The sequence below is a fragment of the Pseudomonas sp. Pseusp10 genome (assembly GCF_059492225.1).
The window spans coordinates 64,758-294,633 of sequence record NZ_CP168528.1 but is presented as its reverse complement, the minus strand read 5'-3'; the positions used below and the strand labels follow the sequence as shown (position 1 = coordinate 294,633).

Annotated in this window: 204 protein-coding genes, 1 tRNA gene, 1 pseudogene and 1 riboswitch (2 of these 207 only partly in view); of the genes and pseudogenes, 94 read left to right on the top strand and 112 right to left on the bottom strand. The window is 60.5% G+C overall.

Translation table 11 applies throughout. The annotated features are described in order from the left end of the window. On the top strand, positions 1-132 hold the 3' end of the coding sequence (locus ACEN8Z_RS01310) for a DUF6124 family protein (protein ID WP_495596547.1). It extends 156 nt beyond the left edge of the window; 132 of the gene's 288 nt are visible here — the last part of the coding sequence; its start codon lies off the left edge, out of view; it ends in the stop codon at positions 130-132. A gap of 179 nt (positions 133-311) precedes the next feature. On the opposite strand, the gene ilvD is transcribed toward ACEN8Z_RS01310, so the two are convergent. The 4 genes from ilvD to ACEN8Z_RS01290 all read right to left on the bottom strand — a co-directional run bounded on the left by ilvD (position 312) and on the right by ACEN8Z_RS01290 (position 5,795). Next, a complete protein-coding gene (ilvD, locus tag ACEN8Z_RS01305; RefSeq protein WP_495596546.1) occupies positions 312-2,153 on the bottom strand; it encodes a dihydroxy-acid dehydratase in 1,842 nt (613 codons plus the stop codon). Positions 2,154-2,507: 354 nt separating this feature from the next. Beyond that, positions 2,508-2,966 (bottom strand): REP-associated tyrosine transposase, encoded by a 459-nt coding sequence (locus ACEN8Z_RS01300; protein WP_495596545.1) that lies wholly within the window; start codon positions 2,964-2,966, stop codon positions 2,508-2,510. Positions 2,967-3,166: 200 nt separating this feature from the next. Continuing rightward, positions 3,167-4,363 (bottom strand): MFS transporter, encoded by a 1,197-nt coding sequence (locus ACEN8Z_RS01295; protein WP_495596544.1) that lies wholly within the window; start codon positions 4,361-4,363, stop codon positions 3,167-3,169. A 235-nt stretch (positions 4,364-4,598) separates the two neighbouring features. Next, positions 4,599-5,795 carry a class I SAM-dependent rRNA methyltransferase gene (locus tag ACEN8Z_RS01290; protein ID WP_495596543.1) on the bottom strand — a complete coding sequence of 399 codons (1,197 nt, stop codon included), beginning with the start codon at positions 5,793-5,795 and terminating at the stop codon, positions 4,599-4,601. A 153-nt stretch (positions 5,796-5,948) separates the two neighbouring features. Here ACEN8Z_RS01290 and ACEN8Z_RS01285 point away from each other — a divergent pair, with 153 nt between their 5' ends. Further along, positions 5,949-6,818, top strand: a complete 870-nt coding sequence (locus tag ACEN8Z_RS01285) for an HDOD domain-containing protein (RefSeq protein ID WP_495596542.1) — start codon at positions 5,949-5,951, stop codon at positions 6,816-6,818. A gap of 42 nt (positions 6,819-6,860) precedes the next feature. Then, complete coding sequence (mutM, locus tag ACEN8Z_RS01280; protein ID WP_007995486.1) at positions 6,861-7,673, top strand: bifunctional DNA-formamidopyrimidine glycosylase/DNA-(apurinic or apyrimidinic site) lyase; 813 nt, start codon at positions 6,861-6,863, stop codon at positions 7,671-7,673. A gap of 135 nt (positions 7,674-7,808) precedes the next feature. On the opposite strand, the gene ACEN8Z_RS01275 is transcribed toward mutM, so the two are convergent. The 5 genes from ACEN8Z_RS01275 to ACEN8Z_RS01255 all read right to left on the bottom strand — a co-directional run bounded on the left by ACEN8Z_RS01275 (position 7,809) and on the right by ACEN8Z_RS01255 (position 12,620). Further along, positions 7,809-8,060, bottom strand: coding sequence for a YfhL family 4Fe-4S dicluster ferredoxin (locus ACEN8Z_RS01275; RefSeq protein ID WP_003195146.1), 252 nt, complete (start codon positions 8,058-8,060; stop codon positions 7,809-7,811). 198 nt (positions 8,061-8,258) lie between these two features. Continuing rightward, positions 8,259-8,738, bottom strand: a complete 480-nt coding sequence (gene coaD, locus ACEN8Z_RS01270) for a pantetheine-phosphate adenylyltransferase (RefSeq protein WP_007975368.1) — start codon at positions 8,736-8,738, stop codon at positions 8,259-8,261. A gap of 115 nt (positions 8,739-8,853) precedes the next feature. Then, positions 8,854-10,449, bottom strand: coding sequence for a GMC family oxidoreductase (locus ACEN8Z_RS01265; RefSeq protein WP_495596541.1), 1,596 nt, complete (start codon positions 10,447-10,449; stop codon positions 8,854-8,856). Between the two features lie 166 nt (positions 10,450-10,615). Further along, positions 10,616-11,161 carry a hypothetical protein gene (locus ACEN8Z_RS01260; RefSeq protein WP_007995482.1) on the bottom strand — a complete coding sequence of 182 codons (546 nt, stop codon included), beginning with the start codon at positions 11,159-11,161 and terminating at the stop codon, positions 10,616-10,618. Positions 11,162-11,189: 28 nt separating this feature from the next. Next, the gene (locus ACEN8Z_RS01255) at positions 11,190-12,620 is read right to left on the bottom strand and encodes a coniferyl aldehyde dehydrogenase (RefSeq protein ID WP_495596540.1); all 1,431 of its coding nucleotides are present in this window, start codon (positions 12,618-12,620) and stop codon (positions 11,190-11,192) included. 146 nt (positions 12,621-12,766) lie between these two features. Between ACEN8Z_RS01255 and ACEN8Z_RS01250 the strand changes: the two genes are divergently transcribed. After that, positions 12,767-13,438 (top strand): TetR/AcrR family transcriptional regulator, encoded by a 672-nt coding sequence (locus ACEN8Z_RS01250; RefSeq protein WP_007995480.1) that lies wholly within the window; start codon positions 12,767-12,769, stop codon positions 13,436-13,438. Positions 13,439-13,470: 32 nt separating this feature from the next. Beyond that, on the top strand, positions 13,471-14,325 hold the full coding sequence (locus ACEN8Z_RS01245) for a sulfurtransferase (protein WP_495596539.1): 855 nt from the start codon (positions 13,471-13,473) through the stop codon (positions 14,323-14,325). Between the two features lie 131 nt (positions 14,326-14,456). On the opposite strand, the gene ACEN8Z_RS01240 is transcribed toward ACEN8Z_RS01245, so the two are convergent. The 7 genes from ACEN8Z_RS01240 to ACEN8Z_RS01210 all read right to left on the bottom strand — a co-directional run bounded on the left by ACEN8Z_RS01240 (position 14,457) and on the right by ACEN8Z_RS01210 (position 22,738). Further along, positions 14,457-15,296 (bottom strand): AraC family transcriptional regulator, encoded by an 840-nt coding sequence (locus ACEN8Z_RS01240; RefSeq protein WP_495596538.1) that lies wholly within the window; start codon positions 15,294-15,296, stop codon positions 14,457-14,459. A gap of 3 nt (positions 15,297-15,299) precedes the next feature. Then, positions 15,300-16,295 (bottom strand): hydrolase, encoded by a 996-nt coding sequence (locus ACEN8Z_RS01235; protein ID WP_495596537.1) that lies wholly within the window; start codon positions 16,293-16,295, stop codon positions 15,300-15,302. A gap of 97 nt (positions 16,296-16,392) precedes the next feature. After that, positions 16,393-17,838, bottom strand: coding sequence for a M16 family metallopeptidase (locus tag ACEN8Z_RS01230; protein WP_495596536.1), 1,446 nt, complete (start codon positions 17,836-17,838; stop codon positions 16,393-16,395). After that, a complete protein-coding gene (locus ACEN8Z_RS01225) occupies positions 17,831-19,177 on the bottom strand; it encodes a M16 family metallopeptidase (RefSeq protein ID WP_495596535.1) in 1,347 nt (448 codons plus the stop codon). The genes ACEN8Z_RS01230 and ACEN8Z_RS01225 overlap by 8 nt, the downstream gene beginning before the upstream one ends. Before the next feature lie 126 nt (positions 19,178-19,303). Further along, the gene (gene rsmD, locus ACEN8Z_RS01220) at positions 19,304-19,900 is read right to left on the bottom strand and encodes a 16S rRNA (guanine(966)-N(2))-methyltransferase RsmD (RefSeq protein ID WP_495596534.1); all 597 of its coding nucleotides are present in this window, start codon (positions 19,898-19,900) and stop codon (positions 19,304-19,306) included. Then, the gene (locus ACEN8Z_RS01215) at positions 19,900-21,390 is read right to left on the bottom strand and encodes a M16 family metallopeptidase (protein WP_495596533.1); all 1,491 of its coding nucleotides are present in this window, start codon (positions 21,388-21,390) and stop codon (positions 19,900-19,902) included. The genes rsmD and ACEN8Z_RS01215 overlap by 1 nt, the downstream gene beginning before the upstream one ends. After that, positions 21,383-22,738: a M16 family metallopeptidase gene (locus ACEN8Z_RS01210; RefSeq protein ID WP_442096277.1), complete on the bottom strand. Its 1,356-nt coding sequence runs from the start codon at positions 22,736-22,738 to the stop codon at positions 21,383-21,385. The genes ACEN8Z_RS01215 and ACEN8Z_RS01210 overlap by 8 nt, the downstream gene beginning before the upstream one ends. A gap of 343 nt (positions 22,739-23,081) precedes the next feature. Here ACEN8Z_RS01210 and ftsY point away from each other — a divergent pair, with 343 nt between their 5' ends. From ftsY to rpoH, 4 genes are all read left to right on the top strand, one after another. After that, entirely contained in the window at positions 23,082-24,554 is a 1,473-nt protein-coding gene (ftsY, locus tag ACEN8Z_RS01205) for a signal recognition particle-docking protein FtsY (protein WP_495596532.1), read from the top strand. After that, positions 24,551-25,222, top strand: a complete 672-nt coding sequence (gene ftsE / locus ACEN8Z_RS01200) for a cell division ATP-binding protein FtsE (RefSeq protein ID WP_007975383.1) — start codon at positions 24,551-24,553, stop codon at positions 25,220-25,222. The genes ftsY and ftsE overlap by 4 nt, the downstream gene beginning before the upstream one ends. Continuing rightward, positions 25,219-26,241: a permease-like cell division protein FtsX gene (gene ftsX, locus ACEN8Z_RS01195; protein ID WP_495596531.1), complete on the top strand. Its 1,023-nt coding sequence runs from the start codon at positions 25,219-25,221 to the stop codon at positions 26,239-26,241. Before ftsE ends, ftsX begins: the two co-directional genes overlap by 4 nt. 120 nt (positions 26,242-26,361) lie before the next feature. Further along, positions 26,362-27,216, top strand: a complete 855-nt coding sequence (gene rpoH, locus ACEN8Z_RS01190) for an RNA polymerase sigma factor RpoH (protein WP_007975386.1) — start codon at positions 26,362-26,364, stop codon at positions 27,214-27,216. A 206-nt stretch (positions 27,217-27,422) separates the two neighbouring features. Here the strand turns inward: rpoH and mtgA are convergent, their stop codons facing one another. Continuing rightward, positions 27,423-28,145: a monofunctional biosynthetic peptidoglycan transglycosylase gene (gene mtgA / locus ACEN8Z_RS01185; RefSeq protein WP_495596530.1), complete on the bottom strand. Its 723-nt coding sequence runs from the start codon at positions 28,143-28,145 to the stop codon at positions 27,423-27,425. A gap of 74 nt (positions 28,146-28,219) precedes the next feature. Between mtgA and ACEN8Z_RS01180 the strand changes: the two genes are divergently transcribed. From ACEN8Z_RS01180 to trmB, 4 genes are all read left to right on the top strand, one after another. Continuing rightward, positions 28,220-28,588: a DUF423 domain-containing protein gene (locus ACEN8Z_RS01180; protein WP_007995465.1), complete on the top strand. Its 369-nt coding sequence runs from the start codon at positions 28,220-28,222 to the stop codon at positions 28,586-28,588. Positions 28,589-28,671: 83 nt separating this feature from the next. Beyond that, positions 28,672-28,872: a sulfur carrier protein ThiS gene (gene thiS, locus ACEN8Z_RS01175; RefSeq protein WP_007953386.1), complete on the top strand. Its 201-nt coding sequence runs from the start codon at positions 28,672-28,674 to the stop codon at positions 28,870-28,872. 60 nt (positions 28,873-28,932) lie between these two features. Beyond that, the gene (locus ACEN8Z_RS01170; protein ID WP_007975390.1) at positions 28,933-29,727 is read left to right on the top strand and encodes a thiazole synthase; all 795 of its coding nucleotides are present in this window, start codon (positions 28,933-28,935) and stop codon (positions 29,725-29,727) included. Positions 29,728-29,736: 9 nt separating this feature from the next. After that, the gene (gene trmB, locus ACEN8Z_RS01165) at positions 29,737-30,462 is read left to right on the top strand and encodes a tRNA (guanosine(46)-N7)-methyltransferase TrmB (protein ID WP_495596529.1); all 726 of its coding nucleotides are present in this window, start codon (positions 29,737-29,739) and stop codon (positions 30,460-30,462) included. A gap of 118 nt (positions 30,463-30,580) precedes the next feature. On the opposite strand, the gene ACEN8Z_RS01160 is transcribed toward trmB, so the two are convergent. The 10 genes from ACEN8Z_RS01160 to ACEN8Z_RS01115 all read right to left on the bottom strand — a co-directional run bounded on the left by ACEN8Z_RS01160 (position 30,581) and on the right by ACEN8Z_RS01115 (position 37,560). Next, positions 30,581-30,904 carry a DUF3392 domain-containing protein gene (locus tag ACEN8Z_RS01160; protein WP_007995458.1) on the bottom strand — a complete coding sequence of 108 codons (324 nt, stop codon included), beginning with the start codon at positions 30,902-30,904 and terminating at the stop codon, positions 30,581-30,583. A gap of 9 nt (positions 30,905-30,913) precedes the next feature. Next, positions 30,914-32,119: a radical SAM family heme chaperone HemW gene (gene hemW / locus ACEN8Z_RS01155; protein ID WP_495596528.1), complete on the bottom strand. Its 1,206-nt coding sequence runs from the start codon at positions 32,117-32,119 to the stop codon at positions 30,914-30,916. After that, entirely contained in the window at positions 32,116-32,712 is a 597-nt protein-coding gene (gene rdgB, locus ACEN8Z_RS01150) for an RdgB/HAM1 family non-canonical purine NTP pyrophosphatase (RefSeq protein ID WP_007987823.1), read from the bottom strand. Before rdgB ends, hemW begins: the two co-directional genes overlap by 4 nt. Continuing rightward, positions 32,709-33,143 carry a DUF4426 domain-containing protein gene (locus ACEN8Z_RS01145; RefSeq protein ID WP_007995454.1) on the bottom strand — a complete coding sequence of 145 codons (435 nt, stop codon included), beginning with the start codon at positions 33,141-33,143 and terminating at the stop codon, positions 32,709-32,711. Before ACEN8Z_RS01145 ends, rdgB begins: the two co-directional genes overlap by 4 nt. A 26-nt stretch (positions 33,144-33,169) precedes the next feature. Beyond that, positions 33,170-33,790, bottom strand: coding sequence for a methionine biosynthesis protein MetW (gene metW, locus ACEN8Z_RS01140; RefSeq protein ID WP_007975398.1), 621 nt, complete (start codon positions 33,788-33,790; stop codon positions 33,170-33,172). A gap of 7 nt (positions 33,791-33,797) precedes the next feature. Beyond that, positions 33,798-34,937: a homoserine O-succinyltransferase MetX gene (metX, locus tag ACEN8Z_RS01135; protein ID WP_495596527.1), complete on the bottom strand. Its 1,140-nt coding sequence runs from the start codon at positions 34,935-34,937 to the stop codon at positions 33,798-33,800. 181 nt (positions 34,938-35,118) lie between these two features. After that, positions 35,119-35,415, bottom strand: a complete 297-nt coding sequence (locus tag ACEN8Z_RS01130) for a DUF167 domain-containing protein (RefSeq protein ID WP_442096271.1) — start codon at positions 35,413-35,415, stop codon at positions 35,119-35,121. A 4-nt stretch (positions 35,416-35,419) separates the two neighbouring features. Beyond that, positions 35,420-36,010 carry a YggT family protein gene (locus ACEN8Z_RS01125; RefSeq protein WP_495596526.1) on the bottom strand — a complete coding sequence of 197 codons (591 nt, stop codon included), beginning with the start codon at positions 36,008-36,010 and terminating at the stop codon, positions 35,420-35,422. A 10-nt stretch (positions 36,011-36,020) separates the two neighbouring features. Continuing rightward, a complete protein-coding gene (gene proC / locus ACEN8Z_RS01120) occupies positions 36,021-36,839 on the bottom strand; it encodes a pyrroline-5-carboxylate reductase (RefSeq protein WP_495596525.1) in 819 nt (272 codons plus the stop codon). 34 nt (positions 36,840-36,873) lie between these two features. Next, positions 36,874-37,560 (bottom strand): YggS family pyridoxal phosphate-dependent enzyme, encoded by a 687-nt coding sequence (locus ACEN8Z_RS01115; protein ID WP_495596524.1) that lies wholly within the window; start codon positions 37,558-37,560, stop codon positions 36,874-36,876. Between the two features lie 56 nt (positions 37,561-37,616). On the opposite strand from ACEN8Z_RS01115, the gene ACEN8Z_RS01110 reads away from it, so the two are divergent. Beyond that, a complete protein-coding gene (locus tag ACEN8Z_RS01110; RefSeq protein ID WP_007995442.1) occupies positions 37,617-38,651 on the top strand; it encodes a type IV pilus twitching motility protein PilT in 1,035 nt (344 codons plus the stop codon). A 146-nt stretch (positions 38,652-38,797) separates the two neighbouring features. Here the strand turns inward: ACEN8Z_RS01110 and ACEN8Z_RS01105 are convergent, their stop codons facing one another. Then, positions 38,798-39,418: a C40 family peptidase gene (locus ACEN8Z_RS01105; protein ID WP_495596523.1), complete on the bottom strand. Its 621-nt coding sequence runs from the start codon at positions 39,416-39,418 to the stop codon at positions 38,798-38,800. 251 nt (positions 39,419-39,669) lie between these two features. On the opposite strand from ACEN8Z_RS01105, the gene ACEN8Z_RS01100 reads away from it, so the two are divergent. After that, positions 39,670-40,089, top strand: a complete 420-nt coding sequence (locus ACEN8Z_RS01100) for an NINE protein (protein WP_007995439.1) — start codon at positions 39,670-39,672, stop codon at positions 40,087-40,089. A 94-nt stretch (positions 40,090-40,183) separates the two neighbouring features. Here ACEN8Z_RS01100 and ACEN8Z_RS01095 read toward each other — a convergent pair whose 3' ends face one another. The 8 genes from ACEN8Z_RS01095 to gshB form a co-directional block, all read right to left on the bottom strand. Further along, positions 40,184-40,588, bottom strand: coding sequence for a hypothetical protein (locus ACEN8Z_RS01095; RefSeq protein ID WP_495596522.1), 405 nt, complete (start codon positions 40,586-40,588; stop codon positions 40,184-40,186). 559 nt (positions 40,589-41,147) lie between these two features. Then, a complete protein-coding gene (locus ACEN8Z_RS01090) occupies positions 41,148-42,419 on the bottom strand; it encodes a dihydroorotase (protein ID WP_495596521.1) in 1,272 nt (423 codons plus the stop codon). Next, positions 42,416-43,420, bottom strand: a complete 1,005-nt coding sequence (locus ACEN8Z_RS01085; protein ID WP_495596520.1) for an aspartate carbamoyltransferase catalytic subunit — start codon at positions 43,418-43,420, stop codon at positions 42,416-42,418. Before ACEN8Z_RS01085 ends, ACEN8Z_RS01090 begins: the two co-directional genes overlap by 4 nt. A gap of 27 nt (positions 43,421-43,447) precedes the next feature. Next, the gene (gene pyrR / locus ACEN8Z_RS01080; RefSeq protein WP_008019953.1) at positions 43,448-43,951 is read right to left on the bottom strand and encodes a bifunctional pyr operon transcriptional regulator/uracil phosphoribosyltransferase PyrR; all 504 of its coding nucleotides are present in this window, start codon (positions 43,949-43,951) and stop codon (positions 43,448-43,450) included. Between the two features lie 82 nt (positions 43,952-44,033). After that, positions 44,034-44,471, bottom strand: a complete 438-nt coding sequence (ruvX, locus tag ACEN8Z_RS01075; protein ID WP_108229625.1) for a Holliday junction resolvase RuvX — start codon at positions 44,469-44,471, stop codon at positions 44,034-44,036. Then, complete coding sequence (locus ACEN8Z_RS01070; protein WP_033052118.1) at positions 44,471-45,043, bottom strand: YqgE/AlgH family protein; 573 nt, start codon at positions 45,041-45,043, stop codon at positions 44,471-44,473. The genes ruvX and ACEN8Z_RS01070 overlap by 1 nt, the downstream gene beginning before the upstream one ends. Positions 45,044-45,235: 192 nt before the next feature. Beyond that, a complete protein-coding gene (locus ACEN8Z_RS01065) occupies positions 45,236-46,135 on the bottom strand; it encodes an energy transducer TonB (protein ID WP_495596519.1) in 900 nt (299 codons plus the stop codon). A gap of 65 nt (positions 46,136-46,200) precedes the next feature. Further along, the gene (gene gshB / locus ACEN8Z_RS01060; protein WP_495596518.1) at positions 46,201-47,154 is read right to left on the bottom strand and encodes a glutathione synthase; all 954 of its coding nucleotides are present in this window, start codon (positions 47,152-47,154) and stop codon (positions 46,201-46,203) included. A gap of 345 nt (positions 47,155-47,499) precedes the next feature. On the opposite strand from gshB, the gene pilG reads away from it, so the two are divergent. From pilG to madM, 15 genes are all read left to right on the top strand, one after another. After that, positions 47,500-47,904 (top strand): twitching motility response regulator PilG, encoded by a 405-nt coding sequence (gene pilG / locus ACEN8Z_RS01055; protein ID WP_007987791.1) that lies wholly within the window; start codon positions 47,500-47,502, stop codon positions 47,902-47,904. Between the two features lie 58 nt (positions 47,905-47,962). Continuing rightward, positions 47,963-48,328 (top strand): twitching motility response regulator PilH, encoded by a 366-nt coding sequence (pilH, locus tag ACEN8Z_RS01050; RefSeq protein WP_007995426.1) that lies wholly within the window; start codon positions 47,963-47,965, stop codon positions 48,326-48,328. 10 nt (positions 48,329-48,338) lie between these two features. Beyond that, complete coding sequence (locus ACEN8Z_RS01045) at positions 48,339-48,878, top strand: chemotaxis protein CheW (RefSeq protein ID WP_108229621.1); 540 nt, start codon at positions 48,339-48,341, stop codon at positions 48,876-48,878. 152 nt (positions 48,879-49,030) lie between these two features. Beyond that, on the top strand, positions 49,031-51,091 hold the full coding sequence (locus ACEN8Z_RS01040; protein WP_495596517.1) for a methyl-accepting chemotaxis protein: 2,061 nt from the start codon (positions 49,031-49,033) through the stop codon (positions 51,089-51,091). Between the two features lie 37 nt (positions 51,092-51,128). Continuing rightward, positions 51,129-57,143 carry an Hpt domain-containing protein gene (locus ACEN8Z_RS01035; protein WP_495596516.1) on the top strand — a complete coding sequence of 2,005 codons (6,015 nt, stop codon included), beginning with the start codon at positions 51,129-51,131 and terminating at the stop codon, positions 57,141-57,143. Beyond that, positions 57,136-57,597, top strand: coding sequence for a chemotaxis protein CheW (locus ACEN8Z_RS01030; RefSeq protein ID WP_495596515.1), 462 nt, complete (start codon positions 57,136-57,138; stop codon positions 57,595-57,597). The genes ACEN8Z_RS01035 and ACEN8Z_RS01030 overlap by 8 nt, the downstream gene beginning before the upstream one ends. A gap of 219 nt (positions 57,598-57,816) precedes the next feature. Then, on the top strand, positions 57,817-59,487 hold the full coding sequence (gene mdcA / locus ACEN8Z_RS01025) for a malonate decarboxylase subunit alpha (RefSeq protein WP_057712930.1): 1,671 nt from the start codon (positions 57,817-57,819) through the stop codon (positions 59,485-59,487). Beyond that, positions 59,487-60,362: a triphosphoribosyl-dephospho-CoA synthase gene (locus ACEN8Z_RS01020; RefSeq protein ID WP_495596514.1), complete on the top strand. Its 876-nt coding sequence runs from the start codon at positions 59,487-59,489 to the stop codon at positions 60,360-60,362. Before mdcA ends, ACEN8Z_RS01020 begins: the two co-directional genes overlap by 1 nt. Continuing rightward, entirely contained in the window at positions 60,362-60,661 is a 300-nt protein-coding gene (locus ACEN8Z_RS01015) for a malonate decarboxylase subunit delta (protein WP_008001147.1), read from the top strand. Before ACEN8Z_RS01020 ends, ACEN8Z_RS01015 begins: the two co-directional genes overlap by 1 nt. Then, entirely contained in the window at positions 60,654-61,505 is an 852-nt protein-coding gene (locus ACEN8Z_RS01010; protein WP_495596513.1) for a biotin-independent malonate decarboxylase subunit beta, read from the top strand. The genes ACEN8Z_RS01015 and ACEN8Z_RS01010 overlap by 8 nt, the downstream gene beginning before the upstream one ends. Next, complete coding sequence (mdcE, locus tag ACEN8Z_RS01005; RefSeq protein WP_495596512.1) at positions 61,502-62,305, top strand: biotin-independent malonate decarboxylase subunit gamma; 804 nt, start codon at positions 61,502-61,504, stop codon at positions 62,303-62,305. Before ACEN8Z_RS01010 ends, mdcE begins: the two co-directional genes overlap by 4 nt. Beyond that, a complete protein-coding gene (locus ACEN8Z_RS01000) occupies positions 62,299-62,919 on the top strand; it encodes a malonate decarboxylase holo-ACP synthase (protein ID WP_495596511.1) in 621 nt (206 codons plus the stop codon). Before mdcE ends, ACEN8Z_RS01000 begins: the two co-directional genes overlap by 7 nt. After that, on the top strand, positions 62,916-63,827 hold the full coding sequence (mdcH, locus tag ACEN8Z_RS00995) for a malonate decarboxylase subunit epsilon (protein WP_495596510.1): 912 nt from the start codon (positions 62,916-62,918) through the stop codon (positions 63,825-63,827). Before ACEN8Z_RS01000 ends, mdcH begins: the two co-directional genes overlap by 4 nt. A 57-nt stretch (positions 63,828-63,884) precedes the next feature. After that, entirely contained in the window at positions 63,885-64,301 is a 417-nt protein-coding gene (gene madL / locus ACEN8Z_RS00990) for a malonate transporter subunit MadL (RefSeq protein ID WP_008001124.1), read from the top strand. Between the two features lies 1 nt (position 64,302). After that, positions 64,303-65,067, top strand: a complete 765-nt coding sequence (gene madM, locus ACEN8Z_RS00985) for a malonate transporter subunit MadM (protein ID WP_495596509.1) — start codon at positions 64,303-64,305, stop codon at positions 65,065-65,067. 93 nt (positions 65,068-65,160) lie between these two features. On the opposite strand, the gene ACEN8Z_RS00980 is transcribed toward madM, so the two are convergent. Then, the gene (locus ACEN8Z_RS00980) at positions 65,161-66,075 is read right to left on the bottom strand and encodes a LysR family transcriptional regulator (protein ID WP_008001122.1); all 915 of its coding nucleotides are present in this window, start codon (positions 66,073-66,075) and stop codon (positions 65,161-65,163) included. Between the two features lie 131 nt (positions 66,076-66,206). On the opposite strand from ACEN8Z_RS00980, the gene trhA reads away from it, so the two are divergent. Beyond that, positions 66,207-66,824 (top strand): PAQR family membrane homeostasis protein TrhA, encoded by a 618-nt coding sequence (gene trhA, locus ACEN8Z_RS00975; RefSeq protein ID WP_495596508.1) that lies wholly within the window; start codon positions 66,207-66,209, stop codon positions 66,822-66,824. A gap of 121 nt (positions 66,825-66,945) precedes the next feature. Here the strand turns inward: trhA and ACEN8Z_RS00970 are convergent, their stop codons facing one another. Continuing rightward, complete coding sequence (locus tag ACEN8Z_RS00970; RefSeq protein ID WP_495596507.1) at positions 66,946-67,863, bottom strand: LysR family transcriptional regulator; 918 nt, start codon at positions 67,861-67,863, stop codon at positions 66,946-66,948. A 109-nt stretch (positions 67,864-67,972) separates the two neighbouring features. On the opposite strand from ACEN8Z_RS00970, the gene ACEN8Z_RS00965 reads away from it, so the two are divergent. From ACEN8Z_RS00965 to ACEN8Z_RS00955, 3 genes are read left to right on the top strand one after another with little or no spacing between them, the layout of a single operon-like run. Then, positions 67,973-69,214, top strand: coding sequence for a D-amino acid dehydrogenase (locus tag ACEN8Z_RS00965; protein WP_495596506.1), 1,242 nt, complete (start codon positions 67,973-67,975; stop codon positions 69,212-69,214). A 27-nt stretch (positions 69,215-69,241) separates the two neighbouring features. After that, positions 69,242-69,592 (top strand): RidA family protein, encoded by a 351-nt coding sequence (locus ACEN8Z_RS00960; protein ID WP_495596505.1) that lies wholly within the window; start codon positions 69,242-69,244, stop codon positions 69,590-69,592. A 29-nt stretch (positions 69,593-69,621) separates the two neighbouring features. Then, complete coding sequence (locus ACEN8Z_RS00955) at positions 69,622-70,524, top strand: transporter substrate-binding domain-containing protein (protein ID WP_495596504.1); 903 nt, start codon at positions 69,622-69,624, stop codon at positions 70,522-70,524. 90 nt (positions 70,525-70,614) lie between these two features. On the opposite strand, the gene ACEN8Z_RS00950 is transcribed toward ACEN8Z_RS00955, so the two are convergent. Then, a complete protein-coding gene (locus ACEN8Z_RS00950) occupies positions 70,615-71,334 on the bottom strand; it encodes a 16S rRNA (uracil(1498)-N(3))-methyltransferase (protein WP_495596503.1) in 720 nt (239 codons plus the stop codon). Between the two features lie 145 nt (positions 71,335-71,479). Beyond that, positions 71,480-72,886, bottom strand: a complete 1,407-nt coding sequence (locus ACEN8Z_RS00945) for an adenosylmethionine--8-amino-7-oxononanoate transaminase (RefSeq protein ID WP_495596502.1) — start codon at positions 72,884-72,886, stop codon at positions 71,480-71,482. Between the two features lie 223 nt (positions 72,887-73,109). Between ACEN8Z_RS00945 and ACEN8Z_RS00940 the strand changes: the two genes are divergently transcribed. The 3 genes from ACEN8Z_RS00940 to ACEN8Z_RS00930 all read left to right on the top strand — a co-directional run bounded on the left by ACEN8Z_RS00940 (position 73,110) and on the right by ACEN8Z_RS00930 (position 76,312). Further along, the gene (locus ACEN8Z_RS00940; protein ID WP_495596501.1) at positions 73,110-74,873 is read left to right on the top strand and encodes a flavin monoamine oxidase family protein; all 1,764 of its coding nucleotides are present in this window, start codon (positions 73,110-73,112) and stop codon (positions 74,871-74,873) included. Positions 74,874-75,134: 261 nt separating this feature from the next. Continuing rightward, positions 75,135-75,686: a cytochrome b gene (locus ACEN8Z_RS00935; RefSeq protein ID WP_495596500.1), complete on the top strand. Its 552-nt coding sequence runs from the start codon at positions 75,135-75,137 to the stop codon at positions 75,684-75,686. Positions 75,687-75,718: 32 nt separating this feature from the next. Beyond that, positions 75,719-76,312 (top strand): YceI family protein, encoded by a 594-nt coding sequence (locus ACEN8Z_RS00930; protein ID WP_310056186.1) that lies wholly within the window; start codon positions 75,719-75,721, stop codon positions 76,310-76,312. Positions 76,313-76,489: 177 nt separating this feature from the next. Here ACEN8Z_RS00930 and rhlE2 read toward each other — a convergent pair whose 3' ends face one another. The 4 genes from rhlE2 to ahcY form a co-directional block, all read right to left on the bottom strand. Further along, positions 76,490-78,355 (bottom strand): RNA helicase RhlE2, encoded by a 1,866-nt coding sequence (gene rhlE2 / locus ACEN8Z_RS00925; RefSeq protein WP_495596499.1) that lies wholly within the window; start codon positions 78,353-78,355, stop codon positions 76,490-76,492. A 222-nt stretch (positions 78,356-78,577) separates the two neighbouring features. Next, complete coding sequence (locus ACEN8Z_RS00920; protein WP_495596498.1) at positions 78,578-79,393, bottom strand: substrate-binding periplasmic protein; 816 nt, start codon at positions 79,391-79,393, stop codon at positions 78,578-78,580. Between the two features lie 192 nt (positions 79,394-79,585). Continuing rightward, on the bottom strand, positions 79,586-80,431 hold the full coding sequence (gene metF, locus ACEN8Z_RS00915) for a methylenetetrahydrofolate reductase [NAD(P)H] (RefSeq protein ID WP_108229597.1): 846 nt from the start codon (positions 80,429-80,431) through the stop codon (positions 79,586-79,588). A 159-nt stretch (positions 80,432-80,590) separates the two neighbouring features. Further along, complete coding sequence (gene ahcY, locus ACEN8Z_RS00910; protein ID WP_007981660.1) at positions 80,591-82,000, bottom strand: adenosylhomocysteinase; 1,410 nt, start codon at positions 81,998-82,000, stop codon at positions 80,591-80,593. A gap of 23 nt (positions 82,001-82,023) precedes the next feature. Beyond that, positions 82,024-82,123, bottom strand: a riboswitch (S-adenosyl-L-homocysteine riboswitch). Positions 82,124-82,321: 198 nt separating this feature from the next. On the opposite strand from ahcY, the gene ACEN8Z_RS00905 reads away from it, so the two are divergent. Then, complete coding sequence (locus tag ACEN8Z_RS00905) at positions 82,322-82,726, top strand: acyl-CoA thioesterase (protein WP_007981658.1); 405 nt, start codon at positions 82,322-82,324, stop codon at positions 82,724-82,726. Between the two features lie 217 nt (positions 82,727-82,943). Here ACEN8Z_RS00905 and ACEN8Z_RS00900 read toward each other — a convergent pair whose 3' ends face one another. Then, a complete protein-coding gene (locus tag ACEN8Z_RS00900; protein ID WP_495596497.1) occupies positions 82,944-84,113 on the bottom strand; it encodes an MFS transporter in 1,170 nt (389 codons plus the stop codon). Between the two features lie 317 nt (positions 84,114-84,430). Between ACEN8Z_RS00900 and ACEN8Z_RS00895 the strand changes: the two genes are divergently transcribed. Both ACEN8Z_RS00895 and ACEN8Z_RS00890 read left to right on the top strand, forming a co-directional pair. Then, positions 84,431-85,264, top strand: a complete 834-nt coding sequence (locus ACEN8Z_RS00895; RefSeq protein WP_310056203.1) for an EamA family transporter — start codon at positions 84,431-84,433, stop codon at positions 85,262-85,264. Positions 85,265-85,314: 50 nt separating this feature from the next. Next, on the top strand, positions 85,315-85,698 hold the full coding sequence (locus tag ACEN8Z_RS00890; RefSeq protein ID WP_495596496.1) for an MAPEG family protein: 384 nt from the start codon (positions 85,315-85,317) through the stop codon (positions 85,696-85,698). A gap of 114 nt (positions 85,699-85,812) precedes the next feature. On the opposite strand, the gene mltA is transcribed toward ACEN8Z_RS00890, so the two are convergent. Further along, positions 85,813-86,997, bottom strand: coding sequence for a murein transglycosylase A (mltA, locus tag ACEN8Z_RS00885; RefSeq protein WP_495596495.1), 1,185 nt, complete (start codon positions 86,995-86,997; stop codon positions 85,813-85,815). Positions 86,998-87,124: 127 nt separating this feature from the next. Between mltA and ACEN8Z_RS00880 the strand changes: the two genes are divergently transcribed. After that, positions 87,125-87,574, top strand: a complete 450-nt coding sequence (locus ACEN8Z_RS00880; RefSeq protein WP_495596494.1) for a c-type cytochrome — start codon at positions 87,125-87,127, stop codon at positions 87,572-87,574. A 172-nt stretch (positions 87,575-87,746) separates the two neighbouring features. On the opposite strand, the gene ACEN8Z_RS00875 is transcribed toward ACEN8Z_RS00880, so the two are convergent. From ACEN8Z_RS00875 to ACEN8Z_RS00860, 4 genes and pseudogenes are all read right to left on the bottom strand, one after another. Beyond that, the gene (locus ACEN8Z_RS00875; RefSeq protein WP_495596493.1) at positions 87,747-88,142 is read right to left on the bottom strand and encodes a DUF1090 domain-containing protein; all 396 of its coding nucleotides are present in this window, start codon (positions 88,140-88,142) and stop codon (positions 87,747-87,749) included. A gap of 96 nt (positions 88,143-88,238) precedes the next feature. Then, a pseudogene (locus ACEN8Z_RS00870) lies at positions 88,239-88,802 on the bottom strand (NAD-dependent DNA ligase LigB); the annotation flags it as partial. Positions 88,803-89,156: 354 nt separating this feature from the next. Beyond that, a complete protein-coding gene (metK, locus tag ACEN8Z_RS00865; protein WP_007995691.1) occupies positions 89,157-90,347 on the bottom strand; it encodes a methionine adenosyltransferase in 1,191 nt (396 codons plus the stop codon). 18 nt (positions 90,348-90,365) lie between these two features. Beyond that, positions 90,366-91,361, bottom strand: coding sequence for an ArsR/SmtB family transcription factor (locus tag ACEN8Z_RS00860; protein WP_495596492.1), 996 nt, complete (start codon positions 91,359-91,361; stop codon positions 90,366-90,368). A 261-nt stretch (positions 91,362-91,622) separates the two neighbouring features. Here ACEN8Z_RS00860 and tkt point away from each other — a divergent pair, with 261 nt between their 5' ends. The 6 genes from tkt to fba all read left to right on the top strand — a co-directional run bounded on the left by tkt (position 91,623) and on the right by fba (position 97,994). After that, entirely contained in the window at positions 91,623-93,620 is a 1,998-nt protein-coding gene (tkt, locus tag ACEN8Z_RS00855) for a transketolase (RefSeq protein ID WP_495596491.1), read from the top strand. A 185-nt stretch (positions 93,621-93,805) separates the two neighbouring features. Beyond that, positions 93,806-94,864, top strand: a complete 1,059-nt coding sequence (gene epd / locus ACEN8Z_RS00850) for an erythrose-4-phosphate dehydrogenase (protein ID WP_033052154.1) — start codon at positions 93,806-93,808, stop codon at positions 94,862-94,864. 26 nt (positions 94,865-94,890) lie between these two features. After that, positions 94,891-96,054: a phosphoglycerate kinase gene (locus ACEN8Z_RS00845; protein WP_007981629.1), complete on the top strand. Its 1,164-nt coding sequence runs from the start codon at positions 94,891-94,893 to the stop codon at positions 96,052-96,054. 35 nt (positions 96,055-96,089) lie between these two features. After that, on the top strand, positions 96,090-96,311 hold the full coding sequence (locus ACEN8Z_RS00840; protein ID WP_007975465.1) for a hypothetical protein: 222 nt from the start codon (positions 96,090-96,092) through the stop codon (positions 96,309-96,311). Positions 96,312-96,367: 56 nt separating this feature from the next. After that, positions 96,368-96,697: an MliC family protein gene (locus tag ACEN8Z_RS00835; protein WP_495596490.1), complete on the top strand. Its 330-nt coding sequence runs from the start codon at positions 96,368-96,370 to the stop codon at positions 96,695-96,697. A 232-nt stretch (positions 96,698-96,929) separates the two neighbouring features. Further along, positions 96,930-97,994 (top strand): class II fructose-bisphosphate aldolase, encoded by a 1,065-nt coding sequence (gene fba / locus ACEN8Z_RS00830; RefSeq protein WP_007981624.1) that lies wholly within the window; start codon positions 96,930-96,932, stop codon positions 97,992-97,994. A gap of 190 nt (positions 97,995-98,184) precedes the next feature. On the opposite strand, the gene ACEN8Z_RS00825 is transcribed toward fba, so the two are convergent. Further along, complete coding sequence (locus ACEN8Z_RS00825) at positions 98,185-98,853, bottom strand: polysaccharide lyase family 7 protein (protein ID WP_442096236.1); 669 nt, start codon at positions 98,851-98,853, stop codon at positions 98,185-98,187. Between the two features lie 311 nt (positions 98,854-99,164). Between ACEN8Z_RS00825 and ACEN8Z_RS00820 the strand changes: the two genes are divergently transcribed. Genes ACEN8Z_RS00820 through ACEN8Z_RS00810 form a run of 3 tightly spaced genes read left to right on the top strand, consistent with a single transcriptional unit; the run spans position 99,165 to position 102,156 of the window. Further along, positions 99,165-101,288, top strand: coding sequence for a putative bifunctional diguanylate cyclase/phosphodiesterase (locus ACEN8Z_RS00820; RefSeq protein ID WP_495596489.1), 2,124 nt, complete (start codon positions 99,165-99,167; stop codon positions 101,286-101,288). A gap of 45 nt (positions 101,289-101,333) precedes the next feature. After that, entirely contained in the window at positions 101,334-101,822 is a 489-nt protein-coding gene (locus ACEN8Z_RS00815) for a M48 metallopeptidase family protein (protein ID WP_007995683.1), read from the top strand. Between the two features lie 37 nt (positions 101,823-101,859). After that, positions 101,860-102,156 carry a winged helix-turn-helix domain-containing protein gene (locus ACEN8Z_RS00810; protein WP_116261465.1) on the top strand — a complete coding sequence of 99 codons (297 nt, stop codon included), beginning with the start codon at positions 101,860-101,862 and terminating at the stop codon, positions 102,154-102,156. 108 nt (positions 102,157-102,264) lie between these two features. Here ACEN8Z_RS00810 and ACEN8Z_RS00805 read toward each other — a convergent pair whose 3' ends face one another. Continuing rightward, positions 102,265-102,717: a GNAT family N-acetyltransferase gene (locus ACEN8Z_RS00805; RefSeq protein WP_442096234.1), complete on the bottom strand. Its 453-nt coding sequence runs from the start codon at positions 102,715-102,717 to the stop codon at positions 102,265-102,267. A gap of 257 nt (positions 102,718-102,974) precedes the next feature. Here ACEN8Z_RS00805 and ACEN8Z_RS00800 point away from each other — a divergent pair, with 257 nt between their 5' ends. Then, entirely contained in the window at positions 102,975-103,712 is a 738-nt protein-coding gene (locus tag ACEN8Z_RS00800) for a substrate-binding periplasmic protein (protein ID WP_495596488.1), read from the top strand. 157 nt (positions 103,713-103,869) lie between these two features. Here ACEN8Z_RS00800 and yccS read toward each other — a convergent pair whose 3' ends face one another. The 9 genes from yccS to betI form a co-directional block, all read right to left on the bottom strand. Beyond that, positions 103,870-106,053 carry a YccS family putative transporter gene (gene yccS / locus ACEN8Z_RS00795; protein ID WP_495596487.1) on the bottom strand — a complete coding sequence of 728 codons (2,184 nt, stop codon included), beginning with the start codon at positions 106,051-106,053 and terminating at the stop codon, positions 103,870-103,872. Positions 106,054-106,273: 220 nt separating this feature from the next. Further along, positions 106,274-107,452 (bottom strand): BaiN/RdsA family NAD(P)/FAD-dependent oxidoreductase, encoded by a 1,179-nt coding sequence (locus tag ACEN8Z_RS00790; protein ID WP_007995674.1) that lies wholly within the window; start codon positions 107,450-107,452, stop codon positions 106,274-106,276. Between the two features lie 155 nt (positions 107,453-107,607). Then, complete coding sequence (dbpA, locus tag ACEN8Z_RS00785) at positions 107,608-108,945, bottom strand: ATP-dependent RNA helicase DbpA (protein WP_230853210.1); 1,338 nt, start codon at positions 108,943-108,945, stop codon at positions 107,608-107,610. Between the two features lie 230 nt (positions 108,946-109,175). Continuing rightward, positions 109,176-110,603: a multidrug transporter subunit MdtD gene (mdtD, locus tag ACEN8Z_RS00780; protein WP_495596486.1), complete on the bottom strand. Its 1,428-nt coding sequence runs from the start codon at positions 110,601-110,603 to the stop codon at positions 109,176-109,178. A 169-nt stretch (positions 110,604-110,772) separates the two neighbouring features. Beyond that, positions 110,773-112,110 carry a TldD/PmbA family protein gene (locus ACEN8Z_RS00775; protein ID WP_495596485.1) on the bottom strand — a complete coding sequence of 446 codons (1,338 nt, stop codon included), beginning with the start codon at positions 112,108-112,110 and terminating at the stop codon, positions 110,773-110,775. Then, positions 112,110-113,552 (bottom strand): TldD/PmbA family protein, encoded by a 1,443-nt coding sequence (locus tag ACEN8Z_RS00770; RefSeq protein ID WP_495596484.1) that lies wholly within the window; start codon positions 113,550-113,552, stop codon positions 112,110-112,112. The genes ACEN8Z_RS00775 and ACEN8Z_RS00770 overlap by 1 nt, the downstream gene beginning before the upstream one ends. A gap of 284 nt (positions 113,553-113,836) precedes the next feature. After that, entirely contained in the window at positions 113,837-115,537 is a 1,701-nt protein-coding gene (gene betA / locus ACEN8Z_RS00765; protein ID WP_495596483.1) for a choline dehydrogenase, read from the bottom strand. Positions 115,538-115,696: 159 nt separating this feature from the next. Beyond that, entirely contained in the window at positions 115,697-117,169 is a 1,473-nt protein-coding gene (betB, locus tag ACEN8Z_RS00760; RefSeq protein ID WP_116261457.1) for a betaine-aldehyde dehydrogenase, read from the bottom strand. Between the two features lie 62 nt (positions 117,170-117,231). Beyond that, entirely contained in the window at positions 117,232-117,825 is a 594-nt protein-coding gene (gene betI, locus ACEN8Z_RS00755; RefSeq protein WP_495596482.1) for a transcriptional regulator BetI, read from the bottom strand. Between the two features lie 380 nt (positions 117,826-118,205). On the opposite strand from betI, the gene ACEN8Z_RS00750 reads away from it, so the two are divergent. Further along, on the top strand, positions 118,206-120,146 hold the full coding sequence (locus tag ACEN8Z_RS00750; protein WP_495598074.1) for a BCCT family transporter: 1,941 nt from the start codon (positions 118,206-118,208) through the stop codon (positions 120,144-120,146). Positions 120,147-120,377: 231 nt separating this feature from the next. Here the strand turns inward: ACEN8Z_RS00750 and choV are convergent, their stop codons facing one another. The 3 genes from choV to ACEN8Z_RS00735 form a co-directional block, all read right to left on the bottom strand. Next, positions 120,378-121,556, bottom strand: a complete 1,179-nt coding sequence (gene choV / locus ACEN8Z_RS00745) for a choline ABC transporter ATP-binding protein (RefSeq protein ID WP_007995661.1) — start codon at positions 121,554-121,556, stop codon at positions 120,378-120,380. Beyond that, positions 121,553-122,398, bottom strand: a complete 846-nt coding sequence (choW, locus tag ACEN8Z_RS00740) for a choline ABC transporter permease subunit (protein WP_007985943.1) — start codon at positions 122,396-122,398, stop codon at positions 121,553-121,555. Before choW ends, choV begins: the two co-directional genes overlap by 4 nt. Positions 122,399-122,464: 66 nt before the next feature. After that, positions 122,465-123,412: a choline ABC transporter substrate-binding protein gene (locus ACEN8Z_RS00735; RefSeq protein WP_007995658.1), complete on the bottom strand. Its 948-nt coding sequence runs from the start codon at positions 123,410-123,412 to the stop codon at positions 122,465-122,467. Between the two features lie 435 nt (positions 123,413-123,847). Between ACEN8Z_RS00735 and ACEN8Z_RS00730 the strand changes: the two genes are divergently transcribed. Both ACEN8Z_RS00730 and gbdR read left to right on the top strand, forming a co-directional pair. Then, positions 123,848-125,224 carry an L-serine ammonia-lyase gene (locus ACEN8Z_RS00730; protein WP_495596481.1) on the top strand — a complete coding sequence of 459 codons (1,377 nt, stop codon included), beginning with the start codon at positions 123,848-123,850 and terminating at the stop codon, positions 125,222-125,224. 538 nt (positions 125,225-125,762) lie between these two features. Next, complete coding sequence (gene gbdR, locus ACEN8Z_RS00725) at positions 125,763-126,866, top strand: choline metabolism transcriptional regulator GbdR (RefSeq protein ID WP_007975492.1); 1,104 nt, start codon at positions 125,763-125,765, stop codon at positions 126,864-126,866. A gap of 112 nt (positions 126,867-126,978) precedes the next feature. On the opposite strand, the gene ACEN8Z_RS00720 is transcribed toward gbdR, so the two are convergent. From ACEN8Z_RS00720 to ACEN8Z_RS00695, 6 genes are all read right to left on the bottom strand, one after another. Continuing rightward, positions 126,979-127,245 carry a hypothetical protein gene (locus ACEN8Z_RS00720; RefSeq protein WP_007995656.1) on the bottom strand — a complete coding sequence of 89 codons (267 nt, stop codon included), beginning with the start codon at positions 127,243-127,245 and terminating at the stop codon, positions 126,979-126,981. 386 nt (positions 127,246-127,631) lie between these two features. After that, positions 127,632-128,795 (bottom strand): gamma-butyrobetaine dioxygenase, encoded by a 1,164-nt coding sequence (locus ACEN8Z_RS00715; RefSeq protein ID WP_495596480.1) that lies wholly within the window; start codon positions 128,793-128,795, stop codon positions 127,632-127,634. A 13-nt stretch (positions 128,796-128,808) separates the two neighbouring features. Beyond that, complete coding sequence (locus tag ACEN8Z_RS00710; protein ID WP_007994464.1) at positions 128,809-129,285, bottom strand: thioesterase family protein; 477 nt, start codon at positions 129,283-129,285, stop codon at positions 128,809-128,811. A gap of 154 nt (positions 129,286-129,439) precedes the next feature. Then, positions 129,440-130,405 (bottom strand): L-carnitine dehydrogenase, encoded by a 966-nt coding sequence (locus tag ACEN8Z_RS00705; RefSeq protein ID WP_495596479.1) that lies wholly within the window; start codon positions 130,403-130,405, stop codon positions 129,440-129,442. Between the two features lie 143 nt (positions 130,406-130,548). Further along, positions 130,549-131,436, bottom strand: a complete 888-nt coding sequence (gene cdhC, locus ACEN8Z_RS00700; RefSeq protein WP_007994462.1) for a 3-dehydrocarnitine:acetyl-CoA trimethylamine transferase CdhC — start codon at positions 131,434-131,436, stop codon at positions 130,549-130,551. Positions 131,437-131,531: 95 nt separating this feature from the next. Next, positions 131,532-132,476 (bottom strand): choline ABC transporter substrate-binding protein, encoded by a 945-nt coding sequence (locus ACEN8Z_RS00695; protein WP_495596478.1) that lies wholly within the window; start codon positions 132,474-132,476, stop codon positions 131,532-131,534. A gap of 211 nt (positions 132,477-132,687) precedes the next feature. On the opposite strand from ACEN8Z_RS00695, the gene ACEN8Z_RS00690 reads away from it, so the two are divergent. Then, complete coding sequence (locus ACEN8Z_RS00690; RefSeq protein ID WP_495596477.1) at positions 132,688-133,632, top strand: GlxA family transcriptional regulator; 945 nt, start codon at positions 132,688-132,690, stop codon at positions 133,630-133,632. A gap of 132 nt (positions 133,633-133,764) precedes the next feature. Here ACEN8Z_RS00690 and ACEN8Z_RS00685 read toward each other — a convergent pair whose 3' ends face one another. From ACEN8Z_RS00685 to ACEN8Z_RS00670, 4 genes are all read right to left on the bottom strand, one after another. Next, on the bottom strand, positions 133,765-134,181 hold the full coding sequence (locus tag ACEN8Z_RS00685) for a DUF3010 family protein (RefSeq protein ID WP_495596476.1): 417 nt from the start codon (positions 134,179-134,181) through the stop codon (positions 133,765-133,767). 33 nt (positions 134,182-134,214) lie between these two features. Continuing rightward, entirely contained in the window at positions 134,215-134,538 is a 324-nt protein-coding gene (locus tag ACEN8Z_RS00680) for a helix-turn-helix domain-containing protein (protein WP_007994456.1), read from the bottom strand. Next, the gene (locus ACEN8Z_RS00675; protein WP_495596475.1) at positions 134,522-134,776 is read right to left on the bottom strand and encodes a type II toxin-antitoxin system RelE family toxin; all 255 of its coding nucleotides are present in this window, start codon (positions 134,774-134,776) and stop codon (positions 134,522-134,524) included. The genes ACEN8Z_RS00680 and ACEN8Z_RS00675 overlap by 17 nt, the downstream gene beginning before the upstream one ends. A 212-nt stretch (positions 134,777-134,988) precedes the next feature. Beyond that, positions 134,989-135,390, bottom strand: a complete 402-nt coding sequence (locus tag ACEN8Z_RS00670) for a lysozyme inhibitor LprI family protein (RefSeq protein WP_442096223.1) — start codon at positions 135,388-135,390, stop codon at positions 134,989-134,991. A 223-nt stretch (positions 135,391-135,613) separates the two neighbouring features. Between ACEN8Z_RS00670 and ACEN8Z_RS00665 the strand changes: the two genes are divergently transcribed. The 11 genes from ACEN8Z_RS00665 to ACEN8Z_RS00615 all read left to right on the top strand — a co-directional run bounded on the left by ACEN8Z_RS00665 (position 135,614) and on the right by ACEN8Z_RS00615 (position 153,292). Next, complete coding sequence (locus ACEN8Z_RS00665; protein ID WP_033052003.1) at positions 135,614-136,591, top strand: dipeptidase; 978 nt, start codon at positions 135,614-135,616, stop codon at positions 136,589-136,591. A 162-nt stretch (positions 136,592-136,753) separates the two neighbouring features. Then, a complete protein-coding gene (locus tag ACEN8Z_RS00660; protein WP_007975505.1) occupies positions 136,754-137,284 on the top strand; it encodes a DUF5943 domain-containing protein in 531 nt (176 codons plus the stop codon). A 15-nt stretch (positions 137,285-137,299) separates the two neighbouring features. Continuing rightward, positions 137,300-139,360 carry a dimethylglycine demethylation protein DgcA gene (gene dgcA / locus ACEN8Z_RS00655; protein WP_007994448.1) on the top strand — a complete coding sequence of 687 codons (2,061 nt, stop codon included), beginning with the start codon at positions 137,300-137,302 and terminating at the stop codon, positions 139,358-139,360. A 173-nt stretch (positions 139,361-139,533) separates the two neighbouring features. Beyond that, entirely contained in the window at positions 139,534-141,477 is a 1,944-nt protein-coding gene (dgcB, locus tag ACEN8Z_RS00650; protein WP_495596474.1) for a dimethylglycine demethylation protein DgcB, read from the top strand. Beyond that, the gene (gene etfA / locus ACEN8Z_RS00645; RefSeq protein WP_495596473.1) at positions 141,477-142,697 is read left to right on the top strand and encodes an electron transfer flavoprotein subunit alpha; all 1,221 of its coding nucleotides are present in this window, start codon (positions 141,477-141,479) and stop codon (positions 142,695-142,697) included. The genes dgcB and etfA overlap by 1 nt, the downstream gene beginning before the upstream one ends. Positions 142,698-142,712: 15 nt before the next feature. Further along, complete coding sequence (gene etfB, locus ACEN8Z_RS00640) at positions 142,713-143,483, top strand: electron transfer flavoprotein subunit beta (protein WP_007985972.1); 771 nt, start codon at positions 142,713-142,715, stop codon at positions 143,481-143,483. 112 nt (positions 143,484-143,595) lie between these two features. Next, the gene (locus ACEN8Z_RS00635; protein ID WP_495596472.1) at positions 143,596-144,162 is read left to right on the top strand and encodes a GNAT family N-acetyltransferase; all 567 of its coding nucleotides are present in this window, start codon (positions 143,596-143,598) and stop codon (positions 144,160-144,162) included. 170 nt (positions 144,163-144,332) lie between these two features. Continuing rightward, positions 144,333-145,568 carry a retropepsin-like aspartic protease gene (locus ACEN8Z_RS00630; RefSeq protein ID WP_495596471.1) on the top strand — a complete coding sequence of 412 codons (1,236 nt, stop codon included), beginning with the start codon at positions 144,333-144,335 and terminating at the stop codon, positions 145,566-145,568. A gap of 993 nt (positions 145,569-146,561) precedes the next feature. Continuing rightward, positions 146,562-150,014 (top strand): GMC family oxidoreductase N-terminal domain-containing protein, encoded by a 3,453-nt coding sequence (locus ACEN8Z_RS00625; RefSeq protein WP_495596470.1) that lies wholly within the window; start codon positions 146,562-146,564, stop codon positions 150,012-150,014. Positions 150,015-150,151: 137 nt separating this feature from the next. Continuing rightward, positions 150,152-152,020: a c-type cytochrome gene (locus ACEN8Z_RS00620; RefSeq protein WP_495596469.1), complete on the top strand. Its 1,869-nt coding sequence runs from the start codon at positions 150,152-150,154 to the stop codon at positions 152,018-152,020. Between the two features lie 27 nt (positions 152,021-152,047). After that, positions 152,048-153,292: a metallophosphoesterase gene (locus ACEN8Z_RS00615; RefSeq protein WP_495596468.1), complete on the top strand. Its 1,245-nt coding sequence runs from the start codon at positions 152,048-152,050 to the stop codon at positions 153,290-153,292. Positions 153,293-153,420: 128 nt separating this feature from the next. Here the strand turns inward: ACEN8Z_RS00615 and gbca are convergent, their stop codons facing one another. Beyond that, positions 153,421-154,716, bottom strand: coding sequence for a glycine betaine monooxygenase oxygenase subunit (gene gbca / locus ACEN8Z_RS00610; protein ID WP_007975514.1), 1,296 nt, complete (start codon positions 154,714-154,716; stop codon positions 153,421-153,423). Between the two features lie 295 nt (positions 154,717-155,011). Between gbca and gbcB the strand changes: the two genes are divergently transcribed. Next, positions 155,012-156,112, top strand: coding sequence for a glycine betaine monooxygenase reductase subunit (gbcB, locus tag ACEN8Z_RS00605; protein ID WP_495596467.1), 1,101 nt, complete (start codon positions 155,012-155,014; stop codon positions 156,110-156,112). Positions 156,113-156,232: 120 nt separating this feature from the next. On the opposite strand, the gene ACEN8Z_RS00600 is transcribed toward gbcB, so the two are convergent. Both ACEN8Z_RS00600 and ACEN8Z_RS00595 read right to left on the bottom strand, forming a co-directional pair. Continuing rightward, positions 156,233-157,057, bottom strand: coding sequence for an SDR family oxidoreductase (locus tag ACEN8Z_RS00600; RefSeq protein ID WP_495596466.1), 825 nt, complete (start codon positions 157,055-157,057; stop codon positions 156,233-156,235). Between the two features lie 214 nt (positions 157,058-157,271). After that, on the bottom strand, positions 157,272-158,312 hold the full coding sequence (locus ACEN8Z_RS00595) for a threonine aldolase family protein (protein WP_495596465.1): 1,041 nt from the start codon (positions 158,310-158,312) through the stop codon (positions 157,272-157,274). Positions 158,313-158,480: 168 nt separating this feature from the next. On the opposite strand from ACEN8Z_RS00595, the gene ACEN8Z_RS00590 reads away from it, so the two are divergent. The 8 genes from ACEN8Z_RS00590 to fdhA all read left to right on the top strand — a co-directional run bounded on the left by ACEN8Z_RS00590 (position 158,481) and on the right by fdhA (position 168,634). Beyond that, positions 158,481-159,197 carry a TraX family protein gene (locus ACEN8Z_RS00590; protein ID WP_495596464.1) on the top strand — a complete coding sequence of 239 codons (717 nt, stop codon included), beginning with the start codon at positions 158,481-158,483 and terminating at the stop codon, positions 159,195-159,197. Between the two features lie 283 nt (positions 159,198-159,480). Beyond that, a complete protein-coding gene (glyA, locus tag ACEN8Z_RS00585) occupies positions 159,481-160,734 on the top strand; it encodes a serine hydroxymethyltransferase (RefSeq protein ID WP_007994427.1) in 1,254 nt (417 codons plus the stop codon). Between the two features lie 23 nt (positions 160,735-160,757). Further along, positions 160,758-162,008, top strand: a complete 1,251-nt coding sequence (locus ACEN8Z_RS00580; RefSeq protein ID WP_007947735.1) for a sarcosine oxidase subunit beta — start codon at positions 160,758-160,760, stop codon at positions 162,006-162,008. 14 nt (positions 162,009-162,022) lie between these two features. Further along, a complete protein-coding gene (locus ACEN8Z_RS00575; protein ID WP_007980417.1) occupies positions 162,023-162,352 on the top strand; it encodes a sarcosine oxidase subunit delta in 330 nt (109 codons plus the stop codon). Continuing rightward, positions 162,349-165,366, top strand: a complete 3,018-nt coding sequence (locus tag ACEN8Z_RS00570; protein WP_495596463.1) for a sarcosine oxidase subunit alpha — start codon at positions 162,349-162,351, stop codon at positions 165,364-165,366. Before ACEN8Z_RS00575 ends, ACEN8Z_RS00570 begins: the two co-directional genes overlap by 4 nt. Positions 165,367-165,559: 193 nt before the next feature. Further along, positions 165,560-166,192 (top strand): sarcosine oxidase subunit gamma, encoded by a 633-nt coding sequence (locus ACEN8Z_RS00565; RefSeq protein ID WP_102674521.1) that lies wholly within the window; start codon positions 165,560-165,562, stop codon positions 166,190-166,192. 150 nt (positions 166,193-166,342) lie between these two features. Continuing rightward, positions 166,343-167,200 (top strand): formyltetrahydrofolate deformylase, encoded by an 858-nt coding sequence (gene purU, locus ACEN8Z_RS00560; RefSeq protein WP_007981374.1) that lies wholly within the window; start codon positions 166,343-166,345, stop codon positions 167,198-167,200. Positions 167,201-167,434: 234 nt separating this feature from the next. Next, entirely contained in the window at positions 167,435-168,634 is a 1,200-nt protein-coding gene (gene fdhA, locus ACEN8Z_RS00555; protein ID WP_008048199.1) for a formaldehyde dehydrogenase, glutathione-independent, read from the top strand. 306 nt (positions 168,635-168,940) lie between these two features. Here the strand turns inward: fdhA and ACEN8Z_RS00550 are convergent, their stop codons facing one another. Genes ACEN8Z_RS00550 through ACEN8Z_RS00540 form a run of 3 tightly spaced genes read right to left on the bottom strand, consistent with a single transcriptional unit; the run spans position 168,941 to position 170,886 of the window. Next, positions 168,941-169,615 carry an anti-sigma factor gene (locus ACEN8Z_RS00550; protein WP_495596462.1) on the bottom strand — a complete coding sequence of 225 codons (675 nt, stop codon included), beginning with the start codon at positions 169,613-169,615 and terminating at the stop codon, positions 168,941-168,943. After that, positions 169,612-170,238: a sigma-70 family RNA polymerase sigma factor gene (locus ACEN8Z_RS00545; RefSeq protein WP_495596461.1), complete on the bottom strand. Its 627-nt coding sequence runs from the start codon at positions 170,236-170,238 to the stop codon at positions 169,612-169,614. Before ACEN8Z_RS00545 ends, ACEN8Z_RS00550 begins: the two co-directional genes overlap by 4 nt. Positions 170,239-170,292: 54 nt before the next feature. Next, positions 170,293-170,886 carry a fasciclin domain-containing protein gene (locus ACEN8Z_RS00540; protein WP_442096208.1) on the bottom strand — a complete coding sequence of 198 codons (594 nt, stop codon included), beginning with the start codon at positions 170,884-170,886 and terminating at the stop codon, positions 170,293-170,295. Between the two features lie 288 nt (positions 170,887-171,174). On the opposite strand from ACEN8Z_RS00540, the gene ACEN8Z_RS00535 reads away from it, so the two are divergent. Then, entirely contained in the window at positions 171,175-171,729 is a 555-nt protein-coding gene (locus ACEN8Z_RS00535; protein ID WP_495596460.1) for a DUF2780 domain-containing protein, read from the top strand. Between the two features lies 1 nt (position 171,730). On the opposite strand, the gene yihG is transcribed toward ACEN8Z_RS00535, so the two are convergent. Next, a complete protein-coding gene (gene yihG / locus ACEN8Z_RS00530; RefSeq protein WP_495596459.1) occupies positions 171,731-172,618 on the bottom strand; it encodes a 1-acylglycerol-3-phosphate O-acyltransferase, YihG family in 888 nt (295 codons plus the stop codon). Between the two features lie 306 nt (positions 172,619-172,924). Between yihG and rloA2 the strand changes: the two genes are divergently transcribed. Continuing rightward, on the top strand, positions 172,925-173,431 hold the full coding sequence (rloA2, locus tag ACEN8Z_RS00525) for a retropepsin-like aspartic peptidase RloA2 (RefSeq protein WP_495596458.1): 507 nt from the start codon (positions 172,925-172,927) through the stop codon (positions 173,429-173,431). Between the two features lie 48 nt (positions 173,432-173,479). On the opposite strand, the gene ACEN8Z_RS00520 is transcribed toward rloA2, so the two are convergent. From ACEN8Z_RS00520 to ACEN8Z_RS00485, 8 genes are all read right to left on the bottom strand, one after another. Beyond that, positions 173,480-174,109 (bottom strand): glutathione S-transferase family protein, encoded by a 630-nt coding sequence (locus ACEN8Z_RS00520; RefSeq protein WP_495596457.1) that lies wholly within the window; start codon positions 174,107-174,109, stop codon positions 173,480-173,482. 186 nt (positions 174,110-174,295) lie between these two features. Beyond that, positions 174,296-174,475, bottom strand: a complete 180-nt coding sequence (locus ACEN8Z_RS00515; protein ID WP_108231667.1) for a hypothetical protein — start codon at positions 174,473-174,475, stop codon at positions 174,296-174,298. After that, complete coding sequence (locus tag ACEN8Z_RS00510) at positions 174,472-175,602, bottom strand: PepSY-associated TM helix domain-containing protein (RefSeq protein ID WP_495596456.1); 1,131 nt, start codon at positions 175,600-175,602, stop codon at positions 174,472-174,474. The genes ACEN8Z_RS00515 and ACEN8Z_RS00510 overlap by 4 nt, the downstream gene beginning before the upstream one ends. A 72-nt stretch (positions 175,603-175,674) precedes the next feature. Beyond that, entirely contained in the window at positions 175,675-178,119 is a 2,445-nt protein-coding gene (locus ACEN8Z_RS00505; protein WP_495596455.1) for a TonB-dependent siderophore receptor, read from the bottom strand. A 243-nt stretch (positions 178,120-178,362) separates the two neighbouring features. Beyond that, positions 178,363-179,337, bottom strand: coding sequence for a FecR family protein (locus ACEN8Z_RS00500; RefSeq protein ID WP_495596454.1), 975 nt, complete (start codon positions 179,335-179,337; stop codon positions 178,363-178,365). Continuing rightward, positions 179,334-179,852, bottom strand: a complete 519-nt coding sequence (locus tag ACEN8Z_RS00495; protein ID WP_495596453.1) for an RNA polymerase sigma factor — start codon at positions 179,850-179,852, stop codon at positions 179,334-179,336. Before ACEN8Z_RS00495 ends, ACEN8Z_RS00500 begins: the two co-directional genes overlap by 4 nt. Before the next feature lie 226 nt (positions 179,853-180,078). Beyond that, complete coding sequence (locus ACEN8Z_RS00490) at positions 180,079-180,786, bottom strand: 3'-5' exonuclease (RefSeq protein ID WP_495596452.1); 708 nt, start codon at positions 180,784-180,786, stop codon at positions 180,079-180,081. Then, on the bottom strand, positions 180,783-182,723 hold the full coding sequence (locus ACEN8Z_RS00485; RefSeq protein WP_495596451.1) for a putative nucleotidyltransferase substrate binding domain-containing protein: 1,941 nt from the start codon (positions 182,721-182,723) through the stop codon (positions 180,783-180,785). The genes ACEN8Z_RS00490 and ACEN8Z_RS00485 overlap by 4 nt, the downstream gene beginning before the upstream one ends. A 254-nt stretch (positions 182,724-182,977) precedes the next feature. On the opposite strand from ACEN8Z_RS00485, the gene ACEN8Z_RS00480 reads away from it, so the two are divergent. Then, a complete protein-coding gene (locus ACEN8Z_RS00480; protein WP_495596450.1) occupies positions 182,978-183,436 on the top strand; it encodes a response regulator in 459 nt (152 codons plus the stop codon). Between the two features lie 361 nt (positions 183,437-183,797). Beyond that, positions 183,798-184,709 carry an EamA family transporter gene (locus ACEN8Z_RS00475; RefSeq protein WP_495596449.1) on the top strand — a complete coding sequence of 304 codons (912 nt, stop codon included), beginning with the start codon at positions 183,798-183,800 and terminating at the stop codon, positions 184,707-184,709. A 74-nt stretch (positions 184,710-184,783) separates the two neighbouring features. On the opposite strand, the gene ACEN8Z_RS00470 is transcribed toward ACEN8Z_RS00475, so the two are convergent. Next, positions 184,784-186,961: a malate synthase G gene (locus ACEN8Z_RS00470; protein WP_495596448.1), complete on the bottom strand. Its 2,178-nt coding sequence runs from the start codon at positions 186,959-186,961 to the stop codon at positions 184,784-184,786. Positions 186,962-187,507: 546 nt separating this feature from the next. On the opposite strand from ACEN8Z_RS00470, the gene ACEN8Z_RS00465 reads away from it, so the two are divergent. Continuing rightward, positions 187,508-188,026: a glycine cleavage system transcriptional repressor gene (locus ACEN8Z_RS00465; RefSeq protein ID WP_495596447.1), complete on the top strand. Its 519-nt coding sequence runs from the start codon at positions 187,508-187,510 to the stop codon at positions 188,024-188,026. A gap of 215 nt (positions 188,027-188,241) precedes the next feature. Here the strand turns inward: ACEN8Z_RS00465 and rarD are convergent, their stop codons facing one another. The 5 genes from rarD to ACEN8Z_RS00440 form a co-directional block, all read right to left on the bottom strand. Then, positions 188,242-189,129, bottom strand: a complete 888-nt coding sequence (gene rarD / locus ACEN8Z_RS00460; protein WP_116261409.1) for an EamA family transporter RarD — start codon at positions 189,127-189,129, stop codon at positions 188,242-188,244. A 216-nt stretch (positions 189,130-189,345) separates the two neighbouring features. Next, positions 189,346-190,320 carry a serine/threonine protein kinase gene (locus tag ACEN8Z_RS00455; RefSeq protein ID WP_007981417.1) on the bottom strand — a complete coding sequence of 325 codons (975 nt, stop codon included), beginning with the start codon at positions 190,318-190,320 and terminating at the stop codon, positions 189,346-189,348. A gap of 197 nt (positions 190,321-190,517) precedes the next feature. Next, entirely contained in the window at positions 190,518-192,419 is a 1,902-nt protein-coding gene (locus tag ACEN8Z_RS00450; protein ID WP_495596446.1) for a PhoX family protein, read from the bottom strand. Positions 192,420-192,485: 66 nt separating this feature from the next. Then, complete coding sequence (locus ACEN8Z_RS00445; RefSeq protein WP_495596445.1) at positions 192,486-193,250, bottom strand: TOBE domain-containing protein; 765 nt, start codon at positions 193,248-193,250, stop codon at positions 192,486-192,488. A gap of 63 nt (positions 193,251-193,313) precedes the next feature. Continuing rightward, positions 193,314-194,054 carry a ComFC family protein gene (locus tag ACEN8Z_RS00440; protein WP_495596444.1) on the bottom strand — a complete coding sequence of 247 codons (741 nt, stop codon included), beginning with the start codon at positions 194,052-194,054 and terminating at the stop codon, positions 193,314-193,316. 92 nt (positions 194,055-194,146) lie between these two features. Between ACEN8Z_RS00440 and bioB the strand changes: the two genes are divergently transcribed. The 7 genes from bioB to ACEN8Z_RS00405 all read left to right on the top strand — a co-directional run bounded on the left by bioB (position 194,147) and on the right by ACEN8Z_RS00405 (position 201,263). After that, a complete protein-coding gene (bioB, locus tag ACEN8Z_RS00435; RefSeq protein WP_495596443.1) occupies positions 194,147-195,202 on the top strand; it encodes a biotin synthase BioB in 1,056 nt (351 codons plus the stop codon). 173 nt (positions 195,203-195,375) lie between these two features. Then, a complete protein-coding gene (bioF, locus tag ACEN8Z_RS00430; protein ID WP_495596442.1) occupies positions 195,376-196,554 on the top strand; it encodes an 8-amino-7-oxononanoate synthase in 1,179 nt (392 codons plus the stop codon). Next, positions 196,547-197,278, top strand: a complete 732-nt coding sequence (locus ACEN8Z_RS00425) for an alpha/beta fold hydrolase (protein ID WP_495596441.1) — start codon at positions 196,547-196,549, stop codon at positions 197,276-197,278. Before bioF ends, ACEN8Z_RS00425 begins: the two co-directional genes overlap by 8 nt. Next, positions 197,271-198,083 (top strand): malonyl-ACP O-methyltransferase BioC, encoded by an 813-nt coding sequence (gene bioC / locus ACEN8Z_RS00420; protein WP_008000736.1) that lies wholly within the window; start codon positions 197,271-197,273, stop codon positions 198,081-198,083. The genes ACEN8Z_RS00425 and bioC overlap by 8 nt, the downstream gene beginning before the upstream one ends. Continuing rightward, positions 198,080-198,760: a dethiobiotin synthase gene (gene bioD / locus ACEN8Z_RS00415; RefSeq protein WP_008000737.1), complete on the top strand. Its 681-nt coding sequence runs from the start codon at positions 198,080-198,082 to the stop codon at positions 198,758-198,760. The genes bioC and bioD overlap by 4 nt, the downstream gene beginning before the upstream one ends. 123 nt (positions 198,761-198,883) lie before the next feature. Continuing rightward, entirely contained in the window at positions 198,884-199,180 is a 297-nt protein-coding gene (locus ACEN8Z_RS00410) for a pyrroloquinoline quinone biosynthesis protein PqqE (protein WP_495596440.1), read from the top strand. A 277-nt stretch (positions 199,181-199,457) separates the two neighbouring features. Beyond that, entirely contained in the window at positions 199,458-201,263 is a 1,806-nt protein-coding gene (locus tag ACEN8Z_RS00405; protein ID WP_108231649.1) for a phenylacyl-CoA dehydrogenase, read from the top strand. 79 nt (positions 201,264-201,342) lie between these two features. On the opposite strand, the gene ACEN8Z_RS00400 is transcribed toward ACEN8Z_RS00405, so the two are convergent. After that, positions 201,343-203,130, bottom strand: coding sequence for a hypothetical protein (locus ACEN8Z_RS00400; protein ID WP_495596439.1), 1,788 nt, complete (start codon positions 203,128-203,130; stop codon positions 201,343-201,345). Between the two features lie 1,164 nt (positions 203,131-204,294). Between ACEN8Z_RS00400 and ACEN8Z_RS00395 the strand changes: the two genes are divergently transcribed. The 4 genes from ACEN8Z_RS00395 to ACEN8Z_RS00380 all read left to right on the top strand — a co-directional run bounded on the left by ACEN8Z_RS00395 (position 204,295) and on the right by ACEN8Z_RS00380 (position 211,656). Then, the gene (locus tag ACEN8Z_RS00395; RefSeq protein ID WP_495596438.1) at positions 204,295-206,376 is read left to right on the top strand and encodes a cytochrome-c peroxidase; all 2,082 of its coding nucleotides are present in this window, start codon (positions 204,295-204,297) and stop codon (positions 206,374-206,376) included. Between the two features lie 151 nt (positions 206,377-206,527). Beyond that, on the top strand, positions 206,528-207,820 hold the full coding sequence (locus ACEN8Z_RS00390; protein ID WP_007999141.1) for a GGDEF domain-containing protein: 1,293 nt from the start codon (positions 206,528-206,530) through the stop codon (positions 207,818-207,820). 85 nt (positions 207,821-207,905) lie between these two features. After that, positions 207,906-209,702, top strand: a complete 1,797-nt coding sequence (locus tag ACEN8Z_RS00385; protein WP_495596437.1) for an acyl-CoA dehydrogenase C-terminal domain-containing protein — start codon at positions 207,906-207,908, stop codon at positions 209,700-209,702. Between the two features lie 175 nt (positions 209,703-209,877). Beyond that, a complete protein-coding gene (locus tag ACEN8Z_RS00380; RefSeq protein ID WP_495596436.1) occupies positions 209,878-211,656 on the top strand; it encodes an acyl-CoA dehydrogenase C-terminal domain-containing protein in 1,779 nt (592 codons plus the stop codon). Between the two features lie 227 nt (positions 211,657-211,883). On the opposite strand, the gene ACEN8Z_RS00375 is transcribed toward ACEN8Z_RS00380, so the two are convergent. Continuing rightward, complete coding sequence (locus ACEN8Z_RS00375) at positions 211,884-212,813, bottom strand: LysR family transcriptional regulator (RefSeq protein ID WP_495596435.1); 930 nt, start codon at positions 212,811-212,813, stop codon at positions 211,884-211,886. 169 nt (positions 212,814-212,982) lie between these two features. On the opposite strand from ACEN8Z_RS00375, the gene ACEN8Z_RS00370 reads away from it, so the two are divergent. Both ACEN8Z_RS00370 and ACEN8Z_RS00365 read left to right on the top strand, forming a co-directional pair. Further along, on the top strand, positions 212,983-214,266 hold the full coding sequence (locus ACEN8Z_RS00370; protein WP_495596434.1) for an aspartate aminotransferase family protein: 1,284 nt from the start codon (positions 212,983-212,985) through the stop codon (positions 214,264-214,266). Positions 214,267-214,471: 205 nt separating this feature from the next. Continuing rightward, a complete protein-coding gene (locus ACEN8Z_RS00365) occupies positions 214,472-214,630 on the top strand; it encodes a YqaE/Pmp3 family membrane protein (protein ID WP_003228885.1) in 159 nt (52 codons plus the stop codon). Between the two features lie 145 nt (positions 214,631-214,775). On the opposite strand, the gene ACEN8Z_RS00360 is transcribed toward ACEN8Z_RS00365, so the two are convergent. The 10 genes from ACEN8Z_RS00360 to ACEN8Z_RS00315 all read right to left on the bottom strand — a co-directional run bounded on the left by ACEN8Z_RS00360 (position 214,776) and on the right by ACEN8Z_RS00315 (position 225,733). Further along, positions 214,776-216,602, bottom strand: a complete 1,827-nt coding sequence (locus tag ACEN8Z_RS00360) for a S9 family peptidase (protein WP_495596433.1) — start codon at positions 216,600-216,602, stop codon at positions 214,776-214,778. Next, entirely contained in the window at positions 216,568-217,743 is a 1,176-nt protein-coding gene (pqqE, locus tag ACEN8Z_RS00355) for a pyrroloquinoline quinone biosynthesis protein PqqE (RefSeq protein WP_495596432.1), read from the bottom strand. Before pqqE ends, ACEN8Z_RS00360 begins: the two co-directional genes overlap by 35 nt. Then, positions 217,715-217,990, bottom strand: coding sequence for a pyrroloquinoline quinone biosynthesis peptide chaperone PqqD (gene pqqD, locus ACEN8Z_RS00350; RefSeq protein WP_015097086.1), 276 nt, complete (start codon positions 217,988-217,990; stop codon positions 217,715-217,717). Before pqqD ends, pqqE begins: the two co-directional genes overlap by 29 nt. After that, a complete protein-coding gene (gene pqqC / locus ACEN8Z_RS00345; RefSeq protein WP_495596431.1) occupies positions 217,987-218,739 on the bottom strand; it encodes a pyrroloquinoline-quinone synthase PqqC in 753 nt (250 codons plus the stop codon). The genes pqqD and pqqC overlap by 4 nt, the downstream gene beginning before the upstream one ends. A gap of 127 nt (positions 218,740-218,866) precedes the next feature. After that, positions 218,867-219,778 carry a pyrroloquinoline quinone biosynthesis protein PqqB gene (gene pqqB / locus ACEN8Z_RS00340; protein ID WP_495596430.1) on the bottom strand — a complete coding sequence of 304 codons (912 nt, stop codon included), beginning with the start codon at positions 219,776-219,778 and terminating at the stop codon, positions 218,867-218,869. An 81-nt stretch (positions 219,779-219,859) separates the two neighbouring features. Continuing rightward, a complete protein-coding gene (pqqA, locus tag ACEN8Z_RS00335) occupies positions 219,860-219,934 on the bottom strand; it encodes a pyrroloquinoline quinone precursor peptide PqqA (protein ID WP_003444522.1) in 75 nt (24 codons plus the stop codon). Between the two features lie 157 nt (positions 219,935-220,091). Then, positions 220,092-222,521 (bottom strand): pyrroloquinoline quinone biosynthesis protein PqqF, encoded by a 2,430-nt coding sequence (gene pqqF, locus ACEN8Z_RS00330; protein ID WP_495596429.1) that lies wholly within the window; start codon positions 222,519-222,521, stop codon positions 220,092-220,094. 38 nt (positions 222,522-222,559) lie between these two features. Then, positions 222,560-223,354, bottom strand: coding sequence for a carbon-nitrogen hydrolase family protein (locus ACEN8Z_RS00325; protein WP_495596428.1), 795 nt, complete (start codon positions 223,352-223,354; stop codon positions 222,560-222,562). A 12-nt stretch (positions 223,355-223,366) separates the two neighbouring features. Continuing rightward, positions 223,367-225,049, bottom strand: a complete 1,683-nt coding sequence (locus ACEN8Z_RS00320) for a flavin monoamine oxidase family protein (RefSeq protein ID WP_007993186.1) — start codon at positions 225,047-225,049, stop codon at positions 223,367-223,369. A 222-nt stretch (positions 225,050-225,271) separates the two neighbouring features. Continuing rightward, entirely contained in the window at positions 225,272-225,733 is a 462-nt protein-coding gene (locus ACEN8Z_RS00315; RefSeq protein WP_007980298.1) for an Lrp/AsnC family transcriptional regulator, read from the bottom strand. 173 nt (positions 225,734-225,906) lie between these two features. Between ACEN8Z_RS00315 and ACEN8Z_RS00310 the strand changes: the two genes are divergently transcribed. Then, entirely contained in the window at positions 225,907-226,587 is a 681-nt protein-coding gene (locus tag ACEN8Z_RS00310; RefSeq protein ID WP_495596427.1) for a peptidase M41, read from the top strand. 15 nt (positions 226,588-226,602) lie between these two features. On the opposite strand, the gene ACEN8Z_RS00305 is transcribed toward ACEN8Z_RS00310, so the two are convergent. The 5 genes from ACEN8Z_RS00305 to ACEN8Z_RS00285 form a co-directional block, all read right to left on the bottom strand. Beyond that, complete coding sequence (locus tag ACEN8Z_RS00305) at positions 226,603-227,031, bottom strand: hypothetical protein (protein ID WP_495596426.1); 429 nt, start codon at positions 227,029-227,031, stop codon at positions 226,603-226,605. Next, positions 227,024-227,623, bottom strand: coding sequence for a nucleotidyltransferase domain-containing protein (locus ACEN8Z_RS00300; protein ID WP_495596425.1), 600 nt, complete (start codon positions 227,621-227,623; stop codon positions 227,024-227,026). The genes ACEN8Z_RS00305 and ACEN8Z_RS00300 overlap by 8 nt, the downstream gene beginning before the upstream one ends. Positions 227,624-227,691: 68 nt before the next feature. Then, entirely contained in the window at positions 227,692-228,012 is a 321-nt protein-coding gene (locus ACEN8Z_RS00295) for a DUF3077 domain-containing protein (protein WP_495596424.1), read from the bottom strand. Between the two features lie 404 nt (positions 228,013-228,416). Next, positions 228,417-228,493, bottom strand: a tRNA-Ile gene (locus tag ACEN8Z_RS00290). Positions 228,494-228,508: 15 nt separating this feature from the next. After that, positions 228,509-229,876, bottom strand: partial view of a bifunctional diguanylate cyclase/phosphodiesterase gene (locus ACEN8Z_RS00285; RefSeq protein WP_495596423.1) — the 3' portion only. The gene runs 2,379 nt beyond the window's last position; only the last 1,368 of its 3,747 coding nucleotides appear in the window; its start codon lies beyond the right edge, outside the window — the gene reads right to left on this strand; it ends in the stop codon at positions 228,509-228,511.

The window sequence follows — 229,876 nt, the reverse complement described above, 5'->3', positions numbered from 1 at the left end:
GTCATGGCCAGCGATTTCGCCGGACTGCTGGAAGGCTCGCAACGCAGCACGATGCTGGGGATAGCGCAGGTGATCATGCTGGGTGAGCTGGCGGTGAACCAGGCACTCGATAACCTCGATCCGCAGGAATAATGGACGGGCTGTTAACTGTAGGAGCGAGCTTGCTCGCGATGGTCGTAAACGATGGCGCGTACTTTCTGATTTAACGCGTCGTCCTTGCGACCATCGCGAGCAAGCTCGCTCCTACAGGAGATCGATGCAAAAAAATGCCCCGCACTTGGCGGGGCATTTTTATGTTTGACGCTTGAAGCTTACAGCCCGTCAAGCATCGCCTTGTTACGCACAGCACCCTTGTCGGCGCTGGTCGCCAGCAGGGCGTAGGCTTTCAGTGCGGTGGTCACTTTACGTGGACGCACCTCAACCGGCTTCCAGCCTTTCCTGTCCTGCTCGACCCGGCGCGTGGCCAGTTCTTCGTCGCTGACCAACAGGTTGATCGAGCGATTCGGAATGTCGATCAGCACCTTGTCGCCGTCCTGCACCAGGCCAATCGCGCCGCCGGCAGCCGCTTCAGGCGAAGCGTGGCCGATGGACAGGCCCGAGGTACCGCCGGAGAAACGGCCGTCGGTGAGCAGGGCGCAGGCTTTGCCCAGGCCTTTGGATTTCAGGTACGACGTCGGGTACAGCATTTCCTGCATGCCCGGGCCGCCTTTCGGGCCTTCGTAGCGAATGATGACGATGTCGCCTTCTTTCACTTCGTCGGCGAGGATGCCGCGTACGGCGCTGTCCTGGCTTTCGAAGATCTTGGCGTTGCCTTCGAAGACATGGATCGACTCGTCGACGCCAGCGGTTTTCACCACGCAGCCGTCCAGGGCGATGTTGCCGTAGAGAACGGCCAGGCCGCCTTCTTTCGAGTAAGCGTGCTCGACGCTGCGGATGCAGCCGTTTTCACGGTCGTCGTCCAGGGTTTCCCAACGGGTCGACTGGCTGAACGCGGTTTGCGTCGGGATGCCCGCAGGACCGGCCTTGAAGAAGTGGTGCACGGCTTCGTCGGTGGTCTGGGTGATGTCCCACTTGGCGATGGCTTCTTCCATGCTGCGGCTGTGCACGGTCGGCAGTTGGGTGTGCAGCAAACCACCACGGGCCAGCGAGCCGAGGATGCTGAAGATCCCGCCGGCACGGTGCACGTCTTCCATGTGGTATTTCTGGATGTTCGGCGCGACCTTGCACAGTTGCGGCACGTGACGGGACAGACGGTCGATGTCGCGCAGGTCGAAATCGATCTCGGCTTCCTGGGCGGCGGCCAGCAAGTGCAGGATGGTGTTGGTGGAACCGCCCATGGCGATGTCCAGGGTCATGGCGTTTTCGAACGCCTGGAAGTTGGCAATGTTGCGCGGCAACACCGACTCGTCGTTCTCGCCGTAGTAGCGCTTGCACAGCTCAACGATGGTGCGGCCGGCCTGCAGGAACAGTTGTTCGCGGTCGCTGTGGGTGGCCAGGGTCGAACCGTTGCCCGGCAATGCCAGCCCCAGCGCTTCGACCAGGCAGTTCATCGAGTTGGCGGTGAACATGCCGGAGCACGAACCGCAGGTCGGACAGGCGCTACGCTCGTACTCGGCGACTTTCTCGTCAGAAGCGCTGGAGTCGGCGGCGATCACCATGGCGTCGACCAGGTCGAGACCGTGGCTGGCCAGTTTGGTCTTGCCGGCTTCCATCGGGCCGCCGGAGACGAAGATCACCGGGATGTTCAGGCGCAGGGACGCCATCAGCATGCCGGGGGTGATCTTGTCGCAGTTGGAAATGCAGACGATCGCGTCGGCGCAGTGGGCGTTGACCATGTACTCGACGGAGTCGGCGATGATCTCGCGGCTCGGCAGAGAATAGAGCATGCCGTCGTGGCCCATTGCGATGCCGTCATCGACCGCGATGGTGTTGAATTCTTTTGCCACGCCACCAGCGCGTTCGATTTCGCGGGCGACCAGTTGGCCCAGGTCTTTGAGGTGGACGTGGCCCGGTACGAACTGGGTGAACGAGTTGGCAATGGCGATGATCGGCTTCTTGAAATCGTCATCTTTCATCCCCGTGGCGCGCCACAGTGCGCGGGCACCGGCCATGTTGCGGCCGTGGGTGGATGTTTTCGAGCGGTAATCAGGCATGAAGCACTCCGGGCGGCTAATCAGGTATCAAAAGGGAAGTGAGCTTCTATTGACGTCTGGAACACTCAGAAATGGCCGCGTGTCCGGAAGTTGCCGATAACTTTGCGGGATCGCCGCGCGCTTCAGCTTGAGCTCATAAACCCGCCGGGGATGACTGGCGATGAATGTTCGCGATTCTACACGGCTGGCGGCTGGAGGGAATGCCTGCGAGCATTCACGAGACGTTCGGCGACCACCCCTGTAGGAGCGAGCCTGCTCGCGATGAACCCGAGAACGCTGCGGGGTACCAGGTTTCCCGCGTTATCGTTGGCGACCATCGCGAGCAGGCTCGCTCCTACACGTTTGGGGGGGGTATTAGAGCCAGATGGCATCCCACAACGAGTAATCACCTACATGAGCGACAAGCCCGGCGCGCAAAGGGTTGGCGATGATGTATCGGGCGGCTGCTTTCAGATCTTCTTCGCGACGCAAGGCCCGGTCGAAGTAGCCCTTTTGCCATACAGGTGCACACAGGTTTCGCTGCTGATTGATGTGACGTGCACAGCGGGATTTGGTGGCTTGCATCAGTTTCGGCAGATCACCGTTATGCAGTTCTACCAGCCAGTGAAAGTGGTCCGGCATGACCACCCAGGCCATAGAGGTGGCATTGCCGGTTTCCTGAGCTTTTCTGAATTCCCGCACCACCAGACGACCTATGCGCCAATCCTTGAAGATCGGTTGCCGTTCATGGGTGACTGCGGTCAGGAGATAGATGCGACCAGGCTCTGAATGACGACCGGTACGTAAACGATGGGCTTTCGGCGTGCTGGACATTCCGTTGTCCTCTTCTGTGTTTAGAGAAGAAACGGTAGGCGTGAGGTGGGAGGTTGTCGCTTCGAGTGTGGATCAGGATGTGTCGTGCAGCTGTAACTGTAGGAGCGAGCTCGCTCGCGATAAACCCGAGAACGCCGCGGGGGCGCCTGACTCCCCGCGTTATCGTTGACGACCATCGCGAGCAGGCTCGCTCCTACAAGTCAGTGCCCTATCCTGGCATTCGTCAGCAACCCCCAAAGGCTGAAGGCGATGAAGCTAACAGCAATGGCCATCAGCAAATTGTCCCCGGTTTGCGCGAGCGCAGCGCTGCTGACCGCAGCGGTGATGAACATAATGCTATTGCCTGCAGATGCTGCCGTTCCGGCGCTGCTTGAGAACAGCAACATTGCTGCGGAAATAGCGGCAGGTCGCACCAGGGTGACTGCCAGAGCACTGATCAGCATCGGTATGAGAAGGGTGATAGTTGTCATCGCTTCATAATTGACGATCAATGCTAATAACACACCAGCGACACCCAGCAATCCAAGCCCGATGTTGATTTGCAGCGTGAGGGAGATATGTTTCTGTACGGCGCTGGCAACTATTCCACCAAGGAAATAGGCCAACCCATACACCATAAGCACCAGCGCGTACTGGTACTCGGATAACTTGAACTCATCCATGAAAATCAACGGCGTCACGCTGATCAAAGCGAAGTAACAAGCAAACACTAACGCGGCAATCCACCAGTAGCGGATGAAGTCTCGATTTCCAACAATGGATTTCAGCGTGCGTAGAACGGAAACGGGTGTTCTTTGATGGCTGACTGCTTTGGAGGGCAGTATTACTTGGGCATGGATAAACATGCCGAGCGCCATGAGCGCAAAACCATAAAAGCTTCCCTGCCAATCGAACGTGGTTTGCAACCATGATCCCAATAGCGGCGACAGTGCAACAAAGGAGCCGCTCAGTGTCATGTAATAAATTCGCACTCGGGCCCGATCCTGTTCTTCGAACAAGTCTTCCACTAGTGCATGGCCCAGCACAAAGAAACCACACCCGATTGCCTGGATGACGCGAAATAGCAGGAAGCCCGGATAGTCCGTAGCCAGCACGCACCCTATCGAGCCGAGCGTAGAAACAACGATGCAACCAAGAAGAACTTCTTTGCGCCCCCACTTATCCGAGAGCGGGCCGGTAATTAATTGAGAAATCGCAAAAACCAGCGTGAACAGGCTGGTGGATAGGGCGATTTCTGCGGTTGAAGTGTTGAACTTCCCAGCCAAGGCAGGAAAAGAAGGCAGGAGGATATTCAGCGGGAAGAAACTGATCAACGAGATATTGGTAATGAGGATAAAGCGGGAGACCCGTTGGCGTTTCAGGTCGCTACTTAGAGCTGGGTAAGAGGACTCAGACATTGTTTTTGTTTTCCGGAGTGATCAAGCGTTCATGCTTGAAACCAGAAACCGATACTAGTCTTGGATGCAGGCAATTCAATCAAAAGCGCTGTAGGAGGCTTCCTGTTCTGATGCCGGGAACCTCTGTAGGAGCGAGCCTGCTCGCGATGAATTCAAAGACGCCGCGGGGTATCAGGTTCCCGCGTTATCGTTGACGACCATCGCGAGCAAGCTCGCTCCTACATTGGTTTGCGTTTTAGCTGTTTGGCAGCAAACGGCAGGTAATGCTCTTGATGTAGCGGGTTTCAGCAATCGCCGGATGCACCGGGTGATCCGGACCCTGACCGCCGCGCTCAAGTATCTGGATATTGCGGTCCAGGTGGCGGGCGCTGGTGAGCAGGATGTTCTGCAGGTCGTCTTCCGGCAGGTGCATCGAGCACGATGCGCTGACCAGGATGCCGTCCCTGGTCAACAGGCGCATGGCTTGCTCGTTCAGGCGGCGGTAGGCGCCTTCGCCGTTCTTCATGTCTTTCTTGCGTTTGATGAACGCCGGCGGGTCGGCCACGATCACGTCGAAGCGTTCTTCGCTGGCTTTCAGCTCTTTCAGCGCTTCGAACACGTCGCCTTCGATGCAGGTCATTTTCTCGGCGAAACCGTTCAGCGCGGCGTTGCGCTCGACACCGTCGAGTGCGAAAGCCGACGCGTCGACGCAGAACACTTCACTGGCGCCGAACGCAGCAGCCTGCACGCCCCAACCGCCGATGTAGCTGTACAGGTCCAGCACGCGCTTGCCTTTGGCGTACGGTGCCAGGCGTGCGCGGTTCATGCGGTGGTCATAGAACCAGCCGGTTTTCTGGCCCTGGATGACCGGTGCTTCGAATTTCACGCCGTTTTCTTCCAGCGCGACCCACTCCGGCACCAGGCCGAACACGGTTTCGACGTAGCGGTTAAGGCCTTCGGCATCACGGGCAGCGGAGTCGTTCTTGAACAGGATGCCGCTCGGCTTGAGCACTTGGGTCAGCGCTGCAATCACGTCGTCTTTATGGGCTTCCATGGTCGCCGAGGCGATCTGCACCACGAGAATGTCGCCGAAACGGTCAACCACCAGGCCTGGCAGCAGGTCGGAGTCGCCGTAGACCAGGCGATAGAACGGCTTGTCGAACAGACGATCGCGCAGCGACAAGGCTACGTTCAGGCGGTGCACCAGCAGCGATTTGTCCAGCGGCAGCTTGATGTCGCGCGACAGCACACGGGCGCAGATCAGGTTGTTCGGGCTCATGGCAACGATGCCCAGCGGCTTGCCGCCGGCGGCTTCGAGGATCGCCTGGTCGCCGGCCTTGAAACCGTGCAAAGGCGTAGCGGCTACATCGATTTCGTTGCTGTAGACCCACAAGTGACCGTTGCGCAGACGACGGTCGGCGTTGGCTTTGAGGCGCAGGCTAGGCAGGGACATGTCGTCGCTCCGGAAAAAAGAGCGGGAGTATAGCGTGTTGAGCCCCCGGATTGGCCTGCAAGTGGACATGTGGCGAGTGTTGTCTTGCGATTTGGTATGTCGGATCCAACTTCATAAAGGTTAGAATCGCCGTCTGACCCAGAGTGTGTGCACATGTCCCAAGAGCTGACTTCCGAACAGATCCAACAAGCCCTGCAGGGCATCAGCGTACCGGCCCAGCCGCAAATCATGGTGGATTTGCAGATGGAGCAGTACATGCCCGACCCGGATCTGGAAGTCATTGCCAAGCTGATATCCCAGGATCCGGGCCTTTCCGGCTCCCTGCTGAAGATCGTCAATTCGCCGTATTACGGGCTGAGCAACAAGATTGCCTCGATCCAGCGCGCGGTGAATCTGCTGGGCAGTCGCTCGGTCATCAACCTGATCAATGCGATGTCGATCAAGGGCGAGATGAATGACGACACCATTGTCACCCTGAACCGTTTCTGGGACACCGCTCAGGACGTGGCGATGACCTGCCTGACCCTGGCCAAGCGCATCGGCGTTGAAAATGGCGACGAGGCGTATGCCCTGGGCTTGTTCCACGACTGCGGCGTGCCCTTGATGCTCCAGCGTTTCCCGGACTACATGGGCGTTCTGGAGCAGGCCTATGCCAACGCCAGTACCGAATGCCGGGTGGTGGACACGGAGAACCTGGTGTTCAATACCAATCATTCGGTGGTCGGGTATTTCACGGCCAAGTCCTGGCGCCTGCCGGAACACGTGAGCGCCGCGATCGCCAATCACCACAATGCTTTGGCGATATTCAGCGATGAATCTTCGCGCAACAGTACGTTGAAGAACCTGCTGGCGATCCTGAAGATGGCCGAGCACATTTGTGCGTCGTACCGGGTGTTGGGCAGTCAGACCGAAGATCATGAGTGGAGTAGTATCGCGCCGCTGGTGCTCGACTATGTCGGCCTTTCGGACTACGACTTCGAGACCCTCAAACAGACGATCCGCGACCTCGGCACTCATCGTTGAGTGTCGGACCTTTCCAGGCCATGCGCCTGATCCGAGAGCGCCATGCCTGAATTGCCAGAAGTCGAAACCACCCGTCGCGGCATCGCGCCGTACCTGGAAGGCCAGCGTGTCAGCCGGGTGATCGTGCGTGAACGCCGCTTGCGCTGGCCAATTCCCGAAGACCTCGATGTGCGCTTGTCCGGGCAGCGCATCGTGCTGGTGGAGCGGCGCGCCAAGTACCTGCTGATCAATGCCGAAGTCGGCACCTTGATCAGCCACTTGGGCATGTCAGGCAATTTGCGTCTGGTGGAGGCCGGGTTGCCGGCGGCCAAGCACGAGCATGTGGACATCGAGCTGGAATCGGGCCTGGCCCTGCGTTACACCGACCCGCGGCGCTTCGGCGCAATGCTCTGGAGTCTTGATCCGCTCAATCACGAATTGCTGATCCGCCTGGGACCTGAGCCGCTGACCGACCTGTTCGACGGCGAGCGCCTGTTTCAGCAGTCCCGTGGACGTTCGATGGCGGTCAAGCCGTTCATCATGGATAACGCGGTGGTGGTGGGCGTCGGCAATATCTATGCGACCGAAGCGTTGTTCGCCGCTGGAATCGACCCGCGCCGCGAAGCCAAGAGCATTTCCCGTGCGCGGTATTTGAAACTGGCCATCGAGATCAAGCGCATCCTGGCGGCAGCCATCGAGCGCGGCGGTACCACGTTGCGGGACTTTATCGGCGGTGACGGTCAGCCTGGTTATTTCCAGCAGGAACTGTTCGTGTACGGCCGCGGCGGCGAACACTGCAAGGTCTGCGGCACGGGGTTGCGGGAAGTGAAGCTCGGGCAGCGTGCCAGCGTCTTTTGCCCGCGTTGTCAGAGCTGATAGTCAGTCATAGCTTCAGTGAGGCTGATGACGCCTTCGCGAGCAAGCTCGCTCCCACAGGGGATTTGTGAACGGCGCAGATCTAATGTGGGAGCGAGCTTGCTCGCGATGACGCCCGAAAGAACACTACAACATTCAAGCCTTGCCGGTAATTTTCCGGTACTTCTCCATCAACTGCTCTTCAGTCTCCGGATGAGCTTCGTCCAGTGGAATGCAATCCACCGGGCAGACTTGCTGGCACTGCGGTTCGTCGTAGTGGCCGACGCACTGGGTGCACAGGTTCGGGTCGATCACGTAGATCTCTTCGCCTTGGGAAATGGCGGCGTTCGGGCACTCAGGTTCGCAGACGTCGCAGTTGATGCAATCGTCGGTGATGATCAGGGACATGCTAACTCCAGCCGGGGCGGCAGGCCCGGGCGCAATAAACCAATGCGTACAATTGTGCCGCATTGGCGCCCGTGTTGCACGCAGGTGCGACGCACTGTAGGAGCCAGCTTGCTGGCGATGGACAAGAGGGCGCCGCGTTTATTCAGGTGGCCCTCGTTATCGTTGACGTTCATCGCGAGCGAGCTCGCTCCTACAGGGTTATTTCTTGAAGCGTTCGGTCAGGGCGTCCGCCACCGCAGGGTGCACGAACTTGGTGATATCGCCGCCCAGGGCAGCAATTTCCCGGACCAGCGTCGAGGAAATGAACGAGTAACGTTCGGACGGGGTCAGGAACAGGCTTTCCACATCCGGCGCCAGTTGGCGGTTCATGTTGGCCAGCTGGAATTCGTATTCGAAGTCCGACACCGCGCGCAAACCACGCAGGAACACGTTGGCATTCTGCTCTTTGGCAAAGTGCGCCAGCAGCGTCGAGAAGCCGACGACTTCAACGTTCGGCAGGTGTTTAGTGACCTCGCGCGCCAGTTCCACACGCTGTTCCAGGGGAAACAACGGGTTTTTCTTGGGGCTGGCGGCGACGGCGATGATCACGTGATCGAACAGGCGCGAGGCGCGTTCGACCAGATCGCCATGGCCCTTGGTAATAGGGTCGAAGGTACCTGGGTACAACACTCGGTTCATCGCGTCGTCCTGGCGGGAATCCGTTGGGGAGTCGGATGGTATCGCAGCCTTCCCGGTCGGCCAAGTCGCCTGTTGGGTAAGAAAGCACTATAGACGATGGGAATAATCGCTATTTTCATGGGTTTTTTAAACGCTCGGCCAGGGATGTCGCCAGTTGCGCCGTCAGCCCGTAGACCGATAGCTGCGGATTGGCGCCAATGCTGGTGGGGAACAGCGAGCCGTCGTGAATCGACAGATTGCCCAGTTGATGATGCCTGCCGAGGCTGTCGGTCACCGCTTTTGTCGGGTCTTCACCCATGGCACAGCCGCCCATCACATGGGCACTGCCCAGGCGTGTGCGGTACAGCTCCAGGCTCAGGCCGTCGATCAGCGTGCGGGCTTCGGCGAGGGTCTTCACGTAACGGGCGTCGGCGTGCATCGGCATCACAGCCTTGGCGCCACCGGCAAACTGGATCTCGGCCATGCTGTGGAATGCCCGGCGTAAGCCATCCCAGGCGTATGGTGATAGCTGATAATCCAGCACTGGCGTGTCATCGCTGCGCAATTGAACGCTGCCACCGGGGCTGTCCGGGTGAAAACCGTCCCGGAGCAACGCCAGCATGGCGTGGGTATGGGGCAGATTGGCCATGTGCTGTGAGTTTTCCTGGCCGAAACCACCAAGCAATGTCGTGGCCAGCGCCGGGTGCAGGGGCGGGACTTCCAGTTTGTAGGACATCTTGCCGGTGGTGCCGTCCTGCCACTGGAAATGGTCAGAATAGATCGACTGCGGCGCGCCGTAGAATGGGTTGACCACTTCGTCGAACAACGCAGCGGACATGTTCACCGGGTGCAGGAACGTGCGTTTCCCCAGGCTTTTGTGCGGGTCAGGCGCACCGGAACGCATCAGCAAGGCCGGGCTGTTGATGCCACCACCGGCCAACACGAAATGCCGCGCCTTGACCGTGATGGTGCGCCCGGTCGGCGCGACGCAGCGTTCATCCATCGCCGAACATTGCAGACCGGTGACCTTGTCGCCGCTGATCGTGAGTTTTTCGGCGCGGGCCAGGTAAAGCAGCTCGCCGCCTTTTTCCAGGGTCGCCGGAATGGTGGTGACCATCATCGATTGCTTGGCATTGGTCGGGCAACCCATGCCGCAGTAGCCGAGGTTCCAGCAGCCGCGAACGTTGCGCGGGATGACATGCCAGCTGTAGCCCAGCTGCTGGCAACCCTTGCGGATCACATCATTGTTGGCGTTGGGCGGCACCATCCACGGCGCGACGCCCAGACGCTGTTCCATTTTCTCGAACCACGGCGCCATTTCCGCCGGGCTGTGGCCCTTGACGTTGTGTTCTTTGGCCCAGTGTTCCAGGGTCGGCTCCGGGGTGCGGAAACTGGAGGTCCAGTTGATCAGCGTGGTGCCGCCCACCGCCCGGCCCTGGAGGATGGTGATCGCGCCGTCCTTGCTCATGCGGCCGATGCCTTCCTGATAGAGGCTGCTGTAGGCCTGGTCTTCGAGCATCTTGAAGTCGCTGCTGGTCTTGAGTGGGCCTTCCTCGATCAGCAGCACCTTGTAGCCGGCTGCACTGAGGATTTCGGCGGTGGTGCCGCCACCGGCACCGCTGCCGATGATCGCCACGTCCGCTTCGAGTGTCAGGTCCTGGGTCAGTTGCGAGCCGTTGCAGGTTTTCCAGCCTCGGGCCATGCCTTCGCGGAACGGATCGGGTACGGGCATCTTCGGGTTCTCTTTTTATTGTTGGAGTAGGCGGTGAAGCGGCTGACGCTATCGTCGGAACGCCGCCCGGAGCAAGCTCGCTCCCACAGGATCAAGTCGTTCACAAAAGGTGCAGCCACCTCAACCTTGTGGGAGCGGGCTTGCCCGCGAAGGGGTCGACTCGGTTTCAGACCGTAGGCGGCCCGGGATACCCGCAATGCGCCCACGATTCCTTGCGGCCATACCAGGCCATCATCACCAGTTGCAGCAAGGAACTGTGACCCATGCGCAACAGGCTCAACGAGCTGTTTTCCCAACGGTTCAGAAACAGCCGGATATCGTCGGCGCTGGCGTTTTCCCAACTGCCCCAGATCCCGGTCAACGGTCCGCGGGTCACGGCCATGCCCAGCACATCGAAAAGTTGCCGGGTCAACTTGAGCATTTCCGGCGACAGGTGGGCGAGGTTGTAATCCAGGCTTTCAAGCGTGCCCTCGACAGCCTTGGGCATCCGTTCGGGGGTTACGGCACCGTCGAGCATGACCGGGATCAACGCCCGTAAAAACAGCAGGTCGCCGCTGCGTAACGTGGTGAAACCACTGGCCGGGACACTTGACGAACAGCCGCTGAGGCTGGCGCCCAACCCGGCAGTGGCAAGAAAGGCTGTGGCGCCGAGGCTGAATTTAAGCAGCCCGCGCCGTGATAGCGCGGGTGAATCGGACAGGCTTGGGTTCATTATTGTTATTACCCGACGGTGATGATCGTTAGCGGATGAACAGCTTCTGGATCAGCTTCTGGATCGATTTGCCATACGGCGGGTAAATCAGTTTCGCCGCGTTGAACCGCTGTTTGATCAGCACGCCCTTGGCCTTGCTGAAGGTCAGGAAACCTTCATGGCCGTGGTAGTGGCCCATGCCCGAAGCACCGATGCCGCCGAACGGCATGTCGTCCTGGGCGACGTGCAGCAGCGTGTCGTTCAGGCACACGCCGCCGGAATGGGTTTCGTGCAGCACGCGCTGTTGTTCGCGCTTGTCGTAGCCGAAGTAATACAGCGCCAGTGGGCGCGGGCGCTGGTTGATGTAGGCAAACGCCTGGTCCAGATCCTTGTACGGAACGATCGGCAGCAGCGGCCCGAAGATTTCGTCCTGCATCACTGTCATGTCGTCAGTGACATTGAGCAGCAGGCTATGGCTCATCCGGCGGCCCTGGCCCTGGTCGAACAACGGCATCAGCAGCGCACCCTTGCCGGTGGCATCGCTGATGTAACCATTGAGGCGCGCCAGTTGCCGTTCATTGATGATCGCGGTGTAGTCCGGGTTGTCGGCCAGCGTCGGATAAAATCCGCGGACGGCCGTGCGATAGGCCTCGACGAAGCCTCCGACGCGATCCTCCGGCACCAGCACATAATCCGGGGCCACGCAGGTCTGGCCAGCGTTCAAGGTCTTGCCGAAGGCGATGCGCTCGGCGGCGTCCTTGAGCGGCACGTCGCGGGAAACGATGGCTGGGGACTTGCCGCCCAGCTCCAGGGTTACCGGGGTCAGGTTTTCCGCGGCGGCGCGCATCACATGCCTACCGATGCTGGTGGCACCGGTGAACAGCAGGTGATCGAACGGCAGGCGTGAAAACGCCACGCCCATATCGGCCTCGCCCAGGACCACGCAAACCAGGTCTTCGGGGAAGATGCGCGCCAGCAACTGCTTCATCAGCAAGCCGGTCGCGGGAGTCGATTCACTGAGCTTGAGCATCACCCGATTGCCCGCCGACAGCGCACCGACCAACGGACCGATGGCCAGGAACAGCGGGTAGTTCCACGGCACGATGATCCCGACCACGCCCAGCGGTTGGTAAACGACTTTGGCCGACGCTGGCTGGAAGGCTGCGCCCACCTTGCGCCGCGAGGCTCGCATCCAGCCCTTGAGGTGTTTGCTGGCGTAATGGATGCCGTGCAGGCTGGGCATCAGCTCGGCGAGCAGGGTTTCATCGGCGCTGCGATGACTGAAGTCCTGGCTGATCGCATCGATCAGGGCCTGGCGTTCATTGTTCAACAAATCCTTTAGCGCCTTGAGCCATTGCAGGCGCTGCGCAGCCGGAGGCATCGGGTGGGCGGTGTAGGCGGCACGCTGAGCGTCGAACAGGGCCTGAAGCTCTTCCAGCGGCTGCTGTAGGTTCTGCAGGTAGGAAATTTCAGCAGTCATGGTCGGCTCCGGATTTATTGTAATGAGGCACTTTTTAGAGTTTATGCTCTATAAAGTCAAATGACATCCTGGAACAGCTTTGTTTTATCCGCTCGCGGATAGATCTAAGATGCCCGTCAACGCACTCTGAATTAAAGCTCAAGCCAATGGCCCCACGGATCAAAACCAGCGAGCGCATCGTGCAGAACAGCCTGGAGCTGTTCAATCAACAGGGCGAGCGCAGCATCAGCACCAACCACATTGCTGCCCATATGGAAATTTCCCCGGGCAACCTGTACTACCACTTCCCGAACAAGCAGGCGATCATCGCCGTGCTGTTCAGCGAGTACGAAAGCCTGGTGGACAGCTTCCTGCGCCCGCCCCAAGGCCGTGCCGCCACGGTGGAAGACAAGCGCTTCTACCTCAAGGAACTGCTGGCGGCGATGTGGCGCTACCGGTTTCTGCATCGCGATCTCGAACATTTGCTCGACAGCGATCCGGACCTGGCCGACCGCTATCGACGTTTTTCCCAGCGCTGTCTGATCCAGGGAGGGGCGATCTACGAAGGTTTTGTCGCCGCCGGTATCCTGAAGATGGACAAGGTGCAGATTGAATCCCTGACGCTCAATGCCTGGATCATCCTCACGTCCTGGGTGCGTTTCCTGTGCACCACGCGGGAGAACTCCAGCCACCTCAGCGAGCAAGCCATTAAACGCGGTGTGTATCAGGTACTGGTGCTGGAAGCCGGGTTCGTCACGGATCAGTCCCGCGATGCGGTCAATGCGTTGTTCGAAGAGTTTTACGTGCCCCTGGCCCAGGCACTGGAAGAAGTACAGTAGGATCAAGGCCGACTTAATCACAGGAGCCCGTTATGCCCATTGCGCAACTGATCAGCCCGCAAGCACTGGACCTGAAAAAGGACCAGCCGGGGCTGGTGATTCTGGATTGTCGTTTTGCCCTCGAAGACCCGGATTACGGTCAGCGCAGCTATGCCGAAGGGCATATCGCCGGTTCGAGCTATGCCGACCTTGAGCGTGATCTGAGTGGCGCCGTGGTCAAGGGCGTGACCGGGCGTCATCCGTTACCCGAGCCGGCGCAGTTGATCGAGCGCCTGCAAGCCTTTGGCATCAACGTCGATAGTGAAGTGGTTCTGTATGACGACGGTCCGGGCGCCTATGCGGCGCGGGCCTGGTGGTTGCTGGCCTGGTTGGGCAAGCGCGATGGTGTGTTCATCCTCGATGGCGGCCTCAAGGCCTGGCACGCGGCCGGTTTGCCGCTGAGTCTGGATGCGCCGGCAATCACTCGTGGCGCCTTCACTGGCAGTCCTGACACGGCGTTGCTGATCAGTGCCGAGCAGCTGCAAAAGCGCCTCGCCCGGCCGGAGCTGACCCTGATCGATGCCCGCGCACTGCCGCGTTTCAAGGGTGAAGTGGAGCCGATCGATCCGGTTGCCGGGCACATTCCTGGCGCTCAATGTGCGGCGTTTACCGACAATCTGGGCAGCGACGGGCGCTTCCTCCCGGCCGATCAGCTCAAGCAGCGTTTCGCCGCAAAACTGGGCGATCGTTCGCCGAATGATCTGGTGGCGTACTGCGGTTCCGGCGTGACGGCGTGCCACAACCTGTTTGCGTTGTGCCTGGCCGGTTATCCACTGGGCTCGTTGTATGCGGGGTCGTGGAGCGAATGGATCAACGAGCCTGCGCGGGGCGTTGCCACGGGCGAATAAACGCCACATAACCCTGTGGGAGCGAGCTTGCTCGCGATGGGGCCATCACATTCAATATTGATGCTGATTGTTAAGCCGCCATCGCGAGCAAGCTCGCTCCCACAGGGATGGATGGTGTTTGTGAGATTTCGTTAAGCCTCGTGTCCCCGTTTTGCACTGCGATACGCCCCCGGTCCAACCCCATACACTTGCTTGAACTGCCGGCTCAGATGGCTCTGATCGGCAAACCCCAGTTGCGTCGCGACTTCCAGCGGCAGACAACCACTTTGCAGCAGCGCCCGGGCCCGGGCGATGCGCTGTTGCATCAGCCAGGTGTGCGGTGGCATGCCGGTGGCCCGGCGGAACACCCGGGCGAAATGGAATGGCGAGAGATTGACCGCCGCCGCCAGCGCCTCCAGTGAGGGCGGAGCTGCCAGTTGTGCGTGCAGCAATTCCTTGGCCAGGCTCACGGCCCGGTGTTCCTTGCCGGGTCTATCGGCATCGGGCACCGCCGCATGACGCTGCAGCAGCGACAGCACCAGTTCGCGCCAGACCGTTTGTTGCTGCAATGCGGTGGCCGGGCTTTCCAGCAAGCGATGGAGTTGGCAGAAGCCGTTCACCAGATCCTGATCGCGATACAGCGTGGCACCGAAGGCCGGCAGGTGATGGGTTGGCAGTTCGAGTTCGGCCAGTAGCGAGGTTATCTGCCCGCTGTCGGGATAAAACGCCCGGTAAAGCCAGCCATCCTCGGTGCCTTTGTGACCGGTGTGTAATTCATCGGGGTTGATCAGCACCAGCGTGCCGCTGCCCGCGAGGTGTTCGGCACCGCGATAGCGATAGCGCTGGGCACCGGCCATGATCATGCCGATCACATAGCCGTCATGCACATGGGGCGCGAAACGATGATCGATGTAGCGGGCGGACAACAACTCGACCCCGGCCAGTGGCGGGGTTTGCCAGAAGTGGATCGACTCGCCTTGATTTGCGCCCATGATTCAAGCGCGCCCTACGGCGGCCAGCCACTCGGGGATGCGCCGCTCAAGGTAGTAACCGGGTTGCCTGAGCGTGCCGTCGACGAAGCCGACATGCCCTCCCCTGGCCTGCAGCTCGAATTGCGTGCACGTGGACAACTCATCGACGTGCGGCAGGCTGTGGGGAAACACGAAGGGGTCGTCGGCGGCCTGTATCATCAAGGTTGGCGTGCGAATTTCGCCGAGGAAGTAGCGGCTCGAGGCGCGGCGATAATAATCCTCGGCATCGACAAAACCGTTCAGCGGCGCGGTAACCCGGCCATCGAAATCCCAGAACGTGCGAATGTTTTCCAGCGAGCCAAGCGCGGCCAATGCGGCCAGGCCATCCTCGCGTCCATCGTGCTGGAACTGGCGCTGCTTGTTCTTGATGTAGGCGACCATCTCGCGCATGAAATGCGCCTGATAGACCTTTGAGAAACCCTGGTCGATGCGGTCGGCGCAATGGTCCAGGCGGAACGGCACCGACACCGCCACGGCGCCCATCAAGTCGCTATCGCTGCCGGTCTCGCCCAAATGCTTGAGCAGGATATTGCCGCCCAGGGAGTAACCCACTGCATACAGTGGCGCGAGAGGTCGTTTGGCCCGCAAGTGCCTGATGGTTTCGGCCAGGTCTTCGCTGGCACCAGAATGGTAGCTGCGCGGCAACAGGTTGGGTTCGCCCGAACAACCGCGCCAGTTCAGCGCGACGCTGGCCCAGCCTCGGTCGCCCAGGGCTTTTTGCATACCGGCCACGTAAGGCGAATTCGATGAACCGGTCAGCCCGTGCAGCACCAGCACCAACGGCGCCGCGGCGCTGTGTGGACCGTGCCAGTCGAGGTCGAGGAAGTCGCCATCCTCAAGCCACAAGCGTTCTCGCTCGCGTTCGATGTGCACGGTTTTTCGCCACAGCGGCCCCCACAAGGTTTGCAAGTGCGGATTGCTGAGGCCGAAGGCGGGGGTGAAGGACGGCCGTTGGGACATTGCGGGGTGCCGGTGCACAGCTATTCTCGGGGAAAGTGACCATGAATCTGTCCGAAGACGCGGCGGGACAGTGCCGCGACCGCGTCGTCGTGGGTAACTAACTTGCCACAATCTTGCCAGGTGCGCGACACATGGTATTGGTTGCGCTTTCGATTGGAGCTGGTAGCGGCTGCTGATCTGTCTTTGGCCCCAGGATGACAACGCGCCATTGGTCGGCGTGGTGATGCCGGTTGAGCGCGTTCTTGATTGATGCGAGGTTCAGCTTCAAGGCAGCTTGTGTGGAAAAGTCGAGATCCAGTGGCAGATCATGGACGCCAATGTTGTACAACTGGCTCAAAATCTGCGCATTGGTAGCGCGGCCCAATGGTGCGCTACCGGCCAAATGCTGTTGGATATCGTCGAGTTCCTGTTGGGTCGGCCCTTGAGCGAGGAAGTCGCTGAACATCGTCTTGATATGGGTCATCACGGCATCGGCTTGCTCTGGTGGGGTCTGCAATTCAATGGTCAGCAACCCTTGTGCCTGAAGGGCTGAGAGGTCGGCTTCAACATGGTAGGTCAGGCCTCGGCGTTCACGGAGTTCATTGCTCAGTCGCTTGGTGAAAACCCGCATGGCCATCTGCAGCGCGTCGTAGTCCGGACTGCTCCGCAGGACACTTGGCTGGGCAAGGCGCAGGTAAGCCTGGGTCGATGGTCGCTCAATACGCAGCAGACTCGGGGCCGTTGGACTTGTCGCTGACTGGATCGCGGCAGTGGCCGGCCCCAGGGGCAAGGCCGCGGATATCTGTGCACCGATGCGCTGGGCTTCTTCCTCGGTGAGGTCGCCGACCAGTGTGATCTGGGCATTGCCTGCGGCATAAGCCTCGCGATGAAAGTCTTGCGCTTGAGTGCGGGTAATGGAGGCAAGCCCGGCCCGGGTTCCGTAGAGGGACTGAGCATAGCCGTGGTCGGGAAACATCTGGCCGAGATTGGCTTCTTGGGCTTGAGCGGCATGGGACTGATCTTCAAGGTCCAGAAAATACTGCAACTGGGATTTCACCGCAGGCAAGGACTCCTCAGGCAGCAACGGCTTGCCGAGTACCTGGGCAAACAGTTCCAGGGCCGGAGTGCGCCGGGCTTCGTCGCTGAGGCTGCGCAGGGAAAAAAGGCTCCGATCCTGGCTTATATCCATACCCAGCCTTGCACCCAGATTATCGAACGTCGCCTGTATCGCGTTGACGTCCTTGCCCGCCACACCCTCATTCAAAAGGCTGAAGGTCACCGCTGCCAGGCCGGGTTGATGCGGGGTGTGGGCGCTGCCGGCAGCAAAACTCACCAAGGCATCAAACATCGGCAGACCAGGGGTGCGGATGAACAGGATCTTCGTTTCGCTGAGAGTTTTGTAGCCCTTGATCGACAGCGTGCGCTGGATAGCCGGAGTCTGTGGTTCATTGAGCGATTGCAGCACTGGTTTCTGGAGCGCCGTGATTGCAGCGGCATGGGCCTGAGCACTCAACAGCATGCCGGCCATGATCAATCCATTGATGAGGCCTTTGAGCTTATCCATTGTTTTTCTCCGGCAAGATTTTCGCGGTACTCAGGCGCTCACGCGTCAGGTAAGTCTTCGCGACCTGTTGAATATCCAGGGGCGTGACCTTGTTCAGCTCATCCGTATCCTGATCGGCTAGCTGCCAGTTCAGGCCAATGGTTTCCAGCAGGCCCAGGTTGTAAGCCTGCCTTTCCAGATCATCCTGCGCATAAACCGTGTTAGCGATCAGGAGGTTTTTCGCGCGCTCCAGTTCTGCCGGTTCCGGTGCCTTGCTTTTCAGTGACTCGATCACTTGCCACAGACGGGCGAGGGCTTCGTCAGGGTCGTTGAGCTTGTCCGGATTGAGTTGTGTGGTGATGGTCAGCAACGAATCGCCGCGATTGAAGGCGACGTACTCTGAGTGGGCCTCAGTGAATATCGCCTCGCTCAGTTGCAGTTGCTGTTTGATCCGCGCGCTACTGGATCCGGCCAGTAACATATTGAGCAAGCGCAGGGCATGGGCGGTCCGACGATCCAGTGCCGTGGCCAGGCTGGGCGCGTTGAAGCTCATGATCAGGCGCGGGGACGCCACCGGTTCGTGCAGGGTCAGCGATCGTTCACCGGCAGAAGCCAGCTCGAGGGGGGCAAGCGCCACAGGTGTCACACGCCGCTGCAGGTGGCCGAAGTACTGCTGTGCCAGCGCCTTGATCCGCTCAGGCGTAACATCGCCAACGACCACCAGCGTGGCATTGTCCGGCGAGTACCAGGCCTGATACCACTGCTGCAATTGAACGGCATTCATTCGCTGCAGGTCGTGCATCCAGCCAAGCGTCGGGGTGCGGTTGCCGCTGGCCGGGTAGGCGATGCTGTTCAGTCGTTCGTGAGCCGACGCGGCGATTTCATCATCAACGCGCATCCGGCGCTCCTCCTGAATGACCTTGAGCTCTGGCGCGAAGTCCTGTGCATCCAGCTCGGCCGTACTCATCAGGTCGGCCAGTATTTCGAAAGCGACACCTGTCCGGGAGGAGGGCAATGTCTGGTAAAAGGTTGTGTAGTCCGTGCCAGTCGAAGCGTTTTCACTGGCGCCAAGCTTCTCCAATATCACCGAGAATTCTCCGGCGCAGGCTTTGCTGCTGCCCTTGTACACCATGTGTTCGAGGGCGTGGGACAGGCCCGACTGACCGGGTGGTTCGTAGCTTGAACCGACCTTTATCCAGAGTTGGGCGGTGACGATGGGGGAGCGGTGGTCCTCGCGCACGACAACCTTGAGACCGTTATCCAGCAAGAAGTCTTGTGTTGCAGGGTTTGATGCCGCGGCAGCCATGAGCGGCAACCAGGCGATAAAGGACAGCACCAACGTGCTGCGGGAGATGTTCATCCGTGTACATCCTCAGTGGTTTGCAGGTATTTGCGCAAACCACTGTGGATCATCCGCAAAGGTGTCAGGCGGTAACTATGTAGTGCACTCCGCAATCGACTCGGGAGCCGTCATCTCGCCGGAGTGTCAGGCGCTTCGTTGCCACAGCGAGTAGTACACGCGCCCGGATTTCTGTTCCCGGTGCAGGCGCCAGTTCTCCGGCAGGCCCAGGGTCGAAGGGGCGGACTCGCTTTCGGTGTACACCCAGGCATCTTCGGCCAGCCATTGGCGCTCTTCGAGCAACTTGCAAACGGCGGGCAGCAGGTTCTGGTTGAACGGCGGATCGAGGAATACCAGGTCGTAGGCCGTTGCTGTCTGGGTTTCCAGATAGCGCAGGGCGTCGGCGGTCTGGACCTGGCCGTTGGTGCACCGCAGGGTGCCCAGGTGCTCCTTCAGGCTGGACACCGCGATGTTGCTGGCGTCGAGCGCCTGGCCCATGGCCGCGCCACGGGACAGTGCTTCGAGGAACAGCGCGCCGCTACCGGTAAACGGGTCGAGCACCTTGGCGCCCGGCACATAAGGTGCGAGCCAGTTGAACAGGGTTTCACGCACCCGGTCTGGCGTCGGGCGCAGGCCTGGGGCGTCGGGGAAGCTCAACTTGCGGCTGCGCCACTCGCCGCCGATGATGCGCAGCTGGTTCACGCCGTTGTGGACGTTTTTGGCGGGTTTTTTTGGACTGGCCATTAATGCTCCGGAACCCCGAGCGGCTGCTCGGAAGGTTTATCAGTAGGGGCCGGTAACGGCTTTTGCGGCACGGTCGGGCCAGCGCTGACGATGACCATTTTGTCCGTGCTCAGGTGTTTGTTCATGGCGGCTTTGACCTGCTCGACGGTCAAGGCCTGGGACTGTTGCATGAAGTCTTCCAGGTGACTCAACGGCAAGTTGTAAAAACCGATGGCGCCCAGTTGGCCGACGATATCGGCGTTGCTGGCGGTGGACAGCGGGAAGCTGCCGGCCAGTTCGCGCTTGGCGTCGTCGAGTTCTTTTTCGGTCGGACCGGTTTTAAGGTAGTCGGCGAGCACGTCCTGCACCAGTTTCAGGGTGCCTTCGCTCATCTCGGCGCGGGTTTGCAGGTTGATCATGAACGGACCGCGTACCTGCATCGGGGTAAAGCCCGAATACACGCCGTAAGTCAGACCGCGCTTCTCGCGCACTTCACTCATCAACCGGGTGCCGAAGCCGCCACCGCCGAGGATCTGGTTACCCATGGATAACGCGGCGTAGTCCGGATCGTCACGGTCGATGCCCAGTTGCGCGAGCATCAGGTTGGTCTGCTTGGACGGGAACTCGATATGGCCGACGCTGGCCTTGGGTTCGCCAGGTTGTGCGATTTTCGGCAAGGCCGGGCCTTTGGGCAGTGCGCCGGAAACCTGTGCGGCAATCGCCTCGGCTTCTGCGCGGGACAGGTCACCGACCAGCGCGATCACCACATTACCGGCCGCATAGGCTTTCTCGTGGAAAGCACGCAGTTGCGCCAGGGTAATCGCCGGCACGGTTTTCGCCGTGCCGTCGCTGGAATGCGCGTACGGGTGATCACCGTACAAGCGGTCCATCAGCTCCAGGCTGGCCAGTTTGCCGGGGTTCTGTTTCTGGTATTCGAAACCGGCGAGCATCTGGTTCTTGATGCGGGCCAGCGAATCTGCAGGGAAAGTCGGCTTGCCGATGACTTCGGCGAACAGCTTCAGGGCCGGCTCGCGCTTGTCCTTGGCACTCAGGCTGCGCAGCGAAGCGATTGCCATGTCCTTATAAGCGCCGTTGCCGAAATCGGCGCCCAGGCCCTCGAAACCCTGGGCAATGGCACCGACGTCTTTACCGGCCACGCCTTCGTTGAGCATGGCGTTGGTCAACACCGCCACGCCCGGTGCATCGCCGTCCTGGCTGCTGCCGGCAGCGAAGATCAGGCGCATGTCGAACATAGGCAGCTCATGGGCTTCGACAAACAGCACCTTGGTGCCTTCGGCGGTGTTCCAGGTCTGCACGTCCAGCTTGCGGTGGTCCGGTGCCTTGCCATTGAGTTCGGTCAGTGATTGCAGTTTCTGGCTGGCCTTGGCCTTGTCCAGGGCTTCGCTGGCATTGGTTTGGCCAGGGCGCGACAAATAGAACGCGGCGGAACCGATAATGGCGACGGCGACCAGGCCGATCAAGGCCAGGCGGGAGGGTTTACGCTCACTCATGAGTCGTCTCCAGAGGCAGTACATGGGCGACGCTGAGACGTTCGCGGGTGAAATACAGCTTGGCGGCTTTCTGGATATCTTCCGGGGTCACGCTTTCCAGGTCGGCCAGTTCGGTGTCCATCAGTTGCCATGACAGGCCGACGGTTTCCAGTTGGCCGATGGCCGTGGCCTGACTGGTGATCGAGTCGCGCTCGTAGACCAGGCCGGCAATGACTTGTGCGCGTACGCGTTCCAGCTCTTCGGCGGTTGGTGCAGTGGTTTTCAGCTGGTCGAGCAGCCTCCACAAACCGGCTTGCGCCTGGGCGATGGTCTTGTGTTTCTGTGTGTTTGGCGATGCCGACAGGGTAAACAGGCTGTCGCCACGGGTGTAGGCGTCATAACTCGACGAACCGCCAGACACCAGTTCTTCTCCGCGCTCCAGTTGCGTCGGGATGCGTCCGCTGTAGCCGCCATCGAGCAGCGCCGAGATCAGGCGCAGGGCATTGACCAGGCGTTTGTCTTCGGTGGTGGCAATGCTCGGTACGTTGAAGGCCAGCATCAGGCTTGGCAGTTGGGTTTGCACATGCAGGGTGATCTGGCGCTCGCCGGGTTCGGCCAGCTCCAGCGGTTTTTTCGCGGCCGGCACATCACGCTTGGCGATCGGGCCAAAGTAGCGTTGGGCCAGGGTTTTGACTTCGTCCGGGGTGACATCGCCAACTACCACCAGCGTGGCGTTGTTCGGCACGTACCAGGTCTGGTACCAGTGACGCAGTTCTTCGACTTTCATCCGCTCAAGGTCGGCCATCCAGCCGATGGTCGGCGTGTGATAGCCGCTGGCCGGGTAGGCCATGGCCTTGAAGCGCTCGTAGGCCTTGGACATCGGCTTGTCGTCGGTGCGCAGGCGACGTTCCTCCTTGATGACCTCGATTTCCTTGGCGAACTCGTCGGCCGGCAGGCGCAGGCTGGCCATGCGGTCGGCTTCCAGTTCGAAGGCTACGCCCAGGCGATCGCGGGCCAGCACCTGGTAGTACGCGGTGAAGTCGTCGCTGGTGAATGCGTTCTCTTCGGCGCCGAGGTCGCGCAGGATCAGCGAGGCTTCGCCGGGGCCGACTTTCTCGCTACCCTTGAACATCATGTGTTCCAGGGCGTGGGACAGACCGGTGTTACCCGGCGTCTCGTAGCTGCTGCCGACCTTGTACCAGACCTGGGAAACCACCACGGGCGCACGGTGGTCTTCACGTACGATCACCTTCAGACCGTTGTCGAGGGTGAATTCGTGGGTGGGTTGCGGGTCGGCGGCCATGGCCGAAAGGGGCAGGAAAACTGTGCTGAGGAGCAGGCCTGCGGCGCGGCGGGCAAGAGCATTCATTCGTTTTTAAACCTTTGGGGCTGCCCGCTTGTTCTTAGCGTCAGCGGGCGAGAGGGTGCTAGGATACTGATCCGTTTTACTGGCGGCCACGCCTATCAGGCACTCATGTTTGATCAGGTTGTATGGGTTTGCGACGGAGTGTGGATATTTATCAGCTAAACTCCGCTTTTTCGCCGATTTTGCCGCATCTGTCCCGTGTGAAATCGTTTCCTTGAGGTGGCGTTGTTCACCTCGACAAAATGTTGCGCGTGAACAAGCTGCGTCAATCGCAGTCTGTTCTGCATCGAATTTTTATTTGCCGAGGCGCCATTGGCGCGTCGCTACCGTGAGATAGCCGTCCTCCATGTTTGGTTCCAACGACGACAAGAAGACCCCAGCTGCGGCTGGCGAGAAGAAAAGCCTGTTCGGATGGCTGCGCAAAAAGCCGCAGGAACCCGTCGTCGAACAGCCACAACCCGTTCCTGAACCTGCGCCAGCTCCGGCTCCGGTAATAGATGCGCCCGCGCCGGTTGTTCTGCCGGTTGCCGAGCCGGTATTGCAACCGCAGGCCGAGACTGTCGCCGAGCCAGCCAACGAAATCATCGAAGCGCCGCTGACACCGACTGCCGAGCCATGGCTGACCTTGCCCGTGGCAGAAGAGCCCGTGGCGCTGGTCGAAGATGATCTGGCGCCCCACGTGACCCCGCCGATTCCGGCCCCGGCTGCGTTTGCGCCTGCGCCGGTTCATGCACCTGTGGTCGAGCCGGTTGTGGCGCCAGTCGTTGTGGCCGCGCCTGCGCCTGTATCGGTTGTAACCGAACCGGTTGCCCCGGTCGCCGCCGCCCCGGCTTCCGTTCCCGCTCCCGTCGAAACCCGGGTCGAGCCCGTACGCATCGAAGAAACCAAAGCCGGTTTCTTCGCCCGCCTCAAGCAGGGTCTGTCCAAGACCAGCGCCAGTATTGGCGAAGGCATGGCCAGCCTGTTTCTGGGCAAAAAGGTCATCGATGACGAACTGCTCGAAGACCTCGAAACCCGTTTGCTGACCGCCGACGTGGGTGTCGAAGCCACGTCGGTGATCATTCAGCGTCTGACGCAGAAGGTTGCGCGCAAAGAGCTGGCCGACGCCGATGCCCTGTACAAATCCCTGCAGGCCGAGCTGGCCGCCATGCTCAAGCCTGTCGAGCAGCCGCTGAAAGTCTCCTCACAGAACAAGCCGTTCGTGATTCTGGTCGTTGGCGTCAACGGTGCCGGCAAGACCACCACTATCGGCAAGCTGGCCAAGAAACTGCAGCTGGAAGGCAAGAAAGTCATGCTGGCCGCTGGCGACACCTTCCGCGCCGCGGCGGTGGAGCAATTGCAGGTCTGGGGCGAGCGCAACAAGATTCCGGTGATCGCGCAGCACACTGGCGCCGACTCGGCCTCGGTAATTTTCGACGCCGTGCAGGCCGCCAAGGCCCGTGGCATCGATGTGCTGATCGCCGACACCGCTGGTCGCCTGCACACCAAAGACAACCTGATGGAAGAGTTGAAAAAGGTTCGCCGGGTGATCGGCAAGCTCGATGCCGACGCGCCGCACGAAGTGTTGCTGGTCCTCGATGCCGGTACCGGCCAGAACGCCATCAACCAGGCGAAACAATTCAACCAGACCGTCGAATTGACCGGCCTGGCTTTGACTAAACTCGACGGCACCGCCAAGGGTGGGGTGATTTTCGCCCTGGCCAAGCAGTTTGGCTTGCCAATCCGCTACATCGGTGTCGGCGAAGGCATCGACGATTTGCGTACCTTTGAAGCAGAACCCTTTGTCCAGGCATTGTTTGCCGAGCGGGAGCGTTCATGATTCGTTTCGAACAGGTCGGTAAGCGCTACCCGAACGGTCACGTCGGCTTGCATGAGCTGAGCTTTCGAGTCCGTCGTGGCGAGTTCTTGTTTGTCACCGGCCATTCCGGCGCCGGTAAATCCACGCTATTGCGCCTGTTGCTGGCGATGGAGCGTCCGACCAGCGGCAAGTTGCTGCTCGCCGGGCAAGACCTGAGCACCATCAGCAACGCGCAGATTCCTTTCTTGCGTCGGCAGATCGGCGTGGTGTTCCAGAATCACCAGTTGCTGTTCGATCGCACGGTGTTCAATAACGTTGCGTTGCCTTTGCAGATCCTGGGTCTGTCCAAGGCCGAGATCGCCAAGCGCGTGGACTCGGCACTGGAGCGCGTGGCGCTGTCGGATAAAACCGATCTGTACCCGGGCGACCTGTCCACCGGTCAGCAGCAGCGCGTCGGCATCGCCCGCGCCATCGTCCATCGCCCGGCCTTGCTGTTGGCGGACGAACCGACCGGTAACCTCGACCCGCGTCTGGCCGCCGAAATCATGGGTGTATTCGAAGATATCAATCGCCTGGGTACCAGCGTGCTGATCGCCAGTCACGACCTGGCCCTGATCGCCCGTATGCGCCATCGCATGCTGACGCTGCAACGTGGTCGATTGATCGGTGACGGGGAGGCGGCCGTATGAGTGCGACACGCAGTCCAAAGGTTTCCGAGCGCGTGGCCCCCAAGGCCGCGGATCCGCAACCGACCAAGAAAAAACACGACGATGATGACGGTCCGGACTTCGCCACGCTGTTCCGCGCCTGGATCGAAAGCCATCGCGCCAGCCTGGTGGACAGCCTGCGTCGCCTGGGCAAGCAGCCCATCGGCAGTTTTTTCACCTGCATGGTGATGGCTGTGGCCCTGAGTTTGCCCATGGGGCTGTCACTTTTGCTAAGTAACGTCGAGCGTCTGGGCGGGTCCTGGCAGCGCGCGGCGCAGATTTCCCTGTATCTGGACCTTGAGGCAAAACCGGCTGAAGGCGAAGCGCTGCGCGATCAGATCAAGGGCATGCCTGGCGTGGCCGATGCCGAATATGTGGGTCGGGAGCAGGCGCTGGAAGAGTTTCAGCAACAGTCCGGTCTGGGCGAGGCGCTCAAGGAATTGCCGGAGAATCCGCTGCCGGGCGTGGTGCTGGTGACGCCGACCGAAGTCGACAAGCCGGCCCTTGAAGCATTAAGACAAAAACTATCCGAGCTGCCGAAGGTACAACAGGCACAACTTGATTTAGTCTGGGTCGAGCGCCTGGCAGCCATCCTCAAGCTGGGTGACCGTTTTGTCTTCGGTCTGACCGTGCTCCTGGTTTCTGCATTACTTTTGGTGATAGGCAATACCATTCGTCTTCATATTGAAAACCGCCGCACAGAGATAGAAGTGATTAAACTGGTCGGCGGCACAGACAGCTATGTACGCAGGCCCTTTCTATATATGGGTGCGCTGTATGGCTTCGGTGCGGGGATTCTGTCTTGGGGCGTACTGGCGTTCGGTCTTGACTGGCTGAACGACGCGGTGGTTGGGCTGGCCGGATTGTACGGCAGTGATTTTGCGCTGGCTGGAGTGCCAGTTGCCGATGGTCTGTCTCTCTTGCTTGGCGCGGTGCTGTTGGGGTATATCGGTGCATGGATTGCAGTCGCACGCCACCTGAGGGAGCTTGCGCCTAAGTAGTATCATTTTGCTCGTATTGACCTTTCAGCGTTTTTGGGTTTTAGGGAACTTGTCTTTCGGTTTCCGGTCAATTTTCGCAGTGCTGAACTGCACGAGTTTGTAAGTCGGAGGTTTTTTCGTATGACCAATTCTTTGCAACCTGCATATGCTCTGGTCCCGGGTGCGAACCTGGAGGCCTATGTGCACACCGTCAACAGCATTCCATTGCTGTCGCCGGAGCAGGAGCGTGAACTGGCCGAGAGTCTCTATTATGAGCAGGATTTGGGGGCGGCTCGGCAGATGGTGCTCGCCCACCTGCGTTTTGTTGTACATATCGCCCGTAGCTATTCCGGCTACGGCCTGGCTCAGGCTGACCTGATCCAGGAAGGCAACGTTGGCCTGATGAAGGCCGTGAAACGCTTCAACCCGGAAATGGGCGTGCGCCTGGTGTCCTTTGCCGTGCACTGGATCAAGGCGGAAATCCACGAGTTCATCCTGCGCAACTGGCGCATCGTGAAAGTCGCGACCACCAAGGCCCAGCGCAAGTTGTTCTTCAACCTGCGCAGCCAGAAGAAGCGCCTGGCCTGGTTGAACAACGAGGAAGTCCATCGCGTGGCAGAAAGCCTGGGTGTAGAGCCTCGGGAAGTGCGCGAGATGGAAAGCCGCCTGACTGGCCATGACATGGCCTTCGACCCGGCTGCCGAAGCGGACGACGACAGTGCTTTCCAGTCGCCGGCCAACTATCTGGAAGACCACCGGTACGACCCGGCCCGTCAACTGGAAGATGCCGACTGGAGCGACAACTCCAACCACAATCTGCACGAAGCGCTGGAAGTGCTGGACGACCGCAGCCGTGACATCCTCTACCAGCGCTGGCTGGCGGAAGAAAAAGCCACGCTGCACGACCTGGCGCAGAAGTACAACGTGTCGGCCGAGCGTATTCGCCAGCTCGAGAAGAGCGCGATGAACAAGCTCAAGTTGTCGATCGCCGCGTAACCGGCGACCTGGCAATAAAAAACGCCCCGATCATTGATCGGGGTGTTTTTGTTTGTGCTGATGATCCCTGGTACACCACAGAGCAAATGTGGGAGCGGCGGTGCGACGATTCGACTTGCTCGCGAAGGCGTTCTGTCAGTCGACATAAATGATATCTGACACACCGCTTTCGCGAGCAAGCCCGCTCCCACAGGGGATCTTCTGTGTTATTGGGACCAAGGCGCCCGGCGCGAATCGTTCAGCCCGACCAGATAGCTGTCCCCGCCCAACTGGCTCATCTGCCGCCGAATCCAGCCGGCCCGACGTGAAACGTAGGTGGTTGGATGGCTCGCACTCCACACACGAGGATTGGGCAGTACGGCGGCCAACAAGCTCGACTGCTGGCGGCTGAGGCCTTTAGCGCTCACGCCAAAGTGATGCCGGGCCGCCGCTTCGGCGCCAAACACACCGTCATCCCACTCGACACTGTTGAGGTACACCTCAAGAATCCGCTGCTTGGGCCAGAACACTTCGATCAGCCCGGTGAACCAGGCTTCCAGGCCTTTGCGCAGCCAGCTTCGGCCAGACCACAGGAACAGGTTTTTCGAGACTTGCTGGCTCAGGGTGCTGGCGCCACGGATCGAACCACCGCGCTCGTTGTGGGCAAACGCCGCCTGAATCGCGCCGATATCGAAGCCCCAGTGCTCCGGGAATTTCTGGTCTTCGCCGGCAATCACCGCCACCTTCAGGTCGTCGGAGATCTCGTCCCAGGGTTTCCAGGTCCGTTGCAGGTCGATGGGTTCGCCGTCAAACCAGGATTCGATCTTGCGCTCGACCATCAACGCCGTCCCTGGTGGCGGCACCACGCGAAATATCAGCACCAGCAATACGCTGCCACCCATGAACCAGAGTACGGCCTTGGTGAAACGACGAAAATAGATACGCAGCATAGAGATGGCTTGGCCGAACCCGTTGAGCGGGCCATTATACAGACCCTTTGGATCGAAACTGACTGGAGTTCTGCATGCTGCGTGGCTTTCTGATGCTGGCCGCTTTTTTCGGCTTCACCGGTGTCGGTCTCGGGGCTTTTGCCGCCCACGGCCTGAAAAGCCGCCTGAGCGCCGAGTACCTGGCGATCTTCCATACCGGCGTCACCTATCAACTGGTGCATGCCCTGGCGCTGCTCGGTGTCGCCGCGCTGGCCACGCAAATTCCCGGTCGACTCGCCACTTGGGCCTGCGCATCGTTTGCCATCGGTATCCTGCTGTTCTCCGGCAGCCTGTATGTATTGACGCTGACGGGCATCAGCAAGCTCGGCATCATCACCCCGTTCGGTGGCCTGGCCTTCCTGGTGGGCTGGTTTTGCCTGGGCCTGGCCGCCTGGCGTTTGTAACCTACCGCTTGACGCTTGTTGCTGACCTTTAGGTCATGATCAAGCTAGAATGCCTGCCCCTAAAAATGATGGCGGCATCCGGCATGCGCATTCAGTTGAACGGCGAATCCTTTGAACTGCCCGACGGTGAAACCGTTGCGGCCCTGCTGACCCGTCTGGACCTGACCGGACGCCGGGTGGCGGTCGAACTCAATCTGGATATCGTCCCGCGCAGTCAGCATGCAGACACCACGTTGAACGACGGCGACAACGTCGAAGTGGTGCACGCCATCGGCGGCGGCTAGTAGTCTCGGCCGAGTGGCCACAGAATTCTGCAAGTACCTCACCCCTACAGAGGATTTCCCATGAGCATCGTTCGTAGCGACAAGCCTTTCGTCCTGGCCGGTCGTACTTACCAGTCGCGTTTGCTGGTCGGTACCGGCAAGTACCGTGACATGGAAGAAACCCGCCTGGCCATCGAAGCCTCGGGTGCCGAGATCGTGACTTTCGCCGTGCGCCGTACCAACCTCGGCCAGATCGAGGGCGAGCCGAACCTGCTCGAAGTGCTGTCGCCGGATCGCTACACCTTCCTGCCGAACACTGCCGGTTGCTACGACGCCATCGAAGCCGTGCGCACTTGCCGTCTGGCCCGTGAGCTGCTCGATGGACACAACCTGGTGAAGCTGGAAGTGCTGGCCGACCAGAAAACCCTGTTTCCCAACGTGATCGAAACCCTCAAGGCCGCCGAAACGCTGGTCAAGGAAGGCTTCGACGTGATGGTCTACACCAGTGATGACCCGATCATCGCCCGGCAACTGGCGGAAATCGGCTGCATCGCCGTCATGCCGCTCGCGGGTTTGATTGGTTCGGGTCTGGGGATCTGCAATCCATACAACCTGCAGATCATCCTCGAAGAAGCCAAAATCCCGGTACTGGTGGATGCCGGTGTCGGTACTGCTTCCGACGCCACCATTGCCATGGAACTGGGTTGTGATGCTGTGCTGATGAACTCGGCCATCGCTCACGCCCAGCAGCCGGTCATGATGGCTGAAGCCATGAAACATGCGATCGTCGCAGGCCGCCTGGCTTACCTCGCCGGCCGTATGCCGAAAAAACTCTATGCCAGCGCCTCTTCGCCGCTGGATGGTCTGATCAAGTAAGAGCCATTGATGACTGAATCGAACGACACGCCAATCCAGACGGAAGAAGGCGACGAGCGCCAACACCGCCGCATCAAGAGTTTTGTGATGCGCGCCGGGCGCATGACCGAAGGCCAGCAACGCGGCCTGGAGCAGGGCGCGCCGCTGTACGTGCTGCCGCTGGCCGATGCGCCGGTGGACTTCGACCAGGTGTTCGGTCGCTCGGCACCGCGCTCGCTGGAAATCGGTTTTGGCATGGGCCACTCGCTGCTGGAAATGGCAGCCGCTTCGCCGGATCAGGATTTCATCGGCGTCGAGGTTCACCGTCCGGGTGTCGGGGCGCTGCTCAATGGTGTGCTGACCCAGGGTTTGACCAATCTGCGGGTCTACGATTGCGATGCCATCGAAGTGCTCAGCCGCTGCGTGGCCGATAACAGCCTCGATCGCCTGATGCTGTTTTTTCCGGACCCGTGGCACAAGAGCCGTCACCACAAGCGCCGTATCGTTCAGGCGTCCTTCGCCGAGCTGGTACGCAGCAAGTTGAAGGTCGGCGGCATTCTGCACATGGCCACCGACTGGGAACCGTACGCCGAATACATGCTGGAAGTGATGAACGTTGCGCCGGGTTACCGCAACCTCGCCGAAGACGGCAAGTGCGTACCGCGCCCGGCCGAACGGCCGATCACCAAGTTCGAACGCCGTGGCGAACGTCTTGGGCATGGCGTGTGGGATTTGAAGTTCGAGAAGCAGTCGTAGGAGCGAGCTTGCTCGCGAAAAACCAGAGAACAACGCGGGGCTCCAGATGCCCCGCGTTTTCGTTAACGATCATCGCGAGCAAGCTCGCTCCTACAGTGGTTGTTTGGTGTAGCTGAAGTCAGCGGCGGTCGGCGACTACGCCAATCAACACCAACACCACCAGCAACACCGGCGCGAGGCTGTAGTTGTTGAACTGGCTCAAGCCGCGCACGATCCATGGTGTGGCGTAGATCAGCGCCGCGCCGCTGCCAATCATGCACAGCAGGGACATCAGTGGCACGCGCAAGGCGCCGGCGATGCTGCCCAGACGCTGCTCGACCCAGCCTTTGAAATCCGCACCAAACAGCACCAGCAGGCAGCCCACCAGGGCCAGGGCGATTTCCGAGAGGTTGCTGCGGCTCCAGCGAGACACGGTGGCAAGCAGGTCGAGTACCAAATCCATTCGATTTCCTTATGTCAGAAATTTCTGCAGCAAGTCGTTGAGGAAGAGTTGTCCGCGTTCGGTGGCTACCAGGCGTGACGGTTCGACCTGCAACAGGCCGCTTTGTTCGGCTTCACGGCGGCCTTCAGCAAGGCTTTCCAGCGTCATGCCGGTACGTTCCGGATATAGCCGCGATTCGACGCCTTCAGTCAGGCGCAGCGCGTTCATCAGGAATTCGAACGGCATCTCATCATTGGTCAGCGCTTTCTCACCGGCTTGAAAGCTTTTCGCCGGGTTCAGGTAATCCTTCGGCAAGCGGGTTTTCCAGGTGCGGACAATGCGCCCGTCCGGGTGGCTGAGCTTGCCGTGGGCGCCGGCACCGATGCCAATGAAATCGCCAAAACTCCAGTAATTGAGGTTGTGTCGCGCCGGACGTCCGGGCAGGGCATAGGCCGAGACTTCGTATTGGGCGTAACCGTGTTCGGCCAGCAGCGCTTGCCCGGCTTCCTGGATGTCCCACAGCGTGTCGTCTTCCGGCAGCGTCGGCGGCTGGTTCCAGAACACCGTGTTCGGTTCCAGGGTCAGTTGATACCACGACAGGTGTGTCGGTTTCAGGGCGATGGCTGTGCGCAGGTCGGCCAAGGCATCGTCCAGGGACTGATTCGGCAAGCCATGCATCAAGTCCAGGTTGAAGTTATCGAACCCGGCCTGCCGCGCCATGCCGGCGGCGCGTACGGCTTCGTCACCGTTGTGAATCCGCCCCAGGGTCTCGAGCTTTTCTTGCTGAAAACTCTGGATGCCGATCGACAGGCGATTGATGCCCAGTTTCCGGTAGGCCACGAACTTGTCTTGCTCGAATGTCCCCGGATTGGCTTCCAGCGTAATTTCGATGTCGCTGGCAAACGGGATGCGTTGTTCGACGCCTTTGAGCAAGCGACCCAGCGAATCTGCACTGAACAGGCTCGGCGTGCCGCCACCAAAGAAGATCGAGCTCAGCTCACGACCATAAACAGCATGCAGGTCCTGATCGAGATCGGCCAGCAAGGCGTCGACGTACTCTTCTTCCGGCAGCACCGGGCTGGCGGTGTGGGAGTTGAAGTCGCAATAAGGGCATTTGCGTACGCACCACGGAATGTGGATGTACAGCGCCAGGGGCGGCAGCGCTGGCAGGGCCGCCCGAGGCGATTGAGCATCGCCGCCGAAGATCAGCGGCGACGCGGATGATTCACGGGTCATTTCAAGCCCAGACGCTGGCGCAGCAGATCCATTGCACGGGCGCGGTGGCTGATCTGGTTCTTGTCGCCCGGGCTCAACTCGGCGCTGGAGCAATCGCGCTCCGGCACCCAGAACAGCGGGTCGTAGCCAAAACCGTGTTCGCCGCTGGCCTGGGTCAGGATTCGCCCGTGCCACAAACCTTCGCAGAGGATCGGCAATGGATCATCGGCGTGGCGCACCAATGCGAGCACGCAGACGAACTGCGCACCACGCTCGGCTTCAGGCACGTCTTTCAACACGTCGAGCAGCTTGGCGTTGTTCGCCGCATCGCCCTTGCCGTCGGCATAGCGCGCCGAATAGATGCCGGGCGCACCGCCGAGGAAATCCACGGCCAGCCCGGAATCGTCGGCCAGCGCCGGCAGGCCGGAAATGCGCGCGGCATTACGGGCCTTGAGGATGGCGTTCTCGACGAACGACAAACCGGTTTCTTCGGGCTCCACGCTGCTGAACTCGCCGATCGAGCGCAGATGCACCGACTCGCCGAGCATGGCCTGGAGTTCCTTGAGTTTGCCGGCGTTATGGCTGGCCAATACGAGTTGCGTGAAGTTGATCATTGGCCGGGGAAGAGCTCTTGGTTGAAATTGATGGTGTTGATTTTGTCACCGGTCTGCACCTTGATGTCGAAAGTGCGGACCTCCGGTTGATCTACCGGATATTGCGCGATGTAGTAGATCGCACCTTGTTCGGTGATCTGTTTGAACTTCAGTGGCACGGTCTGGCTGGTCAGGTCTTTGACCGAACCGCTCACCTGGGCGATCAGTGGCTTGCCTTCCTTGAGCACCGAGATATTGATCACGCCCTGGTTCTTGCTGCGGATCAGTTCGGCGGACTTGGCAATGTCCGGGGTCAGGTAGGTGGAGTTGAAGGTGTTGTAGTGCACCGTCACGTCGCCGAAGGTTTCCTGGCGCTCGCTCTTGATGGGTTCGGCGCCCATGGCGGTGACGCTCAGGCAGGCAGTGAGTAGAAACAAAGCAAGACGACCCATGATCGTTCTCCTTGAAATAGGGTGGATCAGACCGCGACCTTGTGGTCGGAAAGTCCCGGACTGCTGACGCGGTAGATTCCGATCTCACCTAACAGATTAGGCCATAGCTTACTGGCCCACCCGTGTCGATGCTGTTGATCCACGGCAAGCCGATCAATGACCTTCGCTTCACGTTCGCGACACAAGGCTTCAAAGTCCGCGAATGTACAGAAGTGAATGTTCGGCGTGTTGTACCAGGTGTACGGCAGGAACTCGGAAACCGGCATCCGGCCCTTGCTCGCCAGGTACCAGCGGCAGCGCCAGTGACCGAAGTTGGGGAAGGTGATGATGCACTGTCGGCCTACGCGCAGCATTTCCTCGAGGATCTTGTCCGGGTAGTGCACCGCTTGCAGCGCCTGGGTCATGACCACGATGTCGAAACTGTTGCTGGCAAAGTTGCCCAGGCCCTTGTCCAGGTCCTGCTCGATGACGTTGATGCCCTTGGCCACGCACTCGGCGATGTTGTCGGCGTCGTTTTCCAGGCCATAACCGGTGACTTGCTTGTTATCGCGCAGCCAGGTCAGCAGTTCGCCATCGCCGCACCCGAGGTCGAGCACGCGGCTGCCGGCGGGGATCCATTCCTGGATGATTTCCAGATCAGCTCTCATGGCTTTCTCACAACGTAATGCGGTTCATGTAATTGCCGAATGCCTGCAGGTAGCGCGGGATCGGAATCAGGAAGGCGTCGTGGCCTTGCGGTGCGTCGATCTCGAGGTAGCAGACGTCCTTGCGCGCGGCCATCAGCGCGTCCACCAGTTCCCGCGAGCGGGCAGGGGAGAAGCGCCAGTCGGTGGTGAACGACATCACGCAGAACTTGGCTTTGGCACCTTCAAAGGTTTTTGCCAGGTTATCGTCGAAGTTCGCTGCCGGATCGAAGTAATCGAGCGCTTTGGTCATCAACAGATACGTATTGGCGTCGAAGCGCCCGGAGAACTCTTCGCCCTGATAACGCAGGTAGCTTTCAACCTGGAACTCGACGCTGTGGAAGTCGTAGTTGAGCTTCTCGCTCTTGAGCCCGCGGCCGAATTTTTCGCCCATGGAGTCGTCGGACAGGTAGGTGATGTGCCCGACCATCCGCGCCAGCATCAGGCCGCGTTTGGGGATCACGTTGTGTTCCTGGAACGAACCGCCGTGAAATTCCGGGTCGGTGAGGATCGCTTGGCGCGCCACTTCGTTGAACGCGATGTTCTGTGCCGACAACTTGGGTGCCGAGGCGATGGCCAGGCAGTGACGGATGCGGTCAGGGTAGGTGATGCTCCATTGCATCGCCTGCATGCCGCCGAGGCTGCCGCCGATCACGGCCGCGAACTGGGCGATGCCGAGACGATCGGCCAGGCGCGCCTGGCTGTGCACCCAGTCCTCGACGGTCAGGACCGGGAAGTCGGCGCCGAACGGCTTGCCGGTATCCGGGTTGATGCTGCTCGGGCCGGTGGAGCCGTTGCAACCGCCGAGGTTGTTCAGGCTGACCACGAAGAACTTGTTGGTGTCGATCGGCTTGCCGGGGCCGATGCAGCTGTCCCACCAACCGGGTTTGCGGTCGTCGGGGCTGTGATAGCCGGCAGCGTGATGGTGCCCGGACAAGGCGTGGCAGATCAGCACGGCATTGCTCGCCGTGGCGTTGAGCGTGCCGTAGGTTTCGTAGATCAGGTCATAGGCCGGGAGCGAACGTCCACAGGCCAAGGCCAGCGGCTCGCTGAAGTGCGCCACTTGCGGCGTCACCAGACCAACAGAATCGGGGGGGAAGGCAGCTAGCATCGACCCTGCTCTCATTGAAATGAGGCGTAAGTCTAAAGACCGCTGGGGTTAGCGGCAAGCAATGGTCCGAGCTGATTTTTCCCGGGTAGACCAAGGCGCGGCAATCGCGAGCAGGCTCGCTCCCACAGGGGTACGCATTCCAAAGTGGGAGCGAGCTTGCTCGCGATGAACGATGACACGGTCAGTCCGCCGGGCGCACCAGATCAGGCAAATCCGGCAACTTCTTCGGCGAGCAGATCCGCACCCGTTTCTGCCGGTTCAACTCACCGCTGATCAAACTGACCTGGCTCTTGGACACGCCAAAGGCCTTGGCCAAAAACGCCATCAGATACGCGTTGGCCTTGCCCTCGACCGGCGGCGCGGTCAGGCGAATCTTCAGGCGATCGCCGTGCAGCCCGGCGAAGTCATCGCTACGGGCTGCCGGTTGCAGGTGACATTCCAGAATCAGGTCGTCACCGTCCCAGCGAAACCAGCTCACCGGGTCAGATCAACACGCGGAGGATTTGCGGCATCATGGTTATGGCGGCGAGGTTGTTGATCACCAGCATGTCGATCAGTTTGATCGCCAGAAACGCAAAGATCGGCGACAGATCAAGCCCGCCCAGGTTCGGCAGGAATTTGCGGAACGGCGCCAGGGCCGGCTCGCAGATGTCGTTCACCAGTTCGGCGCCCGGGTTATGGCTGCCCGGTGCGACCCAGGACAGGATCACACTGATGATCAGGGCAAAGAAGAAGATATTCAGGAATAGTGCGGTCACACCGATGATCGACCAGATCAGCAGCTGCAGCGGATTGCCGGTGGTGCCGTAGGTCAGCAACAGGGTCAGGGCCATCAGTGTCAGTTGCACCAGGATCGCCAGCACCAGCGAGGACATGTCCAGGCCGAACACGCTCGGGATGATCCGGCGCAGCGGTTTGAGCAGCGGCTGGGTGGCCTTCACGGCGAACTGGCAGATCGGGTTGTAGAAGTTTGCCCGCACCAGTTGCAGCACGAAGCGCATCAGCACGATCAGCAGGTACAGGCTGCCGAGGGTTTGCAGCACGTAGACCGCTGCAGTGTTCAATCCAATCATGAAAAGCTCCTTATTGACCCAGTTGTTCGGCCATCTCGGCCGAGCGATGCGCGGCAGCACCGAGTGCTTTTTCGACCATGGCTTCAAAGCCATTGGCCTGGAACGACTTGATTGCGGCTTCTGTGGTGCCCGCAGGCGAGGTGACACGGCGGCGCAGCTCGGCCGCGTCGACGTCGCTGGAGACCGCCATGTGCGCGGCGCCCAGTGCGGTTTGCAGGGTCAATTGCGCGGCGATGTCCGCCGGCAGGCCGAGTTTCACGCCGGCGGCGGTCATGGCCTCGATCAGCAGAAAGAAATATGCAGGGCCGCTACCGGAAACGGCGGTGACCGCATCCAGTTGCTGCTCCTCGTCCAGCCACAGGGCGATGCCGACCGCCGACAACAGCTCCTGGGCTTGCTGGCGTTGTTGCGCCGTGACTTGTTCGGTGGCGAACAAACCACTCACGCCCTGACGCAGCAGCGCCGGGGTATTGGGCATGCAGCGCACGATCGGCTGGGCGCCGAGCCAGTTGTTCATGCTGGCGCAGGTGATGCCTGCGGCAATCGACACCACCAGTTGATTGGGCTTGAGGCTTGGGCGAATCGCTTCGCACACGGCTTTCATTGCCTGTGGCTTGACCGCGAGGACGACGACGTCGGCGCCATCGATGGCCTGCGCGTTGTCGGCGAAGGTTTCGATGCCGTGTTCAGCGCTCACGCGGGTGCGGGTTTCTTCGCCCGGATCGCTGGCGCGGATCTGCGCCGCTTCCAGACCCTTGGCCCGCAGGCCGCCGATCAGGCTGGAGGCCATGTTGCCGGCACCGATAAAGGCAATACGCGTCTTGCTCATGTCAGGTCCTTATAAAGAGAGTTGTCAGCCATTTTCAAGGCTGGCTGTAGTCGCGAGCGCCAAACAGGGCCGTACCGATACGGACCCAGGTGGCACCTTGGGCGATGGCCGATTCGAGATCGTGGCTCATGCCCATGGAAAGTGTGTCGAGTGGCAGGTTCAGGCTGGCTTGCAGGCTTTGTACGGCAGCAAATGCAGCATCCTGGGCGGTGCGATCTTCAGTCGGCTCAGGGATAGCCATCAACCCGCGCAACTTCAAGCGCGGCAAGGCGTTGATGGCATTGGCCAGGGCCGGCAGGTCAGCCGGGGTACAGCCGGATTTGCTGGCTTCACCGCTGACGTTGACCTGAATGCAGATGTTCAGGGGCGGCAAATCGGCGGGACGTTGTTCGGACAGGCGTTGCGCGATTTTCAGGCGATCCACGGAATGCACCCAGTCGAAGTGCTCGGCGATAGCACGAGTCTTGTTCGATTGAATGGGGCCGATGAAGTGCCAGATCAAGGGCAGGTCGGCCAGTTCAAGCTGCTTGCCCAGCGCTTCCTGCAGGTAGTTCTCGCCAAAGTCGCGCAGACCGGCGGCGTAGGCTTCACGCAGGTCTTGTGCGGGTTTGGTCTTGCTCACGGCCAGCAGATGGACGCTGTTTTCGGCGCGATTGGCGGCAAGTGTTGCAGCATGGATGCGCGAACTAACTTCGAGAATGTTGTCTGCTATGGTGGACATCAAGAGGCGCCAGCGGTCTGAAGGTTCGCGGCATTCTACTGGAATTGAGAGACGCTATGGATATCACCGAACTGCTGGCATTCAGCGCCAAACAGGGCGCATCCGACCTGCACCTGTCTGCCGGCCTGCCGCCGATGATTCGGGTGGATGGTGATGTGCGGCGCATCAATCTGCCGGCCATGGACCACAAACAGGTGCAGGCGCTGATCTACGACATCATGAACGACACCCAGCGGGTGGATTTCGAAAAGCATCTGGAAACCGACTTTTCCTTTGATGTGCCCGGCGTGGCGCGCTTTCGGGTCAATGTGTTCAATCAGAACCGTGGCGCGGGCGCCGTGTTTCGTACCATCCCGTCAAAAGTGCAGAGCATGGACGAACTGGGCATGGGCGAAGTGTTTCGCAAGATGACCGACGCCCCCCGTGGCCTGGTGCTGGTGACCGGCCCGACCGGTTCCGGCAAATCCACCACGCTGGCGGCCATGATCGACTACCTGAATACCCATCGCCATCACCACATCCTCACCATCGAGGACCCTATCGAGTTCGTCCACGAATCGCGTAAATGCCTGATCAACCAGCGTGAAGTCCATCGCGATACCCGCAGCTTTGCCACCGCCTTGCGATCGGCACTGCGGGAAGACCCGGATGTGATTCTGGTGGGGGAGATGCGCGATCTGGAAACCATTCGCCTGGCGTTGACCGCCGCCGAAACCGGCCATCTGGTGTTCGGCACGTTGCACACCACGTCGGCGGCAAAAACCATCGACCGGGTGGTTGACGTGTTTCCGGGGGACGAGAAGTCGATGGTGCGCTCGATGCTCTCCGAGTCGCTGCTGGCGGTGGTGTCCCAGACCCTGGTGAAGAAGGTCGGTGGCGGGCGCATCGCGGCCCACGAGATCATGCTGGGGACATCGGCGATCCGCAACCTGATCCGCGAGGACAAGGTGGCGCAGATGTACTCGGCGATTCAGTCGGGAGGGTCATTGGGGATGCAGACGCTGGATATGAGCTTGAAGAACCTGGTGACCAAGGGGTTGATCAGTCGTGATCATGCGCAGGAGAAAGCGCGGTCGCCGGAAGGTTTTTGAGGAGGGATTCTGGCGTTTTCAAGGACGCCATCGCGAGCAAGTCGGATCGCCGCACCGTCGCTCTCACAGGGGAGCGCATTCCAATGTGGGAGCGAGCTTGCTCGCGATGGGGCCATTATGTTCGATACAGATTCAGGGCACTGAAATCAGCGCTGAACCACACGCAACTGATTCGGCTCTTTCGGCAGAACCCGCTTGGCAACCATGTAGTGGTTTTCCCAGTACGGTTTCTTCAAAGTGTCGATGGTCACCGACTTGCCACGACGTGGCGCGTGGATGAAGCGGTCGTTGCCCAGGTAAATGGCAACGTGGTTGACCCGGCGGCTCTTGATGTTGAAGAAAATCAGATCACCCGGCTTCAGGTCGTTGCGGTCGACTTTCTCCCCATGACCGCTGGCCATGGCGTTGGAGGTGCGTGGCAGGTCGAACGTGGCGTCGTTGAACGCGTATTTCACCAGGCCGCTGCAATCGAAACCTTTGCTTGGGCTGCTGCCGCCCCAACGATAGGGAGTGCCGAGGACGTTCACAGCGCGGCTCAGCACGTTGCTGCTTTCCTTGGTGCCCATCGGTGGAACCATACCGCTTTTGTCGCTGGTCAGGGTTGGAGCATATTTATCGGATTTTTTGTCTTTGCTCGAAGGAGCAGAGGCATGGGATTTTGGGGTGTAACCATTAACGTTAGGAAGACGTTGCTCACGATTGGTGGCGTGGGCGGCCAGTGGCATCAAAAGGCAAATGGTTAGCCATGTCTTGAAAAATGAACGCATTAGGCAAGGCTCTTAATAAGTTAGCGCGCAACTTTATAACAGCTTTTTTGCCGCTTCCGAGGCCGTTGGTCGATTCAACCTGGGGGGCAATGGTGGCAAAAAAGCGGCAAAATGGCGCAATTGTCGGACAGGAGTCCGGTGTTACAAGGCTTTGACGGGAGCGAAGGTAGCACCTGCCATACGTCGGGTGCCTGTAAAAAAGTCACAAAGAAATGAAGAATATTTATCTATCGTGCGAATCGAGGCCATTCATGAACCCCTATCAACAGACGATCCAGCAGCAAGACACCCACAGCAAAGTGATCGGTTACCTGCTGTGGATTTTCGGTTTTACCGGCGCTCATCGCTTCTATTACGGCAAGCCGGTGACCGGGACGATCTGGTTCTTCACCTTTGGCTTGCTGGGTATCGGTTGGCTGATCGACCTGTTCCTGATCCCATCCATGGACCGTGAAGCGGACCTGCGGTTCACCGCAGGCCCCATCGAATACAACGTGGCGTGGATCCTGCTGACGTTTCTCGGGGTGTTCGGCGTGCACCGCATGTATCAGGGGAAATGGATCAGCGGGCTGCTGTACCTGCTGACGGGCGGGTTGTTCTTTATTGGCGTGCTGTATGACTTCTGGACGCTGAATGACCAGGTTTCCGTGCGTAACGCACAGAGTCGCTGATTTCTGCGGCGAGGGGCAGGCCCTCTCGCCGCAGGGTTTTACGTCTGGTGACTGATCCAGCTATCCGTCTGCTTGAGTTACGGTCTGTGAGTGGTTACCGGAATACTTTCAGTAATTGAAGTTGAAGTGTTAAAAATGCCATTGTGCTGAAGCTGTAGAAGATTGAAATGATGAAGTGGTTTGGGGTGGCCCAGTAATTTATGCTGTCGGCGAGAACTGCAAGCGATGCAACTGCAATTATCAATGCTGATACTTTTATCAGGATTCCATTAGTATGGTGTTTGCGGACTTTTCTGTATAAATATATTTGCATCAGGTGAAATATGAATAACATTAGGCCTGCAATCAGGGTTGCACCTATTGGTATTCCGATTGAGTCTCGATCTATGTCGTAAATGCCTGTGCTCAAATTTTTTTCGATGGTAAATATTGCTACGCTGCAGGTGATCACTAAAAGCGCTGGGTAGATATAGTTCAGGTGTTTGTAGAGAGTCTTCATGTGGGCTCTTCCTGAATGCAGAGGCTCATAAGTAAGGGCTTTTATAGCACTTTTTATTTTAACCAATCATGGAGCATACCCATTTTGGCTGAGGAAGTGATGGGGGTATCGCATAGGCTCCCCAGTTGAACCCAGGGTTAACTGTAAAGCCGCCTGATTTTTCCTTGTGCCGTTTTTATATTAAATGATGCGTATTGAATCTGTATTCAATAACTTTGTAGGCTGTTTCTGTATGTTGCGAAGTTCCTTTCGTACAAATGATGAGAAGTCAGCAGTTTCTGCTCGTTGGGTAGTTTTATTCGCCATCGTTTGTAGAAATATTCTTGATGCGGCTGTGCTGTTTGGGGAAAGGCAGTGGAGGGCGGGGCAGGAGGGCGATATGACTTCTGGACGTTGAATGATCAGGTTTCGCTGCGTAACGGACAGAACAGAGGCGCCTTCCAGTAAGCCTTCGCGAGCAAGCCCGCTCCCACATTTGATCTTTGGTGTTCACAAATACTGTGTTCATTACAGAACTAATGTGGGAGCGGGCTTGCTCGCGAATGCAGGCGACGCGGTCTTACGCCTGGTGGCTGATCCGTCCATCCACCAGGGTATAACGCACCACACCCGGCAGGCTGTGGCCAATGAACGGGCAGTTTTCGCCCTTGGACAGCCATGTTTCACCGGCCACGGTCGAGGCCGCCGGGTCGAACAGCACGATGTCCGCCGCGCCACCTACCGCCAGTTTGCCTGCCGGCAGGCGCAGGGCCTCTGCAGGGCCGACGCTCAGGCGTTTCAGTAGCGTCGGCAGGTCCAGCAAGCCGTCTTCGACCAGGGTCATTGCCAGTGGCAATAGCAGTTCAACGCTGCTGATGCCCGGCTCGGTGGCGCCGAACGGTGCCAGCTTGGCGTCACGCTCATGGGGTTGGTGGTGACTGGAGATGGCCGAGATCACGCCGGATTTCACCGCGGCGCGCAGGCCCTCGCGGTCGGCGCGGGTGCGTAGCGGCGGCTGGACGTGGTACAGGCTGCTGAAGTCGATCAGGGCTTCGTCGGTCAGGATCAACTGGTACAGGGCGACATCCGCCGTGACCTTCAGGCCCCGGGCCTGGGCCTGGGCGATCAGTTCAACACCGCGGGCGCTGGTGAGCTGGCTGAAGTGCGCGCGCACGCCCGTCTGTTCAACCAGCAGCAGATCCCGGGCCAGGGCGACGGTTTCGGCGCTTTCCGGAATGCCTGGCAGGCCAAGGAAACTGGCAGTCGGGCCTTCGTGAGCCAGGCCACCCTCGGCCAGGTCGTGATCCTGGGAGTTGAAAATCACCGTCAGGTCGAAAGTCGCTGCATAGTCCAGTGCCCGACACAGGGTGCGGGTGTTGCGGAAACTCTCCAGGCCATTGCCGAAGGCCACGCAACCGGCGTCGCGCAAGGCAACCAGCTCGGCCAGCTGTTCACCGTCCAGGCCTTTGCTCAGGGCGCCAATCGGGAAGACTTTGGTGTTGCCGGCCTCACGGGCGCGGTCGAGGATCAGTTCGGCCACGGCCGAGGTGTCCAGCACCGGTTTGGTCTTCGGCGGGCAGCACAGGCTGGTCACGCCGCCAGCTGCCGCCGCGCGGGTTTCGCTGACAATCGAGCCTTTGCGGCTATAACCCGGCTCGCGCAGGGCAACGTTGAGGTCGACGAGGCCTGGAGCGGCCACCAGGCCTTTGGCGTCGATCCTGTCGACGGCGATAAAACCGGCGGGTGCAGCGCCAATGGCGACGACCTTGCAGGCTTCAATGTGGATGTCGGTCACTTGATCCAGGCCGCTGGCCGGATCGATCACGCGGGCGCCGAGAATGCTGAGCTTCACTGGGCGCTCTCCTGCTCGAATTGGCGCTGGGCAGTCTGCCCGCTCATGGCCATGGACAGCACGGCCATACGAATGGCGATCCCGTAGGTCACCTGGTTGAGGATCACCGAGTGCGGGCCATCGGCCACCGCTGACTCGATTTCCACGCCACGGTTGATCGGTCCCGGGTGCATCACGATGGCATCGGGCTTGGCCCCGGCCAGGCGCGCGGTGGTCAAGCCGAACAGGCGGTAGAACTCGCCTTCGCTCGGCAGCAGGCCGCCGGTCATGCGTTCACGCTGCAGGCGCAACATGATCACCACGTCGACGTCCTTCAGGCCTTCGGTCATGTCGGTGTAGACCTTCACGCCGTATTGCTCGATGCCGATCGGCAGCAGGGTTTTCGGCGCGATCACGCGGATGTCCGGGCAACCGAGGGTTTTCAGGGCCAGCATGTTCGAGCGCGCGACCCGCGAATGCAGGATATCGCCGACGATGGCCACCGAAAGGTTTTCGAAACCGCCCTTGTGCCGGCGGATGGTCAACATGTCGAGCATGCCCTGGGTCGGGTGCGCGTGCCGGCCGTCACCGCCGTTGATGATCGCCACTTGCGGGCAGACATGTTCGGCGATGAAGTGCGCGGCGCCGGAATCACCGTGGCGCACGACGAACATGTCGGCGGCCATGGCTTCCAGGTTGCGCAGGGTGTCGAGCAGGGTTTCGCCCTTGCTCGCCGATGACGTGGACACGTTGAGGGTGATCACGTCCGCGGAGAGCCGCTGGGCCGCCAGTTCAAAGGTGGTGCGGGTGCGGGTCGAGTTCTCGAAGAACACGTTGCACACGGTCTTGCCGCGCAGCAACGGGACTTTCTTCACGGCCCGGGCGCCGACTTCGAGGAAGGAGTCGGCGGTGTCGAGGATTTCCGTCAGCAGCTCGCGGCGCAAACCGTCGAGCGAGAGGAAATGGCGCAGCTGGCCCTGATCATTGAGCTGCAGCGGGCGCTTGGTTTCTAGAGGCGTCATCGCAAGGGGGACTCTCAATAGGGCGAATTAAAGGGCGAGGTCTTGCAGTTCGAGCGCGAGCTCGGGGCCGGACAGCTTCACCCGTTCGTGGGCCGCCAGCGACAGTGTGGCGCCAACCACGTTCGGGCGGATCGGCAATTCGCCGGCGTCCAGGTCCAGCAGGCACACCAGCGTCACGCTGGCCGGGCGGCCGTAGTCGAACAGTTCGTTCATGGCGGCGCGGATGGTCCGGCCGCTCATCAGCACGTCGTCGATCAGCACCAGGTGCTGGCCTTCGATCTCGAACGGCAGCGCCGAAGGGCGAACCTGCGGGTGCAGGCCGCTCTGGCTGAAATCGTCGCGGTAGAAGGACACGTCCAGGGTGCCGAGGGGCTCCGCGCTGCCCAGTTCCTTGAGCAGGGCCTGGGCCACCCAGACGCCACCGGTGCGGATGCCGATGAAACGCGGGTCGCTAATGCCTCGTTTGGCCAGATAAGCGTCAAGTCGGGTCGCCATCTGGCTGATCAGTTCGGCGGGATTGGGCAGGCTCATGGTTGCTCCTTCTTGGGCCCGAGCCAGGTGGTGCTTTTGGTGGCTCGGGTGGTTGTAGCTAAGAGAGACGCATCGCGGCTCTTCAGGATTCGAACAGTGCGCCATTCTCGTCGAGCCAACCTTGCAGCAGCAGGGCGGCGGCGATGGCATCGACCGGGTTGTCGCGATAACTGCCTTTCTGGCCGCCACGGGCCAGGCGTTCGCCCTTGGCCTCGAAGGTGGTCAGGCGTTCATCGTGGGTATAAAAGGGCAGGTTGAAGCGGCCGTTCAGGCGCCGGGCGAACTTTTCCGCGCGGGCGCACATGTCACTGGGCGTGCCGTCCATGTTCAACGGCAGGCCGACCACCACGGCATCGGGCTTCCACTCTTTGATGAGGGCTTCGACCTGGTTCCAGTCAGGAATGCCGTTCTGCGCCTTCAGGGTGCACAGCTCGCGAGCCTGGCCGGTAATGACCTGGCCGACCGCAACGCCGATCTGTTTGGTGCCGTAGTCGAATCCGAGAATCAGCCGCAGGGCCATCAGGCGTGCCCCGCCTGGCTGGTCAGCAGGCTGAGGTTGACACCCAGGTGCCTGGCCGCCGCTTCCAGGCGCAGCTCGCTGCTGGTGTTGAACAGGATGTCGGCGTCAAACGGGCAGGTCAGCCAGGCGTTCTGCGCCAGTTCGGCCTCCAGTTGCCCGGCTTCCCAACCGGCATAGCCGAGGGCAATCAGGCTTTTTGCCGGGCCGACGCCGTCAGCGATGGCGAACAGTATGTCCTGGGTGGTCGACAGGGATAACTCGTCTTCCAGATCAACGGTTGCCTGGAAACTCAGCCCCTTGGGGTGCAAGACGAAGCCGCGATCGGTTTGCACCGGGCCGCCGATGAAGATCGGTACATGCTGGCAGAGCGCTGGCGGTTCGATATCCGGGCGCAATTGCTCAAGGATATCGGCCAGGTTCAGCTCTTGCGGACGGTTGACCACCAGCCCCATGGCACCATTGGCCGTGTGCTCGACGATGTAGGTCAAGGTGTGCGCAAAGTTCGGGTCGGCCATGTGCGGCATGGCGATCAGGAATTGATGCTTGAGGTAGCTGGGGTTGACGTTTTTCATGAGCGTTAGTGTGGCGTTCGAGGGGCGAACTGACAAGCTGGGGATGCATAGGAAATGCCTCAAATCCCCACTGACGACTTGGATTCCTGTGGGAGCGAGCTTGCTTGCGATGGCGGTCTGGCAGTCGACACCTTTGTTGAATGTGAAGTTGTCATCGCGAGCAAGCTCGCTCCCACAGGGTTTCGGGGGTGGTCAATTGCTTGAGAGGCGGTCGCCACGGGCAAACTTCCAGGTGCGGATGATTTCCAGGCGGTCGATGTCCGACAGATCCCCGGTAAAGGGTGCAAACGGTGCCGCCAGGCGAACGATGCGCTGGGCCGCCTGATCCAGCAGCGGTTGCCCGGAGGACTCCAGCACCAGCACTTCATACAGCGAACCGTCACGATTGATTGACACCATCAAGCGCAAATTGCCGTAGATCTGTTTGCGCCGCGCTTCGTCGGGGTAGTTGAGGTTGCCGATGCGCTCGACTTTCTTGCGCCACTCGTCCTTGTACCAGGCGCCCTTGTCGCGCATGGTCGAGGCCGCGCTCAAGCGGTGAATGCGCGGGCGCTTGGCGTACAGCTGTTGTTCGGCGGCCAGTTCCGCTTCGAGGCTGGCGATGTCGCTGGACAGTTGCTCGCTGTCGAACGTCGGCGCCTGGACCTGGGGTTTGACCTCGGTCTTGGGCTCCTCGGTCTTGGCGGGGGCTTTTTTCGGCTTCGGCGCCACGGTGGTCACGGCAGCCTTGGGCGGGGCTTCCTGCACTTCAGGCTTGGCGGCCGGCGGTGGCGTGACTTTCTGCACCTTGTTGTCCTGGAACGGCGCGACCTCGGTGGTCTTGGGAATCACCTTTTTATCCAGGGTACCGCTGCCTTGCTGATTCTCCTGAGCCAGGAAATCGGCTTTCTCAGGCTTCTTTTCGCTTTTGAAGGTGGCGAGGGTGATTTCCAGGGTTTTGCTGATCTGCCTGGGCTCGACCACTGCAAACCCGACACCCAACAGCAAGGCCAGGTGGATCAGTGCCGCCAGAAACAGGGTAAAACCGAGGCGATCGGCCGGGCGCACGCCACGGTGGGCGAGTTCGGCAGGCAGATCGGACGGGAGGGTCATGACAAGGAAACCAACATCGCGTTTTTCACAGGCCGCGCATGATAACGCAATGTTGGTTTAGCTAATCAACGTGCCTTGAGCTTCTGATCGATGGCATCCATGAGCATGCCGCCGATATCGGTGCCAAACGCGTTATCAATCTCACGAATGCAGGTCGGGCTGGTGACGTTGATCTCAGTCAGGTGCTCACCGATCACGTCCAGTCCCACGAACAGCAGACCTTTTTCACGCAGCGTCGGGCCGACTTGTGCGGCGATCCAGCGGTCCTTGTCGGTCAGCGGGCGGGCTTCGCCACGGCCACCGGCGGCCAGGTTGCCACGGGTTTCACCCTGGGCCGGAATCCGTGCCAGGCAGTAATCGACAGGCTCGCCGTCGATCATCAGGATGCGCTTGTCGCCGTCCTTGATGGCCGGCAGGTAGGCCTGGCCCATGATCTGCTGGGCGCTGAAGGCAGTGAGGGTTTCGAGGATCACCGACAGGTTCGGATCGCCCGCGCGGTGACGGAAAATCGACGTGCCGCCCATGCCGTCGAGCGGCTTGAGGATCACGTCGCCGTGTTTGGCGGCGAATTCGCGCAACACGTCGGCGCGGCGGCTGACCACGGTCGGCGGCGTGCACTGCGGGAACAGCGTGGCGAACAGCTTTTCGTTGCAGTCACGCAAGCTTTGCGGCTTGTTGACCACCAGTACGCCGGCGCGCTCGGCCTGTTCCAGCAAGTACGTGGAGTAGACGAACTCCATGTCGAACGGCGGATCCTTGCGCATCAGGATCACGTCCAGATCGCTCAGCAGCGCGTCGCTTTCGGCGCCCAGTTCGAACCATTTTTCCGGGTTGGCGAAAACCTGCAGCGGACGCATCCGCGCCCGAGCCTGGCCTTCGCCCTGATACAGGTCGCGCTGTTCCATATAGAACAGCTCCCAGCCACGCTTCTGCGCGGCCAGCAACATGGCCAGCGAGCTATCCTTTTTATAGGAAATGCTGGCGATAGGGTCCATGACAATCCCGACGCGAACGCTCATTGGGTTTTCCTCGAAAATTGGGTGGTCTGTGTCTATCTGTAGGAGCGAGCTCGCTCGCGATAAACCTGAGAACCCCACGGGGTGTCAGGCTTTGCGCGTCATCGTTGACGATCATCGCGAGCAAGCTCGCTCCTACAAATGACCCGTATAAAAGTGGCGTCAGAGTGGCGCTGAGTCTGTTCCCGGTCAAGGAAAAACCACCTTGCTGGTCGGCCGATAGATTGGTTTTGGAGACTGTGCTAAAAAGGCTGCCATGTCGTGCTGGCCCTTGAGCATCAAGGGTTTCGAGCCGCGTTAACCGGCAAACGGACAATTTGTTTCGCAAAGGCGACGGTAGAGCATTTTATGGAACAGCACCCCAGCGCCTTGAAGGTCATGGTGATCGACGATTCGAAGACGATCCGTCGCACCGCCGAAACGCTGCTCAAGAACGTGGGTTGTGAGGTCATCACGGCCATCGACGGTTTCGATGCCCTGGCCAAGATTGCCGACAACCACCCCGGTATCATCTTTGTCGACATCATGATGCCGCGTCTGGACGGCTACCAGACCTGCGCCCTGATCAAGAACAACAGCGCGTTCAAGTCCACGCCGGTGATTATGCTGTCATCCAAGGACGGGCTGTTCGACAAGGCCAAGGGGCGCATCGTCGGCTCCGACCAGTTTTTGACCAAGCCTTTCAGCAAGGAAGAATTGCTTGATGCGATCCAGGCCCATGTGCCTGGCTTCGCTGCCGTTTTGCCGCAGTAGGACACGCACAGTGACGCTCGGCCATCGGGCCCGGCGCCGACAAGAAATGGGGAAGACCATGGCACGTATTCTGATCGTCGATGATTCGCCGACCGAAATGTACAAACTGACCGGCATGCTGGAAAAGCACGGTCATGAAGTGTTGAAAGCTGAAAACGGCGCCGACGGCGTGGCCCTGGCGCGCCAGGAAAAGCCCGATGCGGTCCTGATGGACATCGTCATGCCCGGCCTCAATGGCTTCCAGGCGACCCGCCAGCTGACCAAGGACCCGGAAACCGGACACATCCCGGTGATCATCATCACCACCAAGGATCAGGACACCGACAAGGTCTGGGGCACGCGCCAGGGCGCCAGGGACTACCTGACCAAACCGGTCGATGAAGACACCCTGATCAAAACCCTGAACAACGTGCTGGCCGGTTGATCGTCAGGCCATGAACGAGTCGCCGACGGCTTTCGAACTGCTGCTGCAAATCGACCAGCGCTGTCGTTTGCTGGCGGCGGACTTGCCGTCCCAGCCACCCCGGCGGGACAGCTGGAGCGGCATCGGTTTTCGCCTGGGTGAGCATTGGTACGTCGCGCCCATGAGCGAAGTCAGCGAAGTCTTGCACGAGCCGCGCTCCACTCAGCTACCGGGGGTCAAACCCTGGGTCAAGGGTGTCGCCAACCTGCGCGGGCGTTTGCTGCCGGTCATGGATTTGGGCGGCTTCTTCGGGCACGAGCTGTGCGCGGTGCGCCGACAGCGGCGGGTGTTGGTGGTGGAACATGAAGAGGTGTTTGCCGGTTTGCTGGTCGATGAAGTCTTTGGCCTCCAGCACTTTGCCCAGGACAGCCTGGAGCCGGTACCGGCAGACGAGTTGAAGGGGCCGGTGGCAGCGTTCGTCAAAGGCCGGTTTCAGTGCGAGCAGAGCTGGCAGGTGTTCAGCCCGTTTGCGTTGACGCAGTCTCAGGGGTTCATGAACGTCGCGATTTAACCGGAACACCAGGGAACCTTGTGGGAGCGAGCTTGCTCGCGATGACGGACTTGCAGCCAACATTGATGTCGACTGACACAACGCAATCGCGAGCAAGCTCGCTCCCACAGGTTTCCTGGCAAGCGCAAAAGTGGGTTAACAGGCGAGGACCGATGATAAAAACAAAAGCAGGCAAGCCAATGGAAGGGTCGCGCAGCCGGTCGCAGATCATCGTGCTGTTCATCGCGCTGATCGTCTTCATCATGCTGCTGTTCGCCAACTTCGCGTACCTCAACACCCAGGCTACTTACGACAAACAGTACATCGGCCACGCCGGCGAACTGCGCGTGCTGTCCCAGCGTATCGCCAAGAACGCCACCGAAGCCGCCGCCGGCAAGGCTGCCGCGTTTAAGTTGCTCAGCGATGCGCGCAACGATTTTGCCCAGCGCTGGGGTTATCTGAAGAAGGGCGACCCGGCCACCGGCCTGCCGCCGGCCCCTGCCACCGTGCGTCCAGAGATGCGCGCGGTGCAACAGGACTGGGAGCGCCTGCTGAAAAACACCGACGCGATTCTTTCCAGCGAGCAAACCGTACTGTCGCTGCATCAAGTCGCCGCGACCCTGGCCGAAACCGTGCCGCAATTGCAGGTCGAGTACGAAAAAGTCGTCGAGATTCTTCTGCAGCGGGGCGCCCCGGCGGCCCAGGTGGCGATGGCCCAGCGCCAGTCGCTGCTGGCCGAGCGGATCCTCGGCGCGGTCAACACGGTATTGGCCGGCGACGAAAATTCACAGCAGGCCGCCGATGCGTTCGGACGTGATGCGACGCAGTTCGGCAAGGTGCTCAACGGCATGCTCCAGGGCGACCCGGCACTCAAGGTCAGCCAGGTCGAAGACCGCGACGCCCGTGCGCGGCTCGCGGAAATCGCCGAGCTGTTTGAGTTCGTCTCGGGCTCGGTGGACGAGATCCTCGAAACTTCGCCGGAGCTGTTCAAGGTCCGCGAATCGGCGTCGAACATTTTCAGTCTGTCGCAAACCCTGCTCGACGAAGCCTCTCACCTGGCCAGCGGTTTCGAAAACATGGTCGGCGGGCGCACCACCGACACCATTGGCGGTTATGTGCTGGGCTTGTTGGCGCTGGCTTCGATCATCCTGATCGGCCTGGTGATGGTGCGCGAAACCAATCGTCAGCTGCGTGAAACCGCCGAGAAAAACGAGCGTAACCAGAACGCGATCATGCGCTTGCTCGACGAGATCGAAGACCTGGCCGACGGCGACCTCACGGTGACGGCCTCGGTGACCGAAGACTTTACCGGCACCATCGCCGACTCGATCAATTATTCCGTCGACCAGCTGCGCGATCTGGTTGCGACCATCAACCTCACCGCCGGTCAGGTCGCCGCCGCCGTGCAGGAAACCCAGGCCACCGCCATGCACCTGGCCCAGGCGTCGGAGCATCAGGCCCAGCAGATTTCCGAGGCCTCCATGGCGATCAACGACATGGCCGAGTCCATCGACCAGGTGTCGGCCAACGCCGCTGAATCTTCGGCGGTTGCCGAACGCTCGGTGGAGATCGCCAACAAGGGCAACGAGGTGGTGCACAACACCATCCACGGCATGGACAACATTCGCGAACAGATTCAGGACACCGCCAAGCGCATCAAGCGTCTGGGCGAGTCGTCACAGGAAATCGGCGACATTGTCAGCCTGATCGATGACATTGCCGACCAGACCAACATCCTTGCCCTCAACGCGGCCATCCAGGCCTCCATGGCCGGTGACGCCGGTCGCGGTTTTGCCGTGGTCGCCGATGAAGTGCAGCGCCTGGCCGAGCGTTCATCCGCCGCCACCCGGCAGATCGAAACCCTGGTGCGGGCGATCCAGACCGACACCAACGAAGCGGTCATCTCCATGGAGCAGACTACGACCGAAGTGGTGCGTGGCGCCCGTTTGGCGCAGGATGCCGGTGTGGCCCTGGAAGAAATCGAAGGCGTTTCCAAGACACTCGCGGCGTTGATCCAGAGCATTTCCAACGCTGCACAACAGCAGACGTCGTCGGCCGGTCAGATTTCCCTGACGATGAACGTGATCCAGCAGATCACCTCGCAGACGTCGTCGGGTTCCACCGCCACGGCCGACAGCATTGGCAACCTGGCGAAAATGGCCAGTCAGCTGCGTCGTTCGGTGTCCGGTTTCACCTTGCCGGATGCCAGGGCGCAGGTTGTGGATAAAGCTTGAACCGCCCATGGGTATCTGAATTGTGATTGGAGTGGTTATGGGTGATCGGCACGACTACGTGGCCCTCGAGTGGGTCAAGGGCGAGATTGCCGAAACGCTGAAACAGGCTCATCACGCGATCGAAAACCTGCTCGATGATCCGCAGGCGACGCAGGCGCTGGATGATTGCCTTTCGTGCATTCATCAGGTCCACGGCAGTCTGCAGATGGTCGAGTTCTATGGCGCGGCGTTGCTCGCCGAAGAAATGGAACAACTGGCCGTGGCCTTGCAGGGCAACCGTGTCAGCCATCGCGACGAGGCGTTGCACCTGTTGATGCAGGCCCTCGGGCAGTTGCCGATCTACCTGGACCGGGTGCAAGGCGCGCGCCGCGATTTGCCACTGGTGGTGTTGCCCCTGATCAACGACCTGCGCAGTGCCCGTGGCGAAAGCCTGCTGTCGGAAACCAGCCTGTTCAGTCCGCAATTGCTCGAGTTGCCAGCGTTGGATGCAGAAACGCTGGCGCAGCTGGAACCGGCCGAATTACCCAATGTGCTGCGCAAGCTGCGGCAGATGCTGCAAATGGCGCTGGTCGGGTTCCTGCGTGAACAGGACAGCGACACCAACCTCGATTACCTGGCCAAGGTCTTCGCCCGCCTTGAAGCACTGTGCGGCAACGCCCCCTTGAGCCCGTTGTGGCAAGTGGCTTCGGCCCTGGTCGAAGGCATGCAGGGCGGTGCGATTGCCAACAGCCCGGCCTTGCGCAGCCTGTTCAGGGATGCCGACAAGGAGCTCAAGCGCCTGCTCGAAGAAGGCATGCGCGGTATCAACCAACCGGCACCGCCGGAGCTGCTCAAGAGTTTGCTGTTCTACATTGCCAAGGCCGAACATCCCACCGGGCAGATGCTGACTATGAAAGAACGCTACTCACTGGACGACGCGCTGCCCGACAGCGCGATGGTCGATGAAGAACGCGCGCGGCTGGCCGGCCCCGACCGTGACGCCATGCGCTCGGTGCTGGCAGCGCTGTGCGAAGAGCTGGTGCGGGTCAAGGAGCGCCTGGACCTGTTCGTGCGCAGTGACCGCCAGCACACCTCTGATCTCGACAGCCTGCTGGCGCCGCTGCGGCAAATCGCCGACACCCTGGCGGTCCTGGGCTTCGGCCAGCCGCGCAAGGTGATCATCGATCAATTGGCAGTGGTGCTCAGCCTCGCTCAGGGCCAGCGCGAACCCAACGATGCCATCCTCATGGACGTTGCCGGGGCCTTGCTGTACGTCGAAGCGACACTGGCCGGCATGGTCGGAACCGTGGAACCGGAGAGCCAGGATGACAACCGCCCGCCGACCACCGACCTGACGCAGATCCATCAGATCGTGATCAAGGAGGCCCGCATCTGTTTGCAGCAGGCCAAGGACATGATCGTCGACTACATCGACGCCGATTGGGACCGCCAGCATTTGCAGGCGCTGCCGGCCTTGCTGACCCAAGTGCGCGGCGCGCTGGCGATGATTCCGTTGAGCCGGGCGGCGAGCCTGGTTGAAACCTGCAATCACTTTATCCGCGAGCACCTGCTGCTCGAACCGGGTCAACCGGGCTGGCAGGAACTGGACAGCCTGGCCGACGTGATCACCAGCATCGAGTACTACCTCGAGCGCCTCAGCGATGACCCGCAAGCGCAGGGTGAAAACCTGCTCGATGTCGCGGAAAAAAGCCTGGCGAGCCTCGGGTTTTTTCCCAGTGAGCAGCATGTGCCAGTGCTTGATGAGGTGCTCAGCCCGAGCGAAGCGCAGGTCATGCAGATGATGCAGGAGCTGGATGATCCGCAGATCGTCCAGACCCTGGCCGATGTGATCGCCAGCCCGGTCTCGAGCCTGAACCCGCCGGCCCTGAACACCCCGGGCAGCCTGCTGCCGCCGCCCGCCGGCGAAGAGCCGGTGGACGAGGAACTGCGTGAAGTGTTCCTCGAAGAAGCCGACGAAGTCCTGGAAATTCTGCGCGAGTACTTGCCGCGCTGGTCGGCCAACCCTGAAAACCACTCGGCCCTGAGCGAGCTGCGCCGGGCCTTCCATACCCTCAAGGGCAGTGGCCGCATGGTGCGCGCCCTGGTGCTGGGGGAGCTGGCCTGGGCCGTGGAGAACCTGCTCAACCGCGTACTGGAAGACAGCGTGGAGCCGGGCGCTACGGTGCAGCAACTGATCGGCGATGTGCTGCAGCTGTTGCCGGAGCTGGTGGCGGAATACGCCGCCAATGCCCAGCGTCAGCGCAACGATGTCGACCAGTTGGCCGCCCGTGCCCATGCCCTGGCCAAGGGCGATGAACCGGTGTCCGATGAGGATACGCAAGACGTCGCGGCCCTCGACCCGTTGTTGCTGGAGATCTTCCGCAAAGAAGCCGAAACGCACCTCGGCACGCTGGACCGCTTCCTTGATCAGGCCGCCGAACATGTGCCGTTGCAGGCCAGCGACGAGTTGCAGCGCGCCTTGCACACCCTTAAGGGCAGTGCCTCCATGGCTGGCGTCTTGCCGATTGCCGAGCTGGCCGCGCCGCTGGATCAACTGGCCCGGGAATACAAGGCGCACCTGATCGCGCTGGATCTGGATGAAGTCGAATTGCTGCTGGAAGCAGAAGGGCTGTTTCGCCTCGGCTTGCGTCAGCTAAAGCGCGATCCGCTGGCGGAAATTCCCGGCGCCCGGCATTTGATCGAGCGAGCCAGGGCGCTGCAGGCCGAGCGTCTGGAAACCCTTTTGAGCACACCGAACACCGGGCTGCGGATCAAGCGCGATCCGCAGTTGATCAACAACTTCCTCGCCCAGGGCATGGACATCCTGCTGGACGCCGAAAGCCTGTTGCAGCGTTGGCAGCAACACCCCGGCGAACGTCAGGAACTCAGCGCGTTGCTGGACGAATTGACCACCCTCGGCGAAGGCGCCCATCTGGCCGACCTGTATCCTGTGGATGAGCTGTGCGAAGCGTTGCTCGACCTGTACGGTGCCGTGGAAGAAAGCAGCCTGGCGGTCAGCGAGCGGTTTTTCCATGAGGCACAGAATGCCCACGAAGCGCTGATCAACATGCTCGATGAGCTGGCCGCCGGCCAGGAAGTCGGCCCGCAACCGCAACGGATCAGGGCCTTGCGCGAACTACTCGACGAGAGCCTTGACCCATCGGCCATGGGCCTGATCCGCAGCGACGGCAGTCGCAGCCTGAGCATCTGCGAATTGGGCGCAGCCACCGCCGATCTGGAGCACACGCTACCCCCTGTAGGAGCGAGCCCGCTCGCGATGGACGTTAACGATGACGCGTTGTCATTGGATAAACGCGGCGCCGGTGAGACCATCGCGAGCGAGCTCGCTCCTACAGGAGAGGGGCGCGAACTGGACAATGAAATCGTCGCGATCTTCCTTGAAGAGGCGGTGGATATCCTCGAAAGCGCCGGCCAGGCCTTGCAGCGCTGGCTGCGCGACTCGGACAACGCCGCGCCGCTGTCGTCCCTGCACCGGGATTTGCACACCCTGAAAGGCGGCGCGCGCATGGCCGAGGTCGGGCCGGTCGGCGATCTGGCCCATGAACTGGAAAGCCTTTACGAAGGCCTGGTGGATCGTCGCTACGCCTACAGCGAGTCATTGGCGGTGCTGTTGCAGCAGAGCCATGACCGCTTGGCGCAGTACCTTGAGCAGTTACAGCACAACCAGCCCCTGGGCGATTGCGCTGAGCTGATCGAGGCCATTCGCGCCTACCGGCAGGGCCACTCGGGCGCCGCCGAGGTCAGCGAACTGGCCGCCACTAATGACTCGACCACCCATGATCCGGAGTTGCTGGAGATCTTCCTCGAGGAAGGTTTCGACATCATAGAAAGCTCCGGGGCGGCGCTGGAGCGCTGGCAGGCCCAGCCTTCGAATCGTCAGGAAGTGGAAACCCTGTTGCGCGACCTGCACACCCTCAAGGGCGGCGCGCGCATGGTGGAAATCGCCGCGATTGGCGATCTGGCCCACGAACTGGAATTCCTCTACGAAGGCCTGTCCACGGGCGTGTTGCAACCGACGGAGCCATTGTTCGCGCTGTTGCAGCGCAGCCATGACCGCCTGGCGCAGATGCTCGATGCGGCCCGCGCCGGCGAGCCGATGCCGCCGGCCGACCGCCTGATCGATGCGATCAAGAACTTCAGCCACCCGGCGGTGCCTGAAGCGCCCGCGCCGGTTGCGCCGCTGGCCACGCCCAAGGCCGAGCCGCTGGCGCCGCCGTCCGAGGCCGGTGCCGACATGGTCAAGGTCTCGGCGGAGCTGCTCGACGATCTGGTCAACCTGGCCGGTGAAACCTCGATCTTCCGTGGCCGGATCGAGCAGCAGGTCAACGATGCGCACATCGTCCTGAGCGAGATGGAGACCACCATCGAGCGCATGCGCGACCAGTTGCGCCGCCTCGATACCGAAACCCAGGGGCGGATCCTCAGTCGCCAGCAAGTCGATGCCGAACGTCTGGGCTACGAAGAATTCGACCCGCTGGAAATGGACCGTCATTCACAGTTGCAGCAACTGTCCCGGGCGCTGTTCGAATCGGCCTCCGACTTGCTCGACCTCAAGGAAACCCTCGAACGACGCAATCAGGATACGGAAAACCTGCTGCAACAGCAGGGCCGCATCAACACCGAGTTGCAGGAAGGCCTGATGCGCACGCGCATGGTGCCGTTCGAGCGCATGCTCCCGCGTTTGCAGCGCATCGTTCGGCAGGTGTCCAGCGAACTGGGCAAAGACGTGGATTTCATCGTCGATAACGCCGAAGGCGAGATGGATCGCAACGTCCTCGAACGCATGGCCGCGCCGCTGGAACACATGCTGCGCAACGCCGTCGACCACGGCCTGGAGTCTGTCGAAGCACGGCTGGCGGCGGGGAAACCGGCCAAGGGCAAGATCACCCTCGATCTGTTGCGCGAAGGTGGCGACATCATTTTCGACATTCGCGACGACGGCGCCGGTGTGCCGCTGGACGCTGTGCGGCGCAAGGCGATCAAGCGCGGCTTGCTGGCCCCGGACTGCGTCATCAGTGATCACGATGTGTTGCAGTTCATCCTGCAACCGGGGTTTTCCACCGCCGAAAAAATCACCCAGATCTCCGGGCGCGGCGTCGGCATGGACGTGGTGCACGAAGAGGTGCGGCAACTGGGCGGCACCATGAGCATCGACTCGGTGCCCGGGCAGGGCGTGCATTTTCGCATTCGCCTGCCGTTTACCGTATCGGTCAACCGGGCGCTGATGGTGCAGTGCGGTGAAGACCAATACGCGATCCCGCTCAATACCATCGACGGCATCGTACGCGTCCTGCCCAATGAACTTGAGGGCTATTTCCGTTTCGATCCGCCGACCTACGAATACGCCGGGCAACGTTACGAACTGTGCTATCTGGGCGAGCTGCTGAAAACCAGCCCGCGCCCGAAACTGTTGGGCCAGAGCCTGCCATTGCCGGTGTTGCTGGTGCAGTGCAACGAACGGCACATCGCCGTGCTGGTGGACGCCATGGCCGGCACTCGCGAAATCGTGGTCAAGAGCCTGGGGCCGCAGTTTGCGGCGGTGCAAGGGGTGTCCGGGGCGACGATTCTCGGGGATGGCCGGGTGGTACTGATTCTGGATTTGCTGGCGCCGATCCGCGCCATGCAGGCCCGTGTACCCCAGCGTCCGGCGGGGCAAGAGGTCGAGGTCGAACCGCATCGGCCGTTGCTGGTGATGGTGGTCGACGACTCGGTCACCGTGCGCAAGGTCACCAGCCGCTTGCTCGAACGCCACGGCATGAACGTGCTGACCGCCAAGGACGGGGTCGATGCCATGCTGCTGCTGGAAGAGCACATGCCCGACCTGATGCTGCTGGACATCGAGATGCCGCGCATGGACGGCTTCGAAGTCGCGACGCAAGTGCGCAACGACGAACGCCTGCAACACCTGCCGATCATCATGATCACCTCCCGCACCGGGCAGAAACACCGCGACCGCGCCATGGCCATCGGCGTCAACGACTATCTGGGCAAGCCGTACCAGGAATCGGTGCTGCTCGAAAGCATCGCCTTGTGGAGCAAGACCCATGCTTGAACACCGCACCAGCAACCTCACCGGCCTGCTGCTGCCGTTGGCCGACCGCAACCTGATCCTGCCCAATGTCGCCGTGGCCGAGCTGATCGATTACCAGCAGCCGGGGACTTTCGATCTCGACACACCACCGTGGTACCTGGGCCTGGTGACGTGGCGCGATCGGCAGATTCCGCTGCTGAGTTTCGAGTCGGCCTGCGGGCAGAAAACTGTCATTGGCGAGCGTGCGCGGATCGTCATTCTCAATGCCCTTGGCGGGCGGCCCGAGCTGAAATTCATTGCACTGCTGGTGCAGGGGATTCCGCGCTCTTGCAAACTCGATAGTCAGTTGAGTTATGTGGACGTGCCGTTGTGTGCGCTGGAGCAGGCGGCGGTGCAGGTGGGGGAGCAGGTGGCGAAAGTGCCGGATCTGTTGGCGCTGGAGGCGTTGTTGGTGGATGCCGGGTTAATCAACTGATCCCGATTCAGCGGTGATCTGACCGGCCCCTTCGCGGGCAAGCCCGCTCCCACAGGATTTTTGTTCGCCGCGGATCCAATGTGGGAGCGGGCTTGCCCGCGATGGCGTCAGTCCAGACAACCATTAACCTGAGCGTAACGATCCACCACTCTGCTTGATTGATGCCCCCACCCGACACTCCTAATGTGACCCCCACGACAGCGAACCCGTGGAGTGGTCATGACAACAACAATATCCCCCGACTCGCGATGGACGCGGCGGCGCAGCGAAAAGCAGCGGCGCCTCGAGCTGGTGCGAGGTCTTGCCGACGGTGTGGTGTTGCCCACCGACAACATCGTCGCAGCGCTTGAAGCGTTGATCCTGCCCGGCGACCGTGTGGTGCTCGAAGGCAACAACCAGAAGCAGGCGGATTTCCTTTCGCGCTCCCTGGCCAAGGCCGACCCCGCGAAGCTGCATGACCTGCACATGATCATGCCCAGCGTCGGGCGCGCCGAGCACCTGGACCTGTTCGAACGCGGCATCGCTCGCAAGCTCGACTTTTCCTTTGCCGGCACCCAAAGCCTGCGCATCAGTCAGTTGCTCGAAGACGGCCTGCTGGAAGTCGGTGCGATCCACACCTACATCGAACTCTACGCGCGGCTGGTGGTGGACCTGATCCCCAACGTCGTGCTGTCGGCCGGGTTCATGGCCGACCGCGCCGGCAACATCTATACCGGGCCAAGCACCGAAGACACCCCGGCACTGATCGAACCGGCGGCCTTCAGCGACGGCATCGTCATCGTCCAGGTCAACCAATTGGTGGATGACGTCAGCGACCTGCCACGCGTTGACATTCCAGCGTCCTGGGTCGACTTCGTGGTGGTGGCCGACAAACCGTTCTACATCGAACCGCTGTTCACCCGCGACCCACGGCACATCAAGCCCGTGCACGTGCTGATGGCGATGATGGCGATCCGCGGCATCTACGAAAAACACAACGTTCAATCCCTCAACCACGGCATCGGCTTCAACACCGCGGCCATCGAACTGATCCTGCCGACCTACGGCGAATCCCTCGGCCTCAAAGGCAAGATCTGCCGCAACTGGACGCTCAACCCGCACCCGACGCTGATTCCGGCGATTGAAAGCGGCTGGGTCGAAAGCGTGCATTGCTTCGGTACCGAGTTGGGGATGGAAAACTACATTGCGGCGCGTCCGGATGTGTTCTTTACCGGGCGCGATGGCTCCCTGCGTTCGAACCGGATGTTCAGCCAGCTGGCGGGGCAATACGCCGTGGACCTGTTCATCGGCGCGACTTTGCAAGTCGATGGCGACGGCCACTCCTCCACCGTGACTCGCGGGCGCCTGGCCGGTTTCGGCGGGGCACCGAACATGGGCCACGACCCGCGCGGTCGCCGTCACGGCACGCCCGCCTGGCTCGACATGCGCAACACGGATGTGGCCGAACCGATGCTCGAGCGCGGCAAGAAACTCGTGGTGCAGATGGTCGAAACCTTCCAGGAGGGCGGCAAACCGACTTTCGTTGAAACCCTCGATGCGGTCGATGTGGCGAAGAAAAGCGGCATGCCACTGGCGCCGATCATGGTCTACGGCGACGACGTGACCCACCTGTTGACCGAAGAAGGCATCGCCTACCTGTACAAGGCCCGCTCGCTGGAAGAACGCCAGGCGATGATCGCCGCTGTTGCCGGGGTGACCGCCATCGGCCTGCGTCACAACCCCAAAGACACCGCGCGCATGCGCCGCGAAGGCCTGATCGCCTTGCCCGAAGACCTCGGCATCCGCCGCACCGACGCCACCCGCGAATTGCTCGCGGCGAAAAGCGTGGCCGATCTGGTGGAGTGGTCCGGTGGCCTCTACAACCCGCCCGCCAAGTTCAGGAGCTGGTAATGCACGCACTCAACCTGCAACCCAAAACCCTGAGCCTGGCCGAGCGGCTGGCGGACTTCGCGGTGGACGCGCTGATCGACGAGGCTGATCTGTCGCCGAAACCGGCACTGGTCGACCGTCGCGGCAATGGCGCCCACACCGATTTGCACCTGGGGCTGATGCACGCCTCGGCACTGTCCCTGTGGCCAGCCTTCAGGGCGATGGCCGATGCCGCGATAGCGTTCGGTGAGATTGGCCTGCCCCTGCGCGAGGCCGTCGGCCGGATCGGTCGCGAAGGCGAGCAAGCGATGCTCGACACCACGGGCGGCGTGAATACTCATCGCGGGGCGATCTGGGCCTTGGGCCTGTTGGTCACTGCCGCTGCGCTGGACCCTGAATCCACGGCTGCAAGCAGCGTATCGATTCGTGCGGCGCGCCTCGCTCTGCTCGACGACCGTTACGCACCGCGCCCGCTCAGTCATGGCGCTCAAGTCGCCCAACGCTACGGCGCACGAGGCGCCCGTGAGGAAGCGCAACTCGGTTTTCCGGCAGTGACCCAACGCGCTCTGCCGCAACTCTTGCGCAGTCGTGCAGCCGGTCATGGCGAGCAGAACGCCAGGCTCGATGCGCTGCTGGCGATCATGACGAATCTGGCCGACACCTGCGTGCTTTACCGCGCCGGTGAACAAGGCCTGAGCACCATGCAACGGGGCGCCCAGGCGGTGCTCGATGCGGGTGGCAGTTCCAGCCTCGCCGGACGTCGCCACCTGCATGAGCTGGACCAACAACTCATCGCATTGAATGCCTCGCCCGGCGGTGCTGCCGACCTGCTCGCAGCCTGCCTGTTCATCGACCGTATCGAGTCGGGCGACAGCCTTATCCAGGGAGTTTTTTGATGGAAACCTTATCCTTTGAATTCCCCGCCGGGCAGCCGCCACGTGGCCGCACCCTGGTGGGTTGTGTCGGCTCGGGTGATCTGGAAGTGCTGATCGAACCGGGTCAGGCCGGCAAGCTGACGATCAACGTGCAGACCTCGGTCAATGGCAGTGAACAACGCTGGCAGCATCTGTTCGCACGGATGTTCGACGGCCAGACGCCGCCGGCGATGGCCATCGACATTCACGATTTCGGCGCGACACCCGGCGTGGTGCGTCTGCGTCTGGAACAGGGCTTCGAGGAGATCGGCCATGACTGACAGCGCATCCCTGCTCAACAAGCACAGCTTCGTCGAACTCGGTGCCCGGCAACGGGCCAGGGCTCTGCTCGACGCGGGCACCTTTCGCGAGTTGCTCGATCCGTTCCAGCGCGTCATGTCGCCATGGTTGTCGCGCCAGGGTGTGGTACACCAGGCCGACGACGGTGTCGTCATCGCCAAGGGCAGCCTCGGCGGTTTGCCGGTGGTAATCGCGGCCATTGAAGGGGCGTTCCAAGGGGGCAGCCTCGGTGAAGTCGGCGGGGCAAAAATCGCCGGTGCCCTGGAACTGGCCGCCGAAGACAACCGCAACGGCATCCCGACCAGTGCCGTGCTGCTGCTGGAAACCGGCGGTGTGCGTTTGCAGGAAGCCAACCTTGGTCTGGCGGCGATTGCTGACATTCACGCGGCGATTGTCGACTTGCAGCAGTACCAGCCCGTGGTCGGAGTCGTGGCGGGCAGTGTCGGTTGTTTTGGCGGCATGTCGATTGCCGCCGGGTTGTGCAGCTATCTGTTGGTGACCCAGGAAGCGCGGCTGGGCCTGAATGGTCCGCAGGTGATTGAACAGGAGGCCGGGCTTGAAGAGTACGACTCCCGCGACCGGCCCTTCATCTGGAGCCTGACCGGTGGTGAACAGCGTTTCGCCAGCGGTTTGGTGGATCGTTATGCCGATGACGATGTGATGCAGATTCGCCAGCAAGTCAGCGAGTTGCTTGAGCAAGGTTTGCCTGCCCAACCGCGCAGCCGTCAGGCCGATTTGTTTCTGCAACGGTTGGCGCGTCTGAACACCGAACCGCAAATCGAGCCGTCAGTGGTTCGCGATCTGTATCAAGGAGAGCGCTCATGAGTGCCTGTTCCCTGCGAGGCTTTAACTGGTTCAACGCCTTGAGTGCTGGTGCGAAAGCGGTCGAGGGTTTGCCGGCTTCGCTGAAGGTCGCGGACGGTGTGCTCGGCGATCAGCCTGTGCGTTTCATCGCGGTGGTGGCCGACCCGGAAAACCGCTTCGTCCGTGCACGTAATGGTGAAGTGGGTTTGCTCGAAGGCTGGGGCCTGGCCAAGGCCGTGGATGAAGTCATCGCCGCCGATCAGGACAAGACGCAGAAACGCGCCTTGGTCGCCATCGTCGACGTGCCTAGCCAGGCTTACGGCCGACGCGAGGAAGCCCTCGGCATTCATCAGGCGCTGGCCGCAGCGGCGGGCAGTTACGCTCGTGCTCGTCTGGCCGGCCATGCGGTGATCGGTTTGCTGGTGGGCAAGGCGATGTCCGGGGCGTTCCTGGCCCACGGCTATCAGGCCAATCGCTTGATCGCCCTGCGCGATCCGGGAGTGATGGTGCATGCCATGGGCAAGGCGTCGGCGGCGCGGGTGACCTTGCGCAGCGTCGAAGAGCTCGAAGCCCTGGCGGCCAGCGTGCCGCCGATGGCTTATGACATCGACAGCTATGCCAGCCTCGGGCTGTTGTGGGAAACCTTGTCGGTGGAGCAGATCGAGCAGCCGACTGCGGCGGATCTGGTGCGGGTCACCGAGTGCCTGCATCAGGCGATTGGCGATGTGGCTGCCGGTGGTCGTGATCTGAGTGGTCGCCTCGGTGCGAGCAATCGTGCAGCGTCGAGCAAGGTTCGCCAATTGCTGAGAGCGCAGTGGTGAATACGTTTCTGGCCCATGATCTGCTGTGGGGCATGACCGTGCAGCAGTTGCCTGCGGATGCGCCTGCGTGGGTGATCGAGTCGCTCAGTGCGGGTCAGCCGGTGGTGGTCCGTCGCGCCTTGAGCGCGGCGGGACAAGTGGCGGTGGGCGTGCGTGGGCCGCTGCGTGAACAGCGCTTTGCGACACGGATGGAAGTCGCTGCCATCACGCGGCGGGTGCGGCCGGAAGAACTCTGCCATGTTCAAGGCCAACGCGATTTCCCGGCGCTGCAAGCCTTGGCGCAACTTCGCCCACACCTCGATGACAGCGGTTGGACCTGGGGTGTCAGCGGCAGTGCCGGGTTCGAGTTGGCCAGCGGATTTGCCGCATTGCACGAGGGCAGCGATCTCGACCTGATTCTGCGTACACCGTGTTCATTGACCCGCATCGAAGCGCGAGCCTTGGTCGCTGTGCTCGATACTGTCGAGTGCCGCGTGGACATGCAGTTGCAGACGCCATTTGGCGCCGTCGCCCTGCGCGAGTGGGCCGGTGCTTCGTCGCGGGTCCTGTTGAAAAATGCCACTCAAGCCAGTCTGGTGACTGACCCGTGGAACCCGCAGGAGCAGGCAGCGTGAGCAGCTTGCTGGTGTTCCCCGGTCAGGGCGCGCAGCAGCCGGGCATGCTGGCGCGCTTGCCTCGGCAAACGCTGAACGAGGCGAGCGATCTGCTCGGTGAAGATGTCACGCGACTGGATTCTGCCGAGGCGTTGCAGTCGACGAGGGCGGTTCAGCTGTGCCTGCTGATCGCCGGCGTCGCCGCTTCACGCCAGTTGGCCATGACCCCGGACTACGTGGCCGGATTGTCGATCGGCGCTTACCCGGCAGCGGTGGTGGCCGGTGTGCTGAGTTTCAGCGATGCGTTGCATCTGGTCAGCCTGCGCGGTGAGCTGATGCAGCAGGCTTATCCACAGGGCTACGGAATGACTGCGATCATCGGTCTGGACCTGGCCACGGTGGAGGCACTGCTGGCCCGGGTGCATAGCGCAGAAATGCCGGTTTATCTGGCCAATATCAATGCCGATAACCAAGTGGTGATTGCCGGCAGCGATACGGCGATGAAAGCGGTGGCCGAATTGGCGAAAGGTTGCGGGGCTGGCTTGGCCAAGCGTCTGGCAGTCAGCGTGCCGTCCCATTGCCCATTGCTTGAGGCCCCCGCGCAACGACTGGCCGAAGCCTTCGCCAAAGTGCCGCTGCACACACCGAAGACCGGTTACCTGAGCGGCAGTCGTGCGCGTCCGCTGATCAAGCCCGAAGCCCTGCGTGACGACCTGGCCTTCAACATGTGCCGCATCATCGATTGGCGCGGCACGGTACAAAGCGCCTACGAGCGCGGCGTGCGTCTACAGATCGAACTGCCGCCCGGTGCGGTGCTGACCGGGCTGGCGCGCCGGGTGTTCGAGCAAGGCACCGTGATTGCCTTCGACGGTGCACGGCTCGATACCTTGCAGGCGCTGATGCGAGAGGAGGGAAGCCGCCACTCCTAAAACTCAGGCTTCGAACAACAAAAACAACATTCGAAATGCACTTTGAGGACTACAACAATGATTATTTACGGTGTGGCGCTGTTGGCGATCTGTACGCTGGCAGGGGTGATCATGGGTGACATGCTCGGTGTGTTGCTGGGTGTGAAGTCAAACGTCGGCGGTGTCGGGATCGCGATGATCCTGCTGATTTGCGCACGGCTGTGGATGCACAGGCATGGCGGCATGACCAGGGATTGCGAGCTGGGCGTCGGCTTCTGGGGCGCCATGTACATTCCGGTAGTGGTGGCGATGGCGGCGCAACAAAACGTGGTCACGGCGCTGCACGGTGGTCCGGTGGCGGTGTTGGCGGCGATCGGTTCGGTGGTGGTTTGCGGTTGCACCATTGCCCTGATCAGCCGGACCCACAAAGGCGAACCCTTGCCCGATGAACCGGTGGATGTAACGTCGGTTGGCGCACCGGCAGGAGGTCGCTGATATGTGGGAACTCTTTGAGAAAGGCCTGGCAACTAACAGTCTGGTCACCGCATTCGCTTTCGTCGGCATCATCATGTGGGTGTCGGTAATTCTCTCCAAACGCCTGACCTTCGGACGGATTCACGGCTCTGCCATTGCCATCGTCATCGGCCTGGTACTGGCCTGGGTCGGCGGCACGATGACCGGCGGGCAAAAAGGCCTGGCGGACTTGACGCTGTTTTCCGGCATCGGGTTGATGGGCGGCGCCATGCTGCGGGACTTCGCCATCGTCGCCACGGCATTCGAGGTGCAGGCCACGGAAGCGAAAAAGGCCGGCTTGATCGGCGTGATCGCGCTGCTGTTGGGCACGGTGCTGCCGTTTATCGTCGGCGCGAGCATGGCCTGGGCGTTCGGTTATCGCGACGCGGTGAGCATGACTACGATTGGCGCAGGTGCAGTGACTTACATCGTCGGGCCAGTGACTGGAGCGGCCATTGGCGCCAGTTCCGATGTGGTGGCGCTGTCGATTGCCACCGGTCTGATCAAGGCAATTCTGGTGATGGTCGGTACACCGATGGCGGCGCGCTGGATGGGCCTGGACAATCCGCGTTCGGCGATGGTGTTTGGTGGATTGGCCGGCACTGTGAGCGGCGTGACGGCGGGGCTGGCGGCGACGGATCGGCGCCTGGTGCCTTATGGCGCGTTGACTGCGACCTTCCACACCGGGCTTGGGTGCTTGCTGGGGCCTTCGCTGTTGTTCTTCATTGTTCGCGGGATTGTGGGCTGACCGTACCGACGCCATCGCGGGCAAGCCCGCTCCCACAGGTGCTGTGCAAATCCTTGTGGGAGCGGGCTTGCCCGCGATGGGGGCGACACGGTTTCAAGCCTGCCGATTGGCATACATCCGACACTCCGCCAGCAACGCCAGCAGGTTCGGATCGCGCTCCTTGGCCTTCAGGAACACCACGCCAATGTGTTGCTGCAAGCGGTACTTTTCCTGCAACGGGATCAGCTTCACCCGGTTCTCGTACACCGCCGCAATCCGCCCCGGCAGCAACGCATAACCCACGCCCGAACTGACCATGCTCAGCAGCGTGAAGATGTCGTTGACCTGCATCGCCACCTTCGGCTCGAACCCCGCCTGCTCGAAAACCCGCTTGCCGTCCTGATGGGTGGCGAAGCCCTGGGTCAGGGTGATGAAGGTTTCGTCGCGGACCTCGGCCAGGTCGACTTCGGTTCGCTGGGCAAACTTCGAGTCGGCGGGGGTGGCGAGGAAGATGTCGTCGGAAAACAGCGGGATCTGCTCGCAATCCGGGTCGTTGACGCTGTCGTCCAGCGACACCAGGATCGCATCGACTTCCATGTTCTTGAGCTTGTAGAGCAGGTCGATATTGGAGCCCAGAATCAGGTCGATGTTGAGCTCGCTGCGGCGGATCTTCAAACCCATGATCAACTGCGGCACGGTCTTCACCGTCAGGGAATACAGTGAGCCCAGTTTGAAACGCTCAGCCGAGAACCCGGCGGCTTCGCGGGTCAGGCGCACACTTTCGACGACGTCCTGAATCAGCTTCTGCGCCCGTTCCTCCAGCACATAAGCGCTTTCCAGCGGCGTCAGGCTGCGGCCTTCGTGCTTGAACAACGGGCAGCGCAGGGCGCTTTCCAGGGAATGGATCGCCCGATGCACGCTGACGTTGCTGGTTTGCAACTCGGCAGCGGCCCGCGCCAGGTTGCCAGTGCGCATGAACGCCAGGAACACCTCGAGTTTTTTCAGGGTCAACTCTTCATCGATCAGCATGGGGCGGACTCTTTTTGGAATGACTCGATTGTGCCCAATTACTCCGGGCCCGTCGTACAGAAACATTGCGCTTTTACGCTTGAAACCTGAGCCTTGCGCTCTGCGGCAATGAAATTCGAGGTGAGCAACGCATGTATCACGGGGAACGATTGAACGCCTGGACGCATTTGGTCGGGGCAGTGGCGGCGTTTGTCGGAGGGGTGTGGCTGATTGTGCTGGCCAGTCTCGACGGCAGTCCGTGGAAGATTGTCAGCATGGCGATCTACGCCTTTACCTTGCTGGTGCTTTACAGCGCTTCGACCGTGTACCACAGCGTGCGCGGGCGCAAGAAAGAGATTATGCAGAAGGTCGATCACTTTTCGATCTACCTGTTGATCGCCGGCAGCTACACGCCGTTCTGCCTGGTGACCCTGCGCGGGCCGTGGGGCTGGACGTTGTTCGGGATTGTCTGGGGCCTGGCACTGATCGGCATCCTGCAAGAGATCAAGCCGCGTTCCGAAGCGCGGATTCTGTCGATCGTGATCTACGCGGTGATGGGCTGGATCGTACTGGTGGCGGTCAAGCCGTTGCTCGCGGCGCTGGGCACCGCCGGATTTGTGTGGCTGGCCTCGGGCGGCGTGCTGTACACCGTGGGGATCATCTTTTTCGCCCTCGACCATCGGTTGCGACATGCCCACGGGATCTGGCACCTGTTCGTGATCGCCGGGAGCCTGCTGCACTTTGTGGCGATTCTGTTCTACGTCCTGTAAATCACCACAGTCCTTTGTGGGAGCGGGCTTGCTCGCGATGACGGCGTGTCAGTCGATCGAAATGTTGATTGATCCACCGCCATCGCGGGCAAGCCCGCTCCCACAGGTTGTTCATCAGGCTTCAGGGTTGCGCAGGGCTCAGGTTCTCCAATTGCTCCCGGGCGCGGCGGCTGAAGATCTGCAACAGGTCATTGAGCGTGTGCGGCAGTGGTTCGCTGGCGCGAGTCACGGCGTACAGGGTGATCGGCAGTGGCGGGGCCAGCGGGCGGATGGTCGTGGTGCCCGGTGATGCGCCGAGGGCGGTGAACGGGTCGATCACCGCCAGGCCGGCACCGGATTCCACCATGGCCCGGGCCAGTGAATAGGTCTGTACGGCGATGCGTATCCGGGGCGGCGGCTCGACGGCTTCCAGATAAAAGTCGAGCCGCGCGGCCAACGGATCGGCGCTGGACAGCCCGATCAGCGGCGCATTCGCCAGCGCCATCAGCGGCAGTGGCTGGCCGGCGTCGGCTGCCGGCCAGAAACCGTCGGGCGCCAGCGCCACCAGCACGCCGGCCGCCAGCGCCTGGGCCTTGAGCCCTGGGTGATCCGGGCATTGCAGGGTCAGGGCGACATCCACTTCGCGCATCAACAGGTTCTGCACCAGTTCGCGACTGTGGGCGCTGGAGAGTTCGCAGACGATGTCCGGGTAACGCCCGGTCCATTCGTGAATGGCCGGCGGCAGCAATGACAGGGCCAGCGCCGGGGTGGCGCCGATGCGCAGACTGTGGCCGGGCTCGCGGCGCAGGCTCTGGGCCAGGCGTCGCACGCCTTGCAGGCTTTCGCTGACCTTGTCCACTTCGCGCTCCAGCTCCAGCGCTTCCGGCGTTGCCTGCAACTTTCCGCGTACCCGCAGGAACAGCGCAAAGCCCAATTGTTGCTCGGCGTGCTGCAACACCTTGCTCACTGCCGGCTGCGAGACGTGCAGCAATTGCGCGGCAGCGCTGATCGAGCCGGTCTGGCGGATGGCCTGGAAAATCTCGATGTGACGAAGGCGCATGGCAAGTCCATAACCTTTGTTTATGGGTTTGCCATCTTTATGCATTGTTCAACGCCTGTCACCTGGCTCTAACCTTGGCCTCGTCTTCACAACGGTTTTAAGGACGGACATGGCTCAGCGTGTGTGCATCATCGGAGGCGGCGTGATTGGCCTGGCAACGGCCTATGCGCTGGTGCGCGACGGCTTGCAGGTGACGGTGGTCGAGGCACGGGACTCGCTGGGCAGCGAAACCAGCTTCGCCAACGGCGGCCAGTTGTCCTATCGCTATGTCGCGCCCCTGGCCGACGCCGGTGTGCCTTTGCAGGCCATCGGCTGGATGCTGCGCGGCGATTCACCGCTGAAGCTGCGTCCGCGCTTCGACCCGGCCCAGTGGCGTTGGATGGCGTCGTTCCTTGGCGCCTGCCGCCGCTCGGTCAACCGTGAGAACGCCGCGCACTTGCTGCGTTTGGCGCTGTTCAGCCAGGACACTTTGAAGTCCTGGCGCGAGGACGATGGACTGGCGGGATTCCAGTGGCGGCGCAATGGCAAACTGGTGACTTTCCGCCAGAACAGCAGCTTCGAGCATGCGTGCCAGGGCTTGGCCGATCCGCAGCAACAGCAGGTGTTGTCGCCGGCCGAATGCGCGCAACTGGAGCCGGCGCTGATCGATGCACCCTTTGTCGGGGCGATCTACACCCCGGACGAAGAGGTCGGCGATTGCCACGGTTTCTGCCAGCAACTGGCCGCCCGGTTGCGAGCGTCCGGCCGTTGCGAGTTTCGTCTCGGGCAAGCGGTGACTGGCATTCGCCACGGCAACGGCAGCGTCAACGCCATCGAACTGGGCGAGCAAGTAGTGCCGGTCGATCAACTGGTGATCGCCGCCGGCCACCGCAGTCCGCTGTTGGCGCTGCCCGGACTGCAACTGCCGCTTTATCCGCTCAAGGGCTACAGCCTGACCGTGCCGATCGGCGCCAGTCACCGGGCGCCGGACGTAAGCATCACCGACTACGACCGCAAGATCGTCTACGCGCGCATCGGCGAGCAATTGCGGGTGGCGGCGATGGTCGACATCGTCGGCTTCGACTCCGCGCCGGACCCCAGGCGCCTGGCACTGATCAAGCGCCAGGCCCATGACACCTTTCCAAATGCCGGCGCCTATGACGAAGCCGTCGAATGGGCCGGCATGCGCCCGGCCACCCCCAACGGCGTGCCGTTGCTGGGCGCGACGGCGTACCGCAACCTGTGGCTCAACCTCGGCCACGGCGCGCTGGGTTTCACCCTGGCATGCGGCAGCGGGCGATTGCTCAGTGAACTGATCGGCGAGCGCCGGCCTTCCATCGACCTGCAGGGTTTCAACCACCGGGCCGCCTGAATACTGATTTCTAAGGAGGACACTGCAATGACCATTACCCGACTGCGCAGCAACTCGCGCCTGTCTGGCGCCGTGACCTTTGGCGACCTGGTGTTTCTCTCCGGGCAGGTGCCGGGCGATGCTCTGGATGCCAGCGGCCAGACCCGCGAAGTGCTGGCGAAAATCGATACCTTGCTGGCCGAGGCGGGCAGTGACAAGGATCATCTGCTCAGCGCGACCATTTACCTGAAGAACATCACTGAGGATTTCGCCGCGATGAACGAGGTCTGGTCGGCCTGGCTATCGCCGGGACAGGCACCGAGCCGCACCACTGTGCAGGCTGAACTGGCCCGCCCGCAGGTGCTGGTGGAAATCACCGTCATCGCTGTACGCGTCTGATAAACCAACACCCACAACGGAGAATAACAATGCAAAAAATCACGTTGCTCGCTTGTACGCTTGGCCTGTTGCTCGGCGGTCAGGTTCAGGCCAATGAAGCGCCGCTGACCGGCACCCTGAGCAAGATCGCCAGCGCCAACAGCATCACCCTGGGCTATCGCGATGCTTCAGTGCCGTTCTCCTACGTGGGTGATCACAGCGGTACGCCGATGGGTTACTCGGTGGATCTGGCGGGCAAGATCGTCGAGCGCATCCAGCAGCAACTGGCGCTGCCGGACTTGAAGGTGAAGTACAACCTGGTGACCTCGCAGACCCGCATTCCACTGGTGCAGAACGGCACCGTTGACCTGGAGTGCGGTTCCACCGGCGTGACCGCCGAACGGCAGAAACAGGTGGCGTTCTCCTACGGCTTCATCTACGTCAAAGGCCAGTTGCTGACCGCCAAGGACAGCGGGATCAAGAGCTTCGCCGACCTGCGTGGCAAGAACGTGGTGACTACCGCCGGCACCACCAACGAGCGCTTCTTGAAAAGCTACAACTTCGATCACAAGATCGACATGTTCGTGATCAGTGCCAAGGACCACGGCGAAGCCTTCCAGATGCTGCAGTCGGGCCGGGCGGCGGCATTCTACATGGACGATGCGCTGCTCTACGGCGAGCGCGCGAAGGCCCATGACCCACACAAGTGGGTGGTGGTCGGGGAGGAGCAATCGCGGGAGATCTACAGCTGCATGGTACGCAAGGATGATCCGCAGTTCCTGGCGCTGGTCAACGGCGCGCTGGCGGATCTGTACAGCTCGGGCGAGATCAATGGCATCTACAAACGCTGGTTCGAGCAGCCGATCCCGCCGAAGGGTTTGAACCTTGAGTTCCCGATGACCAGCGAACTCAAGGCGATCATTGCCAAACCGGTGAGCGATCCGGTGCAGTAGCGCCAGACCTGGGTGCTGCCATCGCGAGCAAGCTCGCTCCTACAGGAAAGTGCATTTCAATGTGGGAGCGGGCTTGCTCGCGAAGAGGCACTAGAAGTCACCCCAGAGTTGCTGGGCCACCGCCAGTGCAACAACCGGTGCGGTTTCGGTGCGCAGCACCCGTGGACCGAGGCGGGCGGCGTGGAAGCCGCTGGCCTTGGCCTGATCGATTTCGGCATCGGATAAACCGCCCTCGGGACCGATCAGGAATGCCAGACTTGAAGGTTTGGCGTGGCTCACCAACGGTTCGGCCACCGGGTGCAGCACCAGCTTCAATCCGGCTTGTGTCTGCTTCAACCAGTCAGCCAGCAACAGCGGCGGATGAATCACCGGTACCTGTGAACGCCCGCACTGCTCGCATGCGCTGATCGCCACCTGGCGCCAGTGCAGCAGGCGTTTGTCGGCGCGCTCGTCCTTGAGCCGGACTTCGCAGCGTTCGGTGAAGATCGGGGTGATTTCGGTGACACCCAGTTCCGTGGCTTTCTGAATCGCCCAGTCCATGCGCTCGCCCCGGGACAGGCCCTGGCCGAGATGGATTTGCAGCGGCGACTCGACCTGTCCGGCGAAGCTTTCATCGATTTGCACCACGACGCGCTTTTTGCCGACTTCGACCAGCCTGGCGCGAAACTCCTGGCCCGAACCGTCGAACAACTGCAACACATCGCCCTCGGCCATGCGCAGCACGCGGCTGATGTAATGGGCCTGGGCCTCGGGCAACTCGTGCTCGCCGGTGCTCAAGGGGGCGTCGATGAAGAAGCGGGACAGTCTCATTCGGGGTCTCTGAAAAAGGTGTGAAAGTCTGGGGGCCGTCATCGCGGGCAAGCCCGCTCCCACAGGTGCTGTGCAAATCCTTGTGGGAGCGGGCTTGCCCGCGATGACGGTAGTCCAGTCAGCGCTGAAGCTTAGGTGAAATCAATCAACCCGGATCACGGAACCCCGGATGGAAGTCTTTCGGCACCGCCACGCTGACACTGTCACGGGTGGCGATGTCGATCCCTTCGCTGGCCACTTCGGCCAGGAAGTCGATCTGCTCCGGGGTGATCACATACGGCGGCAGGAAATACACCACGCTACCCAATGGACGAAGCAAGGCTCCGCGCTCCAGGGCGTGCTGGAACACCTTCAGGCCACGGCGTTCCTGCCATGGGTAGGCTTCTTTGGTGGCCTTGTCCTTGACCATCTCGATGGCCAGCACCATGCCGGTCTGACGCACTTCGGAGACATTCGGGTGATCGACCAGGTGCGCGGTGGAGGAGGCCATGCGCTGCGCCAGGGCCTTGTTGTTCTCGATGACGTTGTCTTCTTCGAAGATATCCAGGGTCGCCAGGGCCGCCGCGCACGCCAGCGGGTTGCCGGTGTAGCTGTGGGAGTGCAGGAAGGCGCGCAGGGTCGGATAGTCGTCGTAGAACGCGCTGTAGACCTCGTCGGTGGTCATGCACGCCGCCAGCGGCAGATAGCCGCCGGTCAGGGCCTTGGACAGGCACAGGAAGTCCGGGCGGATACCGGCCTGTTCGCAGGCGAACATCGTCCCGGTGCGGCCGAAGCCGACGGCGATTTCGTCGTGGATCAGGTGCACGCCGTAGCGGTCGCAGGCTTCGCGCAGCAGCTTGAGGTACACCGGGTGATACATGCGCATGCCACCGGCGCCCTGGATCAGCGGCTCGACGATCACCGCCGCGACGCTGTCATGGTTCTCGGCCAGGGTCTGTTCCATGGCCGCGAACATGTTGCGCGAATGCTCCTCCCAGCTCATGCCCTCGGGACGCAGGTAGCAGTCCGGGCTCGGCACCTTGATGGTGTCCATCAACAGCGCTTTGTAGGTCTCGGTGAACAGCGGCACGTCGCCCACCGACATCGCCGCCATGGTTTCGCCGTGGTAGCTGTTGGTCAGGGTGACGAAGCGTTTCTTGTTCGGCTGGCCGCGATTGAGCCAGTAGTGAAAGCTCATTTTCAGCGCGACTTCGATGCAGGATGAGCCGTTGTCGGCATAGAAGCACCGGGTCAGACCTGCCGGCGTCATCTTCACCAGACGCTCGGACAACTCGATCACCGGTTGATGGCTAAAGCCGGCAAGGATCACATGTTCGAGCTGATCGACCTGGTCCTTGATGCGCTGGTTGATCCGCGGGTTGGCGTGCCCGAATACATTGACCCACCAGGAACTGACCGCATCGAGGTAGCGTTTGCCCTCGAAGTCTTCCAGCCACACGCCTTCACCGCGCTTGATCGGGATCAGCGGCAGTTGTTCGTGATCTTTCATCTGGGTGCAGGGATGCCACAACACGGCAAGATCGCGTTGCATCCACTGATTATTCAGGCCCATTTTCACTCTCCTGGAGGCGGTCCGTGAGACGCGCGGACAAACAATCGCGCAAGCCTATGCAATGCGTGTCACGGGAACAACCCATTGTGTCGAATGAACTACGTTGTGCAGGTCGATAGACGTTGCTGGCGGGCGTCAGAAGGCTAACGTATCCTTCGCGGTTCTTGGGTCGTCTGGCTCGCAAAAACTGCTGTTTTCCTCGTGTAATTACGGAGTTCGCTGAATGTCTGTCGGTTGGCTGCGCGCCTGTGCGCTGGTGATGTTGGGGCTGTTCAGCGTGTCTGCGCTGGCCAAGGATAAAACCGCGATCGTGGTCGGCGGCGGCCTGTCGGGTCTGACTGCCGCGTATGAGCTGCAGAACAAGGGCTGGCAGGTCACCCTGCTGGAAGCCAAGTCGAGCCTGGGCGGTCGTTCCGGCATGGCCACCAGCGAGTGGATCGGCAATGACAAGACCCAACCGGTGCTGAACAAGTACGTTTCGAACTTCAAGCTGAGCACCACGCCGGCACCTGAGTTCGTGCGGACCCCTGGCTACCTGATCGACGGCGTGTATTACAGCGCTGCCGATCTTGCCACCAAGGAGCCGGCCACTGCCGAAGCGCTCAAGCGCTACGAAAAGACCTTGGATGATCTGGCGCGCTCGATCGACGACCCGCAGAACCCGGCCGCCAACAACACCCTGCACGCGCTGGATCAGGTCAACGTGTCGAGCTGGCTCGACAAGCAGAACCTGCCGGCCACCGCGCGCCAGCTGATCAACCAGCAGATCCGTACCCGCTACGACGAGCCTTCGCGCTTGTCGCTGCTGTATTACGCGCAGCAGAGCCGCGTTTACCGTGGCGTTTCCGATCGTGACCTGCGTGCTTCGCGTCTGGTCGGTGGCAGCCCGGTGCTGGCGCAGGCCTTCGTCAAACAACTGAAGATCATCAAGACCAGCTCCCCGGTCTCGGCGATCGTTCAGGACAAGGACGGCGTGACCGTCAAAGTCGACAGCGTCAGCTATCAGGCTGACTACGTGGTGCTGGCCGTACCATTGCGCGCCCTGAACAAGATTCAGATGACTCCGGCTTTGGACGCCCAGCACCTGGCGGCGATCAAGGGTACCAACTACGGCTGGCGTGACCAGATCATGCTGAAGTTCAAGACGCCGGTGTGGGAAAGCAAGGCGCGCATGTCCGGCGAGGTCTACAGCAACACCGGCCTGGGCATGTTGTGGATCGAGCCTGCCCTGAAGGGCGGTGCCAACGTGGTGATCAACCTGTCCGGCGACAACGCGCGGGTGATGCAGGCGTTCGGCGACAAGCAGATGGTCGATCAGGTGTTGATCCGCCTGCACACGTTCTATCCACAGGCACGCGGTTCGTTCACCGGTTATGAAATCCGTCGTTACAGTACCGACCCGTCGACTGGCGGTGCTTACCTGGCCTTCGGTCCGGGCCAGATCAGCAAATTCTGGCGCCTGTGGGAACGTCCGGTCCAGCGTGTAACTTTCGCCGGCGAACACACTGACACCCTGTATCCGGGCACCCTGGAAGGTGCATTGCGTACCGGTCAGCGTGCAGCCAGCCAGGTTGAAGACCTGGCGGCCGGCAAGTCGTTTGAACCGGCGAAAGTGGTTCCGGCAGCTGCCGCAGCGGCGGGTGCTGGTGCGGTGGCGGCGAAGAAGGGCAACTTCTTCAGCAATCTGTTCGGCGGCTCGGATGACGTGAAGAAGCCGGTACCGGTCAAGGCACCTGAGCCTGTTGCACCGCCTGCTCCGGCGCCAGCCCCGACTGCCGTTCCGGCACCGGTGGAAGCACCGAAGCCTGCGGCACCGGTAAAAGCCGAGCCAGCCAAGAAGGCTCCGGCCAAAGCCCCGGCGAAACCGGCAGCCAAGACCGAAGCGAAAAAAACCCCGGCCAAGGCACCTGCCAAGAAAGCCGAGCCGGCCAAGAAGCCAGCGGCCAAACCCGCAGTGATACCGGCAACGGATACCAAGGCGCAATAAGCCCTGGGACAAAAAAACGCGGCGTAAATGCCGCGTTTTTTTATGCCTGGAGAAATCCGCATTCACAATCGAATAAACCATCTGCAGGAAGTGTTATTGAGTTGGGCTACATTTTTGTATACACATTGGCCTTTAATCTTTTCTTAACTCGCCTATTTCAGACTCTTGATCGTATTTCTCGATATTTCAAAGCGAAATTTTCGGCTTTAATTCGATGGATAACTCGATAGTCTTGGGCCAGCACTTACAGGGATCTAGGCAATGCAGCTACGTAACTCTACCTCCCGCTACGGCTGGGTCAGCATCTTCATGCACTGGGGCGTGGCTCTGGCCGTATTCGGTTTATTCGCCCTCGGGTTGTGGATGGTCGGCCTCGGTTATTACGACCCATGGCGCAAGACCGGGCCGGATCTGCACAAGAGCATTGGTTTGATCTTGCTGGGGGTCATGGTATTGCGCGTGTTGTGGCGTTTTATCAGCCCGCCGCCGCCAACCCTGGCCAGCTACAGCCGCATGACGCGTCTGGCCGCCATGTTCGGCCATGCCTTTCTGTATCTCTGTCTGTTCGCTGTGATGATTGCCGGTTACCTGATTTCCACCGCAGAAGGTGCCGCAATACCGGTGTTTGACTGGTTTGAAGTGCCTGCCCTGGTTTCCGGACTGCCGGACCAGGCAGATAACGCCGGTGCGATTCACCTCTACCTGGCGTGGGTGCTGGTAATTTTTTCCGTCCTCCATGCGTTGGCAGCATTGAAGCACCACTTTATCGACCATGATGTGACCCTCAAGCGAATGCTGGGTCGCAAAGCCTGAAGTTCAACCTCGACTCCCAAGGAAAACAAAGCATGTTGAAAAAGACTCTCGCCGCCCTGGCAATCGGTTCGGCCCTGCTGTCCGCTAATGTGATGGCTGCGGACTACGTTGTAGACACAACAGGCCAGCACGCCTTCGTCAACTTCAAGATCAGCCACCTGGGCTACAGCTACATTACCGGTACCTTCAAGACCATGGACGGCAAGTTCAGCTTCGACGCTGCCAAGCCTGAAGACAGCAAGATCGAGTTCAACGTGAACCCCGCCAGCGTCTTCACCAACAATGCCGAACGTGACAAGCACGTCTCCAGCAAAGACTTCCTGAAAGTGGCTGATTTCCCCAAGGCCACGTTCGTGTCCACCAGCGTTAAAGCCACCGGTAAAAACGCTGCTGGCAAAGACACGGCCGACGTGGCCGGCGACCTGACGATTGCTGGCGTAACCAAGCCAGTCGTGATCAAGGCCACTTTCCTGGGTGAAGGCAAGGATCCATGGGGCGGCTACCGTGCAGGCTTCGAGGGCACTACCAGCATCAAGCGTTCCGATTTCGGCAAGATGATGGACCTGGGTCCACAGTCTGACGCAGTCGATCTGTACGTCAGTTTTGAAGGTATCAAAGCGAAGTAATGCTGAGACTGTAGGAGCGAGCCTGCTCGCGATGGACCTGAGAGCGCCGCGGAGCATCGGGCTTCCAGCGTTATCGTTGACGACCATCGCGAGCAGGCTCGCTCCTACAGGACTTCATCAGCCATAAAAAATGCCCCGGACCTTTCGGTTCGGGGCATTTTCTATTGCGGCGATAACTCAGCGATTGCGGGTCAGCAGCGCTGGTTTCTCACCACGAGGGCGGCTTGGCAGTTGATCCAGCTGCTCAGGTGTCGGGAAGCGGTCTGCCTTGGACTCCTTGTGCATGATCTTCGGCGCATTGCCACGCGGGTTTTGCACGGCCGGTTCCGAACGAGGCTGATCGTCACGGGCCGGGCGGCGATTGCGCGAGTCTTCGCGGCGGGCCTGGCCATCACGTGGCGCGCCGCTGCGTGGACCGCTGCGCTTGGCTGGCGGGGTGCCGGTGCTGGCGCCATCGCTGTTGCGCGGACCGTTCTGGCGACCACCCTGTGGTTTGCCGCCACGCGGAGCGCCGGAACCGGCGGCTGTGCCTTGTGCCGGAGCGCCCGGACGACGGCCGCGGCCCTGGGCAGGTTTCTGCTGCGGCACGTAGTCGACGCGGTTACCGAAGTTATCGATATCGTCGTCCAGGAACTCGTCCGGGGCACGGTCAGCGGCGGCACGTGGTTGGCTCGGCTGACGCTGTTCGCGGGCCGGGGTACCTTCGCGAGGCTTTTGCTGACGGGCCGGACGCTCACCGCGCTCACCCGCGGGTTTTTCCTTGCCCTTGTCCTTGCCTTTGTCCTTGCGACCGCCACCGCTGCCGTTCGGACCGTCGCCGCGCGGGCCACGTGGGTTGCGTGGGTTACGCATGTCCGGACGCTCGCGCACTTCTGGTTTCTCGGCTTCCACAGCACTCGCATCGAAGCCCATCAGGTCGCCGTCGGCGATTTTCTGTTTGGTCATGCGTTCGATGCTTTTCAGCAGTTTTTCTTCGTCCGGGGCTACCAGCGAAATCGCCTCGCCCGAACGACCGGCACGGCCGGTACGACCGATACGGTGCACGTAGTCTTCATCGACGTTTGGCAGTTCGAAGTTGACCACGTGGGGCAACTGGTCGATGTCCAGGCCGCGAGCGGCGATGTCGGTGGCGACCAGGATGCGCACAGTACCGGCCTTGAAGTCGGCCAGGGCTTTGGTGCGGGCGTTCTGGCTCTTGTTGCCGTGGATCGCGACGGCGCTCAGGCCGTGTTTGTCCAGGTACTCGGCCAGACGGTTGGCGCCGTGCTTGGTGCGGGTGAACACCAGCACCTGTTCCCAGGCACCAGCGGTGATCAGGTGCGCCAGCAGCGAACGTTTGTGGCTGGCCGGCAGGCGGAACACGCGCTGTTCGATGCGCTCGACCGTGGTGTTCGGCGGCGTGACTTCGATGCGTTCCGGGTTGTGCAGCAGCTTGCCGGCGAGGTCGGTGATGTCTTTGGAGAAGGTCGCCGAGAACAGCAGGTTCTGGCGTTTGGCCGGCAGACGCGCCAGCACTTTCTTCACGTCATGGACGAAACCCATGTCGAGCATGCGGTCGGCTTCGTCCAGCACGAGGATTTCCACGTGGGACAGGTCGACGCTGCCTTGGCCGGCGAGGTCGAGCAAGCGGCCAGGGCAGGCCACCAGCACGTCCACGCCACGGGACATGGCCTGAACCTGCGGGTTCATGCCGACACCGCCGAAGATGCAGGCGCTGACGAACTTCAGGTCGCGGGCATAGACCTTGAAGCTTTCATGCACTTGCGCTGCGAGTTCGCGGGTCGGGGTCAGGACCAGCACGCGCGGCTGGCGCGGGCCGTGACGCTGGGATTTGTCCGGGTGACCGTTGGGGAACAACCGCTCCAGGATCGGAAGGGCGAAACCGCCGGTTTTACCAGTACCTGTCTGTGCCGCGACCATCAGGTCGCGACCTTGCAACACGGCGGGAATGGCCCGCTGTTGCACCGGAGTAGGCTCGGTATAGCCCGCCGCCTCGATGGCGCGGACTAAAGCCTCGGAGAGACCGAGGGAAGCAAAGGACATGAGAAATCCTGTTTTAGTTAGGGCTTGGCCCAATGGGAGTCTTGCCTGGCGCGAATGGCGTTTAAGGAGACGCTATCCCGTCCGGTCCTGCTGGGTCTCGAAGGCTCGTCTGCAAGCGCTCGCGCGGGCTGAAAGCTGCGCAGTAGCGGGGTCGAGATGCCTTTAATGATTCCGAGCGTCCGGGCGTGAGCCTGGCGGGAAGGCCGGAGTATAACAGAGCAATCACTGCGCGCCGCTTTCCTGCTGCTCAACGGTTTTTTCCGTGGCAGCCGTGGTCTTTTCAGCCTTCACGCTGGCGGCCGGTTCCGCGCCGTAGCGGGCACTCAGTTCAGCGTAGGCGGGCTCGCGCTTGAAACGCTTGAGTTCGGCACCGAAACGCTGCACCAGCAGATCCATGCCTGCATTGCGCCGTACCGCGAGAAACTGGCTTTGTTGGCTGATGATCGTGGGGTTTTCGGTGATCTTGTCGCGGATTCCCAGTTCGTCGAGCAAATGCTGGCCGACCCGGCGGTCGGTAATCAGCAGGTCAATCCGCCCGCGTACCAGTTTGCCGAAGTTGGCTTCATGGGTGGGGGCCGGCTCGCGGGTGAACAGCGTCGAATCGCTGAAGTCCTTGCTGTACAGGTAACCCGGCGAGGTGCCGATAGTCAGGCCGCGCAATTCATCAAGGGTGTGAAACGGATGGGGCCGCTCATTGGCGTAGAACATCACGAACTGGACTTCAGACAGGGGTTCGCTGGGGTAGAGCAGGGTCGCATCACGTTCGTCGCTGTGAAAGATGTCCAGCGCGCCATCGGCCTGACCCGATTCAAGCATCGACAGGCAGCGTTTCCAGGGCAGAAACTGCCATTCCACTTCAATGCCCAGGCGCTTGAAGACAATCGCGGTGGTTTCGTAGTCCAGACCCAGTGATATGCCGTTGTCTTCGTATACGTAAGGCGCCCACGGTTCCGTGACAATGCGCAGCTTCTCGCCCCGGGCGGCGAAGCTCAGGCAAGTGAAGATAAGCACGGCGATTAACTGCGTGATCAAAGGCATGGCTTGAGATTACGACGAGAAACCGGAAAGAGCCAGAAACTGACCGCAGATGCTCTAACTCCGTGGGTTGCCGCACATTAATAGTGCGTTGAAAGCAAAAGATCGCAGCCTGCGGCAGCTCCTACAGGGAATACACATTTCTCTGTAGGAGCTGCCGCAGGCTGCGATCTTTTGATCTTGCTTTAACGACTTTTAACGCGGCAACTTCAGGTTTTTCCACACCGCCAGGCTCGCTTCAGCCTGGTTCAGCGTGTAGAAGTGCAGCCCCGGAGCGCCGCCCTGCAGCAGTTGTTCGCACATCTCGGTGATGACCTGTTCGCCAAAGCGCTGAATGCTCTGGGTGTCGTCGCCATAGGCTTCCAGTTGCTTGCGGATCCAGCGCGGGATTTCCGCACCGCAGGCATCGGAGAAACGCGCCAGCTTGCTGTAGTTGGTGATCGGCATGATGCCCGGCACGATCGGGATGTTCACACCCAATGCCCGCACGCGCTCCACGAAGTAGAAGTAGCAGTCGGCGTTGAAGAAGTACTGGGTGATCGCACTGTCGGCGCCAGCGTTGGCCTTGCGCACGAAGTTGGCGACATCGTCTTCGAAATTGCGCGCTTGCGGATGCATTTCCGGGTAGGCGGCGACTTCGATGTGGAAGTGATCGCCGGTTTCTTCACGAATGAATTCAACCAGGTCATTGGCGTGGCGCATTTCACCGCTGGCCATGCCCATGCCCGAAGGCAGGTCACCGCGCAGGGCAACGATACGCTTGATGCCGGCCGCCTTGTACTGGGCCAGCAGGCCGCGCAGGTCAGCTTTGCTATCGCCCACGCAGGAAAGGTGCGGAGCGGCAGGGATTTTGACTTCACTTTCGAGCTGCAACACGGTGTTCAGCGTGCGATCACGGGTCGAACCGCCGGCGCCGTAGGTGCAGGAGAAGAAATCGGGGTTGTAGGTGGCCAGCTGGCGAGCAGTGGCGAGCAGCTTTTCTTGCCCAGCATCGGTCTTCGTAGGGAAGAACTCGAAGCTGTAGCGACGATCTTGGGACATGGTCATATCCTTGGAAACACGTAAGCCGGACGCAGGCTCCCTGTAGGAGCGAGCTTGCTCGCGAAAAACGTAAAGGCAGCGCGTTTATCCAGACAGCACGCGTTATCGTTGACGTCCATCGCGAGCAAGCTCGCTCCTACAAGGGAGCGGCAGGGCGTATCAGTAGCGGTAAGCGTGCGGCTTGAACGGACCTTCGACGGTCACGCCGATGTAGTCGGCCTGGGTCTTGGTCAGTTGAGTCACAACGCCGCCGAAGCCACGGACCATTTCCAGGGCCACTTCTTCGTCGAGTTTCTTTGGCAGTACTTCAACGGTCAGGCGCTCGGCCTTCTGAGCTGGCGACAGGTCGGCGTACTTCTGGCCGAACAGGAAGATCTGCGCCAGAACCTGGTTGGCGAACGAACCGTCCATGATGCGGCTCGGGTGGCCGGTTGCGTTGCCCAGGTTAACCAGACGGCCTTCGGCCAGCAGGATCAGGTAGTCGTCGTTATGCGGGTCGAAATCGCCAGCGCCGGTACGGTGGATCTTGTGAACCTGCGGCTTCACTTCTTCCCATGCCCAGTTCTTGCGCATGAAAGCGGTGTCGATTTCGTTGTCGAAGTGGCCGATGTTGCAGACAACAGCACGCTTCTTCAGGGCTTTGAGCATGTTCGAATCGCAAACATTGACGTTGCCGGTGGTGGTCACGATCAGGTCGATCTTGCCCAGCAGTGCCTTGTCGATGCTGGCTTCAGTACCGTTGTTGATACCGTCGATGAACGGCGAAACCACTTCGAAACCGTCCATGCAGGCTTGCATGGCGCAGATCGGGTCAACTTCGGAAACCTTGACGATCATGCCTTCCTGGCGCAGGGACTGAGCAGAACCCTTGCCCACGTCGCCGTAGCCGATGACCAACGCTTGCTTGCCGGACAGCAGGTGGTCGGTGCCGCGCTTGATCGCATCGTTCAGGCTGTGACGGCAGCCGTACTTGTTGTCGTTCTTGCTCTTGGTTACCGAGTCGTTGACGTTGATGGCCGGGATTTTCAGCTCGCCCTTGGCCAGCATGTCCAGCAGGCGGTGAACGCCGGTGGTGGTTTCTTCGGTCACACCGTGAACGCGGTCCAGAACCTGTGGGTACTTCTTGTGCAGCAGCTCGGTCAGGTCGCCGCCGTCGTCGAGGATCATGTTGGCGTCCCATGGCTGGCCATCCTTGAGGATGGTTTGCTCCAGGCACCACTCGTACTCTTGTTCGGTCTCGCCTTTCCAGGCGAAAACCGGGATGCCGGCAGCGGCGATGGAAGCGGCGGCCTGATCCTGAGTCGAGAAAATGTTGCAGGACGACCAGCGCACTTCGGCACCCAGGGCAACCAGGGTTTCGATCAGCACGGCAGTCTGAATGGTCATGTGGATGCAGCCGAGGATCTTCGCGCCCTTGAGCGGTTGCTCAACGGAATACTTGCGGCGCAGACCCATCAGGGCTGGCATTTCGGATTCGGCGATGATGGTTTCGCGACGGCCCCAGGCAGCCAGGGACATGTCGGCGACTTTGTAATCGGTAAAATCTGCAGGCGTGATAACAGCGCTCATGAAGAGCCTCCATTCGTAATGTATGCGAATGGGCGCCGTTGTGCGTTTAGTGTCTGGCTTAAGGCCAGGCAACGCCCCATCCGAGCCTGACAGGTCGAACCTGCTGCAGCGCCCCTCGGACAGGTGGCGGGAAAACGGTATCAAGTGATGATGACCGTTTTGAAACGGGGGCGATTATAGCGGGCTATGCTGATCTTCCAAAGCGTTTCTGTCGGTCAATGTCCGAACGGTAATCGAGACCATAGTCGAAGCTTTATAGAGCTCTAGTCCGGGCTCTGCCATGATGCCGGGCATCAATCGGCAAGATGGTCAGGAGTGAATATGAATTTCCACACCCGCAAATGGGTAAAACCCGAAGACCTCAACCCCAACGGCACGTTGTTCGGTGGCAGCCTGCTGCGCTGGATCGACGAAGAGGCGGCGATCTACGCCATCGTCCAGTTGGGCAATCAGCGTGTGGTCACCAAGTACATTTCCGAAATCAACTTCGTCAGTGCCTCGCGCCAGGGCGACATCATCGAGCTGGGCATCACGGCGACCGAGTTCGGCCGCACCTCGATCACCCTGACGTGCGAAGTGCGCAACAAGATCACCCGCAAGAGCATCCTCACGGTCGAGAAAATGGTCTTCGTGAACCTCGGTGAAGACGGCTTGCCGGCGCCCCACGGGCGGACCGAGATCAAGTACGTCAAGGACCAGTTCAAGGATGATGACGCCGTTCAGTAAGATCGGCGTCGTTTTCTTCGCGAGCAAGCCCGCTCCCACATTGGAGTGCGTTTCAAATGTGGGAGCGGGCTTGCTCGCGAAAGCGGTTCTGTATTCGCCGAAGATTTGTCTGGGCACTGAACAGCCGTAAACCCCGCGTGTCGTAGCTAAATAGCCCGCCGCCCCGTGCCGCGATGTTGCATGAAATCATCCGCACCCGGGGCGACCAGGAACATACTCAGCCCGCCACATCAAGCGCAGCCGCACCGCGCCGCTGGCGATAGATGAAGAACAGTGCAGTCAACACGGTCAGCCCGCTGACCAGTGCACCGGTCCATGGCAAGTCCGCCAGATCCGCGCCGCTGGCCACCACCAGTCCGCCAATCCACGCTCCGGCGGCGTTGCCGAGGTTGAAGGCGCTCTGGTTCAAGGTCGAACCCAGGTTTGGTGCTTCATGGGCCTGATCGATGATCAGCAGTTGCAGGATCGGACACAGGGCGAAGGCAAACGTCCCCCACAACACCAGTGTGATTGCCGCAGGGATCACCGAGTGGCTGGTTTGCGTGAACGCCGCCAGCACCACCAGCACCGCCAGCGCCATGCCCACCAGCGAAGGCAGCAGTCGACTGTCCGCCAGACGACCGCCGAGCATGCTGCCGGCGGTCAAGCCAACGCCGAACAACAGCAGCATGATGGTGACGCCGTGAGGGCTGACACCGGTGATGTCCTGCAGGATCGGTGCAATGTAAGTGAACACACTGAACAGACTGGTCGAGGCCAGCACACTCATGCCCAGGGCCAGCAGTACGTTGGCCTTGCCCAGCACCATGAACTCGCTGGCCAGGTTGGCTTTATCCATCGCAATGTTTTTCGGCAGCCAGACCCATTGCGCAATCGCGGCCAGTACCCCGATCACCGACACCGCCCAGAAGGTTGAGCGCCAACCAGCGTATTGCCCGAGTGCGGTGCCCAACGGCACACCGAGCACGTTGGCCAGGGTCAGGCCGGTGAACATCATGGCAATCGCCTGGGCCCGTTTGTTGGGTGCCACCAGCCCGGCAGCCACCACCGAACCGATGCCGAAAAATGCGCCGTGGCACAGCGCCGTGATCACGCGCGCGGCCATCAGCGTGGCGTAATTCGGTGCCAGCGCGCAGAGCATGTTGCCGAGGATGAACATCAGCGTCATGCCCAGCAGGGTGGCTTTGCGCGGCATATTGGCTGTGCCGACGGCGAGGATTGGCGCGCCGAACACCACACCCAGGGCGTAGCCGGTGATCAGTAGTCCGGCATCGGGAATGCTCACGCTGAGGTCGCGGGCGACGTCGGGCAACAGACCCATGATGACGAATTCGGTGGTGCCGATGCCGAAGGCGGCAACAGCAAGGGCAAGCAAAGCGAGTGGCATGCGCAAGGTCTCTGTCGGTAGTCTTGACGCTGTGATCAGGCATACGCAGGCCGACGACCGTTCTCGAGGAGAGCGGGCCAGGCAGAATTTTTATTGGAATTAGTCTGTGCGCAACTGAGTGCGGCGTGGTCGCTTGCAGTATAAACAGCCACTGACATATGGCGAATCAATTCTCTGCGCGGATTCTGTAGGAGCGAGCTTGCTCGCGAAAGACGTCAAGGCAACGCGTTGATTCAGACAGCACGCGTTATCGTTGACGTCCATCGCGAGCAGGCTCGCTCCTACAGGGATCGTGGAGACGACAAAAGGAGTAGGCCGTGCTTGCGACGGCGTTGGTGTTGGTGGCGGCGCTGTTGCATGCGGCGTGGAATACCCTGATCAAGTTCAGTGCGGAGCGGCTGTTGGTGGTGGCCTGCATGGACAGCGTGGCGCTGCTCTTTGTCGCGCTGATGTTGCCGTTTCTGAGCGTGCCGCCACTGGAGATCTGGCCATGGATACTGGCATCGGCGGCGTTCGAGTTGCTCTATCGCTATTTGCTGATCCAGGCCTATCGGGTCGGCGACCTCGGGTTGGTCTATCCATTGATGCGCGGCCTGTCACCGTTGGTGGTGCTGGGGCTGACGCTGATCTTTGCCGGGGAAGTACTGACCCCTCAACAGATTTTCGGCATCCTGCTGATCCCGTTCGGCATGCTGTGCCTGCTCTGGCAGGGCGGTGGCGGTGCGCGCCTGCCGTGGTCGATGTTGCCGGTGGTGGCGTTGATCGGCCTGTGCATCGGTTGCTACACGTACATCGACGGGCAGGCATTGCGACGCTGGTCTCATCCACTGGATTACCTGGTCTGGGTCACTCTGCTTAGCGCCTGGCCGTTTCCGCTGTTGGCGTTGGTGCGCAAGCGCCCCGCGTTCATGCTGTTCTGGCGCGAGCAGTGGCGGTTGGGCCTGGCGGTCGGGTTCTGCGTGTTATTCAGCTACGCTCTGGTGCTGTGGGCGATGCAACTGGGTTCGATTGCCGAAGCGGCGGCATTGCGCGAGATCAGTGTGATTCTGGTGGTGCTGTTTGGCATGCGTTACCTCAAGGAGCCTTTCGGTCGGCCTCGGCTCCTGGCCTGCGGGCTGGTACTGATCGGCATACTGGTGATGAAGTTTTGATCGCTCCGATGAAATTCGATTTTCTATGAACTTGAAAAAAGGACGGCGTTATGACGGTGGCTCTGTGGTGCGTTTTGATCGCGATTCTCCTGCCGTATGTATGTACGTTGGTCGCCAAGATCAGTGGCGGGTTCAGGCTGAAAGACAATCATGACCCTCGGGATTTTCTCGACTCTCTGGAAGGCTTTGGCAGGCGGGCGCACGCGGCGCAGTTGAACAGTTTTGAAGTGATTCCGGCGTTTGCCGCGGCGGTGATCGTGGCGCACCTGGCCGGCAATGCCGAACTGGTGACGATCAATGTGCTGTCGGTGTTGTTCATCACCAGTCGCCTGCTTTACATCATTTGCTACCTGGCGGACTGGGCGACGCTGCGGTCGCTGGTGTGGTTCGTGGGGATGGCGTTGATCGTGAGTTTTTTTGTGGTGTCGGTCTAAAAATCTTCAGGGTATTTGCGGGCCTCATCGCGAGCAGGCTCGCTCCCACAGGAGTGTGCGTTTCAATGTGGGAGCGAGCCTGCTCGCGATAGCTATCTGGCAGCCACCGCTGGTTTAGGGTTTTGTCTTCTCTGCATCCGCCACCTGCGGCACTTGCGGCAACGCAGCACCTTTGGGCCAGAGCATCCAGATCTGTCCCTGCTGTTTCATGTCCCCGGCCAGTTGCCCGGCCGCATCGCCGGTACCCCAGAACAGATCCGCCCGAACCTCGCCGGCAATGGCACCGCCGGTGTCCTGTGCGGCCACGGGGCGAACCAGCGCTGTGCCGTCCGGTCTGGTGGTGGACAGCCACAACAGGCTGCCCAGTGGGATCACCTTGCGATCCACCGCCGCGCTGTAACCGGCGGTCAACGGTACGTTCAACGAGCCGCGCGGACCTTCGTTGCTGTCCGGGTTACGGGTGAAGAACACGTAGCTGGGGTTGCTGCCGAGCAGTTCGGGAATCCGTGTCGGATTGGCCTTGGCCCATGTGCTGATGGCGCCCATGGTCACGTCTTCTTTTTTCAACTCACCCTGTTCCACCAGCCAGCGGCCGATCGGTCGATACGGATGGCCATTCTGATCGGCATAGGCAATTCGCAACTGGCGCCCATTGTCGAGCTGGATACGACCCGAACCCTGGATTTGCAGGAACTGCAGGTTCATCGGATCGGTCAGCCAGGCCACGACCGGCGCCTTGACCCCTTTGTTTTCGATGGTTGCCGCATCGTCGTACGGCTTGAGCACGCGACCTTCGAGTCGACCGCGAAGGCGTTTGCCCTTGAGTTCCGGGTAAATGCTGTCGAGGGCGACGATGATCATGTCCTCGGGGACGCCATACACCGGGACATTGGCAGCGCTGGTCTGGGTCAGGCTCCCGGGATAGACCGGCTCGTAGTAGCCGGTGATCAAGCCGTTGGGGTTGTCGTTGGCGGCACGCAGGCCGTAAACGTCGAGGTTCTGCTTGAGAAAACCACGGATGTCGCCGGCGGTTTGCGGCACGTTGGCGGCCGCTGTGCAGGTTGCGCCCCAGACCGGGTCGGCCTTGAGTCGGGTGCAGGCGCTGCGCCACGAACCGAAGCCGGCTACCAGGTCGTTGTCGGACACCGCCGGCAGCGCTTCCCATGTCGCACTGGAGTAGGTGGCCAGGGCGTGGGTTTTCGGTTGTTGCTTGTCGCCACCGGTGCAGCCTGCGAGCAGGGCCACCATCGGCAGGGTCCAGGCCAGGCTGTGACGCCATGCCTTGAAACGGCTGTTCATGGAGTGATTCCTTTGCCGGTTGCCTGAGCGCTCCATGCGTTCAGGCAACCCTTGTTGATAATAGGGCTATTGGTCTTTGCCGATGACACGAGGATACTGGCCGCCGTTTCCGTGACCTGAAGCCACCATGACTCTTAAAAGACTTTCTGTTGTATTGCTGGCCTGCCTGACATTGTCCGCTTGTGGCGGTATCGACCCCAACTCGCCGCTGGGCCAGCGCAAGGCCATTTTCAAGCAGATGCTCAACATCGGTGAAGACCTGGGCGGCATGTTGCGTGGGCGCATTGCGTTCGATGGCCCTAAGTTCGCCGAGGGCGCGGTGAAACTCGATGCGCTGTCCCGTGAGCCGTGGCAACACTTTCCGCAGGTCCGCGAGGAAGATCACACCAGCGCCAAGAGCGATGTCTGGGAGCAGCAGGCGCGCTTCCAGGCCATGGCCCGTGACCTTGAATCCGCCACCGGTGAATTGGTGATCGCCAGCCAGGTTCAACCCTACAAGGCCAGCAACCTGGGGCCGGCGGTGCAGAAAGTCGAAGATGCTTGCAGTGCGTGTCATAAGGCGTTTCGGGATCATTGATTGGTGTTGTCCGGTCTGACGTCTTCGTCGGAACGCCGCCCGGAGCAATCCCGCTCCCACATTGGTTCTTCAGTGAATACAACATTTGTGCCAGCCGAAACTCAATGTGGGAGCGGGCTTGCTCGCGAAGGCTGCTTTAGTAGCACCAAAGATCCATGTTCGTTGCCAGTGCTTATTTATCCAGCTCATCCAAAGCGTCCTGCAATTCCTTGCGGGCATCGGCGAGTTTGTCTTTGCGCTTGTTGATCTTGTCGGGGTCGCCTTTTTTCATGGCCTTGTCGAGGTCCGCCTGGCGCGTGCTGACTTCGTGTCTGGCGTCGAGCACCTTGTTTTCCCGTTCTTTCTTCAGCGAGGCGTCGGTGCAGTTCGCTTCGACTTCGCTCAGGGCTTTTTCCAGGCCTGCCTGCTGATCGGCGTTACCGTGGACCTTGGCCAATTCGATCTGGTTGACGATACCTTGCTTCTTGGCCGCACAACCGCTCAGCCCCGGCGCTTCCTCGTCCGCCATCAACGGGGTGGCCAACACGCTGCAAAGGGTCAACAGGGCGAGCGGTGAAAGAAATTTCATAAAAGCTCCATGTAAGAAGGCAAGCAGACCGGTGTGGCGATGGCTTGTTGGAGCCTGGCGGCCCACAGGGGTTCCCGGTGGACGCGGGGCTGACAGCTAAAAGCCGTCAATCCCCGCATCACGTAACGTTTCACTCAAGGCCAGGACCTGCGGATGGCGGAAAAAAGCGTTCAATTGCGCCGCGCGTCCCGGCCCGATATCGGCCTGGGCCTGCCATTGTTGGGTATCTCGCTGTACCAGTGCCTGCCATGCATCGCCGAGAGGTGCCTGACCTGTCGGCGGCAATCCCAGGGCTTTCAGCCAGTGCGCGAACGGGCGTTGCCGGGCCTGGTTGAAACTGTTTGCAAGGCGAGCCGCACTGCGTTCGCCGAAACCGTCAATGGTAGCAAGCTCTTGGGCATCGAGGGTCAACCAATCCAGAAGACCGTTCAGGCGACCTGTTGCAAGAAGTTTTTCCCACGTGCCCGGACCCACATTGGGCAGTGCCAGCCCCTGTTTGCTGCTGAGCCAGGTCAGGCGCGCGAGAAACTGGCTTTCGCAGCCCGGGGTCGGTTGCCAGCAACTCAACGAATGAAAGTCCGCTGCCTGCGGCGCGTTCAATTCTGCGCGTTCGCTGCTGCGCAATACGACGCTATCGAGCCTGGGGATGGTCAGTCCGGGCATTCGGTGGCACTGGCGGTCAGGTGGGCAAAGGTCAGTAGAAAGGCGAAAAACAGGCGCAAGTCGGGAAGCATCTTGAGCGTCCTTGCTCGGTGAGGTGCGTGAAGGCCAGGTCAGTATGGGGTGGTGCGGACAGGGGGTGTTTTGCCGGGTATTTCTGGTGGTTGCACTGGCCTCATCGCGAGCAAGCTCGCTCCCACAGGGAATTGCGTTTGCCCACAGATCTCGGGCGCTCCAAAGATCAACTGTGGGAGCGAGCCTGCTCGCGATGAGGTCACGCGGTCTCAAGCGCAAGCCAATAAAAAGCCCCGCAGGGCGCGAACCGTGCGGGGCTTCGGGTATTGCGGGGAAATCTTACAGGCCGGCAGCAGAACGCAGAGCGTCGGCGCGGTCGGTTTTTTCCCAGGTGAACGTGGTGAAGGTGTCGTCACCCACGGTCTTGGTCGCCGGGGTGCGACCGAAGTGGCCGTACGCAGCGGTTTCGCGGTACATCGGGTGCAGCAGGTCGAGCATGGTGGTGATCGCGTATGGGCGCAGGTCGAACACTTCGCGGACCAGTTTGACGATCTTGTCATCGCTGATCTTGCCGGTGCCGAAGGTGTTCAGCGAGATCGACGTCGGTTGAGCAACACCGATGGCGTAGGACACCTGGATCTCGCAGCGCTCGGCCAGGCCGGCGGCAACGATGTTCTTGGCCACATAACGACCGGCGTAGGCCGCCGAACGGTCAACCTTCGATGGATCCTTGCCGGAGAACGCGCCACCGCCGTGACGGGCCATGCCGCCGTAGCTGTCGACGATGATCTTGCGACCGGTCAGACCGCAGTCACCCACCGGGCCGCCAATGATGAACTGGCCGGTCGGGTTGATGTGGAACTGGGTGTCTTTGCTCAGCAGTTCGGCAGGCAGCACGTGCTTGACGATCAGCTCCATCACGCCTTCGCGCAGGTCGTTGTACGACACTTCAGGGTTGTGCTGGGTCGACAGAACGACGGCGTCGATACCGACCACCTTGCCGTTTTCGTAGCGGCAGGTGACTTGCGACTTGGCATCCGGGCGCAGCCAAGGCAGCAGACCGGATTTACGGGCCTCGGCTTGCCTTTGCACAAGCTGGTGCGAGAAGGTGATCGGCGCTGGCATCAGCACGTCGGTTTCGTTGCTGGCATAGCCGAACATCAGGCCCTGGTCGCCGGCGCCCTGATCTTCAGGCTTGGCACGGTCGACACCCTGGTTGATGTCAGGGGACTGCTTGCCGATGATGTTCATCACGCCGCAGGTCGCACCGTCGAAGCCGACGTTGGAGCTGGTGTAGCCGATGTCGGTGATCACGTCACGAACGATCTGCTCCAGGTCAACCCAGGCGGTAGTGGTGACTTCGCCGGCGATGATCGCCACGCCCGTTTTCACCAGAGTCTCGCACGCCACACGGGCGAACTTGTCTTCAGCAATGATGGCGTCCAGCACCGCATCAGAAATCTGGTCGGCGATTTTGTCCGGATGCCCTTCAGACACGGACTCGGAGGTGAAAAGGGAGTATTCGCTCATCTCGATGTTTTCCTGAAATTACCGATGGTGAGTGTCGCCAGCCGGTCGCTGAAAATGGCGGACCTGGATCTGGAAACCATTGCGTAAGCCTACATAGAGGCTTTCCCCGGGAGCGAGTCCCGCAGCGGTGGCCCAGCGGGCCAAATCGTCCTGTTCAAACCCCAGCCAGAGATCACCGCAGGCCTCCTTGGCCCAACTCTGGTTGTGGCTACATAACTCTGTCACTAACAGGCTACCGCCTGGTTGCAGCAAGTGGGCCATGTGCTTGAGCGCATCGGCCGGCGCGGCAAAATGATGCAGCACCATGTTCAGTACCACGCAATCGGCCTTGAGGCTGACGCCGTTCAATGCATCGGCCAATTGCAGGTTAACGTTAGTCAGCTTGTCGCGTTCGCAGACCTGGCGCGCCAGTTCGAGCATCGCGCTGCTGTTGTCCAGTGCCGTGACTTGCGAGAAGCGGCGCGCCAGTTCCGGCAGGAATGCGCCATCGCCAGGGCCGACTTCAATGGCCGTGGCGTCTTTGTCGAAGCTCAGCTTGTCGAGCAGGGCCACCACGCTTTCGCGGTATTGCGGCAGGCCGGCGATCAAGTCTTGCTGGGCGCGAAACTTCTCCGCAACCCGTGAGAAAAAGTCCTGGCTGGCCGCCGCACGTTGCCCATGAACCTGGGCGATGCGCGCCTGCACATCGGCCGGCAGCGTCAGGTTGTCCACTTCTTCGAGCAGGGCTGCGTGCAGTTTGCCGCCCAGCAGTTCGGTGTGGGGCAGGGCGCGACGGTAGAAAATCGCATTGCCTTCGCGGCGCGTCGCTACCAGGTCGGCCTGGGCCAGTACCTTGAGGTGGTGGCTCATGCCTGACTGGCCGATGCCGAAGATCTGCGCCAGTTCCAGCACACCGAACGAATCGTTGGCCAGTGCGCGCAAAACATTCAGCCGCAAGGGATCGCCGCCAGCCTTGCACAAGGCTGCCAGCTCATCGCAATCGTCATGTTGAATGGAAGGCACGCGTAAGTTCATAGGGCCGGCAGTCTAGTCACGGGTCGAATGCATCGCAAGAGCAATATCAAAAAGTTTTGATATTGCTCGATGGATGGCACTTCTCGACGTTAGCTTCAGTCAACAAACGAACGGCGGAAAGGATTCATCAGGCGAAACCGCCGTTATCCGTTGGAAAAACGCCTCCAGATGACTATCTGTCATTGCCCCGAGGCGGCCCGGTGAGGGAAAATGCTCGCCTTTTTTCCGTTTCGTTTTATTCAAACCCCCAGGAGATCAGCGATGCCTAGCCGTCGTGAGCGTGCCAACGCCATTCGTGCCCTCAGCATGGATGCCGTGCAAAAAGCCAACAGCGGCCATCCCGGTGCCCCTATGGGTATGGCAGATATCGCCGAAGTACTTTGGCGCGACTACCTCAAGCACAACCCGAGCAATCCATCGTTCGCCGACCGTGACCGCTTCGTGCTGTCCAACGGCCACGGCTCGATGTTGATCTACTCGCTGCTGCACCTGACCGGCTACGACCTGTCGATTGACGACCTGAAACAATTCCGTCAACTGCACAGCCGTACCCCGGGTCACCCGGAGCTCGGTTACACCCCTGGCGTGGAAACCACCACCGGCCCACTGGGCCAGGGCCTGGCCAACGCCGTGGGTTTTGCCCTGGCCGAAAAAATCATGGCGGCGCAGTTCAACCGTCCTGGCCACAACATCGTCGACCACCACACCTATGTGTTCCTGGGTGATGGCTGCATGATGGAAGGCATTTCCCACGAAGTCGCTTCCCTGGCCGGTACCTTGGGCCTGGGCAAGCTGATCGCCTTCTACGATGACAACGGCATCTCCATCGATGGCGAAGTCGAAGGCTGGTTCACCGACGACACGCCGAAGCGTTTTGAGTCCTACAACTGGCAAGTGATCCGCAATGTCGACGGTCACGACCCGGAAGAGATCAAGACTGCGATCGACACTGCGCGCAAAAGCGAGCAGCCAACCCTGATCTGCTGCAAGACCACCATCGGTTTCGGTTCGCCGAACAAGCAAGGTAAGGAAGACTGCCACGGCGCCCCGCTGGGTGACGCGGAAATCGCCCTGACCCGTGCGGCGCTGAAATGGAATCATGGCCCGTTCGAAATCCCGGCCGATATCTACGCCGAGTGGGATGCCAAGGAAGCCGGTCGCGCTGTGGAAGCCGAGTGGGACCAGCGTTTCGCTGCCTACTCCGCCGCGTTCCCTGCCGAAGCCAACGAACTGGTGCGTCGTCTGAGCGGCGAACTGCCGGCCGACTTCTCGGAAAAAGCCTCGGCGTACATCGCCGAAGTGGCCGCCAAGGGCGAAACCATCGCCAGCCGTAAAGCCAGCCAGAATGCCCTGAACGCATTTGGCCCGCTGCTGCCTGAGTTCCTCGGCGGCTCGGCTGACCTGGCCGGTTCCAACCTGACCCTGTGGAAAGGCTGCAAAGGCGTCACCGCCGAAGACGCCAGCGGCAACTACATGTACTACGGCGTGCGCGAGTTCGGCATGACCGCGATCATGAACGGCGTTGCCCTGCACGGCGGCCTGGTGCCTTACGGCGCGACCTTCCTGATGTTCATGGAATACGCGCGCAACGCGGTGCGCATGTCGGCCCTGATGAAGCAGCGTGTGATCCACGTCTACACCCACGACTCCATCGGTCTGGGCGAAGACGGCCCGACTCACCAGCCAATCGAGCAACTGGCCAGCCTGCGCTGCACGCCGAACCTCGATACCTGGCGTCCAGCCGACGCCGTTGAATCGGCGGTGTGCTGGAAGTACGCGCTGGAGCGCAATGACGGTCCTTCGGCCCTGATCTTCTCGCGTCAGAACCTGCAGCACCAAACCCGCAATGCGATTCAGATCGAAGAGATCGCCCGTGGCGGTTACGTGTTGAAGGACTGCGCAGGCGAACCTGAGCTGATCCTGATTGCCACGGGTTCCGAAGTGGGGCTGGCGGTTCAGGCTTACGACAAGCTGACCGAGCAGGGCCGCAAGGTGCGCGTGGTTTCCATGCCGTGCACCAGCGTGTTCGATGCCCAGGACGCCGGCTACAAGCAATCGGTCCTGCCGTTGCAGGTCAGCGCCCGTATCGCCATCGAGGCTTCCCACGCCGACTACTGGTACAAGTACGTGGGCCTGGAAGGTCGTGTGATCGGCATGACCACCTACGGCGAGTCGGCGCCTGCGTCGGCCTTGTTCGAAGAGTTCGGCTTCACCCTGGAAAACATCCTGGGTCAGGCTGAAGAGCTGCTGGAAGACTAAAACACGACGCGGTGGCCCTGGCCACCGCGATCCCCTGTAGGAGCGAGCTTGCTCGCGATGGTCGTAAACGATAACGCTGGCTGTCTGGATGAACGCGTTGTCCTGAAATCCATCGCGAGCAAGCTCGCTCCTACAAGGGTGTGTTGTTAGCGAAAATTCGTCTGACTGCGTCTATCGAGAACCCCATGCCTCAACCGCGTCCCTACAAAGTTGCACTCAACGGCTACGGCCGGATTGGTCGTTGCGTCTTGCGTGCGTTGTTCGAGCGAGGCGAAAAGGCCGGGTTTGAAATTGTCGCGATCAATGATCTGGCAGACATGGCCAGCATCGAATACCTGACACGCTTCGACTCCACCCACGGGCGTTTTCCCGGCGAAGTGAAGGTCGAGGGCGATTGTCTGCATATTAATGGCGACTGCGTGAAGGTCCTGCGCAGTGCCACCCCCGAAGGCATCGATTGGGCGTCCCTGGGCGTCGATCTGGTGCTGGAGTGCTCCGGCGCTTATCACACTCGCGAAGACGGCCAGCGTTTCCTCGACGCTGGCGCTCCGCGCGTGCTGTTTTCCCAGCCGATGGCCAGCGAGACGGACGTCGACGCTACCATCGTCTACGGCGTGAACCAGGATTGCCTGACCGGCGACGAACTGCTGGTGTCCAACGCGTCCTGCACTACCAACTGCGGCGTGCCGCTGCTGCGCCTGCTGAATCAGGCCATTGGCCTGGATTACGTGTCGATCACCACCATTCACTCGGCGATGAACGATCAGCCGGTCATCGATGCCTATCACCATGAAGATCTGCGCCGCACCCGTTCGGCGTTCCAGTCGGTGATTCCGGTGTCCACCGGTCTGGCGCGTGGTATCGAACGCCTGTTGCCGGAACTTGCCGGCCGAATTCAGGCCAAAGCCGTGCGGGTGCCGACGGTCAACGTGTCCTGCCTCGATATCACGATGCAGACCGCCACCGCGACCGACGCCACCGAGGTCAACCGGATCCTGCGCGAAGCCGCCACCAGTGGCCCGCTCAAAGGCCTGCTGGCTTACACCGAGTTACCTCACGCAAGCTGTGATTTCAACCATGACCCACATTCGGCGATCGTCGATGCCAGTCAGACCCGAGTTTCCGGCCCACGGCTGGTGAACATCCTGGCCTGGTTCGACAACGAATGGGGTTTTGCCAACCGAATGCTGGACGTTGCAGAACACTATCTGCAAACAGCGACTTCAAAAAAACCTGCTCTCTAAGATCAGCTACTCAGGAAATGCGACCCATGACCGTGTTGAAGATGTCCGACCTCGATCTGCAAGGTAAGCGCGTATTGATCCGCGAAGACCTCAACGTCCCAGTCAAGGACGGTGTTGTCACCAGCGATGCGCGTATCCTGGCCTCGCTGCCGACCATCAAGCTGGCCCTGGAAAAAGGCGCGGCCGTGATGGTCTGCTCGCACCTTGGCCGTCCGACCGAAGGCGAGTTCTCGGCCGAGAACAGCCTCAAGCCAGTCGCCGACTACCTGAGCCGTGCCCTGGGCCGTGAAGTGCCGCTGGTGGCCGACTACCTGGGCGGCGTTGACGTCAAGGCCGGCGACATCGTGCTGTTCGAAAACGTGCGCTTCAATAAAGGCGAGAAAAAGAACGCCGACGAACTGGCCCGGCAATATGCCGCCCTGTGCGACGTGTTCGTGATGGACGCCTTCGGCACCGCTCACCGTGCCGAGGGTTCGACCCACGGCGTGGCCAAGTTCGCCAAAGTCGCCGCTGCCGGCCCGCTGCTGGCGGCCGAACTGGATGCACTGGGCAAGGCCCTGGGCGCTCCAGCCCAGCCAATGGCTGCCATTGTTGCCGGTTCCAAGGTGTCGACCAAACTCGACGTACTGAACAGCCTGAGCCAGATCTGCGACCAGTTGATCGTCGGCGGCGGTATTGCCAATACCTTCCTGGCCGCTGCCGGTCACCCGGTCGGCAAGTCGCTGTATGAGCCAGACCTGCTCGACACCGCCCGCGCCATCGCCGCCAAAGTCAGCGTGCCGCTGCCAGTGGACGTGGTGGTTGCCAAGGAATTCGCTGAAAGCGCCGCTGCGACCGTCAAGCTGATCGCTGACGTCGCTGCCGACGACATGATCCTGGACATCGGCCCGCAGACCGCGGCGAATTTCGCCGAGCTGCTGAAGTCGTCCAGGACTATCCTGTGGAACGGTCCGGTCGGCGTGTTCGAATTCGACCAGTTCGGCAATGGCACCAAAGTGCTGGCCCAGGCCATCGCAGACAGCGCGGCGTTCTCCATTGCTGGCGGTGGCGATACCCTGGCTGCCATCGACAAATATGGCGTCGCCGAGCAGATCTCCTACATTTCTACCGGTGGCGGCGCGTTCCTCGAATTCGTCGAAGGCAAGGTTCTGCCTGCCGTTGAAGTCCTGGAAAGCCGGGCCAAGGCCTGAGGGTCGCCCGTTTGACCAGGCAAGGGAGTGTTGAAATGGTCAAGACGTTAGCGCTGTTGATCGTCGCCGGTTCGCTGGTGGCTTGCGGGAGTAATCCGAAGGCCACTGCGGAGCCAGCGCCGTCCGAGTCGGACAAAGGCTGCTACCAGGCTGACTGGCAGGCGGAAACCAACCCGGTGCTCAACAAGCGTTCCGGGCCGGAAGGCTTGGACAAATACGAGACCCGGACGCCCGCCAAGGAACATGGCTGCCCTTGACGGGTCTGACTCATTATTCAGGGCTGGCAGCGTGCGCCGCCAGTCGAGGGACACGGATGAAAGGTTTTATCGCCGTCACGGCGCTGGCGCTGTTGGCCGGTTGTGCTCAGTTGAACCTGTTCCAGTCGTCCACACCTGTGGATAACTGGACCACCTGGACCTGCGACAGCCAGGCCAAGGTGCTGTGGCGCTACACCGACGACAGCCGCAAAGAAGTCGACGTGCGCCTGGGCGGTGCCGATCAGGTCTACCGCCTGAAGCAGGAACCGGGTGCATCGGGTTCGCTGTACAGCAATGACATGCTGGCGTTTCACATAAAAGGTGAGGAAGGCCTGGTTTACTGGGTCGCCACCAATGATTTGATCGGCCGTGGCTGTCACCTGTAGGAGCGAGCAAGCTCGCGATGGTCGTTAACGATAACGCGGGGCACCTGAATTCCCGCGTTGTCTGGGCCACCATCGCGAGCAGGCTCGCTCCTACAGGGGGCGATGTTCTGGAATTGATGCAACACCGAATTCGCAGCCCGGGCCAACCCCCGATCTGCAATAACTTGAATAGCCGCCGCCGCTCCGGCAGGCTGGCACGATTAACGACCCTCAACCGGGAGAGATACACACAATGGCACTTATCAGCATGCGCCAGATGTTGGACCACGCAGCCGAGTTCGGCTACGGCGTTCCAGCCTTCAACGTCAACAACCTTGAGCAGATGCGCGCCATCATGGAAGCCGCTGACAAGACTGACTCCCCGGTGATCGTCCAGGCTTCGGCCGGTGCTCGCAAATACGCCGGCGCACCGTTCCTGCGTCACCTGATCCTGGCCGCCATCGAAGAATTCCCGCACATCCCGGTGTGCATGCACCAGGACCACGGCACCAGCCCTGACGTCTGCCAGCGCTCCATCCAGCTGGGCTTCAGCTCGGTGATGATGGACGGTTCCCTGGGCGAAGACGGCAAGACCCCGACCGATTACGACTACAACGTCCGTGTGACCCAACAGACCGTGGCCATGGCCCACGCCTGTGGTGTTTCGGTAGAAGGCGAGCTGGGCTGCCTGGGTTCGCTGGAAACCGGCATGGCCGGTGAAGAAGACGGCATTGGCGCCGAAGGCGTTCTGGACCACAGCCAGATGCTGACCGACCCGGAAGAAGCCGCTGACTTCGTAAAACGCACTCAGGTGGATGCCCTGGCCATCGCCATCGGTACCAGCCACGGCGCGTACAAGTTCACCAAGCCGCCTACCGGCGACGTGCTGGCCATCGACCGCATCAAGGAAATCCACAAGCGCATTCCGAACACTCACCTGGTGATGCACGGTTCGTCTTCGGTTCCGCAAGAGTGGCTGGCGATCATCAACCAGTACGGCGGCGACATCAAGGAAACCTACGGCGTACCGGTTGAAGAAATCGTCGAAGGCATCAAGCACGGCGTGCGCAAGGTCAACATCGACACCGACCTGCGCCTGGCATCCACAGGCGCAATGCGTCGCCTGATGGCCACCAACCCGAGCGAGTTCGACCCACGTAAATTCTTCGGCGCCACCGTCACCGCCATGCGCGACGTGTGCATCGCTCGCTACGAAGCCTTCGGCACTGCCGGCAACGCTTCGAAGATCAAGGCGATCTCGCTGGAAGGCATGTATCAGCGTTATCTGAAGGGTGAGTTGAACGCCAAGGTCAACTAAGCCCGGGCGTTAAGCTTCATCAATAAAGAACCCGCCGAAAGGCGGGTTTTTTGTGGGCGATGATCCATGGTCGACGCGGTCAGTGTGGGAGCGGGCTTGCTCGCGAAAGCGGTGTGTCATTCAACATTGAATGTCGCCTGACACTACGCCTTCGCGAGCAAGCCCGCACAGGGTCAACGGTGCCTCGACATCATTGATTGTGATCGATATCCAGCTTGCTGAAGGTTACTTTCCCGCCTTCAGTGGTGTACCCGGTGTTGTCCTGCACATACACCCCGGCCTTGAAGTACAACGGTTTGTCGCGCCAGGTTGTGCTGATTTGCGTATCCCATTGATAACCTGCCGCGCTGATGCCCAAGGCGCCACCGGGGCTGAGGTGAATGAGATAGTTGAACTCCTGGTCGAGTTTCACTCCCGTCGCAACGATGATCACCCGGCCCTCATCGTCGTCGGGATGCATCCGGACCTTGGCCACGATATTGCCGGTGGCTGTACTGGTTTTGTATTGGTACTCGACCTTCACCAAAGGTTTTTGGCTTTGATAGGCATGGATCTGGCCGATGACGATTTTCCCGGTACTCGGCACCTGGTTCACGGCCAGAGTGGCATGCAACAAATTGTCGGCATCCGGGTAATACCAGTTGTGCAACGTGCCGTTGCTGTAGGTTTCACGCAATTCGGTGCGCGGATAAATCGCGTTTTCGGTACGGGAGCCAGTCACGGGCGACCAGAAAAATAATGTGCCCGTGTCGGAATGGAAGTATTGATCTTTGAAACCATCCACCAGTTTTGAGGTTTCAACGGTGTACGGCGGGCTGCCGACGGGGACGCTGAGGTTCCAGGTTGCGAGATCGATCATGTCGGTTCTTCCACTTGATTCATGCTGCACGGACGTGCCAGAAGCTCTAGACCGCACCTTTGGGGCGGCCTTTATAAGCGTAGCGGGATATTTTGTTAACTCTCGTCTGACGGGTGGCTGACGTCAACATCCTGTCGAAGATGCCATCTTTCCCGGGCTTCATCGACCGTTAGTCGGTAAAAAGACACTGCGATTAAATGATGGCTCACTGACACCTTCTGCTTTTGCAGAACCGGGTCTAGAGTGGAGGCACAGTATTTGTCCGGTTTTCACGAGAAACCGGCCTGACACCCCGCAATTAGAGAAGCAGCATGGAATGCGCGCAACCCACGCCAGTAGAAGGCGGCTCAACCCTTTTAGTCGTCGACGATTACCCTGAAAACCTGATCAGCATGCGGGCGTTGTTACAGCGCCAGGACTGGCGGGTCATGACTGCCGCCTCGGGTTTCGAGGCCCTCGGTTTGTTACTTGAACACGATTTCGACCTGGTGCTGCTGGACGTGCAGATGCCGGGCATGGACGGTTATGAAGTGGCGCGCCTGATGCGCGGTAGCCAGCGAACCCGTCTCACGCCGATCATTTTCCTGACCGCCAACGAACAGTCCCAGGACGCCGTGATCAAGGGCTATGCCAGTGGTGCGGTGGATTACCTGTTCAAGCCGTTCGACCCACAGGTCTTCACGCCCAAGGTCCAGGCGTTGCTCGAACACCAGCGTAACCGCCGGGCCTTGCAGCGCCTGAGTCATGATCTGGAAGCAGCTCGTGCCTTTAATGCGTCGGTGCTGGATAACACTGCCGAAGGCATTCTGGTATTGGGTGAGGACGGTCTGATTCGTTTTGCCAATCCGGCGATGTCACGGTTGCTCAATGCCACGGTGCAGGAACTGCAAGGCAAGGAGTTTCTGGACTACCTGCAAAAACCGCATATTCCGATCTGGGCCGATTCCGAGTTGCTGACCGGATATAAACGCGGCGAAACCCTGCGCCTGCACGATGCCCTGCTACGAACGGCGCCCGGACAGCAGGTGCCGGTGGCCTTGTCCTGCGCGCCATTGCCTGCCGAGCAACATGCGATGGTCGTGACCGTGCTGGACATGTCGGTGGTGCGTCATCTGCATAAGCAATTGGAGTTTCAGGCGGTCACCGATCCGCTGACCGGACTGCTCAACCGCCGGGGTTTCTACCAGACCGTAGAGAACCTGCTGTTGCGCAGTGAGCGTTCCGACTGTTCCTGGGTCTTGATGTACCTGGACCTCGACGGCTTCAAGCGCGTCAATGATTCGCTCGGGCACGATGCCGGTGATCGGGTGTTGCGCTGGGTCTCCGAGCAGTTGAAGGCTTGCCTGCGGCCCTTCGACATTCTGGCGCGGATGGGTGGCGACGAATTCACTGCGCTGCTGGATCTGGAGCTCCCCGAGCAAGCGGCGAAGATTGCCGAGAAGCTCATCGAGCGGGTGTCGATCTGTCAGCAGATCGACGGCCTCGATATCGCCCTGGGTGCCAGCATTGGCATCGCCACGTTCCCTGATTGTGGCGCCAATCTCGACGGGATGCTGCGGGCGGCCGACATCGCCATGTACGAAGCCAAGCGCGCCGGTCGCCAGCAATATCGCTTCTACGATCACGAAATGAACGGCCGGGCGCGCTCGCGGCTGATGCTGGAAGAAAGTGTGCGCACGGCCATCGAGAACCGCGATTTCAATCTGGTGTATCAGCCTCAGGTGGCGGTAGCCGACGGTCGGATTCGTGGCTTCGAGGCCTTGTTGCGCTGGCAGCATCCGAGCGTTGGCGATGTCCCCCCGGGGCTGTTTTTGCCATTGATGGAGGAGGCGCGGCTGATCAGCCGTCTGGGCAGCTGGATCTATCATCGTAGCGCCGGGCAACGCAAAGCCTGGGAGTCCCTGTTTACCGAGGATCTGGTGCTGGGCGTCAGTTTGAGCAGTACACAGTTCGGCATGCCCAACCTGGCCACAGAGTTGCGCCAGGTGCTGGAGCGCCATGCCTTGCAATCGCGTCAACTTGAGGTCGAGGTCACGGAAGAGGCCTTGCTGCACAACCCCGAAGAAACCCGCAAGCAATTGCGCCTGCTGCGCAATCTGGGCGTACGAGTGGCATTGGATGACTTTGGGGCCGGACCCTGCTCCCTGTCGCACTTGCGCGACCTGGAGCTGGACACCCTCAAGCTCGACCGGCATTTGATCGCCCGGTTGCCGGAGTCGGTACGGGATGCGGCACTGGTGCGCGGTGTGATCGACCTGTGCAAACAGTTCGGGATGCTGGTGATTGCCGAAGGGGTGGAAACCGTCGCGCAGTTTGAATGGCTGCAAGCCAATGGCTGTGAATATGTGCAAGGTTTTCTGGTGGCCCGGCCGATGATGGCCGAAGACACCGGGGTCTTTGTCCAGCCGTTTGACTGGAGCGCGCTGCCCCGCTGAATTCGCTACACTGGCGACCTTTCAGTGACGTGTATTGCCGCCCCGATGACTGTGTTGAAATATCTTCAGGCCTATCCCGCTACCTTGCAGGATCAGGTGCGCCAGCTGATCGCCGACGGTCGGCTGGGCGACTACCTGAGCCAGCGTTACCCTGAAAAACACGGGGTGCAGAGCGACAAGGCGCTGTATACCTATGCCCTGGACCTCAAGCAGGAATACCTGCGTAATGCTCCGGCCATCGACAAGGTGCTGTTCGACAACCGCCTGGACCTCACTCACCGTGCCCTTGGCCTGCACACCACGATTTCCCGGGTGCAGGGTGGCAAGCTCAAGGCCAAGAAGGAAATCCGCATCGCGTCGCTGTTCAAGGAAGCGCCTGGCGAGTTCCTGAAGATGATCGTGGTGCATGAGCTGGCGCACTTCAAGGAATCGGACCACAACAAGGCTTTCTACAAACTGTGCGAGCACATGCTGCCGGGGTATCACCAGGTGGAGTTCGATGTGCGGGTGTACCTGACATGGCGGGATCTGTAGGAGCTGCCGCAGGCTGCGATCTTTTAAGGAGCATTTGATGGACGTGAGCAAGACCAAGAGCAGCTTCTATCGCCGGTTGTACGTGGCGTACCTGATCGACAGCGGTCTGGCCAGTAGCGTCCCGACGCTGACCGAGGTCACCGGCATGCCCAGGCGTACGGCGCAGGACACCATCGCGGCGTTGGCGGATCTGGATATCGTTTGTGAGTTCGAGCAGGAAGAGGGCGCGCGCAACCATGCGGGACGCTATCGGATTCGCGAGTGGGGGGCGATTGATCGCGGTTGGATCGAGCGTAATCTGCGGCAGATCAAAGCGGTGCTGGAGTATCCCTGAAATCTGTAGCGTCTGAGCCGATGCCTTCGCGGGCAAGCCCGCTCCCACAGTTGATTTGAGTTGTGAACACAATCCAGTGTGGGAGCGAGCTTGCTCGCGATAAGGACTTCAAGAACGACGCATGCCAATGTGTGGAATGCCATCCTCGACAAACTCCTCACCCGTCACGACAAACCCGTACCGCCCGTAATACCCCTGCAAATGTGTCTGGGCTGAGAGGTAGATCGGAGTTTCCGGCCAGCGTTCTTCAATCTGCTTCAACGCCTGGTCCATCAATGCATGTCCAAGCCCGGCGCCTCGTGCGTGTGGGGCAATGATCACCCGACCGATCACTACGTCCCCGCCTTGCAGTTCCGGGTCGAGCAGCCGCAAATAGGCCACCAGTTGATTGCTGTCCCAGGCCATCAAGTGGCAAGTGTCACCTTCAAGGTCCTGGCCATCCACGTCTTGATAAGCGCATTGCTGCTCGACGACGAACACTTCTGCGCGCAATTGCAAAATGGCGTACAGCTGCTCCTTGCCCAAGTCGCTGTGGTGTTTGCAGATCCAATCGACTGTCATGTTTTGATTCCCTGAAAACGTCGTTCCGATACTAAGCGCACTCAGGCCAGAAGTCTTTATGGCGGAAGAATCTGTGATATAGGCCAAAATGCCATCATTCATTTCTCGCGTGGATGTCTTCTTTGTGTAATCTGGATCGAAGCGCTGTGCTGTGGCTTCGATGAGCTAATGTTTAGTACCCGGGTCATGCCGGTACGGGGCCTTGGGGTTTTGGCTGAAAACACGTCGGGCAACCCGCCCGCTAAGGATTCTCTAGCATGCCGCGATTGCATCGAGCGTTTGCTTTGATTGGATTGCTGTTGCTGGTTCAGGGGGCAGCAGCAGAAAAACTGCGGTTGGTCGCTGATGCCTGGCCCCCCTTTACCGATGCCACGCTTGCCAACGGTGGTCTGGCCACGGACATTGTCAGTACCGCGCTCGCCAGGGCCGGCTATGCCAGTGAGTTCGAGCAGGTGCCCTGGGCACGGGCCTTGATGGGATTGGGCGAGGGCCGATACGACGTGCTGGTCAACGCCTGGTACAACGACGAGCGTACAAAATTCGGCCAGTTTTCTGGCGAGTACCTGCTCAATCGCGTGCGTTTTCTCAAGCGCAAAGACGCGCCCATCGAATTCAATAGCCTGCAGCAATTGCACACTTATCCGATTGCCATCGTGCGTGGTTACGCTTATTCGCCCTCGTTCGACAACGACGAGTCGTTGCAGAAAATCCCCGTGCACAGTTTCGCCATGGCGGTGCGCATGCTCGCGGCCGACCGGGTCAAACTGACACTGGAAGACGAATACGTTGCTCGCTACTACCTGGCCCGTGAGTCACCCAAGGTACGTAATGCCGTGGAATTCCTGCCCAGGCCCTTGAGCGAGAACAGCCTGCATATTCTGGTCAGCCTGAAGAATCCGCAGCATGGGCAGATTGTCGCCGGTTTCGACCGCGAGATCGCGGCGATGAAGGCGGATGGCAGTTATGACAAGTTGATGAAGCAGCATGGGATGTGAGTAGGCTGATCCAGAATCTATGTTGTTTTTGCCGGCCTCTTCGCGGGCAAGCCCGCTCCCACAGGGGTTCACTGGTGTTCACAAAACTTGTGTCGACTGAAGATCTACTGTGGGAGCGGGCTTGCCCGCGATGAGGCCCGCTCAGACAGCAGAGTTCTCAATCCTCACTCGTATCCTTGATGAGATGCGCCGCCAACGTCCGCAACGGCCCGAGCTGACGACAAATCAGCGCCAGTTGCGTCTGCACCAGCCGCTGGCCTTCATCGATTTCATCGGGCATCTGTTCCAGTTCATTGGCCAGCGCTTCTTCTTCATCACTCTGAATCGCAACCGAAGACTTGCTCGCCAGCCCTTGGGCGATCTCGTCGATGCTGGCGGCCAGTTTCACCCCGGCCCCGTCGATCAAATGTTCATGCACGTCCGCCGGCAGTTGGGTTTCCCGGTGTGCGCCAAGGCCCGACAGGTAGCTGAGCAGCGTGTGCGACAGCACCAGGAAGCGAAAGCCGACATCCGCTTCCTTACGAAAGTGTCCCGGCTCCATCAGCATGTTGGCCAGTGTGGTCGACAGCGCCGCGTCGGCGTTGTGCGCGTTGCGGCGGGCCAGGCGGTAGGCCAGGTCGTCGCTTTTGCCCGCAGCGTATTGCTGCATGATCTGGCGCAGGTAAATGCTGTTGCAGGCCAGGGTATTGGCCAGCACTTTGTTCAGGCGCCGCCCCTGCCAGTCCGGCAGGAACAGGAACACCGCCAGCCCGGCGATCAGGCTGCCGAGCAAGGTATCGAACAACCGTGGCAGGAACAGCCCGTAACCGTCACCCACCTGGTTGAAGCAGAACAGCACCATCAAGGTGATTGCCGCCGTCGCCAGGGTGTAGCGGGTAGTGCGGTTGGTAAAGAACACCACCCCGGCGGCGATGGCGAAACACGACTGGATCAGCGGGTTCGGGAACAGGTCGAACAGCGCCCAGGCCAGGGTCAGGCCGATGGCGGTGCCAATGATTCGCTGACCGAGTTTGCGGCGGGTGGCGCCATAGTTCGGCTGGCAGACAAACAGTGTGGTGAGGATGATCCAGTAACCTTGGGACGGGTGGATCAAATGCACCATGGCATAGCCGATACTCAACGCCAGGGGCAATCGCAGGGCATGGCGGAACAGCAGCGAGGTCGGCGTCAGCTGCGTGCGCAAGCGCAGCCACACGTCCTTGAGATTGCGCGGCGAACGGTCAAGCAAGCTGCTGTCGGTGGCGTCGGCCAGAGCGTCCGGGTTACTGGCATCGCTGAGCAAGCGGTCGAGGGTGCCGAGGTTGGCCGCCAGTGCCCGCAGTGAACGCAGCAAGCCGCGCCAGGCCGGGTTGCTCTGGATGCGCAGGTGTTCGAGAGAGGCATCCAGGTCGCTCAGGGCCTCGGCGAAACTGGCGTCATAGGTGAATGGCTGGCGCATCTGGATCGATTCGGCCAGGGCTCGGCAGGCTTTGCCTTGCTGGCGCAACAGGCGCTGGCAACGGAACAGCACGTCGCTGTGGAAAAACGCATCGGCCAGGGCGTTATAAGGGTAGTGCGAAGAGCTGGCGCGTTCGTGGATGTCCTGGGCGAGGAAGTACAGCTTGAGGTAGCGGCTGACTTTCGACCCCGGGCGACCGTTGCCGACCCGGTGCAGGATGATCTCCTTGGCGGCGTTCAGTGCCGCCACCACCCGGCCGTTCTGCTGGGCCAGTTCCAGGCGCCGCGCCTCCACGTCCATCTGCCGGATCGGTTCGAACAGCGAGGATTTCAGCTTCAGGTAAAAGCCCAGCTCGCGGAACAATCGCGCCAGGCTCTGTTGCACCGGCTGATTGGAAAACAGCGCCTGCCACAACACCGAGAGCAGGCCGTACCAGGCGGCACCGGCCACCAGCAGCACCGGTTCGTGCCAGACATCGATGACCGCACCGCCACGCTGGTCCACGCCAATCATGGTGTAGACCGACAGAATCAGTGTCGCCGAGGCAATCGCGCCATAGCGCTCGCCGAGGGCGCCAAGCATGGTCAGGCAGAACGCGGCCAGGGCGAAGGCGATGATAAACAGCGAGGGGTAGGGGAAAAGCAGTTCGACGGACAGGGCGGCGACGGCGAAGCACACCAACGTCACGGCCAGCGCGTTGAGACGGCCCTGCCAGCTGTCGTCGGTCTCGGCCAGGGCGCTGGCGATAATCCCCAGGAACAACGGGATCAACAGGCCCATTTCGTCCTGATACCAACACAGCGCCATAGTGCCGGTCAGGGCAATGAATACCCGCACGCTGTAGCTGAATTTATCCAGCGCCCAGAGGCGACGCAGAGACTGGCGGAATGAAGTCGATGACATGAAATGCGAAGGCCTTCCGAGGCAATGACGCTAAATTGAGCCACTAATGACGCCGACGCAATGGCGCCGATCACATCAGACAGCAAAATCTGTTCCTTGATGCCGCACGTATTCAATGTAGGAGCGAGCCTGCTCGCGATGAGGCCGGTACATTCAACATTGATGTCGACCGTCAGACCGCTATCGCGAGCAGGCTCGCTCCTACAGGTATTGTGTTGAATCAGACGTACTGCGCAGCCGCGTAACCGGAGGCCCACGCCCACTGGAAGTTGAAGCCGCCCAGATGCCCGGTCACATCGAGCACTTCGCCGATGAAGTACAGGCCCGGGCTTTTCAACGACTCCATGGTCTTGGACGACACTTCATTGGTGTTGACGCCGCCCAGGGTCACCTCGGCGGTGCGATAGCCTTCGGTGCCCGCCGGCACGACTTTCCAGCTCGCCAGTTTTTCCGCGATATCGGCCAGTTCCGCGTGGGTGTACTGTTTCATCGGTTTGGAGACGAACCAGTTGTCCGCCAGCAGGTTGGCCATCTTCTTGGTGAAAATTTCCCCGAGCAGGGTTTTCAACTCGCTGTTGGGGCGTTCGGCCTGTTGCTGTTGCAGCCAGCCCGGCACGTCGTGATCGGGCAGCAGGTTGATCTCGACGGTATCGCCGGACTCCCAGAACGACGAGATCTGCAAAATCGCCGGGCCGCTGAGTCCGCGGTGGGTGAACAGAATGTTCTCGCGGAAGCTCTGATCGTTGCAGCTCACCAGGCAATCCACCGAGGTGCCGGACAATTCAGTGCACAAGGCCTTGAGCTGGTCGGTGATGGTGAACGGCACCAGGCCGGCGCGGGTCGGCAGCAGCTCGTGACCGAATTGCCTGGCCACCTGGTAACCGAAACCGGTGGCGCCCAGGGTCGGGATCGACAGGCCGCCGGTGGCGATCACCAGGGATTCGCACGTCAATTGGCCGAGTGTCGTGTCCAGCAAATAGCCCTGCTCAAGCTTCTCGATCGCCTGGATCGACGTGTCCAGGTGCAGGCTGACGCCGACCTGATCGCACTCGTTCAGCAGCATTTCGAGGATGTCGCTGGATTTGTTATCGCAGAACAGCTGGCCGAGTTTTTTCTCGTGGTACGGCACGCCGTGCTTGGCCACCATGCCGATGAAATCCCATTGGGTGTAACGGGCCAGGGCGGATTTGCAGAAGTGCGCGTTCTGCGAGAGGAAATTGCCCGGTTCGGTGTACATGTTGGTGAAATTGCAGCGGCCACCGCCCGACATCAGGATTTTCTTGCCGGCCTTGTTGGCATGGTCAAGCAGCAACACCTTGCGTCCGCGCCCGGCGGCGGTCAGTGCACACATCAACCCTGCGGCGCCAGCGCCAATGATCACGACTTCGGTAGAGCGCAAAACGGTGTCCTCTTGATGACTCACCACAAAACAAACCTGTAGGAGCGAGCCTGCTCGTGATGGACGTCAACGATAACGCGGGGTGTCTGATACCCAGCGGTGTTCTGTCGTCCATCGCGAGCAGGCTCGCTCCTACAGGGGGGGGCGATGCGTTTTTACAGGATACGCACGCGCAACGAACGACCCTTGATCTTGCCGTCGTTCAAGCGCTGCAAGGCCTGTTTGGCGACGCCGCGTTCCACGGCCACATAGGCCTGGAAGTCGAAAATCGCGATCTTGCCGACCTGGGCACCGGGGATGCCGGCGTCACCGGTCAGTGCGCCGAGAATGTCGCCGGGGCGAACCTTGTCCTTGCGGCCGGCAGCGATGCACAGGGTGCTCATCTGTGGCAGCAGCGGGCCGCCGCCCTTGGAGGTGAGGTTGTCCACCTGATCCCAAGTCAATGGTGTCTTCTGCAGTTGTTCGATGGCCTGGGCGCGTTGCGCTTCGGACGGCGCCACCAGGCTGATGGCCAGGCCTTTCTCACCGGCGCGGCCAGTACGGCCGACGCGGTGAATGTGGATTTCCGAATCACGGGCCAATTCGACGTTGATCACCATGTCCAGCGAGTCGATATCGAGGCCGCGCGCAGCGACGTCGGTCGCCACCAGCACCGAAGTACTGCGGTTGGCGAACATCGCCAGCACCTGGTCGCGGTCACGCTGTTCCAGATCGCCGTGCAGGCCGACGGCGGAGATGCCTTTGGCGGTCAGGTGATCGACGGTTTCCTGAACCTGCTGCTTGGTGAAGCAGAAGGCCACGCAGGAGGCCGGGCGGAAGTGGCCAAGCACCTTGGTCACCGCACTCATGCGGTCATCCGGGGAGATCTCGTAGAAGCGCTGCTCGATCTGGGTGTCGTCGTGGAACGCCTCGGCCTTCACCTGCTGCGGGTTGCGCATGAACTTCGAGGCCAACTGCTTGATGCCTACCGGGTAGGTGGCGGAGAACAGCAGGGTCTGGCGACGCTCCGGGGCCTGCATGATGATTTCTTCGATGGAATCGTAGAAACCCATGTCGAGCATGCGGTCTGCTTCGTCGAGGATCAGGGTGTTCAGGCCGTGGAGTACAAGCGAACCTTTGCGCAGGTGCTGCTGGATGCGCCCCGGAGTGCCGACGATGATGTGCGCGCCGTGTTCCAGCGAGGCGATCTGCGGGCCGAGGGACACGCCGCCGCACAGGGTCAGGACCTTGATGTTGTCTTCGGCACGGGCCAGGCGACGGATTTCCTTGGCGACCTGGTCAGCCAGCTCGCGGGTCGGGCACAGGATCAGTGCCTGGCAGCCGAAGTAACGCGGATTGATCGGGTTCAGCAGGCCGATGCCGAAGGCCGCGGTCTTGCCGCTGCCGGTCTTGGCCTGGGCGATCAGGTCCATCCCCTTGAGGATCACCGGCAAGCTTTGCGCCTGGATCGGCGTCATCTGGGCATAACCGAGGGAGTCGAGGTTAGCCAGCATGGCGGCGGACAGCGGCAAAGTATTAAATTCGGTGGCGATGGTGGTCACGGGACTGGCCTGCAAAACAAAATGTCGCGCAGTGTACCAGTCCCATGCTCTTCACCTGCAAATTCTGGACGAATAGTCGTAGCAGCTGCCGAGGCACGAGGCTGCGTTGGGCTACGAAGTAGCCCCTGAGGGCGGTCCTGCGGACACGCAACGCAGCCTCGTGCCTCGGCAGCTGCTACAAGTCAGTGCTCTATGTCGTGTTCACGGCTGGCCATCCGTCGGCCATCCTTTGGTGAAAGTTGCGAGAAGATGGTTGCAGCCAACATGGCCATGATCCCGACAGTCACAAACGTCAGCTGGAATGCGCCCAGCACCGTCTCCACGCCGTCATTTCCAATTTCCGCCGTAAAGCCGCCGAGCAACGCACCGGCACAGGCAACGCCCAGGCTCAGGGACAACTGCGCGACCACCGACAGCAGGCTGTTGCCGCTGCTGGCGCTGGCGTCGTCGAGGTCGATCAGGGTCACGGTATTCATCGCGGTGAACTGCAGAGAGTTGATCGCGCCAAGGATCGCCAGCAGGCACAGCAGCAGCCAGTACGGCGTCTGTTCGCTGACCAGGCCCATGCTCGCCAGCATGATGCCCAGCGCCAGGGTGTTGCCGGTCAGCACGATGCGATAACCCAAGCGCTCGATCAGCGGCCGCGCGACCCACTTGGCGATCATCGCTGCCGCGGCCAGCGGCAGCATGCTCATCCCGGCCTGGGATGGCGAATAGCCCAGCGCCACTTGCAGCAGCAACGGCACCAGAAAGGGCAGGGCACCGCTGCCAAGACGGGCGAACAGGTTGCCGAGAATGCCGACGGCAAAGGTCCGGGTCTTGAACAGTGACGGTGCGAACAACGGGTTTTCGACATGCCCGGCGCGCAGCCAGTACGCCGCCAGGCAAGCCATGCCGCCGAACAGCAATAACATTACCCGCAGGTGCGGCAGGTGCAATTCGCCCAGGCCTTCCATGGCGATGGTGATCAGAATCATCGCCGCGCCGAACAGCACGAAGCCCAGACTATCGAAACGGGTGCGTTCGGAGCCGCGCAGGTCCGGGATGAACTTCCACACGGCGTAGCAACCGACCAGGCCCACCGGCAGGTTGATCAGGAAGATCCAGTGCCAGGTCAGGAATTGCACCATCCAGCCGCCCATGGTCGGGCCGATCAAGGGACCGAGCAGCCCGGGAATGGTGATGAAGCCCATGATCCGCACCAGCTCCGAGCGCGGGTAGGCGCGCAACACCACTAGCCGCCCGACCGGCAGCATCAACGCGCCGCCCAGGCCCTGGATCACCCGGGCGCCGATCAGCAGGCTCAGGCTGCTCGACAAAGCGCAGAGCAGCGAGCCGAGGCTGAACAGCAAAATCGCACTGAAGAAGATTTTCCTGGTGCCGAAGCGGTCGGCGATCCAGCCAGAAGCGGGAATCAGCAAGGCGACCGTGAGCATGTAGGCGATGATCACGCCCTGCATGCGTAGCGGATCTTCGGCCAGGTCGCGGGCCATGGCCGGCAGGGCGGTGTTGAGAATCGTCCCGTCGAGGGACTGCATGAAGAAGGCAATGGCGACGACCCAGGGAATCCAGCGGGCGGTGACAGGGTCGAGAGGCGGGCGGTTGGGCATGGGACCTCTTGTGGATGAAATCAACGCAAATTACTTGGTGATCACAGTCATTGTGGGAGCGAGCTTGCTCGCGATAGCGGTAGTTCAGTCGACACTGATGTTGAATGAAATGGCCTCATCGCGAGCAAGCTCGCTCCCACAAGGTTCCCGGTGTACCGGGAGTTTGTGGTTACAACGTTAATGTGAGCCGGTTTACGAGTGCCCCCGGCAACAACGCCGAAGCTGTCGCCCGCTGGCTGTAGGTGCTCGCCGACAACAACAACTCCCGCTCCTCGGTCAGCGCTTCCAGTTGCGAACCGAGCAGGCTGAAGGCGCTGTCATCAAAGCGCATGGTGCTGACTGGTGCCTGAATCTCGCCGTTCTCGACCCAGAACGTGGCAAACCGCGTCATGCCGGTCAGGCGTGCGGCCGGTTGATCCGAGAAGTTCAGGTACCACAGGTTGCTGATGTACAGCCCCGTACCCAGTTGCTTGAGAATGTCGGCGTCAGGCAATACCCCGGCTTTCATGTTCAGAGCGCTCGGTGATTCGCCACCGCTGGCACCATTGGCGGTCAAACCGTATTCCGCAGCGCTGCGCGAGCTGACCAGTTGCGCCCCGGCCTTGCCGTCGACGATCAACCCCAGATCGCTGCGTGGATAACCCTCATCGGAAAACGCCGGGCTCAGCGAGCCGCTGACTTTTTCATCCAGCGAGACCAGCTGGCTGAACGCGCTGTCACCTGCGTAGAGTTTTTGCAGCGGGCTGCTTTTGCTGGCAATCGACTGTGCCGAGAAACCACCCCAGCACAACATGCCCATGATTTCCTCCAGTGCGGCTGGCGCCAGGTAGGCGCGGTATTGACCGGGGGCCAGCGTCCGCAATGGCCGACCCAGAAACTCCAGCTGCTCGCGGGCTTGCTGGAAGCGTTTGGCAAAGCCTTCGCTGCTCCAGTCGTGCCCGGCGTAGCTGGCTTTCACCGCTTGGCCGTTCTCGTGAAACAGACTGAAATCGAAGTTGAAACTGTTGGCCTGATGCCAGCCGAAAGCGCCCGAAGAACTGGCGAAGCCGCGACTGATAGGCCCGGCAGCATAAAAACCGACCAGATCCAGGCCTTCGGCAGCCTGGGTGATTTCAGCGACCACTTGCTCGGTGTCCGGCAGCGGGTGCACCTGCACATTGTTGCTCTGCCAGCCATTGTGGTTGAGCAGCAAATAAGGGTCCTGAGGCAGCAATGGCAAGGTTTCCCGCAGCTGTTGCAGGCCTTCGGTCAAACGTTGCAGATCAACCTGGGGATCGCCGGCCAGGGTGATGTTCAGGTCGGCATGCCGGCCTTCGTTGATCAGTTTCAGGCCGATATTCGCCTGCTGCACCTGACCGGCCTGACGCACCTTGGCGTGGTTGAAACGCACGAAGGCCGACGACTCGGCGGCGTAGCTGAGGGTGAACTGCTCGGGTTCATGGAGGGCTTCACGCAGGCTGTTGACCAACGCCTTGAACGACTCGGTCTGGCTTTTTGAAGGATTCATCAGGCGTCTCCTCCGAATACATCAACGTTGCTGAACACGCAGGCCGGTGACGCGTGACCGACGCGGATCACCTGGTTCGGTTCGCCCTTGCCGCAGTTCGGTGTGCCGAGGACCTTGAAGGTACTGGCATCGCCGACGGCGCTGAGGCTTTTCCAGAACTGCGCGGAGATGCCCCTGTAATTGGGATTCTTCACCACGCCCTTGAGTTCGCCGTTTTCGATCAGTTGGCCCCACTCGCAGCCGAACTGGAATTTGTTGCGTGCGTCGTCGATCGACCATGAACGGTTGGTCGACATCAGCACGCCGTGTTCGATACCGCCGATCAGTTGTTCAATGGACCGGTCGCCCGGTTCGATATTGAGGTTGGCCATGCGGTCGATGGGCGGGCGGTTCCAGCCGCAGGCGCGGCTATTGGCGACGCCGTCCATATCGGCACGGAATTGCGACAACGCACCGCCCAGCGGGCGCAGCAACAGGCCTTCACGGATCAGGAACTGTTTGCTGGCGGGCGTGCCGTCGTCGTCATGGCCGTAACTGGCAAGCTCCTCGGGGATGTCCGGGTCGAAGGTCACGTTGAGCAGGCTGGAGCCATATTGCAGGCTGCCGAAATCACTGGCTTTGACGAAGCTGGTGCCGGCGTAGTTGCGCTCGTCACCGAGGATGCGGTCCAGCTCCAGCGGGTGGCCGATGGACTCGTGGATTTGCAGCATCATCTGGTCGGGCATCAGCAGCAGGTCACGCTTGCCTTGCGGGGTGTTCGGCGCCAGGAGCAATTGCAGGGCCTGATCGGCCACCTGGGCGCCGGCACCGATCAGGCCGCAGCGGCTGATGACGTCCGCCGCGCCTTGCTGGCCGAAGTTCTCGCGGCCGAGGCTGCGGGTCTGGCTGTCGTTGCCGTCGTAGGCCGTGACGTCCAGGCCGGGGTAGACAAAGCGTTGGGCCTGGCGCAGTTCGGCACCGGCGCTGTTGAGGTAGATCTGTTCGACGCTGGTGATGCCGAGGCTGACCTGCCAGTTCACCAGGCGCTCGTCCCTGGGCACGGCGGCCGACTCGGCGCCGAGCAGTTGGTAGCAGTCGCTCAAGGACGGGAAGGCCTGGTCGAGGCTGGGTGAAAAGTAATCGGCGCGGTCGCTGGAAACAGCCTGTTTACGCAGGTCCAGCAAGGCGTGCGGTTTGAGTCGACGGGCCTGGAGTTCGGCGCGTTCGAGGGCGGCTTGCAGGCCCTGTTGCGACAAATCGTTGGTCGCCGCATAGGCCTCGACGCCATTGACCCGCACGGTCAGCATCGCCCCTTCGTCACGGCTCAGGCTTGGCGGTTCGGCAACGTTCTTGCGCACCGACAGGTACTGCCCGGATTCGCGCACATAACGCAGGGAAAAGAATTCGGCACCCGTGCGCAAGGCAGCGAAGCGCTGCTTGAGCTGGGGATGGAAATCGAACATTCGTGAACCTCCTTGGAGTGGAGTGGCGATAGAGCGGTACTGCGAGGGGAGGGGTGAAACGATTGCGTGGCGCTAGATTAGGCTTGCGAGGGGGGGAGGATCAAGTTTGGATCTGTGGAGGGAGGGATTACCGGGTTTGATCGGTAGATGTGTGCTGATTGTCAGGACCCCATCGCGAGCAAGCTCGCTCCCACATTGGTCCCGGTTGGATCACAAATCTGCAATCCAACCCGAAACCTGTGGGAGCGAGCTTGCTCGCGATAGGTTCGACGCGGTGTAACGCCTTACGCCGTCTGGCTCACTTCCCGCACCGGCTTGCCCCTCACCGGCGCTCCACCCGCCACATAGTAAGTGGCTGTGCTGCGCGGCAATGGCTTGCGACCACGGATCTTGTCGGCGATTTTCTCGGCCATCATGATCGTTGGTGCGTTGAGGTTGCCGGTGGTGATGATCGGCATGATCGAGGCATCGACGACACGCAGGCCTTGCATGCCATGCACGCGACCTTCGCCATCGACCACGGCCATTTCGTCGGTGCCCATCTTGCACGAGCAGGACGGGTGGAACGCGGTTTCGGCGTGTTCGCGGATGAACTTGTCCAGTTGCTCGTCGGTTTGCACCTCGATGCCCGGGCTGATCTCGCGACCGCGGAAGGCGTCCAGCGCGGGCTGTTGCATGATTTCACGGGTCAGGCGGATGCCGTCGCGGAATTCCTGCCAGTCCTGCTCGGTGGCCATGTAGTTGAACAGGATGCTCGGGTGCTGGCGCGGGTCCTTGGACTTGGCCTGGATGCGACCACGGCTTGGCGAGCGCATGGAGCCCATGTGCGCCTGGAAGCCGTGCTCTTTCACACCGTTGCTGCCGTTGTAGTTAATCGCTACCGGCAGGAAGTGGTACTGGATGTTCGGCCATTCGAATTCCGGACGGGTGCGGATGAAACCGCCGGCTTCGAACTGGTTGCTGGCGCCGATGCCGGTGCCGTTGAACAGCCACTCGGCACCGATGGCCGGCTGATTGTGCAAGAGCAGCGACGGGTACAGCGAGACCGGTTGGGTGCAAGCGTATTGCAGGTACAGCTCAAGGTGATCCTGCAGGTTTTCACCAACGCCCGGCAGGTCGTGGACCACCGGAATGTCGAGCTTTTTCAGCAACTCGGCCGGACCGACGCCGGAGCGTTGCAGAATCTGCGGCGAAGCGATGGCGCCGGAGCACAGCAGCACTTCCTTGCGCGCTTTGACTTCGACGCGTTCTTCGGCAGCGCCGACCAGGTAACGCACGCCGACCGCACGCTTGCCTTCGAACAGGATCTTGTCGGTCAGGGCGTGGGTGACGATGGTCAGGGTCGAACGCTTCTTGGCCACGTCCAGGTAACCGCGGGCAGTGGAGGCACGACGGCCCTTCGGCGTTACGGTGCGGTCCATCGGGCCGAAGCCTTCCTGCTGGTAACCGTTGAGGTCTTCGGTGCGCGGGTAACCGGCCTGCACGCCGGCTTCAACCATGGCGTGGAACAACGGGTTGTTGCCGGCTTTCGGCGTGGTCACGCTGACCGGGCCGTCGCCACCGTGGTAGTCGTTCGGGCCGATGTCGCGGGTTTCCGCCTTGCGGAAATACGGCAGGCAGTCGAGGTAGGTCCAGTCTTCCAGGCCTGGCAGTTTTGCCCAGCCGTCGTAGTCCATGGCGTTACCGCGGATGTAGCACATGCCGTTGATCAGCGAAGAACCGCCCAGGCCCTTGCCGCGACCGCATTCCATGCGACGACCGTCCATGTGTGGCTCAGGATCGGTTTCGTAGGCCCAGTTGTAGCGACGGCCTTGCAGCGGGAACGCCAGGGCGGCCGGCATCTGTGTGCGGAAGTCGAGGCGGTAGTCCGGGCCACCTGCTTCGAGCAGCAGAACGGTGACGCCTGCGTCTTCAGTCAGACGGGTCGCCAGGGTGTTACCGGCGGAGCCGGCACCGATGATGATGTAGTCGAATTCTTGGGACATTGAATGCACCCTCTTTGAAGTTGGTCAGGTCGCCTGTAGCAGCTGCCGAGGCACGAGGCTGCGTTGCGTGTCCGCAGGACCGCCCTCGGGGGGGGGGCCGCTGCGCAGCCCAACGCAGCCTCGTACCTCGGCAGCTGCTACAGGTTGTGCGGGTGCGTCTTAGAACACCGAGACGTAATCGCCCAGCTCGACCTGTACCGATTTGATGCGGGTGAAGTTGTTCAGCGAGCTGATACCGTTCTCACGGCCGACACCCGACTGCTTGTAGCCGCCAACCGGCATCTTCGCGTCGGACTCGCCCCAGGCGTTGATCCAGCAGATACCGGCTTCCAGTTGATGAATCACGCGGTGGGCGCGGTTCAGGTCGCGGGTGACGATACCGGCGGCCAGGCCGAAGTCGGTGTCGTTGGCGCGACGGATCACTTCTTCTTCGGTTTCGTAGGCGAGGATCGCCATCACCGGGCCAAAGATTTCTTCACGGACGATGGTCATGTCGTCGGTGCAGTCGGTGAACACGGTCGGAGCCACGAACGCACCTTTGGCGAATTCGCCGTCGGTCAGACGTTCGCCGCCGCACAGCAGGCGTGCACCTTCTTCCTTGCCCTTGGCGATGTAGCCCAGCACGCTTTCCATGTGGGCGAAGCTGACCAGTGGGCCGAAGTTGGTGTTTTCATCTTCCGGGTTGCCGATGCGGATGCGTGCAACACGCTCGGCGATCTTGGCTTCGAAAGCGGCTTTCAGATGGGCCGGTACGAACACGCGGGTGCCGTTGGTGCAGACCTGACCGGAGCTGTAGAAGTTGGCCATCATCGCGGTGTCGGCGGCGCGATCGAGGTCGGCGTCGTCGCAGATGATCAGCGGCGACTTGCCGCCCAGTTCCATGGTCACGTCCTTGAGCGAAGAGCTCGAAGCGCTGGCCATGACTTTCTTGCCGGTGTCGGTGCCGCCGGTGAAGGAAACTTTCTCGATGCGCGGGTGCTCGGTCAGCCAGGTGCCGACTTCACGGCCGCTGCCGGTCAGGACGTTGAACACGCCGTTTGGCACGCCGGCTTCGGTGTAGATCTCGGCCAGTTTCAGAGTGGTCAGCGAGGTGACTTCGCTTGGCTTGAAGATCATCGCGTTACCGGCCGCCAGGGCAGGTGCGGATTTCCACAAGGCGATCTGGATCGGGTAGTTCCACGCGCCGATACCGGCGACGACGCCCAGCGGCTCGCGACGGGTGTAGACGAACGAAGTGGTGCGCAGCGGAATCTGCTCGCCTTCGATGGCCGGAACCAGGCCAGCGTAGTACTCCAGCACGTCAGCGCCGGTGACGATGTCGACGTAGCGGGTTTCGGAGTAGGCCTTGCCGGTGTCCAGGGTTTCCAGGGCGGCCAGTTCGTCGTTGCGCTCACGCAGGATTTCCACGGCACGACGCAGGATGCGCGAACGCTCCATGGCGGTCATCGCAGCCCAGATTTTCTGGCCCTTTTCGGCGCTGACCACGGCGCGCTCCACGTCTTCCTTGGTCGCACGTTGTACTTTTGCGAGGACTTCACCGTTAGCCGGGTTGATGGCTTCGAAAGTGGCGTCGCTGCTGGCGTCGCTGTACGCGCCATCGATGTAGAGTTTTTGCAGTTCGAAACGGGCCATAAAGTCCTCGCAAGAGCATTAAGTGGCTGGCGCGGTTCGGTGGTTGAGCGTTTATGTGTGCTCTAACTCACCCGCTTGGCCAGTTGGGTATCCATGTATTCGTAAGCGATCTGTTGCGCCTGCTCGGTGTCGAAAGCATCTCCCGACAGCGCACCGCGCAACCACAAACCGTCAATCAACGCTGCCAGGCCCCGGGCGGCGCTGCGCGCATCATGGAGCGGCAGCACGCGGCGGAACTGGCAGCACAGGTTGGAATACAGACGGTGATCGTTGATCCGCTGCAACCTGTGCAAAGACGGCTGGTGCATGCTGGTGGCCCAGAAGGCCAGCCAGGTTTTCATTGCCGGGCCATTGACCTGGCTGGCGTCGAAGTTGCCTTCGATGATCACCTGCAGATGCGCCCGGGGGCTGTCATCTGCCAGCGCCTGACGGCGCAGGGTGACGTTCTCGCTGAGGACGCTCATCAGATACCGCATCGTGGCGGCGATCAGGCCGTTCTTGTCCTGAAAGTAATGACTGATGATGCCATTCGAGACACCGGCCAAACGGGCGATCAGCGCAATGCTGGCGTCCCCCATTCCGACCTGATCGACGGCCTGCAAAGTGGCTTCGATCAATTGCTGGCGGCGGATGGGTTGCATACCGACCTTGGGCATCTTGCACATCTCCTTAGGCCTTCCGGCAGACGTCAAACGGCTACCGGGTTGAGGGCCAGTCTATTTTGTTTTGATTGAACGTTCAATCAACAAAGAATAAGATCTGCGACAAATCGTCGCTGTTTACAGATTTTCCTACGTGTAATTGGCGGCAAACCGACATCCGAAACGGCTCGAAGCCTGTGCGCCACGGCGTCTCAAGGGCTTCGGGCTTTTTTCGGGCTGTCTTTATATCACCCGCTGGTCGGCTGCCCACTAACCGATTGGTCGGGTAACTCGTTTGTCTTGCGTTCTTCTCTCGCACTGCCCGGAGCATCTGTGCCATGAGTTCTGCCTCGCTAATAAAGACCCCACCCGAGAAGGTGACGGTCAACGGTTGGGTGTTCTACACCTCTACCGCGTTGATTCTGTTGTTGACCGCCATTCTGATCATCGCCCCGCAAGAGGCCGGCAGAATGCTGGGTACGGCGCAAGCCTGGTTGTCCCGCAGCTTCGGCTGGTACTACATGGTGGTGATTGCCGCCTACCTGATTTTCGTTGTCGGCCTGGCGTTTTCGTCCTACGGCAAACTGAAACTGGGCAGCAAGGATGACACCCCGGATTTCAGCTACGGCGCCTGGGCGGGGATGCTGTTCTCCTCGGGTATCGGCATCTCGTTGCTGTACTTCGGTGCGTCCGAGCCGCTGGACCACTACTTCAATCCGCCGGAAGGCGTGGCCGGCAGCAACCTGGCGGCACGTCAGGCCGTGCAGCTGACATTCCTGCACTGGGGCCTGCATGGCTGGGCGATTTATGCGTTGGTGGGGTTGGCCGTGGCGTATTTTGCCTACCGGCATAACCAGCCGCTGGCGTTGCGTTCGGCGTTGTATCCGCTGGTGGGCGAGCGTTGGGTCAAGGGCGCGGCGGGGCATGCGGTGGACGGCTTCGGCATGTTCGTGACCCTGCTGGGGCTGGTGACCAACCTGGGGATTGGTTCGCTGCAAGTGTCGTCGGGGCTGGAAAACCTGTTCGGCATGGAACACAGCAACACCAACCTGCTGATCGTGATCATCGTGATGAGCACCGTGGCGACCATCGCTGCCGTGTCGGGCGTGGAAAACGGCATCCGTCGTCTGTCTAACCTGAACATTGTGCTGTTCAGCGGCCTGCTGATTTTCGTCCTGTTGTTCGGCCCGACCCTGCATCTGCTCAACGGTTTCGTGCAGAACGTCGGTGACTACCTGAACGGTGTGGTGCTGAAGACTTTCGACCTTTATGTGTACGAAGGCGACAGTGAGAAGTCCGACCGCTGGCTGGGCCTGTGGACCCTGTTCTACTGGGCCTGGTGGATTTCCTGGGCACCATTCGTGGGCATGTTCATCGCACGTATTTCCCGTGGTCGCACCGTGCGCGAACTGGTAGCCGGCGTGCTGCTGATTCCGCTGGGCTTCACCCTGGCCTGGCTGTCGATCTTCGGTAACTCGGCTTTGGACCTGGTGATGAATCACGGGGCGGTGGAGCTCGGGAAGACCGCGCTGGAACAGCCGTCCATGGCGATCTACCAGTTGCTTGAGCATTACCCGGCGTCGAAGGTGGTGATCGGCGTGTCGATCTTTGTCGGTTTCGTGCTGTTCCTGACCCCGGCGGATTCCGGCGCGGTGATGATGGCCAACCTGTCTTGCAAGGGCGGTACCGTTGATGAAGACGCGCCGCACTGGCTGCGGATCTTCTGGTCGGTGGTGATCACCCTGGTGACCATCGGCCTGCTGTTCGCCGGCAACTTCGAAGCCATGCAAACCATGGTGGTGCTGGCCGGTCTGCCGTTCTCGGTGGTGCTGGTGTTCTTCATGTTCGGCTTGCACAAGGCCATGCGCCAGGACGTGCAGATTGAACAGGAGCAAGCGGAACTGGCGGCACGCGGTCGCCGTGGTTTCAGCGAGCGTTTGACCCAACTGGACCTGCAACCGAGCCAGTCGATCGTTCAGCGCTTCATGGACAAGCATGTCAGCCCGGCGCTGGAAGATGCCGCCGTGCAAATGCGCGCCCAAGGCCTGGATGTGCAAACGCTGCTGGGCAAGTCCAAGCGCTGCATGGGCCTGCGTACCGAGATGGAAGAGGGCAACCCGTTTGTCTACGAAGTGAGCCTGGACGGTTACCTGGCCACGCCGACCGAATCGGCTCAGTCCGATGAGGCGCGTCAGCGTTACTACCGTGCCGAGGTGTACCTGCACAACGGCAGCCAGGACTACGATTTGATGGGCTTCACCCAGGATCAGATCACCCGTGACGTGCTCGATCAGTTTGAAAGCCATCGGCAGCTCCTTGGCCGGGTTTACAGCTAAGTAGCAATAGGGCGCGGTGTTTCTGTCTGAAGCACCGCGTTGCGTCCTTCGCGAGCAAGTCGAATCGTCGCACCGCCGCTCCCACAGGTGACCGAGTTCTAACAGAGGAATGCGGTCGAATGTGGGAGCGGGCTTGCCCGCGAAGGGGCCATCAGCCGCAAAGCTGTTTGACCCGATATCCCGTAAACAAAAACGCCGCGATCTTATCGCGGCGTTTTTGTTTCTGCTGCCTTACCCCAGGTTCTTGCCGAGCAGTGCGTGATACAGCTCGCTGTCGCCCAGAATCCCCACTACGTGGTTGTTGTCGTGCAGCACCAGTTTGTTGCCGGTCTGATACCGAATCTGCAGCGCATCGCGCATGCCGATACTGGAGTCCACCAGCGTCGGCTTGCGTTCCAGGCCTTCGACGGCTTGCCCCGGAATCCAGTTCTGCAGGTCCATTGACGAACCGTTCTTGCGCGCGCCCTTGATGGTGTTGCCTTCAGCCAGGTCCAGCCACGAATCGCCGCCCGGATCCAGGCACACCGAACCGTTGATGCGTTTGCAGTTATCCAGGGTACGCATCAGGCTGCGACCGCACAGTACGTTCAGCGGGTTGGTGTGGGCCACGAAGGTCCGCACGTAGTCGTCCGCAGGGTTGAGGACGATTTCTTCCGGCTTGCTGTACTGGATGATCCGGCCGTCTTTCATGATCGCGATACGGCTGCCCAGTTTCAGCGCTTCATCGAGGTCGTGGCTCACGAAGACGATGGTCTTGTGCAGCTTGCGTTGCAGTTCCAGCAGTTCGTCTTGCAGGCCCTGGCGGATCAGCGGGTCGAGGGCCGAGAACGGTTCGTCCATCAGCAGGATGTCGGCGTCCATTGCCAGCGCACGGGCCAGGCCCACGCGTTGTTGCATACCACCGGACAGCTCGTTGGGTTTCTTGTTGCGCCACTGGGTCAGGCCCACCAGTTCAAGCTTGTCGTCCACCAGCTTGCGCCGCTCCTTCTCGGGACGACCTTGCATCTCCAGGCCGAAGCTGATGTTCTCGCGAACGGTCAGCCAGGGCATCAGAGCGAACTTCTGGAACACCATCGCGATGCGCTTGGTGCGCATCATTTTCAGTTCTGCCGGGGTGCAGGACGCAATGTCGATCTGCTTGCCTTCGTGCTCGACGAACAGCTTGCCGCGGCTGACGGTGTTGAGGCCGTTGATGCAACGCAGCAGGCTGGATTTACCTGAGCCGGACAGGCCCATCAGTACGCAGATCTCACCTTTCTCGATATCCAGGCTGGCTTTTTCAACGCCGACAATCTGCCCGGTCTTTTTCAGGATTTCGTTGCGGGTCATGCCCTGATCCAGCAGCTTGAGCGCCTCGCGTGGATCCTTGGAGAAGATAACGTCAACGTTATCAAAGCGAATAATGCTCATGCATCACCCCCTACTTTGGCGTCGGGTTGTTTGCAGATACGGTCGAGCATGATCGCCAGCAGTACGATCGCCAGGCCTGCTTCGAAGCCCAGGGCGATATCAGCAGTGTTCAGTGCGTTGACCACCGGTTTGCCCAAGCCATCGGCGCCTACCAGTGCCGCGATCACTACCATCGAAAGGGACAGCATGATGCACTGGGTGATGCCGGCCGCGATGCTTGGCATGGCGTGGGGCAGTTCGATTCGCGAGAGCAACTGACGGCGCGAGCAGCCAAAGGCCTTGCCGGCGTCCATCAACTCTTCCGGAACATCGCGGATACCCAGGTAGGTCAGGCGGATGGGCGCGGCAATCGCGAACACCACCGTGGAGATCAGGCCCGGGACCACACCCAGACCGAAGAGGGTCAGGGTAGGAATGAGGTACACGAACGTCGGTACGGTCTGCATCAGATCGAGTACCGGACGCATTAAAGTATAGAACATCGGCTTGTGCGCGGCGACGATGCCCAGCGGCACGCCAATGACCACGCAGACCAGGGTGGCGAACATCACCTGGGCGAGGGTTTCCATGGTTTCCTGCCAGTACCCCAGATTGAGGATCAGCAGAAAGGAGGCAACGACAAACGCGGTCAGGCCCCATTTGCGTTGAATGAAGTGTGCCAGTAGTGCGATTACGCCGATCAATACCAGCGGGTTGAACCAGGTCAGCGCAAACGTCACGCCGTGGATCATCGTTTCCAGTGTCACGGCGATTGCGTCGAAGGTGCTGGCGCCGTGTTGCGTCAACCATTCAACGAAGCCCGCGATGTACTGGCCTAAGGGGATTTTCTGATCAATCAGCATGGTAGTGAACGTCCGCATGCAAGGAAATAAACAGCCCGGACGGCCGAGGCCGTCCGGCATAAGCGATTACTTGGCCAGTTTGGCTTTCACGGCCTCCAGGCCTGGTTTACCGTCAATGGTGGTCACGCCAGCGAGCCAGGTATCGAGCACCTGTGGATTGTTTTTCAGCCAGGCCTTGGCGGCCGCGTCAGGCTTCATCTTGTCGTCCAGGATGTTGCCCATCAGCGAGCTTTCCATGTCGACGGTGAACTCCAGGTTCTTCAGCAACTGGCCGACGTTGCTGCATTCCTGCGTGTAGCCCTTGCGGGTGTTGGTCGCCACGGTGGCGGCACCGAAATCCGGGCCGAAAAAGTCATCACCACCGGTCAGGTATTGAATCTTGAAGCGCTTGTTCATCGGATGCGGCGCCCAGCCGAGGAACACCACGGCGGTGTCGCGTTTCTGCGCGCGGTCGACCTGCGACAGCATGCCGGCTTCGCTGGACTCGACGACTTTGAAGCCTGCGTCCTTGAGGCCGAAGGCGTTCTTGTCGATCATCGACTGGATCAGGCGGTTGCCGTCGTTGCCAGGCTCGATGCCGTAGATCTTGCCGTCGAGTTCTTTCTTGAATTTGGCGATGTCGGCGAAGTCATGCAGCCCTTTGTCGTACAGCGCCTGAGGAACGGCGAGGGTGTACTTGGCGCCCTTGAGGTTGGTGCGCACGACATCCACGGTGCCCGCGTCACGATAGGCCTTGATGTCGTTTTCCATGGTCGGCATCCAGTTACCCAGGAACACGTCCATGTTCTTGCCGTCGGCCAGGGACTTGTAGGTCACGGGCACGGAAATCATGGTGGTCTTGGTCTTGTAACCGAGGGCATCGAGCACGACGCTGGTGGTCGCAGTTGTCGCGGTGATGTCGGTCCAGCCGACATCGGAGAAGTTTACGGTACTGCACTGCGCCGGCTCTGCGGCTTGCGCCAGAACCGGCAGACTAAGCATGGCGGCCAACAACAACGACGGGGAACCTTTCATGGATGGACTCCTTGGTGTTTTTTTTGGCAGTGTTCCGACTGGACCACCGCACTTATAGGTTGCGGTTGGATGGCGTTCTGGAGACAGCTCTACCACTGCGCCTTGCAATCGAGTCGATATGATCATGTACCAGTGAAAATCTGACGCCTACAGGGTGCGTCGTATCCAGTACAGGGATGGTCGCATCCAGTGTCGGTGACGTCGTTTACAGATTTTTTCAGCCCTTTTTTCCCCTCTGAACCGCAAAAAAACGGCGAAAACACGGCGTAAAAGACACGCGGCGTTGGTGGGCATGAGTGCGTCGGTTAGAGACGTCGAACAACACGACAAAAGCTTGATGATGCGGTCATCTCGGCGGATTGCAGCTTGAGCGTAGCAGCTCCGTCATCGTGCGCTTTTGCGTGCGCAGTGGGCCCATTCAGGAGTTCGGCAGTCATGGCTATCAGTGTTTTCGACCTGTTCAAAATCGGCATCGGCCCTTCCAGTTCGCACACCGTGGGGCCCATGCGGGCAGCGGCGTTGTTTGTGCAGGGCTTGCGCGAGCGCGGGTTGCTGGAGCAGGTGCGGCGTGTCGAAGTCCAGCTGTTCGGCTCGTTGTCGGCTACCGGTATCGGCCACGGCAGCGACAATGCCGTGATCATGGGCCTGATGGGCGAGTGGCCGGATGCGATCGATCCGTCGCAAATCGGCATTCGTATCCAGGCCCTGCGCGAAACCCACACGCTGTTGCTCGACGGTCGTCTGTCGGTGCCGTTCGTCTGGGCTCGGGACATGCGCCTGATCGACGAAAACCTGCCGTTTCACCCCAACGCCATGACCCTGATTGTCGAAGGTGATGACGGCGAATTGCATCGCGACACCTACTATTCAGTCGGCGGCGGTTTTGTCGTCGATGAGGCGCAAGCCTCCAGTGGTGTCGTGGATCTGGATCGCACCGTACTTCCTTATGACTTTTCCAGCGCCGCCGAGCTGTTGCAGCTGTGCAAGAAGCACAACCTGCGCGTGGCTCAATTAATGATGGCCAACGAGAAAGTCTGGCGCAGCGAAGAGGAAATCCGCAGCGGCCTGATGAAGCTATGGCGCGCCATGCAGGATTGCGTCGAACAAGGCCTGAAACACGAAGGCATCTTGCCCGGTGGCTTGAACGTGCGTCGCCGCGCGGCCAAGCTGCATCGCAGCTTGCAGGAACTGAACAAACCCAACGTGATCGGCTCGACCTTGAGCGCCATGGAGTGGGTCAACCTGTTCGCCCTGGCGGTCAACGAAGAAAATGCCGCCGGCGGGCGCATGGTCACGGCACCGACCAACGGCGCGGCGGGGATCATTCCGGCGGTGCTGCACTACTTTATGAAATTCAGCGAGGCCGTGACCGACGCCAATGTCGTCGACTACTTCCTCGGCGCGGCGGCGGTGGGAATCCTGTGCAAGAAGAACGCCTCGATCTCCGGTGCCGAAGTCGGCTGTCAGGGCGAAGTCGGTTCGGCCTGCGCCATGGCGGCGGCCGGGCTGGCGGAAATCCTCGGCGCCACGCCAGAGCAACTGTGCAACGCGGCGGAAATCGGTCTGGAACACAACCTCGGCCTGACCTGCGACCCGGTGGGTGGGCTGGTCCAGGTGCCGTGCATCGAGCGCAACGCGATTGCTGCGGTGAAGGCGATCAATGCTGCGCAAATGGCATTGCGGGGCGATGGCCAGCACTTTATTTCGCTGGATCGGGTGATCCGCACCATGCGCGATACCGGTGCCGACATGCATGACAAATATAAGGAGACATCGCGAGGTGGGTTGGCGGTCAGTGCGGTGGAGTGCTGAGACCGCGTCAACCCCATCGCGAGCAAGCTCGCTCCCACAGGTTTTGCGTCGGTCACAAAAATTGTGTTCACCTTGATCCCTGTGGGAGCGAGCTTGCTCGCGATAGCGCCAGACCAGTCAAAACTGCGCGCTAAGTGAACACCTGCTCGAAAACGCGCCTCCTTTTAGCGCGTCGCTCACAGATAAATCGTCTTGCCACTGATCGAGGGCCAACCAGCCCTCGACCGCTCGTCACCTGTGCCTGCGGTGACACTCCTTTCCGACGCGGCGCAACGCCGTTCCCACAAGTGCTACCGAATTGCTCACAGCTCGTGGGCCGGGGTGCTTGCCAGCCCTGATGGCCATTTAAATCCCTATGCCCTGCGAGACATATATAGACACATTCCGACGTCGTTTTTAGGAGTTATTGAACGCGCATTCAAATTTAGGCATGGCAATTGCTCTGTCATTACAAAGCCCGTCTCCCACGCGAGAACGATGGCAATAAAAAGAGCCTCCGCCTGAGGCCATCACCCGCTTTGTGTGAGGAGATACCGCGATGACGACGTTCAACTCCGGGGCCCAACCCCAGAACCGTGCGCCTCAATCCATCGGCTTTCTGCTGCTGGACAATTTCACGCTGATTTCTCTGGCCTCCGCAGTAGAACCCCTGCGCATGGCCAACCAGTTGTCCGGTCGCGAGCTATATCGCTGGACCACCCTCACCGTCGATGGCGGCCAGGTCTGGGCCAGTGACGGCCTGCAGATCACCCCCGACGCCTCCATGCACAAAGCCCCGCCAATGGACACCGTCATCGTGTGCGGCGGTATCGGCATCCAGCGCACTGTTACCCGCGAACACGTGTCCTGGCTGCAAAGCCAGGCCCGCCAGTCCCGCCGCCTCGGCGCGGTGTGCACCGGCAGCTGGGCCCTGGCCTGCGCCGGCCTGCTCGACGGCTTCGATTGCAGCGTGCACTGGGAATGTCTGGCAGCAATGCAGGAAGCTTTCCCGCGTGTAGCGATGAGCACCCGTCTGTTCACCCTCGACCGTAACCGTTTCACCAGCTCCGGCGGCACCGCGCCGTTGGACATGATGCTGCACCTGATCAGCCGCGATCACGGTCGTGAACTGTCGGCGGCCATTTCGGAAATGTTCGTCTACGAGCGCATCCGCAACGAGCAGGATCACCAGCGTGTGCCGCTCAAGCACATGCTCGGCACCAACCAGCCGAAGTTGCAGGAAATCGTTGCATTGATGGAAGCCAACCTCGAAGAGCCGATCGACCTCGACGAACTGGCGGTTTATGTCGCGGTGTCCCGCCGTCAGCTCGAGCGGTTGTTCCAGAAATACCTGCACTGCTCGCCGTCGCGTTACTACCTGAAGCTGCGGCTGATCCGCGCCCGGCAACTGCTCAAGCAAACGCCGATGTCGATCATCGAAGTGGCATCGGTGTGTGGCTTCGTATCCACGCCGCACTTCTCCAAGTGCTACCGCGAGTACTTCGGCATTCCGCCGCGTGACGAGCGTGTAGGCTCCAACACTACCCAGCAAGTGGCGATGATGCCGCTGCCGCAAGCGCTGGTGCTGTCGCCGTTGTCCGGGCCGTTGTCGGCACTGAGCCAGGCGCGTAATGAGTCGACGTTTGCCAGTGTAAGGCTCTAAACCTAGGCGCCTTCATCGCGAGCAAGCTCGCTCCCACAGGGTTTTGTGTCAGAGCATTCATTTTGTGCTCGACACAAAACCCTGTGGGAGCGGGCTTGCCCGCGAAGGCTTTTTATCGGCCTGTGTGGCTCTGTTGATACTCCGCCAACGCCGGCAACAACTGCTTGTCGATCGCCTGGCGCACCGCCGGCAGGATGGTCGCGCTGCTGGTGTACATCTGCTTGACCATGGTCCGCAGCGTCATCGCCCGCACATCATTCAATCCCCGTACCGCGCACTCGCAGGCCTGCTCGGCAGTGGCGCCGGTGGGCACTTCGAATCCCAACGACTTGAGCTGGCCCAACAGGTCTTCCTGGTCTATCAAATCGGCGTGCATCATGACGCAATCCTTCTTCAGGGAACGGTGTCGTGGCTCGATTCTGGTAGGGCCACAAGGTGGCGGCAAGGGCGAATTGTCGCAATGGCCGCAATACCTATGAACAGGTCGTTTTCGGCTAACTTGCCGTGCAGAGGAGTGGGCACACTGGGCTCAGCTCGCTTCACGAAGGTTTGGTCACCCTCGCACGGCAGCTCCTCAACAGTACCCTCTGCCTCGATCCTGTCACGGCTTGATCGGGGCTTTTTTTTGTTTGTGAATCAATGGGTTTTGTGTCGATAAATAGACCGCTTTCGCGAGCAAGCCCGCTCCCACAGTTGACCGAGTCCCATCAGGGGAATGCGATCGAATGTGAGAGCGAGCCTGCTCGCGATGAACGATGACGCGGTCTAGCGTTGCAACACCAGAATGCGCGACAACAACTCATCCCGGTCGACATAGCAGCCCTGGAAATGCCGCGCCCCGGTGGTGGGGTCGAAGGCGTTGCGGGCATGGAGGGTGCGACGGTTGTCGAAGCACCACAGCTCACCGGGATTGAGCCGCTGCATCAACCTGAACCGAGGCTCGCGGGTCATCGCGATAAAGCGCCGATAGGCTTGATAGAGCTTGGGCATCTGCTCAACTGAGGCATCGAACGGCCCGCGCAGAAAGTTTGCCATGCGGATTTCCGACACCTGGCCCAACGCATTCAGGGCGATGATCGGTGCGAGACAGCGGTAGTCGCTATGGCGGTCCTTGTTGCGAAACTCCACGGGGATTTCGCACAGGCTTCTGAAGGATTCGGGGTCTTCCCGGCGCAGGGCGTCGGCAATGGCAAAACCGTCGACAAAAATGCTCTCGCCGCCCTCGGCGTCATTGACCAGGCAATGCAAAAATTGCAGCCCAGGTTGCAACTCTCGGGTCGGCAAATCGCTGTGCAGCGGCAGGTTGAACGCGGTGTAGGCGTTGCTGTCGGCATCGGCTTTGGATTGCACGTTGAACAGCACGCCGAAATTGCTCTCGCGGATGAAGGAAATCCGTTGGGCGATCAGCTTCAGGGAACCGGGCTCGGTGGGCACACCACGAACCTGGGTCAATCCGACATCGCGCACCGCCAACAGCCATTGCAACAAGGCCTCAGGGTCGTTCATCAGTGCTTGATACTCGAACACCGGCAACTGCAAATCGTTGTGCCAGAGCCTGGCTTTCGGTTTGCCTGCCAGGCGTTCGGCGCGGGATTCGTCGTCATAGGCATGGGCGCGCAGCCAGCCAGGGTCGAAGCGGCTGCAGTGGCCGTCCTGCCAATCCACCGCCAGGCAGCCATCGCTGTCGATACGGGCGTTATCGGGCATCAGGTCTTGAGCCACATCGACGATTTCCAGCACTTGTTCGCGAGTCACGGTGTAGACGCATTGCGGGCACGGGCAGTTATCCCGCAGCCATTGATGGTGGAAAGGGCTGACGCGATCGTCGGCCCACTTCACCAGAACACGGTCCACCAGGGTCTGCACGCCGGTCAGCGCACTGATCAATGGATAGGTACGAAAGTCGGCAAATGCAGCGGCGGTGTTCATGGCGATCTCCTTGTTATTTTTTTGGGGGTAATGCGATCACTCGGCCAATGTACTCGGGCGTGGGCAGGTCCGCCTGTTCGGTGACGATGGCTTGCAGCCGGCTCAAGGACAGGTCGCTGAACGGTGCCGAACGCGGCCCGGCGAGATCCACGTGCAGCAGCATCTGTTCATTGCCCGCCAGCGCCTGGTCATCACCGACCAGATGCAGGCTGTGATAGAGGTGCACGCGCTTGCTGTCGTGGGCGATGATTTGGGTGCGCACTTCGACTTGGGCGTCGAGCTTCACTTCGTGCAGGTAGTTCAGGTGCAGTTCGAGGGTGAACAGCGAGTTGCCGCTGGCCTCGCGGCTGTTGCTGTCGAGTCCCAGGCGATCCATCAGGGCGTCGGTGGCGTAGCTGAAAATCAGCAGGTAGAAGGCGTCGCGCAGGTGGCCGTTGTAGTCGACCCAGTCGGGGATGATGGTGGTTTGGTAGGTGGTGAGGGTGGGCATGATGTTAGTTCCAACATTGATGGTGACTGGGCTGCCGCTATCGCGAGCAAGCTCGCTCCCACAGGTGACCGAGTTGTATCAGACACCTGCGATCAAATGTGGGAGCGGGCTTGCCCGCGAAGAGGCCGGTACTGCTGGCCTCATAACATAAGGTTTACTCGCTGAAGGCCATCCCATGCTTCTCTTTGGTGGTCTTCACCGCTTCCAGCACCGCCAGCAGGCAGTCATCACGATAGCGCTCCAGCGCCGAAATGCTGTGTTTGCCCAGTTGGTCGCTGGTGCCATCGACCACGTCGTCGATCAGTTTGTCGGTCAGCTCCGGCGCCGGCAGGTAGGTCCACGGCAACTGCAACGCCGGGCCGAACTGGGCCATGAAGTGACGCATGCCGGCATCGCCGCCGGCGAGGGTGTAGGTCAGGAACGTACCCATGAATGACCAGCGCAAGCCCGCGCCGAAGCGGATGGCATCGTCGATCTCGCCAGTGGTCGCCACGCCGTCGTTGACCAGGTGCAGCGCCTCACGCCATAGCGCTTCGAGCAGGCGGTCGGCGATGAAACCCGGTACTTCCTTGCGTACATGCAGCGGGCGCATGCCGAGGGATTCATAGACTTTCATCGCGGCTTGCACCGCTTCAGGGGCCGTGTTTTTGCCACCGACCACTTCCACCAATGGCAACAGGTAAACCGGGTTAAACGGGTGACCGACCACGCAGCGTTCCGGGTGTGTGGAGCTTTCGTAGAATTCACTCGGCAACAGGCCGGAGGTGCTGGAACCGATCAACGCATTGGGCTTGGCCGCCGCGCTGATTTTGCTGTGCAGTTCCAGTTTCAGCTCCAGTCGTTCCGGGGCGCTTTCCTGGATGAAATCGGCATCGCGCACGCACTCTTCAATGGTCGCGACAAAGCGCAGACGATCCTGCGATGCACCCGGCGCCAGGCCTTGTTTCTCCAGCGCACCCCAAGCGCTGGCGACGCGTTTGCGCAGGGCTGCTTCAGCGCCGGGTGCAGGATCCCAGGCCACTACATCAAGGCCATGGGCGAGGGCGCGGGACACCCAGCCGCTGCCGATGACACCGCTGCCCAGGGCGGCGAAGGTTTTGATTTCGGTGATGAAGCTCATGGTCAATTCCTGAATTTGGCTCGAAAAAAAACTGTGGGAGCGAGCTTGCTCGCGATGGCGGTATTCCTGCCGCAGATGATGCTTCGGATGTACCGACGTCATCGCGAGCAAGCTCGCTCCCACAGGGGGAAAGTTGTTGTGAATTAACCGCGCTTGGTCAGGCCCATTTTTGCCCGGCCTTCAGCCGGGGTCAGCACCCGGGCACCGAGGCGGCTGAGGATTTCCGTGGCGCGTTCGACCAGTTGGCCGTTGGTCGCCAGCACGCCCTTGTCCAGCCACAGGTTGTCTTCCAGGCCGACCCGCACGTTGCCGCCGAGTAACACCGCTTGCGCAGCCATCGGCATCTGCATGCGACCGATGCCGAAGCCGGCCCAGACTGCGTCGGCGGGCAGGTTGTCGACCATGGCTTTCATGGTGGTGGTGTCCGCCGGCGCGCCCCAAGGGATGCCCAGGCACAGCTGGAACAACGGGTTGTCGAGCAGGCCTTCCTTGATCATCTGCTTGGCGAACCACAGGTGGCCGGTGTCGAAGATTTCCAGCTCGGCCTTTACGCCCAGTTCTTGAATGCGTTTGGCGCCGGCGCGCAGTTGCGCCGGGGTGGACACGTAAATGGTGTCGCCGTCGCCGAAGTTCAGGGTGCCGCAATCGAGGGTGCAGATTTCCGGCAGCAGTTCTTCGACGTGGGCCAGGCGGGTCAGCGGGCCTACCAGGTCAGTATTCGGGCCGAACTCCATCGGATTCTCGCCGGCACCGATTTCCAGGTCGCCACCCATGCCAGCGGTGAGGTTGACGATGATGTCGACGTCCGCCTCGCGGATGCGCTCCATCACTTCGCGGTACAGCGCCACGTCACGGCTGAACTTGCCGGTTTGCGGGTCGCGCACATGGCAGTGCACCACGGTGGCGCCGGCCTTGGCAGCTTCTACGGCGGCAGCCGCGATTTGTTTCGGGGTGACCGGCACGTGTGGGCTCTTGGCGGTCGTGTCGCCAGCACCGGTGAGTGCGCAGGTGATGATGACGTCGTGGTTCATTTGGCGGTTCCTTACAGGCGAGTTTTGGGTTTTGGCCGGGCGCGATGGTCCCGTTCGCAGCCCGTCGGGGCTGCGAGACGGTGGTTCGTTCGGGTTTATTTACTGGTCAGCTTCAGGTTTTCAGCGGCCGGTTTGCCATCGAAGGTGGTGACGCCTTCAAGCCAGCGTTTTTTGTCCTGCGGGTGATCCTTGAGCCATTGCTTGGCCGACTCGAAAGCGTCCTTGTGATCCAGCAGCGGCTGCATCATCCGGCTCTCGTCTTCGGCGGTGAAGGTCAGGTTGGTCAGCAAACGACCGATGTTCGGGCATTGTTCGGCGTATGTCGGCGCGGTGACGGTCCATACCGTGGCCTTGCCTTCGTCCGGCCCAAGGGCGTTTTCACTGCCGGAGAGGTAGGTCATTTTCACATTGACGTTCATCGGGTGCGGCGCCCAGCCGAAGAACACCACGGCTTCGTTGCGACGCACGGCGCGATCCACAGCGGCGAGCATGCCGGCTTCGCTGGATTCGACCAGCTGGAACTTGCCGAGGCCGAACTGGTTCTTGGCGATCATCGCCTTGATCTGGGTGTTGGCGCCCGAGCCGGGCTCGATGCCGTAGATCTTGCCGCCCAGTTCTTTTTCGAATTTGGCGATGTCAGCGAAGGTTTTCAGGCCCTTGTCGGCGAGGTAGGTCGGCACGGCGAGGGTCGCGCGGGCGTCTTGCAGGCTTGGCGCTTCAAGCACCTTGACCTGTTTGGCGTCGACGAACGGGGTGATGGTCTGGGTCATCAGCGGGTTCCAGTAGCCGAGGAACAGATCCAGACGCTGGTCGCGGATCCCGGCGAAGATGATTTGCTGGGAGGCGCTGGTTTGTTTGGTGCTGTAGCCGAGGCCATCGAGCAATACCTGGGTCATGGCACTGGTGGCGATCACGTCGGTCCAGTTCACTACACCCATGCGCACGTTCTGGCATGCGGCGGGTTCGGCGGCCATGACACTGGCGCTCAGTAACGCGGTACCACTGAGTGCAAGAACACAGCTGCTGATCAGTCGTTTCATTCTCAGGTTCCTCGGCAGTTTCATTATTGTGGGTCCGGTCGTCTTTGTGCGCCGGTGATGCCAAGTTACGCAGCTAAGCGCCCGTGAAAGCGCACTGCGGCGACCAGCTCTTGCACTGCAGCGACCTGTGCTCTTGTATGCCGCTCGCAAGTGGCGTATCAACGTCCTCACGCTACCCGCCCTCTTGTTACCTGCTAAGCGAGTGCGCTCCATGTCCCAGGATTTCTACTTCTTGTTGATGCCGGGTTTTTCGGCCATCGGATTTATCTCGGCCATCGAGCCGTTGCGGGTCGCCAATCGCTTTCGCGGCGAACTGTATCGCTGGCATGTACTGAGTGCCGATGGCGGGGCGGTTCTGGCCAGCAACGGCATGTCGGTCAACGCCGATGCGGCGCTGGAACCGTTGAAAAAAGGCGCGACACTACTGGTGGTCGCCGGTTTCGAACCCCTGAAATTCGCCACCCCGGCGCTGGAGCACTGGCTGCGGCGGCTGGACAACGAAGGCGTGACCCTCGGCGCCATCGACACTGGCAGCTTCATTCTCGCCGAGGCGGGTTTGCTCGATGGTCATCGGCTGACCCTGCACTGGGAGGCCATCGACGCCTTCAAGGAGTCTTATCCACAGCTCAGCGTCACCCAGGAATTGTTCGAGATCGACCGTCGGCGCATCACCTCCGCCGGCGGCACCGCTTCCATTGACCTGATGCTGGATCTGATCGCCCAGGCCCACGGTCCCGAGCTGGCGATCCAGGTCAGTGAGCAATTCGTGCTCGGCCGCATCCGCCCGCGCAAAGACCACCAACGCATGGAAGTCGCCACGCGCTACGGCATCAGCAACAAGAAACTGGTGCATGTGATTGGCGAGATGGAGCAGCACAGCGAACCGCCGCTCAGTACCCTGGAACTGGCGGAATCGATCAAGGTGACGCGGCGGCAGCTGGAGCGCCTGTTTCGCCTGTACTTGAACGACACACCGAGCAATTTCTACCTGCGGTTACGGTTGGAAAAAGCGCGGCAGTTGCTGCGTCAGACCGACATGAGCGTGCTGGAGGTGAGCATTGCCTGCGGGTTTGAATCGCCGTCGTATTTCACCCGCAGTTATCGGGCGAAATATGCGCGGTGCCCGCGAGAAGACCGGCGTACCGCGCAGGCATGAGCGCCCGAGAAACCTGTGGGAGCGAGCTTGCTCGCGATGAGGCCGGCACATTCAACACAGACGTTGACTGAACGGCCGCCATCGCGAGCAAGCTCGCTCCCACAGTAGTTTTGTATTGATCTGAAAAATCTACTACTTCTTCATCAACGCCGAACACGCTGCCTTATAAGCCTCATGCTGATACTTGTTCAGCGTCCCTGGCAGCTCGCCAGTGAATTTCCTGGTCTGTGCCGTGATGGTCTGCGGCGACAGCAAGGTCACCTCGCAATTCTCCAGCAGCTGGAAAACCCCTTCGATCTTGAACGTGGTCGGCCCGCCAGCGAACTCGCCTTTTTTGCTGCGCTTCTTGATCGCGATGCGGTCGATGGAATTCTCACGGACAAACGAGGTGACCTGAGCGGCAAACACTTTGACGTTGGCAGCTTCGTCGTCATCGTCCAGAGCGATTTTCTTGGTGGCGAGCGCGACATGGTTCAGCGTCGAACCGTCTAGGGACGCCACGGCAATGATCGCTTCGCTGCCTTTGATTTCGATACCGCAGACTTTCATGTTGAATCCCATTAGTGACAGAAGGTAAGCAGCTTACAGCTCAAGCTGATTGGCAGTGATGCCAAACGCCAAGGCGATTTTTTCGCGAGTGGCTTTACGGGGCTTGGCGACTGTTTCCTGTTGGGCGAAAGCGGGTTGAGAAATACCCATGCGTTTGGCCACTTCATCCTGGGTAAGGTTCAAGTGTTCGCGCCATGCGCGGATGGGAGTGGCGCCATCGACGATACGGCTCACCACCTCATGGGGGATCAAGTCGGGCTCGATTTTCTGTGCCACGTATTGTGCATATGGAATGACCACGAAGGCTGGATTGCCTTCGGCGTCGTTGATGATTTGAATGTCAGTAGGTGCGTTCATCGCGTTTTTTGACCTCTTGAATACTGACCACTTTGATCACGCCATCCCAATCGAACATGACCCGATAGTTACCGATACGCAGCCGATAAGCGTAGTCATGACCGACCAGTGCTTTGACATTGCCTACATCGGGCATGCCTGCCAGCGCCGTGATGGCATCACGAACCTGGCCCTGATGAACGGAATGCAATCTCAAGAGTTGCTTAACGGCCTTTCGAGTCCAGTGGATGCTGTTCATGGAAGAATATAAGTCTTTTATAAGATTTGCGAATCTTTGCTTATATTTTTCATGTGAACAATCAACAACAATTGTCAGCATGTTGCGTGAAAAGCCCACAGATTTGGGCTTCCAGGCAATACGTGTAGGCGGGGTCGGAACGTGTTGTAGGACGAAGGGAAAGTGCTGTTGAAAGCTGGATGCAGTTCCAGCTTTCACCGGAATATTCAGGATTATTCCTGCCCAATCGACTCCAAAAACTCCGACCGCTCGTCACTCATCCGTGCGATGCAATCGTTCTGGGCAATGGTGAACGCCTTGCTGCCGCTGGTGGCCGGAAAGGCTTCGACGGCGCAGTCTGCGTCGCGGGTCTTCAGCCATTGCTGTTGCGCGGCCTTGAGCTTGGTCGTGATGTCGGCCAGTTGCGACGGGTTTTTGCCGTATTGCGACTGCATGCGCTCGGTCAGGCCCTGCAGGTTTTCCTTGAGCAGGTCTTCGGCGGTGGTTTTGCTGAAGGCCGAGCACTCGAGGGTCTGGACGTCGTTTTCGACTTTGTCGCACGGGTTGTCGTCGGACTCCTGCGCTGCGTGTACGCCGGTCGCAATCAGTGCCAAAGCCAGAAGGATGGATTTCATTCAGGTCGCCGCTCTATTCCAGTGATGCGGCGAATTCTGGCCCAAGCCGAGGGCCTTGAACAGGGAGGCGATCGTGGCTGAAGACGACCCTTTGTCGCGGATTGACGCTTTCGGCAAACCCCCTGTCGTTTTTGCACCCGGCTGCTTGGGCACCGAGGCATATGCTGGCCCCAAAGCGCCGGCAGACGATTCGGCGCATGAATCGCTAATAGGGGACAGCCTGATGAGCCCAGCCGAATTGCACGCCGACAGCATCGTTATCGACGGGCTGATTATTGCCAAGTGGAACCGTGAACTGTTCGAAGACATGCGCAAGGGCGGTTTGACCGCGGCCAACTGCACCGTGTCGGTGTGGGAGGGCTTTCAGGCCACCGTCAACAACATTGCCGCGAGCCAGAAGCTGATCCGCGAGAACAGCGACCTGGTGATGCCGGTGCGCACTACCGCCGACATCCGCAAGGCCAAGGAACTGGGCAAGACCGGCATCCTCTTCGGCTTCCAGAATGCCCACGCCTATGAAGACCAGATCGGCTATGTCGAGGTGTTCAAGCAGCTCGGCGTTGGCATCGTGCAGATGTGCTACAACACCCAGAACCTGGTGGGCACCGGTTGCTACGAGCGTGACGGTGGCCTGTCGGGCTTCGGTCGCGAAATCGTCGCCGAGATGAACCGGGTAGGCGTGATGTGCGACCTGTCCCACGTTGGCTCCAAGACTTCCGAAGAAGTCATCCTCGAATCGAAGAAGCCGGTCTGCTACTCCCACTGCCTGCCGTCGGGGCTCAAGGAGCACCCGCGCAACAAGTCCGATGAAGAACTCAAGTTCATTGCCGACCACGGCGGTTTTGTCGGCGTGACCATGTTCGCTCCGTTCCTGGCCAAGGGCATCGATTCGACCATCGACGACTACGCCGAAGCCATCGAGTACGTGATGAACATCGTTGGCGAAGACGCCATCGGCATCGGCACTGACTTCACCCAGGGCCATGGTCAGGACTTCTTCGAATACCTGACCCACGACAAGGGCTACGCCCGCCGTCTGACCAGCTTCGGCAAGATCATTAACCCGCTGGGCATCCGCACCGTGGGCGAGTTCCCGAACCTGACCGAGACCCTGCTCAAGCGCGGCCATTCCGAGCGCGTGGTACGCAAGATCATGGGCGAGAACTGGGTCAACGTCCTGAAAGACGTTTGGGGCGAATAAGCCCACTTTGAACAACGATCCCTTGTAGCCGCTGCCGAGGTACGAGGCTGCGTCGGGCTGCGAAGCGGCCCCCGAGGGCGGTCCTACGGACACGCAACGCAGCCTCGTACCTCGGCAGCTGCTACGCAAAACACACAACGAATTTTCTGGAGTCAAGTTTCCATGGCCAAGATCGCCCCGCAATTGCCAATCGAAGTCGACAGCGAAACCGGTGTCTGGACCTCCGACGCCCTGCCGATGCTGTATGTACCGCGCCATTTCTTCGTCAACAACCACATGGGGATCGAGGAAGTGCTGGGCGCTGAAGCCTATGCCGAAATCCTCTACAAGGCCGGCTACAAGTCCGCCTGGCACTGGTGTGAAAAAGAGGCCGAATGCCACGGCCTGGAAGGCGTCGCGGTGTTCGAGCACTACATGAAGCGCCTGTCGCAGCGCGGCTGGGGCCTGTTCAAGATCCAGGACATCGACCTCGACAAAGGCACCGCCAGCGTCAAGCTCGAGCACTCGGCGTTCGTCTACGTCTACGGCAAGGTCGGGCGCAAGGTCGACTACATGTTCACCGGTTGGTTTGCCGGTGCGATGGATCAGATTCTCGCCGCTCGCGGCAGCAAGATCCGCACCGTGGCCGAGCAAGTCTACGGTGGCTCCGAAGAGGGCCACGAAGACGGCTTGTTTATCGTCAAGCCGTTGTAAGTCGAGGAACCCGCCATGGCTTTCGAAGCAATGTTCCAGCCGATCCAGATCGGCAAACTGACCATCCGTAACCGCGTGCTCAGCACCGCGCACGCCGAGGTTTATGCGACCGACGGCGGCATGACCACCGATCGGTACGTCAAGTACTACGAAGAGAAAGCCAAGGGCGGGATCGGCCTGGCAATTTGCGGCGGTTCGTCCGTAGTCGCCATCGACAGCCCGCAGGAATGGTGGAGCTCGGTGAACCTGTCCACCGATCGCATCATTCCGCACTTCCAGAATCTGGCCGACGCCATGCACAAGCACGGCGCCAAGATCATGATCCAGATTACCCACATGGGCCGTCGCTCCCGTTGGGACGGCTTCAACTGGCCGACGCTGATGTCGCCGTCCGGCATTCGTGAACCGGTGCACCGCGCCACCTGCAAAACCATCGAGCCGGAAGAAATCTGGCGGGTGATCGGCAACTACGCGCAAGCTGCGCGTCGCGCCAAGGCCGGTGGCCTGGACGGCGTCGAACTGTCGGCCGTGCACCAGCACATGATCGACCAGTTCTGGAGCCCTCGGGTCAACAAGCGTACCGACGAATGGGGCGGCACCTTCGAAGGCCGCATGAAGTTCGGTCTGGAAGTGCTCAAGGCCGTGCGCGCCGAGGTCGGTGACGATTTCTGCGTGGGCATGCGTATCTGCGGTGACGAATTTCACCCCGATGGCCTGTCCCACGAGGACATGAAGCAGATCGCCAAGTATTACGACGACACCGGCATGCTCGATTTCATCGGCGTCGTGGGTTCGGGTTGCGACACCCACAACACCCTGGCCAACGTGATTCCGAACATGAGTTATCCACCGGAGCCGTTCCTGCACCTGGCGGCCGGTATCAAGGAAGTGGTCAAGGTTCCCGTGCTGCACGCGCAGAACATCAAAGACCCGAACCAGGCCACCCGTATTCTGGAAGGCGGTTACGTCGACATGGTCGGCATGACCCGCGCGCACATCGCCGACCCGCACCTGATCGCCAAGATCAAGATGGGCCAGGTCGACCAGATCAAGCAGTGCGTCGGTGCCAACTACTGCATCGACCGTCAGTATCAGGGCCTGGATGTGTTGTGCATCCAGAACGCGGCAACCTCCCGTGAATACATGGGCGTGCCGCACATCATCGAGAAAACCACCGGTAAAAAACGCAAGGTGGTGGTGGTCGGTGCCGGCCCGGCGGGGATGGAAGCCGCTCGTGTGGCCGCCGAGCGTGGTCACGACGTGACCCTGTTCGAGAAGAAGGAATTCATCGGTGGGCAGATCACCACGGCGTCGAAAGCGCCGCAGCGTGACCAGATCGCCGGTATCACCCGCTGGTATCAGCTGGAACTGGCACGGTTGAAAGTCGACCTGCGCCTGGGCACCGCGGCGGATGCGCCGACCATCATGGACCTGCGTCCGGATGTGGTGGTGCTGGCGGTCGGCGGTCATCCGTTCATCGAGCAGAACGAGCATTGGGGTGCGGCTGAAGGTCTGGTGGTCAGCAGCTGGGACATTCTCGATGGCAAGGTAGCACCGGGCAAGAACGTACTGGTCTACGACACCATTTGCGAATTCACCGGCATGTCGACCGCCGACTTCATTGCCGACAAGGGCAGTCAGGTCGAGATCGTCACCGACGACATCAAGCCTGGCGTGGCGATTGGCGGTACGTCGTTCCCGACTTACTACCGCAGCATGTATCCGAAAGAAGTGATCATGACCGGCGACATGATGCTGGAGAAGGTCTACCGCGAAGGCGACAAGCTGGTGGCGGTGCTGGAGAACGAATACACCGGCGCCAAAGAGGAGCGGGTGGTGGACCAGGTGGTCGTTGAAAACGGCGTGCGCCCGGACGAAGAAATCTACTACGCGCTGAAGGAAGGCTCGCGTAACAAAGGCCAGATCGACGTCGAAGCCTTGTTCGCGATCAAGCCGCAGCCATGCCTGGAACAGAGCGGCGACGGCTACCTGCTTTTCCGCATCGGCGACTGCGTGGCCCAGCGTAACGTACACGCGGCGATCTACGACGCGCTGCGGCTGTGCAAGGATTTCTAAGAGCTTGTGGACAACCCCTGTAGGAGCGAGCTCGCTCGCGATGGATTTGAAGGCGCCGCGTTTCTCCAGACCGCACGCGTCATCGTTAACGCCCATCGCGAGCAAGCTCGCTCCTACAGAGGATCGAGCAAGGCATCCAGGTAGTTAAGCCCGAGGTCTTTGGGAGCTCCACCATGTTGAACACCCTTCTTCCAATCCTGTTGTTCGCAGCTCTGGGCCTTGGTGTCCTGGGCGCGTTGCGGCGGGTGGCCATGTGGCGCCGAGGCCGGGCTTCGAAAGTCGACCTTATCGGTGGCCTGTTCGCCATGCCCAAGCGCTACATGGTCGACTTGCACCATGTGGTGGCGCGGGACAAATACATTGCCAATACCCACGTCGCCACGGCTGGCGGTGCGGTGGCGTCCATCGTGCTGGCGATTCTGGTACATGGTTTCGGCCTGCATAACCGTTTCCTCGGCTATGCGCTGCTGCTGATGACGGCGGTCATGTTCGTCGGCGCGATCTTTGTTTACCTGCGTCGGCGCAATCCGCCGGCGCGCCTGTCGAAAGGCCCGTGGATGCGCCTGCCGAAAAGCCTGCTGGCGTTCTCGGCCTCGTTCTTCCTGGTGACCCTGCCGGTGGCGGGCATCCTCCCGGAAAACTTCGGTGGCTGGCTGTTGGCAGCGATTCTCGGGGTTGGCGTGTTGTGGGGCGTGTCGGAACTGTTCCTCGGCATGACCTGGGGCGGGCCGATGAAGCACGCCTTTGCCGGTGCCTTGCACCTGGCGTGGCACCGTCGCGCCGAACGCTTCGGTGGTGGCCGTTCCACTGGTTTGAAGCCGCTGGATCTTAGCGACCTGACTGCGCCACTGGGTGTGGAAAAACCCAAGGATTTCACCTGGAACCAGTTGCTCGGTTTCGACGCCTGCGTGCAGTGCGGTAAATGCGAAGCAGCATGCCCGGCGTTCGCTGCCGGCCAGCCGCTGAACCCGAAAAAACTGATTCAGGACATGGTCGTCGGCCTGGCTGGTGGCACCGATGCGAAGTTCGCCGGCAGTCCGTATCCGGGCAAGGCCATCGGTGAGCACGCCGGTAATCCGCATCAACCGATCGTCAACGGTCTGGTGGACGCTGAAACCCTGTGGTCGTGCACCACCTGCCGCGCCTGCGTCGAGGAATGCCCGATGATGATCGAGCACGTCGATGCCATCGTCGACATGCGCCGTCATCTGACCCTGGAAAAGGGCGCCACGCCGAACAAGGGCGCGGAAGTCCTGGAAAACCTGATCGCCACCGACAACCCGGGCGGCTTCGCGCCGGGCGGGCGGATGAACTGGGCAGCGGACTTGAACCTCAACCTGCTCAGTGAAAAGAAATCCACCGACGTGCTGTTCTGGGTTGGCGACGGCGCCTTCGACATGCGCAACCAGCGCACCCTGCGCGCCTTCGTCAAAGTGCTCAAGGCGGCGAAAATCGACTTCGCCGTGCTCGGCCTCGAAGAACGCGACAGCGGTGACGTGGCGCGGCGCCTGGGCGACGAAGCAACCTTCCAGCTGTTGGCCAAGCGCAATATCCAGACCCTGGCCAAGTACAGCTTCAACCGCATCGTCACCTGCGATCCGCACAGCTTCCACGTGCTGAAAAACGAGTACGGCGCGTTTGATGGCAACTACCTGGTGCAGCACCACAGCACCTACATGGCGGAAATCATCCAGGCCGGCGCGCTGAACCTCGGTCAGCACAAAGGCGACAGCGTGACCTACCACGACCCGTGCTACCTCGGGCGCTACAACGGCGAATACGAGGCACCGCGCGAGGTACTGCGGGCCCTCGGGATCGAAGTGAAAGAGATGCAACGTTCCGGCTTCCGTTCGCGCTGCTGCGGCGGTGGTGGCGGTGCGCCAATCACCGACATTCCCGGCAAGCAACGCATTCCCGACATGCGCATGGAAGACATCCGCGAGACCGGTGCCGAACTGGTGGCCGTGGGTTGTCCACAATGCACGGCGATGCTCGAAGGCGTGGTCGAACCCCGGCCGCTGATCAAGGACATTGCCGAACTGGTGGCAGACGCGTTGCTCGACGACGCCGCGCCCGCCAAGACACCCGCCAAGCGCGAACCTGCGGAGGCCCACTGATGAGCGACATTATCCGCCGCGACCCCCGGGCCGAATGGATCGCCCGCAACCGTCTGCATCCGCTGCACGCGGCCATGCAGCCGGCGCAACACAGCTGGATGGGGCCGAACGGCGTCATCCGCAAGAATCCCCATGGCATTGGCTTTATCGGCCCCAACGGCATCAAGCGCATCGACCGCAGCGGCGCTCAGCAGGGCGGGGCGACTAAGCGTTCAGCCGCTGTCGAAGTGCAATTGCCATTGCATCAGGTGGCCGCGCCGGCGTTTTACATCAGCGTGGTGCCGGACATGGTCGGTGGTCGCTTGAGCAGTCACGATCGCGACTTGCTGGGCCTTGCCCATCAACTGGCCGGCAAGGACGGCGCGGTGCTGGCGGTGGTGTTTGGCGAGCACAAGGAAAACGCGTTTGCCACGGCGGGCGTCGACCGCCTGCTGGTGCTGGATGGCGAAGAATTCAACGGTTATGCACCGGAACAACGGGTCCAGGGCCTGCGGGCTGTGGATAACCAGTTCAGCCCGCGTCACTGGCTGCTGCCGGACAGCCGCAGTGGCGGTGGCGAACTCGGCCGGCGTTTTGCCGCGGCACTGGGCGAACGCCCGGCCACGCGGGTCTGGCAAGTCAAGGATCAAGAGTGCATCGGCCGCGCCGGCGCGGGTCTGCAAGACCTTGCCCGTCCGCTGGCGCGATTGATTCTGGCGGCTGCCGAGTGCGCTGAACCTGTCAGCGAAACCCGTCACGAAGCGCTGCCTGTGGAGTTATCCACAACCGTGGCGCGCAGCCTGTCGCGGATCGAAGATCTGGGCGCGGTGGCCGTCGATCCGGCGGCAATTCCCATGGCCGAAGCCGAGTTCATTTTCTCCGGCGGCAACGGGGTCAAGGATTGGGGGCTTTTCCACAGGACAGCAGAAGTCCTTGGCGCGACTGAAGGCGCATCGCGGGTGGCAGTGGACGATGGCTTCATGGCTCGCGACCGTCAGGTCGGGGCATCCGGCACCTGGGTCACCGCACGGGTCTATGTGGCAGTGGGGATTTCCGGGGCGATCCAGCACCTGCAAGGCATTGGTGCCTGTGACAAGGTGGTGGCGATCAACCTCGACCCTGGCTGCGACATGATCAAGCGTGCGGACCTCTCGGTGATCGGCGAGAGCGCGGAGATTCTTCAAGCCTTGATCGAGGCGGTAGAGGCTTACCGCAACGACGCCAAGCGCGATGCGGCTTAAGGGAAGGAAAGGGTTATGAGCACGAAAATCATCAGCCTGGTGTCCATCGGCGCCCACCCGACGTCCGGTCGGCCGCGTCGCGCGGAACAGGATGCGCGGGCAGTAGAACTGGGCCTGCAACTGGCTGGGGATAACCTGCAAGTGCTGCATGCCGGCGACATTGCCGAGCCTGCATTGCGCGCTTACCTGGGCATGGGGCTTGAGCAACTGCATGTGCTGGAACAACCGCAAGGCGCCGATGCGCTGCCGGCACTGACCGAGTATCTGCGCGATGCCGGTGCTCAGGTGGTGTTGACTGGCAGCCAGGCGGAAACCGGCGAAGGCTCGGGCATGTTGCCGTTCCTGCTGGCGGAAAGCCTGGGCTGGCCGCTAGTGGTGGGACTGGCGCAGGTCGAGTCCATCGATGGCAGTTCGGCGCTGGTGTTGCAAGCCTTGCCGCGCGGTCAACGTCGTCGGCTGAAGGTGCGCCTGCCGTTTCTGGCGACGGTAGATAATGCTGCACCCAAGCCTCGGCAGAGTGCCTATGGCCCGGCTCGACGCGGCGTGCTGCAAGCGCAGGAAGTTGAAGTCATCGATGATGAACTGCTCGCGGTCGCCAGCCTGCAACCGGCCAAGCCACGACCCAAGCGCCTGAAGGTGATCAAGGCCAAGAGCGGTGCCGACCGCATGAAAGCCGCGACGGCCAAGGCCAGTGGCGGAGGCGGGCAGGTGCTCAAGGGCGTGACGGCCCAGGCCGGGGCCGAGGCGATTCTGAAGTTGCTGATTGAGGAAGGTGTGGTTCGCTAGGGCTGCGCTGCAAGCCGCAACAACCGGACAAACAACCGTGCCGTCGCTGCGTTGTCGCGTCTCAAGCGCTCGCGTTAAATCGGGCGCTCAAAGCCCTGTGGAGTTCAATTAAATGGAAGTGCTGTTTCGTTCGGCCACGCGTGGCGATGCGCGTGAGATTGCTCGCCTGTTTCAAATTTCGTCGGAAGGCGCTTCGGATTACATCTGGAGCCAGATCGCAGAGCCCGGCCAGGATTTGTTGGATGTCGGCGCCATTCGGTATGCCCGCGACGACGTGGATTTCTCCTACCAGAACTGCCTGATTGCCGAGGCCGGTGGCCAGGTCATTGGCATGATGCACAGCTACGTGATGCGTCACGATCCACTGGCGGAGCCGACGACCGATCCGGTACTGGCGCCTTACGCCGACATGGAGGTGCCCGATACTCTGTACATCTCCAGCCTGGCCCTGCATGAAGGCTGGCGCAATCGGGGGCTGGGCGTGCAGTTTCTCGCCCATGCTCAAGAACGTGCCGACCGACTGGGGCTCAATGGCCTGAGCCTGATCGACTATGCCGCCAACACTGGCGCCCGGCGCTTTTACGAGCGGCACGGTTTCGGGATCATCAAAACCTGCCAGGTAACCCCTCATCCAATGATCCGCGTCACCGGTGAAGCCTATCTTATGCACAGGCCTTGATCCTGCCGCGTGAAAGTGCAAACGGCGGTTATCCACAACTCCATGGATAACCTTTGTCACCCTGCGTACCCCAGCCCGTTGAACTACAGTTTTCTATGCGCTGTTTAAGGGTGCAGCACGGTTTCGGGAGCTATCTGACGTTCAGCGCTTACTCATAAAACCTGGTTTTTATGAATGGGTTGTATATGAACGCTTGCGGTCGGGCCCTGATGCTCTTTGCATCGGCTATGTGTCTGTCTTCGGGATTGATGTCTGCCATCCAGACAAAAGCTCCCGCGGCACGTGCCGATGGCGTTGCGGATTTCTATCAGTGGATGGAGTCTGAGCAGGGGCAGAAAGCGTCTCTGGTGCAGCTTAGGCAGCAGTGCGAGAAAGTGCTGGATGCTGCTGAAAACCTCAGTTGCTCTGTGTCGGTTCTAGCCAGAATATTCGAGGCCAAAGCCGCAAATCAGCTCCCCGAGTATTATCTGGCAATCAAGCGTAAACACGCTCTGGCGATCGAAAGGGATCCAGAGCTGAAAGCATTGTTTTCAATGTTCGGCAACGAATCTCTCTCGACCCTGAGAGCCCTCGACGATTTCTCTGTGAAAAGAACCAGGCAGCGGGAAGTGCTTGCGATTCATCCTTATTCCAGTGAGTTTTCCATCGCCGAAGAGGTGCTGCCATTCATTGATGTCAGCGCGGCAAATGGTTATTCCTCACGTTTCATTCTCGATACGGGTGCGCCGCAAACCCGAGTCAACAATGAAACTGCGAAACGGATGGGGGTCAGGCTGTTAACCGACTCGCACTATGCCTACAGCACTTTTTATGGTGAGCGTGACGTGTCTGCCAGGCTCGGGATTCTTGAATCCATAAAAGTAGGAGCAAGCGAATTCAGGAACGTCCTGGTCTTTGTCAGCGATAGGGACAACTTGTTGGGGCTGGATTTGATCAGCAAGCTGGGGCGGCTGAAAATCACCAGGAAAACGCTGGAGCTCAATGCCGCGCCTGCCGAGCGCTGTGACTCGCCGATTATCTACACCCGAATGGATATCAACCAACGACTGGCCATCACCGCGAGGCTGGACAACCGAGTGACGTTGGCGATTGTGGATACCGGGAATATCGATTACCTGACGTCGGCTTCGCCGGGCAGTCCGATGAACGTCGTCGCGTCCCTGACCCCTGGCCGCTCGCCCATCAGCGCCGCCTCTCAAGAGCGCTACCAGACCTTCAAAGGCGTATTGACCTTGCCGGGCAATACCATGGCAATTCACTACAAATACTATCCAGGCTTCACCATCCCGCCGTCGTTGGTGCTTGGGCGATACGTGCCTTCGATTCTGCTCGGGTGGCGCGCATTCAAGGACTTTGAATTGAATCTGGATATCGAGTCGGGGCGGTCGTGTTTTAACAAGATCTGACCATGTCAGTTCGCCCCAATGTGTTTACCCACAATCCCTGTTAGCGCTTCTGTGGATAACATGTTCGCCCCTCGCTACAGCCCATGCAAATCGGGGGCTACAGCCCTTAGATCAAAAAACACCCAGCTTAACCTGCGGTTTTTGAACGACTTTTCCACTGAATGAGTGCATGCGGGAGCAAGGACTTGCCCCCAATCTCTGTTGGCGTTTCTGTGGATAAGATGTTCGCTTACCGCTACAGGCCTTATAAAACGTGCTCTTCAGGTGTTTGGTTAAAAATCGATCAATTCACCGGTTTTCACGGTTATACCGTCCGCAAACTTAGAAAGTCCGAGGTTATCAGCGGTTTTCCACAGCCCCCTCGAAGTTGCCCCCAAAGTCTGTTGGCGCTTCTGTGGATAAGGTGTTTGTCATCCGCCACAGGCCATGTAGAACGTGGCGTTCATGGTGCTGATCAAAAAATGATCTATGCCAGCCGAGAACTCTGGTTTTGAATAAGTCACGGATTTTCTTCAGTTTCTGTGGAGAAAGTTTCCAGCACTTGCATAGTTGTCCCCATTTGCTGTGGGTGGCTATGTGGATAACTTGTTCGCCAAACCCCACAAACCCCGCCGGCTATAGTGCGCAACGCGATAGCTCAGATTTCGTACAGTTCTAGGTCAAAACCTTGACTTCAATCTGTCGCCTGTCTTCACTCCAATGGCACAAGGACAGCCGTCACTTATCCACATCAGGTTCAGGGAGAACACATGATGGATAGCCAGCCCCATCGCTCGTCCCCTAATCCCTGTACGTTCCGCGCTTTGCTGGCGACGCCGTTGCCGCGCAAACGCACGCTGCGTCGTACCGCCAACCAGCGCGCTCGCCTATAGCGCCTGAATCCTGCCCAAACTGTTGTGCTGCCGCCGGGTGCGCCCGGAGGCCAGGTGCCCGTTCGCCCATTGATTGCAGGCAACCTCAGAGTTGCCCAATTTGCCTGAGAGGAACCTACTCATGACACGGATTGCAACGCCCATCAGCGAGATCAAGGAACACTACGACGTGATCGTCATCGGTTCCGGTTACGGCGGCGGCATTGCCGCGTCGCGCCTGTCCCGGGCCGGTAAACGGGTGTGCCTGCTGGAGCGAGGTCGGGAAATCCGCCCCGGCGAGTACCCCAACACCATGCTCGCCGCGACTGAAGAGCTGCAAGTGCATGATCCGGACGGCCACATCGGTTCACGCACCGGGCTGTTCGACTTGCACGTCAATGCCCAACAGAACGTGGTGGTGGGCTGCGGCCTCGGTGGAACGTCGTTGATCAACGCCAACGTCTCCCTGGAACCGGAGCCTGGAGTGTTTGACGACCCGCGCTGGCCGCCGCAAGTGCGCGAACACCGTGACACCCTGCTCAAGGACGGTTACGCCCGCGCCCGGGAAATGCTCAAGCCCAATCCCTATCCGAACACTGCGCCGAACCTGCCCAAACTCGACGCCAACAAAAAGTCCGCGGATTACCTCAAGCAGGGCGCACATTTCTACAAGCCGCCGATCAACGTGACCTTCGACAAACTGCCAAACAACACCAACCACGTCGGCGTCGAGCAGCTGCCGTGCAATCACTGCGGCGACTGCGTTTCGGGCTGTAACAACAAGGCCAAGAACACCACGCTGATGAATTACTTGCCGGACGCCTGGAACCATGGCGCGGAGATTTTCTGTCAGGCCGAGGTGCGGTATCTGGAGCGCGACGGCGATGGCTGGATCGTGCACTTCCAGTACCTGGACAGCGGTCGCGAAAAGTTTTCCGCGCCGACCCTGTTCGTCAAAGCCGACATCGTCGTGGTCTCTGCCGGCACTCTCGGCTCCACCGAAATCCTCCTGCGCTCTCGCGACAAAGGCCTGGCAATGTCCGGCCAGCTCGGCGAGAACATGAGCGGCAACGGCGACATCCTCGGCTTCGGCCACAACTGCGAACAGAGCATCAACGGTATCGGTTTCGGCGCGCATCCGGCCAAGGAACTGCACCCGGTCGGTCCGTGCATTACCTCGATCATCGACATGCGTACCGAAGGCGATTGGCGCAGCCGCATGGTCATCGAAGAAGGTTCGATCCCCGGCGCCCTCGGCCGGCCGATGGTGCCGAGCATGGCCGGGTTCGCCGAGTTGCTTGGCGTGCCGAGCGACGACACGTTCAGCGCCAAGGTGAAGTACAAGGAACGCGAAGTCGAGAGCTTCCTGCGTGGCCCGTACTACGGCGCGCTGCACAACATGCAGACCTACCTGATCATGAGTCACGACAGCGGCAACGGACGCATGCTGCTCGACAGCAAGGACCAACTGCGTATCGACTGGCCGGGTGTCGGCGAGCAGGAAAACGTCAAACTCGGCAACGAACGGCTGCACCAGAGCACCAAGGCGCTGGGCGGGATCTGGGTGGAAAATCCGATCTGGACCAAGTTGCTCAAGCACAGCATCGTCTCGGTACACCCGTTGGGCGGTTGCGTGATGGGCGAGGACGCGGCGCAAGGCGTGGTCAACCACAAGGGGCAGGTGTTCAGTGGTGCCAGCGGCAGCGATGTGTACGCCTCGTTGTATGTGACCGACGGTGCGGTGATCCCGACGTCACTGGCGGTCAACCCACTGCTGACCATCTCGGCGGTGAGCGAGCGCAATATGGGACTGCTGGCGGCTGACCGCGGCTGGCACATCGACTACAGACTGCCGTCGGCGCCGCGTAAACCGTCGGTGCCGCAGACTCTCGGTGTGCAGTTCACCGAAACCATGAAGGGCTATTTCTCCCGGGCCTTCACCGCTGCGCAAAGCACCGACCTGAAAGTCTATGAAGCCGCGGCCAAGCGTGGCGAAGCGGACAACTCACCTATCGATTTTACCCTGACCATCACTGCCGCCGACCTCAATCGTATGATCAAGGAGCCGGAGCATGCCGCAACTCTGGTCGGCACGGTTAACGCTGCGGCTTTGTCGCCTCAGCCGCTGACCGCCAGCAATGGTGTGTTCAACCTGTTCGAGCAGTATCAGCAACAGGTCGGCGTGCGCCACATGAACTACGACATGAAGCTGACCGCCGAGGACGGCAGCGATTATTTCTTCAGCGCCTTCAAAACCGTGCCGGAAGACAATGGCGTGCTGAACATCTGGCACGACACCAGCACCCTCTACATCACGCTGTATCGCGGGCCGGACAAGAGTGGCGAGGTGATCGGCTGCGGGGTGATGCACATCCACCCGACCGATTTCGCCAAACAGCTGACCACCATGAAGGTGCTCAACGCCCGCAACGAACGCGAGCGCATCGACGGTCTGGCGCGCTTCGGCAAGTTCTTCGCCGGCATCCTCTGGGAAAGCTACGGTGGGGTGTTCGCCGGTGACATTTACTTCAACCCCGATGCACCGCCACGGCAAAAACGACCACTGGATGCGCCGCCACCGAGCGTGCATTTCTTTTCCACCGAGGATGGCGTCGAACTAAGACTGACCCGCTATCAGGGCGGTACAAAAGGCCCGGTGATGCTGGTGCATGGCTTGGGGGTGGGTTCGAACATTTTCTCCACCGACACCATCCAGACCAACCTGCTGGAATACCTGTGCAAGCATGACTACGACGTCTGGTTGCTGGATTTTCGGGTGAGCATTCTGCTACCGGCGAGCAAGCGGGAATGGAACGGCGACCAGATTGCCCAATACGATTTCAAGGCGGCCATCGCTCTGATCCAGCAGGAAACCAAGGCTGACGATGTGCAGTGCGTGGTGCATTGCTACGGCGCGACGACGTTCTTCATGTCGCTGCTGGCCGGGTTGCAGGGCGTGCGTTCGGTGGTCTGCTCGCAGATTGCCGCTGACACCGTGGTCGCCACGGCGACAGGCTTGAAGGCCGGGCTGCACCTGCCGGGGATGCTCGACGCGCTCGGCATCAAATCACTCACTGCCTATGCCGACAGCAAGGAAAACTGGTTCAACAAACTCTACGACAAAGCTCTCAATGGCTATGCGCGGATCGAAGCCCAGGGTTACTGCACCAACCCGGTGTGCCACCGCATCACCTTCATGTACGCCTCGCTGTACCGCCACGACACCCTCAATGAAACCCTGCACGACAACCTGCACGAGCTGTTTGGTGAGTCGAACATGCACACCTTCGAGCATCTGGCGCTGATCGTGCGCAAGGGGCATCTGGTGGACTTCAAGGGGCATGACGTATACATGCCGCACTTCGAGCGCTTGAGCATGCCGATTTGCTTCATCAGCGGCGCCGACAACCAATGCTACCTGCCGGAAAGCACGCTCAAGACCTACGAGCGGGTATGCAAGGTCCACGGACCGGAGCGCTACAGCCGGCATGTGGTGCCGGGCTACGGCCACATCGACTGCATGTTCGGCAAGAACGCGGTGGTGGATGTGTACCCGATCATCCTTGAACACTTGGAGAAAACAGCTCTCGGCTGACTCGAGACCGAATCGGCTGCTTCGCGGGCAAGCCCGCTCCCACAAGGTGACTGCACTCCTGTGTGGGAGCGGCTTGCTCGCCAAAGCTGAGTACCAGGCATCGCACGATGTGAGTCTTGCACAAGGAAAAGGATGATATGGACACCTGCATCCGCTGGTTTCAACGCTTCATCTGGCTAGGCATTTTAATGAACATGGTGTTCGCAATCCCGGCACTGTTTGCGCCGGCATTGCTGACCTCGATGCTCGGTATGCCGCCGCAACTCTCCGACCCGTGGCTGGAAAATGCCGGCATGCTGCTGGTGGGGATCAGCCTGTTCTACATGCCATCAGGCTTCAACGCACCGCGTTATGTCGTGCATTCGTGGCTGTGCGTGTTGTCGCGATTAGTCGCCGTGGCGTTCTGGATCTACCTGATCGACACCAGCAACCAGGCCCAGGTATTCGTGCCGATGCTGCTGGGCGATCTGAGCATGTTTCTGATCCTCGGGATTCTGCTGTACCTGGGCAGCGCTCCCGCCAATCGGCCCTGGGCGTTGCTTCGCGACGGCTGGCGCGAGTGGTGTGCAGCCTGGGCGCGACGCTGGCAGCAGCACAGTTTCAAGGTCGCCACGCTGATCGTGGTGCTGGCGCTGGGGTTCATCGGTTACCAGACCTGGTATCAGATGCTGCGGGTGGTGCCGGCCGAGCAATATGCCTCCGACGAAGACCACTACAAGTACGCCGCCATTGGCCTCGGTGTTGAGGCGCGGATCCCGTATTACCTGTTCGCCGTGCTGCCGCAAATGTGCCCGGAAAAACTGCCGAAGCCTGGCGGCTACGAAGTGTTCGGTTTCCTCTACGAAAACGGCAAGGATCTGCCGATCGGCATGGCCAAACGACAAATCGGCTACCCGACCGTGGAGCCCAACTGCGCGCTGTGCCACACCGGCTCCTACCGCGCCAATGCCAGCGACGTCGCCACTGCGGTGCCCAGTGCACCGGCCAACACCCTGCAACTGCAAGCCTTCCAGTGGTTCGCCTACGATTGCGCCAGCGACCCGAAATTCACCACCGATGCGGTGATGGCGGCGATCAACAGCAAGTTCCAGCTCGGATTCTTCGAACGGTTGTACAACCGCTACCTGATCATCCCGATGGCCACGAGCGCGCTGATCAAGCAGAAACAGGCCTATGCCTGGCAACAATTGCGCGCACCGCAAGGGCCGGGTCGCACCGACACCTTCAACCCGACGAAAATGGTGGTATTCGGCTTCCCGGATGACTCGACCATCGGCACCGTCGACTTGCCACAAGTCTGGAACCAGAAACCCCGGGAGTCGCTGTACCTGCACTGGGACGGCAATAACAACGACATTCACGAGCGCAACTATGCGGCGGCCATGGCCGTGGGCGCGACGCCGGAGTCGGTGCTGCCGGCCAGTTTCAATCGGGTGACCAACTGGCTGCTGGGCCACAAGGCACCGGCCTGGCCGTTCGCGCTGGATCAGGCCAAGGTCGCCCGGGGCAAGCCGGTCTGGGAAAACAACTGCGCCGGTTGCCATGATTTCGGCCGCACCGACACCGGTCAGGTCACCACCAACATTGATGAACTGGGTACCGATCCCCATCGGCTGAACTCGTTCACCACTGGTCTGGTGACGGCGTTCCACGGCTTCAAGAAATCGCCGTTCGATTTTGGCGCCTACCGCAAGACCCAGAGCTACAGCAACACGCCCACCGACGGCATTTGGTTACGCGCGCCGTACTTGCACAACGGTTCGGTGCCGACACTGTGGGATTTGCTGCAACCCCCGCAACTACGGCCGCAGGTGTTCTTCACAGGCTCCGACATTTACGACCAGGACAAGGTTGGTTTCGTCACCAGTGGCGAGCAAGTGAAAGCCTCGGCGGACTTCAAATACGACACTCGTCTGGAGGGCAACCACAACGGTGGCCATCTGTACGGCACGCAACTGTCGGAACTCGATAAGCGGGCGCTCATTGAGTTCATGAAAACCCTGTGAACCCACTACGGATGGAGGAGTGCCAACATGTCATTAGCTGCTCATTGGGAACATGAATACGACAAGGTCAAGGTGCGCCTGCACGGGTTGTTCGCACGGGTGGAAATAGCCTGGATGAAGCTCATCAGCGAGCTCGAACCCGAGGAGTTCCAGGCGATCATCGCGCTGCTGCAACGGGGGCATGATCAGGCGCAGTACGTGCTCAAGCACGGTGAGTTGCCGGACGACCAGCCAAGCGTGCCGTGGGAGTTGGCCCACGGCTTGTCGATCCTGCGCATCGGTAACGCCAGCCCGTTGCCGCAATCGGTGGATGAGCTGCAAACCCGGGTGCTGAAGGACGGCAGTCTGCTCGGTTGCCGCAAATGGGAACTGCTCGATCTTTTATGGAGCGAAGCGCTGCTGAAGTGGATCGAAAACCTGCGCCATCACGCACCCTTTGCCACTGACCCGGCACTGGTGAAAATGGAACGCGACGTGACCCTGGCGATCGCCGGTGACTGGGGCACCGGGCCATTCGACAGCCATGCCCCGGCGGTGGCGGTGGCCAATCAGATGCAACTGGCCCGGGCCAATTTCACCATTCACCTGGGGGATGTGTATTACGCCGGCACCCGTTCCCAGGAGGACGCGGACATGGCCGGTTGGCCGATGGGCACGCAGGGTTCGTTCTCGCTCAATTCCAACCACGAGATGTACAGCGGCGCCCACGGCTATTTCAAGGAACTGGCCAAGCGTTTCCCGGTGCAGCAGGGCACCAGTTACTTCGCACTGTACAACGACGACTGGCTGGTGATCGGCCTCGACTCGGCGTATGCCTCGGACGCCATGAACCTGTACATGGATGGCACCCTGAACCAACCGCAGATCGACTGGATGAAAAGCCTGCCCAAGCGCAAGAAGCTGATGGTGCTCAGTCATCATCAGGGCTTTGACATCTCAGGGCACAACAAGACCGCGCTGTATCAACCGGTGTGCGACGCCCTGGGGCGCGAGCCGGACTACTGGTATTGGGGCCATTTGCATAATGGCATCTGCTACGCCGCCCAGGGCGGGTTGCACGCACGTTGCGCCGGGCATGGGGCGATTCCCTACGGCAACGCCAGTGAACTGGATGGGCATTCGCGGGTGTTGTGGTCGGAAACCCAAAATGCGCGGGATGAGGCGTACCCGTTACGGGTGCTGAATGGTTATGTGAAGGTACGGCTGGTGGGGGAGAACATCGAAGAGACGTTTATTGGCGAGGATGGGTCGGTGCGGTGGTCTTCAAGTTGATTGAGTGAATGTGGGACCGCTTTCGCGAGCAAGCCCGCTCCCACCTTTGGTCTGTGTCGTTCACAAAACTTGTGTACGCCACCGATCCATTGTGGGAGCGGGCTTGCTCGCGAAGCTTTTGGTCTTGATCAGCCCTGAACCGGAACCCCTTTGAGGTACGGCGCAGGCTCGGCCCCAAGATTGCTCAGCAGACGCTCGCTGTACCAGTCCACGAAGTTGACCACGCCGAACTCATAGGTCTTGGAGTACGGGCCAGGCTGGTAGGCGGTGGAGTTGATGCCGCGCTGGTTCTCTTCGGCCAGGCGACGGTCCTGGTCGTTGGTGGCGTCCCAGACCTGGCGCATGCGCTCTACGTCGTAGTCCACGCCTTCGACCGCGTCCTTGTGCACGATCCACTTGGTGGTGACCATGGTTTCCTGGGCGCTGATCGGCCACACGGTGAACACAATGATGTGGTCGCCCATGCAGTGGTTCCAGGAGTGCGGCAGGTGCAGGATGCGCATCGAGCCCAGGTCGGGGTTCTTGATGCGGCCCATGAGCTTGGCGCAGCCCTGTTTGCCGTCCATGGTCATCGATACGGTGCCCTTGAGCAGCGGCATGCGCACGATGCGGTTACGCAGGCCGAAGCTGGCGTGGGCGTAAGGGATCTTCTCCGCTTCCCAGGCAGCGGCGGAGGCAGCCACGTGGTCCTTGAACGCCTGGTCGGCGCGCGGGTCGGTGACGTCGTCCCATTCCAGCAGGGTTTTCAGCAGTTCCGGGTGCGACGCGTTGCAGTGGTAGCACTCGCGGTTGTTTTCCAGCACAAGCTTCCAGTTGGCCTTTTCCATCAAGGTGGTTTGCACCGCCACCTTGGTGTTTTCCATGTCGTACGGTTCCATGTAATGGTTGAGCGTCGACAGGAAGTCATCGATGGCCGGCGGGTTCTCCGCCAGGCTGATGAAGATGTAGCCACCGGCGGTCTTCACGTTCACCGGTTTGAGGCCGTACTGATTCATGTCGAAGTCGGCGCCCATTTCGGTGCCGGCGAACAACAGACGACCGTCGAGTTCGTAGGTCCACTGGTGATAGTGGCAAACCAGCTTGGCGACCTTGCCCTTGTCGCTGGTGCACAGGCGCGAGCCGCGATGGCGGCAGACGTTATGGAACGCATGCACCACGCCTTCGGCGCCACGGATCACGATGATCGGGTTCTTGCCGACCTGCAGGGTCAGGTAGTTGCCCTTGGTGGGGATCTCGCAGGTCATGCCGGCGATCAGCCACTCTTTCTGAAAGATTTCCTGCATGTCGATATCAAACAGGCGCTCGTCAGAGTAAAACGGCTGCGGCAGCGAGAACGTGCGCTCGCGCTCTTGCAGCATCTGGGCGGTGGCCTTGCGTGCGGGTTCCAGCGGATCGCCCAGGCTCAGGGTAGTAGTGACGTCCATCGTTTAATCCTCAAGGCCATCTGCGTGGCCGGCGAAAGTGGCTAATCAGGTGTGCTGTTCAGGGTTGCTACGCAAGGTGTAAAGAATGTGTCTTGGTATGGGGCGAGTGTGGGGCCGGCGCAGGCCAGAACCTTATCCATGGGCGACATGGTGCAATCTGTTCCCGACGCGCAAGCCCCGGCAGTTGGGGGCTGGTCGCGATAAGCATGTCAATGTCGCAGATAGGTAAATGGGTGGTTCGCGCTATACGCAGAATCGCCAACATGAAGGCCGACAGTCGGCCGTGGAGATCAGCATGTCCAATAACTTCCTGAACCCGGTAACCACCCAGACCTGGGCCAATGGTCGACACATCGTCCGTTGCGTCAAAGTCATCCAGGAAACCTGGGATGTGCGCACCTTTTGCTTCATGGCCGATCAACCGATCATGTTCTTCTTCAAGCCGGGGCAGTTTGTCACCCTGGAGCTGGAGATTGAAGGCCAGCCGATCATGCGTTCGTACACCATTTCCAGTTCGCCTTCGGTGCCGTACAGCTTTTCGGTGACGATCAAGCGGGTTCCGGGCGGCAAGGTCTCGAACTGGTTGCACGACACCCTGCATGAAGGCTACGAACTGGCGGTGCACGGCCCGGTGGGCCTGTTCAACGCCATTGATTTCCCAAACCCGAAAGTGCTGTACCTCAGCGGCGGCGTGGGGATCACACCGTGCATGTCCATGGCACGCTGGTTCTTCGACACCAACGGCAACGTCGACATGGCATTCATCCATAGCGCCCGCTCGCCCAAGGACATCATTTATCACCGCGAGCTGGAGCATATGGCGGCGCGGATCGAAAACTTCAGCCTGCACCTTATTTGCGAGAAGCACGGTTTCGGTGAGCCGTGGGCCGGTTACCGTGGTTATCTGAACCACAAGATGCTCGAACTGATGGTTCCGGACTTCCTTGAGCGCGAAGTGTTCTGCTGCGGCCCGACGCCGTATATGAACGCGGTCAAGCGCCTGCTGGAAAACGCCGGCTTCAATATGAAGCGCTACCACGAGGAATCCTTTGGCGCCACGCCGCCAGAGGCGATCGCCGATGCCGTGGAAAATGCCGAACAGGCTGCCGAGGCACCGGAAATCGATGCGGCGGATTTGCACGAGGTGGAATTCACCGCCTCCGGCAAGAGCATCCGCGTGGCCCCGGGCGAAACCGTGCATGCGGCGGCGGCCAAGGTTGGCCTGATGATTCCCAAGGCGTGCGGCATGGGCATCTGCGGCACCTGCAAGGTGTTGAAGCTGGGTGGCGAAGTGGAGATGGAGCACAACGGCGGGATCACCGAGGAAGACGAAGCCGAAGGGTACATCCTGTCGTGCTGCAGCGTGCCGAAGGGCGACGTGCGCATCGAATTCTAATCAACGCCGATTAACCCTGTGGGAGCGAGCTTGCTCGCGAAAGCGGTGGGTCAGCCAACATTGATGTTGAATCTGACTCCGTCATCGCGAGCAAGCTCGCTCCCACAGGTACGGTGTTTTTCAGTCGACGAATAGGTCAGTCATGAGATTTTCGCTGCTGTCGGGCGCGAACCGATAGTGTTCGAACTCGGTTACGCCGTGTTCCCGCAAAATTTCCTCATCAATCAACAAGCGCCCGGTCAGGCTGCGGTTTGCGCTGCTCAGAATCACATGCGCCGCATCCGCCATGATCGCAGGCGTGCGTGCATGCTTGAACGATTCCCTCGACCCCAGCTGAAACTCGATGGCGGCGGTGGCAATCATCGTCTGTGGCCACAGCGAGTTGACGCTGATCCCGTAATTCCTGAATTCCTCACTCATACCCAGGGTCAGCATGCTCATGCCGTACTTGGTGACGGTGTACGGGCTGTACTGGGCGAACCATTTGGTGGCCAGGTTCAGCGGCGGGGACAGATTGAGGATATGTCCGCCGGACTTCTTCAAATATGGCAGGGCAGCCTGGCTGCACAGCAATACGGCGCGGGTGTTGATCTGGTGCATCAGGTCAAAGCGCTTGAGTTCAATGTGCTGAACCCCGGTCAGCTTGATCGCCCCGGCGTTGTTGATCAGTGCATCGATACTGCCGAAATGTTCGTTGGCCTGGGCCAGCGCCTGACGTACGGCATCCTCTTCACGTACATCCACCTGCAAGGCCAGTGCCTTGCCGCCTGCCGCTTCCACTTCCTGCGCCACGCTGAAAATCGTGCCCGGCAGCTTGGGGTGGGGTTCGGCGCTTTTGGCGGCGATCACAATGTTGGCGCCATCGCGCGCGGCCCGCAGCGCAATCTCGCGGCCGATCCCACGGCTGGCGCCGGTGATGAACAGGGTTTTGCCTTGCAATGACATGCTGACGCTCCTGATTGTTGTTATGTGAGCGGGTCGGCTCGACAAACAATGTAGACGAAGTCTTCAGGTGCGAACGATGAGGGGCGACTGGATTGGATTCTGTGGGAGCGGGCTTGCTCGCGAATACGGTGGGTCAGTTACCGCAGATGCTGAATGTACTACCGCTTTCGCGAGCAAGCCCGCTCCCACAGGGGGGGCGGTGTAAACCAGAGTTTTAGTGGGACATCACTTCACGAATGTCTTTCGCCAGTTCCCGCACACGCTCTTCCTCGGTATCCCACGAGCACATGAAGCGTGCGCCACCATTGCCGATGAAGGTGTAGAAACGCCAGCCCCTGGCGGTCAGCGCGGCGATGGCCGGTTCCGACAGTTGCAGGAACACGCCGTTGGCCTGCACCGGGAACATCAGTTCCACGCCAGGAATGTCGCTGACCAGCTCGGCCAGCAATTGCGCGCAGTGGTTGGCGTGGCGGGCGTATTTGAGCCAGGCGTCGTTTTCCAGGATTCCGACCCAGGGTGCCGACAGAAAGCGCATCTTCGAAGCCAGTTGCCCGGCCTGTTTGCAGCGGTAATCGAAGTCTTCGGCCAGTTTGTGGTTGAAGAACAGGATCGCCTCGCCCACCGCCATGCCGTTCTTGGTGCCGCCGAAGCACAACACGTCGACGCCGGCCTTCCAGGTCAGGTCGGCCGGGGTGCAGCCGAGGAATGCGCAGGCGTTGGAGAAGCGTGCGCCGTCCATGTGCAGGTTCAGGCCCAGTTCCTTGCAGGTGGCGCTGATGGCACGGATTTCGTCCGGGGTGTAGACGCTGCCGACTTCGGTGGCCTGGGTCAGGGTGACGACGCGGGGTTTTGGGTAATGGATGTCCTGGCGCTTGAGCGCGACCTCGCGGATCGATTCCGGAGTCAACTTGCCGTTTTCAGTGCGGGCGATCAGCAGTTTGGAACCGTTGGAGAAGAATTCCGGGGCGCCGCATTCATCGGTTTCGACGTGGGCGGTTTCCGAGCAGATCACGCTGTGGTAACTCTGACACAGCGACGACAGCGCCAGCGAGTTGGCGGCGGTGCCGTTGAAGGCGAAAAACACTTCACAGTCGGTTTCAAACAGTTTGCGGAAATCGTCGGAGGCGCGGGCGGTCCACTCGTCGTCGCCGTAGGCGCGCTGGTGGCCGTGGTTGGCCTGTTCCATGGCGGCCCAGGCTTCAGGGCAGATGCCGGAATAGTTGTCGCTGGCGAATTGTTGGCTCTTGTCGGTCATGGCCTGCTTCCGTGGTCGAGATGCCTATGGTGAAGCGTCCCGTGGTCAATGAGGGTGCGCACTGTACCCAAGATCGTCAGGTGGAGCGCACAGGATGTCGCTGTCGGGAAAATACAGTGTCGAAGGGCAATTATGCACGTGACAATGCACAAAACCATGCACAAGGCCATGCACTTAAAGCAGCGCGACGGGGCACTGGATCTGCTCAAGTGGCTGGCGCTTTTGAGCATGGTGCTCGATCACCTGCGATATGTCGGTTATTCCGTCGATCTGTTGTATGTGCCTGGGCGCCTGGCGTTTCCGTGGTTCTGTCTGGCGATGGCGGCCAACCTGGCGCGCGTGCGGGCTCCGACGACCGGCGGCCAGTGGCGCTATCTGGGTTGGTTGTTGCTGTTTAGCGCGGTGAGTGAAATTCCTTATCGAATGTACATTCCCAATCCCGACACGCTCAATGTGTTGCCAACCCTTGCCCTGGGTCTGCTGGTGGCCCGTGGCTGGCAGCAGCCGGTGCTTGCATCGCGACTGCTGGCGGCGGTTGCGTTGCTGCTGGCGGCGTTGTTCTCCCAGCGATTGATGTTCGGTTTCTTTGGCGTCCTGTTGCCGCTGGCGATGCTGCTGGTACTGCAGCGGCCCTGGTATTTCGCACTATTGACGGGGTTGGTCTGTCTGGCGGCCAATCAGTGGCAGGTGCTGTACCACGCCGCTCGCCTGGGCAATATCGCGGCGATTCCGGCCATCGTCACTTGTCTGATTGCGCCATGGCTCGGGCTGTTCTTGTTGCGACATGCAAAGGGCGTAAAACCACCGCCGATGCGGCGTTGGGCGTATGCGCTGTATCCCGTGCATTTCCTCGTGTTGCTCGCAGTGCGACAGGCCATCGCCTGACCTGTGGGAGCGAGCTTGCTCGCGATGGCGGCGGGTCAGCCGACATCAATGTTGAATGTGATGCCGCTATCGCGAGCAAGCTCGCTCCCACAGGGGATCTGCGCTGGATCGACGGTCGTGTTTGGCCTGCCATTTCTTCCCATGTCGTAAACGCACCTTTGCGTGGCGTCCATAGGCATTTGACCACTCGAAGCCGGTCATACCATCGCTATCAAAGGGCACTGCCGAAAAGCCAGTGCCTCACCGAGACGAATGGCGCACCGCCGCCGCTGGGAGAGACGCGATGTTCAGCAAGCAAGACCAGATCCAGGGTTACGACGATGCACTGCTGGCGGCGATGAATGCCGAGGAGCAACGTCAGGAAGATCACATCGAGCTGATCGCGTCGGAGAACTACACCAGCAAGCGCGTCATGGAAGCGCAAGGCAGCGGCCTGACCAACAAATACGCCGAAGGCTATCCGGGCAAGCGCTACTACGGTGGCTGCGAGCACGTGGACAAGGTTGAAGCCCTGGCCATCGAACGCGCCAAGCAACTGTTCGGCGCCGATTACGCCAACGTCCAGCCGCATTCCGGTTCCTCGGCCAACAGCGCCGTATACCTGGCCCTGCTGCAAGCCGGCGACACCATTCTCGGCATGAGCCTGGCCCACGGCGGTCACCTGACCCACGGCGCCAAAGTGTCGTCCTCGGGCAAGCTGTACAACGCCGTTCAGTACGGCATCGACACCAAGACCGGTCTGATCGATTACGACGAAGTCGAGCGCCTGGCTGTCGAGTGCAAGCCGAAGATGATCGTTGCCGGCTTCTCGGCCTACTCCAAGACCCTCGACTTCCCGCGCTTCCGCCAGATCGCCGACAAGGTTGGTGCGCTGCTGTTCGTCGACATGGCCCACGTTGCCGGTCTGGTCGCTGCCGGCCTGTACCCGAACCCGCTGCCTTACGCCGACGTGGTCACCACCACTACCCACAAGACCCTGCGCGGTCCGCGTGGCGGCCTGATCCTGGCTAAGGCCAACGAAGAAATCGAGAAGAAGCTCAACGCCGCGGTATTCCCCGGCGCCCAGGGCGGCCCGCTGATGCACGTGATCGCCGGTAAGGCGGTGTGCTTCAAGGAAGCGCTGGAGCCAGGCTTCAAGGCTTATCAGCAACAAGTGATCGACAACGCCCAGGCCATGGCCGGCGTATTTATCAAACGCGGCTACGATGTAGTGTCCGGCGGTACCGACAACCACCTGTTCCTGGTCAGCCTGATCCGTCAGGGTCTGACCGGCAAAGAGGCGGATGCCGCCCTCGGTCGCGCCCACATCACTGTGAACAAGAACGCTGTCCCGAATGATCCACAGTCGCCGTTCGTCACCTCCGGCCTGCGTATCGGCACCCCGGCGGTGACCACGCGCGGCTTCAAGGTGACCCAGTGCGTCACGCTGGCCGGCTGGATCTGCGACATCCTCGACAACCTCGGCGACGCCGATGTCGAGGCCAATGTCGCCCAGCAGGTATCGGCCCTGTGCGCGGACTTCCCGGTTTATCGCTGAGTGCGGTTTTGGAGTAAATGACTATGCAACGCTACTCGGGCTTCGGCCTCTTCAAACACTCTCTCAGCCATCATGAAAACTGGCAGAAAATGTGGCGCACGCCGACCCCTAAAAAGGTCTACGACGTGGTCATCGTCGGCGGTGGCGGGCATGGTCTGGCCACGGCTTACTACCTGGCCAAGGAACACGGCATCACCAACGTGGCCGTGGTCGAGAAAGGCTGGCTGGGCGGCGGTAACACCGCGCGCAACACCACCATCGTGCGTTCCAACTACCTGTGGGACGAGTCGGCGCACCTGTATGAACACGCGATGAAACTGTGGGAAGGCCTGTCCCAGGACCTCAACTACAACGTGATGTTCTCCCAGCGCGGCGTCTACAACCTGTGCCACACCCTGCAGGACATCCGTGATTCCGAGCGTCGGGTAAGCGCCAACCGCCTCAACGGCGTGGATGGTGAACTGCTCGATGCCAAGCAAGTGGCTGACGAGATTCCGTACCTCGACTGCTCGAAAAACACCCGCTACCCGGTGATGGGCGCGACCGTCCAGCGTCGCGGCGGCGTGGCCCGTCACGATGCCGTGGCCTGGGGCTTTGCCCGTGCCGCCGACGCCCTTGGCGTGGACCTGATCCAGCAGACCGAAGTGATCGGTTTCCGCAAGGAAAACGGCGTGTGCATCGGCGTTGAAACCAACAAGGGCTTCATCGGCGCCAAGCGCGTCGGCGTGGTCACGGCCGGTAACTCCGGGCACATGGCCAAGCTCGCCGGTTTCCGCCTGCCGATCGAATCCCACCCGCTGCAAGCGCTGGTGTCCGAGCCGATCAAGCCGATTATCGACAGCGTGATCATGTCCAACGCCGTGCACGGCTACATCAGCCAATCCGACAAGGGCGACCTGGTGATCGGCGCCGGTATCGACGGCTACAACGGCTACGGCCAGCGTGGTTCGTACCCGGTGATCGAGCACACCATCCAGGCCATCGTCGAGATGTTCCCGGTGTTGTCCCGCGTACGCATGAACCGTCAGTGGGGCGGCATCGTCGACACCACGCCGGATGCTTGCCCGATCATTTCGAAAACCCCGGTACCGAACATGTTCTTCAACTGCGGTTGGGGCACCGGCGGCTTCAAGGCCACACCTGGCTCGGGCAACGTGTTTGCCGCAAGCCTGGCCAAGGGTGAAATGCACCCATTGGCCGCACCTTTCTCCATCGACCGTTTCCACAACGGTGCGTTGATCGATGAACACGGCGCTGCTGCGGTCGCCCACTAACAGGAGAAATCCCCATGTTGCATATCTTCTGTCCTCACTGCGGCGAACTGCGCTCCGAAGAGGAATTCCATGCATCCGGCCAGGCGCACATCCCGCGTCCACTGGATCCGAACAGCTGCACCGACGAGGAGTGGGGCGACTACATGTTCTTCCGCGATAACCCGCGCGGTCTGCATCACGAGCTGTGGGATCACGTCGCCGGTTGCCGCCAGTACTTCAACGTCACCCGCGACACCGTGACCTACGAGATTCTCGAAACCTACAAGATCGGCACCAAGCCACAATTCACCGACAAGACCGATAGCCCGAAAGCGGCCAGCACGGCTCTGGGAGAGAAGGTATGAGCCAGATCAATCGCCTGTCCAACGGCGGACGGATCGACCGCAACAAAGTCTTGACCTTCACCTTCAACGGCCAGAACTACAAAGGCTTCGAAGGCGATTCCCTGGCCGCTGCACTGCTGGCCAACGGCGTTGACATCATCGGTCGCAGCTTCAAGTATTCCCGTCCGCGCGGCATCTTCGCCGCCGGTGCTGAAGAGCCAAACGCGGTGCTGCAGATCGGCGCCACCGAAGCCACGCAGATCCCGAACGTGCGTGCTACGCAACAGGCGCTGTATCAAGGCCTGGTCGCCACCAGCACCAACGGCTGGCCGAGCGTGAACAACGACATGATGGGGATTCTCGGCAAGGTCGGCGGCAAGCTGATGCCGCCGGGCTTCTACTACAAAACCTTCATGTACCCGCAATCGTTCTGGATGACTTACGAGAAGTACATCCGCAAGGCTGCCGGCCTGGGCCGCTCGCCGACCGAGAACGATCCGGACACCTACGACTACATGAACCAGCACTGCGACGTGCTGATCGTCGGCGCCGGCCCTGCCGGTCTGGCTGCTGCACTGGCGGCTGCGCGCAGCGGTGCCCGCGTGATCCTCGCCGATGAGCAGGAAGAGTTCGGCGGAAGCCTGCTCGATTCCCGCGAAAGCCTCGACGGCAAGCCGGCGATGGAGTGGGTGGCCAGCGTCATCGACGAACTGAAGAACACCCCGGACGTGCTGCTGTTGCCGCGCGCCACGGTCAACGGCTACCACGACCATAACTTCCTGACCATTCACGAGCGCCTGACCGATCACCTCGGCGACCGCGCCCCGATTGGCCAGGTGCGTCAGCGCATCCACCGGGTTCGTGCCAAGCGTGTGGTGCTGGCGACCGGCGCTCACGAGCGTCCACTGGTCTACGGCAATAACGACGTGCCGGGCAACATGCTCGCTGGCGCCATCTCGACCTACGTGCGTCGTTACGGCGTGGCACCGGGCAAGAAGCTGGTGCTGTCGACCAACAACGACCACGCCTACCGCGTTGCCCTGGACTGGCTCGATGCCAGCCTGCAAGTGGTGGCCATCGCCGACGCCCGCAGCAACCCGCGTGGTGCGCTGGTGGAAGAGGCTCGCGCCAAAGGCATCCGCATCCTCACCGGCAGCGCCGTGATCGAGGCCCGTGGCAGCAAGCGCGTGACCGCTGCCCGTGTGGCCGCCATCGATGTCAAGGCGCACACCGTGACCAGCCCTGGCGAATGGCTTGAATGCGACGTGGTGGCCAGCTCCGGTGGCTACAGCCCGGTGGTTCACCTGGCTTCGCACCTGGGTGGCAAGCCGATCTGGCGCGAAGACATCCTCGGTTTCGTACCGGGCGAAGCACCGCAGAAACGCGTGTGCGTCGGTGGCATCAACGGTGTCTACGGCCTTGGCGATTCCCTGGCCGACGGTTTTGAAGGTGGTGCCCGCGCCGCTGCCGAAGCCGGGTTCCAGACTGTCGAAGGCTTGTTGCCGAAAGCCCTGAGCCGTCTCGAGGAGCCGACCCTGGCGCTGTTCCAGGTACCGCACGAAAAGAACACCGCACGGGCGCCGAAGCAATTCGTCGATCTGCAGAACGACGTCACCGCCGCCGCCATCGAACTGGCGACCCGCGAGGGCTTCGAGTCGGTCGAGCACGTCAAGCGCTACACCGCGCTGGGCTTCGGCACCGATCAGGGCAAGCTCGGCAACGTCAACGGCCTGGCCATCGCTGCCCGCTCGCTGAACGTGACCATCCCGCAGATGGGCACCACCATGTTCCGTCCGAACTACACGCCGGTGACCTTCGGCGCCGTGGCCGGTCGTCACTGTGGGCACATTTTCGAGCCGGTGCGTTACACCGCGCTGCATCAATGGCACCTGAAAAACGGCGCCGAATTCGAAGACGTCGGCCAGTGGAAACGTCCTTGGTATTTCCCGAAATCCGGTGAAGACCTGCATGCCGCGGTGAAACGCGAATGCAAAGCCGTGCGCGACAGCGTCGGCCTGCTCGATGCTTCGACCCTGGGCAAGATCGACATCCAGGGCCCGGATGCGCGCGAGTTCCTCAACCGCGTCTACACCAATGCGTGGACCAAGCTCGATGTGGGCAAGGCGCGTTACGGCCTGATGTGCAAAGAAGACGGCATGGTGTTCGACGACGGCGTGACGGCTTGCCTTGCCGACAACCATTTCGTCATGACCACCACCACCGGCGGTGCGGCACGCGTGCTGCAGTGGCTGGAGCTGTACCACCAGACCGAATGGCCGGACATGAAGGTGTACTTCACCTCCGTCACCGACCACTGGGCGACCATGACCCTGTCCGGGCCGAACAGCCGCAAGCTGCTCAGCGAAGTCACCGACATCGACTTGAGCAGCGAAGCCTTCCCGTTCATGACCTGGAAAGAAGGCCTGGTCGGCGGTGTGCCGGCGCGGGTGTTCCGGATTTCGTTTACCGGTGAACTGTCGTACGAAGTCAACGTGCAAGCCGACTACGCCATGGGCGTACTGGAAAAAATCGTCGACGCTGGCAAGAAGTACAACCTGACGCCATATGGCACCGAAACCATGCACGTGCTGCGGGCCGAGAAGGGCTTCATCATCGTCGGTCAGGACACTGACAGCTCGATGACCCCGGACGACCTGAATATGGGCTGGTGTGTCGGTCGCACCAAACCGTTCTCGTGGATCGGCTGGCGTGGCATGAACCGCGAAGACTGCGTGCGTGATCAGCGCAAACAGCTGGTTGGCCTGAAGCCGATCGATCCGACCAAATGGCTGCCGGAAGGTGCGCAACTGGTGTTCAACACCAAGCAAGCGATTCCGATGACCATGGTGGGTCACGTGACTTCCAGTTACCTGCACAACTCCCTGGGCTATTCGTTCGCCATGGGCGTGGTCAAGGGCGGGTTGCAGCGGATGGGCGAGCGAGTGTTCGCACCGCTGGCCGATGGCAGCGTGATCGAGGCGGAAATCGTTTCTTCGGTGTTCTTCGATCCGAAGGGTGAACGCCAGAACGTTTAAATGGCCTCGGGTCCTGTGGGCGCGCCGTGAAACCGCGTCGTCTGCATCGCGAGCAAGCTCGCTCCCACAGGATGGAAGTCGCCAGAAAAATTTGTGCCAGGCATCAGTCCACTGTGGGAGCGAGCTTGCTCGCGATGGCGATAGAGCAGCCACCACAAGGGCCGGAACCAACAGAATTCAGAACAGGTGCTTTATGACCGCAGCCAATGTTTACCAACAACGCCCAACCTCCGGGGCCAAGGCCGAGTCGTCGTTGCATCATGCCGACCTCGCCAGCCTGGTGGGCAAGGGCCGCAAGAACGCCGGTGTGACCGTGCGTGAGAAAAAACTCCTCGGTCACCTGACCATCCGTGGCGATGGTCACGATGCCGCGTTTGCCGCAGGCGTGCACAAGGCCCTGGGCATTGAATTGCCAGGCGCGCTGAGCGTCATCGTCAAAGGCGAGACCAGTTTGCAATGGATGGGACCGGATGAGTGGCTGCTGATCGTGCCGACCGGTGAAGAGTTCGCCGCCGAGCAAAAACTGCGCGAAGCACTGGGCGATCTGCACATTGCAATCGTCAACGTCAGCGGCGGCCAGCAACTCCTCGAACTCAGCGGCCCGAACGTGCGTCAGGTGCTGATGAAGTCCACCAGCTATGACGTGCACCCGAACAACTTCCCGGTGGGTAAAGCTGTCGGCACGGTGTTCGCCAAGTCGCAACTGATGATTCGTCACACCGCCGAAGACACTTGGGAACTGCTGATTCGCCGCAGCTTCTCGGATTACTGGTGGTTGTGGTTGCAGGATGCGTCTGCCGAATACGGGCTGAGCGTCCAGGCCTGATCACCACCGTCGCTGTAGGAGCGAGCCTGCTCGCGATGGACGTCAAGGCAACGCGTTGAATCAGAAAGTACGCGTCATCGTTGGCCTCCATCGCGAGCAGGGCTCGCTCCTACAGTAGGCATCCACCGATTTCACAGGAGTCACCGCACCATGAGCCGCGCCCCAGACACATGGATTCTGACCGCCGACTGCCCCAGTGTGCTCGGCACCGTGGACGCGGTGACCCGCTTTCTGTTCGAGCAGGGCTGCTACGTCACTGAACACCATTCCTTCGATGACCGGCTTTCGGGCCGTTTTTTTATTCGCGTGGAATTTCGCCAACCCGATGGTTTCGACGAACAGTCGTTCCGCGCGGGTCTGGCCGAGCGTGGCGAAGCCTTCGGCATGATCTTCGAGCTGACTGCGCCGAACTATCGGCCAAAAGTGGTGATCATGGTCTCCAAGGCCGATCACTGCCTCAACGACTTGCTCTATCGCCAACGCATCGGCCAGTTGTCGATGGACGTGGCGGCCGTAGTTTCCAACCACCCGGACCTCAAGCCACTGGCCGACTGGCACCAGATTCCGTACTACCACTTCCCGCTGGATCCGAACGACAAGCCGTCCCAGGAACGTCAGGTATGGCAGGTCATTGAAGAGTCCGGTGCGGAACTGGTGATCCTTGCGCGCTACATGCAAGTGCTGTCGCCGGAGTTGTGCCGCAAGCTCGATGGCAAGGCGATCAACATCCACCACTCCCTGCTGCCCGGATTCAAGGGCGCCAAGCCCTATCACCAGGCCTACAACAAGGGCGTGAAACTGGTGGGCGCCACGGCGCATTACATCAACAACGACCTGGATGAAGGTCCGATCATAGCCCAGGGTGTGGAGGCGGTGGATCACAGCCATTACCCCGAGGATCTGATCGCCAAGGGGCGGGATATCGAAGGGTTGACGCTGGCGCGGGCCGTTGGATATCACATCGAAAGAAGAGTGTTTTTGAACGCCAACAGAACGGTCGTTCTCTAGATTCTTGGGGCCGCTTCGCAGCCCATCGCGTGCAAGCTCGCTCCCACAGGTTTTGTGTTGTTCACAGATCTTGTGTCCACCCCCGATCCACTGTGGGAGCGAGCTTGCTCCGGGCGGCGTTCCGACGATGGGGCCCTGACAAGCAACACAAGACACACAGGCAATAACCCGAGCACTTAACGCGCTGCCTGCCTGGGCAACGCGGTTCCATAAAAACAACAGCGAGGTGAAAGCATGTCTGGCAATCGTGGTGTGGTGTATCTCGGCGCTGGCAAGGTCGAAGTGCAGAAGATTGACTATCCGAAAATGCAGGACCCGCGTGGCAGGAAGATAAACCACGCTGTCATCCTGCGTGTGGTGTCCACCAACATCTGTGGTTCCGACCAGCACATGGTGCGCGGTCGTACCACGGCGCAAACCGGCCTGGTGCTGGGCCACGAGATCACCGGTGAAGTGATCGAGAAGGGCAGTGACGTCGAAAACCTTCAAATCGGCGACCTGGTCTCGGTACCGTTCAACGTGGCTTGCGGGCGCTGCCGTTCCTGCAAGGAAATGCACACCGGCGTGTGCCTGAGCGTCAACCCTGCGCGTCCGGGCGGTGCCTACGGTTACGTCGACATGGGCGACTGGACCGGTGGCCAGGCGGAATACGCCATGGTGCCGTACGCCGACTTCAACCTGCTGAAACTGCCGGATCGCGATCGGGCAATGGAAAAAATCCGCGACCTGACCTGCCTCTCCGACATCCTGCCAACCGGTTACCACGGCGCAGTGACTGCCGGCGTTGGCCCGGGCAGCACTGTGTATATCGCTGGCGCCGGCCCGGTTGGTCTGGCCGCTGCCGCTTCGGCTCGCCTGCTGGGTGCTGCCGTGGTGATCGTCGGTGACGTCAACACCATCCGCCTGGCCCACGCCAAGGCCCAGGGTTTCGAAATCGCCGACCTGTCCCTGGACACGCCGCTGCATGAACAGATCGCCGCACTGCTGGGCGAGCCGGAAGTGGATTGCGCCATCGACGCCGTAGGCTTCGAAGCCCGTGGCCATGGCCATGACGGCGTGAAACACGAAGCCCCGGCCACCGTACTCAACTCGCTGATGGGCGTGGTGCGTGTAGCCGGCAAGATCGGTATCCCCGGCCTGTACGTCACCGAAGACCCGGGCGCTGTCGACGCTGCCGCGAAAATGGGCAGCCTGAGCATTCGCTTCGGTCTGGGCTGGGCGAAATCCCACAGCTTCCACACCGGCCAGACCCCGGTGATGAAGTACAACCGCCAGCTGATGCAGGCAATCATGTGGGACCGCATCAACATCGCCGAAGTGGTAGGCGTTCAGGTGATCAGCCTGGATCAGGCTCCGCAGGGTTATGGCGAGTTCGATGCCGGCGTGCCGAAGAAGTTTGTGATCGATCCGCACAAGATGTTCAGTGCGGCGTAAGGGCGGTAGCTAAAAACCCAGAAGCTGCGCCTTCCTTGTAGCAGCTGCCGAAGGCTGCGTCCGGCTGCGCAGCAGTCGTAAATCCGGTTTGCACGATATATCTGAGGTATCGCGAATTCGGATTTTACGACTGCTGCGCAGCCGGACGCAGGCTACGCCAGCTGCTACAGATTGCGTTGTGGCTTAACTGATCGGCATTAGGCGACTGAGGTCGCCTTTCTTTTTGCTTTCAAATCGCATGCAATCTATGTGGGAGCAAGCTCACTCCCACAGGTTTTGTGTCTGTCATTGGTTTTGAGTGAGGCTTTAGAGTGCCGCCAATGCCCCTTGGTACAGCACCGGCCCCGTCGGCTGCCCGGTCGGCGAGCCGCCCTTCGGTTCAAGGCTGACCGCCAGCGCAATCGGCTTGCCGATCAGCGCTTTCTGCGTCTCGCTCAATTCGACCTTGCCTTTGCCTCCAGTCGGAATCACGCCGAGGGAGATCGGCTTGCCGTCCGCCGGAATCGCCCACAACTCCAGACTTTGCCCGGGTTCGACAGCCGCCAGCGTCAGCGGCTCGACTTGCAGGTAATTCTCGTGGGCCTGTACGCGCATCGCGGGTTGCGCGTCGGCGTTGACCAGTGTGGCGCTGTAACGGGCGTCGTCGGGGAGGTAGAGCACGCCGAGAGTCACTGCGATCAGCAGCGAGCAAACCGCCACCGTTACTCGCAGCCAATTCCAGAACGGACGCTTCTCTGGCACGTGCAGCACTTGCGGTTCGATCCGCGCGGTAATGCCTTGCCAGACGCGATCCGGCACCGGCTGCTCCGGCAGGGCATCGGTCAGGCTGAGCAGGCTTTCCTGCCACTGTGCCAGTTCCGCGCGCAAGGCCGCGTCTTCCAGCAACAGCTGTTCGAAACGCCGGCGCGCGGTGGCGGGCATCAGACCAATGGCATAGTCGGCGGCGAGGGCGCGGCGCAGGGTCGGGGTTCGATAGTTCATGATTCAAGGCACCTGCGCAGACGCTCCATGCCGCGGCGGATCCAGGACTTCACCGAGCCCAGCGGCGCGGCCAGGTGTTCGGCCAGTTCGGAGCACGACAGTCCCTGGAAATAGGCGACGGTGATCGACTGGCGCTGCATGCCTTCGAGGCTGTCCAGGCACCGGTTCAGGGCGTTGGCCTCGCGGGCGCTGGCCAGTTGCTCGTGGACCGATGGGCTTTCATCCACGAGCATCTGTTCTTGGAGATCGCTCAATGGCCGATCGCGGTGTTTGCGTAACTGGTCGATGGCCTGATGACGGGTGATGTTGATCATCCAGGTCAAAGGCGCCGACAAATGCGCTTCGTAGCGCGATGCATTGTTCCAGATGCGCACGAAACTCTCTTGCAGTACCTCTTCGGCCAGGTCCGGCCGGCCCATGAAGCGCAACGCTACCCCGTGCAGGCGCGGGCCGACACTGCGGTACAGCGTCTCGAAGGCGCGGCGGTCGCCCAGTGAACACTGGGCCAGCAGTTGCCTGAGCTGATCGGCGTCGGCGATGGGAATAGCGGTTCTCCCGGAAAGCGGAGCAGGGGGCCGGTTGCAGGCAGAGGTTAGTTCACGGCGCGCAGTTGTTCCATTCACGGCGAACACCTCGGGCGGACCGCCGCCCCCGATGCACGGGGACGGCGGCATGGCTCAGCTTTTCGGCATCAGCACCTTGTCGATGACCTGAATCACCCCATTGGACTGGTATACGTCGTAGGTGGTGATGTCAGCGACGTCGCCCTTTTCATCCTTGATGGTGATGTTGTGCGGGCCGTTCATCATTGCCCACAGTTTGCCGCCGGCAACCGTGGTCAGTTCGGCCTTGCCACCACCGGCCCTGATCTTCTCGGCCAGGGTCATCATGTCGAGTTTCCCGGCGACCACGTGGTAGGTGAGGATGTGGGTCAACGTGGCCTTGTTGGCCGGTTTGAGCAGGGTGTCGACGGTGCCCGCGGGCAGGGCGGTGAAGGCCGAATTGACCGGGGCGAACACGGTGAACGGGCCTTTGCCCTTGAGGGTGTCGACCAGGCCGGCGGCTTTTACCGCGACGACCAGGGTGGTGTGATCGGCGGAGTTCACTGCGTTATCGATGATGTCCTTGCTCGGCAGCATGGTCTGACCGCCGACCGTGACGGTGTCGTGGCCCATGTCCGCCGCTTGCACGGTGTTCAAGGCGAGTCCGCCACCAAGGGCCAGGGTCAGCAGGCTGGCAATCAATGGCGTTTTGATCGAAGTGCGTTTCATGGTGATGATCCTTGTGATGAGAATCGGCCAGGAGTGTCTGTCCGTGCTTGATATACGGGCGTGGGGGCAGGCTGGATGCAGTGCGGGGGGAATTTTTTCCTGTAGGAGCGAGCCTGCTCGCGATGGACGTTAACGCTAACGCGTACTTCCTGAATCAACGCGTTGCCCTGGAGTCCATCGCGAGCGAGCTCGCTCCTACAGGGGGTTGGGAACAATCCTCGGGGATATCAGTCCAATGCACAGTTTTTCGCCGCCCATTGCCGGGCGGTGTTCATAGAGGATGTCTGAATGAAGATTTCACGCGGTTTCGCCCTGGCATCGCTCTTGACCCTGGCGGTCAGCCCGGCCTTTGCACAGTTCAACCTGAGCGATGCGGCCAATGCCATTTCCGGCATGAAGGGCGGCAATGCGGCGACCGATGCCGCGCCGACCTCGCAGACAGCCGACCTGCTGAGCACCCTCAGTCAATTGAACATCACCCCACAGCAAGCCCTCGGTGGTGCGGGGGCGATGCTGGGTCTGGCGAAGAATCAGTTGAGTTCGAACGACTACTCGGAACTGGCCAAAAGCGTGCCGGGCATCGACATGCTCTCGGGCGGCGGCGAGTTGGGTGCACTGGCCGGTCTGCTCGGCGCCAGCGGCAAAGCTGCAGGGCTGGATAATGCCCTGGGCAACGTCAAGAACACCAACGACCTGAACAACGCCTTCAGCGCCCTGGGCATGGACAGCGGCATGATCGGCCTGTTTACCCCGGTGCTCCTGCAATACCTCGGTCAGCAGGGTGTCGGCGGTACGCTGCTGAGCAGCCTGGGCAGCATCTGGGGCGCCGGCACTGGTAGCTGATTCAGCGGCGCTCGCTTTTCAGTTCAGCGATACGCTGATCCTTCTCGATCCAGAGCTGGTTGACCCAGTTCTGGACCTTCTCGCGAAACAGCGGATCGTTTTCGTAGTCGCCCTGCCACAGCGCCGGGTCGAGTTCGCGGGTCCGGATATCGATGATGACCCTCGGCACATTACCGCTGATCAGGTCCCAGAACCCCGGAATCTTCTGCTGCGGATAAACCACCGTCACATCGAGAATCGCGTCCAGCTGTTCACCCATTGCCGCCAGCACAAACGCCACTCCGCCGGCCTTGGGCTTGAGCAGGTGATTGAACGGTGACTGCTGCTGGGCACGTTTAGCCGCCGTAAAACGGGTGCCTTCGAGGTAATTGACCACCGTCACCGGTTGGCGCTTGAACAGTTCGCAGGCTTGTTTGGTGATTTCAAGATCCTTGCCCGCGAGTTCCGGGTGCCTGGCCAGGAATGCCTTGCTGTAGCGCTTCATGAACGGGTAATCCAGCGCCCACCACGCCAGGCCCAGGAAGGGCACCCAGATCAGCTCTTTCTTGAGGAAGAATTTGAAGAATGGCGTCCGTCGGTTCAGCGTCTGGATCAGCGCCGGGATGTCGACCCAGGATTGATGGTTGCTGATCACCAGATACGAGGTGTCCCGGCGCAGATCGTCACCGCCACGAATGTCCCATTGAGTGGGGATGCACAGGCGGAAGATCAGCTTGTCGATCTCGGACCAGGTCTCGGCAATCCACATCACCGACCATGAGGCGTAATCGCGAAAACGGCCTGGCAGGACCAGTTTGAGCAGGGCAAACACCATCAACGGCCCGATCAGGACCAGGGTGTTGAGCAGAAGCAGCAGGGTCACGAAACAGCCGGTGAGCAGACGGCGCATAAGTTACTCGTGGCAGCGGTTGGGCGCGCCATGATAAGCAGCTTGGGGCGACAGGCCAAATCGGCTGATGACGAATGTTTCACCTTCGAATGGCTATGCTCGACGCTGAAGTTGTATTGAATATGCTGGCCTCTTCGCGAGCAAGCCCGCTCCCACAGTGTTCGTGTCGAGTGAGAAACCTGCGAACAATGCAAAAACCTGTGGGAGCTGGCTTGCCTGCGAAGGGACCTCAGGGGCGAACGAATGGCTCAACGACTGTCTAAAACCTCGCATCCGACGCCCCCATTTTCCAAGGAAGTCCAAGACGTGAAATCCCTACTTGCAGTGCTCTCCCTCATCGCCCTGCCGGTCATGGCCGCCGAGCCGACCCTCTATGGGCGTTACGAATACATCGCCCTGCCGGAAATCGGCGGGCAAGTCCTCAAGGCGAAAATGGATACCGGTGCACTGACCGCGTCGCTGTCGGCGAAGGACATCGAAACCTTCAAGCGTGACGGCGAAGACTGGGTGCGTTTCCGCCTCGGGACCAAGGATGCGAGCAACAAAGTCTACGAACACAAAGTTGCACGGATCAGCAAGATCAAGACTCGCTCCGAAGAGGAGGACGATGACAGCGAAGTCGTCGCGCCGACGAAGCGTCCGGTGGTCGATCTGGAGCTGTGCCTGGGCAACGTCAAGCGCACCGTGGAGGTCAACCTCACCGACCGCAGCAGCTTCAACTACCCGTTGCTGATCGGCGCCAAGGCGTTGCGCGAGTTCGGGGCGGCGGTGAACCCGGCCCGACGCTTTACGGCGGCCAAGCCGGATTGCTGATTTTTTAAACGCAAACAGCTTTGCGCGGCGATCTCAGTGTGTGAGTGCCTAGAGCTTGGGCATCGTCGCAATCATCGAAGGCCGCTGACTCACCTCGAAATACCACGACGCGAGTTGTGGATTGTCTTCGCGCCAATCCAGATCCGGATGGCGCAGGTCCAGGTAACCCAGTGCACAAGCCACGCTGATCGCAGCGATGTCGAAGTGGCAGGTCAGCTCGGCAATGGCGTCTTTCTCCAGCAGTGCCAGGGCACGGCGAATTTTGTCGCGTTGGCCGTCGAGCCATTCGTCCCAGTGTTTCTCCGGGGCGCGCAGGGCGACTTCGTAGCGCACCAGCACCGCCGCGTCCATGATCCCGTCGGCCAGCGAAGCGAGGGTCAGGCGCCGCCAGCGCGCCGAGCCTTCGCGGGGGATCAGCGGGTTTCCGACGTGCTGGTGATCGAGGTAGTCGAGGATCACCCGGCTGTCGTGGATGATGTTGCCGTCGGCCAGGCGCAGGGCCGGGATTTTGCTCAGGGGGTTGTCGTCGATCAGGGTCAGGTCCGGGTTGACCGGGGTGAGTACGCTGGTTTGCAACGCCACGCGGTTCTGTTGACCGGTTTCGTGCAACAGCACCATGACTTTGCGAACGAATGGGGAAAGCGGGTTGTGGTACAGGGTCATGCTCGGGGCGGACATGGCAGCGTCTCGGTCGGTGGCGGTGTCGGGCAGCATAGCGCGTTGTAGCGGGAGCTCAATATCCCAAAAAACGCCGACCTCATGTAGGAGCGAGCTTGCTCGCGATGCACCCGAGAACACCGCGGGGTGTCAGTCTTCCAACATCATCGTTGACGACCATCGCGAGCAAGCTCGCTCCCACAGGGTTTAGCGGCGTTGCAGCAGACCGCGCAAGGCAAGGACAGCCGGGATGCCCAGGCCAACCCAGCTCAGGGCGTCCCAAACGCCATCCCCCAGCAGCGCGGAAAACAGCCCGGCTGCGCTGAACAGGGCGATTACTGTGGGCGTCGAGAAGACTTTCCAGAAGTTCGACTGCCGGGGTTTCATGCCGCGCGCTCCACTTTTTCCGGCACAGGCCTGGTGGCCTTGCGCCGCACCACCCACAAATAGACACCGCTGCCGAGCACAATGATGGTCAGCACATCCAGGGTCGCCCAGAGGATCTTCATCGGCATGCCGCCGTAGTCACCGAAGTGCAGCGGCTGCGACATGCCCATGGCGTCCATGTACCACGGTCGTTCGGCTACGGCAGTGACTTGCAGGGTGCTGGCGTCGATCAGTACCGGCGTCAGCAGGTGCGAGGTCAGGTGCGTGCTGCCTTTCATGAACACCGCATAATGGTGCTCACTGGAAAACCGCGTGCCGGGGAAGGCGATGAAGTCTGGCTGCATGTCCGGCGCGACATCCTTGGCTATGTCGAGCAATCGAGTGGCCGGCGCCAGTTGCGTCAGCGGCGGCGCATCGCGGTACGGCGCGACCATGGCGCTCAGGCTGTCGTTGCGCCAGGCGGCAATGATCAGGTCGGCGCAGGCACTGATCACGCCAGTTACGCCGACCACCAAGGCCCAGGTCAATGTCACCACACCGATCAGGTTATGCAGGTCGAGCCAGCGCAGGCGCGTGGATTTGTCCTGGCGCACGGTGGCGAACTTCAAGCGGCGCATGAACGGCAGGTACAGCACCACGCCGGAAACGATCGCCACCACGAACAGAATCCCCATGAACGCCAGCAGCAATTTGCCCGGCAAGCCGGCGAACATGTCCACGTGCAGGCGAAGCATGGTCATCATGAAGCCGCCGTTGGCGGATGGCGTTTCCAGCGCTTCGCCGGTACGGGCGTCGAGCATGAAGGTGTGGGACGAGTTCGGCTCGGTACCTGCGGTCGCGGCCATGATGGTCAGCACGGCGTTGGGCTCATCGTCCTCGAAGCCGAAATACTGCATGACGTCACCAGGACGGTGTTTCTCGGCCGCTTCTACCAACTGCTGCAAATTCAAGTGCGGGGTGTCCGCCGGCATTTCCTTCACTTCAGGTGCATCGCCCAGCAAATGGTCGATCTCGTGGTGAAAGATCAACGGCAGGCCGGTTAGTGCCAGCAGCAACAGGAACACCGTGCAAATCAGGCTGGTCCAGGTATGAACTGCGGACCAGCGGCGAATTGTTTTACTTTTCATTTCATAGCCTTCAGAAAAACCAAAGCCGTCCACAAAGGACGGCCTGGTCATTGGGCGTGTCAGCTCAGAGCGTTACCACTTGTAGGTTGCACTTGCGACGACACTGCGCTGGTCGCCGTAGTAGCAGTAGAAGCTGTCGCAAGTCGAGATGTAGTCCTTGTCGAACAGGTTGGTCGCGTTAACGGCCAGCGAAGCGCCTTTGAGGCTGCTGTCCAGGCGACCGAGGTCGTAGTGAACCACTGCGTCGAACACCGTGTAGGCGCCGGCCTTGCCCAGCCAGGTGTTAGCCTGGTCGCCGTAGGTGTTGCCGGTGTAGCGCGCGCCGGCGCCGATGCCGAAGCCGTCCAGCACGCCGTTGTGCCAGGTGTAGTCGCCCCACACCGACGCTTGCTGGTTAGGCATCAGCTGCAGGCGATTGCCCTTGTAAATGCCATCTTGCACTTCGGATTTGGCCAGGGTGTACGCGGCGGTGACCTTGAGGTTTTCGGTCACGTCGGAAACGGCTTCCAGCTCCAGGCCTTTGACTTTCACTTCGCCGGTCTGGCTGGTGACTGTCACGTTGCCCACGTTGTTGGTGACGGAAACGTTTTTCTGGGTCAGGTCATACACGGCCGCCGTCAGCAGCGTGTTGCTGCCCGGTGGCTGGTACTTGATACCCAGTTCCCATTGCTTGCCTTCGGTCGGTTTGAACGACTCGGTCGGCGAGGCGACGGCATTGCTGGTCGGCTGGAACGATTCGGCGTAGGACAGGTAAGGCACGAAGCCCGAGTCGAACACGTAGCTGATCGCCGCGTTACCGCTGAAGTTCTTGTCGCGTTCGGTGTTGGTGGCATCGCCCTTGTTGAAGAACGTGGTTCCGGTGTGGACCCAGTCTTCACGACCACCGAGGGTCAGGCGCCATTGGTCGAAGGTCATCTGGTCCTGGATGTACAGGCCGGTTTGCAGGGTCTTCTGTTCGTAGTCGTAGAAGGCCGTGGAGCGTGCCGGACGCTCGATCGGCAAACCGTAGATCGGGTTGTTGACGTTGATGCCCGGCGCGGTACCGAAGATCGACAGGAAGTTGGTGGTGTTGCGTTGGTGGTCCAGGCCGATCAGCAAGGTGTGAGTGACGTCGCCAGTGACGAAGTCGCCCTGGAAGTTGTTGTCTACGGCGAGTTGGGCGATGTCTTCGTCGACATTGGTGGTGCCACGGCCGGTGTTGCCTTGATCGTCGACGACAAACCCGAGGTTGGCAAAGTCAGGGTTGTAGCTGTTGACGGTCACGGCCTGGAACGACAGCTCCGACTTGGTGTAGCGCAAGTTCTGCCGGAACTGCCAGACATCGTTCAGGCGATGTTCGAAGGCATAACCCAGCGCGTAATAGGTACGGTCGTAGAAGTCGTAGTTCGGATCACCCAGGTTCTTGTGGTGGGAGATTTCGCCGAACGGCATGTCGATCTTGGTGCCCTGGATCGGATAGAACTGACTGGTGATACCGGTATCGTCACGGGTGAACTGCGTGAGCAGGGTGAACCTGGTGTCTTCGTCGATGTTCCAGGTCAGACTCGGCGCAATGTTGTAGCGCTTGTCATCGATGTGGTCGATCGGCGTGCCGCCGTCGCGCAAGACGCCGCTGAGGCTGTAGAGGAACTGGCCTTCGTCGTCGATCTTGCCGGTGCTGGCGAAGTTGATCTGGCGATGATTGTCGCTGCCGTATTGCAACTGGATCTCGCTGCTGGCTTCGGCGCTTGGGCGACGGCTGACCATGTCCAGCAGGCCGCCCGGCGGGGTCTGGCCGTACACGGATGAGGCCGGGCCGCGCAACAGCGCCAGGCGGTCGAGGTTCCAGGTTTCCTGTTTCGGGTTGGCGTACACACCTTTGGGCAGTGGCAGGCCGTCGAGGAATTGAGTCGGTTCGAAACCCCGCACGCGCAACCAGTCGGTGCGGGTGTCGCTGCCGAAACTGCTGGCGGTGATGCCCGGCAGGTAGCGCACGGCATCATCGAGGGTGTGTACATTGCGGTCGTCCATTTGCTCGCGAGTGACGACCGAAATCGAACGCGGTGCTTCGACCAGCGCGGTGTCGGTCTTGGTGCCGGCGGCGGTGCGCTTGGCCGTGTAGCCTTGTACCGGGCCCCAGGCACTTTCAGTATCTTCCACGCCAATCACGCTGGTTGCCGGCAGGTCCATCACCCCCTCGGGCACGGCCACCAGGCTGTAGGTGCCCGCATTGCTCTGCTCCAGTTGCAGGCCGGTGCCACGCAGGGCTTCGCGCAGGGCACCGGCCGCGTCGAACTGGCCTTTGACCGGGGCCGAGGTCTTGCCTGCCGCCAGGGATGGATTCAACGACAGAGCCAAACCTGCCTGGCTGGCAATCTGGTTCAGGGTGCTGGCCAGTGGTGCGGCCGGCAGGTTGTAGGCGTGGACGCTGGACGCCTGTTCAGCGGCGACCAGTTGGCTGCTGGCCAAAGGGGTACAAAGGGCAATCGCGACCGCCAGCAAGCTGCGGCGTATCAGGGAGTCTAGCGAACGGGGCATACAGCGGCTCCTGAATGGAAATATTTCTCAATTGCCTGTGTGCCGAACGAAAATCAAAAAGTGATAGGGCGGGATGAAAATTATTTCGATTCAGAAGTCGGTTGCGGCTGGTATTGGGTCAAACCGGTTTTTGTGGGGAGTCGTAGGCCGTCATCGCGAGCAAGCTCGCTCCCACATTGGAATGCATTTCAAAATGAGGGAGCGAGCTTGCTCGCGATAGCGGCTGATCAGGCACAAAGCTTTTCAGAGTTTGTTGTCGGCCTTGGCCACCACCTTCACCCACCATTGTGTGTGCTGTTCGATCTGCACAGGCAAGGTCGGCAACAGGGCATTGAGTGCCAGGTCGGTGTCGCGCAGCGGGAAGCTGCCGGTGATGCGCAGGTCGGCCACTTCCGGTGCGACGCCGACGTAACCGGGTCGGTAGCGGCCGATTTCATGCACCAGATCTTCCAGCCGCGTGTTGTCCACCACCAGCATGCCGCGGGTCCAGGCATCCGCGCCGAGGTTGATGGCCCCAACCGGACCCAGGCCGTTGTTGCGGATCAGCGCCTGCTGGCCTTCGCGCAGAACCTGTTCGTCAGGGCTGGACTCAGGGTGAACCGCCACCGCTGACTGCAATACGCTCAAGCGCGTTCCATCTTCCTCGCGCCTGACCAGAAACCGCGTACCCAGCGCGCGCATGCTGCCTTCACGGGTCTCGACGATGAACGGCCGGGGATCGCCATGGCCGGTTTCAACCAGGATTTCACCTTCCTGCAGCACGATGCGCCGCTGCTTTTCATCGAAGCGCACATCCAGGGCACTGTGGGTGTTGAGATTGACCAGCGTGCCATCAGCCAGGCGCAGGGTGCGCTGCTCACCCACGGCGGTGCGCTGGTCGGCCAGCCAATAGTCGATCGGCAGGTAACGCTCCCCGGCGAACAGGGCCAGGCCGATCGCGGCAACGACACTGGCTACACCGTTGCCCAGCTTGCGCACCCGCCGACGAATGCCTTCTCGCGATTGCAGCAGGGCAGTGCGGGCCGGGCCGCTGGCCACGCTGAAACGCTGGTCGAGCATGCCCAACTGGCGCCAGGCGCGGGCGTGCTCTTCGTGGGCCGCGTGCCACTTGGCGAATTCTTCGCGCACTACCGGGTTGGCGCCGTCCATGGACAACTGCCAGGCAATCGCCGCATCCAGCACGTTGGCCGATACCGGTTTGGAACTGACGGGATTCATGTCGGCTCACCGTACAGCGCGATGTAGCACTGGCGAATGCCTTGGGCCAGGTACTGGCGCACTCGCGGCACCGACACCCCCAGGCGCTCGGCGATTTCCGCATGGCCGAGGCCGTCGAGACGGTTGTAGAGAAACGCCGCCCGGGCCTTGCTGGAAAGCTTGCCGAGCAAACGGTCGATGTTTTTCAGGTCTTCGAGGATTATTTGCTGTTCTTCCGCCGACGGTTGTTCGGCTTCGGGAATCAGCATCAGCTCGGTGAGATAGGCCTGTTCCAGGGCGGCGCGACGGAAATAATCGAACAGCAGGCCCTTGGCAATCGCCACCAGAAACGCCCGCGGCTCGCGCGGTTCCTTCAGTTCCTCACGGCCCAGCAAGCGCACGAAAGTGTCCTGGCTCAGGTCTTCGGCCCGCTGTGGGCAGGCTACGTTGCGTCGAAGCCAGGCCAATAGCCAACCGCGATGGTCGCGATATAACGCACCGACGAGCTCACTTTGAGGGCTAGGAACTGACGACACGCCGCATCACCGATTGGGAAATATTAACTAACGAGAATTGTTCGCGATTGTCGCAGAGGCAAGGGAGGTAAGCAATTGGCGTTGGTCGGGTGAGAATCTGGCGACGGCCTTTGTAGGAGCGAGCTTGCTCGCGAAAATCGCCAACGATGACGCGTTTTTCTGGCAAGACCGAGGTGCCTGACGATTTTTCGCGAGCAAGCTCGCTCCTACAGGGATGGCGTATGGATCAGAAGGACGGGGCTTGTTGCCGACGCTTCCACTGACTCAACCGCTGTTGCAGATTCAACGGGCTATGAATCTGCTGCTGCCGCGCGCGGCTGAACAGGATCAGCGCCAGTTCAGCGGTGGCCAGGGCGTCGGCGCTGGCGTGGTGGCGTTCGAAGACTTCGAGCTTGAACCAGTCGATCCAATCGTCCAGCCCGGCCTCGCGAATGTGTGCTTGCGGGCATAGCAGCGGTGCAATGTCCGCCACATCCAGAAACGGGTGCTGCAACTTGAAACCCAGATGATCTTTCAGCGCACGTCCGAGCATGTGTTGGTCAAACGGCGCGTGGAAGGCCAGCACCGGACTTTCACCGATGTATTCCATCAAGTCGAGCAGCGCTTGCGCCGGGTCGCTGCCCGCTGCAATGGCGCTGGGGCCAATGCCGTGGATCAGCACGCTGGGGCCGAGTTTCACTTGTGGATATTGCAGGGTGCGTTCGAACTGCTGGCGAAAGTCGATGGCCCCGTCCTCGATCACCACCGCGCCGATGGACAACACGCGGTCCTTGTTCAGGTTCAACCCGGTGGTTTCCAGATCGAGCACCACCCAGCGCTGCTCACGCAGGCTGCATTCGCCCAAGGCGGCAGCGGCCGGCAAGCGTTCCAGGCGATGTTGCAGGTCGGCGGGCAGGGTGGGGCTCGGTGGGCGCAGCCATGAAAACAGGCTCATAACTGATACCGCAAGGTCAGGCTGCTCTGCAGGCGTTGGGCCTGACGCAGAGACTCACGCAGGATGCGCCGGTCCAGATGATTGAGGCTGTCGGGATCGACCCGATTGGAATAGGGAAAGTTCTCCCGGGTCTGTAGTTGATGTTGCTGCATGCGGGTTTGCTGGATGAAGTGATAGGCCTCCTCGTACGCGGCACCGTCCAGGGGGTCGATGACCTCTTTGGCGACCAACTGGCGAAAACGCTCCAGCGTGTTGTTGGCCTCAATGCCATGGACCAGGGCCAGTAACCGGGCACCATCGACAAACGGGGTCAGGCCCTGAACTTTCAAATCCAGGGTGGCCTTCTCGCCATTTTTGCGCGCCAGCACGAATTCGCGGAAACGCCCTACGGGCGGGCGATTGCGCAGCGCATTCTCGGCCATCATGCGCTGGAACAAACGGTTGTCGCCGACCTGATCGAGAATGCCCCGACGCAACTGCTCACAGCCTTGCTCGCTGCCCCAGACCACGCGCAAATCGAAATAGATGCTCGAGCCCAGCAGGTTCTCCGGGGTTGCCTCGCGGATAAACGCCGCAAAGCGCCGCGCCCATTCGACCCGGGACAGGCACAGCTCGGGGTTGCCGGCCATGATATTGCCCTTGCACAACGTGAAGCCGCACAGCGCCAGGCTCTGGTTGATCTGCTGGGCAATGGGCAACAACTTGCCGCGAATCTCGGCGGCATGGGCGGCATCCTTGGCCTCGAACAGAATGCCGTTGTCCTGATCGGTATGCAGGGTCTGCTCGCGACGGCCTTCGCTGCCGAAACACAGCCAGCTGAACGGCACGCCGGGGTCGCCTTTTTCGGCCAGGGTCAGTTCGATCACCCGGCACACGGTGTGGTCGTTGAGCAAGGTGATGATGTGGGTGATCTGCGTCGAAGACGCGCCGTGGGCCAGCATGCGCTCGACCAGTTGACCGATTTCGCCCCGCAGCGCCACCAGGATTTCCACCTTCTGCGCGTTGCGGATGGTGCGCGCCAGGTGCACCAGGTCGACCCGTTGCAGGGAAAACAGATCGCGCTCCGAGACTACGCCACACAAGCGTTGGTCCTTGACCAGGCAGACATGGGCGATGTGACGCTCGGTCATGGCAATCGCCGCGTCGAAGGCACTGTGATCCGGCGACAGGAAAAACGGCGCCCGGGTCATGTGCCTTTCGATGGCTTCATTGAAATCACTGCTGCCGTCGGCCACGGCCTGACGCAGGTCGCGCAGGGTGAAAATCCCCAGCGGTGCCTTAAGTTCATCGACCACCACGATGCTGCCAACCTGTTGTTCGTGCATCAACGTCACGGCTTCGCGCAAGGGTGTCTGCGGGGCACATGACACCGGGTGGCGCATGGCCAATTCACCCAGTCGGGTATTGAGCGAATATTGGGTGCCGAGGGTTTCCACGGCTTTTTGCTGCACTTGCTGGTTGACCTGGTCCAGCAGGCTGCTAACGCAGCGCAGGGCGAAGTTGCGGAAGGTGTCCGATAGCGAAAACAGGCGGATGAACGCCGGTTTATTCAGTTGCAGGCAGAAGGTGTCTTCGCCGGCAAGGTGCTCGGTGCGGGTTGCCCGTTCACCCAACAACGCAGCGAGGGGAAAACACTCGCCAGTGGTAATTTCGAAGACCGTTTCGGTGCCACCTTTTGCCGTATGCGGACGCTCGCCCACGACCCGGCCTTGCTTGACGATATAGAAGTGCTCGACCGGGCCGTCGGCGGGTTTGATGATGCTCTCGCCGGGGGCGTAAAAACGCAGCTGACATTGCTCGACCAGATACGCCAGGTGTGCGTGTTCCATCTGGTTGAAGGGGGGGAAGCGCTGAAGGAATTGCAACGTGCCCTGGATGTTCTGCAACACCGCGGTTTTCCCTGCCTGTGTGAAGGCGTCCGCTTTACTCATAACCATTACCGCAGTCTTTTTTTGAATTGTTGTTGTCGGATGACCCTGACATGGTCGACCCCTGTGGCCGGGGTGCCCATTGGACGTAAGTCTAGGTAGGCGGTTAGCGCGCTGAAATGTCGGAAGAACCCTACGCAAGTGTGCGAAAAGCCTCTCTACTCCCCTATTGGACTATTATCCGACGAGGTGCACATTGATGGTCTGCTTATCGATGTCTCACCGCTGTGCCAGGGATTTGTATTGAACATATAGGGAAAGCCATGTCCGACCACGATATTTTGAGCGACGCCGAGCGCGAAGCGCTGAGTGCCGTCATGCTGGAACCTGACCTGCCGCAGCAACGGGTGCTGATCGTCGACGACGATGAAGACGCCCGGGCGCTACTGTCAGAGATCCTCGCGTCGGAGGGCATTCGCTGCATGACGGCGGCCAGTGGCGAAGCGGCACTGAAGATCCTGGTGGCCGAGGCAGAGATCAAAAAGCCCTCGATCGGTTTACTGATCACCGATCTGCGGATGGGCCACGTCGATGGTTTGGACCTGATCCGTCAGGTACGCAAATCGGAAAGGGCCGTATTGCCAATCATCATTGTCTCGGGTGACGCCGACATAAAGGATGCGATCGCCGCGATGCATTTGAGCGTGGTGGATTTTCTGCTCAAGCCGATTGATGCCGGGCACTTGTTGACACTGGTAAAGCGCGAATTGGGCATTAAATAACTGGATTCCTGTAATTGTTAGTTACGGCTTATAATTATTTTGGTGAGTTTAACTTGTAATTAGGTTTATCTGATTTGTCTGCGAAAAACCTACTCACAAATAGCTTGTTTCTTCTTTCGATTATTCAGTTATCGTGCGCTTCTTGAAAACCAATGCAGGCATTTATTTGATGTTGTGCCTGGTTTGATAAAATCTGTCGTAGCACTATCCAGGTTACCAGTTTGGCACTCCGCTTTTTAGTGGCTTGAGTATGCCGATGGTTGTCGTGTATTCAGTCTGCGGCTAGTTCCTGCAAATAAAATACCGACAAAGGTCATTACTCTTCCTGGATTGTGTGGTTGTGTGTCGCAATGAGGACGATATGATAAAGAAAATTGAATTTCGCGATCTTGTACTTATTATCGGTGTGACAGTCATGTGGGGCAGTAATTATACGGTAATTGATATCAGTCTTGACGGTATCGATCCGTTCATATTGACAGCGTTGCGTTTTACTTTCTGTGCATTGCCATTGGTGTTCTTCATCCCGAAACCGAAGGGTGTCAGTACTTTTGTAACTATAGTCTACGGTTTGTTGTTTGGTATCGGAATGTGCTGGCTGATGAACTATGGCATGTTTCTTGGTGTCAGTGCCGGCGTGACATCTTTGCTCTTGCAATTCAGTGCATTTTTCACGGTCATCTGGGGAGTATTGCTGTTTGGGGAGAAAATGACGGGAATACACGTGGCTGGTATTCTCATGGCGTTGCTGGGGCTGATGTTCATTATTCATGTAACGGACGGTTATGCCGAAAGCATTGGCCTTTTTCTGATACTCCTCGGTGCATTGTTCTGGAGTTTGTGCAATGTGCTGGTTAAAAAAAGCAAGGTGGTTGATATATTTTCCTTTGTCGTTTGGTCGAGTCTGTATGCAACACCGCCTCTATATCTGATGACTTACTGGGTCAAGGGAGCGGCACCTTTCCAGTCGTTGCTAACGGACATAACTGCTCCGGTGCTGGCATCTGTCTTGTTCCAGGCCTATGTGGCGACGGTATTCGGGTATTGGGTTTGGAACCGAATGATTGAGAAGTATCCGGCGAGCCAGGTTGCACCGTTGTCAGTGATTGTTCCGATATCGGGTATTTTGACCTCGTGGTATGTACTCGACGAACCCATTGGTGGCGAAAAACTGTTTGCTCTCATCATCACGGTCCTTGGAATTGCCTTGTTCATGAATGCATCGAGAATAGGCCACCACATCGCTGCAAACGCGTTGCGTTTCAGGAGATAGTTCTGCATTTGCAGGAAGCAGAAACAAAAATCCCCCGGTTTTTCAACCGGGGGATTGCTGTGGAGGGAGCTGGTTTACAACCCGTTCTTCGCCTTGAACTCGCGACGCCGACGGTGTAGAACCGGCTCGGTGTAGCCGTTTGGCTGCCTGGTGCCTTCGACCACCAGTTCGAGGGCTGCCTGGAAGGCAATGTTGCTGTCGAAGTTCGGGGCCAGCGGACGGTACAGCGCATCACCGGCGTTCTGGCGGTCAACCACCGGCGCCATGCGCTTGAGGCTTTCCATGACCTGATCTTCGGTGACGATGCCGTGACGCAGCCAGTTGGCGATGTGCTGGCTGGAAATACGCAGCGTTGCACGGTCTTCCATCAGGCCGACGTCGTTGATGTCCGGCACTTTCGAGCAACCAACGCCCTGGTCGATCCAGCGCACCACGTAACCGAGAATGCCCTGGCTGTTGTTGTCCAGTTCGTTCTGAATCTGTTCGGCGGTCCACTGCGGGTTCACCGCCAGCGGGATGGTCAGGATGTCGTCCACCGAAGCGTGGGCACGCTTGGCCAGTTCGGCCTGACGGGCGAACACGTCAACCTTGTGGTAGTGCAGCGCGTGCAGCACAGCGGCGGTCGGTGATGGCACCCAGGCGGTGTTGGCACCGGCCAGTGGGTGAGCGATTTTCTGTTCGAGCATCGCAGCCATCAGGTCCGGCATGGCCCACATGCCTTTACCGATCTGCGCGCGACCTTGCAGGCCGGTGCTCAGACCGATATCGACGTTGGAGTTCTCGTAGGCGCCGATCCATTTCTCTGCCTTCATGTCCGCCTTGCGCACCATCGGGCCGGCTTCCATGGAGGTGTGGATTTCATCGCCCGTGCGGTCGAGGAAACCGGTGTTGATGAACACCACACGCTCGCTCGCCGCCTTGATGCAGGCCTTGAGGTTGATCGTGGTACGACGCTCCTCGTCCATGATCCCGACTTTGAGGGTGTTGCGTGGCAGGCCCAGCACGTCTTCGATGCGACCGAACAGCTCGTTGGTGAACGCCGCTTCTTCAGGGCCGTGCATCTTCGGCTTCACGATATAGACCGAGCCGGTGCGGCTGTTCTTGCGCGAGCTGTTGCCGTTGAGGTTGTGGATCGCCGACAGGCAGGTCACCAGGCCGTCGAGAATGCCTTCCGGCACTTCGTTGCCTTGACTGTCGAGGATGGCATCGATGGTCATCAGGTGACCGACGTTACGTACGAACAGCAACGAACGACCGTGCAGGCTCAGTTGACTGCCATCGACTGCGGTGTAGGTGCGGTCGGCGTTCATGGTACGGGTAAAAGTCTGGCCGCCCTTGGCGACGCTTTCCGACAGATCGCCCTTCATCAGGCCGAGCCAGTTGCGGTAGATCACCACCTTGTCATCGGCATCGACGGCGGCGACGGAGTCTTCGCAGTCCATGATGGTGGTCAGTGCGGCTTCCATCAGGATGTCTTTGACGCCGGCTGCGTCGGTCTGGCCGACCGGGGTGCTGGCGTCGACCTGGATTTCGAAATGCAGGCCGTTGTTTTTCAGCAGGATCGCGGTCGGTGCAGCGGCATCGCCCTGGAAACCGATCAGTTGCGCGTCGTTGCGCAGGCCGGTGTTGCTGCCGCCTTTAAGGGCGACCACCAGTTTGCCGTCGACGATCTTGTAGCCGGTGGAATCGACGTGGGAGCCGGCCGCCAAAGGCGCCGATTCGTCGAGGAAGGCGCGGGCGAAGGCAATGACCTTGTCGCCGCGAACCTTGTTGTAGCCTTTGCCTTTTTCCGCGCCGTCGGCTTCGCTGATGGCGTCGGTGCCGTAGAGTGCATCGTACAGCGAGCCCCAGCGGGCGTTCGAGGCATTGAGCGCGAAGCGGGCGTTCATGACCGGCACCACGAGCTGTGGGCCGGCCATGCGGGCGATTTCGTCATCGACGTTTTGCGTCGTTGCCTGGAAATCGGCCGCTTCTGGCAGCAGATAACCGATGTCTTGCAGGAAGGCTTTATAGGCCACGGCGTCGTGCGCCTGGCCGGCACGTGTTTGGTGCCAGCCATCGATACGAGCCTGGAAATCATCGCGTTTGGCGAGTAGGGCTTTGTTCTTCGGCGCCAGGTCATGAATGACCTTGTCGGCACCGGCCCAGAACTTATCGGCGGTGAGGCCGGTACCGGGAATGGCTTCGTTGTTCACGAAGTCGAACAGGACTTTGGCGACCTGCAGGCCACCGACTTGAACGTGTTCAGTCATTGCTTGCCTCACTCTGCTCAGCTATTTCGCTTTTCAGCTCTTCAATTTAACAATGAAGCCTTTGGCCATTTAAACCACAAACCCCTCTACCAGTACATGCCCATGACAGGCGGCTGGGTTGGGACCAATCAACGGCTTGGGGCCTTGCTGACAGGGCTTTCAGGGTTGCGAACGTGCCTGCGGCAGACATCGATCCAACATTATGTAGTGCGCGCTGCGGCATACTACATGATGAATTGCGGTTGTGAAAATTAGACTAATTACGTCGTTCTGCGACCCCATGACGCATTGCGGTCACGTCGGGGGGCGTGATGTTCTCAAAAAACCATTGGATTGTTCCAGTTAAATATCAAAACTTGTACACGATTTGTTGTGCGTGTCGGATCGGTGGTACCTGCATTCGCGAGCAAGCCCGCTCCCACAAAGGCCCGCGCAATCATTGTGGGAGCGAGCCTGCTCGCGAAGGCACCGGACCTGTCTGCGCAGATTCAACCCTTGCCTATACTTGTTTTTCCATAACAAAAAACATGACCAGAGGGCTGCGCCATGGACCATCTCGTACTCACCGTTTTTGCTCCGGACAAGCCCGGGCAAGTCGAGCGCATTGCCCAATGCATTGCCGAGCACGGCGGCAACTGGCTGGAAAGCCGCATGTCGCGCATGGCCGGTCAATTCGCCGGCATCCTGCGGGTGGGCGTGCCGGCTGAGGCCTACGACGAATTGGTCGATGCCCTGCAGGGTTTATCCACCCAGGGTATTCGCGTGTTGGTCGCCGAAAGCAGCATCGAACAATCCTGCACCTGGAAGCCGATCGCCATGGAACTGGTGGGCAATGATCGTCCGGGAATCGTGCGTGACATCACACGCTTGTTGAGCGAGCAGGGAGTAAACCTGGAGCGACTGGTCACCGAAGTGCGCCCGGCACCAATGAGCAGCGAGCCGTTGTTCCATGCCGAAGCGATTCTTGCCGTCCCGCTGACGCTGTCGCTGGACGTGCTGCAATCGCGCCTGGAGACCCTGGCTGACGACCTGATGGTTGAATTGGTGCTGCGCAGTGAACCCTGATCAGGTTATCCAGGTTAAACGTGCACCGGCCTGTGGATAACCTGTAGAGACACCCCGCCAGGCCACGCCGGCCGGGGCTCGCCAGAAACTGATCAAAAAACCAGCAGTTTCAGCCACTTGCGCACAATCGGCGGGGATCACGCTGTGGATAACCTTGGGAAGGAATGGTGCAGGCCACGGGAAACGTGGCCTGTAGAGGTTTGTGCGTTTTTTGATCAGCTGCGGCGGCGCAAACTTATCCACGCATCGACGCTGTAAATCGCCAGACCGGCCCAGATAAACATGAACGCTACCAAGGTGCTGGACGACAGGTGCTCGCCAAACAGCAGTACCGCTTGCAGCAATACCAGGGTGGGCGCCAGGTACTGAAGAAAGCCCAGTGTCGTGTAGGGCAAATGCCGTGCGGCAGCGTTGAAACAGACCAGCGGCACCAGTGTGATCGGGCCTGCAGCCACCAGCCACCAGGCTTCGGAGGTGGTCCAGAATTCGGCCTGGGCGCTGCTGGCCGTCGGATTGAGCAGCAACCAACCGAGGGCAATCGGCACCAGCATCCAGGTTTCCACCACCAGCCCCGGCAGTGCCTTGACCGGCGCCTGCTTGCGAATCAAGCCATAGAAACCGAAGGTCAGTGCCAACACCAGCGACACCCACGGCAGGCTGCCGACTTGCCAGACCTGCTGCGCCACACCCACAGCCGCCAGACCGACGGCAATCCATTGCATGCGCCGCAGCCGTTCGCCGAGGATCAGCATGCCCAGCAACACGTTCACCAACGGGTTGATGTAGTAACCGAGGCTGGCCTCCAGCATGCGTCCGTTATTCACCGACCAGACGTAAGTCAGCCAGTTGGCCGCGATCAGTGCGCCGCTCAGGGCCAGGATCGCCAGCCGTCGCGGGTTTTCCCGCAGCTCGCGCCACCACCCGGGATGCTTCCAGACCATCAGCAACAAGGCGCCGAACAGCGCCGACCACAGCACCCGGTGGATGATGATTTCCACGGCGGGCACGCTGGCAATGGCTTTGAAATAAAGTGGGAAAAGTCCCCAGATGATGTAGGCACTCAGGCCCAGAATGTACCCGCGACGCGGGTTGGCGGCTTGCATGCAGAATCCTTGCTTAGGCAGCTAACAAAGAGGGGATTGTAAGGAGATTTGTCTGCGAATGTCCTGACTGAATAGGTTGGGTATTTGTGAACAGGGATAACTGTAGGAGCGAGCTTGCTCGCGATGGACGTCAACGATAACGCGTGCGTCTGGATGAACGCGTTGCCCTTGCGTTTTTCGCGAGCAAGCTCGCTCCTACAGGGGGATTTGGGTGAATCAGAAGAGCTTTAGTGGCTCTTCGTTGAGCGCCGCCAGTTGTTCGCGCAATGCCAACACCTGATCCCCCCAATAACGCTCGGTGCCGAACCACGGAAAACTGCGGGGGAATGCCGGATCGTCCCAGCGGCGGGCGAGCCAGGCGCTGTAATGCATCAGGCGCAGGGCGCGCAGCGGTTCGATCAAGGCCAGTTCACGCGGGTCGAAGTCGTGGAATTCGTTGTAGCCGTCCATCAGTTCCGACAGCTGGCTCAGGCAATCCTGACGATCGCCGGCGAGCATCATCCAGATGTCCTGAACCGCCGGGCCCATGCGGCAATCGTCGAGATCGACGATATGGAACATCTCGTCGCGGCACATCATGTTGCCGGGGTGGCAGTCACCGTGCATGCGGATGTTCTGGTGCGGGGTGTTGCTGTAGGCATCTTCCACACGCTTGAGCAGGTCGCGGGCCACCGATTCGTAGGCCGGCAGCAGGCTGCGGGGGATGAAGTTGCCGTCGAGCAAAGTATTGAGTGAGTCATGGCCGAAATTTTTCACCGCCAACGCTTCACGGTGCTCGAACGGTCGGGTCGAGCCGACCGCATGCAGGCGTCCGAGCAACTGGCCCAGGCGATACAGCTGATCGAGGTTGCCTGGCTCCGGTGCGCGGCCACCACGGCGGGGGAACAGGGTGAAGCGGAAACCGTTGTGTTCGTGCAGGGTTTCACCGTTGTGGATCAACGGCGCCACGACCGGCACCTCGCAGTCGGCGAGTTCGGCGGTGAACTGGTGCTCTTCCAGAATCGCTTCGTTGGTCCAGCGTTGTGGCCGGTAAAACTTGGCGATCAGTGGCTCGGCGTCTTCGATACCAACTTGATAGACGCGGTTTTCGTAGCTGTTGAGCGCCAGGATGCGCGCGTCGCTGAGAAAGCCGATGCTTTCGACGGCATCGAGCACGAGGTCTGGTGTGAGGGTTTCAAACGGGTGGGCCATGCTGACTCCTGCGCGCAGCAGGCTGCTGCGTCCGGCCAGGCATGGTAGCGCAGACGGCGGGGCTTTAGGGGGTAGGCTTGAGATGTGCGTTGATTGCGCTGACGCTATCGCGAGCAAGCTCGCTCCCACAAGGTTCTGCGCAGATTTCAAGTCAGCGCCAATCCTGTGGGAGCGAGCTTGCTCGCGATGAGGGCCTGTCAGGCGCCGACGATCCCGCCATCTTCACGCGAGATGGCCATCACCGAAGACCGCGGCTTGCCATTGGGCAGATGCTCAGGGAAAGTCGAGCCGCCGTTTTCACCCGGGTGCTGGATCCCGACAAACAGGGTTTTCTGGTCCGGCGAGAAGCTGATCCCGGTCACCTCGCAGCCCACCGGCCCGACCATGAAGCGGCGAATCTCGCCGGTTACCGGGTCGGCACAGAGCATCTGGTTGTTGCCCATGCCGGCAAAGTCTCCGGCGTTGCTCACATCACCGTCGGTCAGAATCCACAGGCGTCCAGCCTTGTCGAAGCCCAGGCCGTCCGGGCTGTTGAACATGTTCTGCGGTGTGATGTTCGACGACCCGGCTTTTGGCGTACCGGCATGTGCGCCCGGGTTGCCGGCCACTACAAACAGGTCCCAGGCAAAGGTGTGCGAGGCGTGATCGTCGCGCTCGGTGCGCCAGCGCAGGATCTGCCCGTAGACGTTCTTCTCCCGCGGGTTCGGCCCGCCCACCGGTTGCCCGTCTTCGCCACGCTTGGCGTTGTTGGTCAGCGTGCAGTAAACCTGGCCATCCTTGGGGCTGACCACGATCCATTCCGGCCGGTCCATGCGCGTGGCTTTCACCACACTGGCGGCGAGACGGGCGTGAATCAGCACTTCAGCCTGATCGGCAAAGCCGCTGCTGGCGTCGATGCCGTTTTTGCCGTGGGTCAGTTCGATCCATTCACCCTGGCCTTTCGGGTGATCGGCGTTGCCGTCGCCTGCATCGAAACGCGCCACGTACAGCGTGCCGTGGTCGAGAATGTCGCGGTTGGCCTTGGGGTTCTTGTGGTCGATCTTGTCGCGGCTGACGAATTTGTAGATGAACTCGCCGCGCTCGTCGTCGCCCATGTACACCACGGCATGGCCATCGCCGGTTTCGGCCAGGGCGGCGTTTTCGTGTTTGAAGCGGCCGAGGGCCGTGCGTTTGACCGGCGTCGACTGCGGATCGAATGGATCGATTTCCACCACCCAGCCGTGACGGTTGAGTTCGTTGGGGTTCTTGGCCAGGTCGAAGCGCTCGTCGTGTTGATGCCAGTTGATTTCTTTGCTGGTCACCACCGCGCCGTAGCGTTTTTGCGCCGGGTCGAATTTCTGCTCGGCGTTGCTGCTGCCGAAGCAGTCGGTGAAGTTCTCTTCACAGGTCAAATAGGTGCCCCACGGCGTCTTGCCGTTGGCGCAGTTCTGGAAGGTGCCGAGAACGTTCTTGCCGTGGGGATCGGCGGCGGTTTTCAGCAGGGCATGTCCGGCGGCCGGGCCGCTCAGGCTGATCGGTGCGTTGCCGTGAATGCGGCGGTTGTAGCGCGAGCCCTGGACGAACTGCCAGTGGCCGTTCTTGCGTTGCACTTCAATTACCGACACACCTTCGCAGGCCAGTGCCTTGCGCACTTCCTCTGCCGATTGCGGCATGCCGCCGTGGGCGTAGAGGTAGCGGTAGTTAGTGTATTCGTTGTTGATCGCCATCAGCGCCCGGTCTTTTTCGCCCGGAAATTCGAACAGGCTCATGCCGTCGTTGTTGTCGCCGAACTGGGCTTCCTGATGCTCGGCGCTGCCGTTGCCGCTCGGGTCGAACGCCGGGCCGTCCTTGTGCAGGGGCTGGCCCCAGCTGATCAGCACCGAGGACTTGTAGCCCGGTGGCAGGGTGATGGTGTCGCTGGTGGCGGCGGCAATACTGTCGAAACCCAACAACTGGCTGTTACCGGCGCTGACGCTGGCTGCCATCACGCTGCGGCTCAGCAGGTTGCCGCCGAGGAACATCGCCGCGCCGCACAGGGCACCTGCGCTGATGAAGCTGCGACGACTGAGGCCGACCATGGTTTCGAGGTCGGTGGACTGGTTTTCTTCTAATAGGCTCATTTCAGGCTCCCTGCGGTTTTGCAGACACCTTAATGGTGAGTAATGAACCTTTTGTTGCAGTTTTGCTTAAAGCGGCGTGCCCAGCAGTACCCTGGACGGCGAAAACTCCACGCGCACCGGCTTGCCGCCCGTCAGCCCCAACGCTTGCAAATGACTCGGTTCGTCCAGGGCGCAGAGCGTCAGGCCGTTGGGCAGGGTGATGCGCACTTCGCTGGGGCCATCGTCTGCGTCGAGAATCTTCTCGATGGTGCCACTGAAGCAATTGTTTCCCGGCGTTTCGGCTGAATCGATTTCCAGCACATCGAGCCAGCCGGCCTTGATCAATGCCACGACTTCGGTGCCGATTTGCAGCTCCAGGCGCTCGGTGCTGTCGTGGGTGATCTGCGCGTCGACGATCACGCCTTCGGCGACTTCGAGGCGAATCAGGTCGTTGCGCCCCTGAGGTTCGATCGCCGCCACCTTGCCGTGCAACTGGTTGCGCGCGCTGGTACGCAGCATCAGACGCCCGAGCAGGTCGAGGTCGCTCGCGTCTTCAGCAGCTTCCAGTACCTGGGCCTGCAAGGCTTGCAGCTTCTGGTACAGGCGCAACACCCGCTCACCTTCGTTGGACAGGCGCGCACCGCCGCCGCCCTTGCCGCCGACAATCCGCTCCACCAGCGGCTTCTGCGCCAGGTTGTTCAGCTCATCGATCGCATCCCAGGCAGCTTTGTAGCTCAGGCCCGCGCTTTTTGCCGCGCGGGTGATCGAGCCTTGTTCGGCGATGTGCTGCAGCAGGGCGATGCGCTGCGGACGGCGGACAATGTGCTGGGACAGCAAGGTTGGCAAAGACATGGCAAGTCGCTTTGGGTGGTGACGATGGTGAGGACGTTGGCCGCTTGGGCCGCGTGAGTCAAGTCAGAGTGTCTCGCCGGGTTTTGGCGTGCGGGCCAGGCAATAGACGTCGACCCTCGCCGCACCGGCCTCTATCAGCAGGCGAGCCAGGGCCTGGGCCGTGGCGCCGGTGGTCAGAACGTCGTCGATCAGGGCCAGGTGCCGGCCATTGACGACCGCGCCTGGCGCCAGGGCGAAAGCATTGCGCAGGTTGTTTCGGCGGGCTTCGGCGTTCAAGGCCTGTTGGGCGTCGGTGTCCTGGGTTCGTAGTAGCAATCGTTCGTCACAAGGAATATCAAGACTGGTACTCAACCAGTGAGCCAGCATCGCCGCCTGGTTGAATCCGCGCTGGCGCAGGCGTCGGTTGGCCAGCGGCACCGGGATCAGCGCATGAGGTCGCAGCAGATCGTCTTCGAAGCGATGTTGCAGGTATTGAGCAAGAAGTTCGGCGAGCAGGCGGCCAAATGGCCACTTTGCGTTGTGTTTGAAGCGGGTGATCAGGCTGTCTACGGGAAAGCTGTAGGTCCAGGGTGCAATTACTTGTTCGAAGGCCGGTGGCTGCTTCAGACAATGGCCGCAGGTCAGGCCCGCGGCCGGGAGCGGCAGGGCGCAGGTCTGGCAGTGATCGCCGAGCCAGGGCAACTCGATTTCGCAGGCTGTGCAGACAGGAGGGATGCCGTCGGCCGTTTCATCGCACAACAAGCATGATTGTTTGTTTTTTAACCAGATGTAAACCGGTCCTTTGTATCGTGGTTGACAGCGCATCGCTCTTCCTTAAATATGCCGAAACATCTGTGAAGCGGCTGTGAAATTCCATTACCAGCCGCCAGCCAAAGCATAATTCAAAGGAAACGCCCATGAGTGCCAGCACCACTGCAACCCTGCGTCATGACTGGACTTTGGCCGAAGTCAAAGCACTCTTCGTTCAACCATTCAATGACCTGCTGTTCCAGGCGCAGACGGTGCACCGTGCGCATTTCGACGCCAACCGCGTCCAGGTGTCGACCCTGCTGTCGATCAAAACCGGCGCCTGCCCGGAAGATTGCAAATATTGTCCGCAGTCCGGTCACTACAACACCGGCCTGGAAAAAGAAAAACTGATGGAAGTGCAGAAGGTTCTCGAAGAGGCCACTCGCGCCAAAGCCATCGGTTCGACCCGCTTCTGCATGGGCGCGGCGTGGAAACACCCGTCGGCCAAGGACATGCCCTACGTACTGAAGATGGTCGAAGGCGTGAAGGCCCTGGGCCTGGAAACCTGCATGACCCTCGGTCGCCTGGATCAGGAGCAGACCGAAGCGCTGGCCAAGGCCGGCCTCGACTACTACAACCACAACCTCGATACCTCGCCGGAGTTCTACGGCAGCATCATCACCACCCGCACCTACAGCGAGCGCCTGCAAACCCTGGCGTATGTGCGTGACTCGGGGATGAAGATCTGCTCCGGTGGCATTCTCGGCATGGGCGAGTCGCTGGACGACCGCGCCAATCTGCTGATCCAGCTGGCCAACCTGCCGGAGCACCCGGAGTCGGTGCCGATCAACATGCTGGTGAAAGTCGCCGGTACGCCGCTGGAAAATGCCGACGACGTCGACCCGTTCGATTTCATCCGCATGCTCGCGGTCGCGCGCATCCTGATGCCGCAATCCCACGTGCGCCTGTCCGCCGGCCGCGAAGCCATGAACGAACAGATGCAGGCCCTGGCGTTCTTCGCCGGTGCCAACTCGATTTTCTACGGTGAAAAACTGCTGACCACCGCCAACCCGCAGGCCGACAAGGACATGCAACTGTTCTCGCGTCTGGGCATCCTGCCGGAAGCCCGCGAAGAGCACGCCGACGAGGTGCATCAGGCAGCGATCGAACAGGCGCTGGTGGAGCAGAAGAGCAGCGAGCAGTTCTATAACGCGGCGGTTTGAGCAACCACTGCGTCCACTGAATGAATGCAAAACCCCCGTGGGAGCGAGCTTGCTCGCGATAGCGTCAGGTCCGTCGACATCAATGTTGAATGTGAAGCCGCCATCGCGAGCAAGCTCGCTCCCACAGGGATCGCATTCATTTTGATTTCTGTGATCTGAACTTCGAGGCCTGCATGTCTTTCGATCTCGCCGCACGCCTTGCTGCCCGTCGTGCCGAAAATCTCTATCGCCAGCGCCCGCTGCTTGAAAGCCCGCAGGGGCCGCAAGTGGTGGTCGATGGCCAGCCGTTGCTGGCGTTCTGTAATAACGATTACCTGGGCCTGGCCAATCATCCGCAAGTGATCGAAGCCTGGCGTGCTGGCGCGTCGAAGTGGGGTGTGGGTGGAGGGGCATCACATCTGGTCATCGGCCATAGCGCCCCGCACCATGCCCTGGAAGAAGCGTTGGCCGACCTGACCGGTCGCCCGCGCGCGCTGCTGTTCACCACCGGTTACATGGCCAACCTCGGCGCGGTCACGGCGCTGGTGGGGCAGGGTGATACGGTGCTCGAAGACCGGCTCAATCATGCGTCTCTGCTCGACGCGGGGCTGTTGTCCGGCGCGCGGTTCAACCGCTATCTGCACAACGACCCGGTGAGCCTGGCCAAGCGCCTGGAAAAAGCCACCGGCAATACGCTGGTCGTCACCGACGGCGTGTTCAGCATGGACGGCGATATCGCCGACTTGCCAGCGCTGGCCCGAGAAGCCAAGGCCAAAGGCGCCTGGTTGATGGTCGACGATGCCCATGGTTTTGGACCGCTGGGTGCCAACGGTGGCGGTATCGTCGAACACTTCGGCTTGAGCCAGGATGACGTTCCCGTACTGGTCGGCACCCTCGGCAAGGCTTTCGGTACGGCGGGGGCTTTTGTGGCTGGCAGCGAAGAGCTGATCGAAAGTCTGATCCAGTTTGCCCGTCCCTACATTTACACCACCAGTCAGCCACCTGCGCTGGCCTGTGCCACGTTGAAAAGCCTGGAATTGCTGCGCAGTGAACACTGGCGCCGCGAGCATTTGCAGATGCTGATCCGCCAGTTCCGCCACGGTGCCGAACAGATTGGCCTGGAACTCATGGACAGCTTCACGCCGATCCAGCCGATCATGATCGGCGATGCCGGGCGTGCGGTACGCCTTTCGCAAATGCTGCGCGAGCGCGGGTTGATGGTGACCGCGATTCGCCCGCCCACCGTACCCGCCGGCAGTGCCCGACTGCGGGTCACGCTCAGTGCTGCCCACAGCGAGGCCCAGGTACAGCTATTGTTAAATGGACTGGCCGATTGTTTTCAACAACTGGGACCGGAGCCGAAGCATGCGTGATCGACTGATTCTGCTGCCCGGCTGGGGCCTTGGTGTTTCACCGCTGGAGCCTTTGGCGGCGGCCTTGCGCGGCCTGGATGAACACCTGCACGTCGAGATCGAGCCGTTGCCGGAGCTGGACTCGAGCGATCCTGAAGAGTGGCTCGAAGAGCTTGATTCGACATTGTCGCAAGACGCCTGGCTTGGCGGTTGGTCATTGGGCGGCATGCTCGCCTGCGAACTGGCGGCCCGGCGTGGCGATCGCTGCTGTGGTCTGTTCACCCTGGCCAGCAACGCTTCTTTTGTCGCGCATGAACAATGGTCAAACGCCATGTCCGGGGAAACCTTCGATGCGTTTCTGGCGGGATGTGGAGCCGATCCGCGCGCGACGTTGAAACGTTTTTCACTGCTCTGCGCCCAAGGCGCCGAAGACCCGCGTGGCTTGTCGCGGTTGTTGCTCGGTGGCGCGCCGAATACCGCCGCGCCAGTGCTGCTGAGTGGTCTGCAAGTGCTTGCGCAACTGGATACACGACAGGCACTGCAATCGTTCCGCGGTCCGCAATTGCATCTGTTCGCTGGCCTCGACGGGCTGGTGCCGGCGCAAGCGGCAGGCGAGTTGTTGGCATTGCTGCCAGATGTCGAAATCGGTCTGATTGAACAGGCCAGCCACGCGTTTCTCCTGGAGGATCCCCACGGTGTGGCGGGGGCGATCCAGGCCTTTTTGCATGAGTCCGGCGATGACTGATCTATCCTTTCCCAACCTGCCCGGCGGCTTGCCCGACAAGCGCCAGGTAGCTGCATCATTCTCCCGCGCGGCGCAGAGCTACGACAGCGTGGCCGAGTTGCAACGTGATGTGGGCAGCCAATTGCTCGGGCGCTTGCCGCGCGATTTTGTACCGCAGCGTTGGCTGGATCTGGGCTGCGGCACCGGGCATTTCAGTCGTGCCTTGGGTGAGCAATTTCCGGGCAGTCACGGTGTGGCGCTGGATATCGCCGAGGGCATGCTCAATCACGCCCGGCCATTGGGCGGTGCCACGCACTTCGTGGCCGGCGATGCCGAGCGTTTGCCACTGCAGGATTCGACCTGCGACCTGATCTTCTCCAGCCTGGCGGTGCAGTGGTGCGCCGACTTCGACTCGGTGCTCAGTGAAGCTTTTCGAGTGTTGAAACCGGGCGGTATTTTCGCGTTTGCTAGTCTTTGTGCAGGGACGTTGTTTGAATTGCGCGACAGCTGGCGGCAGGTCGATGGCATGGTGCACGTCAACCGCTTCCGGGAGTTTGGTGTTTATCAGCAGTTGTGTGCGGCCAGCGGCTTGAGGATGCTCAGTCTGCAAAACCTTCCACACGTGCTGCATTACCCGGATGTGCGCAGCCTGACCCATGAACTCAAGGCGTTGGGTGCGCACAATCTCAATCCCGGGCGGCCGGGTGGCTTGACCGGCCGGGCACGGATTCTGGGGCTGATCGAGGCTTACGAGCAGTTTCGTCAGGTCCAGGGCCTGCCGGCGACTTATCAAGTGGTGTACGCCGTTTTGGAGAAGCCCTTATGAGTGCAGCCTATTTCATCGCCGGCACGGATACCGATGTCGGTAAAACCACGGTCGCTGCTGGCCTGCTGCATGCGGCGCGTTCGGCGGGTTTGAGCACGGCGGCGGGCAAGCCTGTCGCTTCCGGTTGCGATGTGACGCCCAAAGGCTTGCGCAACGCCGATGCGCTGGCGTTGCTGGCGGAGTGTTCGCTGCCGCTGACATATGCACAGGTCAATCCGGTGGCCTTCGAGCCGGCCATTGCCCCGCATCTGGCGGCGCGAGAGGCGGGCGTGGCGCTGACGGTGCAGTCGTTGCTGGCGCCGATGCGGCAGATTCTGGGCCTGCAGGCGGACTTCACCCTGATCGAAGGTGCCGGCGGCTGGCGCGTACCGCTGGCGGATCAGGACAATCTGTCGGACCTCGCCATCGCGTTGCAGTTACCAGTGATCCTGGTGGTCGGCGTGCGGCTGGGGTGTATCAGCCATGCCTTGTTGACCGCCGAAGCGATTGCCCGGGATGGTTTGCAACTGGCGGGATGGGTGGCCAACATCATCGACCCGAAAACATCGCGGCTGGAAGAAAACCTGGCCACCCTTGCCGAGCGCCTCCCGGCGCCGTGCCTGGGGCGTGTGCCTAAACTCAAGGCCGTTACGGCCGAAGCAGTGGCCGAGCACTTGCAACTGGACCTGTTGGACTGAAGTTTTCGCAATGCGGGCTTTGCCTATGACAAGGCACTATGCCATTAGTGCTTTTGTCGGGTGTTTTGCCGGCCACTCTGCTTCAATGGCCACTGTTGATCCATTGAAAGGACGAGTTCTCCCTTGGAAATCTCAGGAAGCACCGCTTTTTATGCCGGTCTGAGCACCCTTCAGGCAGGGCAGAACCGCGTCGATCAAGCCGCCGGGCAGATCGCCAACGCCACGATCGAGCGTTCGGTCACCAGCCAGTCTTCCGAGGCGCAGGTCGATCGTCTGCGGTCGGTTGATCGCAGCCAGCAATCGGACCTGGTCAGCAATGTGGTCGAAATGGCCCAAGGCAAGATTCAGGCAGAGCAGGGCGTGAAAGTCGCCAAGGCAGCCGATGAAGTGCTCGGAACATTGATCGATACCTACGCTTGATTCCTCGCTGATACCGCACCCTCAACGCCGCGCCTGTTCGCGGCGTTTTTCTGCGTAAGTCTTTCTTGCTCAACTAATCTTTTCTGTGCGGCGGGCTGCCTTGAAAGCGCAGCTGCGTTGTCGTGTGCCTGTGTGTCCGATCCTGCGATGACGAACGGCAAAAGATCGACGCTTGACAAGATTTCGGCGTAAACGTATGTTTCAAACAACTGTTTGATCGCAACAACAAATCAATGCGGTCGTTCATTCCCGGTTACATCAGCAGAGGTTTATCGCTATGCCTGACTACAAGGCCCCCTTGCGTGATATTCGCTTCGTTCGTGACGAACTGCTCGGCTACGAAGCGCACTATCAGAGCCTTCCGGCTTGTGCCGACGCAACTCCGGACATGGTTGACGCCATTCTCGAGGAAGGCGCCAAGTTTTGTGAGCAGGTACTGGCTCCGCTGAACCGTGTGGGTGACATCGAGGGTTGCACCTGGAGCGAGTCCGGCGTCAAGACCCCGACTGGCTTCAAGGAAGCCTACAAGCAGTTCGTCGAAGGCGGCTGGCCAAGCTTGGCCCACGACGTAGAGCACGGCGGCCAGGGCCTGCCGGAGTCCCTGGGTCTGGCGATCAGCGAAATGGTCGGTGAATCCAACTGGTCGTGGGGCATGTACCCGGGCCTGTCGCACGGTGCGATGAACACCATCTCCGAGCACGGTACCCCTGAGCAGCAAGAGGCCTACCTGACCAAGCTGGTTTCCGGCGAATGGACCGGCACCATGTGCCTGACCGAGCCGCACTGCGGCACCGACCTGGGCATGCTGCGCACCAAGGCCGAGCCTCAGGCCGACGGTTCCTACAAGGTTTCCGGCACCAAGATTTTCATCTCGGCCGGTGAACACGACATGGCCGACAACATCGTCCACATCGTACTGGCCCGCCTGCCGGATGCACCGGCTGGCACCAAAGGCATTTCCCTGTTCATCGTGCCGAAGTTCATGCCGAACGCCGATGGTTCGGTTGGCGCGCGTAACGCCGTGTCCTGCGGTTCCCTGGAACACAAGATGGGCATCCACGGCAACGCCACCTGCGTGATGAACTTCGACGGCGCCACCGGTTTCCTGATCGGCCCGGCGAACAAGGGCCTGAACTGCATGTTCACCTTCATGAACACCGCACGTCTGGGTACCGCGCTGCAAGGCCTGGCCCACGCCGAAGTGGGTTTCCAGGGCGGCCTGAAGTACGCTCGCGACCGTCTGCAAATGCGCTCGCTGACTGGCCCGAAAGCGCCGGACAAAGCCGCTGACCCGATCATCGTGCACCCTGACGTACGTCGCATGCTGTTGACCATGAAGGCATTCGCCGAAGGCAACCGTGCAATGGTTTACTTCACCGCCAAGCAGGTCGACATCGTCAAATACGGCGTGGACTCCGAGGCGAAGAAGAAAGCCGACGCACTGCTGGCTTTCATGACTCCGATTGCCAAAGCCTTCATGACCGAAGTCGGTTTTGAATCGGCCAACCACGGCGTGCAGATCTATGGCGGCCACGGCTTCATCGCCGAGTGGGGCATGGAGCAGAACGTTCGCGACAGCCGCATCTCGATGCTGTACGAAGGCACCACCGGAATCCAGGCACTCGACCTGCTGGGCCGTAAAGTGCTGATGACCCAAGGCGAGGCTCTGAAAGGCTTCACCAAGATCGTCCACAAGTTCTGCCAGACCAACGAAGGCAACGAAGCGGTTCAAGAGTTCGTCGCTCCGCTGGCTGCACTGAACAAGGAATGGGGCGAGCTGACCATGAAGGTCGGTATGGCCGCCATGAAAGATCGCGAAGAAGTCGGCGCGGCCTCCGTGGACTACCTGATGTACTCCGGTTACGCCTGCCTGGCCTACTTCTGGGCTGACATGGCGCGTCTGGCTGCCGAGAAACTGGCTGCCGGCACGTCCGAAGAGGCCTTCTACACCGCCAAGCTGCAGACTGCGCGCTTCTACTTCCAGCGCATCCTGCCGCGTACCCGCACTCACGTTGCAACCATGCTGTCGGGCGCCAACAACCTGATGGACATGAAAGAAGAGAACTTCGACCTGGGCTACTAAGCCTTAGGGGGGCCTCAAAAAAAAACCGCCGCTTCCTCCGGGAGCGGCGGTTTTTTTTTGCGCTGTTGTCAGGCCTTGCTCACCATGGCGTCGGGTCCAGAGGTCCGACGCCAGTCGGAGTGGTCACGCCTTCGCCATTACGTATGAACGGCAGGTGCCAGAAGTCGTTCGGGACAACGGGATCGCCAGGCTTGACGCCTTCCGGAAAGATGAACTCGAACACTGGCGCCACATACTGTCCGGCAATCAGTCCATTGGCGACGGTCAGCCTGCCCGCATTCTGGATGCAACCGTCCACGCCGGCCTGGGACAAGCTTTGCTGTGGAACGCAAAGTGACCGCGCAACGACGCGCAAGGTACGTGTCGGCTGGCTAAGTAGCCCAGTGGGCGCTTTGGTCGCGCGTAGTCTGGCGCGTTGTGGCTGAGGACCAGTGTTCTGTGTGGTGATACCACCCGAGGCTCCCAGGCAACTGGCCGCAAGGCCCAGCCCAGGGTTGCACTCACCTGTCATCTCATAGGGTGTAATCCAGCGGTTGGTTTGCACGCCCGTCGATGGGTTGACATCAATCAGATAGATGTCGACCGGGGTCTTGATGTCAGTGGTCGAAGCTTCAAGGAAAATCCGGTCCTGCGCCTCCTGGGCTACTCCGTTGATGGCCGTTGCGGCCGGGTCGGCCGTACCGATGCCAAATTCCCCGATAGCCAGGTAGCTGGGCTGCGAACCCGGCTGAGTGTAGATCCCGACATTCGCCTCGATCGTGTGTGCAGAGATGAAGTCCGGGGCCCCGGTTGTTGCGGACTTGAACAGGGTGCCGGACCAGCTGATGAAGTCGCCGACTTCGAAGGGTGCCTGTTGTGTCGGGTCGGGGTCCGTCGCCGTGCGTGTAGCGTCGCTGAATCTCTTCATGACGTACTGGCTGCAGTAGACCTGCCCCACCGCTGGAGCCGAGAGCTCCCCGCTGGCCGGAGGCGTGACGCCGGCCTGGCTGAAGTTGCGGCAGTTGTTGGTCGTGGTCGGGGTGACCACTTTTGGCCGGTTTTTCTGCGGGCAGAGCGCATCGTCTCCGGAGATCGTGCGTGGCACGCACATCGGGTAGCCGGTGGCGGCATGGATGGTCGGGTTGGCATCATCGACGGAGAAGCGTGGGTCTGGGCTTTGGGCGCGGCCAAATCGGCCATTCGGATCGTTGATCTGAATGATCGTGGGTTGCGTCGGGTTCCCGCTGTCAACTTCGAGGTTGCCGTTGGTGTAGTCGATCCGGGTGATGACACCGCTGCCCGCGTTGATTGATTGCTGGGAGACAAAGATCAGCCCGGCGATTTGCTTGTCGGAGACGGTATTGCCTACCACATGGATCTCGAACGAGGGATAGGCCGCCGGTGATTTTCCGAGCGCCAGGGTTCCACCCCTGACGAAGTCGGCCCAGGTCAGGGTGTTGGCCGGCATCTGCATGACGGTGTTGCAAGGGACAACAATCGTGACGCCGTTCAACTGGACGGTCCCCCCAAAGCGGCCCGGGTCGCTGGTATTGGGGCAATTCGCATTGGTGGTGTCCAGAGTCATGTTTTGGATAAAGCCCGTAACGTCAAACCCATGAATCGCATTCGGGTTTGTAAAAATCGGATCGGGCAGTGTGGGTGTCGTGAAGGGCGAGGGCAACCCCGGGGGCTTGGCAGTCCCGCCACCACCTCCGCCTCCACCGCCACCGCCAGCTCCGTTTTTGGCAAATGCATCTCCACCACCACCGATGGCCAGTGCGATAGCGACGGCACTGGCGAGCAGAGCATGGCGACTGAAGATGCCGTTGAATCGCTTGTGAGGCAGCAGCGCTATGGCGAGCGTTTTTTCGTACAAAGATAAGCTCATGGCTCACTCCAGAATCTTGCAGGACCAATTGCCGGCCGATCGAGATCGCGGATCTGCTGATGCGCTGAATCCTGCGCAAGAAAAACGCAAAGCCGTGAGTGTCGAATTGGGGCTCGATCCTGCGGGATAAGTGTCTGTGTACGGTCGACGCTTGCCGTTCGGATGCTTTCACCTGCGTTGCGTTGGCCGGTTAGGGACGCAAGCGCGAGAGACATTTCCTTGAGCCTGAGGGGTACATAGCAGTAGTCGTGCCTGATTGGCCTAATCGCTTGTTTGCCAGCAAAAATGCGGGCTGCGCTGAAGTTGGTGATATACACATAGTTATATGTTATGTGGTTAACACCAAAGTGGGTGGGGATATATGCCCAAGTCTGGAGCTCTGTGAAAACTTTAGGTAAGTGTGTCTCCATTAGTAGTAGTTGAGAAGTGTTGTCTATTAAATACTACTAAGGTCGTAGGTGTGCGAGAGGGGGCTGAAGAGAGTGTCGAGAAAATAATCTTGTATGGGGGTGTAAATAAAAAAGACAATAGCTAGCGCAGTGCAACTTGCGCACGAATGGGTTTTATATGTCTGGTGGATGTTTCTATTGGCTGGCGATGCGGATTTTCAGGAGTATTTTAAAGTGCCAGTTACACCGCGGTGTTTGGAATAGCAAATACTCTGCCAGCTTCAAAGAAAACGCAGTCTGGTGGCGTTATATCCTTTAAGATCTGGCGTTTAGATGTCGTTGGTGATCGCCTGGTGCGAGCTGTTTGGGGAATGACACCCAATGATGGGTGAAGTTTAACCAGAACTGAGGAATAGTGCGCAGTTACTGTTATTAGTAGGAATTCTTGATTTGGCTTAAATTAGAAAAATGTTGAAAATTTCATGTTGTAATATTTTGTTGCGGCTAGAGTTGCATCAAGCGCTACCCAGTAGCGCGAAATATCATTTTTTAAAAAGGCCTGGGCCACGAGAGTGCTTTGCCAGTCAGGTCTCGCGTTGCCCATGCAACTTCAAGTTGATGTGGTTACTCGAGCGGGCAGCAAAATTCATGGCGATGAACTCAACTCGCAACAGGGCAACCGCGGAGCCTGACTACTCCGTACTGAATCGGGAACATCGTCATGTTGAAGTATTTGAGCTCCTTCCGAACTACCTGTTTACCCCGTGCGATGGTGATGACACTGTTCGCCATTGGCCTGCCCGTCATGAATGTCCAGGCCGCAGATCCGGTCGTTCCGGCCGTGCCGGACGTGCCCAGCCTGCAGTCGCTGCACGGCCTGACGCCACCCGACCCTTCGGGAACCGAAGGCGGGCGAAAAGTCGACCTGATGACCGACTACGTACTCAATCGCTCGGCGGCAGTGCTCCTGGGCAAGGCACTGTTCTGGGACATGGAGGTCGGCAGTGACGGCTCCACCGCTTGCGCGTCCTGCCACTTCCACGCGGGTGCCGATCACCGCACCACCAACCAGATCAACCCTGGCCAGGCGAACACCAACGCGAACGTCTCGTCGATCTTCAATAAGCCATTCACCGCCTCCGACATCCCGGGCGACGTGCCGACCTACACCACCAGGTCCGGTGGCAAGGGCGGTCCGAACTACCTGTTGAAGAAAAGCGACTTCCCGACCCACGTGCTGGCCGATCCGCTGGATCGCAACTCGGCGATTGTCTATTCAAGCGATGATGTGATCGGCTCCCAAGGCGTGTTCGATGCTAACTTCGTCAAGCCCAATCAGTCGCGGTTCGACAAGTGCATTCAGCAACCGGACGGTATTTTCCAGGTGGGCGGTATCAACGTGCGCCGTAGCACCGGGCGTAACGCACCGACGGTGATCAACGCTGCGTTCAACGTGCGCAACTTCTGGGATGGCCGGGCCAACAACGTGTTCAATGGCTTCTCTCCATTCGGCAATCGCGACCCGGATGCGGGGATATTCGTGACAAACGATCGCAGTGGCGTGGCGACCAAAGTCAGGCTGGCACTCAACGATGCTTCCGCCGCCTCGCAAGCAGTAGGGCCGCCCGGCAGCCCGGTGGAAATGTCCTGCGGCGGGCGTACCTTCGCCGACATTGGGCGGCGCATGCTCGACACCTTGATGCTCAAGCAGCAACGAATCTCGTCCACCGATTCGGTACTCGGGCCGGTATCCGGCGGCCATCGGCCGACTTACCGTGAACTGATCAAGAGCGCGTTCCAGCCGCGTCTGTGGAATGCCACGCAGGAGGTCTCGCTGGGCGGCGCGCCATACACCCAGATGGAAGCAAACTTCCCGTTGTTCTTCGGGCTGGCGATTCAGATGTACGAGTCCACGCTGATCTCGGACCAGGCGCCGCTGGATGCCTATTTACAGGGCGATCATACGGCCATGAACGACCAGCAGGTCCAGGGCATGAACCTGTTCCTGGGCAAGGGCAAGTGCATCAGTTGCCACGGCGGCGCGGAGTTGACCAACGCCGGCAGCCGGTTGCTGTTTCATCCTCGTGAGCGCATTGAACGGATGGTCATGGCCGACAACCTGACCACGCTGTATGACAACGGCTTCTACAACACCGGGGTGCGCCCGACCTCGGAAGACCTGGCACTCGGTGGCTCGGATGCCTGGGGTAATCCGTTGTCTTTCACTCGTCAGTACAACACCGTACTGAAGGGCGGCGCGATCCCTGACCCGCTGGATGTCGATGTGTGCACCTTCGAAGCGCGTTTGAGCCCAGCCATCCCTTGTGATGCGACGCTCAAGCCCAATGTCGATTTCCGCGACGCGGTCGATGGCGCCTTCAAGACACCGACCTTGCGCAACATCGCGTTGACCGGGCCGTACTTCCATAACGGCAGTCGCGCAACGCTGCAACAGGTCATGGAGTTCTACAACCGCGGCGGCGACCGGCGTGGTGAAGATGCGAGCAACACCAGCGGATTCGAACACCCGGCAGTCAATCAGCACAACGGCTCCAATCTTGATCCGGACATGACCCGGCTGAACCTGACCCCGGATGAAGTGGATGCGCTGGTCAAGTTCATGGAAGTCGGGCTGACCGATCCTCGGGTCGCGTGGGAACGGGCACCGTTTGACCATCCGTCGCTGGTGCTGCCACAGGGCGAAAAGGGTGATGAAAACTCCGTCGGGCAAAAACCGGCCAGTCCGAAGATTACTTCCCGGCAGGCGAAGGATGCCGAAATCGAGCTCAGACCAGTCGGTGCCGAAGGTCGCACACGTCTGGAAGGGCCGCTGCAACCGTTCAACAACGACCTGTAACCGTATTTGCCCCTGCGTCACTGGCGGCTGATGGACGCCAGTGACGACCTTTTACAAATACCTCAGTATTTCACTCAGCAAATCGGAGGGGCTGCCGTTAAAGTGGTGGGCACAATGCCATCTTTTGAACTGACGGGCCGGAGCTTTACCCTTGCTGCGTTCTTCCGCTGTGCGTTTCAGTCATTTCCTGCCGTCATTACTGCTGTTGCTGGCGGGGCTTGCGGCTGCGTACATCAAGGATCTGAACGTCTTCTTCACGTCGTTGTTCAACGTGCTGCCCACCCTGGTGTTGTTACTCGGTGGTGCCTATTGCGCGGTGTACCGACGCCAGCGTGAACTGTTTCTGATGGTCACGGTGTACATCGCCTACTTCCTGCTCGACACCCAGACCGACTATTACCGCGACAACGGCAAGGTGCGTGACGATGCCGCCGTGGTCTTTCACTTGTGTTGCCTGCTGCTGCCGCTGCTGTTTGGCGTGTTCGCGGCGTGGCAGGAACGCACCCATCTGTTCCAGGACATGGTGGCGCGTTTCGCAGTATTGCTGGCAGTCGGCAGCGTGGCGCTGGGGCTTGAGCAAAGTTATCCACATGCGCTGCTGATCTGGTTGTCGGAGATCCGTTGGCCCGCATTACATGGTGCGTGGATGAGCCTGATCCAGCTGTCCTATCCGGTGTTCATTGCCGCGTTTGTGCTGCTGGCCTGGCAATACTGGCGCAATCCGCGGCCGCTGCATGCCGCGCAATTGGTGGGGTTGCTCGGGTTGTTCTGGATGTTGCCGAAAACCTTCATCCTGCCGTTCACGCTGAACATCATGTGCAGCCAGGTGATGCTGATGATCGCCGCCGCCGTTGCCCACGAAGCCTACCAAATGGCCTTCCGTGACGAACTGACCGGGCTGCCGGGCCGTCGTGCGCTGAATGAACGCATGCAACGGCTGGGGCGCAACTACGTGTTGGCCATGAGCGACGTCGACCACTTCAAGAAATTCAACGACACCCACGGCCATGACGTCGGCGACCAGGTGCTGCGGCTGGTGGCGAGCAAGCTGTCGAAAATCGGCGGTGGCGGTAAGGCGTATCGCTATGGCGGCGAGGAATTTGCCCTGGTGTTTGCAGGCAAGACCCTCGAAGAGTGCATGCCGCACCTGGAAGTCATCCGCGAGTCCATCGCCACTTACAACATTCAGCTGCGTAATCAGGAAAACCGCCCGCAGGATGACAATCAGGGGCGCCAGCGGCGTGCCGGTTCCAGTGCATCGAGTGTATCGGTGACGGTCAGTATCGGCGTTGCCGAACGGATCGAACAGCGCGCCCCCGAAGAGGTGCTCAAGTCCGCTGACCAGGCGCTTTATAGCGCCAAGGGCGCCGGGCGCAACTGTGTGATGGCATTCGGGCAGAACCGCCGTGGTGCCGTGCGCAGGGACGCCGCTACGGTTGAGTGATGATGGCGCATTCAGCGAGCGGAAAGTGATTGTGAGGCGTGGTCGGCAGCAGTAGGTTGGAGAAATCTGCCGACGGAGAATGACCATGCCCGAGTACAAAGCTCCCTTGCGCGACATGCGCTTTCTGATCGACCACGTCTTCGACTTTCACAGTAACTACGCCGCGCTGGGGGCCACCGATGCCAGCCCGGACATGGTCAATGCGATCCTCGAAGAAGGCGCGAAGTTCTGCGAAAACGTGCTGTCGCCGCTCAACCGAAGCGGCGATGAAGAAGGCTGCCATTTCGACAATGGCGTGGTCACCACGCCGGCGGGCTTCAAGCAGGCATTTGCCCAATATGTCGAGGGCGGCTGGCATGGCCTGGCGGCGGATCCGGTTTACGGCGGTCAAGGGTTGCCGATCTCTCTGGGTCTGGTGATCAGCGAAATGGTGGGCTCCAGCAACACCTCATGGGGCATGTACCCCGGGCTGACCCACGGTGCGATGTCGGCGATCCACGCCCATGGCACCGAGGAGCAAAAGCAGACCTATTTGAAGAAGCTCACCGCTGGCCAATGGACCGGCACCATGTGCCTGACCGAAGCCCATTGCGGCACCGACCTGGGCATCATCAAGACCCGGGCCGTGCCTGCGGCCGATGGCAGCTATGCGATCTCCGGCAGCAAGATCTTCATTTCGGCCGGTGAGCACGACATGAGCGCCAACATCATTCATCTGGTGCTGGCCAAATTGCCGGACGCACCGGCCGGGACCAAGGGCATTTCGCTGTTCATCGTGCCCAAGTTCCTGCCCGACGCGACGGGCGAAGCGGGTGAGCGTAACGGCGTGTCCTGCGGCTCGATCGAACACAAAATGGGCATCAAGGCCTCGGCCACCTGCGTGCTGAACTTCGACGGGGCCAAGGGCTTCTTGATCGGCGAGCCGAACAAGGGCCTGAACTGCATGTTCACCATGATGAACCACGCAAGGCTGGGCACCGGCATGCAAGGGCTGTGTCTGGGCGAGGCGAGCTTCCAGGGCGCAATCAAATACGCCAACGACCGTTTGCAGATGCGTGCGCTGACCGGTCCGAAAGCGCCGGAGAAAGTCGCCGACCCGATCATCGTGCATCCCGATGTGCGGCGGATGTTGCTGACCATGAAAGCCTTCAACGAAGGCAATCGCGCGCTGACTTACTTCACCGCGCAGTTGCTCGATGTTGCACACCTGAGTCCGGATGAAACGGCGCGTCAGGAAGCCGAAGACTTGCTGGCGTTCCTCACGCCGATCTGCAAAGCCTTCATGACCGATACCGGGCTGGAGGTGACCAACCACGGCATGCAGGTGTTTGGCGGCCACGGGTTCATTCGCGAATGGGGTATGGAGCAACTGGTGCGCGACTGCCGGATCGCGCCGATCTATGAGGGCACCAACGGCATTCAGGCGCTGGACTTGCTTGGGCGCAAGGTACTCGGCAGTCAGGGCAAGCTGCTGCGCGGCTTCACCAAAATCGTCCACAAGTTCTGCGCGGCGAACGCCGAACATCCACAATTGGCCGGGTATGTGGCGCAGCTCAATCAACTGAATCAGCAGTGGGGTGAGCTGACCACCAAGGTCGGCATGGCGGCGATGAAAAACCCCGACGAAGTCGGTGCCGCGTCGGTGGATTACCTGATGTACAGCGGTTACATCATCCTCGGCTACCTGTGGTTGCGCATGGCGCTCGTGGCTCAGGCGCAACTCGATACTGGCAGTGGCGATGGCGATTTCTGCCGGGGCAAACTGGCAACCAACGAGTTTTACTTCAAGCGCCTGTTGCCACGCACCGCCGCTCATCGGGCGGCCATCGAAGCGGGGAGCGATTGCCTGATGCAACTGCCGGCGGAGTTGTTTGCGCTTTAGTCATATAAATCCGTTACAAAGAAGCTCGCCTTGTGTGGGCTTTTTTGTTGATGACTAAAAATTACAAATCGGTCATGAGCTGACCCTATGTGTCACAAAAGTTGTTGGGGTACACTCCGGCCTAACGAAAACACTCTTTCTGTGAATCACCTGTATAGATCTTGCGAGGTTTGCCATGGCTGACTACAAAGCGCCCCTGCGCGATATGCGCTTCGTCCTCAATGAAGTTTTCGAGGTCGTCAAACTCTGGGCCGAGCTGCCTGCACTGGCTGAAACCGTCGATGCAGAAACGGTCGAAGCCATCCTGGAAGAAGCCGGCAAAGTCACCGGCAAAAGCATCGCACCGCTGAGCCGTGCAGCGGACGAAGAAGGTTGCCATTGGGCGGACGGTGCCGTCACCACGCCGGCAGGTTTCCCACAGGCCTATCAGACCTACGCTGAAGGCGGTTGGGTCGGTGTCGGCGGTGATCCTGCCTACGGCGGCATGGGCATGCCCAAAGCCGTTTCGGCCCAGGTCGAAGAAATGGTCAACTCCGCCAGCCTGTCGTTCGGTCTGTATCCGATGCTGACCGCCGGCGCTTGCCTGTCGATCAACGCCCACGCCAGCGAAGAGCTGAAAGCGGCGTACCTGCCGAACATGTACGCCGGCATCTGGGCCGGTTCCATGTGCCTGACCGAGCCGCACGCCGGTACAGACTTGGGGATCATTCGCACCAAGGCCGAGCCTCAGGCCGACGGTTCCTACAAGGTCAGCGGCACCAAAATCTTCATCACCGGTGGCGAACACGACCTGACCGAAAACATCATCCACCTGGTGCTGGCCAAGCTGCCGGATGCACCGGCGGGTCCGAAAGGCATTTCGCTGTTCCTGGTACCCAAGTTCATGGTCAATGCCGATGGCAGCCTGGGTGCGCGCAACACTTTGAGCTGTGGTTCGATCGAACACAAGATGGGCATCCAGGCGTCCGCGACCTGCGTGATGAACTTCGATGAGGCCGTGGGTTACCTGGTCGGCGAGCCGAACAAAGGCCTGGCGGCCATGTTCACCATGATGAACTACGAGCGACTGGGCGTCGGTATCCAGGGCCTGGCTACTGGCGAGCGCTCGTACCAGAACGCCGTGGAATACGCCCGTGACCGTCTGCAAAGCCGTTCGCCGACTGGCGCGCAGAACAAGGACAAAGTGGCTGACCCGATTATCGTCCACCCGGACGTGCGTCGCATGCTGCTGACCATGAAAGCCTCGAACGAAGGTGGCCGAGCGTTTTCCACCTACGTGGCGATGCAACTGGACACCGCCAAGTTCAGCGAAGACGCCGCCACCCGCAAGCGTGCGGAAGACTTGGTGGCGTTGCTGACCCCGGTGGCCAAGGCGTTCCTGACCGACCTGGGCCTGGAAACCACCGTTCACGGCCAGCAGGTCTTCGGCGGCCACGGTTACATTCGTGAATGGGGCCAGGAGCAACTGGTACGCGACGTGCGCATCACCCAGATCTACGAAGGCACCAACGGCATCCAGGCGCTGGACCTGGTCGGGCGCAAAATCGTGGGTAGCGGCGGGGCGTTCTACAACCTGTTCGCCGACGAGATTCGTCACTTCACGGCGACCGCCAGCGCGGACCTCGCCGAGTTCACCAAGCCGCTGAACGATGCTGTTACCACTCTCGATGAATTGACCGCGTGGTTGCTGGATCGGGTAAAAAACAATCCGAACGAAATCGGCGCAGCGTCGGTCGAGTATCTGCAGGTGTTCGGTTACGTGGCGTACGCCTACATGTGGGCCCTGATGGCCAAGGCGGCTTTCGGCAAGGAAGCGCAAGACGATTTCTACGCCAGCAAACTGGGCACTGCGCGGTTCTATTTCGCCCGTCTGTTGCCGCGCATTCACTCGTTGAGCGCGTCGGTGAAGGCCGGTAGTGAATCGTTGTTCCTGCTGGATGCAGGGCAATTTTGAGGCAGTAGTATTTTGTAAGCATTCTCTTACGCAACGTGCTGCTCTTCTCCCATAGATGCAAATTGGATCCAGAGCTAATCTACTTCACATGGACGTAGCGCAGGAAGCGCAAAGCAACAACAGGGACACGTAGGATTCTGCCAGGACGGCGGAGTGAAATGGATGTCAGGGAAACAGTCTGCAAAGCCCCGCTTCGGCGGGGTTTTCTTTTGCCTGAAGAAAAGTTTTCAGCTCGCCCCTTCCAGAGCTTGCGCGCTATTCAAACGTTCATCCGGGCCGTTTATCACTTCTTCCAGCAATGTCCGCAGCAATGCCAGCGAGGCCTGCTGCCGTTGCACATCCCGACACACCAAACCGACTTTCAGCGGCACTCGTGGTTCGCTCAGGGGCTTCCATAGCAACTCGTGGTTGCCATGAGTCTTTTGCGAGCGTCCGGGCAGCACCGTCGCAAGGCGCGTGTGCGGCAGGCTGTCGAGGATCCCGGCCATGTTGTTCAGTTCGGCTTGCACCTGCGGGCGTCGTCCGAGGCTTGCCAGTTGTGCCTGCCAGATCTGTCTTATTTGAAATTCCTCGCCCAGCAACAACATCGGCAGTTCGGCGGCCTGGCGCATGGACACTTTCTTGAATTCACGCAGCGGATGCTCCGCGGGGACGACCAGGGTCAGTTCATCTTCGTACAGCATCACGCCATGCAAGCCAGGCTGGCGGGGTGGCAGGTAGCTGATGCCGATGTCCAGTGAGCCGTTGAGCAGTCGCCGCTCGATTTCCAGGCCGGTCAGTTCATAGATCTGCACCACCAGATGCGGCTGCGCCTTGCGCACCCGCTCGAGCATTTGCGGAACGAGGCTGGTATGCACGGTTTGCAATACACCGATGGCCAGGGTGCGCAGCGCCTGACCCTTGAAGTTGCCGAGCGCTTCCCGTGCCCGTTGCAGGCCATCGAGCAAAGGCAGGGCGTGGTTGTACAGCGTGTGCGCTGCGAGGGTCGGCAACAGGCGTTTGCTACTGCGTTCGAACAGGCTCACATCGAGGTTTTGTTCGAGGTGGCGGATCTGCTGGGACAGCGCCGGCTGGGAGATGGACAGGCGCTCGGCGGCACGGCCCACGTGGCCTTCTTCATAGACCGCGACGAAATAACGCAGTTGTTTGAAATCCATAAGTAGTGCTTATCGAAAATGCTGGGAAATCGAAATGGCTGAATGCCTCGTCTGAGCCTAGTCTAACCGCATTCACAGGGCTTACAGGGCCACAGAGCGCGATGAATACCGTTTGCTTCGATGGTGTTTACATAGGTAAGGCAAAAAACCTCAAAAGAGGTTTTTTCAGTTGAATCTGTTCAGTCTGCGTCGCAGTCCTCCCAGCCTTGATGATCTGGTCATGGACGCCTCCCTGCCAACCCAAGGCAGTAACCTTTCCAGCGAGTACTTGATGCCCAGTGTCGAGCGGCCGAAACAGGTGTTTGTGCGTGGTCAGGGTTCATGGTTGTGGGACAGCGATGACCGTGCCTATCTGGATTTTTCCCAGGGAGGCGGGGCCAACAGCCTTGGTCACAGTCCTTCGGTACTGGTCAACGCAATCACCGCCCAGGCGCAATCGCTGATCAATCCGGGATTCGGCCTGCATAACCGCGGCATGCTCAGCCTCGCCGAGCAACTGTGTGCCAGTACTGGCAGTGATCAGGTTTACCTGCTCAATACCGGCAGCGAAGCCTGTGAGGCGGCGATCAAACTGGCGCGCAAATGGGGTCAGCAGCATCGCGGTGGTGCGTCGCGCATCATTGTGGCCAGCAACGGTTGCCATGGCCGTAGCCTGGCGACGATTTCGGCGTCGGACAGTTCGGCATTAATCAACCGGTTCGAGCCGCAATTGCCGGGCTTCAGCCGTGTTCCATTCAATGATCTGCCAGCGTTGCATGAGGCGGTCGATGAACGGACCGTAGCGATCATGCTCGAGCCGATCCAGAGCGAAGCCGGCGTGATCCCGGCCACCGCGCATTACCTCAAGGGCGTCGAACGCTTGTGCCGTGAACTCGGCATTTTGCTGATCTTCGACGAAGTGCAAACCGGCATCGGCCGTTGTGGCACCTTGCTTGCGGAACAGTCCTATGGCGTAGCGGCGGATATCGTCGTGCTCGGCAAAGGGCTGGGCGGCGGTGTGCCATTGGCCGCGTTGCTGGCGCGGGGCAAGGCTTGCTGTTTCGAAACGGGCGAGGTAACCGGCACTCATCACGGCAATGCGCTGATGACCGCTGCGGGACTTTCGGTGCTCGATACGGTGCAGGACACGGGCTTCCTCAAACACGTCGCAGAAACCGGTCAACACCTGCGTGAAGGTTTGGGGCGTTTGGCCCATCGTTACGGTCACGGCGAGTTGCGCGGACAAGGGCTGCTCTGGGGGCTGACGCTGTCGGAGGATTCCGCCGGCGCGGTAGTCAAGGCTGCGCTGTACGAAGGCCTGCTGCTCAATGCCCCGCAAGCCGATTGCCTGCGTCTTACCCCTGCGCTTAATGTCAGCCACGCCAACATCGACGAAATGCTTCTGCGCCTGGCGCGCGCCTTCTCCCGAGTACGCACCGCGCAACTGCAGTGCCGCAAAGGCATTGCCGTCTGATCAGACGCGCCCTACACGCATTCCCGAACCGTCTCGCGGTAAAACGCACGCCCTACGCCCAACACTTTTGGCGTGGGGCGTTTTTTTGTCTGCGAAATTCAATGAAGGGGCGGAGCTTGGGAATAGAGGGACTGAACCCTGACAAACGGCACAGGTCGATTAGCTGTAGGGCTCGAACGAGTCCACCCCAATAAGGAGCTGCCCCATGGACTTTATTCGCATCATCATCGCCATCCTGTTGCCGCCACTGGGCGTATTTCTGCAAGTAGGATTCGGCGGGGCGTTCTGGCTGAATATTCTGCTGACGTTGTGCGGTTACATTCCGGGGATCGTGCATGCGGTGTACATCATCGCCAAGCGCTGAGTTTCGCGGCGGAAGGTCGGCCGCCTTCGCGGGCAAGCCCGCTCCCACAGGATTTGTGCACGCCACAGAACCTGTGGGAGCGGCGGTGCGGCGATCCGACTTGCCCGCGAAGGGGACGCCGCCGTTTCGGCAATGAGCGCAGGCTTCAGCCCACTGAATCCATCACCCGTTGATAAAACAACCACTCCTGCTCCAGCGCATGGGCCTGATTGCCGGCCTTGCGAAAGCCATGGCGTTCGTCTGCGTAGTAATGCGCTTCGACCAGGATGCCGTTGTCCTGCAGCGCCGTAACCATGTCGCGGGTCTGCTGCGGGACGACCACGGCATCCAGTTCACCTTGAAAGAAGATCACCGGCACGCGGATGTTGCTGGCATGCAGCAGCGGCGTGCGGGCCGCGTAGCGTTCGGCGTCCAGCAGCGGATCGCCAATCAACCAATCCAGATAGTCGCTTTCGAATTTGTGGGTCGCGCGCCCCAGCGCCACCGGGTCGCTGACACCATACAGACTGGCGCCGGCGCGGAACACGTTGTGAAAGGCCAGGGCGCAAAGGGTGGTGTAGCCGCCGGCGCTGCCGCCGCGGATGAAGGTCTTGTCGCCGTCGATCAAGCCTCGCTGGTTGAGGTAACTGACCACAGCGCAGGCATCTTGCACATCAACATCGCCCCAGCTCAGGTGTAGCGCCTGGCGATAGGCCCGGCCATAACCGCTGCTGCCGCGATAGTTGAGGTCGGCCACGGCGAAGCCCCGCTGTGCCCAGTACTGGATACGCGGATCGAGCATCGGGTAGCACGCCGAGGTCGGGCCGCCATGGACGAACACCACCAACGGCGGTTTCGCCTTGCCGGTCATCGCCGGGTAGAAAAAGCCGTGAGCTTCGCCTGAGCCACTCGGGTAGCGCAAGGTTTGCGGGCGGCTGATCTGTTCGGGGGGAAGCGGTGCGATGCCGCCGGCCAGTACTCTCACTTGTCGGCTCTGGCGGTCGATAGCGATGACGGCGGTTGAACTGACCGGCGACGCCGCGATGCAATAGATGAACTGATCATCCACGGCAAGATGGCGGAAGCGGCTGTAGTCACCGGTAAAGTCTGCGCCGGAATCGCCGCATACGCCCAATCGGCCGAACCCGCCTTCGGTCCAACTGGCCAGATAACTATCGTCGCCCAGCGGCAACCAGGTGCTGCCGCCAAGTTGCCAGGGCGCAGGGCCATGGTCGGCGGTGGCACTTGGTAATGGGCTCAGGCCTTTTTCGGATTCCATCCAGGGCTGCCAGTAACCCGCGCGATCCGTCAGGCAATACAAGCGACCGTCGGCATCAAACCGCGGTTGTTGCACAGACTCTTGAGTGCCGTCGCCCGCCACACAACGGGCCTCGGCAAAACCGCCATCGGCCAGGCGTTCGGCAACCATCAAACGGGTCGCGGTCCATGGCTGATCCGGGTGATCCCATTCGATCCAGGCCAGACGCCGGGCATCAGGACTCAGCGTCGGCGCGGCGTAAAAATCAGCACCTTCGGCCAGCAAGTGACGTGCGCCATCCAACAGATCGATTGCCACCAGTCGGTGTTGATCGCGATGCTCCTCGACTGCCAGTACCTGCCCGTGGGCGAACTGTAAATCGCCATACCGGCACGCACCGGACGTCAGCCTTTCGGGCGATTCGCCTTGCAGTGATTGCCGATACAACTGCTGGTCGGCCTCGTTGACGAAAACAACGCCGTTGTCAGTCAGACAAAACGCTCCACCGCCATATTCGTACACCCGGCTGCGCACGCTGAACCCCGGTGGCGTCATACATTTCGCTGCACCGTCACGCCAATGCCAGATCCGGCACGCCGCGTCTTCGGGGCGGTACTCGTTCCAGAACAGGCCCTGTCGACCGACCTGCAGTTCGGCAAAGTCGATACCGGCGGCCACGGCTTTGGCAGCGCTGAAAGGTTCAGCTTTTGGCGATGAGGCGTGAGTTTCGTTCATTGCGAAAGGCCAGTTGGTCAATGGTCTGGGTCGCGTGCTCGGCTTCTTCGCGAGCCTTGAGGATCACGCTGTGTTGTGGCGACTTGCTGCACACCGGGTCGGCGTTGCTGGCATCGCCGGTGAGCATGAACGCCTGGCAGCGGCAGCCGCCGAAGTCTTTTTCTTTCTCGTCACAGGAGCGGCACGGTTCGGGCATCCAGTCGTAGCCGCGGAAACGGTTGAAGCCAAATGAGTCGTACCAGATGTGCTGCATGCTGTGATCGCGCACGTTGGGAAACTGCACCGGCATCTGTCGGGCACCGTGACAGGGCAGGGCGGTTCCGTCTGGCGTGACCGTCAGAAAAATACTGCCCCAGCCATTCATGCAGGCTTTCGGGCGTTCTTCGTAGTAGTCCGGGGTGACGAAAATCAGCTTGCACGGATGCCCTTCGGCTTCCAGTTTGGCGCGGTACTCGTTGGTGATGCGTTCGGCGCGCACCAGTTGCTCTTTGGTCGGCAATAGCCCGACGCGATTGAGTTGCGCCCAGCCGTAGAACTGGCACGTGGCGAGCTCGACGAAGTCCGCTTCCAGCGCGATGCACAGCTCGATGATGCGGTCGATCTGGTCGATGTTGTGCCGATGGGTCACGAAGTTCAGCACCATCGGATAACCGTGGGCCTTCACCGCCCGGGCCATTTCCAGTTTCTGCGCGAAGGCCTTTTTCGAACCGGCCAGCAGGTTGTTCACCTGCTCGTCGCTGGCCTGGAAACTGATCTGGATGTGATCGAGGCCGGCCTTCTTGAAGTCGCCGATTTTCTGCTCGGTGAGGCCAATGCCGGAGGTGATCAGGTTGGTGTAGAAACCCAGTTTGCGGGCTTCGGCAATCAGCTCGGCGAGGTCCTGACGCACCAGCGGCTCGCCACCGGAAAAGCCCAGCTGCGCGGCGCCCATCTCCCGTGCTTCGCGGAACACCCTGATCCACTGCTCGGTGCTCAGCTCTTTGCCTTGCTCGGCGAAGTCCAGCGGATTGGAGCAGTACGGGCATTGCAGCGGGCAGCGATAAGTCAGCTCGGCCAACAGCCACAGTGGCAGGCCGATTTCCGGTTTGGGCGGTAACTTTTCTGACACGGAATCAGGCAAGTTCGATCCAGTGCTGCGCACGGGCAACCTCCATGAATTGCTCGATGTCGTCTCCGAGCTCGGGTACGCCGGGGAACTGTTGGTCGAGCTCATTGATGATCGCCGCAACATCCCGCTCGCCGTCTATCAAACCGCCGATCAGCGCGGCGCTTTCGTTGAGTTTGATCATGCCTTCCGGGTACAGCAGCACGTGGCCTTTTTGCGCCGGTTCGTACTGGAAGCGGTAGCCGGGGCGCCAGGTCGGGGTCTTGCTGCGATCGAAACTCATAAGGTGATTCCTTTGTGCCAGACCCGCTCCCCGGTCACGCTGTGATACGGCGGGCGTTTCAGTTCGTAGGCCATGCTCATGGCATCGAGCATGCTCCAAAGAATGTCCAGTTTGAACTGGAGAATTTCCAGCATGCGCTCCTGGCCTTCTCGGGTGGTGTAGTGCTGCAACGTGATCGCCAGACCATGCTCGACATCACGCCGTGCCTGGCCCAGGCGCGTGCGGAAATACTCGTAGCCGTCCGGGTCGATCCATGGGTAGTGCCGGGGCCAACTGTCCAGGCGCGATTGGTGGATCTGTGGGGCGAACAGTTCGGTCAGCGAGCTGCTCGCGGCTTCCTGCCAACTGGCCCGGCGAGCAAAGTTGACGTAAGCGTCGACGGCGAAGCGCACACCGGGCAGCACCAGTTCCTGGGAGCGCAACTGGTCCGGGTCGAGGCCCACGGCCTGGCCCAGGCGCAGCCAGGCTTCGATGCCGCCGTCTTCACCGGGCGCACCGTCGTGGTCGAGCAGGCGCTGAATCCACTCGCGGCGGATCTCGCGGTCAGGGCAGTTAGCGAGGATCGCCGCGTCTTTCAGGGGAATGTTCACCTGATAGTAAAAGCGGTTGGCGACCCAACCCTGAATCTGTTCGCGGGTGGCCCGGCCTTCATACATCGCCACGTGGTAGGGGTGATGGATGTGGTAGTAGGCGCCTTTGGCGCGCAGGGCCGCTTCGAATTCGGCGGGGGACATCGGGGTGTCAGTCATTGCGGTTCTCCGGTGCGCAACCGTTGAAATCTCTGGTGTCTGGTCGGACGCCTTCGCGGGCAAGCCCGCTCCCACAGGGGAATGCGGTCAACTGTGGGAGCGAGCTTGCTCGCGATAGGGCCATCCGCTACAACACAATACTCATGCCATCGAATGCCACTTCAATCTGGCGCCGATCCAGCTCCGCCCGCTCCGGCGAATCCTCATCGAGAATCGGGTTGGTGTTGTTGATGTGGATAAGCACCTTGCGCTGTTCCGGCAGTTGCTCCAGCACCTCGAGCATGCCGCCGGGGCCGTTCTGCGCCAGGTGGCCCATCTCGCGCCCGGTGCGGGTGCCGACGCCGCGACGCTGCATTTCATCGTCGTCCCACAACGTTCCATCGACCAGCAGGCAATCGCTGCCGGCCATGATCTCCAGCAGCGCCGCATCCACCTTGCCCAGACCCGGTGCGTAGAACAGTTTGCCACCCGTGCCCCGGTCTTCGACGATCAGGCCGATGTTGTCGCCCGGGTGCGGGTCGAAACGGTGCGGCGAGTACGGCGGTGCGGCACTGCGCAAAGGCAGCGGGGTGAAACGCAGGTTCGGGCAGGCGGGGATGGTGAAGCTTTGATCGAGCTCGATGCGGTTCCAGTTCAGCCCGCCGTTCCAGTGAGTCAGCATGGTGAACAGCGGAAAGCCGCTGCTCAGGTCTTCGTGGACCATGTCGGTGCACCACACCTGATGCGGGCAACCTTCGCGCAGCATGAGCAGGCCGGTGGTGTGGTCGATCTGGCTGTCCATCAGGATGATCGCGCCGATCCCGGTATCGCGCAGGGCGCGGCCCGGTTGCATCGGGGCGAAGCCTTGGAGCTGGGCGCGGATGTCCGGGGAGGTGTTGCACAGCACCCAGTTCACGCCGTCATCGGAAATCGCGATGGACGACTGCGTCCGCGCCTTGGCCCGCAGGCTGCCGTCGCGAAAGCCTGCGCAGTTCACGCAGTTGCAGTTCCACTGGGGGAAGCCGCCGCCGGCAGCGGAACCTAGAATCTGGACAAACATGGACGCTCCATCATTTCAACACTGAAAATAAAACGCCTCGGATAACCGAGGCGTTGTGCTGCACGTCTACCAAGGTAGAGATTAGCGGCTTGCGAAGTACATGGTGACTTCAAAGCCGATACGCAGGTCGGTGTAGGCAGGTTTGGTCCAGGCCATAAATTGAACTCCTTCAGGTGGGTGGGACAGCGCTATCTATAGATATAGTCCACCTCAAGTCAGAGATGTTCCAGATAGTTAGGTTGCTATGTTACTCAAAATTTCAAAGAGATTGCCCGTGAAACTTTGAGAAAGCTCCTTACAGCCCCGGTAACGATCATTTTGCCGCTTGCCATGGCTCGCCCGGGCTGGCGGCGCTGGCCAGGCAGCACCAGCCGCCCTCGGCCTGATTCAGGCGTCGGGTCGCAGCCAATAGCGCGGCCCGGTCGATCTGCAAAATGGCCTCGGGTAATTGCGTCAGATAATCCGACGAGCGGCCAGCCAGTTTGCCCTGCCAGAGCAATTCGGCCGCCTGGGCCGTGGTGAGCGTGGCGCTGGAAAACTGATCCGCCAGGGCCTTGCGTTGAGCGGTGAAGGTGGTGTCGTCGAGTGCATTGATCAGTTCCGGCAATCGATTCAGGAATTGCTCGATGTGTTGCAGCAGGTCCATCGGCGCAACGCTTGGCGATTGCACACCGAACAGCAGCCCGGTTTGTCCGTGAATCTGCCGCAGGGTGCTGAACACCGCATAGCCGAGTTGCAGCTCCACCCGCAGGCGCTGGTAGAACGGCGTCTGACAGACATGCGCGAGCAAACGCCACGCGGCTTCGTCGGCCATTTCCTGGGTGGCTGTCGGACAGAACAGCAGCAGCGCGTGCTCGCTGGAGGCGGTATCGACATTGCTCCACAGACGTTGTGAATGGATCGAAGCTGGCGCCGTCAGTTGATTGTCCGGCGTGCCGGGTATGCGGCTCAAGGCCAGACCCATGGCCGCTTGAGTCTGAGCTGACAAACCGAAGGCCAGCCCATCCCAGCGCGCACTTGACCAGAGTTGCTGTACGTCATCCGAATTCGCGGTGTGCCCAAGACAGTGATCGGGCAATACCTTGAGTAGTTGTCGAATCGGCATTAACGCAACGCTCGTCGATTCTGATGGTGAGACAGTGGCATCAGGTTTTGTCAGTTCTTTGAGCGCATGCTCCAGGACGGAGGGCATCGGCTCCTGTAGCCCGTTCAGTTTCAGCAACCATTCGTTGCCCGACGCACTGAAGGAAAAGTCCACGCCGGCCTGGCGCGCGTCTTCTCGCAACGAATGCAGGTTATTTTCCAGCCGTGATTGAAGGTTGCTACCGGGAGTCGAGTCCAGACGCCAACGCAGATAGATCGCACCTTCAGCACCGTTGTCCGGGAATGCCTGGCTGAATTGCATCGGAGAACGTTCACGACGGCTGCGCGAGCGATCCTGGGCAAAAGTACGCAGGCCGCGGTGGGCGCTGGTCTGGCCGCGAATCAATCCGGCGTTGGGTGCCGGTGCTTCGCAGCGCAGGAAAGGATTTGGGGCGGGCAATTGCCATGGGCCACTGAAGTTATCCACAGCTCCAATTTGTTGGAGGATTTGCTTGAGGGCTGTAACGCCTTTGTCGGATAACACGACTTCGCGCTGTTCGCTGTCCAGTCGGGCCAGTTGCAAGGCACTGCTGACTTGCTGCTGGCGCTGGAGCAGGGTTGCGTATTCTTCACGCAATCGGTTCCAGTCTTGTTCGGCAAAAAAACCGAGCCAGTCCATCAGGCATTCGCGGATGCCTGTTGCCGAGGTTGCGGCGGGCAGGGTGAATTCGATATGCAGCAAAGCTTGCCCGGCGAACTGGTACAGCGGTTGGGCTTTCAGGTTATCGGCCAGCCCGCGCTCGCGCAGGTTTGCCAACAAGCCGCCGGGTTTTGCCAGATTCAGCCAGTGGCACAGGAACGCCAGCGCTTGCGCAGAGAAATCGGGCAGTGCTTCGAGTGCGAACAGCCAATCCAGACGCCGTTCTCCAGCCTGTTGATAACTTTTTTCTGACGTCGACATCAGTGGCACAGGAGCTTGTTGCTCGACGTTTTCTCCCTTGGTGATGACGTTGCCAAACGCTTCAGCCAGCGCCCTCAGCTCTTCGAGACTCTGCGGCCCAGCCAGGCTCAAGGTCATCTGCCCGGTCTGATAAAACCGCTGATGAAAGTCCTGCAAAGCCTGCTGAAACCCGGGTTGCTCCACCGCCAGACTGTCGCGATTACCAGCATGGAAACCGCGAAGCGGATGCAATTGTGACAGTCCATCGAACAGCGAAAATTGCTGTTGTGCGGCCGCATCCTGGGACCAGGCAACAAATTCAGCGTGTAACACCTCCCGTTCCCGCTGCTGATCGTCCGGACTCATACGCGGATGAGCGAGCATGTCTGACAGACGCTCCAACCCACCGGCAAAAGCCTGCGCTGGCAATTCGAAAAAGTAATCCGTGGCGCGCTCGCTAGTGCGTGCATTCAACTGTCCACCATGCCGTTGTACGTAGGCCATCAACCCTTGATCGGCGGGAAAGCGCGCGGTGCCGAGAAACAGCAAATGCTCAAGAAAGTGCGCCAGCCCCGGCCAGGTCAGCGGCACGTCATGGCTGCCGGTCGCGACGCGCAATGCCGCAGCGCAACGCTTCAAATTCGGCGCATGACGCAGCGTCACCCGCAAGCCGTTGGTCAGGGTTTCAGTGAGGAGGCGAGGGTGATTCAGCGCGGGCATGGGCACTTCCAGAACAGTGAAGTGCCAATGCTAGCGGATTAGGACTTGTTCAGCTCGCCGTAAAGCTCGGGACGACGATCGATCAGGTAGCGATTGGCGGCACGTGAATCGACCATCAACTGTCGATCCAGCTCACCGACAATCAGCGATTCATCCAGTCCCGCCTGAGCGATACGGCTGCCATCCGGCGCAGCAATGCTGCTCTGGCCGCAATAGTGGATGTCGCCTTCATGGCCACAGTAGTTGGCGTAAGCCACATAGCATTGGTTTTCGAAGGCGCGGGAACGCACGGTGACATCGGCGACGAAATCGAATGGAATCATGTTCGCGGTTGGCACCAAAATCAGCTCGGCGCCGCCCAGGGCCAGGCGTCGGGCGTTTTCCGGAAATTCCAGGTCGTAGCAGATCAGGAAACCGAGTTTCCAGCCGTTGAGCTCAACGATGGGAAACTCGTCCGCGCCTGCACTGAACATCGAGTGATCGAGGTCGCCGAACAAGTGAGTCTTGCGGTAGTTGCACAGGCGCTCGCCATTGGCGTCGATCAACTGCACGGCGTTGTAGATCTGCCCTCCGGCGGTGCGCTCCGGATAGCCATACAAGATGGCGATCCCGGCAGCTTTGGCAATGCGCGCAATCTGCTGCGCCGATTCGCCGTTGTACACCTCCGCGAGGACGCTGACGGCATCGACGCCAATGTTGTAGCCGGTCAGGAACATCTCCGGCAGCACCAGCAGGTCCGCGCCTTTTGCCTCCAGCACCAGTTGTTGCAGGCGTTGCAGGTTGCCGGCGACATCCAGCGGCAACGGTGGACATTGGTAAAGGGCTACGCGCATTTCGGATTCCTCTTACTCGGGCAGGGCGATCGGTCCGATCTCGTTGAACACATCTCCTGGACCCGGATTCTCGGCGTGAGTTGCACCGCCGAAGTGTTTCATGATCCCCCACACCGCGTTGAGCGAGGTCTGCACCGCGCCTTCAACCCAGGCCGGCGTCCACGAAACGTCGTCACCGGCAATGAAGATCCCGCGCTGCTCGGCCGGCATGTCGTCCTGCATGAAGTGCGCGTACATGCGCTGGTTGTAGCGGTAGTGGCCGGGCAGGGCGCCTTTGAACGCGCCGAGGAAATGCGGGTCGGCTTCCCAGGAAACGGTGATTGGATCGCCAATGATGCGGGCCGCGATGTCGACTTTCGGGTAGATCTTTTTCAGTGCATCCAGCGCCAGTTTCACGCGTTTTTCCACCGGGTGCGGGAGCATTTTCAGCGCGTCGCTCATCCACGAGTACGACAGGCAAATCACACCCGGCTTGTCGTCGCCGTTGTCGAAGAGGTAGGTGCCACGGGTCAGGCGATCGGTGAGTGTCATGCTCATCAGGTCGCGGCCGGTTTCCGGGTCCTTGTCCTTCCAGAACGGACGGTCGACCATCACGAAGGTTTTCGACGACTGCATGTAGCGGGTGCGGTCCAGGGCCATCCACATCTTTTGCGAGAACAGGGTTTCGTCGCATTCGATCTGGGTGGTCAGCAGCCAGCTCTGGCAGGTGGTCAATACTGCGGCGTATTCTCGGGTGTCGCCCCAGTTGTCGGTGACGGCGAAACGGCCGCCCGGCGCGTGAGCAATCTTCTTCACACCGGTACGCGGTGCGCCGCTGTGCAGGGAGCTAAGGCTGGTGCCGGCCGGCCAGTGCGCGCAACGCTCCGGCACATGGCGCCAGATGCCTTGTGGCACTTGTTCCACGCCACCGACCACCAGATGCTGGTGGTCGTCGCAGTTGGTCATCACCACGCGGAAGATTTCCAGCATCGAGTTGGGGAAGTCCGAGTCCCAGCCGCCGGTACCGAAACCGACCTGGCCAAACACTTCTCGGTGATGGAACGAGAGCTTGGCGAACGCCTTGGAGGTGGCGACGAAGTCGTAGAAGGTGCGGTCGTCCCACAGCGGCACCAGGGTGTTCCACAGTTCCTTGAGGCGCGGCACGTCGCGGTCGCGAATGGCTTGCTGGATATCCGAGAACTGCGAGCCGGCTTCCAGGGCATCGGCCCACGCGTCAGCTACTTCCTGGAACAGTGCAGGAAGGTCCGACAGCTTCTGTGCGTAGTGGGTCTGGCCTTCGAGGTCGATCACCGTGCTGCCCGATGCGGGGGTCAGCGGGTTGGGGAACGGCTTGGTTTCCAGGCCGAGCTTGTCGACGTAGTGATAGAACGCAGTGGACGACACCGGGAAGCGCATGCCGCCCAGCTCGGCGACGATGCCTTCAGCGCCGTTGAACGCCTGGGAGCGCAGACGGCCACCCATTTTCGAGGCTTCGTAGACGACCGGTTTGAGGCCCAGCTTCATCAGCTCATACGCCGCCACCAGGCCGGCAATCCCGCCACCGACAATCGCCACTTCGGCACCATGATTGTGCTCGGGAATGCTGCCCAGGCCGGCCGGGTGTTCGATCCAGTCGTCGAAGGCGAAAGGAAAGTCCGGGCCGAAAATGGTGACTGGTTTTTTACCGTCTGCGGGATGGCGATTGTTCTTGTTCATGGCTGACCTTGCTGGCGACCCGACGCGGAATGCGCATCTGAGTATAGGAAAAGATGCCAGCCATTCTAGAGAGCACAGAACACGTTAATAAGACGCAAAGTGTCGTCGTTTTGCCATTTAATTGGTCAATATGACGAAATTGATGTGCATACTGTCCACTGTGGGAGCGAGCTTGCTCGCGATAGCGCCAGGTCAGTCACTGATGAACCCTGGCCTGAAAACTCAAACCGGCTGCCCCCGATCAATCTTGCTGCTCAAGATGATCGACGTCGTGGTCTTCTCCACCCCATCCACACTGCCAATCTGATCCAGCAACTGATCCAGCTGCTCCGGCGAATCGGTGCGCAGCCACGCTACATAATCAAATTCGCCACTCACCGCACACAACTGCTGCACCTGGGCCATCGCGCTCAGCCGTCGCAACACCTCCTTGCCGGAACGCGGTTGCACAGTGATCCCCACATACGCCTGTAACCCGCCATCCACCACCCGCTGCCCGAGGCGTACACCGTAACCGGTGATCACTTTGGCTTTTTCCAGCCGCGCCAGGCGCGAAGTGACGGTGGTGCGGGCAATGCCCAGTTGCCGGGCCAGCATGGCCACGCTCTCGCGGGCGTTGATCTGCAGGGCGGCAATCAACTGGCGGTCGATTTCATCGAGGACGGGTGGGCGAGTGTCAGGCAAAGGGGGATCTCCATTGGCGCGGATCAATGGTGCAGCATGTTACAGGCTCGTTTGACGGGGCGCTTGTGGTCGTCAACCGGACGGGTTGCGCGGCTTTTTGCTGTTGAATGGCCGAAAGACGGTGTGCGTAAATCGACTAGGGTTAATGCAGTCGAGAGTGCGAGGCGAAGGATATGACGACAAAGCTGCCTGTCGCTGTACGGGACCGTGCATTGCAGATCGCCCATCACGAAATGGGGCACTACGTGGTGGCCAGAGCCCTGAGGTTCGAAACGGGGGGTGTGCACCTGACGGTGACCATGGATTTGAGGCATCAAGGTGGGGCGTCCATCAGCTTGGCGCGTTCAATTTTTTCGATAGAAGCTATGAAGGAACATCTGGAAGCCCGGATGATGGTCCTCTTGGCGGGTGCGATGGCACAGACACTCCCTTCAAAACATACAGCCGTGAAACGCGTCGATAAATCGAAAGCCACAGCCATCCTCAAAGGCGGGCAGGGGGCGGAACAGGATTACGCAAAAATCAGGGAACTTCAGCATCTGCTGCGCAACCTCGTCTACCCGGATACTGATCCAGCGTCGTCTGAGCGAATAGCGGCGCAGCTTAAAGCGATGACTGATCGGGTGTGGGATCGGACTCAAAAAATCATAGAAGATCAGGCCGAAACGATTGCCGAATTGGCTGGGGCGCTGGTGGACGGCATGGTCATCGTGGAGCAGTGGGGGCGGGCGGCGGATACGTATGAGGTGGTGTTGACGGGGCAAATGCTGGAGGGGTTGCGGGCAGTGCAGGCCATACCTTCGCTGGGTGTTTGGGCTGACAGCCGCAGTGATGCCGTTCAGCATTGGAAGTAACGTAGGGCCGAAGTGTTATTTGCTCGCAAGCATAGCGTCTTGCACCAATGGCAACAGAGCATCAGTAGCCGCCAACAGCTCAGCCAGAAGGGTTTCGTCCACATCCATATAACCTTCGTATTCAGCCAGATTGCGGCGTTCGTGACAAAGCGCAAACAGGCGTACCTGGATTTTGTTCAGACCGAGAGTATGTACCAGGCACTGAAATACCAGATAGCGGCGATCGGAGCGAAAACCCTGCAAGCGCATGGCAGTCAGTGCCAGGGCATGGGCGGCGTTGTAGGCGAGGTCAAAACGACTTGCGAAGGACAGGGCCGAACTGTGAGCATCCTTCAAACGGTCCGTGGCCGATCCCAGCAGCCCTTCACATTCCTTGCGATCCGGTGGTTCGGCTTTGAGGCCGCCGCTACGTACCAGGTTTTCCAGATTGTCATTACTACCCATCGGAGTCCTCTGCTGGATTGTGGCCAATCAAATCGATTTTGTCCTGTTGTTCAACCCGCACTACAAAACTGTTGCCGGCCGCCTTCTTGGCTTGCCAGTCGGCCAGGGTGTAGAGCGTTGGGTTAATGGTGCGGCCAAGCTGCTCCTCTACGGGAAGTACCCGTTCCATCAAGTCGCTGTAACTGAGATTCTCGCCAATCAGCATCAGGTCAATGTCACTGCCTGCATGCTCGTTACCCTTGGCAATGGAGCCATAAATGAACGCCCATACCAACTGATCATTCAGTGGAGTCAAGGCTGCACGCAGTTGCTCCGCAATACCAAAAGTCTTACGCACTATCCCCAGTAGTTCTGCATAGATAGGGCACTCGGGGTTGGCTTGGTAGTGCGTCTGATTACCCCGCCGACTCATGGTGAGAATGCCTGCGTTGTGCAGACGATCCAGCTCACGCATCAGGCTGCCCTTGCCGACCTGCGCCCAGCGGGATATTTCATTGGCATAGAAGCTCTGATCCGGTTTGCCATACAGCATGCCCAGCACCTTTTGCTGAGTTGCGGTAAAGAGAGCATCGCTGAGCGGGATGACAGGCATGGTTGACTCTATAAGTCCCAAAAAGGGAACGATAGGTCCCTTTTTGGGAATTTTCAACTCTGCCGTGATTATGCGTTTTTCGATGGGGTTGCTTCCTTTCTCGATTGAACAGGCCGCCGTGTCAGCACCTTCACCACATCATCAATCACCGCTTTGCTCATCGTCGTCAGGTAATGCGCAGCCCAGGCGTGGCGGTTGGAGTCTTGGGCGTAGGCGGCGTCGATGGTCAGGGACTTTGCGAGGAACAGCAGGTCGGAGGCTTGGGCCAAGGCGTCGGCGATGGGGACGTCGCGGCAGACGTGGAACAGCGGTTGGTCTGAGAGATACAGGAAGGGGGTGAAGCCGATGGTTTTCAGTTCTGAATGATCAGATGGATTTGCTTTTGTCATGATTTAACTCCTTGGCTCAAAGAGCTGCCTCGTTCGTTTCCAAGCGAATGGGTGGCAGCTGTGCGCAGGTTGGAAACCGGGAGCCAAGGAAACCGGCACGTCCGAAGACGTCCCACGCACAGCTGCCATAACACTGAGTCGCAGCCGTAAAAACGTCTGGAGTCGTGATGGGACTGTTGCGCTTGACTTGACTAGACGGGTTTCCAAGCCCGATCGCTGAATGTTCAGCGACGACCAGAGACTATCCCGTCAAAGAAAAGCGCAACAAGGCGGCAAAGTGCCCAAAAGCAAGATTCGGAGTTTGCCTACAAGGTCTGCGGGCGTCATCCGATAAAGCGAGACCATAAGTAAACAAAACTAAACGTCAGATACGAAAAAGCCGCGCAATGCGCGGCTTTTTTGTTTGGTGGGCCCACACGGACTTGAACCGTGGACCAAAGGATTATGAGTCCTCTGCTCTAACCAACTGAGCTATAGGCCCTCAGTAGGCCGCGGATTATAACGACGGTTTCGCTACTGTGCCATCCGAAAAAGCCATTACGGTTGTACGAAGAAACGTCGCGGCAAATTCGTCCGGGGGCAGGGGCAGGCTGACGATGTAGCCCTGGATTTGTTCACAGCCCTCGGCAGCGAGGAATTGCTGTTGCGCCAGGGTCTCGACTCCTTCGGCAATCACGGTGAATTGCATGCTGCGCCCGAGCGCGATGATGGCGCGTACGATCGCCGCATCGTGGGGATCGTCCGGCAGGCCGCGGACGAAAGACTGGTCGATCTTGAGGATGTCCAGTGGCAGACGCTTGAGGTAGCTCAGGGACGAGTAACCGGTACCGAAGTCATCAATAGCCAGTTGCACGCCCAGTTGTTTGAGTTGATGCAGCACCGCCAGCGCTTCCTCGGCCTGGCTCATGATGAAGTTTTCGGTGATTTCCAGTTGCAGGAAACCGGGATTGAGGCCGTTGTCCTTGAGCAACTGTTCGATACGGCCCAGCAGAGTGGGTTGGCGCAATTGGGCGCCGGCAAGGTTGACCGACAGCGGGCCGGGATTGTCGTACAGCCGATGCCATTCAGCCATCTGCCGGCAGGCGGTTTCCAGGACCCAGTCGCCGATTTGCAGGATCATGCCGTTTTCTTCAGCCAGCGGGATGAAGTGTTCCCGCGGCACGTCGCCAAAGGTCGGATGGCGCCAGCGGATCAGGGCTTCGGCGCCGACCAGGCTGTAGTCCACGAGGCTGATTTTCGGTTGGTAGCACAGGTGCAACTCGTTGCGTTCGATGGCGCGGCGCAGTTCGTGTTCCAGCGCTACGCGTTCGCTGGCCTGGGCGGTGAGGTCGCGGGTGTAGCTTTCGACACGGTTGCGGCCCTTGGCCTTGGAACGGTACATCGCGGCGTCGGCGTTCTTGATCAGTGTGGCAACGTCGCAGCCATCCTTCGGATAGAGGCTGGTGCCGATACTGGCGCTGATGAAAAACTCGTGTTCGCCGGCCTGGAACGGCGCGGCGAAACAATTGAGCAGTTTGGTGGCGATGTGGTCGGCATCGCTGGATTGTTGCAGACCCGGCAGCAGGATGATGAATTCGTCACCACCCAGGCGCGCTACTGTGTCGATGTCACGCAATTGCTCCTTGAGACGTACGGCAATGCCTTTGAGCAGCAGGTCGCCGACCGGGTGGCCGAGGCTGTCGTTGATGTGTTTGAAGCGGTCAAGGTCGAGGAACAGCACGGCGCCCTGGCCGCCGTTTTCCTGTTGGTTGTTGAGCGCCGTCAGCAAGCGGCTTTCGAACAGCGTGCGGTTCGGCAGGCCGGTCAGCGGGTCGTGGTGCGCCTGGTAGTCGAGTTTGGCCTGGGCATGCTTGAGGCTGGAAAT

Coding starts and splice junctions, on each gene's coding strand:
- ilvD (WP_495596546.1), bottom strand. CDS start 2,153: ATGCCTGATTACCGCTCGAAAACATCCACCCACGGCCGCAACATGGCC.
- ACEN8Z_RS01300 (WP_495596545.1), bottom strand. CDS start 2,966: ATGTCCAGCACGCCGAAAGCCCATCGTTTACGTACCGGTCGTCATTCA.
- ACEN8Z_RS01295 (WP_495596544.1), bottom strand. CDS start 4,363: ATGTCTGAGTCCTCTTACCCAGCTCTAAGTAGCGACCTGAAACGCCAA.
- ACEN8Z_RS01290 (WP_495596543.1), bottom strand. CDS start 5,795: ATGTCCCTGCCTAGCCTGCGCCTCAAAGCCAACGCCGACCGTCGTCTG.
- ACEN8Z_RS01285 (WP_495596542.1), top strand. CDS start 5,949: ATGTCCCAAGAGCTGACTTCCGAACAGATCCAACAAGCCCTGCAGGGC.
- mutM (WP_007995486.1), top strand. CDS start 6,861: ATGCCTGAATTGCCAGAAGTCGAAACCACCCGTCGCGGCATCGCGCCG.
- ACEN8Z_RS01275 (WP_003195146.1), bottom strand. CDS start 8,060: ATGTCCCTGATCATCACCGACGATTGCATCAACTGCGACGTCTGCGAA.
- coaD (WP_007975368.1), bottom strand. CDS start 8,738: ATGAACCGAGTGTTGTACCCAGGTACCTTCGACCCTATTACCAAGGGC.
- ACEN8Z_RS01265 (WP_495596541.1), bottom strand. CDS start 10,449: ATGCCCGTACCCGATCCGTTCCGCGAAGGCATGGCCCGAGGCTGGAAA.
- ACEN8Z_RS01260 (WP_007995482.1), bottom strand. CDS start 11,161: ATGAACCCAAGCCTGTCCGATTCACCCGCGCTATCACGGCGCGGGCTG.
- ACEN8Z_RS01255 (WP_495596540.1), bottom strand. CDS start 12,620: ATGACTGCTGAAATTTCCTACCTGCAGAACCTACAGCAGCCGCTGGAA.
- ACEN8Z_RS01250 (WP_007995480.1), top strand. CDS start 12,767: ATGGCCCCACGGATCAAAACCAGCGAGCGCATCGTGCAGAACAGCCTG.
- ACEN8Z_RS01245 (WP_495596539.1), top strand. CDS start 13,471: ATGCCCATTGCGCAACTGATCAGCCCGCAAGCACTGGACCTGAAAAAG.
- ACEN8Z_RS01240 (WP_495596538.1), bottom strand. CDS start 15,296: ATGGGCGCAAATCAAGGCGAGTCGATCCACTTCTGGCAAACCCCGCCA.
- ACEN8Z_RS01235 (WP_495596537.1), bottom strand. CDS start 16,295: ATGTCCCAACGGCCGTCCTTCACCCCCGCCTTCGGCCTCAGCAATCCG.
- ACEN8Z_RS01230 (WP_495596536.1), bottom strand. CDS start 17,838: ATGGATAAGCTCAAAGGCCTCATCAATGGATTGATCATGGCCGGCATG.
- ACEN8Z_RS01225 (WP_495596535.1), bottom strand. CDS start 19,177: ATGAACATCTCCCGCAGCACGTTGGTGCTGTCCTTTATCGCCTGGTTG.
- rsmD (WP_495596534.1), bottom strand. CDS start 19,900: ATGGCCAGTCCAAAAAAACCCGCCAAAAACGTCCACAACGGCGTGAAC.
- ACEN8Z_RS01215 (WP_495596533.1), bottom strand. CDS start 21,390: ATGAGTGAGCGTAAACCCTCCCGCCTGGCCTTGATCGGCCTGGTCGCC.
- ACEN8Z_RS01210 (WP_442096277.1), bottom strand. CDS start 22,738: ATGAATGCTCTTGCCCGCCGCGCCGCAGGCCTGCTCCTCAGCACAGTT.
- ftsY (WP_495596532.1), top strand. CDS start 23,082: ATGTTTGGTTCCAACGACGACAAGAAGACCCCAGCTGCGGCTGGCGAG.
- ftsE (WP_007975383.1), top strand. CDS start 24,551: ATGATTCGTTTCGAACAGGTCGGTAAGCGCTACCCGAACGGTCACGTC.
- ftsX (WP_495596531.1), top strand. CDS start 25,219: ATGAGTGCGACACGCAGTCCAAAGGTTTCCGAGCGCGTGGCCCCCAAG.
- rpoH (WP_007975386.1), top strand. CDS start 26,362: ATGACCAATTCTTTGCAACCTGCATATGCTCTGGTCCCGGGTGCGAAC.
- mtgA (WP_495596530.1), bottom strand. CDS start 28,145: ATGCTGCGTATCTATTTTCGTCGTTTCACCAAGGCCGTACTCTGGTTC.
- ACEN8Z_RS01180 (WP_007995465.1), top strand. CDS start 28,220: ATGCTGCGTGGCTTTCTGATGCTGGCCGCTTTTTTCGGCTTCACCGGT.
- thiS (WP_007953386.1), top strand. CDS start 28,672: ATGCGCATTCAGTTGAACGGCGAATCCTTTGAACTGCCCGACGGTGAA.
- ACEN8Z_RS01170 (WP_007975390.1), top strand. CDS start 28,933: ATGAGCATCGTTCGTAGCGACAAGCCTTTCGTCCTGGCCGGTCGTACT.
- trmB (WP_495596529.1), top strand. CDS start 29,737: ATGACTGAATCGAACGACACGCCAATCCAGACGGAAGAAGGCGACGAG.
- ACEN8Z_RS01160 (WP_007995458.1), bottom strand. CDS start 30,904: ATGGATTTGGTACTCGACCTGCTTGCCACCGTGTCTCGCTGGAGCCGC.
- hemW (WP_495596528.1), bottom strand. CDS start 32,119: ATGACCCGTGAATCATCCGCGTCGCCGCTGATCTTCGGCGGCGATGCT.
- rdgB (WP_007987823.1), bottom strand. CDS start 32,712: ATGATCAACTTCACGCAACTCGTATTGGCCAGCCATAACGCCGGCAAA.
- ACEN8Z_RS01145 (WP_007995454.1), bottom strand. CDS start 33,143: ATGGGTCGTCTTGCTTTGTTTCTACTCACTGCCTGCCTGAGCGTCACC.
- metW (WP_007975398.1), bottom strand. CDS start 33,790: ATGAGAGCTGATCTGGAAATCATCCAGGAATGGATCCCCGCCGGCAGC.
- metX (WP_495596527.1), bottom strand. CDS start 34,937: ATGCTAGCTGCCTTCCCCCCCGATTCTGTTGGTCTGGTGACGCCGCAA.
- ACEN8Z_RS01125 (WP_495596526.1), bottom strand. CDS start 36,010: ATGATTGGATTGAACACTGCAGCGGTCTACGTGCTGCAAACCCTCGGC.
- proC (WP_495596525.1), bottom strand. CDS start 36,839: ATGAGCAAGACGCGTATTGCCTTTATCGGTGCCGGCAACATGGCCTCC.
- ACEN8Z_RS01115 (WP_495596524.1), bottom strand. CDS start 37,560: ATGTCCACCATAGCAGACAACATTCTCGAAGTTAGTTCGCGCATCCAT.
- ACEN8Z_RS01110 (WP_007995442.1), top strand. CDS start 37,617: ATGGATATCACCGAACTGCTGGCATTCAGCGCCAAACAGGGCGCATCC.
- ACEN8Z_RS01105 (WP_495596523.1), bottom strand. CDS start 39,418: ATGCGTTCATTTTTCAAGACATGGCTAACCATTTGCCTTTTGATGCCA.
- ACEN8Z_RS01100 (WP_007995439.1), top strand. CDS start 39,670: ATGAACCCCTATCAACAGACGATCCAGCAGCAAGACACCCACAGCAAA.
- ACEN8Z_RS01095 (WP_495596522.1), bottom strand. CDS start 40,588: ATGAAGACTCTCTACAAACACCTGAACTATATCTACCCAGCGCTTTTA.
- ACEN8Z_RS01085 (WP_495596520.1), bottom strand. CDS start 43,420: ATGACGCCTCTAGAAACCAAGCGCCCGCTGCAGCTCAATGATCAGGGC.
- pyrR (WP_008019953.1), bottom strand. CDS start 43,951: ATGAGCCTGCCCAATCCCGCCGAACTGATCAGCCAGATGGCGACCCGA.
- ruvX (WP_108229625.1), bottom strand. CDS start 44,471: ATGGCCCTGCGGCTGATTCTCGGATTCGACTACGGCACCAAACAGATC.
- ACEN8Z_RS01070 (WP_033052118.1), bottom strand. CDS start 45,043: ATGAAAAACGTCAACCCCAGCTACCTCAAGCATCAATTCCTGATCGCC.
- ACEN8Z_RS01065 (WP_495596519.1), bottom strand. CDS start 46,135: ATGACCCTCCCGTCCGATCTGCCTGCCGAACTCGCCCACCGTGGCGTG.
- gshB (WP_495596518.1), bottom strand. CDS start 47,154: ATGAGCGTTCGCGTCGGGATTGTCATGGACCCTATCGCCAGCATTTCC.
- pilG (WP_007987791.1), top strand. CDS start 47,500: ATGGAACAGCACCCCAGCGCCTTGAAGGTCATGGTGATCGACGATTCG.
- pilH (WP_007995426.1), top strand. CDS start 47,963: ATGGCACGTATTCTGATCGTCGATGATTCGCCGACCGAAATGTACAAA.
- ACEN8Z_RS01045 (WP_108229621.1), top strand. CDS start 48,339: ATGAACGAGTCGCCGACGGCTTTCGAACTGCTGCTGCAAATCGACCAG.
- ACEN8Z_RS01040 (WP_495596517.1), top strand. CDS start 49,031: ATGATAAAAACAAAAGCAGGCAAGCCAATGGAAGGGTCGCGCAGCCGG.
- ACEN8Z_RS01035 (WP_495596516.1), top strand. CDS start 51,129: ATGGGTGATCGGCACGACTACGTGGCCCTCGAGTGGGTCAAGGGCGAG.
- ACEN8Z_RS01030 (WP_495596515.1), top strand. CDS start 57,136: ATGCTTGAACACCGCACCAGCAACCTCACCGGCCTGCTGCTGCCGTTG.
- mdcA (WP_057712930.1), top strand. CDS start 57,817: ATGACAACAACAATATCCCCCGACTCGCGATGGACGCGGCGGCGCAGC.
- ACEN8Z_RS01020 (WP_495596514.1), top strand. CDS start 59,487: ATGCACGCACTCAACCTGCAACCCAAAACCCTGAGCCTGGCCGAGCGG.
- ACEN8Z_RS01015 (WP_008001147.1), top strand. CDS start 60,362: ATGGAAACCTTATCCTTTGAATTCCCCGCCGGGCAGCCGCCACGTGGC.
- ACEN8Z_RS01010 (WP_495596513.1), top strand. CDS start 60,654: ATGACTGACAGCGCATCCCTGCTCAACAAGCACAGCTTCGTCGAACTC.
- mdcE (WP_495596512.1), top strand. CDS start 61,502: ATGAGTGCCTGTTCCCTGCGAGGCTTTAACTGGTTCAACGCCTTGAGT.
- madL (WP_008001124.1), top strand. CDS start 63,885: ATGATTATTTACGGTGTGGCGCTGTTGGCGATCTGTACGCTGGCAGGG.
- madM (WP_495596509.1), top strand. CDS start 64,303: ATGTGGGAACTCTTTGAGAAAGGCCTGGCAACTAACAGTCTGGTCACC.
- ACEN8Z_RS00980 (WP_008001122.1), bottom strand. CDS start 66,075: ATGCTGATCGATGAAGAGTTGACCCTGAAAAAACTCGAGGTGTTCCTG.
- trhA (WP_495596508.1), top strand. CDS start 66,207: ATGTATCACGGGGAACGATTGAACGCCTGGACGCATTTGGTCGGGGCA.
- ACEN8Z_RS00970 (WP_495596507.1), bottom strand. CDS start 67,863: ATGCGCCTTCGTCACATCGAGATTTTCCAGGCCATCCGCCAGACCGGC.
- ACEN8Z_RS00965 (WP_495596506.1), top strand. CDS start 67,973: ATGGCTCAGCGTGTGTGCATCATCGGAGGCGGCGTGATTGGCCTGGCA.
- ACEN8Z_RS00960 (WP_495596505.1), top strand. CDS start 69,242: ATGACCATTACCCGACTGCGCAGCAACTCGCGCCTGTCTGGCGCCGTG.
- ACEN8Z_RS00955 (WP_495596504.1), top strand. CDS start 69,622: ATGCAAAAAATCACGTTGCTCGCTTGTACGCTTGGCCTGTTGCTCGGC.
- ACEN8Z_RS00950 (WP_495596503.1), bottom strand. CDS start 71,334: ATGAGACTGTCCCGCTTCTTCATCGACGCCCCCTTGAGCACCGGCGAG.
- ACEN8Z_RS00945 (WP_495596502.1), bottom strand. CDS start 72,886: ATGGGCCTGAATAATCAGTGGATGCAACGCGATCTTGCCGTGTTGTGG.
- ACEN8Z_RS00940 (WP_495596501.1), top strand. CDS start 73,110: ATGTCTGTCGGTTGGCTGCGCGCCTGTGCGCTGGTGATGTTGGGGCTG.
- ACEN8Z_RS00935 (WP_495596500.1), top strand. CDS start 75,135: ATGCAGCTACGTAACTCTACCTCCCGCTACGGCTGGGTCAGCATCTTC.
- ACEN8Z_RS00930 (WP_310056186.1), top strand. CDS start 75,719: ATGTTGAAAAAGACTCTCGCCGCCCTGGCAATCGGTTCGGCCCTGCTG.
- rhlE2 (WP_495596499.1), bottom strand. CDS start 78,355: ATGTCCTTTGCTTCCCTCGGTCTCTCCGAGGCTTTAGTCCGCGCCATC.
- ACEN8Z_RS00920 (WP_495596498.1), bottom strand. CDS start 79,393: ATGCCTTTGATCACGCAGTTAATCGCCGTGCTTATCTTCACTTGCCTG.
- metF (WP_108229597.1), bottom strand. CDS start 80,431: ATGTCCCAAGATCGTCGCTACAGCTTCGAGTTCTTCCCTACGAAGACC.
- ahcY (WP_007981660.1), bottom strand. CDS start 82,000: ATGAGCGCTGTTATCACGCCTGCAGATTTTACCGATTACAAAGTCGCC.
- ACEN8Z_RS00905 (WP_007981658.1), top strand. CDS start 82,322: ATGAATTTCCACACCCGCAAATGGGTAAAACCCGAAGACCTCAACCCC.
- ACEN8Z_RS00900 (WP_495596497.1), bottom strand. CDS start 84,113: ATGCCACTCGCTTTGCTTGCCCTTGCTGTTGCCGCCTTCGGCATCGGC.
- ACEN8Z_RS00890 (WP_495596496.1), top strand. CDS start 85,315: ATGACGGTGGCTCTGTGGTGCGTTTTGATCGCGATTCTCCTGCCGTAT.
- mltA (WP_495596495.1), bottom strand. CDS start 86,997: ATGAACAGCCGTTTCAAGGCATGGCGTCACAGCCTGGCCTGGACCCTG.
- ACEN8Z_RS00880 (WP_495596494.1), top strand. CDS start 87,125: ATGACTCTTAAAAGACTTTCTGTTGTATTGCTGGCCTGCCTGACATTG.
- ACEN8Z_RS00875 (WP_495596493.1), bottom strand. CDS start 88,142: ATGAAATTTCTTTCACCGCTCGCCCTGTTGACCCTTTGCAGCGTGTTG.
- metK (WP_007995691.1), bottom strand. CDS start 90,347: ATGAGCGAATACTCCCTTTTCACCTCCGAGTCCGTGTCTGAAGGGCAT.
- ACEN8Z_RS00860 (WP_495596492.1), bottom strand. CDS start 91,361: ATGAACTTACGCGTGCCTTCCATTCAACATGACGATTGCGATGAGCTG.
- tkt (WP_495596491.1), top strand. CDS start 91,623: ATGCCTAGCCGTCGTGAGCGTGCCAACGCCATTCGTGCCCTCAGCATG.
- epd (WP_033052154.1), top strand. CDS start 93,806: ATGCCTCAACCGCGTCCCTACAAAGTTGCACTCAACGGCTACGGCCGG.
- ACEN8Z_RS00845 (WP_007981629.1), top strand. CDS start 94,891: ATGACCGTGTTGAAGATGTCCGACCTCGATCTGCAAGGTAAGCGCGTA.
- ACEN8Z_RS00840 (WP_007975465.1), top strand. CDS start 96,090: ATGGTCAAGACGTTAGCGCTGTTGATCGTCGCCGGTTCGCTGGTGGCT.
- ACEN8Z_RS00835 (WP_495596490.1), top strand. CDS start 96,368: ATGAAAGGTTTTATCGCCGTCACGGCGCTGGCGCTGTTGGCCGGTTGT.
- fba (WP_007981624.1), top strand. CDS start 96,930: ATGGCACTTATCAGCATGCGCCAGATGTTGGACCACGCAGCCGAGTTC.
- ACEN8Z_RS00825 (WP_442096236.1), bottom strand. CDS start 98,853: ATGATCGATCTCGCAACCTGGAACCTCAGCGTCCCCGTCGGCAGCCCG.
- ACEN8Z_RS00820 (WP_495596489.1), top strand. CDS start 99,165: ATGGAATGCGCGCAACCCACGCCAGTAGAAGGCGGCTCAACCCTTTTA.
- ACEN8Z_RS00815 (WP_007995683.1), top strand. CDS start 101,334: ATGACTGTGTTGAAATATCTTCAGGCCTATCCCGCTACCTTGCAGGAT.
- ACEN8Z_RS00810 (WP_116261465.1), top strand. CDS start 101,860: ATGGACGTGAGCAAGACCAAGAGCAGCTTCTATCGCCGGTTGTACGTG.
- ACEN8Z_RS00805 (WP_442096234.1), bottom strand. CDS start 102,717: ATGACAGTCGATTGGATCTGCAAACACCACAGCGACTTGGGCAAGGAG.
- ACEN8Z_RS00800 (WP_495596488.1), top strand. CDS start 102,975: ATGCCGCGATTGCATCGAGCGTTTGCTTTGATTGGATTGCTGTTGCTG.
- yccS (WP_495596487.1), bottom strand. CDS start 106,053: ATGTCATCGACTTCATTCCGCCAGTCTCTGCGTCGCCTCTGGGCGCTG.
- dbpA (WP_230853210.1), bottom strand. CDS start 108,945: ATGCTGGCTAACCTCGACTCCCTCGGTTATGCCCAGATGACGCCGATC.
- mdtD (WP_495596486.1), bottom strand. CDS start 110,603: ATGCCCAACCGCCCGCCTCTCGACCCTGTCACCGCCCGCTGGATTCCC.
- ACEN8Z_RS00775 (WP_495596485.1), bottom strand. CDS start 112,110: ATGAATCCTTCAAAAAGCCAGACCGAGTCGTTCAAGGCGTTGGTCAAC.
- ACEN8Z_RS00770 (WP_495596484.1), bottom strand. CDS start 113,552: ATGTTCGATTTCCATCCCCAGCTCAAGCAGCGCTTCGCTGCCTTGCGC.
- betA (WP_495596483.1), bottom strand. CDS start 115,537: ATGTCCCAAGAATTCGACTACATCATCATCGGTGCCGGCTCCGCCGGT.
- betB (WP_116261457.1), bottom strand. CDS start 117,169: ATGGCCCGTTTCGAACTGCAAAAACTCTACATCGATGGCGCGTACAGC.
- betI (WP_495596482.1), bottom strand. CDS start 117,825: ATGCCCAAGGTCGGTATGCAACCCATCCGCCGCCAGCAATTGATCGAA.
- choV (WP_007995661.1), bottom strand. CDS start 121,556: ATGAGCATTATTCGCTTTGATAACGTTGACGTTATCTTCTCCAAGGAT.
- choW (WP_007985943.1), bottom strand. CDS start 122,398: ATGCTGATTGATCAGAAAATCCCCTTAGGCCAGTACATCGCGGGCTTC.
- ACEN8Z_RS00735 (WP_007995658.1), bottom strand. CDS start 123,412: ATGAAAGGTTCCCCGTCGTTGTTGTTGGCCGCCATGCTTAGTCTGCCG.
- ACEN8Z_RS00730 (WP_495596481.1), top strand. CDS start 123,848: ATGGCTATCAGTGTTTTCGACCTGTTCAAAATCGGCATCGGCCCTTCC.
- gbdR (WP_007975492.1), top strand. CDS start 125,763: ATGACGACGTTCAACTCCGGGGCCCAACCCCAGAACCGTGCGCCTCAA.
- ACEN8Z_RS00720 (WP_007995656.1), bottom strand. CDS start 127,245: ATGATGCACGCCGATTTGATAGACCAGGAAGACCTGTTGGGCCAGCTC.
- ACEN8Z_RS00715 (WP_495596480.1), bottom strand. CDS start 128,795: ATGAACACCGCCGCTGCATTTGCCGACTTTCGTACCTATCCATTGATC.
- ACEN8Z_RS00710 (WP_007994464.1), bottom strand. CDS start 129,285: ATGCCCACCCTCACCACCTACCAAACCACCATCATCCCCGACTGGGTC.
- ACEN8Z_RS00705 (WP_495596479.1), bottom strand. CDS start 130,405: ATGAGCTTCATCACCGAAATCAAAACCTTCGCCGCCCTGGGCAGCGGT.
- cdhC (WP_007994462.1), bottom strand. CDS start 131,436: ATGAACCACGACGTCATCATCACCTGCGCACTCACCGGTGCTGGCGAC.
- ACEN8Z_RS00695 (WP_495596478.1), bottom strand. CDS start 132,476: ATGAAACGACTGATCAGCAGCTGTGTTCTTGCACTCAGTGGTACCGCG.
- ACEN8Z_RS00690 (WP_495596477.1), top strand. CDS start 132,688: ATGTCCCAGGATTTCTACTTCTTGTTGATGCCGGGTTTTTCGGCCATC.
- ACEN8Z_RS00685 (WP_495596476.1), bottom strand. CDS start 134,181: ATGAAAGTCTGCGGTATCGAAATCAAAGGCAGCGAAGCGATCATTGCC.
- ACEN8Z_RS00680 (WP_007994456.1), bottom strand. CDS start 134,538: ATGAACGCACCTACTGACATTCAAATCATCAACGACGCCGAAGGCAAT.
- ACEN8Z_RS00675 (WP_495596475.1), bottom strand. CDS start 134,776: ATGAACAGCATCCACTGGACTCGAAAGGCCGTTAAGCAACTCTTGAGA.
- ACEN8Z_RS00670 (WP_442096223.1), bottom strand. CDS start 135,390: ATGAAATCCATCCTTCTGGCTTTGGCACTGATTGCGACCGGCGTACAC.
- ACEN8Z_RS00665 (WP_033052003.1), top strand. CDS start 135,614: ATGAGCCCAGCCGAATTGCACGCCGACAGCATCGTTATCGACGGGCTG.
- ACEN8Z_RS00660 (WP_007975505.1), top strand. CDS start 136,754: ATGGCCAAGATCGCCCCGCAATTGCCAATCGAAGTCGACAGCGAAACC.
- dgcA (WP_007994448.1), top strand. CDS start 137,300: ATGGCTTTCGAAGCAATGTTCCAGCCGATCCAGATCGGCAAACTGACC.
- dgcB (WP_495596474.1), top strand. CDS start 139,534: ATGTTGAACACCCTTCTTCCAATCCTGTTGTTCGCAGCTCTGGGCCTT.
- etfA (WP_495596473.1), top strand. CDS start 141,477: ATGAGCGACATTATCCGCCGCGACCCCCGGGCCGAATGGATCGCCCGC.
- etfB (WP_007985972.1), top strand. CDS start 142,713: ATGAGCACGAAAATCATCAGCCTGGTGTCCATCGGCGCCCACCCGACG.
- ACEN8Z_RS00635 (WP_495596472.1), top strand. CDS start 143,596: ATGGAAGTGCTGTTTCGTTCGGCCACGCGTGGCGATGCGCGTGAGATT.
- ACEN8Z_RS00630 (WP_495596471.1), top strand. CDS start 144,333: ATGAATGGGTTGTATATGAACGCTTGCGGTCGGGCCCTGATGCTCTTT.
- ACEN8Z_RS00625 (WP_495596470.1), top strand. CDS start 146,562: ATGACACGGATTGCAACGCCCATCAGCGAGATCAAGGAACACTACGAC.
- ACEN8Z_RS00620 (WP_495596469.1), top strand. CDS start 150,152: ATGGACACCTGCATCCGCTGGTTTCAACGCTTCATCTGGCTAGGCATT.
- ACEN8Z_RS00615 (WP_495596468.1), top strand. CDS start 152,048: ATGTCATTAGCTGCTCATTGGGAACATGAATACGACAAGGTCAAGGTG.
- gbca (WP_007975514.1), bottom strand. CDS start 154,716: ATGGACGTCACTACTACCCTGAGCCTGGGCGATCCGCTGGAACCCGCA.
- gbcB (WP_495596467.1), top strand. CDS start 155,012: ATGTCCAATAACTTCCTGAACCCGGTAACCACCCAGACCTGGGCCAAT.
- ACEN8Z_RS00600 (WP_495596466.1), bottom strand. CDS start 157,057: ATGTCATTGCAAGGCAAAACCCTGTTCATCACCGGCGCCAGCCGTGGG.
- ACEN8Z_RS00595 (WP_495596465.1), bottom strand. CDS start 158,312: ATGACCGACAAGAGCCAACAATTCGCCAGCGACAACTATTCCGGCATC.
- ACEN8Z_RS00590 (WP_495596464.1), top strand. CDS start 158,481: ATGCACTTAAAGCAGCGCGACGGGGCACTGGATCTGCTCAAGTGGCTG.
- glyA (WP_007994427.1), top strand. CDS start 159,481: ATGTTCAGCAAGCAAGACCAGATCCAGGGTTACGACGATGCACTGCTG.
- ACEN8Z_RS00580 (WP_007947735.1), top strand. CDS start 160,758: ATGCAACGCTACTCGGGCTTCGGCCTCTTCAAACACTCTCTCAGCCAT.
- ACEN8Z_RS00575 (WP_007980417.1), top strand. CDS start 162,023: ATGTTGCATATCTTCTGTCCTCACTGCGGCGAACTGCGCTCCGAAGAG.
- ACEN8Z_RS00570 (WP_495596463.1), top strand. CDS start 162,349: ATGAGCCAGATCAATCGCCTGTCCAACGGCGGACGGATCGACCGCAAC.
- ACEN8Z_RS00565 (WP_102674521.1), top strand. CDS start 165,560: ATGACCGCAGCCAATGTTTACCAACAACGCCCAACCTCCGGGGCCAAG.
- purU (WP_007981374.1), top strand. CDS start 166,343: ATGAGCCGCGCCCCAGACACATGGATTCTGACCGCCGACTGCCCCAGT.
- fdhA (WP_008048199.1), top strand. CDS start 167,435: ATGTCTGGCAATCGTGGTGTGGTGTATCTCGGCGCTGGCAAGGTCGAA.
- ACEN8Z_RS00550 (WP_495596462.1), bottom strand. CDS start 169,615: ATGAACTATCGAACCCCGACCCTGCGCCGCGCCCTCGCCGCCGACTAT.
- ACEN8Z_RS00540 (WP_442096208.1), bottom strand. CDS start 170,886: ATGAAACGCACTTCGATCAAAACGCCATTGATTGCCAGCCTGCTGACC.
- ACEN8Z_RS00535 (WP_495596460.1), top strand. CDS start 171,175: ATGAAGATTTCACGCGGTTTCGCCCTGGCATCGCTCTTGACCCTGGCG.
- yihG (WP_495596459.1), bottom strand. CDS start 172,618: ATGCGCCGTCTGCTCACCGGCTGTTTCGTGACCCTGCTGCTTCTGCTC.
- ACEN8Z_RS00520 (WP_495596457.1), bottom strand. CDS start 174,109: ATGTCCGCCCCGAGCATGACCCTGTACCACAACCCGCTTTCCCCATTC.
- ACEN8Z_RS00515 (WP_108231667.1), bottom strand. CDS start 174,475: ATGAAACCCCGGCAGTCGAACTTCTGGAAAGTCTTCTCGACGCCCACA.
- ACEN8Z_RS00510 (WP_495596456.1), bottom strand. CDS start 175,602: ATGAAAAGTAAAACAATTCGCCGCTGGTCCGCAGTTCATACCTGGACC.
- ACEN8Z_RS00505 (WP_495596455.1), bottom strand. CDS start 178,119: ATGCCCCGTTCGCTAGACTCCCTGATACGCCGCAGCTTGCTGGCGGTC.
- ACEN8Z_RS00500 (WP_495596454.1), bottom strand. CDS start 179,337: ATGAATCCCGTCAGTTCCAAACCGGTATCGGCCAACGTGCTGGATGCG.
- ACEN8Z_RS00490 (WP_495596452.1), bottom strand. CDS start 180,786: ATGAGCCTGTTTTCATGGCTGCGCCCACCGAGCCCCACCCTGCCCGCC.
- ACEN8Z_RS00485 (WP_495596451.1), bottom strand. CDS start 182,723: ATGGTTATGAGTAAAGCGGACGCCTTCACACAGGCAGGGAAAACCGCG.
- ACEN8Z_RS00480 (WP_495596450.1), top strand. CDS start 182,978: ATGTCCGACCACGATATTTTGAGCGACGCCGAGCGCGAAGCGCTGAGT.
- ACEN8Z_RS00475 (WP_495596449.1), top strand. CDS start 183,798: ATGATAAAGAAAATTGAATTTCGCGATCTTGTACTTATTATCGGTGTG.
- ACEN8Z_RS00470 (WP_495596448.1), bottom strand. CDS start 186,961: ATGACTGAACACGTTCAAGTCGGTGGCCTGCAGGTCGCCAAAGTCCTG.
- ACEN8Z_RS00465 (WP_495596447.1), top strand. CDS start 187,508: ATGGACCATCTCGTACTCACCGTTTTTGCTCCGGACAAGCCCGGGCAA.
- rarD (WP_116261409.1), bottom strand. CDS start 189,129: ATGCAAGCCGCCAACCCGCGTCGCGGGTACATTCTGGGCCTGAGTGCC.
- ACEN8Z_RS00455 (WP_007981417.1), bottom strand. CDS start 190,320: ATGGCCCACCCGTTTGAAACCCTCACACCAGACCTCGTGCTCGATGCC.
- ACEN8Z_RS00450 (WP_495596446.1), bottom strand. CDS start 192,419: ATGAGCCTATTAGAAGAAAACCAGTCCACCGACCTCGAAACCATGGTC.
- ACEN8Z_RS00445 (WP_495596445.1), bottom strand. CDS start 193,250: ATGTCTTTGCCAACCTTGCTGTCCCAGCACATTGTCCGCCGTCCGCAG.
- ACEN8Z_RS00440 (WP_495596444.1), bottom strand. CDS start 194,054: ATGCGCTGTCAACCACGATACAAAGGACCGGTTTACATCTGGTTAAAA.
- bioB (WP_495596443.1), top strand. CDS start 194,147: ATGAGTGCCAGCACCACTGCAACCCTGCGTCATGACTGGACTTTGGCC.
- bioF (WP_495596442.1), top strand. CDS start 195,376: ATGTCTTTCGATCTCGCCGCACGCCTTGCTGCCCGTCGTGCCGAAAAT.
- ACEN8Z_RS00425 (WP_495596441.1), top strand. CDS start 196,547: ATGCGTGATCGACTGATTCTGCTGCCCGGCTGGGGCCTTGGTGTTTCA.
- bioC (WP_008000736.1), top strand. CDS start 197,271: ATGACTGATCTATCCTTTCCCAACCTGCCCGGCGGCTTGCCCGACAAG.
- bioD (WP_008000737.1), top strand. CDS start 198,080: ATGAGTGCAGCCTATTTCATCGCCGGCACGGATACCGATGTCGGTAAA.
- ACEN8Z_RS00405 (WP_108231649.1), top strand. CDS start 199,458: ATGCCTGACTACAAGGCCCCCTTGCGTGATATTCGCTTCGTTCGTGAC.
- ACEN8Z_RS00400 (WP_495596439.1), bottom strand. CDS start 203,130: ATGAGCTTATCTTTGTACGAAAAAACGCTCGCCATAGCGCTGCTGCCT.
- ACEN8Z_RS00395 (WP_495596438.1), top strand. CDS start 204,295: ATGACACTGTTCGCCATTGGCCTGCCCGTCATGAATGTCCAGGCCGCA.
- ACEN8Z_RS00385 (WP_495596437.1), top strand. CDS start 207,906: ATGCCCGAGTACAAAGCTCCCTTGCGCGACATGCGCTTTCTGATCGAC.
- ACEN8Z_RS00380 (WP_495596436.1), top strand. CDS start 209,878: ATGGCTGACTACAAAGCGCCCCTGCGCGATATGCGCTTCGTCCTCAAT.
- ACEN8Z_RS00375 (WP_495596435.1), bottom strand. CDS start 212,813: ATGGATTTCAAACAACTGCGTTATTTCGTCGCGGTCTATGAAGAAGGC.
- ACEN8Z_RS00365 (WP_003228885.1), top strand. CDS start 214,472: ATGGACTTTATTCGCATCATCATCGCCATCCTGTTGCCGCCACTGGGC.
- ACEN8Z_RS00360 (WP_495596433.1), bottom strand. CDS start 216,602: ATGAACGAAACTCACGCCTCATCGCCAAAAGCTGAACCTTTCAGCGCT.
- pqqD (WP_015097086.1), bottom strand. CDS start 217,990: ATGAGTTTCGATCGCAGCAAGACCCCGACCTGGCGCCCCGGCTACCGC.
- pqqC (WP_495596431.1), bottom strand. CDS start 218,739: ATGACTGACACCCCGATGTCCCCCGCCGAATTCGAAGCGGCCCTGCGC.
- pqqB (WP_495596430.1), bottom strand. CDS start 219,778: ATGTTTGTCCAGATTCTAGGTTCCGCTGCCGGCGGCGGCTTCCCCCAG.
- pqqF (WP_495596429.1), bottom strand. CDS start 222,521: ATGCCCGCGCTGAATCACCCTCGCCTCCTCACTGAAACCCTGACCAAC.
- ACEN8Z_RS00325 (WP_495596428.1), bottom strand. CDS start 223,354: ATGCGCGTAGCCCTTTACCAATGTCCACCGTTGCCGCTGGATGTCGCC.
- ACEN8Z_RS00320 (WP_007993186.1), bottom strand. CDS start 225,049: ATGAACAAGAACAATCGCCATCCCGCAGACGGTAAAAAACCAGTCACC.
- ACEN8Z_RS00310 (WP_495596427.1), top strand. CDS start 225,907: ATGACGACAAAGCTGCCTGTCGCTGTACGGGACCGTGCATTGCAGATC.
- ACEN8Z_RS00305 (WP_495596426.1), bottom strand. CDS start 227,031: ATGGGTAGTAATGACAATCTGGAAAACCTGGTACGTAGCGGCGGCCTC.
- ACEN8Z_RS00300 (WP_495596425.1), bottom strand. CDS start 227,623: ATGCCTGTCATCCCGCTCAGCGATGCTCTCTTTACCGCAACTCAGCAA.
- ACEN8Z_RS00295 (WP_495596424.1), bottom strand. CDS start 228,012: ATGACAAAAGCAAATCCATCTGATCATTCAGAACTGAAAACCATCGGC.